239 protein-coding genes, 1 tRNA gene, 1 other RNA gene, 1 pseudogene, 4 riboswitches and 1 other annotated feature (1 of these 247 cut by a window edge) are annotated in these 230686 nt (G+C 46.5%); of the genes and pseudogenes, 99 read left to right on the forward strand and 143 right to left on the reverse strand.

Annotated elements, in window-relative coordinates:
• Both KNP04_RS00005 and KNP04_RS00010 read right to left on the reverse strand, forming a co-directional pair.
• The coding region (locus KNP04_RS00005) for a helix-turn-helix domain-containing protein (RefSeq protein WP_214874339.1) at nt 1-280 on the reverse strand (280 nt) is incomplete at its 3' end.
• 245 nt (nt 281-525) lie between these two features.
• On the reverse strand, nt 526-1371 hold the full coding sequence (locus tag KNP04_RS00010; protein WP_214874340.1) for an alpha/beta fold hydrolase: 846 nt from the start codon (nt 1369-1371) through the stop codon (nt 526-528).
• Between the two features lie 116 nt (nt 1372-1487).
• Here KNP04_RS00010 and KNP04_RS00015 point away from each other — a divergent pair, with 116 nt between their 5' ends.
• The 4 genes from KNP04_RS00015 to KNP04_RS00030 all read left to right on the forward strand — a co-directional run bounded on the left by KNP04_RS00015 (nt 1488) and on the right by KNP04_RS00030 (nt 4855).
• Nucleotides 1488-2495, forward strand: a complete 1008-nt coding sequence (locus KNP04_RS00015; RefSeq protein ID WP_214874341.1) for a helix-turn-helix transcriptional regulator — start codon at nt 1488-1490, stop codon at nt 2493-2495.
• A 200-nt stretch (nt 2496-2695) separates the two neighbouring features.
• Nucleotides 2696-3556: a metal-dependent hydrolase gene (locus tag KNP04_RS00020; RefSeq protein WP_214874342.1), complete on the forward strand. Its 861-nt coding sequence runs from the start codon at nt 2696-2698 to the stop codon at nt 3554-3556.
• 9 nt (nt 3557-3565) lie between these two features.
• The gene (locus KNP04_RS00025) at nt 3566-4330 is read left to right on the forward strand and encodes a DUF817 domain-containing protein (RefSeq protein WP_214874343.1); all 765 of its coding nucleotides are present in this window, start codon (nt 3566-3568) and stop codon (nt 4328-4330) included.
• Between the two features lie 84 nt (nt 4331-4414).
• The gene (locus KNP04_RS00030; protein WP_214874344.1) at nt 4415-4855 is read left to right on the forward strand and encodes a hypothetical protein; all 441 of its coding nucleotides are present in this window, start codon (nt 4415-4417) and stop codon (nt 4853-4855) included.
• A 19-nt stretch (nt 4856-4874) separates the two neighbouring features.
• Here KNP04_RS00030 and KNP04_RS00035 read toward each other — a convergent pair whose 3' ends face one another.
• Nucleotides 4875-5189, reverse strand: a complete 315-nt coding sequence (locus tag KNP04_RS00035) for a hypothetical protein (RefSeq protein ID WP_214874345.1) — start codon at nt 5187-5189, stop codon at nt 4875-4877.
• Nucleotides 5190-5396: 207 nt separating this feature from the next.
• On the opposite strand from KNP04_RS00035, the gene KNP04_RS00040 reads away from it, so the two are divergent.
• From KNP04_RS00040 to KNP04_RS00065, 6 genes are all read left to right on the forward strand, one after another.
• Complete coding sequence (locus KNP04_RS00040) at nt 5397-6257, forward strand: ABC transporter permease subunit (protein ID WP_214874346.1); 861 nt, start codon at nt 5397-5399, stop codon at nt 6255-6257.
• Nucleotides 6257-7300 (forward strand): ABC transporter permease, encoded by a 1044-nt coding sequence (locus KNP04_RS00045; protein ID WP_214874347.1) that lies wholly within the window; start codon nt 6257-6259, stop codon nt 7298-7300. The genes KNP04_RS00040 and KNP04_RS00045 overlap by 1 nt, the downstream gene beginning before the upstream one ends.
• 99 nt (nt 7301-7399) lie before the next feature.
• Nucleotides 7400-8311 carry an NAD(P)-dependent alcohol dehydrogenase gene (locus tag KNP04_RS00050; protein WP_214874348.1) on the forward strand — a complete coding sequence of 304 codons (912 nt, stop codon included), beginning with the start codon at nt 7400-7402 and terminating at the stop codon, nt 8309-8311.
• A gap of 127 nt (nt 8312-8438) precedes the next feature.
• Nucleotides 8439-9077, forward strand: coding sequence for a hypothetical protein (locus KNP04_RS00055; protein ID WP_214874349.1), 639 nt, complete (start codon nt 8439-8441; stop codon nt 9075-9077).
• A gap of 73 nt (nt 9078-9150) precedes the next feature.
• The gene (locus tag KNP04_RS00060) at nt 9151-9678 is read left to right on the forward strand and encodes a DUF2199 domain-containing protein (protein WP_214874350.1); all 528 of its coding nucleotides are present in this window, start codon (nt 9151-9153) and stop codon (nt 9676-9678) included.
• A 125-nt stretch (nt 9679-9803) separates the two neighbouring features.
• Nucleotides 9804-10493 carry a VOC family protein gene (locus KNP04_RS00065; RefSeq protein WP_214874351.1) on the forward strand — a complete coding sequence of 230 codons (690 nt, stop codon included), beginning with the start codon at nt 9804-9806 and terminating at the stop codon, nt 10491-10493.
• 14 nt (nt 10494-10507) lie between these two features.
• Here the strand turns inward: KNP04_RS00065 and KNP04_RS00070 are convergent, their stop codons facing one another.
• On the reverse strand, nt 10508-11323 hold the full coding sequence (locus KNP04_RS00070; protein ID WP_214745123.1) for a GGDEF domain-containing protein: 816 nt from the start codon (nt 11321-11323) through the stop codon (nt 10508-10510).
• A 218-nt stretch (nt 11324-11541) separates the two neighbouring features.
• Between KNP04_RS00070 and KNP04_RS00075 the strand changes: the two genes are divergently transcribed.
• From KNP04_RS00075 to KNP04_RS00085, 3 genes are read left to right on the forward strand one after another with little or no spacing between them, the layout of a single operon-like run.
• Nucleotides 11542-12078 carry a Rossmann-fold NAD(P)-binding domain-containing protein gene (locus KNP04_RS00075; RefSeq protein ID WP_214874352.1) on the forward strand — a complete coding sequence of 179 codons (537 nt, stop codon included), beginning with the start codon at nt 11542-11544 and terminating at the stop codon, nt 12076-12078.
• Complete coding sequence (locus KNP04_RS00080; RefSeq protein WP_214745119.1) at nt 12075-12461, forward strand: NUDIX hydrolase; 387 nt, start codon at nt 12075-12077, stop codon at nt 12459-12461. Before KNP04_RS00075 ends, KNP04_RS00080 begins: the two co-directional genes overlap by 4 nt.
• Nucleotides 12458-13375: an alpha/beta fold hydrolase gene (locus KNP04_RS00085; RefSeq protein WP_214874353.1), complete on the forward strand. Its 918-nt coding sequence runs from the start codon at nt 12458-12460 to the stop codon at nt 13373-13375. Before KNP04_RS00080 ends, KNP04_RS00085 begins: the two co-directional genes overlap by 4 nt.
• 1 nt (nt 13376) lies before the next feature.
• Here KNP04_RS00085 and KNP04_RS00090 read toward each other — a convergent pair whose 3' ends face one another.
• Nucleotides 13377-14600 carry an MFS transporter gene (locus KNP04_RS00090; protein ID WP_214874354.1) on the reverse strand — a complete coding sequence of 408 codons (1224 nt, stop codon included), beginning with the start codon at nt 14598-14600 and terminating at the stop codon, nt 13377-13379.
• Between the two features lie 67 nt (nt 14601-14667).
• Nucleotides 14668-14921: a binding site (T-box leader), on the reverse strand.
• A gap of 101 nt (nt 14922-15022) precedes the next feature.
• Between KNP04_RS00090 and KNP04_RS00095 the strand changes: the two genes are divergently transcribed.
• Nucleotides 15023-16675 carry a M3 family metallopeptidase gene (locus tag KNP04_RS00095; RefSeq protein ID WP_214874355.1) on the forward strand — a complete coding sequence of 551 codons (1653 nt, stop codon included), beginning with the start codon at nt 15023-15025 and terminating at the stop codon, nt 16673-16675.
• Between the two features lie 97 nt (nt 16676-16772).
• Here the strand turns inward: KNP04_RS00095 and KNP04_RS00100 are convergent, their stop codons facing one another.
• From KNP04_RS00100 to KNP04_RS00115, 4 genes are all read right to left on the reverse strand, one after another.
• A complete protein-coding gene (locus KNP04_RS00100) occupies nt 16773-17177 on the reverse strand; it encodes a nucleoside 2-deoxyribosyltransferase (protein ID WP_214874356.1) in 405 nt (134 codons plus the stop codon).
• Between the two features lie 286 nt (nt 17178-17463).
• Nucleotides 17464-17943, reverse strand: a complete 480-nt coding sequence (locus tag KNP04_RS00105; RefSeq protein ID WP_214874357.1) for a helix-turn-helix transcriptional regulator — start codon at nt 17941-17943, stop codon at nt 17464-17466.
• A 28-nt stretch (nt 17944-17971) separates the two neighbouring features.
• Nucleotides 17972-18268: a hypothetical protein gene (locus KNP04_RS00110; protein WP_214874358.1), complete on the reverse strand. Its 297-nt coding sequence runs from the start codon at nt 18266-18268 to the stop codon at nt 17972-17974.
• Nucleotides 18269-18367: 99 nt separating this feature from the next.
• The gene (locus tag KNP04_RS00115; protein ID WP_214874359.1) at nt 18368-19573 is read right to left on the reverse strand and encodes a cation:proton antiporter; all 1206 of its coding nucleotides are present in this window, start codon (nt 19571-19573) and stop codon (nt 18368-18370) included.
• Between the two features lie 119 nt (nt 19574-19692).
• Here KNP04_RS00115 and KNP04_RS00120 point away from each other — a divergent pair, with 119 nt between their 5' ends.
• The 3 genes from KNP04_RS00120 (at nt 19693) to KNP04_RS00130 (ending at nt 21511) form a co-directional block, all read left to right on the forward strand.
• Nucleotides 19693-20061: a PH domain-containing protein gene (locus KNP04_RS00120; RefSeq protein ID WP_214692319.1), complete on the forward strand. Its 369-nt coding sequence runs from the start codon at nt 19693-19695 to the stop codon at nt 20059-20061.
• 100 nt (nt 20062-20161) lie between these two features.
• Nucleotides 20162-20845, forward strand: a complete 684-nt coding sequence (locus tag KNP04_RS00125) for a hypothetical protein (RefSeq protein WP_214874360.1) — start codon at nt 20162-20164, stop codon at nt 20843-20845.
• Between the two features lie 6 nt (nt 20846-20851).
• On the forward strand, nt 20852-21511 hold the full coding sequence (locus tag KNP04_RS00130) for a hypothetical protein (RefSeq protein ID WP_214874361.1): 660 nt from the start codon (nt 20852-20854) through the stop codon (nt 21509-21511).
• Between the two features lie 121 nt (nt 21512-21632).
• Here the strand turns inward: KNP04_RS00130 and KNP04_RS00135 are convergent, their stop codons facing one another.
• The gene (locus tag KNP04_RS00135) at nt 21633-22352 is read right to left on the reverse strand and encodes a DUF5694 domain-containing protein (RefSeq protein WP_214874362.1); all 720 of its coding nucleotides are present in this window, start codon (nt 22350-22352) and stop codon (nt 21633-21635) included.
• A 172-nt stretch (nt 22353-22524) separates the two neighbouring features.
• Between KNP04_RS00135 and KNP04_RS00140 the strand changes: the two genes are divergently transcribed.
• Both KNP04_RS00140 and KNP04_RS00145 read left to right on the forward strand, forming a co-directional pair.
• A complete protein-coding gene (locus KNP04_RS00140) occupies nt 22525-23505 on the forward strand; it encodes a Gfo/Idh/MocA family protein (RefSeq protein WP_214874363.1) in 981 nt (326 codons plus the stop codon).
• Between the two features lie 267 nt (nt 23506-23772).
• A complete protein-coding gene (locus tag KNP04_RS00145) occupies nt 23773-24981 on the forward strand; it encodes a hypothetical protein (RefSeq protein ID WP_214874364.1) in 1209 nt (402 codons plus the stop codon).
• A 344-nt stretch (nt 24982-25325) separates the two neighbouring features.
• On the opposite strand, the gene KNP04_RS00150 is transcribed toward KNP04_RS00145, so the two are convergent.
• Entirely contained in the window at nt 25326-28712 is a 3387-nt protein-coding gene (locus tag KNP04_RS00150) for a dynamin family protein (protein WP_214874365.1), read from the reverse strand.
• Nucleotides 28713-28728: 16 nt separating this feature from the next.
• Complete coding sequence (locus KNP04_RS00155; RefSeq protein ID WP_214783050.1) at nt 28729-29349, reverse strand: NAD(P)-dependent oxidoreductase; 621 nt, start codon at nt 29347-29349, stop codon at nt 28729-28731.
• Nucleotides 29350-29524: 175 nt separating this feature from the next.
• Here KNP04_RS00155 and KNP04_RS00160 point away from each other — a divergent pair, with 175 nt between their 5' ends.
• Nucleotides 29525-30616: an FUSC family protein gene (locus tag KNP04_RS00160; RefSeq protein WP_214783047.1), complete on the forward strand. Its 1092-nt coding sequence runs from the start codon at nt 29525-29527 to the stop codon at nt 30614-30616.
• 746 nt (nt 30617-31362) lie between these two features.
• Here KNP04_RS00160 and KNP04_RS00165 read toward each other — a convergent pair.
• Nucleotides 31363-32217, reverse strand: a complete 855-nt coding sequence (locus KNP04_RS00165) for an ATP-binding cassette domain-containing protein (RefSeq protein ID WP_214874366.1) — start codon at nt 32215-32217, stop codon at nt 31363-31365.
• 18 nt (nt 32218-32235) lie between these two features.
• Entirely contained in the window at nt 32236-34182 is a 1947-nt protein-coding gene (locus KNP04_RS00170; RefSeq protein ID WP_214874367.1) for a hypothetical protein, read from the reverse strand.
• A gap of 264 nt (nt 34183-34446) precedes the next feature.
• On the opposite strand from KNP04_RS00170, the gene KNP04_RS00175 reads away from it, so the two are divergent.
• The 4 genes from KNP04_RS00175 to KNP04_RS00190 all read left to right on the forward strand — a co-directional run bounded on the left by KNP04_RS00175 (nt 34447) and on the right by KNP04_RS00190 (nt 37803).
• Nucleotides 34447-34914 (forward strand): hypothetical protein, encoded by a 468-nt coding sequence (locus KNP04_RS00175; RefSeq protein ID WP_214874368.1) that lies wholly within the window; start codon nt 34447-34449, stop codon nt 34912-34914.
• Nucleotides 34915-35135: 221 nt separating this feature from the next.
• Nucleotides 35136-35714, forward strand: a complete 579-nt coding sequence (locus KNP04_RS00180; protein WP_214874369.1) for a WGR domain-containing protein — start codon at nt 35136-35138, stop codon at nt 35712-35714.
• 65 nt (nt 35715-35779) lie between these two features.
• Nucleotides 35780-36307 carry a PH domain-containing protein gene (locus KNP04_RS00185; RefSeq protein WP_214874370.1) on the forward strand — a complete coding sequence of 176 codons (528 nt, stop codon included), beginning with the start codon at nt 35780-35782 and terminating at the stop codon, nt 36305-36307.
• Complete coding sequence (locus KNP04_RS00190) at nt 36304-37803, forward strand: PH domain-containing protein (protein WP_214874371.1); 1500 nt, start codon at nt 36304-36306, stop codon at nt 37801-37803. Before KNP04_RS00185 ends, KNP04_RS00190 begins: the two co-directional genes overlap by 4 nt.
• A 212-nt stretch (nt 37804-38015) precedes the next feature.
• Here the strand turns inward: KNP04_RS00190 and KNP04_RS15405 are convergent, their stop codons facing one another.
• A complete protein-coding gene (locus tag KNP04_RS15405) occupies nt 38016-38138 on the reverse strand; it encodes a hypothetical protein (protein ID WP_255349577.1) in 123 nt (40 codons plus the stop codon).
• 282 nt (nt 38139-38420) lie between these two features.
• On the opposite strand from KNP04_RS15405, the gene KNP04_RS00195 reads away from it, so the two are divergent.
• The 9 genes and pseudogenes from KNP04_RS00195 (at nt 38421) to KNP04_RS00240 (ending at nt 45765) form a co-directional block, all read left to right on the forward strand.
• Nucleotides 38421-39683 carry an NCS2 family permease gene (locus KNP04_RS00195; RefSeq protein WP_214874372.1) on the forward strand — a complete coding sequence of 421 codons (1263 nt, stop codon included), beginning with the start codon at nt 38421-38423 and terminating at the stop codon, nt 39681-39683.
• A gap of 105 nt (nt 39684-39788) precedes the next feature.
• Nucleotides 39789-40256, forward strand: coding sequence for a DinB family protein (locus KNP04_RS00200; RefSeq protein WP_214874373.1), 468 nt, complete (start codon nt 39789-39791; stop codon nt 40254-40256).
• A 53-nt stretch (nt 40257-40309) separates the two neighbouring features.
• Nucleotides 40310-40744 (forward strand): annotated as a pseudogene (locus KNP04_RS15315) (DUF3916 domain-containing protein).
• 158 nt (nt 40745-40902) lie between these two features.
• The gene (locus KNP04_RS00215; RefSeq protein WP_214874376.1) at nt 40903-41676 is read left to right on the forward strand and encodes a hypothetical protein; all 774 of its coding nucleotides are present in this window, start codon (nt 40903-40905) and stop codon (nt 41674-41676) included.
• Nucleotides 41673-42596 carry an AAA family ATPase gene (locus tag KNP04_RS00220; protein ID WP_214874377.1) on the forward strand — a complete coding sequence of 308 codons (924 nt, stop codon included), beginning with the start codon at nt 41673-41675 and terminating at the stop codon, nt 42594-42596. The genes KNP04_RS00215 and KNP04_RS00220 overlap by 4 nt, the downstream gene beginning before the upstream one ends.
• 2 nt (nt 42597-42598) lie before the next feature.
• Complete coding sequence (locus KNP04_RS00225) at nt 42599-43660, forward strand: DUF58 domain-containing protein (protein WP_214874378.1); 1062 nt, start codon at nt 42599-42601, stop codon at nt 43658-43660.
• 15 nt (nt 43661-43675) lie between these two features.
• On the forward strand, nt 43676-44398 hold the full coding sequence (locus tag KNP04_RS00230) for a hypothetical protein (RefSeq protein WP_214874379.1): 723 nt from the start codon (nt 43676-43678) through the stop codon (nt 44396-44398).
• On the forward strand, nt 44395-45108 hold the full coding sequence (locus tag KNP04_RS00235) for a hypothetical protein (protein WP_214874380.1): 714 nt from the start codon (nt 44395-44397) through the stop codon (nt 45106-45108). The genes KNP04_RS00230 and KNP04_RS00235 overlap by 4 nt, the downstream gene beginning before the upstream one ends.
• A 105-nt stretch (nt 45109-45213) precedes the next feature.
• Nucleotides 45214-45765, forward strand: coding sequence for a suppressor of fused domain protein (locus KNP04_RS00240; RefSeq protein WP_214874381.1), 552 nt, complete (start codon nt 45214-45216; stop codon nt 45763-45765).
• 34 nt (nt 45766-45799) lie between these two features.
• On the opposite strand, the gene KNP04_RS00245 is transcribed toward KNP04_RS00240, so the two are convergent.
• Nucleotides 45800-46510, reverse strand: coding sequence for a GntR family transcriptional regulator (locus tag KNP04_RS00245; protein WP_214874382.1), 711 nt, complete (start codon nt 46508-46510; stop codon nt 45800-45802).
• A gap of 137 nt (nt 46511-46647) precedes the next feature.
• Here KNP04_RS00245 and bglA point away from each other — a divergent pair, with 137 nt between their 5' ends.
• The 10 genes from bglA (at nt 46648) to KNP04_RS00295 (ending at nt 54001) form a co-directional block, all read left to right on the forward strand.
• Complete coding sequence (bglA, locus tag KNP04_RS00250; protein WP_214874383.1) at nt 46648-48096, forward strand: 6-phospho-beta-glucosidase BglA; 1449 nt, start codon at nt 46648-46650, stop codon at nt 48094-48096.
• Between the two features lie 31 nt (nt 48097-48127).
• Nucleotides 48128-48445: an ArsR/SmtB family transcription factor gene (locus tag KNP04_RS00255; RefSeq protein ID WP_214749121.1), complete on the forward strand. Its 318-nt coding sequence runs from the start codon at nt 48128-48130 to the stop codon at nt 48443-48445.
• 126 nt (nt 48446-48571) lie between these two features.
• A complete protein-coding gene (locus tag KNP04_RS00260; protein ID WP_214874384.1) occupies nt 48572-49141 on the forward strand; it encodes an NAD(P)H-dependent oxidoreductase in 570 nt (189 codons plus the stop codon).
• A gap of 15 nt (nt 49142-49156) precedes the next feature.
• Nucleotides 49157-49792 carry a peroxiredoxin-like family protein gene (locus KNP04_RS00265; RefSeq protein WP_214874385.1) on the forward strand — a complete coding sequence of 212 codons (636 nt, stop codon included), beginning with the start codon at nt 49157-49159 and terminating at the stop codon, nt 49790-49792.
• A gap of 89 nt (nt 49793-49881) precedes the next feature.
• Nucleotides 49882-50691, forward strand: coding sequence for an MBL fold metallo-hydrolase (locus KNP04_RS00270; RefSeq protein WP_251129792.1), 810 nt, complete (start codon nt 49882-49884; stop codon nt 50689-50691).
• A 69-nt stretch (nt 50692-50760) separates the two neighbouring features.
• Entirely contained in the window at nt 50761-51084 is a 324-nt protein-coding gene (locus tag KNP04_RS00275; RefSeq protein WP_214692369.1) for an ArsR/SmtB family transcription factor, read from the forward strand.
• A gap of 88 nt (nt 51085-51172) precedes the next feature.
• On the forward strand, nt 51173-51991 hold the full coding sequence (locus KNP04_RS00280; protein ID WP_251129793.1) for an SDR family oxidoreductase: 819 nt from the start codon (nt 51173-51175) through the stop codon (nt 51989-51991).
• Between the two features lie 154 nt (nt 51992-52145).
• Nucleotides 52146-52370 carry an excalibur calcium-binding domain-containing protein gene (locus tag KNP04_RS00285; protein ID WP_483297452.1) on the forward strand — a complete coding sequence of 75 codons (225 nt, stop codon included), beginning with the start codon at nt 52146-52148 and terminating at the stop codon, nt 52368-52370.
• 130 nt (nt 52371-52500) lie between these two features.
• Entirely contained in the window at nt 52501-53055 is a 555-nt protein-coding gene (locus tag KNP04_RS00290; protein ID WP_214874387.1) for a helix-turn-helix domain-containing protein, read from the forward strand.
• Entirely contained in the window at nt 53048-54001 is a 954-nt protein-coding gene (locus KNP04_RS00295; protein WP_214874388.1) for an alpha/beta hydrolase, read from the forward strand. Before KNP04_RS00290 ends, KNP04_RS00295 begins: the two co-directional genes overlap by 8 nt.
• 22 nt (nt 54002-54023) lie before the next feature.
• Here KNP04_RS00295 and KNP04_RS00300 read toward each other — a convergent pair whose 3' ends face one another.
• Complete coding sequence (locus KNP04_RS00300) at nt 54024-54875, reverse strand: alpha/beta fold hydrolase (protein ID WP_214874389.1); 852 nt, start codon at nt 54873-54875, stop codon at nt 54024-54026.
• 181 nt (nt 54876-55056) lie between these two features.
• On the opposite strand from KNP04_RS00300, the gene KNP04_RS00305 reads away from it, so the two are divergent.
• Nucleotides 55057-55815: a glucose 1-dehydrogenase gene (locus KNP04_RS00305; protein WP_214874390.1), complete on the forward strand. Its 759-nt coding sequence runs from the start codon at nt 55057-55059 to the stop codon at nt 55813-55815.
• Nucleotides 55816-55831: 16 nt separating this feature from the next.
• Here KNP04_RS00305 and KNP04_RS00310 read toward each other — a convergent pair whose 3' ends face one another.
• Entirely contained in the window at nt 55832-56626 is a 795-nt protein-coding gene (locus KNP04_RS00310; protein ID WP_214874391.1) for an AraC family transcriptional regulator, read from the reverse strand.
• 150 nt (nt 56627-56776) lie between these two features.
• Nucleotides 56777-57037, reverse strand: a complete 261-nt coding sequence (locus KNP04_RS00315; protein ID WP_214749089.1) for a DUF1294 domain-containing protein — start codon at nt 57035-57037, stop codon at nt 56777-56779.
• A 208-nt stretch (nt 57038-57245) separates the two neighbouring features.
• On the opposite strand from KNP04_RS00315, the gene KNP04_RS00320 reads away from it, so the two are divergent.
• Nucleotides 57246-58028, forward strand: coding sequence for a LysM peptidoglycan-binding and 3D domain-containing protein (locus KNP04_RS00320; RefSeq protein ID WP_214874392.1), 783 nt, complete (start codon nt 57246-57248; stop codon nt 58026-58028).
• 47 nt (nt 58029-58075) lie between these two features.
• Here KNP04_RS00320 and KNP04_RS00325 read toward each other — a convergent pair whose 3' ends face one another.
• Nucleotides 58076-59296 carry a cation:proton antiporter gene (locus KNP04_RS00325; protein WP_214874393.1) on the reverse strand — a complete coding sequence of 407 codons (1221 nt, stop codon included), beginning with the start codon at nt 59294-59296 and terminating at the stop codon, nt 58076-58078.
• 109 nt (nt 59297-59405) lie between these two features.
• On the opposite strand from KNP04_RS00325, the gene cls reads away from it, so the two are divergent.
• Nucleotides 59406-60872, forward strand: a complete 1467-nt coding sequence (gene cls, locus KNP04_RS00330) for a cardiolipin synthase (RefSeq protein ID WP_214874394.1) — start codon at nt 59406-59408, stop codon at nt 60870-60872.
• A gap of 41 nt (nt 60873-60913) precedes the next feature.
• On the opposite strand, the gene KNP04_RS00335 is transcribed toward cls, so the two are convergent.
• From KNP04_RS00335 to KNP04_RS00355, 5 genes are all read right to left on the reverse strand, one after another.
• Nucleotides 60914-61891 (reverse strand): hypothetical protein, encoded by a 978-nt coding sequence (locus KNP04_RS00335; protein ID WP_214874395.1) that lies wholly within the window; start codon nt 61889-61891, stop codon nt 60914-60916.
• Nucleotides 61888-62916 (reverse strand): DUF58 domain-containing protein, encoded by a 1029-nt coding sequence (locus tag KNP04_RS00340; RefSeq protein WP_214874396.1) that lies wholly within the window; start codon nt 62914-62916, stop codon nt 61888-61890. The genes KNP04_RS00335 and KNP04_RS00340 overlap by 4 nt, the downstream gene beginning before the upstream one ends.
• 1 nt (nt 62917) lies before the next feature.
• The gene (locus KNP04_RS00345; RefSeq protein ID WP_214874397.1) at nt 62918-63826 is read right to left on the reverse strand and encodes an AAA family ATPase; all 909 of its coding nucleotides are present in this window, start codon (nt 63824-63826) and stop codon (nt 62918-62920) included.
• Nucleotides 63827-63942: 116 nt separating this feature from the next.
• Nucleotides 63943-64641: an amino acid ABC transporter permease gene (locus KNP04_RS00350; RefSeq protein ID WP_214874398.1), complete on the reverse strand. Its 699-nt coding sequence runs from the start codon at nt 64639-64641 to the stop codon at nt 63943-63945.
• A 9-nt stretch (nt 64642-64650) separates the two neighbouring features.
• On the reverse strand, nt 64651-65499 hold the full coding sequence (locus KNP04_RS00355) for a transporter substrate-binding domain-containing protein (protein ID WP_214874399.1): 849 nt from the start codon (nt 65497-65499) through the stop codon (nt 64651-64653).
• A 260-nt stretch (nt 65500-65759) separates the two neighbouring features.
• Here KNP04_RS00355 and KNP04_RS00360 point away from each other — a divergent pair, with 260 nt between their 5' ends.
• Complete coding sequence (locus KNP04_RS00360; protein WP_214875146.1) at nt 65760-66314, forward strand: GNAT family N-acetyltransferase; 555 nt, start codon at nt 65760-65762, stop codon at nt 66312-66314.
• Nucleotides 66315-66424: 110 nt separating this feature from the next.
• On the opposite strand, the gene KNP04_RS00365 is transcribed toward KNP04_RS00360, so the two are convergent.
• From KNP04_RS00365 to KNP04_RS00375, 3 genes are read right to left on the reverse strand one after another with little or no spacing between them, the layout of a single operon-like run.
• The gene (locus KNP04_RS00365) at nt 66425-66877 is read right to left on the reverse strand and encodes a GNAT family N-acetyltransferase (RefSeq protein WP_214874400.1); all 453 of its coding nucleotides are present in this window, start codon (nt 66875-66877) and stop codon (nt 66425-66427) included.
• 15 nt (nt 66878-66892) lie between these two features.
• Nucleotides 66893-67606: an MBL fold metallo-hydrolase gene (locus tag KNP04_RS00370; RefSeq protein ID WP_214874401.1), complete on the reverse strand. Its 714-nt coding sequence runs from the start codon at nt 67604-67606 to the stop codon at nt 66893-66895.
• A 12-nt stretch (nt 67607-67618) separates the two neighbouring features.
• The gene (locus KNP04_RS00375; RefSeq protein WP_214874402.1) at nt 67619-68236 is read right to left on the reverse strand and encodes an NUDIX hydrolase; all 618 of its coding nucleotides are present in this window, start codon (nt 68234-68236) and stop codon (nt 67619-67621) included.
• Between the two features lie 129 nt (nt 68237-68365).
• Here KNP04_RS00375 and KNP04_RS00380 point away from each other — a divergent pair, with 129 nt between their 5' ends.
• Complete coding sequence (locus KNP04_RS00380) at nt 68366-68872, forward strand: DinB family protein (protein ID WP_214874403.1); 507 nt, start codon at nt 68366-68368, stop codon at nt 68870-68872.
• A gap of 32 nt (nt 68873-68904) precedes the next feature.
• Here the strand turns inward: KNP04_RS00380 and parC are convergent, their stop codons facing one another.
• From parC to KNP04_RS00395, 3 genes are all read right to left on the reverse strand, one after another.
• Nucleotides 68905-71310 carry a DNA topoisomerase IV subunit A gene (parC, locus tag KNP04_RS00385; RefSeq protein WP_214874404.1) on the reverse strand — a complete coding sequence of 802 codons (2406 nt, stop codon included), beginning with the start codon at nt 71308-71310 and terminating at the stop codon, nt 68905-68907.
• Nucleotides 71311-71312: 2 nt separating this feature from the next.
• Nucleotides 71313-73280 (reverse strand): DNA topoisomerase IV subunit B, encoded by a 1968-nt coding sequence (parE, locus tag KNP04_RS00390; protein ID WP_214874405.1) that lies wholly within the window; start codon nt 73278-73280, stop codon nt 71313-71315.
• Nucleotides 73281-73406: 126 nt separating this feature from the next.
• Nucleotides 73407-73811 (reverse strand): CoA-binding protein, encoded by a 405-nt coding sequence (locus tag KNP04_RS00395; RefSeq protein ID WP_074034448.1) that lies wholly within the window; start codon nt 73809-73811, stop codon nt 73407-73409.
• A 341-nt stretch (nt 73812-74152) separates the two neighbouring features.
• Between KNP04_RS00395 and KNP04_RS00400 the strand changes: the two genes are divergently transcribed.
• Nucleotides 74153-75214, forward strand: coding sequence for a GGDEF domain-containing protein (locus tag KNP04_RS00400; protein WP_214874406.1), 1062 nt, complete (start codon nt 74153-74155; stop codon nt 75212-75214).
• Nucleotides 75211-76224 (forward strand): tyrosine-type recombinase/integrase, encoded by a 1014-nt coding sequence (locus tag KNP04_RS00405; RefSeq protein WP_074034446.1) that lies wholly within the window; start codon nt 75211-75213, stop codon nt 76222-76224. The genes KNP04_RS00400 and KNP04_RS00405 overlap by 4 nt, the downstream gene beginning before the upstream one ends.
• 62 nt (nt 76225-76286) lie before the next feature.
• On the opposite strand, the gene KNP04_RS00410 is transcribed toward KNP04_RS00405, so the two are convergent.
• The 3 genes from KNP04_RS00410 to KNP04_RS00420 all read right to left on the reverse strand — a co-directional run bounded on the left by KNP04_RS00410 (nt 76287) and on the right by KNP04_RS00420 (nt 79862).
• Nucleotides 76287-77426 (reverse strand): hypothetical protein, encoded by a 1140-nt coding sequence (locus KNP04_RS00410; RefSeq protein ID WP_214874407.1) that lies wholly within the window; start codon nt 77424-77426, stop codon nt 76287-76289.
• Nucleotides 77423-78607 (reverse strand): hypothetical protein, encoded by a 1185-nt coding sequence (locus tag KNP04_RS00415; RefSeq protein WP_251129794.1) that lies wholly within the window; start codon nt 78605-78607, stop codon nt 77423-77425. The genes KNP04_RS00410 and KNP04_RS00415 overlap by 4 nt, the downstream gene beginning before the upstream one ends.
• Nucleotides 78608-78689: 82 nt before the next feature.
• Nucleotides 78690-79862 carry a MalY/PatB family protein gene (locus tag KNP04_RS00420; protein WP_214874409.1) on the reverse strand — a complete coding sequence of 391 codons (1173 nt, stop codon included), beginning with the start codon at nt 79860-79862 and terminating at the stop codon, nt 78690-78692.
• Between the two features lie 115 nt (nt 79863-79977).
• On the opposite strand from KNP04_RS00420, the gene KNP04_RS00425 reads away from it, so the two are divergent.
• Nucleotides 79978-80631 (forward strand): M48 family metallopeptidase, encoded by a 654-nt coding sequence (locus tag KNP04_RS00425; protein WP_214874410.1) that lies wholly within the window; start codon nt 79978-79980, stop codon nt 80629-80631.
• Between the two features lie 21 nt (nt 80632-80652).
• On the opposite strand, the gene KNP04_RS15410 is transcribed toward KNP04_RS00425, so the two are convergent.
• The 4 genes from KNP04_RS15410 to KNP04_RS00445 all read right to left on the reverse strand — a co-directional run bounded on the left by KNP04_RS15410 (nt 80653) and on the right by KNP04_RS00445 (nt 84768).
• The gene (locus KNP04_RS15410) at nt 80653-81558 is read right to left on the reverse strand and encodes a methyl-accepting chemotaxis protein (RefSeq protein WP_214874411.1); all 906 of its coding nucleotides are present in this window, start codon (nt 81556-81558) and stop codon (nt 80653-80655) included.
• A gap of 157 nt (nt 81559-81715) precedes the next feature.
• A complete protein-coding gene (locus KNP04_RS00435; RefSeq protein WP_214874412.1) occupies nt 81716-82996 on the reverse strand; it encodes a hypothetical protein in 1281 nt (426 codons plus the stop codon).
• Nucleotides 82993-84285, reverse strand: a complete 1293-nt coding sequence (locus KNP04_RS00440; RefSeq protein ID WP_214874413.1) for a hypothetical protein — start codon at nt 84283-84285, stop codon at nt 82993-82995. Before KNP04_RS00440 ends, KNP04_RS00435 begins: the two co-directional genes overlap by 4 nt.
• A gap of 99 nt (nt 84286-84384) precedes the next feature.
• Nucleotides 84385-84768: a DUF302 domain-containing protein gene (locus KNP04_RS00445; protein WP_214874414.1), complete on the reverse strand. Its 384-nt coding sequence runs from the start codon at nt 84766-84768 to the stop codon at nt 84385-84387.
• Between the two features lie 161 nt (nt 84769-84929).
• Here KNP04_RS00445 and KNP04_RS00450 point away from each other — a divergent pair, with 161 nt between their 5' ends.
• Nucleotides 84930-85325, forward strand: a complete 396-nt coding sequence (locus tag KNP04_RS00450; protein WP_012726343.1) for a Spx/MgsR family RNA polymerase-binding regulatory protein — start codon at nt 84930-84932, stop codon at nt 85323-85325.
• Between the two features lie 30 nt (nt 85326-85355).
• On the opposite strand, the gene KNP04_RS00455 is transcribed toward KNP04_RS00450, so the two are convergent.
• The 5 genes from KNP04_RS00455 to KNP04_RS00475 form a co-directional block, all read right to left on the reverse strand.
• Complete coding sequence (locus KNP04_RS00455) at nt 85356-86018, reverse strand: methionine ABC transporter permease (RefSeq protein ID WP_214794951.1); 663 nt, start codon at nt 86016-86018, stop codon at nt 85356-85358.
• Nucleotides 85990-87024 (reverse strand): methionine ABC transporter ATP-binding protein, encoded by a 1035-nt coding sequence (locus tag KNP04_RS00460; RefSeq protein WP_214874415.1) that lies wholly within the window; start codon nt 87022-87024, stop codon nt 85990-85992. The genes KNP04_RS00455 and KNP04_RS00460 overlap by 29 nt, the downstream gene beginning before the upstream one ends.
• Before the next feature lie 11 nt (nt 87025-87035).
• On the reverse strand, nt 87036-87857 hold the full coding sequence (locus KNP04_RS00465) for a MetQ/NlpA family ABC transporter substrate-binding protein (protein WP_214874416.1): 822 nt from the start codon (nt 87855-87857) through the stop codon (nt 87036-87038).
• 73 nt (nt 87858-87930) lie between these two features.
• Nucleotides 87931-88034: riboswitch (SAM riboswitch) on the reverse strand.
• A 41-nt stretch (nt 88035-88075) separates the two neighbouring features.
• Entirely contained in the window at nt 88076-89092 is a 1017-nt protein-coding gene (locus KNP04_RS00470; protein ID WP_214874417.1) for an iron-containing alcohol dehydrogenase, read from the reverse strand.
• Nucleotides 89089-90264: an aminotransferase class I/II-fold pyridoxal phosphate-dependent enzyme gene (locus KNP04_RS00475; protein ID WP_214874418.1), complete on the reverse strand. Its 1176-nt coding sequence runs from the start codon at nt 90262-90264 to the stop codon at nt 89089-89091. Before KNP04_RS00475 ends, KNP04_RS00470 begins: the two co-directional genes overlap by 4 nt.
• Before the next feature lie 78 nt (nt 90265-90342).
• Nucleotides 90343-90442: riboswitch (SAM riboswitch) on the reverse strand.
• Nucleotides 90443-90600: 158 nt separating this feature from the next.
• Between KNP04_RS00475 and KNP04_RS00480 the strand changes: the two genes are divergently transcribed.
• The 3 genes from KNP04_RS00480 (at nt 90601) to KNP04_RS00490 (ending at nt 94854) form a co-directional block, all read left to right on the forward strand.
• The gene (locus KNP04_RS00480; RefSeq protein WP_214874419.1) at nt 90601-91701 is read left to right on the forward strand and encodes an AI-2E family transporter; all 1101 of its coding nucleotides are present in this window, start codon (nt 90601-90603) and stop codon (nt 91699-91701) included.
• 269 nt (nt 91702-91970) lie between these two features.
• Nucleotides 91971-93215, forward strand: a complete 1245-nt coding sequence (locus KNP04_RS00485; RefSeq protein ID WP_214692478.1) for an MDR family MFS transporter — start codon at nt 91971-91973, stop codon at nt 93213-93215.
• Nucleotides 93216-93360: 145 nt separating this feature from the next.
• Nucleotides 93361-94854: a peptide MFS transporter gene (locus tag KNP04_RS00490; protein WP_214874420.1), complete on the forward strand. Its 1494-nt coding sequence runs from the start codon at nt 93361-93363 to the stop codon at nt 94852-94854.
• A gap of 42 nt (nt 94855-94896) precedes the next feature.
• Here the strand turns inward: KNP04_RS00490 and KNP04_RS00495 are convergent, their stop codons facing one another.
• The gene (locus tag KNP04_RS00495) at nt 94897-96192 is read right to left on the reverse strand and encodes a glutamine synthetase family protein (protein WP_214874421.1); all 1296 of its coding nucleotides are present in this window, start codon (nt 96190-96192) and stop codon (nt 94897-94899) included.
• A 201-nt stretch (nt 96193-96393) separates the two neighbouring features.
• Here KNP04_RS00495 and KNP04_RS00500 point away from each other — a divergent pair, with 201 nt between their 5' ends.
• Nucleotides 96394-97419: an SDR family oxidoreductase gene (locus KNP04_RS00500; RefSeq protein ID WP_251129795.1), complete on the forward strand. Its 1026-nt coding sequence runs from the start codon at nt 96394-96396 to the stop codon at nt 97417-97419.
• A gap of 30 nt (nt 97420-97449) precedes the next feature.
• Here the strand turns inward: KNP04_RS00500 and KNP04_RS00505 are convergent, their stop codons facing one another.
• Together KNP04_RS00505 and KNP04_RS00510 are read right to left on the reverse strand one after the other, a co-directional pair.
• Complete coding sequence (locus KNP04_RS00505) at nt 97450-97770, reverse strand: YflT domain-containing protein (RefSeq protein WP_214692491.1); 321 nt, start codon at nt 97768-97770, stop codon at nt 97450-97452.
• A gap of 88 nt (nt 97771-97858) precedes the next feature.
• Complete coding sequence (locus KNP04_RS00510) at nt 97859-98077, reverse strand: hypothetical protein (RefSeq protein ID WP_214874423.1); 219 nt, start codon at nt 98075-98077, stop codon at nt 97859-97861.
• A gap of 85 nt (nt 98078-98162) precedes the next feature.
• Here KNP04_RS00510 and KNP04_RS00515 point away from each other — a divergent pair, with 85 nt between their 5' ends.
• Both KNP04_RS00515 and KNP04_RS00520 read left to right on the forward strand, forming a co-directional pair.
• On the forward strand, nt 98163-99221 hold the full coding sequence (locus KNP04_RS00515) for a GTP pyrophosphokinase (RefSeq protein ID WP_224861169.1): 1059 nt from the start codon (nt 98163-98165) through the stop codon (nt 99219-99221).
• 88 nt (nt 99222-99309) lie between these two features.
• Nucleotides 99310-99747 carry a MarR family winged helix-turn-helix transcriptional regulator gene (locus KNP04_RS00520; RefSeq protein WP_074034413.1) on the forward strand — a complete coding sequence of 146 codons (438 nt, stop codon included), beginning with the start codon at nt 99310-99312 and terminating at the stop codon, nt 99745-99747.
• A 92-nt stretch (nt 99748-99839) separates the two neighbouring features.
• On the opposite strand, the gene KNP04_RS00525 is transcribed toward KNP04_RS00520, so the two are convergent.
• The 5 genes from KNP04_RS00525 to KNP04_RS00545 form a co-directional block, all read right to left on the reverse strand.
• Nucleotides 99840-100397, reverse strand: coding sequence for a class F sortase (locus KNP04_RS00525; protein ID WP_251129796.1), 558 nt, complete (start codon nt 100395-100397; stop codon nt 99840-99842).
• Between the two features lie 34 nt (nt 100398-100431).
• Nucleotides 100432-101229 (reverse strand): DUF4397 domain-containing protein, encoded by a 798-nt coding sequence (locus KNP04_RS00530; protein ID WP_214874424.1) that lies wholly within the window; start codon nt 101227-101229, stop codon nt 100432-100434.
• A gap of 248 nt (nt 101230-101477) precedes the next feature.
• Nucleotides 101478-102158, reverse strand: coding sequence for a glycerophosphodiester phosphodiesterase (locus KNP04_RS00535; RefSeq protein ID WP_251129797.1), 681 nt, complete (start codon nt 102156-102158; stop codon nt 101478-101480).
• A 23-nt stretch (nt 102159-102181) separates the two neighbouring features.
• Entirely contained in the window at nt 102182-103654 is a 1473-nt protein-coding gene (locus tag KNP04_RS00540; RefSeq protein WP_214874426.1) for a carboxypeptidase M32, read from the reverse strand.
• Nucleotides 103655-103728: 74 nt separating this feature from the next.
• The gene (locus tag KNP04_RS00545) at nt 103729-105261 is read right to left on the reverse strand and encodes an FAD-dependent oxidoreductase (RefSeq protein WP_214874427.1); all 1533 of its coding nucleotides are present in this window, start codon (nt 105259-105261) and stop codon (nt 103729-103731) included.
• A gap of 193 nt (nt 105262-105454) precedes the next feature.
• Here KNP04_RS00545 and KNP04_RS00550 point away from each other — a divergent pair, with 193 nt between their 5' ends.
• A complete protein-coding gene (locus KNP04_RS00550; protein WP_214874428.1) occupies nt 105455-106426 on the forward strand; it encodes a D-alanyl-D-alanine carboxypeptidase family protein in 972 nt (323 codons plus the stop codon).
• Between the two features lie 337 nt (nt 106427-106763).
• Nucleotides 106764-108245, forward strand: coding sequence for a sodium/proline symporter PutP (gene putP, locus KNP04_RS00555; protein WP_214874429.1), 1482 nt, complete (start codon nt 106764-106766; stop codon nt 108243-108245).
• Between the two features lie 51 nt (nt 108246-108296).
• Here the strand turns inward: putP (KNP04_RS00555) and KNP04_RS00560 are convergent, their stop codons facing one another.
• The 8 genes from KNP04_RS00560 to rnpB form a co-directional block, all read right to left on the reverse strand.
• Nucleotides 108297-108602 carry a hypothetical protein gene (locus KNP04_RS00560; protein WP_251129798.1) on the reverse strand — a complete coding sequence of 102 codons (306 nt, stop codon included), beginning with the start codon at nt 108600-108602 and terminating at the stop codon, nt 108297-108299.
• Between the two features lie 15 nt (nt 108603-108617).
• Nucleotides 108618-109172: a hypothetical protein gene (locus KNP04_RS00565; RefSeq protein WP_214874430.1), complete on the reverse strand. Its 555-nt coding sequence runs from the start codon at nt 109170-109172 to the stop codon at nt 108618-108620.
• Between the two features lie 79 nt (nt 109173-109251).
• Nucleotides 109252-110073 carry a YihY/virulence factor BrkB family protein gene (locus tag KNP04_RS00570; RefSeq protein WP_214874431.1) on the reverse strand — a complete coding sequence of 274 codons (822 nt, stop codon included), beginning with the start codon at nt 110071-110073 and terminating at the stop codon, nt 109252-109254.
• Between the two features lie 102 nt (nt 110074-110175).
• Nucleotides 110176-111573: an alanine/glycine:cation symporter family protein gene (locus KNP04_RS00575; RefSeq protein ID WP_251129799.1), complete on the reverse strand. Its 1398-nt coding sequence runs from the start codon at nt 111571-111573 to the stop codon at nt 110176-110178.
• A gap of 80 nt (nt 111574-111653) precedes the next feature.
• Nucleotides 111654-112556 (reverse strand): Gfo/Idh/MocA family protein, encoded by a 903-nt coding sequence (locus KNP04_RS00580; RefSeq protein WP_214874432.1) that lies wholly within the window; start codon nt 112554-112556, stop codon nt 111654-111656.
• A 51-nt stretch (nt 112557-112607) separates the two neighbouring features.
• Complete coding sequence (locus KNP04_RS00585; RefSeq protein ID WP_074034388.1) at nt 112608-112790, reverse strand: hypothetical protein; 183 nt, start codon at nt 112788-112790, stop codon at nt 112608-112610.
• Nucleotides 112791-112907: 117 nt separating this feature from the next.
• On the reverse strand, nt 112908-114074 hold the full coding sequence (locus KNP04_RS00590) for a THUMP domain-containing class I SAM-dependent RNA methyltransferase (RefSeq protein ID WP_214874433.1): 1167 nt from the start codon (nt 114072-114074) through the stop codon (nt 112908-112910).
• Nucleotides 114075-114199: 125 nt separating this feature from the next.
• Nucleotides 114200-114567, reverse strand: an RNA gene (rnpB, locus tag KNP04_RS00595) — RNase P RNA component class B.
• Between the two features lie 120 nt (nt 114568-114687).
• Between rnpB and KNP04_RS00600 the strand changes: the two genes are divergently transcribed.
• Nucleotides 114688-115092, forward strand: coding sequence for a hypothetical protein (locus KNP04_RS00600; protein WP_214874434.1), 405 nt, complete (start codon nt 114688-114690; stop codon nt 115090-115092).
• Nucleotides 115093-115136: 44 nt separating this feature from the next.
• On the opposite strand, the gene KNP04_RS00605 is transcribed toward KNP04_RS00600, so the two are convergent.
• Both KNP04_RS00605 and KNP04_RS00610 read right to left on the reverse strand, forming a co-directional pair.
• Nucleotides 115137-116585, reverse strand: a complete 1449-nt coding sequence (locus KNP04_RS00605; RefSeq protein ID WP_214874435.1) for a S8 family peptidase — start codon at nt 116583-116585, stop codon at nt 115137-115139.
• Nucleotides 116586-116679: 94 nt separating this feature from the next.
• Nucleotides 116680-117087 (reverse strand): type III PLP-dependent enzyme domain-containing protein, encoded by a 408-nt coding sequence (locus tag KNP04_RS00610; protein WP_214874436.1) that lies wholly within the window; start codon nt 117085-117087, stop codon nt 116680-116682.
• A 169-nt stretch (nt 117088-117256) separates the two neighbouring features.
• Between KNP04_RS00610 and KNP04_RS00615 the strand changes: the two genes are divergently transcribed.
• The 5 genes from KNP04_RS00615 to KNP04_RS00635 all read left to right on the forward strand — a co-directional run bounded on the left by KNP04_RS00615 (nt 117257) and on the right by KNP04_RS00635 (nt 121946).
• On the forward strand, nt 117257-118150 hold the full coding sequence (locus tag KNP04_RS00615) for a hypothetical protein (protein ID WP_214692535.1): 894 nt from the start codon (nt 117257-117259) through the stop codon (nt 118148-118150).
• A gap of 71 nt (nt 118151-118221) precedes the next feature.
• Nucleotides 118222-118887: a response regulator transcription factor gene (locus KNP04_RS00620; RefSeq protein ID WP_214874437.1), complete on the forward strand. Its 666-nt coding sequence runs from the start codon at nt 118222-118224 to the stop codon at nt 118885-118887.
• The gene (locus tag KNP04_RS00625) at nt 118884-120230 is read left to right on the forward strand and encodes a sensor histidine kinase (RefSeq protein ID WP_214874438.1); all 1347 of its coding nucleotides are present in this window, start codon (nt 118884-118886) and stop codon (nt 120228-120230) included. The genes KNP04_RS00620 and KNP04_RS00625 overlap by 4 nt, the downstream gene beginning before the upstream one ends.
• Nucleotides 120231-120297: 67 nt before the next feature.
• Complete coding sequence (locus tag KNP04_RS00630; RefSeq protein ID WP_214874439.1) at nt 120298-121311, forward strand: ABC transporter permease; 1014 nt, start codon at nt 120298-120300, stop codon at nt 121309-121311.
• Nucleotides 121308-121946, forward strand: coding sequence for an ABC transporter ATP-binding protein (locus tag KNP04_RS00635; protein WP_214874440.1), 639 nt, complete (start codon nt 121308-121310; stop codon nt 121944-121946). The genes KNP04_RS00630 and KNP04_RS00635 overlap by 4 nt, the downstream gene beginning before the upstream one ends.
• Here KNP04_RS00635 and KNP04_RS00640 read toward each other — a convergent pair.
• The gene (locus tag KNP04_RS00640; RefSeq protein WP_214874441.1) at nt 121936-122385 is read right to left on the reverse strand and encodes a hypothetical protein; all 450 of its coding nucleotides are present in this window, start codon (nt 122383-122385) and stop codon (nt 121936-121938) included. The genes KNP04_RS00635 and KNP04_RS00640 overlap by 11 nt on opposite strands.
• Before the next feature lie 140 nt (nt 122386-122525).
• Between KNP04_RS00640 and KNP04_RS00645 the strand changes: the two genes are divergently transcribed.
• Nucleotides 122526-123449 (forward strand): alpha/beta hydrolase, encoded by a 924-nt coding sequence (locus KNP04_RS00645; protein WP_214874442.1) that lies wholly within the window; start codon nt 122526-122528, stop codon nt 123447-123449.
• Here KNP04_RS00645 and KNP04_RS00650 read toward each other — a convergent pair.
• Nucleotides 123382-124077 carry a CPBP family intramembrane glutamic endopeptidase gene (locus KNP04_RS00650; protein WP_214874443.1) on the reverse strand — a complete coding sequence of 232 codons (696 nt, stop codon included), beginning with the start codon at nt 124075-124077 and terminating at the stop codon, nt 123382-123384. The genes KNP04_RS00645 and KNP04_RS00650 overlap by 68 nt on opposite strands.
• Nucleotides 124078-124163: 86 nt before the next feature.
• On the opposite strand from KNP04_RS00650, the gene KNP04_RS00655 reads away from it, so the two are divergent.
• A complete protein-coding gene (locus tag KNP04_RS00655) occupies nt 124164-124847 on the forward strand; it encodes a lytic transglycosylase domain-containing protein (RefSeq protein ID WP_251129845.1) in 684 nt (227 codons plus the stop codon).
• A gap of 28 nt (nt 124848-124875) precedes the next feature.
• The gene (locus tag KNP04_RS00660; RefSeq protein ID WP_214874444.1) at nt 124876-125466 is read left to right on the forward strand and encodes a DUF1643 domain-containing protein; all 591 of its coding nucleotides are present in this window, start codon (nt 124876-124878) and stop codon (nt 125464-125466) included.
• Between the two features lie 14 nt (nt 125467-125480).
• Here KNP04_RS00660 and KNP04_RS00665 read toward each other — a convergent pair whose 3' ends face one another.
• The 7 genes from KNP04_RS00665 to KNP04_RS00695 form a co-directional block, all read right to left on the reverse strand.
• Nucleotides 125481-126200: an energy-coupling factor transporter transmembrane component T family protein gene (locus tag KNP04_RS00665; protein ID WP_214874445.1), complete on the reverse strand. Its 720-nt coding sequence runs from the start codon at nt 126198-126200 to the stop codon at nt 125481-125483.
• On the reverse strand, nt 126197-127540 hold the full coding sequence (locus KNP04_RS00670; RefSeq protein WP_214874446.1) for an ABC transporter ATP-binding protein: 1344 nt from the start codon (nt 127538-127540) through the stop codon (nt 126197-126199). Before KNP04_RS00670 ends, KNP04_RS00665 begins: the two co-directional genes overlap by 4 nt.
• On the reverse strand, nt 127533-128108 hold the full coding sequence (locus KNP04_RS00675) for an ECF transporter S component (protein WP_214874447.1): 576 nt from the start codon (nt 128106-128108) through the stop codon (nt 127533-127535). Before KNP04_RS00675 ends, KNP04_RS00670 begins: the two co-directional genes overlap by 8 nt.
• Nucleotides 128101-128691, reverse strand: coding sequence for a Ykof family thiamine-binding protein (locus KNP04_RS00680; RefSeq protein ID WP_214874448.1), 591 nt, complete (start codon nt 128689-128691; stop codon nt 128101-128103). Before KNP04_RS00680 ends, KNP04_RS00675 begins: the two co-directional genes overlap by 8 nt.
• Nucleotides 128692-128773: 82 nt before the next feature.
• A riboswitch (TPP riboswitch) is annotated at nt 128774-128874 on the reverse strand.
• 59 nt (nt 128875-128933) lie between these two features.
• Nucleotides 128934-130133 carry a GTP-binding protein gene (locus KNP04_RS00685; protein WP_214874449.1) on the reverse strand — a complete coding sequence of 400 codons (1200 nt, stop codon included), beginning with the start codon at nt 130131-130133 and terminating at the stop codon, nt 128934-128936.
• Nucleotides 130134-130244: 111 nt separating this feature from the next.
• Nucleotides 130245-130511, reverse strand: a complete 267-nt coding sequence (locus KNP04_RS00690) for a hypothetical protein (protein WP_214874450.1) — start codon at nt 130509-130511, stop codon at nt 130245-130247.
• A gap of 12 nt (nt 130512-130523) precedes the next feature.
• Nucleotides 130524-131405 (reverse strand): SMP-30/gluconolactonase/LRE family protein, encoded by an 882-nt coding sequence (locus KNP04_RS00695; RefSeq protein ID WP_214874451.1) that lies wholly within the window; start codon nt 131403-131405, stop codon nt 130524-130526.
• A gap of 139 nt (nt 131406-131544) precedes the next feature.
• Here KNP04_RS00695 and KNP04_RS00700 point away from each other — a divergent pair, with 139 nt between their 5' ends.
• Nucleotides 131545-132153 (forward strand): class I SAM-dependent methyltransferase, encoded by a 609-nt coding sequence (locus tag KNP04_RS00700; protein WP_353047896.1) that lies wholly within the window; start codon nt 131545-131547, stop codon nt 132151-132153.
• A gap of 39 nt (nt 132154-132192) precedes the next feature.
• Here the strand turns inward: KNP04_RS00700 and rlmN are convergent, their stop codons facing one another.
• Both rlmN and KNP04_RS00710 read right to left on the reverse strand, forming a co-directional pair.
• A complete protein-coding gene (gene rlmN / locus KNP04_RS00705; RefSeq protein ID WP_214692573.1) occupies nt 132193-133254 on the reverse strand; it encodes a dual-specificity RNA methyltransferase RlmN in 1062 nt (353 codons plus the stop codon).
• A gap of 65 nt (nt 133255-133319) precedes the next feature.
• The gene (locus tag KNP04_RS00710; RefSeq protein ID WP_214874453.1) at nt 133320-134726 is read right to left on the reverse strand and encodes an amidase family protein; all 1407 of its coding nucleotides are present in this window, start codon (nt 134724-134726) and stop codon (nt 133320-133322) included.
• Nucleotides 134727-134839: 113 nt separating this feature from the next.
• Here KNP04_RS00710 and KNP04_RS00715 point away from each other — a divergent pair, with 113 nt between their 5' ends.
• The 3 genes from KNP04_RS00715 (at nt 134840) to KNP04_RS00725 (ending at nt 136359) form a co-directional block, all read left to right on the forward strand.
• Nucleotides 134840-135001, forward strand: a complete 162-nt coding sequence (locus KNP04_RS00715; protein ID WP_214874454.1) for a hypothetical protein — start codon at nt 134840-134842, stop codon at nt 134999-135001.
• A gap of 44 nt (nt 135002-135045) precedes the next feature.
• A riboswitch (SAM riboswitch) is annotated at nt 135046-135145 on the forward strand.
• Nucleotides 135146-135212: 67 nt separating this feature from the next.
• A complete protein-coding gene (gene msrA / locus KNP04_RS00720) occupies nt 135213-135737 on the forward strand; it encodes a peptide-methionine (S)-S-oxide reductase MsrA (RefSeq protein ID WP_214820006.1) in 525 nt (174 codons plus the stop codon).
• 100 nt (nt 135738-135837) lie between these two features.
• Nucleotides 135838-136359 (forward strand): DM13 domain-containing protein, encoded by a 522-nt coding sequence (locus tag KNP04_RS00725; protein ID WP_214820008.1) that lies wholly within the window; start codon nt 135838-135840, stop codon nt 136357-136359.
• A gap of 963 nt (nt 136360-137322) precedes the next feature.
• Here KNP04_RS00725 and KNP04_RS00730 read toward each other — a convergent pair.
• Nucleotides 137323-137745, reverse strand: a complete 423-nt coding sequence (locus KNP04_RS00730; RefSeq protein ID WP_214874455.1) for an SRPBCC family protein — start codon at nt 137743-137745, stop codon at nt 137323-137325.
• Between the two features lie 206 nt (nt 137746-137951).
• Nucleotides 137952-138815, reverse strand: coding sequence for a GRP family sugar transporter (locus KNP04_RS00735; protein ID WP_214782678.1), 864 nt, complete (start codon nt 138813-138815; stop codon nt 137952-137954).
• Nucleotides 138816-138938: 123 nt separating this feature from the next.
• Between KNP04_RS00735 and KNP04_RS00740 the strand changes: the two genes are divergently transcribed.
• The 3 genes from KNP04_RS00740 (at nt 138939) to KNP04_RS00750 (ending at nt 140083) form a co-directional block, all read left to right on the forward strand.
• Nucleotides 138939-139011 (forward strand) — tRNA-Ala (locus KNP04_RS00740).
• 112 nt (nt 139012-139123) lie between these two features.
• On the forward strand, nt 139124-139456 hold the full coding sequence (locus KNP04_RS00745) for a four-helix bundle copper-binding protein (RefSeq protein WP_214692613.1): 333 nt from the start codon (nt 139124-139126) through the stop codon (nt 139454-139456).
• A 60-nt stretch (nt 139457-139516) separates the two neighbouring features.
• On the forward strand, nt 139517-140083 hold the full coding sequence (locus KNP04_RS00750) for a 3'-5' exonuclease (RefSeq protein ID WP_214874456.1): 567 nt from the start codon (nt 139517-139519) through the stop codon (nt 140081-140083).
• A 23-nt stretch (nt 140084-140106) separates the two neighbouring features.
• Here the strand turns inward: KNP04_RS00750 and KNP04_RS00755 are convergent, their stop codons facing one another.
• From KNP04_RS00755 to KNP04_RS00775, 5 genes are all read right to left on the reverse strand, one after another.
• Nucleotides 140107-141168 carry a bifunctional glycosyltransferase family 2/GtrA family protein gene (locus tag KNP04_RS00755; protein ID WP_214874457.1) on the reverse strand — a complete coding sequence of 354 codons (1062 nt, stop codon included), beginning with the start codon at nt 141166-141168 and terminating at the stop codon, nt 140107-140109.
• 87 nt (nt 141169-141255) lie between these two features.
• The gene (locus KNP04_RS00760; RefSeq protein ID WP_214874458.1) at nt 141256-142245 is read right to left on the reverse strand and encodes a sodium:calcium antiporter; all 990 of its coding nucleotides are present in this window, start codon (nt 142243-142245) and stop codon (nt 141256-141258) included.
• A gap of 187 nt (nt 142246-142432) precedes the next feature.
• Nucleotides 142433-143281: an HD domain-containing protein gene (locus KNP04_RS00765; RefSeq protein ID WP_214874459.1), complete on the reverse strand. Its 849-nt coding sequence runs from the start codon at nt 143279-143281 to the stop codon at nt 142433-142435.
• 100 nt (nt 143282-143381) lie between these two features.
• Nucleotides 143382-144086: an SDR family NAD(P)-dependent oxidoreductase gene (locus KNP04_RS00770; protein WP_214874460.1), complete on the reverse strand. Its 705-nt coding sequence runs from the start codon at nt 144084-144086 to the stop codon at nt 143382-143384.
• A gap of 40 nt (nt 144087-144126) precedes the next feature.
• On the reverse strand, nt 144127-144672 hold the full coding sequence (locus tag KNP04_RS00775) for a glycerol-3-phosphate responsive antiterminator (protein ID WP_214749933.1): 546 nt from the start codon (nt 144670-144672) through the stop codon (nt 144127-144129).
• A 115-nt stretch (nt 144673-144787) separates the two neighbouring features.
• Here KNP04_RS00775 and KNP04_RS00780 point away from each other — a divergent pair, with 115 nt between their 5' ends.
• Together KNP04_RS00780 and KNP04_RS00785 are read left to right on the forward strand one after the other, a co-directional pair.
• Nucleotides 144788-145213, forward strand: coding sequence for a GNAT family N-acetyltransferase (locus KNP04_RS00780; RefSeq protein WP_214874461.1), 426 nt, complete (start codon nt 144788-144790; stop codon nt 145211-145213).
• 25 nt (nt 145214-145238) lie between these two features.
• The gene (locus KNP04_RS00785; RefSeq protein WP_214874462.1) at nt 145239-146408 is read left to right on the forward strand and encodes a cation:proton antiporter; all 1170 of its coding nucleotides are present in this window, start codon (nt 145239-145241) and stop codon (nt 146406-146408) included.
• Nucleotides 146409-146457: 49 nt separating this feature from the next.
• On the opposite strand, the gene KNP04_RS00790 is transcribed toward KNP04_RS00785, so the two are convergent.
• Nucleotides 146458-147078, reverse strand: coding sequence for a DedA family protein (locus KNP04_RS00790; RefSeq protein WP_214874463.1), 621 nt, complete (start codon nt 147076-147078; stop codon nt 146458-146460).
• A 93-nt stretch (nt 147079-147171) separates the two neighbouring features.
• On the opposite strand from KNP04_RS00790, the gene KNP04_RS00795 reads away from it, so the two are divergent.
• The 7 genes from KNP04_RS00795 (at nt 147172) to KNP04_RS00825 (ending at nt 154236) form a co-directional block, all read left to right on the forward strand.
• Nucleotides 147172-147729, forward strand: a complete 558-nt coding sequence (locus tag KNP04_RS00795; RefSeq protein WP_214874464.1) for a DNA-3-methyladenine glycosylase I — start codon at nt 147172-147174, stop codon at nt 147727-147729.
• Between the two features lie 120 nt (nt 147730-147849).
• A complete protein-coding gene (gene putP, locus KNP04_RS00800) occupies nt 147850-149337 on the forward strand; it encodes a sodium/proline symporter PutP (RefSeq protein WP_271304714.1) in 1488 nt (495 codons plus the stop codon).
• A gap of 112 nt (nt 149338-149449) precedes the next feature.
• Nucleotides 149450-150592: a CapA family protein gene (locus tag KNP04_RS00805; RefSeq protein ID WP_214874465.1), complete on the forward strand. Its 1143-nt coding sequence runs from the start codon at nt 149450-149452 to the stop codon at nt 150590-150592.
• A 126-nt stretch (nt 150593-150718) separates the two neighbouring features.
• On the forward strand, nt 150719-151933 hold the full coding sequence (locus KNP04_RS00810; protein WP_214875150.1) for an argininosuccinate synthase: 1215 nt from the start codon (nt 150719-150721) through the stop codon (nt 151931-151933).
• The gene (gene argH, locus KNP04_RS00815; protein ID WP_214874466.1) at nt 151926-153314 is read left to right on the forward strand and encodes an argininosuccinate lyase; all 1389 of its coding nucleotides are present in this window, start codon (nt 151926-151928) and stop codon (nt 153312-153314) included. The genes KNP04_RS00810 and argH overlap by 8 nt, the downstream gene beginning before the upstream one ends.
• 130 nt (nt 153315-153444) lie before the next feature.
• Entirely contained in the window at nt 153445-153975 is a 531-nt protein-coding gene (locus KNP04_RS00820; protein ID WP_214874467.1) for a biotin transporter BioY, read from the forward strand.
• A gap of 63 nt (nt 153976-154038) precedes the next feature.
• Nucleotides 154039-154236, forward strand: a complete 198-nt coding sequence (locus KNP04_RS00825) for a hypothetical protein (protein ID WP_214692645.1) — start codon at nt 154039-154041, stop codon at nt 154234-154236.
• Nucleotides 154237-154257: 21 nt separating this feature from the next.
• Here KNP04_RS00825 and KNP04_RS00830 read toward each other — a convergent pair whose 3' ends face one another.
• From KNP04_RS00830 to KNP04_RS00850, 5 genes are all read right to left on the reverse strand, one after another.
• Nucleotides 154258-155106, reverse strand: coding sequence for a sulfite exporter TauE/SafE family protein (locus KNP04_RS00830; protein ID WP_214782636.1), 849 nt, complete (start codon nt 155104-155106; stop codon nt 154258-154260).
• A gap of 69 nt (nt 155107-155175) precedes the next feature.
• Nucleotides 155176-156063 (reverse strand): alpha/beta hydrolase, encoded by an 888-nt coding sequence (locus KNP04_RS00835; protein WP_214782633.1) that lies wholly within the window; start codon nt 156061-156063, stop codon nt 155176-155178.
• Nucleotides 156064-156091: 28 nt separating this feature from the next.
• Nucleotides 156092-156874, reverse strand: a complete 783-nt coding sequence (locus KNP04_RS00840) for an AAC(3) family N-acetyltransferase (RefSeq protein WP_214874468.1) — start codon at nt 156872-156874, stop codon at nt 156092-156094.
• 5 nt (nt 156875-156879) lie between these two features.
• Nucleotides 156880-159888 (reverse strand): AAA family ATPase, encoded by a 3009-nt coding sequence (locus KNP04_RS00845; protein ID WP_214874469.1) that lies wholly within the window; start codon nt 159886-159888, stop codon nt 156880-156882.
• A complete protein-coding gene (locus tag KNP04_RS00850; RefSeq protein WP_214782625.1) occupies nt 159885-160991 on the reverse strand; it encodes an exonuclease SbcCD subunit D in 1107 nt (368 codons plus the stop codon). Before KNP04_RS00850 ends, KNP04_RS00845 begins: the two co-directional genes overlap by 4 nt.
• 108 nt (nt 160992-161099) lie before the next feature.
• Here KNP04_RS00850 and KNP04_RS00855 point away from each other — a divergent pair, with 108 nt between their 5' ends.
• From KNP04_RS00855 to KNP04_RS00865, 3 genes are read left to right on the forward strand one after another with little or no spacing between them, the layout of a single operon-like run.
• Nucleotides 161100-162830: an ABC transporter ATP-binding protein gene (locus KNP04_RS00855; protein WP_214874470.1), complete on the forward strand. Its 1731-nt coding sequence runs from the start codon at nt 161100-161102 to the stop codon at nt 162828-162830.
• On the forward strand, nt 162827-163699 hold the full coding sequence (locus KNP04_RS00860) for an NAD(P)-dependent oxidoreductase (protein WP_214874471.1): 873 nt from the start codon (nt 162827-162829) through the stop codon (nt 163697-163699). The genes KNP04_RS00855 and KNP04_RS00860 overlap by 4 nt, the downstream gene beginning before the upstream one ends.
• A gap of 57 nt (nt 163700-163756) precedes the next feature.
• Nucleotides 163757-163972: a DUF2188 domain-containing protein gene (locus tag KNP04_RS00865; protein ID WP_251126121.1), complete on the forward strand. Its 216-nt coding sequence runs from the start codon at nt 163757-163759 to the stop codon at nt 163970-163972.
• Between the two features lie 19 nt (nt 163973-163991).
• Here the strand turns inward: KNP04_RS00865 and KNP04_RS00870 are convergent, their stop codons facing one another.
• From KNP04_RS00870 to KNP04_RS00925, 12 genes are all read right to left on the reverse strand, one after another.
• Nucleotides 163992-164636 (reverse strand): DUF975 family protein, encoded by a 645-nt coding sequence (locus KNP04_RS00870; RefSeq protein WP_214874472.1) that lies wholly within the window; start codon nt 164634-164636, stop codon nt 163992-163994.
• A 72-nt stretch (nt 164637-164708) separates the two neighbouring features.
• The gene (locus KNP04_RS00875; protein ID WP_214874473.1) at nt 164709-165362 is read right to left on the reverse strand and encodes a copper homeostasis protein CutC; all 654 of its coding nucleotides are present in this window, start codon (nt 165360-165362) and stop codon (nt 164709-164711) included.
• Nucleotides 165363-165375: 13 nt separating this feature from the next.
• Entirely contained in the window at nt 165376-166146 is a 771-nt protein-coding gene (locus tag KNP04_RS00880) for a DeoR/GlpR family DNA-binding transcription regulator (RefSeq protein ID WP_214692672.1), read from the reverse strand.
• 174 nt (nt 166147-166320) lie between these two features.
• Nucleotides 166321-166941: a glycerol-3-phosphate 1-O-acyltransferase PlsY gene (plsY, locus tag KNP04_RS00885; protein WP_445236746.1), complete on the reverse strand. Its 621-nt coding sequence runs from the start codon at nt 166939-166941 to the stop codon at nt 166321-166323.
• Nucleotides 166942-166952: 11 nt separating this feature from the next.
• Nucleotides 166953-167828, reverse strand: a complete 876-nt coding sequence (locus tag KNP04_RS00890) for a M15 family metallopeptidase (protein WP_214874474.1) — start codon at nt 167826-167828, stop codon at nt 166953-166955.
• A 78-nt stretch (nt 167829-167906) separates the two neighbouring features.
• Complete coding sequence (locus KNP04_RS00895; RefSeq protein ID WP_214874475.1) at nt 167907-168323, reverse strand: acyl-CoA thioesterase; 417 nt, start codon at nt 168321-168323, stop codon at nt 167907-167909.
• Between the two features lie 31 nt (nt 168324-168354).
• The gene (locus KNP04_RS00900; RefSeq protein WP_214874476.1) at nt 168355-170613 is read right to left on the reverse strand and encodes an AAA family ATPase; all 2259 of its coding nucleotides are present in this window, start codon (nt 170611-170613) and stop codon (nt 168355-168357) included.
• A 56-nt stretch (nt 170614-170669) separates the two neighbouring features.
• Nucleotides 170670-171347 carry a hypothetical protein gene (locus KNP04_RS00905; RefSeq protein ID WP_214874477.1) on the reverse strand — a complete coding sequence of 226 codons (678 nt, stop codon included), beginning with the start codon at nt 171345-171347 and terminating at the stop codon, nt 170670-170672.
• A 102-nt stretch (nt 171348-171449) separates the two neighbouring features.
• A complete protein-coding gene (locus KNP04_RS00910; protein ID WP_214874478.1) occupies nt 171450-173015 on the reverse strand; it encodes a BCCT family transporter in 1566 nt (521 codons plus the stop codon).
• 124 nt (nt 173016-173139) lie between these two features.
• On the reverse strand, nt 173140-173631 hold the full coding sequence (locus KNP04_RS00915) for a DUF3939 domain-containing protein (protein ID WP_214820073.1): 492 nt from the start codon (nt 173629-173631) through the stop codon (nt 173140-173142).
• Between the two features lie 115 nt (nt 173632-173746).
• Nucleotides 173747-176461: an aconitate hydratase AcnA gene (gene acnA / locus KNP04_RS00920; RefSeq protein ID WP_214874479.1), complete on the reverse strand. Its 2715-nt coding sequence runs from the start codon at nt 176459-176461 to the stop codon at nt 173747-173749.
• A 195-nt stretch (nt 176462-176656) separates the two neighbouring features.
• Entirely contained in the window at nt 176657-178255 is a 1599-nt protein-coding gene (locus KNP04_RS00925; protein WP_074033192.1) for a peptide chain release factor 3, read from the reverse strand.
• 178 nt (nt 178256-178433) lie between these two features.
• Between KNP04_RS00925 and KNP04_RS00930 the strand changes: the two genes are divergently transcribed.
• The 3 genes from KNP04_RS00930 to KNP04_RS00940 all read left to right on the forward strand — a co-directional run bounded on the left by KNP04_RS00930 (nt 178434) and on the right by KNP04_RS00940 (nt 181007).
• Nucleotides 178434-178865 (forward strand): DUF2621 domain-containing protein, encoded by a 432-nt coding sequence (locus KNP04_RS00930; protein WP_074033193.1) that lies wholly within the window; start codon nt 178434-178436, stop codon nt 178863-178865.
• A 256-nt stretch (nt 178866-179121) separates the two neighbouring features.
• Nucleotides 179122-179451, forward strand: a complete 330-nt coding sequence (locus KNP04_RS00935; protein WP_214820076.1) for a DUF485 domain-containing protein — start codon at nt 179122-179124, stop codon at nt 179449-179451.
• The gene (locus tag KNP04_RS00940; RefSeq protein WP_214820078.1) at nt 179448-181007 is read left to right on the forward strand and encodes a solute symporter family protein; all 1560 of its coding nucleotides are present in this window, start codon (nt 179448-179450) and stop codon (nt 181005-181007) included. Before KNP04_RS00935 ends, KNP04_RS00940 begins: the two co-directional genes overlap by 4 nt.
• A 33-nt stretch (nt 181008-181040) precedes the next feature.
• Here the strand turns inward: KNP04_RS00940 and KNP04_RS00945 are convergent, their stop codons facing one another.
• Both KNP04_RS00945 and KNP04_RS00950 read right to left on the reverse strand, forming a co-directional pair.
• The gene (locus tag KNP04_RS00945) at nt 181041-181493 is read right to left on the reverse strand and encodes a CcdC family protein (RefSeq protein WP_074033875.1); all 453 of its coding nucleotides are present in this window, start codon (nt 181491-181493) and stop codon (nt 181041-181043) included.
• Nucleotides 181494-181512: 19 nt separating this feature from the next.
• Entirely contained in the window at nt 181513-182211 is a 699-nt protein-coding gene (locus KNP04_RS00950; RefSeq protein WP_214820081.1) for a cytochrome c biogenesis CcdA family protein, read from the reverse strand.
• Nucleotides 182212-182399: 188 nt separating this feature from the next.
• Between KNP04_RS00950 and KNP04_RS00955 the strand changes: the two genes are divergently transcribed.
• Complete coding sequence (locus tag KNP04_RS00955; protein WP_074033196.1) at nt 182400-182582, forward strand: aspartyl-phosphate phosphatase Spo0E family protein; 183 nt, start codon at nt 182400-182402, stop codon at nt 182580-182582.
• 76 nt (nt 182583-182658) lie between these two features.
• Here the strand turns inward: KNP04_RS00955 and KNP04_RS00960 are convergent, their stop codons facing one another.
• From KNP04_RS00960 to KNP04_RS00990, 7 genes are all read right to left on the reverse strand, one after another.
• A complete protein-coding gene (locus tag KNP04_RS00960; protein WP_214874480.1) occupies nt 182659-184422 on the reverse strand; it encodes an ABC transporter ATP-binding protein in 1764 nt (587 codons plus the stop codon).
• Nucleotides 184412-186166: an ABC transporter transmembrane domain-containing protein gene (locus KNP04_RS00965; RefSeq protein ID WP_214821671.1), complete on the reverse strand. Its 1755-nt coding sequence runs from the start codon at nt 186164-186166 to the stop codon at nt 184412-184414. Before KNP04_RS00965 ends, KNP04_RS00960 begins: the two co-directional genes overlap by 11 nt.
• Nucleotides 186167-186291: 125 nt before the next feature.
• The gene (locus KNP04_RS00970) at nt 186292-186525 is read right to left on the reverse strand and encodes a YneF family protein (RefSeq protein WP_214874481.1); all 234 of its coding nucleotides are present in this window, start codon (nt 186523-186525) and stop codon (nt 186292-186294) included.
• A 125-nt stretch (nt 186526-186650) separates the two neighbouring features.
• Entirely contained in the window at nt 186651-188642 is a 1992-nt protein-coding gene (gene tkt, locus KNP04_RS00975; RefSeq protein WP_214820085.1) for a transketolase, read from the reverse strand.
• Nucleotides 188643-188841: 199 nt separating this feature from the next.
• Nucleotides 188842-189075 (reverse strand): DUF896 domain-containing protein, encoded by a 234-nt coding sequence (locus KNP04_RS00980; RefSeq protein ID WP_074033199.1) that lies wholly within the window; start codon nt 189073-189075, stop codon nt 188842-188844.
• 60 nt (nt 189076-189135) lie between these two features.
• On the reverse strand, nt 189136-189780 hold the full coding sequence (locus KNP04_RS00985) for a YneB family resolvase-like protein (RefSeq protein WP_214821673.1): 645 nt from the start codon (nt 189778-189780) through the stop codon (nt 189136-189138).
• A gap of 71 nt (nt 189781-189851) precedes the next feature.
• A complete protein-coding gene (locus KNP04_RS00990) occupies nt 189852-190088 on the reverse strand; it encodes a hypothetical protein (protein WP_214761519.1) in 237 nt (78 codons plus the stop codon).
• Between the two features lie 203 nt (nt 190089-190291).
• Between KNP04_RS00990 and lexA the strand changes: the two genes are divergently transcribed.
• Both lexA and KNP04_RS01000 read left to right on the forward strand, forming a co-directional pair.
• Nucleotides 190292-190912: a transcriptional repressor LexA gene (gene lexA / locus KNP04_RS00995; protein WP_031423487.1), complete on the forward strand. Its 621-nt coding sequence runs from the start codon at nt 190292-190294 to the stop codon at nt 190910-190912.
• The gene (locus KNP04_RS01000) at nt 190912-191352 is read left to right on the forward strand and encodes a metal-binding protein (protein WP_214820090.1); all 441 of its coding nucleotides are present in this window, start codon (nt 190912-190914) and stop codon (nt 191350-191352) included. Before lexA ends, KNP04_RS01000 begins: the two co-directional genes overlap by 1 nt.
• Nucleotides 191353-191484: 132 nt before the next feature.
• Here KNP04_RS01000 and glnA read toward each other — a convergent pair whose 3' ends face one another.
• The 4 genes from glnA to hflX form a co-directional block, all read right to left on the reverse strand.
• Entirely contained in the window at nt 191485-192825 is a 1341-nt protein-coding gene (glnA, locus tag KNP04_RS01005; RefSeq protein ID WP_214692727.1) for a type I glutamate--ammonia ligase, read from the reverse strand.
• Nucleotides 192826-192872: 47 nt separating this feature from the next.
• Nucleotides 192873-193277, reverse strand: a complete 405-nt coding sequence (locus KNP04_RS01010) for a MerR family transcriptional regulator (protein ID WP_074033204.1) — start codon at nt 193275-193277, stop codon at nt 192873-192875.
• Nucleotides 193278-193369: 92 nt separating this feature from the next.
• Nucleotides 193370-194668 (reverse strand): methionine gamma-lyase family protein, encoded by a 1299-nt coding sequence (locus tag KNP04_RS01015; protein ID WP_214874482.1) that lies wholly within the window; start codon nt 194666-194668, stop codon nt 193370-193372.
• Nucleotides 194669-194670: 2 nt separating this feature from the next.
• Nucleotides 194671-195918, reverse strand: coding sequence for a GTPase HflX (gene hflX, locus KNP04_RS01020; protein WP_214874483.1), 1248 nt, complete (start codon nt 195916-195918; stop codon nt 194671-194673).
• 101 nt (nt 195919-196019) lie between these two features.
• On the opposite strand from hflX, the gene KNP04_RS01025 reads away from it, so the two are divergent.
• Nucleotides 196020-197024, forward strand: a complete 1005-nt coding sequence (locus KNP04_RS01025; protein ID WP_214874484.1) for a tyrosine-type recombinase/integrase — start codon at nt 196020-196022, stop codon at nt 197022-197024.
• Nucleotides 197025-197055: 31 nt separating this feature from the next.
• Here the strand turns inward: KNP04_RS01025 and KNP04_RS01030 are convergent, their stop codons facing one another.
• Nucleotides 197056-198111 (reverse strand): enoyl-CoA hydratase/isomerase family protein, encoded by a 1056-nt coding sequence (locus tag KNP04_RS01030; protein WP_214874485.1) that lies wholly within the window; start codon nt 198109-198111, stop codon nt 197056-197058.
• Between the two features lie 88 nt (nt 198112-198199).
• Entirely contained in the window at nt 198200-198997 is a 798-nt protein-coding gene (locus KNP04_RS01035) for an enoyl-CoA hydratase (RefSeq protein WP_214874486.1), read from the reverse strand.
• A gap of 158 nt (nt 198998-199155) precedes the next feature.
• Here KNP04_RS01035 and KNP04_RS01040 point away from each other — a divergent pair, with 158 nt between their 5' ends.
• Nucleotides 199156-199575, forward strand: a complete 420-nt coding sequence (locus tag KNP04_RS01040) for a MarR family winged helix-turn-helix transcriptional regulator (protein WP_214820097.1) — start codon at nt 199156-199158, stop codon at nt 199573-199575.
• 48 nt (nt 199576-199623) lie between these two features.
• On the opposite strand, the gene KNP04_RS01045 is transcribed toward KNP04_RS01040, so the two are convergent.
• Nucleotides 199624-200172: a GNAT family N-acetyltransferase gene (locus KNP04_RS01045; protein WP_214820099.1), complete on the reverse strand. Its 549-nt coding sequence runs from the start codon at nt 200170-200172 to the stop codon at nt 199624-199626.
• A gap of 15 nt (nt 200173-200187) precedes the next feature.
• Nucleotides 200188-200556, reverse strand: a complete 369-nt coding sequence (locus KNP04_RS01050) for a hypothetical protein (protein WP_214820100.1) — start codon at nt 200554-200556, stop codon at nt 200188-200190.
• A 158-nt stretch (nt 200557-200714) separates the two neighbouring features.
• On the opposite strand from KNP04_RS01050, the gene KNP04_RS01055 reads away from it, so the two are divergent.
• Nucleotides 200715-201869 (forward strand): MFS transporter, encoded by a 1155-nt coding sequence (locus tag KNP04_RS01055; RefSeq protein WP_214874487.1) that lies wholly within the window; start codon nt 200715-200717, stop codon nt 201867-201869.
• A gap of 104 nt (nt 201870-201973) precedes the next feature.
• Here KNP04_RS01055 and KNP04_RS01060 read toward each other — a convergent pair whose 3' ends face one another.
• On the reverse strand, nt 201974-202768 hold the full coding sequence (locus KNP04_RS01060; protein ID WP_214874488.1) for a hypothetical protein: 795 nt from the start codon (nt 202766-202768) through the stop codon (nt 201974-201976).
• Nucleotides 202769-202856: 88 nt separating this feature from the next.
• Here KNP04_RS01060 and KNP04_RS01065 point away from each other — a divergent pair, with 88 nt between their 5' ends.
• A complete protein-coding gene (locus tag KNP04_RS01065) occupies nt 202857-203405 on the forward strand; it encodes a DUF4256 domain-containing protein (RefSeq protein WP_214874489.1) in 549 nt (182 codons plus the stop codon).
• Between the two features lie 690 nt (nt 203406-204095).
• On the opposite strand, the gene KNP04_RS01070 is transcribed toward KNP04_RS01065, so the two are convergent.
• The 22 genes from KNP04_RS01070 to KNP04_RS01175 form a co-directional block, all read right to left on the reverse strand.
• On the reverse strand, nt 204096-205277 hold the full coding sequence (locus tag KNP04_RS01070; RefSeq protein WP_214820108.1) for a glycine C-acetyltransferase: 1182 nt from the start codon (nt 205275-205277) through the stop codon (nt 204096-204098).
• Between the two features lie 13 nt (nt 205278-205290).
• Nucleotides 205291-206367 carry an L-threonine 3-dehydrogenase gene (tdh, locus tag KNP04_RS01075; RefSeq protein WP_214874490.1) on the reverse strand — a complete coding sequence of 359 codons (1077 nt, stop codon included), beginning with the start codon at nt 206365-206367 and terminating at the stop codon, nt 205291-205293.
• Between the two features lie 166 nt (nt 206368-206533).
• Complete coding sequence (locus tag KNP04_RS01080) at nt 206534-206794, reverse strand: stage V sporulation protein S (RefSeq protein ID WP_012726477.1); 261 nt, start codon at nt 206792-206794, stop codon at nt 206534-206536.
• A gap of 26 nt (nt 206795-206820) precedes the next feature.
• Nucleotides 206821-207615 carry a TIGR00282 family metallophosphoesterase gene (locus tag KNP04_RS01085; protein ID WP_214692776.1) on the reverse strand — a complete coding sequence of 265 codons (795 nt, stop codon included), beginning with the start codon at nt 207613-207615 and terminating at the stop codon, nt 206821-206823.
• 48 nt (nt 207616-207663) lie between these two features.
• Nucleotides 207664-209226 carry a ribonuclease Y gene (gene rny / locus KNP04_RS01090; protein WP_214748227.1) on the reverse strand — a complete coding sequence of 521 codons (1563 nt, stop codon included), beginning with the start codon at nt 209224-209226 and terminating at the stop codon, nt 207664-207666.
• Between the two features lie 187 nt (nt 209227-209413).
• Nucleotides 209414-210463, reverse strand: a complete 1050-nt coding sequence (gene recA, locus KNP04_RS01095) for a recombinase RecA (protein ID WP_074033216.1) — start codon at nt 210461-210463, stop codon at nt 209414-209416.
• A 76-nt stretch (nt 210464-210539) separates the two neighbouring features.
• Entirely contained in the window at nt 210540-211766 is a 1227-nt protein-coding gene (locus KNP04_RS01100) for a competence/damage-inducible protein A (protein ID WP_214874491.1), read from the reverse strand.
• Nucleotides 211767-211828: 62 nt separating this feature from the next.
• Nucleotides 211829-212407 carry a CDP-diacylglycerol--glycerol-3-phosphate 3-phosphatidyltransferase gene (gene pgsA / locus KNP04_RS01105; RefSeq protein WP_214692781.1) on the reverse strand — a complete coding sequence of 193 codons (579 nt, stop codon included), beginning with the start codon at nt 212405-212407 and terminating at the stop codon, nt 211829-211831.
• Nucleotides 212408-212439: 32 nt separating this feature from the next.
• Nucleotides 212440-213291, reverse strand: coding sequence for a helix-turn-helix domain-containing protein (locus tag KNP04_RS01110; RefSeq protein ID WP_251126124.1), 852 nt, complete (start codon nt 213289-213291; stop codon nt 212440-212442).
• A gap of 48 nt (nt 213292-213339) precedes the next feature.
• Complete coding sequence (locus KNP04_RS01115; protein WP_214820118.1) at nt 213340-214116, reverse strand: YmfK family protein; 777 nt, start codon at nt 214114-214116, stop codon at nt 213340-213342.
• 93 nt (nt 214117-214209) lie between these two features.
• Nucleotides 214210-214905: an elongation factor P 5-aminopentanone reductase gene (gene ymfI / locus KNP04_RS01120; RefSeq protein WP_214820120.1), complete on the reverse strand. Its 696-nt coding sequence runs from the start codon at nt 214903-214905 to the stop codon at nt 214210-214212.
• The gene (yfmH, locus tag KNP04_RS01125) at nt 214902-216161 is read right to left on the reverse strand and encodes an EF-P 5-aminopentanol modification-associated protein YfmH (protein WP_214874492.1); all 1260 of its coding nucleotides are present in this window, start codon (nt 216159-216161) and stop codon (nt 214902-214904) included. The genes ymfI and yfmH overlap by 4 nt, the downstream gene beginning before the upstream one ends.
• Nucleotides 216158-217396, reverse strand: a complete 1239-nt coding sequence (gene yfmF / locus KNP04_RS01130) for an EF-P 5-aminopentanol modification-associated protein YfmF (RefSeq protein WP_214820124.1) — start codon at nt 217394-217396, stop codon at nt 216158-216160. Before yfmF ends, yfmH begins: the two co-directional genes overlap by 4 nt.
• 7 nt (nt 217397-217403) lie before the next feature.
• Complete coding sequence (locus tag KNP04_RS01135; protein WP_074033223.1) at nt 217404-217955, reverse strand: cob(I)yrinic acid a,c-diamide adenosyltransferase; 552 nt, start codon at nt 217953-217955, stop codon at nt 217404-217406.
• Nucleotides 217956-218005: 50 nt separating this feature from the next.
• The gene (locus tag KNP04_RS01140; RefSeq protein WP_251129803.1) at nt 218006-219712 is read right to left on the reverse strand and encodes an ATP-binding protein; all 1707 of its coding nucleotides are present in this window, start codon (nt 219710-219712) and stop codon (nt 218006-218008) included.
• A complete protein-coding gene (locus KNP04_RS01145; RefSeq protein ID WP_026825821.1) occupies nt 219712-220428 on the reverse strand; it encodes a response regulator transcription factor in 717 nt (238 codons plus the stop codon). The genes KNP04_RS01140 and KNP04_RS01145 overlap by 1 nt, the downstream gene beginning before the upstream one ends.
• Before the next feature lie 160 nt (nt 220429-220588).
• Nucleotides 220589-221773, reverse strand: a complete 1185-nt coding sequence (ccsB, locus tag KNP04_RS01150) for a c-type cytochrome biogenesis protein CcsB (RefSeq protein ID WP_214692798.1) — start codon at nt 221771-221773, stop codon at nt 220589-220591.
• On the reverse strand, nt 221773-223317 hold the full coding sequence (resB, locus tag KNP04_RS01155) for a cytochrome c biogenesis protein ResB (protein WP_214820127.1): 1545 nt from the start codon (nt 223315-223317) through the stop codon (nt 221773-221775). The genes ccsB and resB overlap by 1 nt, the downstream gene beginning before the upstream one ends.
• 19 nt (nt 223318-223336) lie before the next feature.
• Complete coding sequence (locus KNP04_RS01160; RefSeq protein ID WP_074033227.1) at nt 223337-223918, reverse strand: redoxin domain-containing protein; 582 nt, start codon at nt 223916-223918, stop codon at nt 223337-223339.
• A 136-nt stretch (nt 223919-224054) separates the two neighbouring features.
• Nucleotides 224055-224813, reverse strand: a complete 759-nt coding sequence (locus tag KNP04_RS01165; protein ID WP_074033228.1) for a pseudouridine synthase — start codon at nt 224811-224813, stop codon at nt 224055-224057.
• Nucleotides 224814-224817: 4 nt separating this feature from the next.
• On the reverse strand, nt 224818-225411 hold the full coding sequence (scpB, locus tag KNP04_RS01170; RefSeq protein WP_074033229.1) for an SMC-Scp complex subunit ScpB: 594 nt from the start codon (nt 225409-225411) through the stop codon (nt 224818-224820).
• Entirely contained in the window at nt 225389-226156 is a 768-nt protein-coding gene (locus tag KNP04_RS01175) for a segregation/condensation protein A (RefSeq protein ID WP_214692804.1), read from the reverse strand. The genes scpB and KNP04_RS01175 overlap by 23 nt, the downstream gene beginning before the upstream one ends.
• Nucleotides 226157-226239: 83 nt before the next feature.
• Here KNP04_RS01175 and KNP04_RS01180 point away from each other — a divergent pair, with 83 nt between their 5' ends.
• Nucleotides 226240-226707, forward strand: a complete 468-nt coding sequence (locus KNP04_RS01180) for a DUF309 domain-containing protein (RefSeq protein ID WP_214692805.1) — start codon at nt 226240-226242, stop codon at nt 226705-226707.
• A 9-nt stretch (nt 226708-226716) separates the two neighbouring features.
• Here the strand turns inward: KNP04_RS01180 and KNP04_RS01185 are convergent, their stop codons facing one another.
• The 6 genes from KNP04_RS01185 to deoB all read right to left on the reverse strand — a co-directional run.
• Nucleotides 226717-227019 carry a hypothetical protein gene (locus KNP04_RS01185; RefSeq protein ID WP_214820131.1) on the reverse strand — a complete coding sequence of 101 codons (303 nt, stop codon included), beginning with the start codon at nt 227017-227019 and terminating at the stop codon, nt 226717-226719.
• A gap of 91 nt (nt 227020-227110) precedes the next feature.
• Complete coding sequence (locus KNP04_RS01190) at nt 227111-227467, reverse strand: GCN5 family acetyltransferase (RefSeq protein WP_031423428.1); 357 nt, start codon at nt 227465-227467, stop codon at nt 227111-227113.
• 89 nt (nt 227468-227556) lie between these two features.
• On the reverse strand, nt 227557-227997 hold the full coding sequence (locus KNP04_RS01195; protein ID WP_074033238.1) for a peptidylprolyl isomerase: 441 nt from the start codon (nt 227995-227997) through the stop codon (nt 227557-227559).
• A gap of 115 nt (nt 227998-228112) precedes the next feature.
• Nucleotides 228113-229414 (reverse strand): pyrimidine-nucleoside phosphorylase, encoded by a 1302-nt coding sequence (locus tag KNP04_RS01200; protein ID WP_074033239.1) that lies wholly within the window; start codon nt 229412-229414, stop codon nt 228113-228115.
• A gap of 28 nt (nt 229415-229442) precedes the next feature.
• Entirely contained in the window at nt 229443-230252 is an 810-nt protein-coding gene (locus tag KNP04_RS01205; RefSeq protein ID WP_214874493.1) for a purine-nucleoside phosphorylase, read from the reverse strand.
• A gap of 13 nt (nt 230253-230265) precedes the next feature.
• Nucleotides 230266-230686, reverse strand: the 3' end of a protein-coding gene (gene deoB / locus KNP04_RS01210) for a phosphopentomutase (protein WP_214820133.1). 746 nt of this gene lie beyond the right edge of the window; only the last 421 of its 1167 coding nucleotides appear in the window; its start codon lies beyond the right edge, outside the window; its stop codon occupies nt 230266-230268.

Consider the following 230686-nt stretch of genomic DNA (forward strand, 5'->3'; position numbering starts at 1 on the left):
CCGTCCCGGCGAAGAACTTCGCGAACGCGTTGTCGAGGTTCAGCTTCGCGTTCGCGAGCGCGAGGCTGTCCGCCTCGGCGAGGAACGGGAACAGGGGCTTGTAGGAGGCGGGTGTCGCCGGTTTCCGCTTCGTGTCGCTCCCCGCCTTCGCCTCCTCGCGGATGGCGATCCGGTCCTCGAGCAGCTTGTTGTAGATGAACCGGGCGCAACCGATCGTCTTGATGAGGAACTCGGCCTGTGCCGGCGTCGGATGGAGCCTGTATTTGTAGCCTTTCAGCATGTCCGTCCCTCTTCCCTCCAGAAGATTGTGATGTGTCCTCCTCATCCGATACCCGCGGAGATGAAAGAAGAATCTGACGGAATCACGAACTTTTGTTCGCTACATCTGTCACAGAGAGAGAAGAGTTTTGGACCGGACGATTCATCTCCCGCCTACGCCGGGCTACGCCACGAGACGCTTAGAGGAGGGAGAATTCTCGCCTGATTCAGTTAAATACGTAAAAAAAGCACCTCTTTATGAGATGCTTACGAGTTGAATCGAATGAACCGTTCGATTTGTCGCTCTGATTTTCTCGCTTGCCGTCCGACCCAAATGAGGTGTCCCGGGCTGTTCAGGATCGTTAGCTGAGCATGGGGAATCAACCGCTTCGCATAATGAGCATGGCGTAAGGGGACGGCTTTGTCATTTTTCGAGTGAATGATATAGGTCGGACACGTCACACCGAGTAAGACTTCGCTCGATACACGCTGTTTCAAATCGAACTGGGCCCCAAGGCCAAACGCCATTTGATTGGCGACACGCTTGAGGAGGAAGATGTCATAAGGAGACACCTCTTCTCGAATCGTCTCAAGTGCCAACACACTCGTCGATTGAATCATGCGTGCCGTCGCTTCGAACGGATGTTTTTGAATGGCACGAGCAATGAATTGTTTCATGATGTATTGAAGTGCGATGAATGCGGGTTGGACAATATTTCTGCTGACTGTGTCCCGATACGGAAAATCGACGACACTCGTTACAGCCGCAGCTAGCGTCAAGCTTCGTACACGTTGGTTTTGAGAAGCGAGCTCAATTGCGGTCGGTCCTCCGGCAGAGATGCCATAAACATGATATTGATCAATTTCTAGCATTTGCATCAAGTGAGCGAGTCGGGATGCAAAGAGTTGAGGAGATGCTGAAAAAGAGTACGGTGTTTCTCCATATCCGGGTCTAGATGGGACTATGACCCGAAAACCGGACAAAACGAGCTGGTCCACATGGTATGGTTCTAAACTCGATGACTGGGTCCCATGAATCAGTACGATCACAGGACCGTGACCACGGTCTATATATTCAATTTTTGAGCCGTCGACGTGTGCGTAATATTTCACTTCAGATGGCGCCTCCTTAAACAGTTTGTAATGGAAAATACCTTTATTTCGTGGAAATAAAATGATAATGTCTGTTTATACATATTATAGATATAGAAATGAAAGGGGATAGAACCGTGAATAACCGAGAGCGGTTACTTGAAGTTCGGCGTTTCTTCGAACGTTACACGGACGAAGCAAATCCTAAAACACTAGAAGATTTGCTCGAATACTTGTCAACAATTGGAGATACTTCTAAGTTAGCAAAAAAATCGGTGAAAGACGATATCCAAGCACTGAATAATTCGGGGTTTGAAGTGCAGGATGAATTGGAGAAGAATGGTCTCGCCAAAAAATATTGGCACTCTGCTCGTTTGTTCGAGATTCACGAACTTCGAATGATGGTCGATGCCATCGTCGCAGCCAAATTCATCTCAGAAGACGTGACCGAAGAGATCGTTGAAAAGCTTCAAATGCTGACGAGCAATCCTGAGGCGCAGACGTTACAATCAATCATTAAGACACCGAAGAAAAAACACGGACAGATTCCATACCATATCGACCGCATTCAGCGAGCGATTCATGAACGGAAAGCCATCTCGTTCCAATATACGGATGTCATCGGATTCGACGTGACGAAGCGGACGTTCCCGCTCCGTCGTGAAGGAGAGCGGTACGTCATCAATCCAATCGACTTGCATTGGAATCACGAACAGTATTACTTGATTGGCATCGATGAATCGATCGGAGAGGTTCGGAACTATCGGGTCGACCGAATCGTCAACTCCGAGATTGTAGAGGACGGCACCATTCGTCCGAAACACCATCTTCCAGATGACTACTACCAAAAGTCCTTCAATATGTACAACGGCTTGGATGAGCAAATCGTCTTGTCGGTCGATGAGCGCGTTCTTCCGGTCATCTTCGATAAGTTAGGAGAAGACGTCTCTGTGTCTGAACATGAAGAACGCTTCCTCATCCGTTTCGATGCGGCCGTGTCTGACGGATTCATTTACTGGTTGCTCTCTTTAGGGGCACAAGTAGAAGTCGTTGAACCACTCACGCTTCGCGACCATATGAAGGCAACGATTGAAAAAATGGCAAATACTTATGAGAATACAAGCATTCATTCATCCATCGAGTAATCAGATGTGCTATACTGCTTGCGACACTTAATGAAGGGGGACAGGCGGATGTTGAATTGGATGCCATTGATCATTCCGATTGTCGCTGTCATTTTCGTAACGATCGTCGCAAGACGCGCCATGAAAATGGATAAAGAGAACTAACATGAAGAGACATCATCCTTGATTGGGAGATGTCTCTTTCGCTATGGAGGTAGAACGTGGATACGATTACACATACGTTATTCGGTCTAACGCTATATGGTGCAGCCGATAAACGTGATTTACAACAACATGAAAAACGAGCCTTATTCGTCACGACGCTCGTCGGGAGTCAAATCCCGGACAGTGATGTGATTTCAAGACTATGGGACACGGAAGGAATGTATCAGATGTGGCACCGCGGCATCACCCACTCCATCTTTCTCGTCCCGCTCTTCGCACTGCTCATCTACATACTCGTTCGTCTTCTCTTTCAAGTGACGGACATCCGTTATTTTTGGTGGGCTCTGTTGTCTGTATTCATACACAACACATCTGACTTGTTCAATGCGTGGGGGACTGGCTACTTCGAACCGATCTCGGACGTGAGGATCACATTCGGTGTGATCCCGATTGTCGACTTTGTCTATTGGGGCATCTTCTTGGTCGCCTGGCTCGTAGCCCGTAAACAAGAAGTGCGCTATAAGACGTATCGGTATGCATGGGCTTGCCTCGTCCTATATGTCGCGATTCAAAGTGCGCAAGGAGCTTACTTGTATCAGGCATATGCAGATGAATATGACGAAGTGGCGCTCTCGGCTTCTTTTATCCCGACGCAGTTCACCGTCATCACGAAGACTGACGAAACCGTATCGCTTTTTAAAGACTCCATTTATCAAGAAGCAACCTTGCAATACAACTTGACGTCTGACGAACAAGTGAGTCTTGAACCATTGTTTGAAGCGAATCAAGAGGCACTCACATTGACTAAATGGTCACCGTTCGTTGTCATCGTGGCAAATGAAGAACGGCTCGGCGTCTTTGACCCACGTTTTTATGACGGAGAGTCTTCTTTCTTATACGAATATATAGAAAGGTAGGATCAATCGATGGAACCCATCCGCTATCTCTTTATTTTCGCTTACGAACAGGCACTCAGTTGTATTTTTCCAGTCGCCATCTTCGGTGCACTCGCCGTCACGAAATTTGTAGAGTTGCCGTTTCCCCGTTACGATGTCTTATTTATCTGGTGTGTGCTCGTCCAAGTGTTCCTCGTAAAGACAGGACTTGAAACAATCGAAGAAGTGAAAGTCATCAGCTGGTTCCATGTCATCGGTCTTGGACTTGAGCTATTCAAAGTACAGATGGGGTCATGGAGCTATCCGGATGAGGCGTTCACAAAAGTATGGGGCGTCCCGCTCTATGCGGGCTTTATGTATGCGAGCGTCGGGAGTTATGTCGTTCAAGCGTGGCGTCGTCTCGATTTACAGTTTACGAAGATGCCTAACCCGATCATCGCCTTCGGACTAGGCATTGCGATTTATTTCAACTTCTTCTGGCACCATGTTTGGCTAGATTTGCGATGGCTATTGATCGCACTCATTTTCTTGGCGTTTGGCCGCTCGGTTGTCTCGTACAAACTCGATGATCGGCGATTCAAGATGCCGGTCGTGCTGTCGTTCTTCTTGATTGCCTGCTTCATCTGGCTCGCTGAAAATATTGTGACCTTTTACAACGGCTGGGCGTATCCGGACCAGTTGAACGGTTGGGCCATCGTTGATTTAGGAAAACTGTCTTCGTGGTTCCTACTCGTCATCATCAGCATCCTGCTCGTGGCTTGGCAAAAGCGAAAGCTGGAGTATGAAACGACTTAACTCGACGTGTGTCGAGTTTTTTTGTGAGAAGCTTCGAATCTTTTTTCGAGGAAATTCGTATTATAAATTGAGGTGATTGGGTTGTTGGAAATTGTATTCTATTGGTTCATTGGATTATTGTGTCTGGCTTCTCTTGTCATCTATTGGATAGATTGGCGGAAAACACGCAATCGTGTGAAATTAGGTCAAGCCGTTCTCGCATTTTTTTGTTCTTTTCTTGTACTTGGAATGGCAGGTATGGAGACGTACGACCGTATGACGACGAATTACATTGTCGAGACGGGAGAATGTTATGTCGTCGATGACCGATCATCGAAGGGTTCATCGAACGTGAAGCTATGGTTCGGCGAGCGGGCGTACGGCTTCAAGGAAATTCCGGATGTTGCATATGGTCCGGGGCATGTTTTTACATGTCGCGCGACGATGACGAAGCAGTTTCAAAACGGAATTGATTATGAGTTGAGGTCTGAGGACGGCGAGCTGTTGTTTTCGACTTACTCACAAAAAAGTAAAAAATCCGATTGAGATGGAAGTATTCCAATAATCAATCGGATTGTTTTTTATCGGAAGAGAATCTTTTTTGACGAATGTTCTCTAAAAATATCGGAAGGAGATTCAAGAAAATCGCCGCAATCGTCAAGAACCACAATGCGCGTGACATTCCGGGCACCACATCCTTTAAGGCAGCCCAGTCCTCTGCTTCGACCCACATATTGATTAAGCTATACTCGGCGCATAGCGTGAGAGCAGTCAAGGACAGCGCAATCGCCATTGGCAGTTTGTAATCTTTCTCCATCATAAAGACAGTCAAATTCAATAGCGTGGCCCCGATGGCAGCTAATCCAAAAATAATCCACATGCTTCAACCCCCTAAATATTTCTATAAATCCATCATAGCATACATCATTCTCCATCATGATTTCTGAAAATTGTTTCTATTCACATAATAGTTATGCTAGAATCAATGGAAAGTGTCTTTGGATATAATTCCCTTTACAAAATGAAGGAATAACGAGAATCTTTCCACACTTATGATTGAGATATCTCATCTAAAGGAGACAGAACTATGGCCTATTTTGCACGAAAATCTGCACATCTTGTCATCGCATTCTTTGTCTTGATTGCGATCAGTGCGCTACCGACGCTCGTCGTTCAAACAGATTTTAGTCTGACGAGTTACTGGAACGGCATCCAACAACAGCTGGACCAACTCCAAAAGCTTGATGAGATTACATACTACAATGTCACCGCTCAAACAGATTTACCTTTATTACCTGCACTTGGACCGCTCGTCAAAGAGTCGGTCATCATTTTTACGACGGCGCTCGCCGTGTCGACCATACTTGGTCTCCTGTATGCCTACTACTATTATCGGAGCGGCAGGCGGGTTCGCACCGTCCTGCACCAAACGAGTCAGACGCTCGAGATGGTGCCTGATTTATTTTGGTTAATCTTCTCACAGTTTCTTGCTATTTCTATACATAGAGCAACAGGGTTTGACCGAATCGAAGTAGCTGGTGGGTTCGCAGAATACATACGATTTCTACCGATTGTCACATTGACACTGACAACGTTATTCTTCTTTATCAAATGGCTGACCATCCATATCCATGAACAAGAGGCCATCCCTTACCTTGAGCTTGCCCAAGCGAAAGGGATTCAACCTAGAGGGCTGTTTTGGAAGCATTTGTTGCCGAACATCATCTATCGCTTCTACCTCTTTTTTCGTTCAAACATCATCACCATCTTATCGACACTTCTCATCGTTGAATATTTGTTCAACGTCCAGGGACTGTTTCGATTCGCCGTCTACAACCCACAGATGGAGATCTTGCTCGTCATTTTATTCGTCATCTATATCCCGATTTTTCTGTTGGATTTACTGATTGAATGGATTATTCCGAATGCATGGAAAGGAGGGATTTGATGCGACGCGTATTAATGCGTGACCCGATTTTTATCTTCTGCTTTGTCATTGTCACGGGTCTATTGCTGATGAGTGTTGGAAATACCGTGTTTCGTGATGGGAACGTAGATCAAACGCTTATGCTGTACTCGGATGAAGGGAGACTCATCGGAATACCACCACTAGAACCTTCGAAATATCAATGGCTCGGGACAGACAATGCTGGATATGATTTATTTCAGATGCTCGTGGAAGGATTTAAATGGACCGTTAGTATCTGTGCGATTGTCGCACTTGGACGAATGGTCATCGGCTTATTGATAGGGATACCGCTTGCTTTTAGAGGAGCGCGATTGAATCACTTTTTTAAAACGTTGCTCGATGGATTCTTGATTTTGCCGATATCTTTACTCGCATTGATGATGCTCGCCTCGACGATGATTTTTTGGGATTCGACACAAGTGCCTCCACTATGGGATCGGGTGAAGATTGAGCTAATCGTTTTAGTCGTTCTCGGATTACCTGCCGTCACGCTATATCTCATCACGGAGATTCGTCAATTGTTACAACAAGAGTTTATGATTGTTGCCCAGACACTTGGTGGCAGCGTCTGGCATCGCGTGAAACTTCATCTCTTGCCCCATCTGATTCCGACGCTTGTCATCGTATTTATGCAACAATTCGTACAGACGCTCATGTTGCTCATTCATCTTTCATTGTTTGGAATCTTCTTTGGAGGGACTGTTCTTTTGCATGAAGGAGTCATGCCGACGATTTATGAATGGTCTTCGATGTTTGGATACTATTTCGGACAATTCACAGCGATGACATGGATGACAAATCATCTATTCCTGATCCCTGCGATTGCGCTCGCGGCGTTGATCTTTATCTTTAATTTATTGACCAGTCGACTCGAACGGGCGTTCCGTCTACGTCGACAAGAACCGATGGTGACCGAAATAAACATCGCACAATCAGAAGCAGCAGCCGCGTCGCTCGACAATCCGTTTTCTCTCGTAGATGCGAGTGTATCATTAAAGAATGAACCGGATGATATCTTATGATGTCATCTGGTTTTTCTATGCCAAATCGACTGAACCCTCATGATTGCGGGAACGTATATAACAGAAAGAAGTGACAAATCAGAAAAGGAGTGAATCAACGTGAAAGCTGCGATTTGTACGGCGTATGGGGGACCAGAAGTGTTCGTCATTCAAGACGTAGACCGCCCGAAACCCAAAAGCAATGAGCTACTGATTCAAGTACATGCATCGGCCGTTCACTCAGGAGATCGAAGACTTCGCGCACTGGACGTTCCTGTACTCGGACAACTACCGATGCGGATAGTTATGGGGCTCAAGGCGCCAAGACAACCGATTCTTGGAGTCGTGTTGGCAGGTGTAGTGGTAGAGGTCGGTAGTGGTGTAAAGAGCTTTCAAGTAGGGGAGAACGTCTATGCGCTCACCGGGATGAGGTTTGGTGGATATGGGGAGTTTGCTTGTGTGAACGAATCGAAATGTGTGGTTCAGATGCCCGAGCATGCCAGCTTTATCGAGGCGGCGGCACTTCCGTTCGGAGGGACGACCTCATTACATTTTTTACGGAAAGCAAACATCGAACGGGCGACAAATGTTTTGATTTATGGTGGCTCAGGTGCAGTCGGCTCCACTGCCGTACAGATTGCAAAACATTTCGGCGTACATGTCACAGCAGTTTGCCATGAGCGGAATGTGGAGCTCGTAAAGCGACTCGGGGCAGATGTGGTCGTCTATTATTCGAAAGAAGGCTACGACCGCGAATTGGGTACGTATGATGTGGTGTTTGATGCGTCTGGAAAAATCGATAGGCGATTGGCTCGAAAACATGTTGCGGAGAACGGGTCATTCCGTTCTGTTGCGGGACAGGGGCCAGCGAGTGAACGAAAAGAGGATTTGAGGTTCTTGAACGAATTGTTTGAAGCAGGAGAGCTGAAACCCGTTATTGATTCAGTTTATCCACTGGATGAGATTGTCGAGGCACATCGATATGTCGATCAAGGGAAAAAAGTTGGGAATGTGATTGTGACAATTGAATAGGAATGAATCAGATGATTGATAGTATTATGAAAACAGGATATCAATGTTGAACTTCATAGTGAGGTACGTTCTACCATCTCACTTACATATAAATAGCAGACGTGGGCAATGAGACGGAGGAGTAATGATGAATATATTAATTGGACAACCTAAAATGGAGCAAGATCTTAAGCAATTAAAGCTAGAGGTTGAGGCGAACCCGACAGTAGACTTGATTCTCTATCCGGAGGGATATTGTACATATACAGAATTAGATATGATCCGTCAGTTAGCTAGTGCATTCAAGACGGCAATTGTTTTAGGTTATCGGGATGATACGAATAAAGATCGGGTCCTCATTGTAAATAAGAAAGGTGAAACGCTGTTAACGCGACGGAAAACACCTGAAAGTGTGCGCTTGTTCATGCCATCAAGTGTCAAGGACGGAGCGGAGGAATACGGATACTTACTTTGCAGGGAGATTTTTATGGGGGTAGAGGGATTAAAGAATCATGAGCATCTATCAATCATATTCAATCCAATCGGGGTCGGGATGTTTAGTGAAGAACAATTCATGGAGTGGTCCGAAGAAGCGAGAAAGATTGCGATGGAACGTAAAGCGATGATTATCGGAACGAGTCACGCGGATGGGTCGTATCGAAATTGTGGTGTATCGATACCAATCGCGTATTGTTATGATGAAAAGGGTGAAGAAGTGTTTCTATCGAAAAATGATACGAGGACGAGAGTGTTAGATACTGTTTCAAAAGGTACAATGATTGTCTGACCTATTATAATATTATTAGCATTTTGTTATTTCACATACCGTATTTTAACTTAATAATAGAAAGAGAGAATGTATGAGATACCCATTCAAACGAAAACACAACAAAAATTGTACTTGCTCAAAATGTGGCAGGAATACAGAAAGTGAAGTTGGTTTTGGATCAAGGATGCCAACAGTTCTAAATGGAATGACAACACGTGAGATGAAAAAACGTGTCGTATTGACAGATGATGTATGTGTCCTCGATGAAGCCCACTTCTTCATTTACGGATGCCTTGAGATTCCGGTCATTGGGGAAGAGAATCCATTCATCTGGACCGTCTGGGTATCACTCAGTCCGGATAACTTTTTCAAAGTCATCGATTCATGGGATGAACCCGCTCGTGTTGACCTCGACCCGATGTTCGGCTGGCTATCGACAGACCTTCCCATCTATCCGGACACCATCAATTTAAAAACGAATGTCCATATGCGTGAAGTCGGACTACGCCCGTTGATCGAACTCGAACCGACGAATCATTCTCTTGCCATCGAGCAGCGCAATGGCATCACGAGGTCGAGGGTCGATGATATTTTCCGACTCGTTGAAGGTGATGAATAAAGGAGTCAGGCCATTTGTAACGAGCTGTTAGGCATAGATATGAGTTCGGCAGCATATAAAAAATACAAATGAATGACCAAGTAAAGGGATGAAGAATAGTGATGAGGAATGTGAGGGAAGATTTCATGAGAATCACAGAAACGATGCTTTACACGAACCGGCTTGACGAAATGAAACGTTTTTATACGGAAAAACTTGGATTATCAGTCATTGAAGAAGACTCGACGAGTTTTCGAATCAATCTAGGTGAAGATACGCTGGTGTTTCAAGAGGCAGCGACCGTTCAAGAGCGACAGTATCATTTCGCCATTAATATCCCGTCCAATCGATTCAAAGAAGCGAAAGAATGGATCAAATCACGTGTCTCACTTTTACGTGAAGATGGGGAGGATGAGATTTATTTTGAAGGGATTGATGCCTCGTCACTTTATTTTTACGATGCGGACGAGAATGTCGTCGAATTGATTGCTCGACACTCGATTAACCGAGAAAGTGATGCAGAGGTATTTTCTACTGATGATTTTCTTGGAATCGGCGAGATGAGCTTGACTGCAGTAGACCCGCTACATGTCGCACAGGAACTTACGAATATCGAGATTCACCGCCGAGACGGCAAACCGATTGATGAGCATCACCTCAATTTTTTAGGCGCACCGAACAGCGATACATACATATTGTTGGTGCCTCCAGGTCATGTGTGGCTGTTTTCACCAAAGCTGTCGATCCCGAGTCCTATTCAATTGACCATCAATCGACAATATGTCATTGAAATCGATGAGAATCATGAACTGAGCATCCATATGAATAAAAAATGAGTTCATTCCTGAACTCATTTTTTTTCGTCTTCACTCAAGTACATCCGAATCTCATCCAAACTCATAAATGAATTCTCTAAGGTCACTTCAAATGATTTATCTAAACAATCAATAGTAAGTGGTTCGCCATCTAGACGAGAGTATCCTTGTAACAGTGGTTTGATGCGTTCATGAACGATTTGTGCCTTTACGAGTGTGGTTTGAGGAAAGAGGATGGCAAACGTATCTGAGGCGACCCGATATTTTTTATCGGTCCGTCGTGTCGCTTCATGTAATTCGTCGCTGAAATAATCTAAAAACCATTCATATTCGGATTGTCCATAACGTTTTTCGAAATCATTTAGGAGAGGTAATGTGACGAATGTGACGACGAACGTCCCACCGTTTCGGATCAATCGATCCCGCTCTGCTTCAAGGTCCATGAAGAATCGATTACGATTATCAAACCCTGTCTCAGGATCGACAGCAATTAATTGACTGACTCTCGCTTCTGCGACGCTCAACGCAAATTGAGAGCGAAAAAGACCGACTTGAAGCAAGTAAGCAAGACTCGTCAACATCGCTAACAACAAAAGAATAATGAATTGCTTAAGGACGGGATACGTATAGCCGGACATCATGATTAAAAAGTAAGCGCCGAACCCTAACGCGATCAGGACTCCAGAGGCTCGGTGTATGAGTAGCGTTGAAAGAAAGAGGACAGGGATACAAATCATCCACCAGACCGGTAGATTGTTCATCATCAGAACAGAAGACAATAGAGTACTGACGATCAATGAGCCAACGATGAGCGCAATCAGTTGAAGTGACGTGGCAGACCAATGTCGCATCTCATCTCCCCCTTCCCAAAAGAAATAAATTGTAATAGTAACACTATTATCCATTTTCCGAAATAGTGATGATTCAAACCGATTCGTACACTTGATTCATTATAAGTGATTCTTTAATTGAATAACGGGATATTTTTGAAAATACGCCAATGTTTCAAAACACTTCTTTACAGAAAGAGAGTTCATTGATTGGTGTATAATGGAAATGAGGTGATGATATGAACCAGAAACATGTTTTAATTGTCGGTGGTACCGGAATGTTAGCTGAAGTCACATCTTGTTTGGCAAGCGAACATCTTGTCACTGTCATCGGGCGAGACCCGGAAAGAATGGCAAAAGTCGTTCGACGAAACCCTGAAACGTGTCATTCACTACTACTTGATTATCGTAGCGAACAGGATTTATCAAAAGGGCTACAAGAATCGATCAAGCGGTACGGACCATTCAAACAAATCATCGCATGGGTACACCGGGACTCCGGGAAGGCGATGCAAATCATCTTGAATCATTCCTCACATGCAGATGTTCTACATATTTTAGGGAACCAGGCGAACTCCGAACAGGAGAAAAGGGCTTTATGTATAAACGAACAACAAACGTACCGACAAGTTCAATTAGGTGCGAAGCAGGATGGTGAGAACTTTCGCTGGTTGACGCATGAGGAAATTGTGCACGGTGTGATTGACGCGATTGAGCACTCATTCGATTATCAATTAATTGGTCAACTTGTTAAAAAGGGAGGTATGAATGGATGAAAAAATGGATTGGTTCGGCTGCCTTATGCATCAATGAAGAAAAGAAAATCCTTCTTGTGAAAAACCGCGACATACAACAATGGAGTTTGCCATCAGGTGGTTTAGAAGAAGGGGAAACTCCTGAACAGTGTTGCCTGCGTGAAGTGTTCGAAGAAACGGGATATCGCATTTCTGTGAATCGACTATTACATATCAAACGAGCCATCCTTTCAAATGATCAAGTCGAGACGCATTATTTCTTGGCAACGTGTGAGGAGCGAGTGTCGACCGCAATCATCGACTCGGACATCGATGAAGTCAAATGGTGTTCAATTCATGAATTAGAACGGTTGAACCATACATTTCCGGAGGATCTTGAGCTGATTAAACGGTGGAGTGTATGAATAGAGTGATTGAAGTCAATGGATATGACATGGAATATCGATTATTCGGTTCCGGGGAACGCCTCATCGTGGTGATGACAGGAATGGGAGGTTCATTCGAAGAGTGGGTTTCTCTTTCTGAACAATTAAGCGAGTCCTATCAAGTATTGCTTTATCATCGTTCAGGTTATGGTGAGAGTGAGATGAACAATCGTTCGAGTCGAACAGCATCACACATTTTGGAATGTGTTAAATTGTTGGATGCCCTTCAGCTACATCAACCAATCATATTAGTCGGTCATTCGTACGGAGGTTTGTGTGCACAACATATGGCCAAAGTTTTTCCGAATAAAGTAAGCGGGGTCGTACTAGTCGATTCCACTTCCCATGATCTTACTTTATTAGATAAGTTGGAGACGCCTGAAATGGATCGTCAATATTCAGATGGAGATTGGAGAACGATGTGTCACTCCTATGCAATCCTTTCAAAAGAAGAACTAAAGAAAATCCATCAGCCTGAGTGGTCAGACGAACAGAAAAACCTCTCATCAGATGCAATTGACCGTCTCAGAAACTTTTATCAATCACCTACGCTATACAAAACGATGTTGGAAGAAGAATCATTCTGGCGCGACGATGCCTCTATCATCAAAAAGATGGGCACATTTTCATCGATTCCGTTAATTGTCATCGGCCGAGACCATGAAGCGATGATTCAGGAAGGAATAAATGGAGGTTCTCCTGAGGCAGAAATTCGCTTGTTAGAAGAGACATGGCACGAACTCATCTATCAACAGTTAAGATTATCAAATCAATCCGAACTCATCATCGCAGAAAAAACTGGTCATCAAATTCACTTACAGCGACCAGACACAATCATCGAAGCCATACATCGAATCGAACAAGCCGGTCGCATAAAAACGACCGGCTCATGACTTAAGACGCTTCTTCAATTTGATTGTGTATGAAATACTCCCGTTTCGAGCGGTCGCGAATGACATATATGGTGTAACAACCAACGAGGAAGAAGACAATCGAGAATGCGAGATAGACTGGGCGAATCCCGACCATTTCGGCAAGGAGTCCAATCCCGAATGTGAGCAGGATGACGAATAGCGACTCTGCCACATTGATGACACCAGAGAACCGGCCCATGATTTCCACAGGAACATGGTATTGATAGAATGACAAAAATCCGGTATTGGCGAACGCAAGCGCGAACGTCAGAATAAAAAATCCGATGGAAGCCATCGTGAACGAAGAAGAGCCTGCGAACAGGAGATAGCCGACTGGTGTCATGATTGCCCCGAATCCAATACAAAACGATAAGGATAAACGGTGACTCCATCTTGAATTGATGAGTGACCCAACGATAATTCCAATCCCAGCGATACTGACGAGAAATCCATATCGGCTCTCAGACAAGTGAAGGACTTGGGTCGCGAATGACGCCTCCAAGGAATCGAGCCCAGACATGAAGATGGTCATGACACAGAACAATCCATAGATGAGCGTCACGTATTTAGCATTCGATGCAAATCGGATGACGACTTTCCAATCTTCGATAATTAATCGGACGGAGAAGGGTTCAATAGATACATTCGTTCGATGATGGGACGGAAGGCGCGACAACATTCCGACCGAGACAACGAGTGCGAACGCATTCACGAAAATTGCAGTTGTTGAACTCCCAACTAGGAAGAGTAGTCCGGCAATTGTTGGACCTAAAATAAATCCGGATGACTGCACAAAGTTCTTCATCGCATTGAACTTTTGTCGATTCGAGGCAGGTACGAGTTGCGTCATGTAGACCAGACTCGATGATTCGAATAGCGAGCTCATTACATTGAGGAGAAAGACAATTCCGTAGATGAGCCACAGTGAATCAATCCAGCCTAAGCTGAATACGAGGAACGCTCGTAAACCATCCAATAACATCATCAGTCGCCTCGTATCGACTCGGTCAATCAGGCTACCTGACCAAAGATTCGAGATGAGCGAGGCGAGCGGAACTAACACATAGAGAACTGAGACAGCAAATGGCGAACCAGTCATTTCTAGGACAATCAGGTTGAGTGCAATGAAGTATACCCAGGCACCGAGGTTTGAGATTCCGACACTGACGAGAAGCAGCGCAGAGGTTTTTCGAAACGAGTTCAAGTCAATCACTCCTTCAATTTTTGATCACTTTCGGAACGCAAAAAAATCCCACCCCCAAGAACGAATTCTTGGGGACGAGATTCTCATCGTGGTGCCACCCCTGTTCGTCCGCACGTCACCGCACGAACCTTATTCGGTACTGCCGAACGAGTCGGACTATACCTCAACTCTATAACGGGAGTGCCCGTCGCCATATCCCTCGGGGGGAGTTCCATGGCGCTGCTCAGAGGTTTGTTTCGACCAACGTTCTTTACTCCTTTTCACCAGACGGAGCTCTCTACGAAAGATTCATTGATGTACTGTTCTCTTCATCGCGTTTGTCAGATCATTTTCGTAAGGATAGCATATTGTGAAAATATAAGGAACAATAATTTTGGTTATAACCATAATATAGAAAATTAACTAGGAATCGAGGTGCAGTGTTGATCGACTATAAAGAAATAAAAGAGACGAACCAAGTACTTGCGACTATTCATAAAATTGATTCTGATCAGTTAGATGGATTCATATCGAAATATTCAGCATTGATTGGAAAATATGATGAATATGTCACAAAGAGCTATATTGACGTTCAGCGAGACATCAATAGCGATGAAGCAAATCAAAGACAACATCATGTTCTAACCATTATAAAACCTGAACTCAATGAGCTGAAAAGACATGTTTCACGAATTGCCTTACAGTATATTGAGGATGAACACCATGTCACTCGCCTAATGCGAAATCGGATGAGTCTTTATCATGAAGAGAATGTTGATTTATTGATTGAAGAGGATCAACTCATACAGAGGTATTTGCAAACAATTGGTCAATTGACTGATCCGATAGATGATTCTAGATCGATTGCGGAACTTCAAGGAGACCTATACGATGCTGATGAATCCATCCGTAAACAAGCTTTTACGCATATGTATAAAGCGTATGTCTCAAAAGAGGATGACATTACTGATTGCTTGAAAAGTCTTATTCAAAATCGGGAACAGCAGGCGCAACGCTTAAATGATAAGAGTTACCGTGACCTAGCCTTCATGAAGCTAGGTCGTCTAGATTATGATGCCGAGGATTGTATGCGATTTGCGAATCAAGTGAGTAAACATTTTGAGCCACTTCGCCGCTCGTTCCAGAAGCTACAGACAAAGGAATTGAAGAAATCGAAACTTTCGCCATGGGATTCATTCATTTCTCCATTTTCGGATCATCACGATCTATCCGTTTCGTCGAATGATTTAATCGGTGGAACGGAACGAATCTTGAATGAAGTCGATCCCTACTTTGAAAAACTGTTTAGAGACATGTGTGCGAAGGGCCATCTCGATTTATCACCTCGATCGAATAAAGCTGAAGGTGGATTTTGTGAATCTTTACCCGACTCAAAATCATCTTTCATTTTTATGAACCGTTTCGGCGGATTTGATGACTACGTTGTGTTATTGCATGAAATGGGTCACGCCATCCACCATGATCTCTCACAGCAACACCTATTTTTCGAAGCGCAAACCATTTCGTTTGAAGTCGGCGAATTCGCAGCCATGTCACTAGAGCTATTTTCGATGGACCATTGGACAACTATCTTTTCAGATGAACGAGCTTTCATTCAAGCTAAACTGGAACAGTTTCGATTGATTATCGAATTTTTGCCAAGTGTTTTCATCGTGGATCAGTTTCAACACAGCCTATATGGTCCAGAAAAGAATATAGATTCATTTGATGATATCTTCAAATGCTTGGTTGATCAATATGATACTGATTTGATTGATTGGAACGATGTGAGAGATGTAAAGGGTAAACAGTGGCTGCGTGTCATTCATCTTTTTGAAACACCATTCTATTACATAGAATATGCGCTCGCTCAGATTGCTGCACTTCGCATGTATATGCAGTATAAGCAACATCCAGTCAACACTCTGAAAAAGTATAAGAACGCACTAGCTTTAGGTGGTACTGCTTCTGTCCCTGAAACTTATCGAGTAGCAGGCGTATCCTTGTTTCCATCTGAGGAAGAATTGGTCGAGTTGACTGATTTTTTAAGTGCTGAGATTCAACATTTGGTGATGCAATTAGGTATGATTGATTAATTGAAGTACAAACTAAATAAACATTAATTGAACAAAGCTGAGTAAGTATTACATGGACTAGGTAGGCTGCACTCCGCCGAGAATAAAGGGCATCGGCTCAAGCGTGATTAGAGGACTTCAATTGATGTTGAATTTGTCGAGGAACGTCGTTGAACGGTCCCTCCAAGCGTTGTACCGCATCAACATGATAAAACGTGCTCGTCTCCTCCATATTCATCATTTGATCACCCAAATCGTAAAGGAAAACGTGTTTATTCATCCCGAGAGCAATCCCGAGTTCGACGTGTGCGCCTTTGCCTCCAGGCAACAGGATGACAACGAAGTCCGCTGATTGAATTCCAGAAACCTCTTCTTCGCCAATCGAGCGTAATGCATCAATCGATGTGGCGCGTTCGTTCTGAGTCCAGTCATACGTATGGGTGTGACCGAGGGCCTTCAGCTCATCACGGATGAACCGTACTTCTTCGATATTCGCAAAACTTGAACCGACATAAAATCTCATAGGAAACCCTCCAATTCGTTATAAGTGATTCATCTGGTAAAGCGCTACGACATAAAACATGGTGATCAACAGACAACAGAGTAAAAGGAAAAAAATCACGCTAATCAGGACGAATTTTATCAAAGAAAGTGGAACGTATGATTGAATCAAGCGCGTGATCGATATAGACGAGAGGACGAGTAAAATGATTGTGCCAACTAACCAAATGTAGTCATACGCGATGTTTGGCATCTGCCAAAAGTAGACGATTGTTATGACAATTAGACTGAAAGCCATCACCAAATCTTTATGCTTTCGTGTCATCTGAAACCTCACGCTGATGTTCCAACTTCGACCTTACCTGTTCGGCATCTTCCGCATCAAACGTACTGTACCACCTCACATGATCGAGGTCGATGATACGATAATGTCCGCTGATGATATTTTGCTGAAGAATGAAGTGGGGACCTGCCTCAATTGCGTGCCAAAAAACACGTCCTCCGAGCGTCTTTTCTTTCGGTTCATATGTGTTCGCGGTCGCAATCAGTTTGACAAACTCGACCGGGTCATCACCGATTAAATGGATGAGGATCTCACTCTCATTGAATAAGGCGCATAGCGTCACTACGGTCGACCAACTCGCTTCATTTCGCTCCTTCTCGATTTGAATGAGTGTTTTTTTGGATATACCAAGTAAATTCGCCATCTCATCCTGTGAATGCTGGGATTCAATACGAATCAATTTTATTTTTCGAGAGACCTGTCCAATAAATTCAGATTTTTGCATATGATTTTTTCCCTCCTATTCATAGAACTCAAAGTGACGCCGAGCTAATGAAGATCAGAATCCATGAGATACCGAGAAACACGGTGAATAAGAGCAGGCAGACGACGATATAGCAGGAAATGTATTGCCAATATGTGAATCGTTTCGATTGATAAAAGTGATATGTAAAACTGAACGTCGCGATGCCGATGACTAAGAATGCGACGATATCCCAGATGATGCCGACCTTCAAAAACGATGGAGTAAGATACGATGCAACAAGTGCAAGTACAACCGTCACCACTCCAGTAGAAATGGCAGCGGATGGCGTTGAAGTGTTTTCCAACATAATCACCTCCTAATATATTACAAGTGTAATTTTACACTAAAAGTAGACAATGTCAATTTAAGAATCTAAAAAACCCTTCTCTAAGGAAGGGTTCCGTCATTTGTCATGTTTATTCGTTAAGTATGTCGTCAGTGGGTAAACACCGATGCTTTGTAAGATCAGGGAGAGTAAAATGACTGCGAACGCGAGGGAGATCATTTCGCTCGACCCGTCGATATTCTCCGCTTCTAGCCAGAGGACGAGGGCAATCGACATCGTTCCTTTGATTCCAGACCACGTGAGTAAGGAAGTCGCCGTTAAATCGTCTTTAAATTCCTTACGCCAGACGGGGACCGAATAGACGAGGCCGCCGATGACAATGAACCGGGTCACGATTGAAAGCAGGAATAAAAGAACAGCGAACGTCCAGAGTGACACAGACAAATAGCTGGTCGCTTCGATTCCGATCAATAAGAACAAGAGAGCGAGCAACATCGGTATGACGATGTCCCAGAAACCATCCAAGTGACGCTGGACCGATTCGTAATCCTCTTTAGTTCCGAGTTCGTGAGACAACATCATACCCGCTGTCACCGTTGCGAGTACACCAGACACTTCTAGTGCATCGGCGAGGTAGAAGGCACCATATGCAGTCACAATCGTCAACATGACGAGCTCGTGCTTCTTATAACTAACAATCATCAATTTCTTAAGTAACAATCCAGAAATGAATCCAATGCCGATTCCTCCAGTAGACACAATCAAAAAATCGGTCAAAAAACTGAGCGTGGAGAAACGCTCTCCCGTTGCGAACATACTGAGAAAAATGGTGAAGATGACCACACTCGTTCCATCGTTCACCATCGATTCACCTTCGACAACATCCGCAATCCGCTTCTCACCTTTACTCCGCTTTAAAATCGCGGTCACGGAAACGGGGTCGGTCGGAATCAAGATGGACGCTAATAAGAAGGAAGCAGTCAGGCTGAGCGGGGTGAAGAACTCACTGATCCAAAATGTGCCATATCCCATCAAGATGGCGGTCAAGACAAGGCCCACCGTACTCAATATCGTGATGATCCCGATATTGTCCTTCAAATCTTTGTATTTGAACTGATAGGCAGATGTAAAGAGAAGTGCAGGCAGGAACACCTCGAAAATCATATCTTTTGAGATGAACACCGAATCAAAAAAGGCGATATACGAGAGACCAATCCCGATCAAGACCAAGATGACCGGAACAGGGAAGTAATTGCGTTTGGAATCAATCAAATAAATGAAATAGCCAATGAGTAGTAATGTGATCACCTGTTGCGCAATCATAACGACGTCCTCCTCTACATTCAACATGCTATACACTATCTTCCCATTCAAGGTCTAATCAAACTGGAAATGTGGAATATAGGGGATAGTACATTCATTTCATATAGGGAGGAATCGATATGGGAAACCCAATTGGCGATTTGTCGTGGACGTTTTATTCAGAGTGTGAGGTGCCGAGTGATATCACCGAGACATTCATCGATGGAGAGCGGGCCGTAGCTGCCTACAAGACGGTGCGTGACGTCGCCGTATTCACGAACAAACGCCTGATTGTCCGTGACGCACAAGGGCTCACGGGGAAGAAGATTGAAGTCTACTCACTTCCGTACGACTCGATCAATATGTACTCGACGGAGAACGCGGGACGCATGTTCGACTTGAACTCAGAAGTCCAACTGTTCACGCGCGCGGGAACGATCAAAATCAATCTGAATAAAAAAGTGGATGTGCGTAAGTTCGACCGTCTGCTCGCGGAAGCAATTTTGTAAAACAGTGGACCGAAAAATCTTCGGTCCTTTTATTTGGATTTTTCTGACAATCCATAATCTTGCATGATACGATAGGACATAATGTGTGACGGAGGTTACGATGCGATTTACAACCCGATTATTGATGATCATGCTCGGCAGTTTGGTGTTGGTGACTGGATTGATCCATCTGGCTCGTCTATTTTGGGAATGGTTTCACGACCCTACGGAGGGAGGGATTGTGCTCCTTTTTTCTGGAGAGGATGGTGAGAGCAGCGGTTTTTATGAAGGGAAGTCACGCCAGATGAGAGAGGACGATGAATTACAGTTCTTGAATATCGACTTTCTAGATTACACGTTCGGAGCAGATGGGACGGTGACGGAGTCAGGGAGTTCATACTGGTTATGGTTCCTTATTGGAGGATTGATTGTTTTAATGATTCTACTGATCATCGCGATGCGAAGAAGAAAGCGTGTCGTCTCGACCATTGATTTCTCGAGTGACGCCGTAAAACGAAGACGGAGAAAGACTAAAGCAAAAGAGTTTGTAGAATCCAAAGAGATTCAATGGACCGATAGCGAGATTCGGAATGCGCTCATCCAGTTCAACTTGGATTTACCGGTTTCATTAAAGCATCAATCGAATGAGACCGTTTTGGACTGGTTCAAACGAATCGGTGTTGAAGAGGTGGACCTCTCTCCTTATTGGAAATCGAGATATGTGGATGAAGGAGTGACTGATGTAGAATCTAGACAGTTTCGAGAGGCGTTACAGTTCATGCGATTGGAAGAGGATAAGGGGTGATTGTGTATGAACGATGAAATAGAGGTGGTTGATTTCGATCTGCAGAAGTCAATGGGCTCCGCTCGTTTGGTAAAGTCCAATCATCGATTCTACATTAATTGGGATGAGCTGGTCATAGACCTTAAACAGCATGAATATGTCTCGGGTATTCGAATCATCGACGAGAATTACTTGTTCATTTGGGCGTTTACGTTAGAAGGAGAACCAATCAATGCGTGGGTGCTGGATACGCATGGACAGATCAATCATTCCTTTCATGCAGGAAACGCAATTGCAGCAGTTGTAATGAACGATACGGGAATCTGGATTGGATATGGGGACGAGGGCATCTTTGGAGATGGGATCTCGAGCGAGGCACTCGTCTGTTTCTCAAAGGAGGGAAGCGTACATTTTCGGTACAATCAAGAAGTGAGAAAGGCCCCAGTTCTTCATGATTGTGACGTGATGTGTGCGTCAACGAATGGAGTTTGGGTCATCTCTTCAATCGATGCTCGTCTCGTCCATGTCCAAATGAACGGACGGATTGACTCCTATCCGATGCCCCGTCATCTCCTTGACTGTTCGTCATTGATGATTGAAGACGGTGTTGCCTATGTCATGAAAGACGAGCAGGTGTATCGCTGGCCATTCGAGGATAGAAAGCGTGCCGAACTAGTCGAAAGTTAACGAAGATATTAAGTAGATTAAATGGGCAATCAATTGAATTCTTTATCGCATTGAGAGTCAGTGGATTTAGTCACAAAATTAAAGGTAAAAAAAGCTAGGGGTATTATTTCACATACCGGAATCATACTAAATATGTGTTTAAATCATGAACAGAAAATAATCCGCTCTCACTCAAGAATTGCTTTAACAGATGGATATGTCCTAAACCATAAAGTACAAAGATGCGATCATTTGATTCCCTTAGTGACATCAATTCCTTAAAAATCATTAAGTTACGAAAATACCAGTAGTGTGATACCCACCTAGTACCAGACACTTCAAGAGATGCAATCTCTAAATAGGCGCGATGCATAGATAATGTAATTGTAGGGTGATTGATTTCTTTATAATAGTCAGAAATCGTACGACTCTTAAATATTTTTTCGATATGATTCATGACATCTTGTTGGGATGATAATATTTCCTCCATTTCTCGCTTCTCATCATGAATAATGGTTTCTAAACTGAATCCCTCATCCTCATTCCAATCGATTGGATATACGAAATCCAGATGAGATTGTTGTGCAAGTCGGAATGCAATTTGTTCACGTTCGTTAGCGGTTGCTAATTCCGGCTGCTGAATGATACGTTGTAATTGCTCATTTATGTATTCTTTCTTTGAAGTATTCATTTCTACACATACTTTAGTAGGTTCAAATTTTGCTAATTGATTCACGAATTGTTTAATTTCTAACTGACGTTTTTCGCTTAACACATCTGGCATGTCCGGCATAAATAAATCACCATTGTTTGGCATGTTTAGATGCGTTGTGCCAACGAGCAATATATCTGTTTTATTCATAGCAATTCTCCTAATCAATTTGATGTATAGTGTTAACTACGCTTATACTTCTTCTAGGTTTCATATCTTGTTACTTGATTTCAAAAGAACCAAGTCAATATTTCTCATGGACCTTCGAGTTCATCCTAGTTAACAAACTTGTTAAAAATCTACATAGAAATGAGGAATTCACATGATTCGTTTCGGCATCATTGGTACAAACTTCATCACAGACTGGTTTATCGAGACAATCCATCAGTTGGATGACGTAGAAGTGACGGCACTTTACTCGCGCACGGAATCACGTGTTAAAGAATACGCAGAAAATCACTCCATTGTACATACGTTCACGTCACTTGAAGAGATGGCTCAGAGTGATGTCATCGATGCCATCTATATTGCGAGCCCGAACTCACTTCACGCCGAACAGAGCATCTTGTTCATGCAGCATGGGAAACACGTCCTCTGTGAAAAACCGCTCGCCTCGAACGTCCAGGAAGTCACTCGTATGATTGAAGTCGCAAAGGAGAACCACGTCGTCTTACTTGAGGCATTACGTAATCTGTTCATGCCGAACTTTGAACGGGTTCAACAAGCGATGGAACAAATCGCTCCGGTTCGCCGAGCCGTCTTCAATAAATCGCAGTATTCTTCACGGTACGACCTGTACAAAAAAGGGGAGAACCCCAACACGTTCAATCCTGATTTTTCGAACGGCTCGTTGATGGACCTCGGTGTCTATCTCCTCGGACCTGCTTTGAAACTGTTTGGTCAGCCGAAAGATATCCAGGCGAACGGCGTTACGTTAGAATCTGGAGTGGACGGGAGTGGTACGGTCCTTCTCTCTTATGCCGACCTTGACGTAGTTATCATGCACTCAAAGATTCATGCGACATCGACGCCTTCTGAGATCATCGGTGAAAAAGGGCGTATCGTCATCGATGATATCGCGACGTGCGATGAAGTCCGTCTAGAGTTACGGGATGGCACTTCAGAAATCATATCAGAAACGCAAAACGCTCCGATGTCATATGAGATTGAAGCATTTGTGCGAGCAATTGAAGCTAGGAACTCAGAGACGGATGCGCATTCAGCAACTGATATGATTCGTCTTGCTGATGTGATGACAACGGTGCGAAAACAAGTTGGTGTGATTTATCCAGCAGATAAATAAGTACACGACGGTTGGTCATATTAAGAGCAATCTTTCCTCGTTTAAGATCTTGTGTGCGGTTTTCCGGTACAGGCATTTACTCGGCTGCCTGATGATTTTCTCGTTGCCACTGCTGAGCGTCGCCCACAATTTTTCGATGCTCGTCCGACACATTCTGTCGTCAAACTCCAGATAGGTCTCTATAGGATATCGCCATGGACTTTTTTACGTTCATGTTTAGGTATCGTATTTATTTTCTTATACATCAAAGAAAGAGGTTCAATTAGAATGAAGTTTAATAAAAAAATAGTAGTAAGCTCAATCGTAACGATTTTGAGTGTTATTACTATTTATACTGCGTATCGCTTTTTAGAAACGAAAGGAACGCAGGCACCAGTCATATCAGACGATATCACAAGCATTACATTCAAACCGTCAGACGGGCATATCTTTCTTTTGTACCCCTATCTGAACATATGGGAGAAAAAAGATGGAGCGGAAGACACTTATCTTGTTGAAATCGATCGAGAAGGAAAAGTCATTAAGGAAGAAGTCATTCAAGATCCGGACTTTGGCCCGATTAGTCTGGATCAGAAGACCACGCGGCCTGATACATTATTTGCGTCTTTGAATAGTGCGCAGTATGCTAATCATTTTTATACGTTTAACTTGAACACGAAACAGTTTCAAAAAGAGCGCATCACGTATTTTGAACATGATGTCATGCTTGATTCTGTAAGCCATCAAGGAGAGGATACATGGTTCAAATCAATTGTGTCCCATGAAACTGGGACGCAGACATATGTGGAAGGTTTGGGCATGTCGACAACGATTTCAAACGTCGAAGAGCAAAAGGTATACTTGACGCCGCCTGAATATCTGCCAACCCCTTCTCCGCTCTTAGAGACGCGCAATCAAATCGCTTATGTCAGCGCAGGAGATGAGTCAACTGATGGGGAAGAGGCTGCGATGGTGTTCCTTGATCGAGTCACTGGTGAAGCGAAGGTTTATCGTGGTGAAGAAGATCCGTATGAATATACGGCGCTTCATACAGATGGGGTGAACACGTATTTTGCTGACAGCCTCGGAAATATGCATCAAATTGATGCGACTGGAAAAAATACTGAAAAACATTACAAGGTTATTGAAAATGCATATTATAACGCTCATAACGCCATCCGTATGATCAATGAAAATGAAGGGTACCAAGTTGTAATGAAATATAATCCAGAAACGTCTACAGAAGAACGCATGATGGTGAAATGGACATTTGGTAAAGATTTCTCTGTCGAAAAGATGGATTTACCGTATTGGAACGATAACAATCTATACAGATATCTATACCATGACCCAATCCTGAAGCGTTCCTATCTGGTAGAATTGGATGCTGAAGAAGAAACTGAAACGGGACGACTCCTTATCGTTGATGAACAATTGAAACTAATAAATTCAATTCGTATCGAAGATCCGCTCGGACTGGATTTCGTAGCAGAATAAGATTAGCTCTAAAGATTGGCGAAATACATCGGCAAGCCGAGCTATATACAGGTCTTTATTCTCAAACGTTCCGTTGCCATAATATAGATGAAGCTTATAGCATTTCCGTCGTCTATATGATTGTATGGTGTCTTCTTTCAACACTAATGTCATAATGTTTTTGTTTAGGTTCAGTTGTTGTACATAGTTAAATAATTCATCACACAAATAAAACGGTCCTCGATGTCATGTGCGCATCAAGGACCGTTTTCATTATTCTTTGTTCAAATAGAGATATCTCAGAAACAGTCCCAAGACAATCGTCATGACGACAGCAGGGATGAGTCCGATGAGCAGTAATGTGTTCATACGGTTTCCTTTCTGAGCGATTCGAGTCGTTCACGCATCTCATCAAAAGAATGGCTATCCGTCAACATACTGAGCTCTGCAGCGGCGAGTTCTTTCACTTGAGTCGACCACTCTCGTTCAATCTCGATTTCAGAATTCCTGATCTCCTCGTTTGCCCGCTCGACCTGCTTCTTATGAATGCTCTCGAGACGAGTGCGAATCATGTCACGGAGGAGTGCCGTCAATTCATCCTTCAGTTGTGTCCGACCATCTCCTTCGAAAAATTGACCCGCGTTCTTATAGCGCTTCAACACCGACTGATAAGGTGGTGTTTCGAGATGAATCGGTTCGACAGCCTCTCGTAGCCATGCCACGTCGAGTTCACGGTCGAATTCAAGCGTCGGTAGGAGAGACGCTTGACGTTCGGTCAACCGTTCGACCAAGGCTACGAATTCGCGTTTAACGTATCGCTCCAACCGATACTGAAACACTTGGAGCTCTTGCTGGATATCATAGGCGTATTTATCGAGTGTACGTCCGAGTGCACGCTCCAGGCTCTTCCTCGACCCGTCGACCTCGACCGGGTGGAACGTCTCTTTGACGAAGTCTGAGAGACGGAGAAGCGAACGGGTCTCGAGGTGGGCGAGGAGTTCTTTCGCTTCCCGGTCAAACAGGTCGATGAGTGCTGATACATCGAGTGCCGGCGGGTTCTCGAGTAAAGCGATCAATTGCTTACGGCGTTGTTCTTTCAACGACTCGTCTTCTTCTGCTTCGTGTAAGACGCGATCGAAGGCGGCGAGCAATGCTGTCGTCTCTTCTTGTATACGCATCGCGTTCGCGAGACGAAGGTCTTTATCGACATAGCGTTCAAGTGTTGAGACGAATCGGTCGAATCCTACGTCATCCCCTTGCATGGCGTTTCGGCTTGAGATGGGGAGAACGGTCGGTCGTCGGACACCGAGCGCGGTCAACTGTTGCGAGACATAGCTTGTGACCGCATCCCGTTCTTCGTCATCTGTCGCAAGATCGGAGGCGTTCACGAGGAAGAACATCTCGTGGTCTCCGGTCCCTTGGACACGACCGAGCTGGATGACGAGCTCTCGGTCCGCTTCCGTGAACGCATGATTATAATACGTGACGAACAAGACAGCATCCGCGTCACGCATGTAACCGAATTGCACCTCGCTGTGTCGGTTGAACTGCGAATCGGCACCTGGTGTGTCGACGAAGACGATGCCGCGTCGCGCCCACGGTGAGTCGAGGTACAGTTCAATCTCTTTCACGATACAGCTTTTCTCTTCTTGTGCGACGAACGCGCAGAACGTGTCATAGTCGACGGTCTCCATTTGCCCGAGATAATCGAGCGGTGCTGATTTAACAGCATTGACGAATGGGTGATCGACATCTAGTGAGGCGAGGGAAGTCCCATAACCTTGTAACTCATCCTCAAGTTCATCTCGTGACTTAAAAGTGATTGTCGCTGTACGATTCGTCCGGCCGTTCGGCGGAACAATCTTCGTGATTGACGCCGTGAGCGGGTTCGGTGAGGTCGGTAACACCGTCTCTCCGAGAAGGGCATTGAGGGTCGAAGATTTTCCGGCTGAAAACGCACCGAAGATGGCAAACGTATATTGTTCATGCTTCGCACGCTCGATTTTCTTGCGAAGAGTCGTGACACGGGAGCGAAATAAAGGATGATTCTCTAATATTTCACATACCGCATTTTCATAAGAAAAATTAAAATCAAACAAATCGTGATCATCTTCCAAAATCGATGTCGACGCAACCTCTGATTGGACAACTCTCGCTTGTTTTTCCGGGAGATACGTTGCATCGACATAGTTTCGAACGGCCAACTGATCTAACTGACCTGAATCAAGTTGCAACGCTTCATATTGACCGATAGCATCTAGACGGTTCAAAAGGCGTAAGCGTAATGCTTCATTATCGAGCGCTTCATACAATTCGTCTTCTTCAGCAGAAAATTGTTCCAAGCGCATGTCGACTTCAGCCTTCATATACATATCCGTAGAATGGACCCAAGGTTCCGAGACTTTCATCACCCATGACGCAAGGGCCGTCTCGATGTCACGACTGAACTGTAACACCGTATCACCACTGAGTGATGCGCCGGATTTTACTTGTTCAGTGATGAGTGAGCTCGGAGCAATCGGGAGGACATCACCTTTCGGCAGGAGAGTCTCTGGAAGTTTCAAATCCCGAATGATGTCTTCTGCATATTTCACGAGGTGCGGTCGTAGATTCATATCAATCAAACGGTTGAACTCTTTGACGGCCACGTCTTCACGACGAGTGCGTTCTTGCTTCGTTTTCTCTTTCGAGAACAAAAGACCGACCTTGAAGGAAGGGGCACAACTCTCGAGATAGGAACGTAGCAATTCACGGAATTCATAGGTCATGATGGGTGCACTCTCGACGATTGGCGCTTGATGTTTGAAGAATTCACGACGGAACGATGTCCACCATGCCCGTTTCTTCTCAAGGCGGTGCAGGCGAGATTGCATTTCCTTCGGACTCTTCTCATAGGTCGGTAATTGATCCAACATCGATTGAATCGAAGTTTCGTTGCGTTGGACCAACGTATTGATCAATGCATCCGCATGCTCGACTTGTTGCTGTCTTGATTCTTTGATGACATGCCGCACATACGAGCGCAAACGCTCGACTTCGTTATGAGGATGTTGTAATTCCCGAAGTGAAATATAGAACGTGTCATTCGGGACGATGTCATGATGTCGGAACGCCTTCGTCAATGAGGCTTTGAAGTCCACAAAGGAAAGCTCATCCTCGTCATGCTTATCAATTTGGTTAATGATGATGGAGTAGGGACGTCCTTCTCGACTAAATTGTTTCATCAGCCCGATGTTTTGTTCCGACTGGACATGGTTGTAGTCCATCATGAAGAACAGGTGATCTGCCAAGAAGAGCGAGCGTTCTGTCGCTTGGCGATGACGTTCATCGGTCGAGTCAATTCCTGGTGTATCCATCAACACGACATGTTCATCAAACGGGAATCGTTCGATGGTGTACTCGACTTCCTTGATTTCCTCGACTTTACAATAGTCACTAATGTTTGATAGAGAAGAAGCGTCTAATGAAATCCAATCCGTATCATTGATTGCGACGGATGCCGCTGATTTTCCACCCCGCAACGTGACGATATTCGCACTCGTCGGAATCGGACTTGTCGGAAGAAATCCTTCTTCTAGCCAGTCGTTGAGCAATGTCGACTTCCCAGCTGAGAAGTGACCACAGACAGCAATCCAAACTTCTTCATTCGTTACTTTTTGTAGGGCGGTGCGGGCGAGTCGTGCTGCATCCGTCATCTCCTCTTGTTCAAACGTTAAAGCAAGCCGAGCTAATTGTTCTCGTTGTTCGTGCATGTTTCCCATCCCCTAATTATGATTCCGTCGTGATGCCGACACGATGTCCGACATATTCATCATTCGTTAAACAATCCAGCACCAACTCGGCGACATCGTCTCTCGAGATTGGACCTGATTGTTTCGTGCCTAACACTTCTTTTGAGACGATGATGTCTCCACTCGATGGTTCATTGATCAGTTGAGTCGGACAGATGACTGTGAACGCCAATCCGGAGTCTCGTAATAATTCATAAGCCCGCGCATGATCCTCCGCTGCGGTTGTCATCGAACGCTTCGATTCTTTCGTTTCAAAGCGATAGTTGTCGCTGTCATGTGCCTGTAAGATGCCGGCGGTCCCTACTGTGATGATGCGTGTTACATCAAATTGTTTCATCGCGTCAATCACGAGTGGTGTGAATGTAGACAATACGTTTTGTTTGTCCGTCCCTAACGCCGAGATGACGACGTCTGCAGATTGTACCGTTTCTAGGACTGCTTCTTTGTCCGTCGCGTCTCCGATGATTTCGTTGACACCTTCCTTTGAATCCAACGAATGTCTCGTTAAAAGTTTGACGTCATGTCCTTGATTTAATAAACGCTCAAGTATCCGTTCCCCTGTACGGCCACTTCCGCCGAATAAAGCAATTGTTGACAAGTAAACCCCTCCCCATCAATATGAAAGAAATATCCAACGCCATCATAACACGGAAGCGTTCACAAAACTGCCTGAAATGGTTCGATTCTGCTTGAAAAGAATGTGGTACGTTTTAGAATTGAGGAAGAAGGCAAAAAATACATATGACAAGCGTAAGAGAGGAAGGCACCATCACATGAAATTTGGGGCTCGAACTATTAAGACCGGACTATCGGTCGCAATCGTTTTACTGATTGCCGAGGCGTTTCAGTTCCAACAGATCGTCGTCCCGGCACTCGCTGCGTCACTCGCGCTTCTCCCGTCTGTTTATCAGACCGGACTTCGCTTAATCGAAGAGATGAAAGGGAACTTGATTGGGGCATTGCTTTCCGTCGGTTCCTTGTTGCTCACTCCGAATCCGACACCAATCGCCATCGGATTCGTCATCATCATCGCCATCTCCATCCTTTTGTTTTTAAATTTAGAATCGACGACACGGACCGTCATCTTGACGACGATTCTCATCATGGAAGGGGCAAGTCAGTCGGACATGCCGGTTTGGGTGTTTGCGGGTGAACGTTACTTACTCATCATGATGGGGATTACTGTTGCATTAATCGTAAACGCACTTTTGTTCCCACCTCGATATGAACGGAAACTAGAAGAGCAGGTGACGGAGGTATTTCAAATGGTCGTCCGGATCGCACGATTGTTTGCAGAAACGGAAGGCGGTCGCTCATCCTTCGAATCCTTGCCTGAGACGAAGAAGTTGCATAGTGATTCAAAGCAAACATATGCCTATTTTGAAGAAGAAATCAAAGCGAATCGTTGGCTCGAGAAGAAGACGCCGATCTTCCGTCGTGCCGTCCTGAAGTCCAAGATGATTGAGACGAACCGGGCCGCGCTCCATGTCATCGAGAAACTCGATCATGATTTCCATACGATTGAACAACTTCCTCCACAATTGAGCGATGAGTTGTATCGCCACATTCGGCATTTGTTGCGTCGACATGAGCGTCTGTTTTCGGCCTACGAGCTCGAGAACGAGCACCTCATCGATCGAGAAGAGGATCTCATCCATGAGAACTTTGACTTTGCGAAGTTAATGATTGAGAAGATGAGAGAGGAAGAGGAAGAACTCATTCTCATCGTCGTGCCGCTCGTGGCGACGATGACTGACTGGGTCAAGGCAATGAATGAACTCGAACGCTATCTTGTCACGGAAATGAAGAAACATGGGGACAACTTAAAAGTGGAACCACGTAAGAAATGGTTTTTTGAAGACTGAGAAGGAAAGATTGATAGAAAACCTAAAGGAGTACTCGAAACCGTGTGCACCTTTAGGTTTTTGTGTGTATAAAATATTTATAGAATGACCTATATAAAAGACGAATGAACCTCTTCAATCTCTTTTGTACAAACGTACAAGTGCCAGACAAACGAAAACTAACGAAATGAACACGATCAAACTGATTTTTTGCATATAAATTGTAAAATCATAATACTCATAGAAGTAAAAGATATGCGGCCAAGGCATAAACTCACCTCGAGTGATAACCTCTATGAGTGTATAGGTTAGTACGAGGGCAGTCGCATACTCGAAGCTCTTTAAAAGAAGTACCAGAGCTGCTCCAATCCACCAAAAGAGAGTTAGTAAAAGTAGATGATGAACTAGTATTAATGGAGTTGTTTGAATCAATCGGAACGCGCCATCGATATTAAATAGCAATAAAAGATACCCTATAACATATAATATGAACAGGAACACGAAATTGAACCCAATCCATTTTCGGTAGTGTGGGATTAATGTGTAATAAGCCCCTGTGTCATATAACGGCTGAAAATAAAGAATGACAGACCATGAAATCCAAGGCAGATAGAGGGAATGGACAATCTGTATACTGAGGTGCAGTTCGGAACTGTCCCTAACTAAAACAAGAAGAGAAACACAGAATACAAGTAGCGGAATAATCCCGAGTAACCGCTGATATCTCCATTCAAACAATTGAATTCTTAGTAAACGGTATATATCCATCATTGCGCCCTCATCACAGCTAAGTAACCATCCGAAAGCCGAGGAACGATTTTCGCATCGCCTTTCTCTTCATCAAAATATCGGATACAGGCTCCGTCTGATGTTTCTTCGATATGTACTACATCATGATCTTTCACCCATTTATTCAATTCCATAAGATTGATTTGCGCTTCCGCCAACGAACCTTCTGCTTTCTTCTTCAATTCCTCAGGTGTGCCTTCGAATAAGACGTGTCCGTCTGATAAGAGTCCAATCTTCGTACACAAGAACTCAATATCCTCCACGATATGTGAAGAAATAATGATTGTATGATCATGACTTAAGTCGCGAAGAAGGTTTCGGAAGCGGATTCGCTCTTCGATATCAAGGCCTGCAGTCGGTTCATCGAAGACGAGTATCTCCGGCTCACGCAGCAACAATTGAGCGATCCCAACGCGGCGTCGCATCCCACCTGATAGTTCTTCCATCTTCAGGTGGGATTTATCGGTCAAGTTGACTCTTTCTAACGCTTGTTGAATGGCACTCTCTTGTTTCTTGCGGTCGACGATACCTTGCAATAGGGCTAGATGAAAGAGAACTTCGTTTACAGACAGGGAAGGATAAACATTAAAGTCTTGGGCTAAGAAACCAATCATTCCAGCTGTATCCGCATATTTACGTTTCATCATTGATTGACCGTTCACCCGGATATCTCCACCGGACGCATTCGTTAGCCCGCAAATGATTTTCATTAATGTCGTCTTTCCCGCTCCGTTCGACCCAAGGAGACCATATATCCCTTCAATGTTTAGCGAGACATGATCGAGAGCCATATGTTTCTTGTACCTTTTCACGATGTGTTCCACTTGTATCATGGTGTACCTCCAAATCACTTATACTTTTGACGCACTGTTCAAATCCCGATACCATTTTTTCAAAAAGATGAGTTGCTGTTGATGAGTCAATTGCATGAATTCAGATATTTGCTCTTTAGATGCGACCAGTTCCTCCCCGTTAAGAATTGATTCTAAGAAGAAAGGGTCTGGTTCGAGCGGTGAGGGGAGATTCAATTCGACTGACAGCCAAAAAGCCATCGCATCATCGAATGCCGCTCGTGTCGGCTGGATTTGGCTGTCTGTGTTTGAATGTGACCAAAACAAGGCAGGCATGTATGCTCGAACGACTTCTGGTAGGTCATGATCTAATCGTAAATTGCTCCCCACATGAAGGAGTAAATGCTGATTATCTCGGTAACTGAATTTCTCAAGATTAGGCGATAGGAGGATGATCTTATCAGGCAAGGAGCTTGATATGCCAAACTCTCTTTCAGTGAGTGCATGAATTGATTGAAGCGTTTCTTTTAGAATCGGCCAATACGAGTATGGTGGTGTCCATGACTGATCGACGATTATTTCTTGATCTTCCGCTTGATACGCTTCAAATGATCCCTCAAACAACGTAACCCCTGCCTGTACACCTTCATAATGAGCAGGAGCTTGCTCGATAAGGTTTGTTAAAAACTTAGATTGTGGCGAATAATGCAACGTGACAGGTACGCTATTCGTTCGATTAATCACAGGTTTAAAGTTCTCAGACCCGATTCTGCTGTTCGGATAAGATTGTTTTGTTGGATACCAATTTAACCAAGCAGGCAGATAGGTTACTTCATTAGTGATTGGGAATTGACTTGTGTTTGGGATTGTATATCGGACAGACAATGCAGTTGGTACTCCGAGCGTTACAGCCTCAATCTCGATGAAATCTCCAACTTGATGGAACGAGACTTCTCGCTGGTTTACACTGATATGTTTTACCTGATAAGGATGATAGAGCGATAACACAATAGTTTCTGTACTCGACACTAAAGTATAGTCTGCTTCCACTTCGAACTGACCATGTGATTGCTTCGCTAATTTCAACTGAACATTGATTATTTCAAAGTTCAAAAATGAATCTATTTGTGAAAAATCATATGGATAAGGTAATTCATAATGTTCTGTCGTTTCCGTATCGAGAGAACGATCGAATACCAACTGGTCATGGCTTAATGCGAAAGAAGCACTAGATGCAATCACTAAGAACAGCATAATTGCCAAGACTGTCATCTGAATACGATGACTCCTTCTGATTGCCCAACACGATATGATCCATAGGGTGAGTCCAAAATGAAAACATAAAATCAACATGTTCTTAATAAATAGTGCGTTGCTACTCAAAAAACCTATCAGTTCGTAATAGATGACCTCAGGTTGTAGAGGTCCGAAAAAGAAGAAAGCATTCGGGCTATTAAATCCTTTTTCTAAGAAGAACTCAGAAAAAATCTCTGTATTCAGTGGTCCGAACAATATCCATAGGATAAAGAGGACGAGAATGCCGCTTCGCTTTTTTCCAAACAGGAGACCCACATTGATTCCCCATACCGATGCAATTAGTAGTGGAAGTAGATAGAAAGTAAGTGAATGGAATAACAGCTGCTGATAAAAGGACCATGTTTCGATTTGATTAAATGAGAAATAAGTGACGACAGGTAGAAGCCCGAGTAAGATGGCACAAAATGAAAAGAACGTATGTATGAAGAGTATGGCGACAATCTTTTGAAATTGAATCCACACAATGTTTGGAAGAGTCAATTGACTTCTGTATTGTGCCTCATCTGAAGTAAGACGATACATGACTACGCTGACAATCAACATAACACCTTGAATAGGAATCACTATGCCTTTTAAGACATTAGGAAACATCATGTACTCGAACGGCTCGTTCACGTTCGCAACGATTTTTAATATGAGGACAATCGGGATAAAGATAAGTGCAATCAAATAGAATACGTTTCGGCTCATCTGTTTAAAATAAAAAAGAATTAATTCCTTCAGTATGTTTTGTTTCATGGTTACCTCGATGAATGTGAAGTGGTTGAATTGATAGCGATATCCATTTAATAATCTCAGTTATATTCAAAAGTGTAAATAAAATGCTAGTTAAAATTATACAATCCACATTAAATGCATCATTTGGTAATGAAAGTGATTTGTGTTAGTTTAGAGAAATCATTGTTAATGTTAAGTCATCCGTTGTCTTTACCTAGACTTGAAAGGGGGAAGGATATGAAAAAGACCGTAATATCCATTCTATTGATGATTGTAAGCGTAGTATTTTTAATTGGTTGTAACGCTACATCCTCCACAGAAGAAGTTGATCCTCGACCGGTGATCTCTTTTGATGCCGGAACCATTCTCGGGGATGCTCAGAATCACCAAATAAAAATGCTAATGTTATCAAGTTTACCGATGGATAACGTTGACATAGCAGGGGCAGTCGAAGAGCTAGAGGGATTCAAAGCAGAAAATGATGTATATCTTGATAAACTGAATCGTTTAAAACATAAAGATGAGACTTCTGAAGACTATAAAATATTACTTATGGAATATCTTCAAGAAGAGAATGATTACATCGACAAAACGATTGAAGCCGTATACGCCAAAGAAATCTCTCGACCGAGTCGATTTTCACTAGAAACACTCTATGCGAGAGCGAACGAAAAAGTCGCAAGATTCCGCTACGAGCCGAAGTAAAGATCCTCTCCATAATTACACTCGAGAGAGATTACGAAATGACAAAGGAAACGAACCGATGAGAAGGTTCGTTTTTTCTGATTCATCCGAGGTACAATCATCTTACTCCACAAAAATTTGGAGCGGGGGGATCTAAATGAACAAATGGTCGTTTGAGCAGGTTACAAAGTATTGGAACATCATAATCCAGGGCGATGAATTTGCTGTAAACTACGGAAAAATTGGGACAACAAGTAAAATCTTTTGAATCCGATTCGGAATGTATGAAAGAAGCAGAAAAACTCATTCGTCAAAAATTGAGAAAAGGATATGTTGAATGCCCTTTTGATTGGGACAACCATATGTATGTGGATGACCCGGAAGTTGGACCGAGTTTTCTGACCTCTCATCCGAAATATCAGGAATGTTTCAACGATGAATTCTATGTGGATTGTACGCAAGAATATGCTCCGTTCGGGAATGATGCTGGAGCCGATGCATTGGTTATGTACGAAGAAGTGCTCCGAAAGGATAGAGACCTTTGTTATCTTTCATACGCTTACGCCTTAATTGAAAGTTGGATTGATCGAGATGTTTCCGGTCCAGAAGATTGGTCAACGTATGAATATGCCTATACATGTGATCAAGTCCTCGTCGCTGGTGCGTTTGCTTCCATAAAGATGACGGGAAAGCTGACAGGTAATTTGAAAATAACAGGATTAGCGGCCATCCATCGATTAAAACAAGCTTTCGAAATAGAGGATCAGTCTATGTTTGATAAGTTATATGAACGCTTAAGTACATTCCCGACCGAATCCTGAAACTTTTCGAGAAGAAACACGTATACAATAGAGACAGATACATATGAACGATAGGGGGATTTACCATGTCAGAAACAACACCGACACCAGAAGAAGGTGTCACACCACAACGAATCAGCGGAACACTTCCAATCGAGGCACGGGCGGTCTTTCGATTATCGAGTGCGATTTTTTATATCATCGGTCTCCTCATCACTGGAGCTCTCGTTGTCGCATCATACTGGTTTGACTGGCCGACTTGGCTACAGATTGGCTTTATCGTGCTGCTTGTCATCGATGTCGTCTATAGCTTGATTGATATCATCTGGTTCCAAAAGTGGAAACAGGAACGATTCACGTATGATGTCCAGCCGCTTGAGATCCGGATTCATCATGGAATCATCACGACACATGACGTACTCATCCCGATGACGAAGGTCCAATATGTTCATGCGGAACAAGGACCGATTCTACGTAAATACGGGTTACAGACCATCACCATCGGAACAGCGGCCGGTTCTCACGAAATCTATGCGATTGAAGAGTCATTCGCGAAAACACTCCGTGAGCAGATTGCCATCTATGCACGTATTGAAGAGGAGGATGTCGTATGACCGAGACCGCGTTAACATGGCATCGACTCCCGAGTCGCGTTTTGGTGCTGCGTATTCTCGAAGTCATCAAGTCGTTCGCCATTCCAATCGTCTTACTCTTTGTGCTTAACAACGACTGGGAATCGACTTTCGGCATCATCATCCGAGTCGGCATCCTACTCTTCCTATTACTCGACATTGTCCAGAAGCTCTTTGGGTGGTTAAACTTCCGATATGCACTGGATGAAAAGACTGTCTATGTGATCGAAGGGAACTGGTTGAAAAAAGAAAAATCGCTTCCACTCTATAAAATTCAAAGCGTTCATTCGAACAGTCCATTCCTCTATCGATTGCTTGGTGTCGTCGAATTGACGTTCGATACGAATGCCAATAGTGACGATGCATCATTCAAACTGGCTGGTGTCTTTCCGGCCGAAGCGAAACGACTGGAAGAGATTCTCGAGCAAGTCCGTCATCGGAAACAGAATGCACAAACCGAAGACAATCCAGAAATGACAGATGCGACAACAGAACAGGTAGAGCCGTTACCAAGCCGTCTTTTATATGCCTTGTCCACGCGCGAAATCGTGTTGGCCTCCATCACGTCGCTCTCTGTCTTCGCCATCTTCCCGGTCGCTTCAACGATCATCTCTTCGATTGATGACTTCATCAATTTGGATGGGGCGTTCAACCAGGTCGAAGATTATGTCGTCCATGCGTCCATCATCGTCATCGGTCTTCTCGTCATCGGGGTGCTGATGCTGTCAGTCGTGATCGGCATGGTTATCAACTTCTTAAAATATGGGAACTTCCGACTCGAGCGAAGAGGGGAGCGCATTCGTGTCGAAAAAGGATTATTGAACCGGAGTGCGAAAGAAATCCCGTATGAGAAGATTCAAGCGATTCGAATCAAAGAGACGTTCATTCGTCGCTGGTTCCACATCGTTGGAGTCGAACTTGTCGCAGCAGGGACGATGGATGAATTGAAAGATGAATCGTCGACGATTCTTCCGTTCGTTCGACGTGACCGTGCGATGCGAGTACTCCGTGAGCACTTCAAGCACTTCACATGGTCGGATGAATTACATCGACTTCCAAAAAAGGCGTTAGGAATCAAACTACTGCGAATCAGCTGGTTCGGCTTCATCTTATCAGGACTCGTGCTCTATTTCTTCCGAGATTATGCATGGTGGCTACTTCTTTTATGGGCCATTATCATCGGGGGACGTGTGCTCAGTTACGTCACGACAAAATATGTCCGTACCGATCAGTTCATTCAATTGCGGACGGGTGCATTCAACGTCCGGTCGTTCTTGACGGACAAACCACGGATCGAACAGATTCAAGTGAAGCAATCGCTCTTGCAACGTCGATTCGGACTTTGTACGGTTCAGTTCTCGACTCGAGGAGGATTCTTGTCCGTCGAGACAATTGACGACATTCCGAAAGAAGAAGCGGACGCGATGCTCGTCTGGTTCTCTCGTTATAACGAAATGAATGAAAAATGCTCAGGATAAAGTTTCCTGAGCGTTTGAATTATTTGTGATTTTCGTATCAAATGATGTTTCTCTTACTGAAAACGCGGATAAAGTATGGTATGATGCAAGTAGAAAGAGACCGGTGCTGGACACACCGACCTCTGGCTTACAGGCTCCCACTTTAAGAGTGGTCCCAGCCGCCACAATGGTTAGTGAATCAGAAAGTGACCCATCTCATTGCGCCGAGGGGGTCATTTTTTTGTGCGTTCAGACGTTGCACGATCGGATGTTCGGTGAATCACCAAGTGAACGATGATCGGAGCGAGGATTGGGATCATGACATAATCTCCAACCCAGGTCCAAAGTTGTTCCATCCGCACCACCGCCTTCCTCCATTGTGGACTTGGCGGCTGACCCCACTATTGCTGCGTTAACCTGCCCCTTCATTATAACAGATTCGTTCGTAAAATGGCGTTAAAAATAAGAACAAACGTTCTTGTTTTATAAAATGAATCTTTTGATGGAATCGGTCTCATATATGGGTCCAAAGAAGGAATTGAGTCGAATGGCTATTGCTTGTTAGATGTCTGACAGGATATAATCAGTCTCGTGTGTATACACGGGTGGGTGAGGGTGCCAATAAAGGATTGATTCCTATGGCAAAACAAACAGAATGGAAAACAGAAACATACGGGGGCGTGCTGAACTTTCTGGCGACAGCATACATCCCGGCCGTGCATGCGGCAATCTTGACACAAGCCGGACTCCCGTTCGAGGGGGCGCTCGTCGGAGCGATTTTGACAAGCATCATCGGGACGTTGATTGCGGGGTTCTTCAATCTTCCGCTACTCTTGTTACCAGGAATGGGGATTAACGCGCTCTTCACTTACACGCTCGTCTTACAGATGGGGTTGAGCTGGCAAAGCGCGCTCGCTGTCTCGTTCGTCTCAGGTGTACTCGTCGTATTGTTGACGGTCACCAAGGTGGCGAGGAAATTGGCGAACGCGTTCCCGCCGATCATCCATGACGGATTGACGGTCGGTCTCGGCCTCTTCCTCATTTTGATCGGCCTCGAGGCGGCTGGAATTGTCTCAGGTGGAGGCGGGGCATTGCTCCACATCGGTGACCTCGGAGAGCGTAACGTCCAGGTGGCCTTTTTATCACTCTTCGTCGCCATCTTGTTGTTCTTGAAGATGGGACCGAGCAGCTTCCTATGGACAATCGGTTTCGGTGTCGGTCTCAGCGCCGTGATGGGAACGCTAGAGTGGACGGGAAACTTCTCATTGTCACCGTTCTTCGAGTCGTTCGGCACGGTATTTGGGAACATCTCGTTCGCGGAATCTGCTTCTCCGCTCTTCTTAGTCGCGGTGGGTGTACTGACGCTCGTCTTGTTGATTGAAAATATCAGCTTGATTCAGAATCAGACACGTGCAATCGACAAAGAAAAGGATGCGCCGAAAGGTCTCATTGCACAAGGTCTGTCGACGATGGCCGGGGCCATGTTCGGGTCAAGCCCGACCGTCTCGACGGTCGAAGTGGCTGCCGGCATATCGGTCGGTGCACGAGGTGGGATTGCTTCATTCGTCACATCTGGATTGTACGTGGTATCGCTCTTATTGCTACCGCTCTTTGCCATCATTCCTGTGACGGCGATCGCACCGGTGTTGATTATCATCGGCATGATGATGTTCCAGAACGTGAAGCATTTGCCGCTCGATAACTGGGAGCATGCCTTCCCGGCGATTCTCGTCATCATCATGATTCCGTTCACGTATTCCATCGTCGATGGAATCGGTCTCGGGTTCATCGCATACACGATGATTGTTTTGTTCAAGAAGGGCTACCGGTCACTCAGTCCGGTCGTCGGTGTCTTGACCGTATTGTTCTTAGTTTTCTTCTCATTACCAGTCTGGTTATAGAGACACGCACGGCATCGTTCATCTCGAACGATGCCGTTTTTTGATTTGAAAAGACTCGTTCGTGCTATAATCGCAGTAATTTAAATGGAACGGGGAGGGGATTGGATGCAAGTCATTCAAGAATTCGCATCGTACACAGAATGGCTCGAGTCGTTAGAAAAGCTGAGTGACTCTGATTGGAACAAACAGATCGACTCGGAGAAGTGGTCCATAAAGCAAATCGTCTTACATATCGCCCATTGGGACAATCATCTGTTGAATGTCATCATCCCATCGGTGAAGAACGGCGAAGGGATGATATTCCCTGACTTTGACTCGTTCAACGCACGGGCGACGAAAAGGGCGGAGAAGTTGACAGGTGAGACCGTACTAAAGGAATCCATCAATAGTCGGCGAACACTCGTCACGATGCTTGACTCCTTAAGCGAAGAAGCGCTGACTTATAAAACGACAGCGAATGGCGTCTCACATGATCCGCATCAAGGTGTCCCATATTCACTATATGTGATTGTCAGAGAATTCATCGAGCATGACCGGCACCATATGAAGCAAGTCGAGTCCATCCTGAAATGAGACATCGGAAAGTGCGTGGTCTGAAACGAAAGTTAAGTCGTCTTCAGCATAGTATGCAAGAAAATCATCGTGATTTTCCAACTGAGTTTCATAATGGTTATTGGAATACCAAGATTCCGGTCGGACAAACCTTTTTATTAGCTAGTCAACACAATGACCAAATCAAACAGGCAATCATCCATATTCTGCTCGATGAAGCGAAACGACTAGCATAGTTGCGTGTGGATGAGCGAATGCGAGTCGTTGTGCTGCTAGATTTTCCTACACTCTGGAACTCTGAGCTTCTCGTATTTGAAGATGAAGAGGGGTTACAAACGTTTATGCGGCGTGATTCATCCTATCAAAAATGGATCCCGATTCCACATGAAAAAACGTTTATCAACCAATGGGACATTCGTGGTAATCAGGAGATTCGCGTGTATGGATTTGAAGAATGGGTGTTCGACGAAGAGGATGAAGATAGAGAATGGTGGATGCTCGTTCAATGAACGGGCTTTTTCTTTTGTCTAAAAATAACTGAATATTCCGTAAAAGTTCATGGTATAATCCATTTAATCCTATTTCCAAATAAAGGATTATACTTATAGGAGGAGCCGTCACATCAAATGAAAACGTTCAAACTGAATATACATAAGCGGAAACACCGATGAAACAAGCCAAAACGATCTTTGTGTCAGGAATTCTTTTCTCCTTGTTACTGGTTGCGCTCATCTCCTATTCCGGTCAACTGGGATACCGTTACTACCAATCATTAGATATCTCAGGGAGCGAGATTACAAGTTGGATCACCGACTGTCATGACAAACGAAAGTTTTTAGGGATTTTCGAAGTGACGGATGTTGATTTTTGGTGTGGGGAAGACAAAATTATTGAAGAAGACTGGCGAGGGGTTGAGCTCGGTTCTTCTAGTGAAGCTCCAGATGATAAAGGTGGAACTCCAAGAGAGAAAATTAATGATGAGTCACCTTCTTACGGAAACCCGTCAGGAGAAGAGACGAGCAGCGTCTCCTACCTCCCATACATGATTACCGGAATGATTATCTTGCTTGGATGGTGGCTCTGGAAGAGACGACGCCCATCGAAGAAACAAATCGAGGAGGGAGAGTTAGATATCGAGGATCACTCGCTAGTGACTTATGATAACTCGTCGGAGCAGATAAAGCGAGCACTCCATCCATTACCAGCCTCGGCTATCCGAAAGCAGTTGATTCAATTCGAGGCAGCGTTACCTCCACATAAACGTCGTCGCCCAACTGAGAAGTTGTCGACCTGGGCGAAACGAATCGAGCTCGATGCATCCCTACTCACCTATTTAGAGACGCGCTATGACGAAGGGGACATCTCACCACAGCGTGAGCGAGCGTTCACCCAACAACTTGATGAATACCTACTACGCACACAAAAGGAGTCGAATTCATGACCATCCGACACGTATTGGATCAATTAGACCGCATTTACCTCGGGAAACCGGAAATCACAAAATTATGTTGCACAGCCCTATTGGCGAACGGACATATTTTGCTAGAGGATGTGCCCGGGACGGGGAAGACGTTACTCGCAAAAAGCATCGCCAAAAGCTTTGAGGCAGACTTCGCCCGAATCCAGTTCACAGCTGATTTGTTACCATCTGACATCATCGGTTCAGACTTCTTCAATATGCAGACCCAAACGTTCGAGAACCGTACCGGTCCCATCTTCACAAACATCTTGTTAATTGATGAAGTGAACCGTGCCGTCCCGAGAACACAATCCGCCTTACTTGAAGCGATGGAAGAACGCCAAGTTTCAATCGGTGGCGTCACGTATCAACTACCGAAACCGTTTTTCGTCATCGCAACACAAAACCCGATTGAGTCGGCGGGAACGTTCGCCCTACCAGACGCCCAACTCGACCGCTTCCTCATGTCTCTTCAAGTCGGATATCCAGGGGCAGATGAAGAGCGGAACTTGATTCTGCAGACGATTTCAAAGACGAGACATGTGGTACACGCCTTGATGACGAATGCCGCTTTCTTAGAAGCACAAGAAAATGTCGAGAGCGTGCGGATTCATGAAGATGTCGTCACTTATTTGCTCGCACTCATCCAAGAGACGAGGCAACATCCGTTAGTCGAAGTCGGGGCGAGCCCACGGGCGACGCTTGCGCTCGTCAAAGCCTCACAAGCTTATGCGTACTTGAACGACCGTCAGTTTGTCACGCCTGAAGACGTCCAAGGCGTTGCGCCACACGTTCTCTCGCATCGATTGACCCTCACTCTTGAAGGGGACATCAAATCGACGAAGCGACAAGTGCTAGCGGACGTACTCGAGTCCGTAACTGTCCCCGTCGAAAAGGTGTAACGATGCGACAGGTCGAAATCAGTACACCGTCCATCCTTCAGGACCAACTTTGGCCGGCTTATGTCAGTCTCGGTCTCCTCACCATGTGGATGCCTTATGTATGGCCCATCGCTTATGTATGCGGAGCATTATTAATCGTCATGTTCATCCGGAAACGAATCATTCGAACACTTTCAAACGAAGTCTCATTTTCCATCCGGCAGAAAGAAGATCTCTTATTCATCGATGATGAGACATCATGTATCGTCCGTATCGATGGGTATGAGCGAATCATTGCCCTTGGTGTTCCGCTATTGATTCGACTAGAGGGTAATGAACGGATGGTATTCGAGGACGGAGCACAGGCATACGACACAAGGATCGAACAGGACATACATCATGTGAGCGTCTCGGCTGTGAAGCGTGGACCTGCTTCGATTCATACGTGTGTGATGCGTGTCACGTTACCGTTTTATTTAGGTACTCTTTTTTTCACGGATGAGGAGATGGATATGCCCTCATGGATTGTGTTACCTACCATCACGAAGTCATCAATCACCGAATCTCGCATGATTCGGATGGGTGACCGTATCGTCAAGCACTCCCCGTTGAACGATCCGGTGATGATTCAAAGTGCAAAACGATATGAGAAGGAACCGGCTAAACAGATTGACTGGGTCGCCACTTCAAAGGTCGGTCATGTACAGGCAAAAGTGTTCGAACGACAAAATCTCGACACGTTCACGATTTCCCTTGATTTGAGCGGTCCGCTCGGGAACGGGCTACATGCGCAATATGAAGACTTGATTCAACAGACGGCCTATTTGGTTTCTTACTTGATCAAAGAAGACTGTAAAGTGGAGCTGTTAATCAACCGACTCGACAAAAACAACCAAGTCGACCGTGTTACACTGGGAGAAGGAAGAAAACAATTACGGCTCATTCTCGTCCGACTGGCGATGATTCATGAATCGAACGCATTTGTTGCATCATCACGTTTCACTTCATATGTCAGTCGTCATAAACAGCCGCACGCCGAAATGATTCACATCAGTCACGCGATGCTGCTGAAATCTTCAGGGTGATGAAAGGAGAAACACATGCAACGAATGACGAGCTTACTCATAGGTTGTGTCGGACTGCTTGCAAGCACGACGACCGTATCAGCCGAGATGACTGAATCCTCGGCGGAACGTTTTGCAGATGCATATTTCTATGACATTGTGATGGATCATATTCAGGGGGACGATCCGACTAATTATCATATGACGGACAGTGAGAACATCACTTTCGGTCCGTTGCTGGAGACGTATATCCCGTCATCCTCTTGCTACAAAACGGGGGAAACATGTACGTTCGTCCCAACAAAAGAATTTGTGGCGACCGTTTTTCAAGATGATGAACCGGTCAACGTGATCGGAACGTATGAACAATCAGCGGGTACATATGCGTTTTCAACGTTCGGTTCAGACAAAGAAACTCCGAAAGCGTTGATGGACGTACAAGGACATCTCGTGAAATACACAGAAAGGTCGGCATTGTTTGATTATAATGGGGACATGTTGGTGGCATTGACATCCTACTCAAAACAGATGATTAGTGGAGATGAAATGTCAACGAAGGACTTCCAAGATTTATTGATCGAAGAGCATGAAAGTATTGAAGGGAATGTCGAAGAAGGGATGATGGATGGAGCGGGGGACTATTCGGATGAAGCAAAATCAAATAATCCAACATCGAATACCAACCGATTGATTGGTTTTGCAGTGTTAGCGATGTTGCCATTCGGATATTGGTTCCTTAAAAGACGAAAAACAGCATGATGTCAAAAGATTTATACAATCAACATGAACCACTAGAATTAGTGATCATTCCGAGTCATGCACTGAGAGAAGGAGAAGCAAAGCGATTGATTTTTCGACATCTGAAAGATGAGGACTTTCCATTGCGCCTTGTACGTAAACGAACTGCGAAGGGTACGAGAAAACATCGCTTCTCTTTTGAACGTCAAGAAGAGCATGTGACGACCAAAACCATCAAGAATCGTGAGTCATTAGAATCGGAATTGACACTCTCTTCGAATGAAATCATTGTCTTACAAGGAGAGAAAGATTGGATTCTGAGTTATTATGAGGACGGTTTGACGCTTCAAGGAAAGCAAGTGAGTCGTGTCGGAACAAAGGGAATAGCCCATATCGAGGATTTTTTTGAATATGTGACGACCGGTGCGTTTCCGATTGAGGTGTCATTTGGTTTAGATGGAACGCTCGGTCCTCGTGAGAACGTGTATCGCTTCACGTTGCCTGACGCAGATTGGAAGACATTGATTGAAGACGAACTGTTGCCCAAGCTTCAAATTCCGAAAGCGAAGAATGTATGGCAGTCCCTTTTCTTTCCGACAAACAATCAGACAATCGAATGGTTCACTGGTGAATTTCATCCAAACATCTTAGGAAACTTCGTTTTCGCCCACGATGCCCATGATACGTATTATTTCTTGGATCACTTGAACGGAGACATCAAAGTGTTTTGAATGACCCAACTAAAGAAGAAGTGAGTTTGCGTCAATCGATTGAGTCCATCAAACTCAAAACCCGAGTCAAAAAGTACGCCAGTTATGAGAAAATAGGGATGGAACATGAACTATTTAGAACATCTAGAAAAACATTGTGGCACATTCGTCAGCGGGTATGATATCCCTTACTTGCTAGAAGATGATGTCCAAATCATCGAACTTGAAGAAGAGTCCTCTAAAATCACGAGTATTTCGACATTAGGACTGCATTGGCATGCACTTCAATTCGAAAATGGTTCGACAGCTCACCAGGAGTTGCTGTTCCGCTTCAATCAACAGCATGCTAAAGAGGAGTTTGTTGAATTGATGTGGCAGCTGACCGATTATGCGCTGGGAACGCACCAGGCGTTCGAGTTGGGCGAACTCTACGAACTGCCAGAGGAAGTGCTTGAACAATATTCATTTTCATCGGTCTATGTGACCGCTCCTTTTTACTCAGATGAGTCGTTCATCACATATGAGAACGAGGAGCAGAGCGTCCTAGTCGTCTGGTTTGTACCGATTTACCCTTCAGAAGAGCTGTTCATCGAAGAACACGGAACCGAACGGTTTGACGAACTCCTATATGAGACTGATCGCGAGTTATTCGATTTGAACCGAAAAGAACTTGTCTAACGAACAACCCCTCATACGCGCATGAGGGGTTTCTTTACATATAGGGGCCGTTCGCCTGAATGACGAACTGCGAATGTGCATAGTGGTAGGTGATCCGTGAATAGTCAAAAGGTTTTCCGTTCGTCAGATGAAAGATCGTTTCGATGCGAAGTGTCGGGTCATTCTCTTGCAATCCGAGGTGGCCTGCTTCCACATCCGTCAATCGACCTACCTGTAAGTACATGTCAGAAAAACCAATCGTGACGCCTAGCGCACTTTGGACGTAATCGAAAATGGAGTCGGCCACAATCTCTCGATTCAAGTAAGGGACGATGGCTTTTACGTAATACGATTCTTCATGACAAAGCACTTCCCCGTCCACATACCTTACCCGTACGACACGGTATACATCGTCTGTTACGTCAATCCCGAGATTTTCGGCCACCAACGCATCTGGTTTCATAACAGACACGTCGAGTACATCAGAGGTCAAGATATGATCTCCAAGGTTACTCTTGAATCCTTGAGTGGAAAAGAGACTCATATAACCGGGACGATTATGGCGTCTGACGAAAATGCCGCTACCACGGAGTTGAAAGATGATGCCTTTTCGTTCGAGCAGTTCCAACGCTTTCGTGATCGTACTCTTACTCACGGCATATTGACTCATCATCTGCTCAAGGACAGGTAGCTTATCACCTTGTTTTAAATTCTGTTTATGAATGTATTGTTCTATTTCATTTGCGATTTGTTGGTATTTTAACATGGTCATTCCTCACTTTTTCGTCACTTCTTGTATTATATCATGAAAAAAACAAGATTGTTTCATTGTATCAACCTTGTTAAATTGTACCGGTACAATTATACTTGACGTGTATGATTCATCAGAAGGAGGAATAGAGGATGAAGACGTTACCGAAAGATTTTCTATGGGGAGGCGCACTCGCCGCCCATCAATTCGAGGGTGGTTGGGACGCTGACGGAAAAGGACCGAGCGTCGTCGACGTCTTGACAGCAGGCGCACACGGTGTCGCGCGTCGGATCACGGACAAGGTTGAGCCGAACGAATTCTACCCAAACCATGAGGCAATTGATTTCTATCATCGTTATAAAGAAGACGTGACCCTTTTTGCCGAGATGGGCTTGAAATGCTTGCGTACCTCGATTGGATGGAGTCGCATCTTCCCAAATGGTGATGATGCAGAGCCGAACGAGGCGGGTCTTCAATTTTATGATGATTTGTTCGATGAGTTACTTAAACATGATATCGAACCGATCATCACACTCTCGCATTTCGAGATGCCGCTCCATCTTGCCCGGGAATATGGTGGCTTCCGAAATCGTGAAGTCGTCGAGCATTTCGTCCGTTTTGCAGAGGTCTGCTTCAACCGCTACAAAGACAAGGTCAAGTATTGGATGACGTTTAACGAAATCAACAACAAGATGGACGTCAACAACCCACTCTTCTTATGGACGAATTCAGGTGTCCTTCTAGAAGAAGGGGAGAACGCGCGTGAAGTCATGTATCAGACGGGACACCATGAACTAATTGCGAGTGCCCTCGTCGTCGCCAAAGGGAAAGAAATCAATCCGGATTTTGAAATTGGGGCCATGGTCTCTCACGTTCCGATCTATCCGTATTCATCGAACCCGGACGACGTTATGTTGGCCGAAGAGATGATGCGCCAACGCTATTTCTTCTCGGACGTACAAGTACGTGGGTTCTATCCGAATTACGCGTTGAACGAGTTCGAGCGCGAAGGGTACAACATCCCGATCCTTGAAGGAGACGAAGAGATTTTACAGAACGGAAAGGTCGATTATCTCGGTTTCAGCTACTATATGTCGACAACCGTGAAGAGTGATGTCGTCGCGGACAATCGTGGGGATATCGTGAACGGTGGTCTGCCGAACGGCGTTGAGAACCCGTACATCCAGTCGAGTGACTGGGGCTGGGCCATCGATCCGGTCGGTCTCCGTTATGTGCTCAATCGTCTGTATGACCGCTATCAGATTCCGCTCTTCATCGTGGAAAACGGATTCGGTGCTGTCGATGAGATTGTCGACGGGAAGATTCATGACGCGGCCCGAATCGATTATTTGAAGGCACATATCGAACAATTGAAGCACGCCGTCCTCTATGACGGAGTCGACTTGATCGGCTACACGCCTTGGGGCATCATCGACATCGTCTCGTTCACGACGGGAGAGATGAAGAAACGGTACGGGATGATTTACGTCGACCGCGACAATGAAGGGAACGGCTCGATGGAGCGGATGAAGAAAGACTCGTTCGACTGGTATAAGCGGGTCATCGCGACGAACGGGGAAAAATTGAACAGCGAAATTTGAGAATTTCAGCATACATTTGTATAATGGCGTTATGAAACCATTACACCATCCGTCTATCGACACCATACCGTATACGAAAGTCCTTCACGCACTCAGTGAACCGAACCGATTGCGCATCATCCGATGCCTCAGAGAATCCGGTGAAAATAATTGTTCCACTTATTCACTTGAATTGATGCTAAATAAATCAACGGTGTCCCATCATATCAAAATCTTAAGGGAAGCCGGACTGATCAAAGGACGCATCGAAGGAAAAGAGCATTACTACTCGCTCCGAAAAGATGAGATTGAACAGAAGTTTCCTGGATTATTGAGTTCTGTGTTCGCCGTGAAAGATGAAGACTTATAAGCATGCGCTCGAGGCGCATGCTTTTTTGTTGATCAAAATGCTTGCGAAGTATAACTCACGGTGATACGATACTTTTAGTTTGATGGTTATCGAACTATAAAACAATTTCCGAAGGAGTTTTGAAAGATGAAAAACGTATTAGTAATCAACGGACACGAGTATTATGACTTTGCAAAGGGTGAATTGAACAAAACGATGTTCGACGAGATCGTTCAAACACTCGACGGAGCTTATGAAGTGAAAACGACGGTCATCGATACCGGTTATGATATCAAAGAAGAGCAAGAAAAATATAAATGGGCGGACATCGTCATCTACCAAACACCAATCTACTGGTTCTCACTCCCAGCGAAGTTCAAAAAATACATGGATGAAGTGTACGAATATGGTGTCTTCTTCGCCGGTTCTGCTGAAGGGTACGGAAAAGGTGGATTGATGAAAGGGAAGAAATACATGTTCTCGACAACGTGGAATGCCCCTGTCACAGAATATAACAATGCTGAAGGTTTCTTCGCTGGTAAAGACTTTGAAGATTCAATCGCCCACCTGCACTATGCACAGCAGTTCATTGGAATGGAACCATTGAAGAGTTTTGGGGCGCATGACGTGATCGCGAACCCGGACATCAACCTTTATAAGCGTGAACTCCAAGCTCATTTGGAAGACGTGTTCGAAATCACAGTAAATCAGTCGTAAAAGGAGAGAGGTCACATGCTTCGGGAAGAATTAGCAGCGGTACGGGACCGATTCTTAGATCGTGCGCCCACCCACGTCAAACAAAGTGTTGCGGAAGCGACAGCATCATTGATTGAATCAGGAGTTGGTCAAGGGTTACAAGTAGGAGAAAAAGCCCCTGACTTTACGCTCGTCAACGCTACGGGTGAAAAAGTCACCTTGTCCGAATTATTACAAGATGGAAAAGTGATCTTGAACTTTTATCGAGGGGGATGGTGCCCCTACTGTAATCTCGAATTGAAGGCGTATGAACGCATCCTACCGAAAATCAAAGAGAAAGGGGCACAACTCGTTGCCATCAGCCCTCAAATGCCAGATGAGTCCTTATCGACGTCCGAAAAGAACAATCTGACATTTGAAGTGCTCAGTGATCCCGATCAACATGTAGCAGAATCATATCGTCTACTCTTCGAGTTTCCAGCTCACTTGATTCAAACATATGAAACGGACTTTGGACTTCAACTCGCCGATTATAATGGAGATTCGAATCCGTGGCGCCTTCCTGTACCTGCGACTTATGTCATCGACCAGGATGGTGTAATTCAATTTGCCGAGGCGGACCCTGACTATATGGTTCGACCGGATCCGGAGCGCGTGCTCGCCTCTTTATAAGAAGAAAAGCCAAGGAATTCTCAGAAATAAGGGATTGCTTGGCTTTTTTCGATATAATGAAGAAAAATACAATATTGGAGGGGAAAATGATGCAAGTGAAGCAACATGGGCCAGTGACCTCAGTTTGCGCCAAAGTGAAGAACGGTCCATTCGAGATGTCGATGTATGTGTATTATCTCGATGGGATGATCATCGATACCGGGACACGTACGATGCTCCCCGCTCTCCAACCCTTTTATGAATCGGTCCCAATCGACCTCGTCAGCATTACGCATCCACATGAAGACCACATCGGGACGGCCGCATGGCTCGAACAAACGTATCGCGTGCCAATCTACATACATGAGTCTGCCAGAGATATGTGCCGGACGGGGCTAGATATCCCCGATTATCGGGCACGCTTCTCCGGTGACCCGGAACCGTTCCAGCCGGTCGCCTATCACGACAATCAGATCACGTCAGAGCATCATACCTATCAGGTGATCCATACACCCGGTCATGAACCGAATCATATCGTCTTATATGATGAGGAGAACGGTCGACTGTTTTCAGGTGATTTGTTCGTTCATCCGTATCCAAAGGTCATGATTCCAGAGGAGTCGGTCCCTGAACAGATCCGTTCGCTCAAGCGTGTCCTGTCCCTCGATTTTGAGGAAGTGTACTGCCAGCATGCCGGACGTCTCGAACAGGGAAGGGAGCAGTTAAGCAAAAAGCTCGATTATCTAGAACGTTTGACCGATGACGTGTTAACGAAAACCGCTGCGGGCTATACGATTGACGATATCAACGCTCACCTTTTCCCTGATCCGTCGCCGCTCGTCCAAATCTCCAAGCGGGATTATGACTCCAGACATATGATTTCAAGTATTCTTCGAGAAGTCTACGAACAACTTCGTTGACAGAAGGCGAATCACCTAGTATTCTGAATACATGATTAAACGTTTAAACTTTTAAACGGAGTGATGAATATGAAACAACCAGATACAACACCCGAGGCGTCGCTATCTTTATTTGAAGATGCAATCCCATTGTTCCAAGTATTAGCCGACGTCAATCGTCAACGCATCATTGTCGAGATCGCCAGACATGAGCGATTGAACGTCAATCAGATTGATGAAAAGATTGAGTTGTCTAGACCGGCCATCTCGCATCACCTCAAACTGTTGCGACAAGCAGGAATCGTCTCATCCGAGAAAATCGGGACAGAGAACTTTTACTTCTTGACCCTCGAGGACGCGGTCGGACTGCTCAAAGCACTGACACGTGCGATCGAAGATGAATGTATCTTATGACCTTTCTTTTTGGAAACAAAGAGAAAGGCTTCTTTTCCACTAATCAGTTTAAAAGTTTAAACATATAAACATTAAGAGGAGAATGAAAATGAATCAAACCATTGTTATCACGGGAGCATCAAGTGGGATTGGTCGAGCGACCGTCGAACTGTTCAGCAAACGAGGCTGGCATGTCGCCGCGACGATGCGAAGTCATGAAGGACATCAAGAACTGTCCAACCTAAAAGGAGTCTCGCTCTATCAGCTAGATGTGACGAACGAATCGAGCATTCTTGACGCCTTCGAGCAAATCGTCTCGGATCACGGCACAATCGATGTGTTATTGAATAATGCCGGGTACGGAGCAGTCGGGATTTTTGAAGAAGCCTCTTCTGAACAGATTCAGCGTCAGTTTGATACGAACGTCTTCGGGGTCATGAACGTGGTCCGAGCATCTCTTCCGTATTTCCGCAAACAGCGGAGCGGACGTATTGTGACCGTGTCTTCGGTCGGTGGTCAAATCACATTCCCAATCTATAGTCTGTATCATAGTTCAAAATGGGCAATCGAAGGGTTCATTGAATCGCTTCAGTTTGAACTGGCACCGTTTAATATCGACATGAAATTGATTGAACCAGGACCAATCAAGACAGACTTTTATGGTCGTTCCCAGGAACTCGTCCGTGACCAACCGCTCGACGTATATGATAACTATACGGAAGTCGCGCTCCATAACACGAATGCCGCTGGTGCGAACGCTGAAGGCCCGGAGGTCGTCGCCGAGACGATTTGGCGTGCAGCGATCGACCGGAAGAAGCGTCTCCGCTATCCATCGGGTAAACAGGCAGGACTGTTGATCGCGCTGAAGCGTTATCTGCCGAACCAAGTGTTCTTCTCTATCGTGCGACGTGTAGTAGAGAAAAACTAACAACAAGTATCTGTTTCGAACTTCATCAGTGTTAAAAAAGAATTTTTTCATCCACTCATTCAATGATAAATATCACACAAATTCACCCGATATAACTTGTAAGAGGAGGGGTTTGATGAAAAAAGTCTCACTGGCACTATCGACGTTCATTCTTATGATTGGATTAACGGTAACACCGACAGAGTCGGTCGATGCTGCGGCGAAACGCTTCAAAAACTGCACGGAGATGAACAAAGTGTATAAAGGGGGCGTGGCCAAATCGAAGACGACCAAAAACAAAGGTGGAAAGACGCGTTATAAACCTTATGTCAATAAAGCCTTATATGACGCGAATCAATCAAAAGACCGCGACAAAGACGGAATCGCCTGTGAACGGTGATCATAAATCATGCATCGAATCAGCCGCCATACGAGGGCGGCTTTTTGTATGGACATAGACAACGATTCGACCACATGATATTATCATAAATAATAACATTATCAAATATGATAACATTGAGGTGGAATCGATGAATCAAGACGTTTTAAAAAGTTTATTGAACCCGATTCGCATGAAAATCTTTCAACACGTTCTGATGAATGAAGGAGTCACGACCGGAGACTTAGCAAAAGCACTTCCCGATGTTCCTCAAGCGAGCCTCTATCGCCATATCAACAAAATGGTACAAGACGAGATTTTATCTGTCATGAGCGAAAATAAAGTTCGCGGGGTGTATGAGAAAGTGTATGCGATTCAAAACAATCCGTTGACCAGTATCAACAAAATTGTCGAGGAGGAAGACCGAGAACAACTGTATATGGTCTGTTACACGTTTGCGATGTCACTGCTCATGGATTTCGGCAACTATCTAAAGCGCGACTCAATCGACCTCCCAGAAGACAAAGTCGGATTCCGGAGCATCCCGCTCTACCTGTCTGATACCGAAAGTGACCGATTCTTAAAAGGTCTTTATGACTTATTAGAAGATGTGTTGGACCATGAGCCATCCGAAGAACGCACGTTACGAAAGTTCTCGTATGCGTTCATGCCGGTCGAAGAAAAGGAGGAGATGAATGATGTATAAGCAAGAACAGGTATTCATTCAAGGAGAATCAACCATCGCGGCTACAATGACGACTCCACATGGTGGCCAGTCGCCATTTCCAGCCATCATCCTTATCGGGGGGACCGGTGGATTGGACCGCGACGGGAATGGGACAGGCTTCAAGTCGAATCTGTATAAAGATCTGGCAGAATGGCTGACGACACAAGGTTTCGTCACGTTACGTTTTGACAAACGTGGCATCGGCAAGAGTGGGGGAGATCGGAATACCGTCGGTCTGTCTGGGCTCGTTGATGACGTGGCAACGATGATCCGTTATCTGAAATCGCTTGACCATGTCTTACAAGACATCTTGTTGCTCGGTCATAGTGAAGGATGTATTGTCGCGACGCTTGCGGCTGAACGCGAGTCGGTTTCCGGCCTGATTCTATTGTCTGGTGCCGGTGTGGCCTTGAAGACGAGCATGCAGGAACAGGCGCACTTCTTACTCGATGAAGTAAAGCGTACGAAAGGAATCAAAGGAAAACTACTTCGACTTAGCTTGAACGAGAAGTCGATCATCGGAAAGCAACAAAAACTGTTCGAACGTGTCACCGCGACGGACCAGGATACGATGCGGATTCAACTAATGAAATTCCCTGCCAAATGGTTACGGGAGCACCTTACGTATACGGATGAGTCGCTCCGGGATCGCTTGGTTCAGTTGAATGTACCGACACTTGCACTGACCGGAGATCGAGATGTTCAAACGGAAGTCCATCATCTTGACGAGCTCGATGCTCTTTACGCGGAACATATCGAGGTACAAAAGATTAGAAACATGGACCATATGTTGAAACATTTCGACGGGGAGATGAGCATTCTGGACGTGAAAAAACAATATCGTGCACAACTTAAGGAGCCGCTTCATCCCGAGCTACAACACCAGCTCCACGAATGGCTCATACGCCACAACTGGATATCATGATGAAGAAGAAGGCAGCGGAGAATTATCCGTTGCCTTTTTCTGTACGTAAGAACCGCTCGACGTGTTCCATCGAGAAATGACGACTCCACTGGACGAAGTGCCCGCCTGGGACGGCAATCAATTGCACAGAGGGATGAATCTCTCGTTCCGCTCGTTTGACATGCCGGAGCGTCCGTTTCGCCTCATTCAAATCAATACCTGTGAAGTCCGCATAATAGAGTTGCGTCGGTACTTTGATTCGTCGTAACAACTTCTTAAAGTCCAGTCCGTCGTATCCGAACAATAAATGTAGGCCACCGGTCGACAGACGAGCGGGCTGCTCGAAAGCTGTTCGAATCATCGATGTTGATTCTACCCCAATCCGTCGACAGAACAATTGGAACCGTTCCTCGGAAAATACGGAATCACTCTTGTTCATGCGAGCTTCAATCGAGTTCAAGAGGCGCTTCGGGGAACTGTGATAGAGCAGTCGCAACAAGGGGAAAGCGAATCCGAATATGCCATATTCACGAAAAGGAATCATGGCATTCGGTTTATGACCTTGATCGAGGAGAATCAACCGTCTGACCTGGTCTGGGTAATGGACCGCGTAAGCAAGCGCGATAGCACCCCCCATCGAATGTCCGATCAACCGAATGGACTCCAATTGTCGTGAAGTTCGGTATGCTTCGACCCAATCTGCGAGTACTTTGGAGGTCGCATATGTATGTAGTCCTTCACTCTCACCAAAACCAGGTAAGTCTAACAGATGGATTTCAAATTGATTTTGTAAGGCTTCGGCAAACTGTTGTCCTTGAGACCCGGTGAATCCGCCACCGGGAAGGAATAGAACAGGGTCACCTTGACCGTGGATGGTTGCCTTGAATTGTCTCACGTCATCTCTCCTCTATATAGAATGCGTTCCATTCAAGTATAAAGATAATTGGAAATCAATTGAAGAAATTTCGCCATCTTTCTCACAGTGTTCGTGAACAAATGAGGGTATAACTTAGTGATAGGTAGCTTTCTATCATTACGCATCATATGTGCTCTTATGTTTAAAGGAGGAATGATGGATGAAACTTTCGGGGAAAACAGCAATCGTCACCGGGGCCGGATCTGGTATGGGGCGGGCCATCGCGAAACTCTTCGCGATGGAAGGCGCGCGGGTCGTCGCATTCGATATGAATGAAGATTCTGTGCAGGCAGTGGTCGAAGAGATGAAGACGGGAGGTGGGGATGTCGTCGGCATCGCTGGTAACGTAACGAATCAAACGGATATCGACCGTCTCATCGATACAGCGAAAGAAACGTTCGGGTCGGTCGACATTCTCGTCAATAATGCGGGCATCATGGACAACTTTATGACGGTGGGGGAAGTGACGGATGAACTGTGGGATCGGGTCCTTGCTGTCAATTTGACCGGACCGATGAAATTAGCCCGCGCCGCCATTCAAGTGATGGAGAAACAAGATAGTGGTGGGGTCATCATCAACAACGCATCTGTCGGAGGATTGTTCGGCACTCGCGGAGGCGCAGCATATGTGGCATCGAAACATGCCTTGATCGGGTTGACGAAAAATATTGCAGCGACCCATGGGACACTCGGTAAGATTCGCGCTAATGCCATCGCGCCGGGTGGTGTCAACACGAATATCGGTTCGACCATCACCGCTCCGAGCGAACTCGGGATGCGTGCCATCCAAGGTGCGGGGGAAGCACCAATGGGTGAGCCCGAACAAATCGCGAACGTCGCGCTATTTTTAGCATCGGACGATTCAAGTTTTGTAAATGGCGATGTACTGAAAGCGGATGGTGGTTGGACGGCAAGATAAACGAAAAGAGCCGGAATCATTCGGCTCTTTTCGTTTGGTATTTTTTTCGATAGGCGAGCGGGGTGATCGAATGACGTGCTTTAAATGTCTGGACGAAGTGACTGACACTGGAGTAACTCAGGCGATTGGCGATATCAGCAACCGATTCAGTCGAATCCTTTAATAGGATTGCGGCCCGGTCCATTCGTTTAACTTGGACATACGCAAGCGGGGAGGTGTTCCCGAACGTTGTAAACAGCCGACAACATTCACTGCGACTTACATCACCCGCAGTTGCGATTTGAGCTAACGATAGTTTATCTTCAAACTGCAAATGAATATATGCCAGCATGTTTCGAAGACTCTCCAGTTTTTTCTCGTTATTCATTCCTTGGTTATCTTGCTGAATCCAATAACGCCAGATCACCGCACATTGCAGAGTCGCATCCATCCGTTTAAGCGGTCCGTCTACCTGCAAATGGTTATCGACTTGTTCAATCGTTTGAACGATGGAGCGGTGTGTTCGTTCTCGCTTTAAGATATGTATGGCTTTATCGCCTGCAAGGTATGGCGTTACATATTCTTCGGACAATTTAGGGTGGAATAACTCATATGGATCAAATTCAAGTTTGATGATTTGCGAAGTCTCTTCCATCTGTTGCACGACATAGCTTTGTCCAGACGCCAACAGGATACTTTCTTTTGAAACAAGTTTTATATCTTCTCCGTTCACCCGAATATTGACAATCCCTGATTCGATCAATAGTACCGTGAACTGATTCGTGATGGTAAATGTGGAAACCCCTTGATTCGACAGTATCGTTCTATTCAAAGTGACAATCTCCTCGATTCGGTAATTTTCCGATATTTCGTTTCTTTTTTAGCGGGTGAAATACTTTGATTTATTCAAAAACAGGGACGATTTCAACATTTTCCTCATCCCTGTAATCTTAATCATGGTTGTGTTTCTTCTATATAATGCTTAAAAGATGAGCCACCCTGTAAAAGCCGCATGGACGAGAATCGCAACAGGTACCCCGATCCGGAATTTCGGCTTCAACGTTTTATGTCGGAAGATGCGCATCGCCAAATAAGCACCGAATGCCCCACCAATCCATGCCATCGTCAATAACGTGCGCTCCGAAATGCGCCAAGCCCCGACGCGAGACCGTCGTTTGTCGACAAAAAATGACACAAACGCTAGTAAATTAGTCACAATGTAATATAGCAGTAATAGTTCCAAAGACCAAAACCTCCTTATTTCTCTCTTGATTATATCTTAAAATGGCTCTACGAAGCCGTTTTTATGGATTAAAACAATTTTCTGAATCCTCTCATCCCCATGAATTGTTCTGTAAATGAACTGATATGACTCTCATATCGTCCTGTAATCGCTATGAAATATAGAGGTGTTACAGTAAGGGGGCGTTAGAAAAGGGAGGAATATTCTTATGAAAAAACCACTATTGACACTAACGGCACTCGCTGGCCTTAGTTTAGGAGTCGCTGCTCCAGCTTCGGCAGCATCAACACACACAGTTCAGTCTGGAGATACACTCTACCGTATCGCCGTGAACAACAACGTCTCTGTAAACGACATTAAACAAGCGAACGGCTTAAACTCAAATATGATTTACCCGAACCAAGTCTTGAAACTTGGAAAGGCAGAAGCGAAAGCTTCTACTGCATCTAAAACGTATACAGTTAAATCAGGTGATACACTTTATCGTATCGCATTGAACCACGGGATCTCTGTTAATCAATTGATGACTTGGAACGGTCTTAATTCAGATCTTATTTTCCCAGGACAAGAGTTCGCTGTGAAAGGTGCAGCAGCTGCATCGGTAGCGAATGATGCGAAAACATCAGCACCTAAGACTTCAACATCAGCACCAGTAACAAAAACAGCATCGTCTACAACGCAAACCCAAGCTCCGGCTTCAGGTAAGACAATGACTGTTGAAGCAACAGCTTATACACCATATTGCGCTGGATGTTCTGGTATCACAGCGACAGGTATCGACGTTCGTTCGAACCCTAACCAAAAAGTCATCGCGGTCGACCCTTCTGTCATTCCGCTCGGCTCTAAAGTATGGGTTGAAGGATACGGAGAAGCAATCGCAGGAGACACTGGTGGTGCCATCAAAGGTAACAAAATTGATATCTTGATGCCGACACAAGAGCAAGCGCTCAACTTCGGTCGCAAGTCAATCACAATCAAAGTCTTGAACTAATTCAAGCTCATCAAAGACACTGCCATCGGGCGGTGTCTTTTTTGTGCTTAACCCTTTTCCCAAGGATTCTTCACTTTCGTCAAACCTAATCGTTTGGCGAGCGGCTTAATCGTCAATCCATGCAAGGTGACAGACGTGACGACGAGACCGAGCGTAATCGGTAGCATCCGTTCTGCGTCTTCAATCCCCAGTTCCGCAATCTCTTGTGCAAAAAATGCTGTCACCGTCATGGCGACGATCCCACGTGGGGCAATCCAACTGATGAGTGCCCGCTCCTTCGTCGTCAAAGGGGAGCCAAGTAAGGAGGTTTGCACCGAGACGGGGCGGACGATGAATAATATTGCGAGAATCGACAAGAGGAGCGGCCAATCGAAGATGGCAAGTAAACTATCGCGGGTCAAACTCGCGGTCAAAATGATAAACACAGTCGAAACGAGCAAGATAGAGATGTTTTCTTTAAATTCACGAAGTTGCTTCAAAATGTGGAGATGCCCATGTTTGGAGTTCGCCATCGTTAACCCCATCGCCGTCACGGCCAATAGTCCGACCTCTTGCATGACCCATTCACTGATGGAGTAAACGAGAAGGACTCCGGAGAACGTCAAAGTCGTCCGTAAATATTCTGGGACTTTCTCATTTCCGAACAAGCGGATAAGTAGATGCCCGACGGCAATCCCGAAAGCGACAGCGACGATACAGGACCAAAAGAACGGCAAGTGACTTGCAAGCCCCTCGTTTTGGTACAGGATAAACCCGATTCGAACAACGAAGAGACCCATCAACGCACCGAGTGGATCGACGATAATCCCTTCCCACTTCAACACTTTCGAAGGTCGAACGGATAAGTTTGCTTGACGTAATAACGGGATGATCACAGTCGGTCCCGTCACGACGAAGATGGCGCCCAGTGTGAAAGCCGGTAACCAATGAAAATCTCCAATCCAAATCAATAAGATAGATGTCAGGATAAAAGAAATGAAGACACCGACGGTAACGAGACGAAAAATTGGCTTTCTTAAATCATCAATCTCTTTAAACTCAAGACTGAGACTGCCTTCAAATAAGATGAGCGCCACGGCAATCGAGATAAGTGGGCTATATAAATCACCCAAAATCAAATCCGGCTCTAACCATCCGAAAATCGGACCGACCAAAATACCCGCAACCGTCATGATCAAGATGGCTGGGAAGTCAAAACGCCATGCAATCAACTGCGAAAGTGCGCCGATGAGGACAAGTAAGCTGAATCCGATCATCATGTCTTCCATAAACACCCTCCATTTCATTACTTCTTCATATATGTATACCCACATCATGAAAAACATCTGCTAAGATTGCCCGATTTCGGGTAAGAATTGAAAGAAAGGGAGGGATACGATGGAAGTAACAATCGGACTCATCATCGTCATACTGACATGGCTCATCTTATTGCTTAACCTCACGTTCGCCGTCACTATCATCTTTTTTGAGAGGCGGGACATCGGTACGACGTGGGCATGGCTGCTCGTTCTCTTCTTCTTACCACTCATTGGCTTTTTCGTGTACATCTTCTTCGGCCGACTGATCAAGTCTCAAAACTTTTATGAAGTGGAAGAAGAGAAACGCGAAGCGTATCACCATCATGTCGAAGAACAACTCGAGCAACTCGACCGTTCGCTCGCCCCGTTCAATCATCCGATTCTTTTAAAATATCGGAGGCTGGCTCGCCTGAACCTCGTGTCGACGAATGCACTGATGTCATTCCATAACGATATCACTGTCCTGCACGACGGAACGGAAAAATTTGAGCAGATGTTTCAGGATATCGAGCGCGCGACGAAAGAAGTCAATATTCAATATTACATCATCCAAAACGACCCGCTCGGTCAGTCGCTCATTCGTCTGTTAACGGAGAAGGCGAAACAAGGGGTACGCATTCGTCTCCTTTACGATGCCGTCGGATCGAGAGGATTAAGGCACAAACATTTTAAGGATCTACTCACTCACGGTGGAGAAGTCAAATCGTTCTTCCCGTCCAAACTCGGCATTAATTTCCGCGTCAACAATCGAAACCACCGAAAGCTCTGTATCATCGATGGTGAACTTGGCTATATTGGTGGCTTCAATGTCGGGGATGAATATCTCGGAAAAGATGATCACTTCGGCTATTGGCGTGACGTTCACTTAAGAATCTCCGGCGACGCCGTCAAAGAACTGTTAGAACGGTTCATTTTAGATTGGAATCGCTCGGTCCCGACAAAAACGAAGGCTCAGAAAGACGACTTTGTCTGGCCGACGGAGGGAATCTCACATCACGCTTCACCGGTTCAAATCGTGACCTCAGGACCGAACTCCTCGACGGAGCACCTGAAGAACATGCTCGTCAAAATGATCACGCAGTCAAAAGATTGTATCTACATTCAGACACCGTACTTCATTCCGGATGCGAGCTTCCTTGATGCCTGTCGGATTGCTCTCATGGCAGGCACCAAAATCAAACTGATGATTCCAAATAAGCCGGACCATATGTTTGTCTACTGGGCAACTTATGCGAATGCGGCGGAGCTCGTACGCTACGGGGCCGAGGTCTTCACATACGAAGAAGGATTCCTCCATGCGAAGACGCTCGTTATTGACGGAGAGGTCGCTTCCATCGGGACGACGAATATCGATGCGCGAAGCTTCCGTCTCAACTTTGAAATCTCAGCGCTCGTCTTCGACCGAGATGTCGCCCAGTCGGTCATCGATGCGTTCGAACGGGATGAATCCCGTGCCGAACGATTGACACTCGAGCGATACGAGTCGAGGACCCGTTGGATTCGATTTAAAGAGAGCGTGTCACGCCTGCTCAGTCCGATCCTATAACGCGAAACATCCGGTAGAGGAAATTCCTCACCGGATGCTTTTTAACGTTTCTTCAATTGTGCGACAAGACGCTCGAATGACTCATTGACGTCTTTTGGAGCTTCCTTGTCTCCATATTCCGCCGCCTCTAACCATTCAGCATATAAGGTATGGTTCGTAAACCCAATTCGTTGTAGCCAGTCAGATACCGTCTCTTCACGGAGACGCGGTTGCACTTGTTCGAGCTTCCTCCCCGTTTCAAGGAGCTGAATCTGTCTTGGGGAACGAACAATTCGTTTATCTGAAAGAGTCGGGTGATGAATACTTTTTGGAATCATCCCGTCTTCCTGAATGTCTTTTCGCTTCTGTAAATAGAAGAACAAACCGACACCAATCAACAAGGTGACAAAAAAGATACCGATGAAAAACAGTGACTCATTCGAAGCGGACTGGAGTAATGTCTCCTGTGACACCGTTTCTGCATCGATGTTTGGGTTGTCTGGCACGAGGAAGCGGTTCACACGGTCATTCGGATCGAGTGTGATGCCGTCGAACCAGCTGCCGATCCATAAGAAGAAAGGACTGATCCAGGCGATGACATTTCCAAACAACAGCTCTTTGATCGTCCGAATGACAATGGAGACGGCTAAACCGATTCCTAACCCGAGAGCAAGCATCGTCACCATCCGCTTATAGTCACGGCGGTAGTAAAGGTTCCGCTGCCAGATCAAAAAGATGAACGGAAAGAGCACCATCGCGAGCGGCTGGGTCGCCGGTGGGAATAACCAGTCGGCCACTAAGAACAGGACACTCGCCATCGCGTAACGGTCCGTCCAATCCAACGTTCGGATAAACGCATGCACGTACGTGAAGATCAAAAGCAAGATGCTCATCTCATAAGAGAAGTATAGGGCACCGATTGAAAGGACCGTCTGCACGATAAGCTGTGTGTTCCGAGGGAGACGTAGCGTCAATAAAAAGAGGAGCGGAAACACGTGACCGATATAAAATGCCGCGAAGACCCACCATAACCATCTCATTGACCGTCACCCCCTAACCGTAAGATCGATTGATTCCCGCTATACTTGGCAACTTTTCGTTCGAACAAGGAGCGTGCCAATGGAAAATCGCTCTCCGACAGACAGGCGAACGTCGTCATGATCTTACGGAAATGTACCTCGCCGCTTCCAGGAGGTAGGTCGTATGTGATTCCGTCTTTTGTAAGCGTCGGGACGATGAGACCGTAACTCGCATTCTCTTTCTCAAAATCGCGGCATAGGGCTGCCGCTTGAGAGATGAGTCGCTCCATCTGATAGGTGAGGGCTCGTCCGTCTTTCGTCAACAAATCGAGGACGATCACATACTCATTCGCTTGGACCGGTTGCTCCGTACGGGCAAGCAGTTCCCCTGTCTTTGCATAGGCGGACCAATACAACTGTCGCATCGGTTGCCCGTGATATGGAGTGACCGACTGGAACGTCTCCGGGTCACGATAGGCGCTATGTCGGACCATCTCCTCACCGGGGAGGGTAGGTGGCCGTTTCGGGATCGGATACGGTGAAAACTCAGGGAACACATAACCGATTCGGGGAAGGGTGTCTTCCTTGTATAGAGAGAACATGCGCAACGGGTCACGAATTTCTATCCCGATTGCCTCAAGACGGATGGGTCCACGCTTCTTTGCATGGAGCGGGATGGTAAAATCGACGGTTGCATTCGTCTCGACAAAGTTCTCCTGGCGCCAAAACGCGTGACCTTCCGACTCGACGGTTGGATGTAAATACCCGGATAGCCGTACGACTCCGAGTGGTACTTTTGCAGTGGATACGAGTTTTAACACGTAGACGGCGTCGTCATTCGGGAAAAGTTTTAACTCCTCGGTGAGGTCGACATGCACTTGTTCTGCCAATCGAAACATGAAAGCAGGCATGACCAAGGCATAGAGACTGAAACCGATCAATAGGCTCGCAATCAAGACATTCCCGTATAGCGCTGTGAAGACCCCGACGACAAACAAGAGCCACATGTATCCGGACTCGAGATAGCGTGGGCTGACTAACTGCATCTTACACCTCTGATGGGACCGGGATGGTCTCGAGTACAGATTTGATGAGCTTCGTCGGCTTCGTCTTCAAGGAAGCTTCGACCGTCAAGACGATTCGGTGTCCTAGAATCGGAAGAGCGAGCGCTCGGATGTCTTCTGGTGAAACGAAGTCTCGTCCTTCCATATAGGCATGTGCCCGAGCCGCCATCGTATAGGCAAGGGTCGCCCGCGGACTCGGACCCACCTCGATATCCCGGTGATGACGGAGTGACTCCATCAAATCGAGGAGATAGTCCTCCATCGCCTCATGGAACTTCACATCGCGAACCTCTTGTTGCATCTTCAACAGCTCGTCACGTTGAAGCGAGAATGGCTCCGTCGACAAATGCTCGTTCCGAATCAAACGACGCTCTGAATCCCGTGACAGGGGAGCGAGTGTCAATTTAAACAGAAAACGATCCAATTGTGCTTGTGGAAGCGGAAATGTCCCTTGCCCGTCGAACGGGTTTTGTGTAGCAATCATAAAGAACGGTTCCGGTAACTGAAGTGACACTTCCCCGAGGGTCACTTGACGTTCTTGCATCGCCTCAAGTAAGGCCGATTGCGTACGCGGTGTCGTCCGGTTGATCTCATCGACGAGAAGAATTGATGTAAAAATAGGTCCCGTCCGACGTTCAAACGCTCCCGTCGTCGGATTGAACAATTCCATTCCTAAAATGTCACTTGGTAATGTATCCGGCGTACATTGGACACGCTGAAACGTCGCCGATACAGAACTCGCGAGACTTCGGGCGAGAGTCGTTTTCCCTGTTCCTGGACGGTCTTCCAGTAACACGTGTCCTCCTGATAATAATGCAATCGAGGCAAGCTTGATTGCTTTTGCTTGCCCGATGACTTGATCATTTAAATGTGAAACCCATGGATGCACCATTCAAAATCCCCCTATATTTTTCTGATAATTAAGAAAATCATAGCATAATCGACGATTGAGGTGTGCGGAAAATCCAACGATAACCTAAAAAAGACCGACCGGCATCAGCCAGTCAGTCAACGTTTTGGAGAATCTAAATATCGTTCAAAATGACGTTCGAGCCACTCTTGGAAAAACGACATGAACGTACAAATCGCCCAGTAAATCAATGCCACGACGATATAGACCGTCATATAATCAAACTCACGACCCCCGACGATTTTTGCTTTATTGAAGATCTCCGGAACAGTGATCATCGCCGCGAGAGAACTCGCTTTGATCAAATCGAGAAAGACGTTCGAGAGCGGGGGAAGGGCAATCCGTGTCGCCTGAGGTAGGATGACACCTTTGAGCGTCAACCATTTCCCCATCCCGAGCGAACGGGCCGCTTCCACCTGTCCGTCATCAACCGCACGAATCGACGAGCGGATAATCTCGGCGATATAGGCGGCAGAGTTCAAACTAAACCCGAGAATGGCTGCCGTCAATGCGGCAAACTCAATGCCGATGAACGGGAATCCGGAATAGAGGATGAACAAGATGATCAGAATGGGCACACCACGCATGAACGAGATATAAAATGTCGATGGATAGCGAAGGAGTCGCGTCGGAGACAACTTCCCAAGCGCCAATATCAGACCAAGCACAAGACCGAAAAACATGCTCGTAAAGGAAATCCAAAGCGTGTTCGGTAATCCGCCTAACAGATAAGGGAACGACTCGATGGCTAGGTCTACGTCAAAGATGGCGTCCCATTTGATGTCTGAGAACGTCATATCATTTCCTTATTTCGTCTCGACGATTGTCGCGTCCACATCAGGTTCAACCGAGACATCGGCCCCGTTGTAGAATTGCTCTGACAACTCTTTGACTGTACCGTCCTCGAGCATCTCTTCTAATACACGGTCGATATTTTCTTGAAGCTCGTCGTTTTCGTTATCCATCAAGAATGCGACTTCTTGCGGGTTATAAGCGATATCAGGGTGAATCGTGATATCAAACTCTGGGAAGAAGGCGAGAGCAAGCGTTTGAAGATAGTAATCGTTCAAGATGACATCGGTACGTCCCGTCGAGACATCACGCAAGTACTGGTCGTTCGTCGCGTTGTCATAGATGATTTCTTCAGCTCCGTATTGACGTGCCACATCCATGAAGACGGTCGTCGCTTCACCAGCGGCTTTTTTGCCTTTCAAATCTTCAAGCGATTCAATGCCTGAAAGGTCGCTCTTCCGAACGATTGCTGTTCCGTATGTGTACTTATACGGTTTCGAGAAAGCAAACTTTTCCTTACGGTCTTCGGTGACCGAGATATCGTTTGCCGCGACGTCGATTTGACCGTTTTGAACGCTTGTCAACATGTTGTCAAACGCCATTTCTTTGAACTCGACTTCAAGCTCGAGGCGCTTCGCGATCTCTTTCATGAGTTCCACGTCAAAACCTGTCAACGTATCACTCTCTTCTTCACGGAAAGAAGCGGGGTAGAGCGTACCAGCCGTACCGACTGTCAACGTTCCTTCTTCTTGAATTTCTTCCCAACGTGTCGTATCTGCTTGATTCGTGCTATCATCACCACAAGCGGCAAGTGGGATTGCTAAAAACAATGTTGCTGCCAAACCTTTTGTTGTTCGTTTCACAAGAATTCCTCCTTAGATGCTTCATCTGTCTAAAAATAGCATGACTTCAGCGGTCTAGCAACTGTGAGTTACAGATTGAACAGCTTTAAGACATAATTGAAACGTTTATTCATAAAGCGCTATCATTCCGTTGAATGCGAAATTCATTTCTATAATACAGATATCACTGATTAATGAAACAGGTTTTCAACTGACATAACAACTAGGTTAATCGAAATGAACAAATGGAGGTAATCTTATTATGAAAAGAGGTGGAACGGATGAGTCGTATTCAACTAAATGTACTAAATGAGTCACTTATCAATCAAGTGAATGACGCGAATGACCCATTTCCAATCATCGGTCGAATCATCCCAAGTTATAAGAACGGAGAATGGACATATGTAGAAGAACTTTATGATAACAGAAACGAAATATCATTCCCAGACGATCAGATTGATTGGCGACATTACATGGAACGAGACAATCGCGTCGTATATTTAGCGATGGACAATGATGAATGTGTCGGGCAAATCCGGCTCGTGAAGGATTGGAATCGGTTTGCATACATAGAAAACATTGCGGTCAGAAAGACACACCGTAAACTAGGAATTGGACGAATGCTCCTTGTGACGGCAGAAAGATGGGCTAAAGAGAGAGACTTGACTGGATTATCTCTTGAGGCACAGAACGATAACTTGATTGCATGTCGCTTTTATAGAAAAGAGGGATTCCAACTCGGAGGAGTCGATACAATGAAACAACACGCGAATCCACAGATTGATTTGACCTTGTATTGGTACAAGATTTTCGAAGAAGGGGGCAATCATAAATAGAGTATTTTCATACTCTTTTTTTATTAGTTTACATAACATATATTATCAGTAAAAATAAAGTCTCATCTCATTATCTTAGTATACTTATGATAGTGAGATGAGATTGAAATTTAAGATGAGTGTGTATATCGAATTAATGTGACACCGGGTTCTGGTTCAAATTCAGTACTTCGCTCAAATCCGAGTTTCGTATATAGACGCTTGGCGGGCCCGTTATGTTTGCCCGTATGCACGTATACGAGCTGTCCTTTATGAATACTCAACACGTGCTCAAGTAGCGTCGTCGCCAGTCTCGCCCGAAAATATGTCGGATCAATACAAAGTTTTGTGATCTCCACCGTGTTTTCGGATGCTTCAATGGTGACAAATCCAATCAACCGCTCCTCGACATACAATCCATAGCTCGTACCTGGCAAGTTTTGAATGACATCAATCGTCTCATATCGTGCCGGAATCTCGTCAAATCCGAGCAATTCCGCTTCAACAGCATATGCATTCCGCTGAATCTCGAGCATCTGCTGGGCCTGTTCGAATTGATGGATCGGGATTTCTTTTAATTGCATCGTCTCACCCCTCCATTATCGAGTAAACTTCCTTGCCTGTTTGCGTTTCGCCCGCTTCAGTGCCAAATAGAGACGATGTGTCCCTTTAAGTGGCGGACCATGCCCGACAAAGGTCAAGAGTGGTGACAAATCAATCAATCGCTCCGCACTCCCTACAGCAACGGATCGGTTCCATGTCGCAAGACCAGGCAGCGGGAACAACGGACGGACGTCCCCCGCCACTGCGGCCCCTCCTTGCGACTGAAAAGCGTCGCCGGCGAATAACACCCGATTCGTTTCATCGTAAAATGCAATTGATCCTGGTGTATGACCACTTGCTGCAAGAACACGTAGACCGAATAGCCGCTCCCCGGGATCTAACAACGTATCTGGTGTAGAACGAATCGTCGGCAAGGAACCCCGTATCTTGTGCTCTTCTTCCTCATCTAGTGAACGGTCTCCAGATAGTAAGCGGGCATCACGCCGGGAGATGAACAGTTCTGCGAGTGGATGCTCCGCTTTGATGGCATCTACCCCGCCGACATGGTCTCCGTGGGCATGCGTCAATAAAATGGCAAGGAGCGGTTTGTCGAGTTCTTCAATATACGCCAGGATGTCTGACGCATTCCGTTTTAGCGCAGTGTCGATCAAGACGAGCCCGAGTTCATGTTCGATCAGCTGGACGTTGATCGGAAGAACGGGAGCGTAAAAGGTTAGTTGGTGGATATGTCCGTATCGTCTCACTTTCATCAAAAAATCCTCCTAATCGAATAAGGTGGTCCAGTCATCTTCTTGCCAGTGCGCGTCGAAGCACATATGAATCTGTTCGAGCGTGTTTCGGGCAAGGGAGAGCTCTGGTAAATGGTCGCGTTCAAAGAATCCGACATCCGTCGTCTCTATGCCGGCAGCACCTTCCCCGTCACCAATCAATGCACACTCGATGAAGAGTTTGTAATAGTGCTCAGAAAGTGGCGGGTGTGGATGTTCGTGCATATCAAATAAGGCGAGTAACCGCATCGGAATGACATCCAAGCCAGCCTCTTCTTCGACTTCTTTGATGATATTCGCAGCAGGAGAACGGTTCACCTCACAGAAACCACCTGGTAGTGTCCATAACCCGTCCGACCGCTCCTTGACGAGTAACAATCGGTCTCCCTTGAAGACGACGCCTCGCACATCGAGCTTCGGTGTCGGATACCCTTGCACATGGGTCAATTGTGAGATGACCTCGTTCGATAAGTCTGAATGTCGTTCATACATCTCTTTTGCGATTTCTTGGAGTTCTTCATATCGTTCTCGGTCATATTGATCACGTGTGAACGTCAGACCGGCCTGAGACAGCGCCTGAATCCGTTTCGCCCACGTCAGCCATTGAGACATATAGATCCCCCTATCATTTGTCCTACATGTTTCTTTCGGCAAATCGTCGCGTTCTCCTTTTTAGATTTATATTCCCCGAAGACTCGGACAAGTCACGTATACTAAAAGTAAACAGAGGAGAGGTGCAGCATGAATCGTTATGAACTGACTCATTTCAAAGAAACTTTGTTACATTATTCAGAACCCGACTTACGTTATAAATGCTCCCCTACGATTTGGTCAATTGGTCAGATGTACGATCATATCATGTCGGTCGCGAATGAGTATTTAGATGAAGTCGACCGTTGTCTTCAAGAAGACGGCCAACTCGGTGGAGAGAAGACATCATTTGGGAAAAAGTTGTTTCGAGAAGGTGGATTTCCTCCAATTAAAATCGAACTCCCTCCCGAGATGAACCAACCTCCGAACAATACCGATACGAATGAGCAGTTACTGGAGCGAATGACCACCTTGATTTCAAGGATGGATGCGTTATTAACCCGTCTAGGCGACGCCACAGACGATTGGAAGACCTTTCACGGTGGATTCGGCTGGTTGAACGCGAGAGAGTGGTTCGAGCTTGTCGAGATGCATACACGGCATCACCGTCGACAGCAACAAGAACTAGAAGGATGGCTAACACAAAAAGACCTGTGAGCGGCGATTATGCCGATCGACAGGTCTTTTCTTTAATCGAGATATACGTCCTCGATCTCACCGAATGAATCTTCGTCGAAGACGAACGATCCGTTGGCATAGCGATCAAGTAGCGTGAGTGTTTTTGTCTTCACTTGTTTTGCTTTCTCTTTTCCAACGATATGCAATGTCTCATCCCCATGTACGGGGAGCACACGACGGATTTGGTGCGGTTTTGATTTGACCTCACGAATGAGCATCGTTCCGCGAAGGTTTCGGTTCGTGCAATCGAACTGGTCTTCAAGTTTCATCTTCTTGACCGCTCCTCGTTGCGTCACGAGGACGAATAACGGTGGCGTGAAGAACGAGAAGGCATCGGCGACGACGTCACCATCTTTCAAGTTCATCGCTTTCACACCGGCTGCCCGCTGTCCGACGACCGGGACGTCATCTTCTTTGAACCAGAGGCCGTATCCACGCTCGGAGACGAGGAACAACTGCCCAGGACCGTCACTGATCCCTGCGAAGACGACCTCATCGTCATCTTTTAGCTTCAAGGCCATGAGCGGCTTCGACTTCCGTTGCGCGTCATAGTCGCGTAACGGCGTACGCTTGACCATGCCGTCTTTCGTCACGAAGAGGCAATGGGCGTCCGTCTCGAACGTCGAGACGACGTCTGCCGAGATGACCTGTTCTCCTTCGATCGGGACGAGGTTGGCGACGTGCTGACCGGCATCCTTCCACTTCGATTCAGGGATCTGATGGATTGGGATGAGGAGGTAGCTCCCTTTGTTCGTCCAGACGAGCAAGTGGTCTGTCGTCATCGCTTGTGTCATGAGGAGAGGACGGTCTTTATCCTTCATCTCCGGTAAGACGTCACTTGAGGCGCCGTATGAGCGCATCGAGGCACGTTTAACATATCCGTCACGGCTGACGAAGACCATCGTCTCCTCAACGGCGATCATGACTTCCGTCTTCAGCTTCAATTCTTCGACTTCCGACTCGATGACCGAACGACGGTCATCCCCGAACTCATCACGCAGCGCCGTGAGTTCTTTCACGATCAACTTCCGTTTCGTCGCATCCACGTCAAGGATGTTCGAGAGGCGAGCGATCTCTTTTTGGAGCGCCTTTGCTTCTTTTTGCAATTCGACGATGTCCGTGTTCGTGAGTCGATACAATTGGAGCATGACGACCGCTTCGGCCTGGCGTTCTGTGAACGAGAACCGCTCCATCAGTTTCTTCTTCGCGTCCGCTTTATCTTTCGCGGAACGGATCAATTCGAGCGTCTCATCGAGGACCGAGATGGCTTGTTCTAAGGCATCGACGATTTCAGCTCGTTTTTTCGCCTGTTCGAGTTCAAACGTCGTGCGACGTGTCACCACTTCTTCGACGTGCTTCAAATAGGCGTCGATGATCGGGATGATGCCCATCTGTTTTGGTGTCCGGTTCACGATGGAGACCATATTGTAGTTATAGGCGAGCTGCAGGTCCGTATGCTTCAAGAAGAAGTGAAGGACACCTTCCGCGTCTGCCTCTTTCTTCAATTCGATGACGACACGAAGGCCGGTCCGGTCCGTCTCATCACGGACTTCCGCGACACCTTCGACCTTTTTGTCGAGACGGAGCTCTTCCATTTTTTTGACGAGGTTCGCCTTGTTCACTTCATAAGGGAGTTCGGTGATCGTGATCTGTTCACGGCCACCTTTTAGCTGCTCAATCTCTGATTTCGCGCGGATGATGACCTTACCCTTGCCGGTTTCAAACGCCTTTAGGATGCCTTCTTTCCCCATGACCGTCCCTCCGGTAGGAAAGTCAGGTCCTGTGACATACTCGATGGCGTCTTTCGCCGTATCGACCTGACCTTTCAGGCGTGCGATGGCGAGGTTGAGCACTTCCGTCAAGTTATGCGGCGGGATTTCTGTCGCATAACCCGCTGAGATCCCTGTCGTCCCGTTCATGAGCAAGTTCGGGAGGAGTGACGGCAAGACGAGCGGCTCCTCCGTCGAATCATCAAAGTTCGGCGTATAGTCGACCGTATTCTTCGCGATCGACGTCAGCATGACCCCAGCAATCTTCGAGAGACGCGCTTCCGTATAACGCATGGCCGCTGCAGGGTCACCGTCCATCGACCCGTTGTTCCCATGCATGTCGATGAGCGGATAGCGTAGCTTCCAGTCCTGAGAGAGACGTACCATCGCCTCATAGACAGACGAGTCACCGTGCGGGTGATAGTTCCCGATGACGTTCCCGACCGTCTTCGCAGACTTCCGGTACGGCTTGTCGTTCGTATTCCCCTCATGGTGCATCGCATAAAGGATACGACGTTGTACGGGCTTGAGCCCGTCGCGTGCGTCCGGCAAGGCACGGTCTTGAATGATATATTTTGAATATCGCCCGAACCGGTCACCGACGACCTGTTCGAGAGATAAGTTTAAAATGTGTTGAATCGTCGACATCGTTACATCACTTCCTCAATCGCTTTAGTCACATGTTCATTGGCGATGATTGAATCATCTTCCTGGAGTCCGAAGGCAACGTTCTCCTCGATCCACTCACGGCGATGCGTGACGTTATCGCCCATCAAGACCGAGACACGCTTGTCCGCGACGGCCGCGTCGTCCACCGTGACACGGATGAGCGTACGGGTATCCGGATTCATCGTCGTCTCCCATAACTGGTCCGCGTTCATCTCACCGAGACCTTTGTAGCGCTGGAGGATATAGCCTTTCTTATACACCTTGACCAACTTCTCGAGTGCTTCTTCGTCCCAGGCGTAGTCGAATTGCTCGGACTTGCCTTTCCCTTTTGAGATGCGATAGAGCGGTGGCAAGGCGACGAACACACGGCCTGCCTCAACGAGCGGTCGCATATAACGGAAGAAGAACGTGAGAAGGAGCACTTGGATATGCGCACCATCTGTATCAGCATCCGTCATGATGATGATCTTGTCAAAGTTGCAGTCATCCAAATCGAAATCATGACCGACTCCGGCACCGATCGCATGGATGATCGTATTGATTTCTTCATTCTTCATGATGTCCTGGAGTTTTGACTTCTCGGAGTTGATGACTTTCCCGCGTAACGGAAGGATGGCTTGGAACGTCCGGTCACGCCCTTGTTTGGCGGAACCGCCGGCCGAGTCACCCTCGACGAGGAACAGTTCGTTCTTCGCGGCATTCTTCGATGTCGCCGGCGTCAATTTCCCGTTCAAGATGCTCGAACGTTTCTTCTTCTTACCATTCCGTGCCTCTTCACGTGCTTTTCGTGCCGCCTCACGCGCCTGAGCCGCGCGAATCGCCTTTTTGATGAGCATCGTGGCCATCTGTGGGTTCTCTTCTAGGAAGATCGTCAGTTGCTTCGCCATGACGCTATCCGCACTCGCGCGCGCCTCTGGAGAGCCGAGTTTCGACTTCGTTTGGCCCTCGAACTGGAGGAATTCTTCAGGGATTCGGACCGAGACGATGAGCGTGAGTCCCTCACGGACGTCGCCGCCGTCTAGGTTCTTGTCCTTCTCTTTGAGCAATCCGTTCTTACGCGCATATTCATTCATGATCCGGGTCATCGCTGTCTTGGCGCCGACCTCATGCGTCCCGCCATCACGCGTTCGGACGTTGTTGACGAAAGAGAGGACGTTCTCGGAATAGGCGTCCGTGAACTGGAATGCGAGCTCGATCTCAATTTCGTTCTCTGTCCCTTCGAAGTAGACGATCGGGTGAAGCGTCGCCTTATCGTCATTTAAATATTGAACGAATTCAGCGATCCCATCCTCGTAATGGAACGTCTCTTGTTTATCGGTACGCTCGTCCGTCAGCGTAATCGTCAATCCTTTTAAAAGGAAAGCCGATTCACGAAGGCGTTCGGCGAGCGTGTCATAGTTATACGTTGTCGTCGAGAAGATCGATGCATCCGGTTTAAAATAGACGCTCGTCCCGGTTTGGCGCGTCTTACCCGTCTCAAGGAGTGTCGTCTGCGGCACGCCACCGTCCGCAAATGTTTGCTCGAACACTTTCCCGTCGCGATGGATGGTCACGACGACCTTGTTCGAGAGTGCGTTGACGACCGAGGCACCTACCCCGTGGAGACCGCCCGACGTCTTGTAACCGCCTTGCCCGAACTTCCCACCGGCATGGAGAACCGTGAAGATGACTTCAGGTGTCGGTTTTCCAGAGGCATGCATCCCTGTCGGCATCCCACGTCCGTGGTCACGGACCGTGATCGCATCGTCTTTATGAATCGTTACATCGATTTGACCACCGAACCCGGCGAGCGCCTCATCGATCGCATTGTCGACGATCTCATAGACGAGATGGTGAAGCCCGCGATGGTCGGTTGACCCGATGTACATCCCCGGTCGTTTTCGTACGGCCGTGAGTCCTTCGAGCACCTGGATGGCGTCTTCGTTGTAATTAAATAGATCTGTTGACATAGCAGTCACCTCAATTTCGAACACACGTTCGTTTTTCTTTCCTATTGTATAGCTGTTCATCGATTCTGGCAAGCCTCCCTTGTCAGCCGTTGCTGAAAAAAAGGAGACCTACCAAGGAGGTAGGTCTTATCCGAGTAGACGAGCATGCTCCACGTACAGGCAGCGGTTCTCGATGTAATCGAGCCCGGCATCGCGTGCGATTTGCTCCGCCTCTGGACTTGAGAGACCGAGCTGGTTGAAGACGAGCCCGACATCCCCATGTCGTACCGCATCTTCCGCGACACCTGCTAAAAACTCACTGCGACGGAACACGTCGACGATATCGATTCTACCCGGGATGCTCTCGACGGACGGATATGCCTTGCGGCCGTTCCACTCCTCGAGCATCGGGTTGACAGGGATGACGGTATACCCGACACGTAGTAAGTACTCCGCAATCTGGTTGGCCGTCTTGTTCGGGTTGTCGGACACGCCGACGACCGCGATGGTCTTCGCTTCAGACAAAAGTTGCTTCAAACGCTGATCATCCATCCAAAATCCCCCTTTGGTTTACGTTTACAGTGTAACGTTACCTGACTTGCCGTTTCAAGTCCAATTTTCATCATAAGGTATAATGGTTCAACATTACAATTTCAAGACAAATCAATATGGTTTACATAACAAATTATTGTCTACCATTTATTTCGCGTTAAAAATTATTGGTCGATTAACTACTCGATTCAGAAACAATCATGTAACTCATAAACATTGCGTGAAATATCTATTTCACGCAACAATAAGGACGTGTTATAAGGTCTTTTCATGGATGATTTTGATGACTTTTATATAAATACTAGCGTTCTTTCGCTATACTGAATGAGAGGAGGTGTGAGATGGGAACAATATATGATGTCCGTCGCGGAACGCTATATAATGAACGCATCATGTTTTATGGCAACCTCATCGCCTGGTTCGTTCATCTCTTGTTCTGTCTGTTATTCTGGCGATTTGATATTACCTCTTTGTTCATCTCTAATGGAGTGAGCGTCCTATATTACACGATTTCATTTTATTTTGTACATAAGCGATGGTACGGCATTTTCTTTACCGGGCTGTTCATCGAAGTCGTGTATAACGCAATCATCTCGACCATCATTCTCGGTTGGGATGTCAACATGCATTATTTCATCCTCATGATGGCCTATGGCGTCTTTTTCATGCCGAGCGTGACAAAAGGACAACGAATCTTGACGACCGCCCTCGCAATGGTGATTTATAGTATCCTCTTCGTCAATGTGTCAGACGGAATGGTGACTTTGCCGCAACCTATTGAACAGGCGCTTGGGCTCTTTTGTATCCTTTCGACGGTCATGATGATCGCCGGTCTCTCTTTAATCTTTGAATCAGCCGTCGTCGAGGTGACGGATGAACTCGAGCAATCGAACGAACAATTGCAGGTTCTCGCTTCGACAGATGGATTGACCGGGCTGCTGAATCGGAAAATCGGGCACGAACGCGTCTCGGAATCCATCGAGCAGGCTAGTCGTGACGGCATCTCTTATGCCATTGCGCTATGTGACATCGACGGATTCAAGTCGTTCAATGAGACGTATGGCCACGATTGTGGAGACCGTGTCATCCAACAAGTCGCATCCATCCTGTCCTCGGTTGACGGACTTGCCGTACGCTGGGGTGGTGAAGAGTTTTTGCTCTTCTATACGAACTCGTCTGGAGACGTTTACGCCATAACGGAACAGTTGCGACATCAAATCGAATCCACACGTTTGGAATACGAAGGTGAACAACTCCATATCACGATGACGTTCGGACTTGCCGTGCGTACACAGTTCGATACGTTAGAGGAGATCGTGAAAGAGGCAGATGATTATTTGCGTAAAGGAAAACAAAATGGAAAGAATCAAGTTAGATTCGTAAGAAAAGGAGAGGTTCAATGAGTATCTTCCGTCAACTCGGACAACGGCCGACGACAACGAACTTGAAACGGTTTGAGCTGAACGGATTGCACCGATTACCTGTGTTCATCCAACAGTTCTTCCACCACTTAGCGGCTAAGCACTACTCCAAACAGACCGCTCAACGCTATGTCTATGATGTATTGGATTTCTTCCGTTGGGTCGAACACGTGAGCGGGACTGAGTTAGAACCCGAGACAATTGATTTGGCGGCATTTACGGAAATCGATCACGCGGGTGCAGAAGCATATGCGACTTATCTCGCCCTTGAGCTCGAGAACGCCCCGAGTGTCATCAATCGAAAACTCTCCACGTTACAATCACTCTTTAATTATTTGATTGAGACAAATCAGGCCACGATCAATCCATTCCAGGCCGTGGAGCGCCCGAAGCGAGGCAAACGGAACCCGATCTATTTGACAGAGTCAGAGTGGCTCGACTTCTCGACGCTCGTCCGCAGCAATGTCGGGATGACGAACCGTGAGGCGAGCTGGTATGAGGCAAATCGTGAACGTGACTTTTTGATCATCCAACTTCTCGGACTGACGGGTATGCGCGTGTCGGAACTCGTCGGACTCAATTGGACCGATATTAACTTCGAGACCGAGACCATCCGTGTCATCGGTAAAGGGAACAAGGAACGCCTCATCCCGATAGCAGGTCCTCTTCAGCCCCTGCTCATCGAATACCGTCAATTGTCACGTGAAGGTGCGTTATTTCAGAATGAAAAAGGGAAACGAATTGCCGTTCGTACGGTTCAACACGTGTTAAAAGGCCATATCGATCGATTGAAACCATATCTCCCTTTCTTGTCATATAAACAAGTGACACCCCATAAGCTCCGCCACACGTTTGCTACACGACTGGCGATGAGCGGAATCGATGTATTGACGATTCAACAGCTACTCGGTCATGAATCGGTGGCCACGACACAAGTGTATGCCCATATCGGTGACGAGCGGAAAAAACACGCGATATCAGGTTTGCAATAATATGTTATGTAAACTATATATCCAAATATAAACACCACCTAATAAATGGGTGGTGTTTATATTTATGTGCTCGACATGGATAGGATTAATACGGCATCATCGATGACCATATAATAGGCATTTTCATATGCAAAGCGTTCCTCTGTCTCTAAATCGAAAATGACGACACCGCTCGTAAGACCCTCTGTAAACTCATGCACGAGATAACGACGACCAATCACGCGCTCGAACGGTTCCACGTCGATATAACGTGCCCCAGTCGCAATATCAATGACTTCCGTATGCATGTCGCTCTCATCTACCTTGATAAAGATTGTCGAACTGACATCGTCATATGTGAAGTCGAGTGGTTCGTAGGCGCCCCAGTCGACAACCGATACTTCATGTAACACATCAGGTGCCGTCAAGTCATAGATGACTTCTTCGTTCAAAGAGTCGACGAACGCTGAAAATCGAAGGATGTCCTCGTTTTCGCCAAGGTATTGTACCGTGTCGCCTTCTCCTTGCAATCGGAGAACATCATCGAATGGCAATTCATCCCGCTGATCCCAGATTGCCTCAATCGCTTCCTCGAGCGGACAGATGAGTAGTGCCTCAGAATGGTCAATCGGGTCGTCCGGAGAGACTCGTCCATTATCGAGTGCATCATAGTAGTCAAATTCATCGAGTCTGGCGTTACAGACGATATACGCGATACCCGCGAATGTCGTCGTGAACAAATACAGTTCACGGAATCGTTCCGTTTTCCCGACTAGACGCTCGTCCCGAATGCGCTCCCGCTGACCGGTCACCCGATCATACAACCATGCCTCATCAGACGATTCAAATGCCGTCAAAAAAAGGAAGTAACGATGATCGAGTACCCAGAATAGCGTACTATTCCCTCTCTTCTCAAATGTCGTTACAATTTCTTCTTTCCCTGCTTTATAAGAGAACGCAATCAACTCTGTCTTGATGATTCCTTCACCGTCTGGTATCTCGTTTAAGAAGTACACGAGATCCCCATCCACGAAGAGTTTCGAATAGCCGTAGTCTTCATAGGGACGACGGTTCAACTGTGTAATCATCCCGTCCTCTTCATCGAAACGATAGAGGGAGAAAGTCGTCTCGTCTTTCTTTTCACGATAGTAAACCGATGATGATGTGACGGCAATCAAATCCTCATGGTCGATCGGCATGGCACGTGCGTCCACAATTCTCATAAAGCACCTCTTTCATGTCCAGATTCAGCAGGTTCGACAGTGACAAGGCCCGGTGGTCGTTTCGGGAACGTGATACGGAGATGGGCATATTCAATCACATTCTGGTGTGGATGATTCTTATCGATCCAACGAACACGCTGTTGATTCGCCAGAGCATGACCGATTTTCTCTTCCATCTGAAATTTTGAGATGTCCCGATATGCGACTTCTTGGATATACGTCTCTTCATCGGTCTCAAACTGTTGCCAAATCCCCATGATTAGTTGGCCAAGTGCTGAAACTCGTCGTTCCGGTAACGTGATGGTCCCTAACGTCTGACTCACTTCCCTCAGACATTCGTTAGGGTCATCCGATACCGCAAACAATCGCTTCGCCGTATTGTTCATAACGCGATAGCGACGCTTCCCGCTCTCGAGTCTGAATACTTGCGCATATGGCTCGACCGGCACGCCGTGAAAGAACGTCTCTGTACCACCCCATGCGAATCCGAAGGAAGGATCGAACTTTCGGATCGTCTGCATGAACGACATCATAAAGTCCTCAACTTCTCTCCGCTCAAGTCGGAGCCATTCGGCAAGAGCGAGTGTGCCTTTGTGTTTTGAGATACGGTCGACCGGGAAGAAGAGTTCGCCGTCTGCCAGACGATGAGGCTTTAACTCGACCCCATCCGCCCGATAATCGGTCGATGGTCTACCGCCCCTACCTGCGTAAATGACCCATTCCTCATCCGTACTCTCGATAGCATACGCCTGGTGGGCCCACGGTGGGGTCACATATAAGGCCGGATATTCCTCGAATGTGTCGAGATGGATATAGGAACGGTCATTCCATAGGTGAGCGACGAGACGGACGACCTCGCCTGTCTCAGAATCTTTAGGCGCGATATAGTTTCCGGTATCACCGATGAACGTCAGCACATGGAATCCATATCCGTTGTATAAATGACGTACGATTCGTTCGAATACGGCTGTCACCATCCGCTCGAATAAGGGATGGTCCTCGTTTCGGTCAAGAGTCGGCGAATCGACCGTACACATGAGCCAGCCCATCCGCTCATACAATCGGACACGGAGCGGATAAGAGATCAACGGAGAAGAACTCGCATGAATCTCAGTCAAGCGAATATTGGACATGTTTTCGACTTGCAAGGTGAATCCACTGCGCCTTAGCTGTTCCTCCATTTTTTTCTTCCAGTTGATCGTCTCCATCCCATCCACTCACTTTCTCTCATCATCTCATTGTGAATTTTTCCCGATTCTCGTTTTACACAAACGCTTTTCGCTTCATTTGCGTGCTGAGACGTTGGATTGCCTCGTCTAGCAATTCGCGACGCGTCCCGATATTCATCCGTTCAAACGCTTCACCTTGAGGACCGAACGGAGTACCCGGTGACAAGAAGATTCGTACGTCTTGATGTAGCCAAGACTTTCTCTCCTCGGCAGACATCGGGAGCTCCGAAAAGTCGATCCACAATAAATAGCTCGCCTCAGGACGCGCCGTACGGAGCATCGGTAGATTGGTTTCAATCGAGTCGATGACCTCGCTCATTTGTTGCTCGAGTTCTTCACGCAATTGATCGAGCCATTGCTCCGCACGTTTGTCTGTATAGGCGGCGATGATAGCCGTATTGGCAAACGGCGTCGGGAGGACGTGATGTTTGTTCTGTACTTTCGTGATTTGCTTCCGCCACTCATCAACCGGACAGATGATGTAGGACGCAAATAATCCTGCGATGTTAAACGCTTTTGAGGGGGCGCTTACCGTGATGACGCGGGGATCGAGTGAGCCGATTGCGGTATGTTTATGAGAAGGGAACGTCAAATCCGCATGAATCTCATCTGCGACAACGATGACATCATATTGATTTGCAAGCTCGACGACCTTTTCCAGTTCTGCTCTCGTCCAGACACGTCCGACCGGATTATGCGGAGAACAGAGCAAGAAGAGTTTCGCTTGTTTCATCGCTTCCTCCAAGGCGACAAAGTCCATCTCATAGCGTCCATCGTTCTCATTCAATGGCGCATCGAACACCTGTCGCTTCGAACCGACGACGAGTTCATGGAACGGTGGGTAGACGGGTGACTGAATGACAACACCATCCCCGACTTCCGTCAATGCCTCGACGATATGTGTCAATGCGGGGACGACCCCACTTGAGAATAAGACATGCTTCGGATCAAGCTCCATATCGTGACGTCGCCCGTACCAAGACCGAACCGCTTCCTGCGCTTCAGGCGCGAACAAGGTATAGCCGAATTCTCCTTGTGCGGCTTTGTTGGCGAGTGCCTCCGAAATAGACGGTGCCGTACGGATATCGATGTCGGCCACCCAGAGTGGCAACACCTCTTCTGACAGATGGAACCAACGCTCCAACCCATCCCACTTCACTGAATTCGTACCTGTACGTTCAAGTTGTTGTTGTAAAATTGATTTCATGTTCATCCCTCCTCCTCTTACTGTATCAAAGTTGATTCGACTGCGTGCCAAAAAAGCATGGCAGTTTCTTGCCGACTTCGTTATACTCAATCGAGATATAGAGAGGAGGTAATGTATGAACGTCAACATCGTCAAACATAAGCGAAGAAAAAAAGCCGCATTTTATGTCACACCAAATGGCATCGAGCTACGTATCCCAGCACGTTTGTCAAAACGAGTCGTCGATCGCATTTTAGAAGAGCACGACACATGGATTCGTCATACATGGCACAACCTTCCGAAACAGACGTCTGTTCTTGATGAGGGGCTCGTCTTTCATGGAAAAAGCTATCCGACCAAAAAAGATGATGGCACGACACTTAGACATGACGGTTCCTCATTTTTCGTCCCGAGGACATGGGACGAAAACACCCTGTCTAAACATTATGAGGCATGGCTACGCGAACGTGCGCTTGAATATGTGATTGAGCGGGCACCGACTTACGAAAGAATCTTAGGCGTGAAAGCGGAAAAGATTCGAATCGGTCACCAAAAGACACGTTGGGGGTCATGTAGTTCAAATGGGACCATCTCCATCAACGTCCGCCTTATGCTCGCACCAAAAGAAATGATGGATTACGTCATCGCTCACGAATGGGTGCATCTCGTCCACTTCGACCACTCTGCCTCATTTTGGAACACGTTACGTACCGTATATCCAGAAACAGATCAAGCGAAAGCTTGGTTGAAGGAGAACGGCCATACATTACAATTCAAAAAAAACGACTGACCCATCAAAGGGTCAATCGGTTCATAAGTTAGAAGTGAACGTGTCAGCCGTATCATGTAATTCGGCTGCGGCCTGCTCGAACGCATGGAATCGATCCATCGTTTGTTCCATCGTCTTTGCACTCAACTGAATTTCTTGATTGGATGCGGTGACACCTTCTACAATTTTTCGTAGTTCAAAGTTCATCCCTTCCGTATTTGAATTGACGTCGACGACCGCACGTTCAACCATACGGGAGAGATTCCGCACTTCCGTCGCCACGACATTAAATCCAAGTCCATGTTCACCGGCGCGAGCGGCTTCGATGGCGGCATTCAGGGACAATAGATTTGTTTGTGCGGCAATCTCTTTGATGGACAGTGCGATTTTCGCGATATCATCGGCTTGACGACGCAAGTTCTGAAGGGCATGGAGGTTGTCCGCCGCATCTTTAGCAAGCCGTTCAATCGTCTCATTCAATACTTTCGTATCTTGCATACCTGTCTTCGCCCGTTCATCGAGCACATCGGTCATCGATTTGAAGCGATACGCATAATCCTCAATCACCTGTTGCCGCTCCGTGATATCCGATGCGATTTTGACGACACCTACGACATCATCCCCTTCGAAAATCGGCATATACGTCGCCTCGAGCCAAATGGTTTCCCCTTTTGCATTCTCTCGCTCCACTTTATCCGAGAAACTGAATCCGCTCCAAAGTTTCTCCCAAAATGCCGAATAATCCGAACTATTGACAAAGGAAGAAGGGCAGAACAAATGGTGTTGCATGCCAACCATCTCTTCGCGTCTATATTTCATCGCTTTTGCGAACGTATCGTTCACATAGACGACCCGGCGTTGACGATCAAATCGAATCATCGCCATGTTCGTCTCGATGGACCGAAAAACGTCTTCTGATTGAATTCCTTTTTGGTTCAATGTACTCATTAAAGATAGCAACCTTTCTTCTTCGTAGGATTTTCGTACTAAATCGTGAATCTCAGTTTATCGTATTGAGAAGCAATCCATTGCATCCTTTTTGTATAGAAGGTCAATATCTTGAGTTTGAAGTATTTGCCAAATGAAAAGACGCCGAGTGGCGCCTTTACTCTTTCAAATCGGGAAAATAGCTGAAGAATGTCTCTGCACCCATACTCGACAATTTGAACGTCTGCTTTCGCTTTGGATCGGTTAAGTACACATCCACCTTTTTCGAACGTCTCTGAAAGCTTAATTGAAACTCCTGACCGACCCATCCGTCGATGAACGTAAGCATCGTGTACTCTTCTATCTCCCCTTTTCGCTTGACCGGCTCTGCCTCATCGATTGCGTCCATCAAATCAGACATGTCGATTCCTGCAGCCCGCAGCACGTTCGGGTAACCAATCGTTGCTTTTTCGTCTAAAGGAGTTTTATGGACGAACACGAACGGACCACTTGGTACGGCGGGATTCGATTCTATGTCTGCTTCGATCGATTCATCCGTCGCAAATTCGCGACCGGTGTACGTGAGACGGACATCTTCCGTCACACGTTTCCCGTTCTCCATGTAAGAGAATGTGTAAACCGGTGTCTCGACTCCGGGTTCAAGCGAGTCTGCTTGCAGTACCCGCTCGACTTTGAGCCCTTCAAATTGCTTTGGTTGCCAATAATCATTTTCGGAAATCATGACGACCGGGTCATAGGAAAGTAAGCCCCCTTCAGACTTAGCGAAAATGTAAGCCTCTTTGGATTGTTCGTCGTAGCCGAGTGCGATTGTCATGCTTCCCATTTGCGCGTGATAAGGTTCAATGATTGAGAGCGGAAAGATCCCTTCGTCCTCTCCGATGTTTAAATGGATACTTCCATTCAAGGAAGGGGTCACTTGAATCATCGTTTCGTCAATGAGATTGACGGGATCCTCGAAAACATCGGAATAATCGCTTTCCTTCAGACTCTCTTCTTGTTCCGGAGTTCCATTTGCAATTGTCGGGTTACTTGGGATGGTGACACCTTCAGAAGCCTGTACAAACGAAGGGAACTTCTCAACAAGTCCGACTCTCATCTTTGGAGAAAGGCCGTCCTGACAAATGACATAGTTCTGTTCGCCTTTTACATACGTCACTAGCTTATAGGCATGTGCATCGTAGTCCGAAATCATGGCTTTTCGGTTCAAAACATACGAATGATAGACCGTGACGTCTTCATTAATTTGGGGAACCGGGTCATCGGTGCATGCAAGGAGTAAATCGCTCGCCCACGTCTCCGGCCCGGTAGTAAAGCTGTTCATGTCTCGTACATCCCATTGTGATGGCATATGGTCCAGTTTGACGACATTTACCTCTTCACCACCACAACCCGATAATATTCCAACTGTACATAACGTGAATAATAGTCGTTTCATCATGATTTTTCGTACTCCGGGAAAATATCCAAGAACACTTCCGCCCCTTTACTAGATAATTTAAATGTCTGCTCGCGAAGCGGGTCTGTCAGATAGATGTCGATTTTTTTTGAACGCTGTTTATAGCTGATTTCAAATTCTTGCCCTTTCCATCCTTCCATCAACGTCAAGTATCGATAGTCTGCAGGTTCACCCTTACGGCCGACCGGTTCTGCCTCCTTCAATACTTCCATGACTTGTTCAGATTCTTCCGTCGAGATTTCGATGAAATCAGGATAAGTGAGTGAATTCCCGTCAAACGGTTTACGGTGCGCAATGACTCTTGAACCGTCTTCTTGGTCCAGCATCCACTCTTCAAGCATCGAATCGGGTTCTTCGCCTTCTTTCAGTAACGTACCTTCAATAAAGCGAACCGTCATCGTTTCAGTCACTGGTTCACCATCCCGCATGTAATGGAACGTATATATGGGAACCGCTTCTCCTTTTTTTATCTCTCCAGGTTCGATGATGGTGTCGACGCTTAACTCTTCAAAGGACTGTTGTTCTATTGACGCAGGATCCTCTAGTTCTTCAAACTGTAATTGCTGATAAACAAAGCGTTCATTGAATGAAAAAAGAATATACGGTTGAGATGTTTTTCGATCGAGTCCGATGGCAATCTGTCGATGCGGCATATCGATTCCGGTCGGTTGAAAACTAGTGAGCGAATGTCTCGTCGCTTTACCATCGAGTTCTAGTTCAAGCTCTCCAAATAGAGCCGGTTCAATTTCAAGTAATGTATCTCGGAACGGGATGATGTCGATTTCATCGATGTTCAGTTCGTCTGTTTTCATTAGCTTATCTTTTGAGGATAAAGATGTTTGATGAAGGCTAGGTAATCGGGGGACGCTGATTCCTTCAGATGTATTTACAAAGTCCGGGAACTTATCGATCGTCTCCGCCATCCATTGATTCGTATAATCTTCGCGACAGACAACATATCGTTCGTCACCTTCTAAATAGGTAACTACTTTCATCGAGTACGGATCCATGGATGACACGACCCCGTTTCGTCCTGCGAACACTGTCTGATATACAGTGACATCTCCATTTAGCTCCGCCGTTCGTTCACCCTCACATGCCTCAAGCACTTCTCTCGTTTCGTGTACTTGAACAAATTCTCCTTCTTTCGTGTAACTCTCGAGATTCCATTGATTTTCTATGTGATCTAATTGAATGACTTCTATGTCAGATGCTCCACATGCGCTTAACAACGAAGCGCCAAGTATTATTGTAATCCCTCTTTTAAACAAAATATCTCCTCCAGTCAACGTTCTATCCAATTTTACCATTATCTAACTGTCCTATACGAAAAAAATCCGCCCATGTTTCATGGGCGGATGGTACATCGATTATTTACTTTGGTCGATCGCACGTTGGAGTCTAGCTTCGACGTCCGCTGCGACGGCTTGTAACGATTCGTCATCTATGAGGCGAATCAACGTTGTCGGTTTCGGCATGCCGATCTGTGTGTGATTGTCCTTTTCGAACACGGCGATTTTACAAGGGAGGAAGTAGCCTCCCTCTAAATGGTGTGACAGCACTTCTTTTGCTGCCTTCGGGTTGCACACTTCTAAGATGCGATACTTCCCTTCAATGGCCTGCCCTTTTTTCTCTAACGTGTCGCTCAAATCAAAGTCCCATAATACACCGAATGACTCATCTTTCAGCGCTTCTCCAAGACGGGCGATGACGTCCTCAACAGTACGGTCAGACTGTACAGTATAATCAAACATCTTCATTCCTCCTTATGTGATTCCTCTTGAAATCTGTACCCGAACGAAGTCGCTTTCAATCAAAAAGAAACTGTATGTGATTTGAAACATAATCACGAAACGTAACGTATAAAAAGAGATAATAGTTAGAACCAAACTGATGTAAAGGAGAAGTGGTTGTCGTGACGGTCACGGTATTCACGCATACGAGCTGCAGTTCTTCCAGAAAAACGATTGATTGGTTGCGGGAACAAAAGATTCCCTTCATCGAAAAGAAATTGACAGACCAAGGCTTATCCTTTGGTGAATTTAAAGAAATGCTAAGTCTGACTGAGAATGGGACGACCGACTTGCTGTCGGTACAGAAGAGCGTCTATAAACAAGCGGCTGAGAAACTCGACGAGATGTCGATCCGCGAACTGTACAGTTTTGTCGCATCAAACCCACAAATCCTGAAGAGTCCGATTGTCTTCGACCATCATCGCATCCAGGTCGGTTTCAGTGAGAAAGAGATTCGGACGTTCATTCCTCGGCATGACCGCATCGCTGAACTAAAACGGTTGCTCCACAACGCATAAATCGTGTCGCCAAGGCGACACGATTCTTTTTTAGGCTCGTTTTAATTTGGCTGCCAATCGGTTTCCGAATGACTGAATCGATTGAACAAGTAGGATAAGGACGAAAATCGTCACATACATCACTTCCGGTTCGAAACGAAGGTGTCCGTATTGATACGCGATATCTCCAAGCCCACCGGCTCCAACGAGACCTGCCATGGCTGTCGCACCAATCAACCCGATCGTTGCAATCGTCAATCCGAGAACGATGGAAGAACGTGCCTCACGGATGAGGACGTACCAGATGATCTTTCTCGTCGAGATGCCCATCGCCTCATACGCCTCGATGACCCCGCGGTCGACTTCAAGTAGAGCAGACTCCATGAGTCGTGCGATGTATGGTGCGGTGAAGACAATGAGTGGTAGAAGTACACCTTGGACCCCGATTGTCGTACCCATGATGAACCGTGTGAACGGCAAGATGAAAAACAAGAGAATGATGAACGGAATCGAACGGATGACGTTGATGACGCTCGACAATCCGCCGTACACGAATCGGTTTGCGAGACGCCCGTTCGGTCTAGTCAGTACGAGTAACGTCCCGAGCGGTAGTCCGATCAGTGTCGAGATGAGGAGCGCGATGCTCGTCATCGTCAACGTTTGAATGGTTCCCGTCCAAATGAGGTCACCCCAGTCTGTCCAGAACTGTTGCATGATTCGATACCTCCCTTACGTGTACACCGCTCGTCTTCAAATAACGAACAGCGAGTTCTGTTTGATCATGGTCTCCGTCAAGGTGAACGAGCAGGTTCCCGACGAGACCGGCTTTCAATTTCTTGATGCCGCCTCCGATGATGTTCGGTAAGATCCCGAAACGTTTCGTCAACTGCGCGAGCACCGCTTGTTCCGTTTGACTACCGATGAATGATAAATGAACGAGCGTGCCTCTCGTCTGTAATTCCGACACCACTTCTTCCGGAACATCGAGATTCGTCTTCAAGAACCGCTGCGTCGTTTCGTGTCTCGGGTTTGAGAAGACATCCAATACATTCCCTTGTTCGATGATGTTGCCGTGATCGATGACGGCGACCCGGTCACAGATCCGTTCAATTACTTCCATCTCATGCGTGATCAAGAAGATGGTCAATCCGAGTTCTCGGTTAATCTCGAGCAACAATTCTAAGATCGACTCGGTCGTTTCAGGGTCGAGGGCACTCGTCGACTCGTCGCTGAGCAGGATGTCCGGTTCATGTGCGAGCGCTCGTGCAATGGCGACGCGCTGTTTTTGTCCGCCTGACAATTGTTCAGGATAGTGGTTCCGATGTTCAGATAAACCGACGATGTCGAGATAGCGGTCGACCCGTTCACGGATGACTTGCTTTCCGAGCCCTTCGAGGCGGAGCGGGATGGCGACATTCTCTTCGACGGTCGCCGTCTTTAATAAGTTGTAATGTTGAAAGATCATACCGATTCGCTGACGTAGCGAAGAGAGTTCTTTTTTCTTTAATTGTGTGATATCTTGTCCCTCAATCTCAACGACACCTGCTGTCGGACGTTCCAATAGATTGATCATCCGGATGAGAGTACTCTTCCCAGCACCGCTTCGGCCGATGATGCCGAAGATCTCCCCTTTCTTGATTGTGAGGGAGACGTCGTCGAGCGCGGTGATCGTATCTCCATTGACGTGAAATTGCTTGGTGATTTGTTTCAGTTCAATCATCAAATCCCTCCTCAGAACGCTGGTACGACAGATCCATTGAATTCTTCTTCGATGAAGGCACGTACTTCATCCGAATGGTAGTAAGACTTCAATGTCTCAACGACCTCATCTTCTTTGTTGACCGAGCGGACGACCACATAGTTCGGATATGGGTTGTCGACCGTGTCCTCATGGAACAGGGCATCCTCGTTGATGGAGAGACCTGCTCCCATCGCAAAGTTTGTATTGATGGCTGCAAGGGCTACTTCCGGTAGCTGTGTGGGAAGCTGCGACGCTTCAAGCTCGATAAATTCTAAATTGAGCGGGTTTTCTGCGATATCTCGTTTTGTTGCTTTATCCGTCAGACCTTCTTTTAATGTGATCAGACCTGCTGTTTCATATAGTCGCAAGGCACGAAGTTCGTTTGCCGGATCGTTCGGGACGGCAACTTTATCCCCTTCTTTTAAATCTTTGATATCTGTCAACTTCTCAGAATAAAGACCCATCGGGAAAGCGACGGTCTTGAACACATCGTCAATTTTATAACCTTTGTCTGACTTTTGTAGTTCGAGGAACGATAACGTCTGGTAACTGTTCACATCAAGGCTTCCCTCGTCAAGGGCCGTGTTCGGTGTATTGTAATCGTTGAATACTTTGATATCGATCTCAAGACCGTCCTCTTTCGCGAGTTCTTGTACTTTCTCTGCAATCTGCTCGTGTGGGCCACCGGTCACGCCGATCGTCAGCTCTTCCGTGCTGAGCGTCTCGCTCGCCTCGGATTGTCCACACGCGGAAAGTGCGATTGCTGCAAGGAATGACGTACCTGCCAAAAGTGTTTTTTGTTTGATGTTCATGAATAGTTCCTCCTCCAAATGAAAAGCCCGCTACTCACGAAGAGCGGCGGGCACGACAAGTGAAAGTCGGACACGCTCATCTCCCAGACGTCTCGTCTGTTGGAATTAGCACCATGATCATACTGATCTGGTTGCCGGGTTTCATCGGGCCAGTCCCTCCACCACTCTTGATAAGCAATCGGTTCTATTATTTTGTTATTATATTACTGATAAAAGCATTATTTGTAAACCACTTCTTGTAGATTGATGAGAATTTCTTTTAACTGCTCTGAATCTTCGAGATTCCGAATCCCTTGAATCGTGATTTCTTCGACGATCGAAGTGACCAACTCTTCGACTTGATCAGGACGAATCCCAAGTTGGGTAAGTGAAGTCGGCGCATCGATGGATGCAAGCCAGCTCTCTAAAAGGATGGCTTCATCGGACCTAATCAATCGTTCTTGAACAATCAATCCGAACCCGACCTTGTCCCCATGTAACCAATGATGAGTCGAATCAAAGCGACTGAGCGCATTATGAACGGCGTGCGCGACAGCAACACGTGTGCCGGCATCCCCGAACCCACCAACCGCACCACCGATTGCGAGGACATGGTCGACGATATATCGGACGTCCGTTCCATAACGACGAAAGTCCTGTTCATGAATCGACAAGTCCATCAATTTCCCGCACTGCGCAGCAAGTGATAACCCTGACTGAATCCCTGCATCCTTTGATGTCGTCCCACTAATATATCGGGCCTCGAACCACTTTGCGACCGTATCGATCACGCCGGCTTTGAAATAGTCGTAAGGTGAATCACGTAACAGTCGTTCATCTGCGATGACGCGCTCGATGACGACCGAAAACGTATCATAACGGATATAGGATCCTTCCTCAGTATAGATGACGCTAAGAGGTGTGAAGGCGGCACAGTTTGACACGAGTGTCGGGACGACAATGAGCGGCACCGACTGAATGGCCGCAATCCGCTTCGCCGTATCGATCAATTTACCTCCGCCGACGGCAATCCATACGTCGGGTCGATAGGCATTCAAACGATTTATTTCTTCGTCTGAACATTCACCGTAAAATCGTACACTCGGAATTTCTGCTAGACGAGGGGATACGCGTACCGCTTCACCGTATCCGTTCAATCCTCTCAAAATGAGTGCCTCCCGATTCCCGATCACCGTATGAAGGTCCTCGAGCGCATCATTCGAATGGTCATATTCGAGCACGGCTTGACGTATCACAAATGTACCTCCTCATAAGCTGCAAACAGTCTCTCAATCCGTTCTACCGCTTCATCAATCTTCTGTTCAGACGATACGAGACCGAAACGGATGTGGTGCTCTCCCTCTGTTCCAAAGAAGTAGCCTGGTGTGACGGCAACACCCGCCTCGTGGAGTAATTTTGTCGAGAACGATTTTGCATCCCCCTCAGGTACTTTCGCCCATACAAAGAACGAACCCTTCGGTGCCTCAATCTCCCATCCTGCCCGGCGCAACCCGTCAATCAATCGGTTTCGTCTTGTTTCGTAAAGTGAGGCTAGGTCGTCACGTAAGTCACGTGGGGATTCTAACGCCACGATGGCTGCCTCTTGAATGGCCGAGAAGACAGACACGTGGACGTGATCTTGATACGTGTTGATGGCTTCGATAATATCCGCATTCCCAACAGCAAAGGCGACCCGCCATCCCGACATATTGAACGCTTTCGACATTGTGTATACTTCAATTCCAATTTCCTTCGCACCATCTGCCTGAAGGAAGCTCGGTGGAACATAACCGTCGAACCCGATACTTCCATAAGCGAAATCGTGGACGACCATCACATCATGCTTCTTCGCAAACGCGACGGTCTCTTCAAAGAAAGCCGGAGTCGCGACAGCCCCTGTTGGATTGCTCGGGTAGTTCAAATACATGAGTTTCGCGTTGGACGGGTCGAGTGTTGAATAGTCCGGAAGGAAGCCGTGTTCCTCTTTTAACGTCAAATCAATGATTTCTGCACCTGCGAGCCGCGCTCCAGAGATGTAGTCTGGGTAACCCGGATTCGGGAGTAAAATCCCGTCACCCGGTTCGAGAAGGCATTGTGGGAGTGTGATCAAGCCTGATTTGCTACCGATCAAAATCGCGACTTCTCGTTCTGGGTCGAGTTCGACACCATATTCACGAGAATAAAATGATGCGACTGCTTCTTTCAAGCGGGTCTGTCCTCGAAAAGGACCGTATTGGTGTGTGGCTGGGTCCGTGATGGCACGTTCGAGCGCCTCACAGATTGGAGCGGGCGTCGGTAGATCGGGTGTTCCTTGCCCGAGTCGGATGACGCTCTTCCCGCTCGCCTCTACCGCTGCGACCTCTTCTGCTAATCCGACGAAGTGTTGCGTCGGTAAAGATTTTAATAATTGTGAACGTCTGTCTGCCATGATTGTTCCTCCTGATACGAAAAAACACCCCTTTCTGAGGAAAGGGGTGCTCAATACAGACGTATGTAGTCAACCACCTTCCCATCTCTCAAGGTCACCTTGCTGGAATTAGCACAGTATTTTGCAATCTGTTGCTGAAGCTTCATCGGGCCAGTCCCTCCGCTTCTCTTGATAGAAAGTGTTATTCGCTATGTAATTTTTGTATGTCCCTAACTTAACCAGACATTTCCAACGGTGTCAAACATTTTTTTCAAGATGAACATCTATTGAATCCTTCTCAAAAAACATTCATAGTAAAAGGGTAGCAAAATTATATTTGTATGAGGGGATAGAGCATTGGAGCTTAATCGTCAACTTATTTGGAAACTCAGTGTGATTGGTCTGATTTTACTCGTATTATGGCGGGTCATCAGTGAACCAGATACCATCTCACGTGTTTTGCAGTACACGTTTCAGTTACTGACCCCAATCATCATGGGGATTGCCATCGCTTTATTACTTAACACCGTACTCTCTTATATTGAAGAACGGTTCCATTTGAAGCGATATCAAGGTCTGCTCATCGTCTATATCACGTTTATCGGGATTTTAGCGATCTCGGTCGTCACGTTGTTCCCGCGGATTTACTCGAGTCTCTCATCACTCATCGAGGAGTTACCCGTCTACATCCGTCAAATCGATGCGTTCTTAGGAGACGTAAACAATTACTTGAAAGACTATAACGCGACGATTGCCCAGGCCATTGATTTTGCACGCTTCGAGGATCGTTATTCCGGATGGGTCGAGACGGCCGTCCTCTCTTCTGTCGGTTATGTCTCTAGTTTCACGATGACATTGATCAACTTCTTGATTGGGATTGTCATCTCCATCTATCTGTTAAAGGACAAAGAAGTTTTCGCTCGCATGTTCAAGCGCCTTCTCTACGCGCTTTTACCCGTGGGTACTGCGAAGACGACAATCGATATCTTTCAGGAGATGGACTACATTTTTAAACGATACATCATCGGTAAATCACTCGATTGTCTGATCATCGGTGTTCTCGCTGTCATCGGACTCTTAATCATCGGGGCTCCATACGCGTTACTTCTTGGTGTCATCGTCGGGGTGCTCAATTTTATCCCTTATGTCGGTCCACTGCTCGGGATGATCCCAGCGTTTATCATCACTTACTTCTATGATCCGTTCACCGCCGTATTGGTGCTCTTGTTCATTTTCTTGTTGCAACAATTTGACGGGTTGTGGCTCGGGCCGAAGATTTTGGGTGACAGCGTCGGAATCACTCCGTTTTGGGTCATCACATCGATTATTCTCGGAGGAAGTCTATTCGGTCTCGTCGGCATGTTTGTGAGTGTTCCGATCACGGCGATGATTCAAGTGGTCTTGTCTAGACTGATTGATTATCGTTTGAATCGAAAAAATTTAAATGAATTACTCTAAATCCTTCCAATAATTTGTTGACACATTGATGAAATGTGTCATACAGTTGAAGGGAAGAACAACAATTAACAGAAAGGAGAGGTTCCCATGTCAGTAGTATCTTCGAAACCATTCATTCAAGTTCATACTGATTGGCAGGCACCTCTTCGATTGATTCATATCTAAGACGCCTGCCTAACTAGGCATGCATAAACAACGTGGGACGTCGTATGCCTTCATGCATATGACGTCCCTTTTGTGTCTAAAATTAAATAAAGCAGGTGACCTGTATGTTTCAATCACTCAAGCAACTCGACCGCAACATTTGGATACGTTTCTTAGGAGAAACGATCACGGGAATCATGATGTTCATGATTGCCCCATTCTTAGTCCTTTATTATAGTGACCAGTTAGACAGTTATCTTCAAGTCGGAATCATCATGGCGACGGGACCAATCATGGCGCTCCTCGGCTCGATGATTGGGGGACGGCTTGCTGATCTATACGGACGAAAACCAATCATGATGATCGCCATCGTTGGTGACGCGCTCGCCCTCATCGGTTTTGCGTTCGCCGATTCGTTTTGGCCGTTGCTCTTACTCAATGCCATGCTCGGCTTGACCAATTCATTGTTCCACCCCGCTGCTAGTGCAATGGTCGCTGACGTGACGGAACCCGAGCATATGAACGAGGCGTTCGGTCTCTTACGAATGGGGCATAACATCGGAGCCGCATTCGGACCGCTTCTCGGGAGTGCGGTACTGTTCATCGACAGGGAGCTCATTTTCTTTGCGGCTGCTTTCATCTTTGGCTTGTATGCCCTCGTACTTGGGGCATTCATTCACGAGTCATTGCCGGAGTTCACGGAAGATGAGACCCCGAGCAACCGGGAAGTGTTGCGCGTATTTTATAACGACCGCGTGTTTCTCATCTTTATCTTTGCGGGTATATTCATATCAATGGGGTTCTCGGTCGTCGAAAGTATGTTGCCGCTCTTTTTGAAAGAGTCGCTCCCGACGTATACGGATCAACAAAACCCATTCCCTTACTTGTTAGCACTTAACGGGATCCTCGTCGTTCTTTTCCAGTTCCCGATTGCATCGAAGCTTGGAAATAAACCTTTTGGGAAAGTCATGTTTGCTGGAGCTACCGTATTCGGGATTGGGATGATCTTAATTGCAATCGTTCCGAGAGCATTGTACGCTCTCGACGTTCCTTATCTCCCACTCGTGGGAATTTTACTCGCTGTCTACGCGTTTTACACGTTTGGTGAGATGATCATGTCCCCTGTCCAACAGACATTCATCGCCTTGATTGCGCCAGAGAACATGCGCGGTGCTTACAATGGGGCTGCGAGTGTTCAATGGCTGATCGGCGGTGTCACAGCGCCGATTATCGCAAGTGTCTTCTTCGATCATCGCGCCGGGCATATCGCACTGATTTTGATTGGTGGCGCGAGTTGTCTGTCAGGCATTATTTATTGGCAACTCGGACGTCACGTCCAAGCGACAGAAGCAAAACAAAAGACGGCGTAATCACTCATTGACCACACTCTCTGTTTCCTAGAAAGTGTGGTCTTTTCATTCTTTTCATTCTTATTAAAATTTGAAATTATCATTCAATTCACTTTACAATCATAATAATCCTTTTTATGATAAAACGGTTAAGGAGGGATCTTTCATGGAAAGGATCGATAAACAGACAATCGTGGACAGTGTTCCACAAAAAGGCTTCTTCGGACAACCGAAAGGGTTGTTCACCCTATTCTTCACGGAGTTTTGGGAACGTTTCTCGTACTACGGCATGCGGGCCATCCTCGTATTCTATATGTACTATGAGGTTTCTGAAGGTGGACTTGGGCTCGACCGTAATGTCGCGCTGTCCATCATGTCCGTCTATGGTGCGCTCGTTTATATGTCAGGGGTCATTGGGGGATGGCTTGCAGACAGAGTATTCGGGACGTCACGCGCGGTCTTCTACGGTGGTGTGTTCATCATGCTCGGACACATCGTCCTCTCGATTCCAGGTAGCGTCGTCTTCTTATTCATCTCAATGGCGTTGATTGTTATTGGTACAGGTTTATTGAAACCGAACGTATCAAGCATCGTAGGAGATATGTATAGCGAAACGGATCGCCGTCGCGACGCTGGATTCAGTATCTTTTACATGGGTATCAACTTAGGCGCGTTCATTTCGCCTCTTATCGTTGGACAAGTTCAAAAAGACTACGGTTTCCATTGGGGCTTCGCCCTTGCAGCAATCGGGATGTTCGTTGGACTTGTTGTCTTCGTGTTGACACGTAAGACGAACCTCGGGCTTGCTGGTTCGTATGTACCGAACCCGTTGTCTCCAGACGAGAAAAAGAAAACGATTCGAATCGTCAGTCTCGTCACAATCGGGATTGCCATTTTGCTCGCGATCTTGATTCCGCTCGGTTGGTTCACAATCAACACGTTCATCTCACTCGTCGGAGTGTTCGGGATTGCTATTCCAACGATTTACTTCATCATCATGTATCGTAGTCCGAAAACGACAGAGGTTGAGCGTTCGCGCATCATCGCCTACATCCCGCTCTTCATCGCATCAGTCATGTTCTGGGCGATTCAAGAACAAGGGGCAACAATCCTTGCGAGTTATGCCGATACGCGGACTGACCTTGAATTCTTCGGATTCACATTGTCACCGGCATGGTTCCAGTCGTTGAACCCGCTCTTCATCATACTGCTCGCACCGGTCTTTGCTTGGCTATGGGTTCGCCTTGGGGATCGTGAGCCGAGTATCCCGACGAAATTCGCTTTCGGGATCTTGTTTGCAGGGATCAGTTTCTTGGTCATCCTACTCCCTGCTTACTTCAGCGGTCCGGATGCCCTCGTCAACCCGCTCTGGCTCGTCTTGAGTTACTTTATCGTCGTGTTGGGCGAGTTGAGCTTGTCGCCGGTCGGTTTGTCGGCTACGACTAAACTTGCACCCGCTGCGTTCTCTGCTCAAACGATGTCACTTTGGTTCTTATCGAACGCTGCCGCGCAAGGGATCAATGCCCAGCTCGTCAAGTTCTACTCACCAGAGAATGAGATGCTCTATTTCGGAGTCATCGGCGGTGTCGCCATTATCTTAAGTTTGATTCTGTTCGCACTCGCACCAAAAATTAAAGTATATATGCGCGGAATCCACTAATCATCAAAAACGCCAGCCGATCGAATCGGCTGGCGTCATTTTTTATTTGCGTACTTGAATGAGTGACAAGTAGCGGTCAATCATATTGTGGTTAAAGTAATCATGGAAGTTGTCTTGTTTCAGGGATTGAATCGATTCATGGAATGTCGCAGGAAGTGATGCGATTCCCTGGCTTTCGATTTGTTTCGCTGAATACTCGAACAAGTCGTCTTCATTCGGATTAGACGGTTCAAGCTTCTGCTCGATTCCTTCTAAACCAGCGTAGATGAGGGCAGCAAGTGCCAAGTATGGGTTTGCACTCGGGTCAGGATTTCGGACCTCTACTCGAGTCGCGCTTCCACGAGAAGCCGGGATTCGAATCATCGAACTACGGTTCGACGGACTCCAGCAAATGTTGACCGGTGCCTCGAATCCAGGAACGAGACGCTCATATGACTCAGGAAGCGGATTTGTAAAGATGGCCGTCGCACGGGCATGCTTTAAGATCCCTTCGATGAAATGACGAGCTGTTTGAGAGAGGCCATAATCGGCGTCAGCCTCGTCAAACGCGTTGCTTGTCGCTTTGCCTGCTTCGTCGTTCTTCCATACCGAGATGTTCAAATGCATCCCAGAACCGTTCACGTCACGCAACGGCTTCGGTAAGAACGAGACAGATGCCCCTTTTTCTTTCGCCGCGATCTTGACGATTTCTTTGAAGAACTGAATGTTATCTGCCGTATGGAGCGCATCGTCATATTTGATTCCGATTTCATGTTGTGCCGGAGCGACCTCATGGTGGACCGCTTCGATGTTGAATCCGACATTGCTCAAGCGGTTTGCAATATGCTGACGTACTTCGTAACCTTTATCTTCTGAACGAGTCGAGAAGTAACCGGCCTCATCATAAAACTCTCCATTTTCATCAAAGATGAAGAATTCAGGCTCTGCGCCGACGAAAACCGAGTAGCCATCGCGTGCAGCTCGCTCGAGTGCATCCTTCAACACATTACGTGGGTCGTATTCATATCGCTCACCCTCAGGTGTACAAACATCACAGAAGAACGCCAAAATACTCTCATCACCATCTTGCTCATAACGTGGACGATCTAAATCCGGTCTCAAGAATAAGTCGGAGTTTTTGATGGAAGAGAATCCGTTGATCGAAGAGCCATCAAACATTGTTTTTCCTTCAAAAACCTCTGGCAACAATTTTGCCGAAAGCGTCAAGAGTTTCAAATCACCGAGGACATCTGAAAAGTAAAGATGGATTTGGGTAATATTTTTCTCTTGTACCGTTTTCTCAATTTCTTGTTGCTTCTTTGCTACGTCATCCTTGTCTGTTCCGAATAGATTTGCCATGATTCTTAAAAACCTCACTTCAATGGATTTGACAGGCAAGCTGTCGTTACGCACCTTTCGTACGCTTCTCTATAGTTCATAACCGACTTCGTTTTTTTCTAAACATGAAATTTTGAAAGACGTAAAGTGGCTACATGACGGAAGACTTGATATGATGGATGCAGAATGTCACAGAGAGGGAGAACGCGATTGTATATTTTTATGACTGGTGGAACTGGATTTTTAGGAGGTCGACTCGCCAAAGAGTTGATTGAACGGGGGCATCGGCTTTGCATGCTCGCCCGAACACCGGAAAAAGTAAATGCTCAGTTCACGGTGGAAGAAAGAAAATCAATCGATGTGTTGCCTGGCGATTTGACGGCACACGCACTCGGTGCTAATGAACAATTTATCGATTCACATAACGGGAAAATCGATTTATTCCTACACATGGCAGCACTCGTCAAATTTGATGAAGAGTTACGCGATGAATTGTTTGAAACAAATTTAACGGGGACGAAAGAAGCTCTTCGATTAGCGAAGTTGATTGACGTTCCTCGGTTTTTCCATGTAAGTACCGCCTATACACTCGGGGCAAAAGAAGTCGGTGGCGAGACATTATATGATGTATCCCAATCCTTTTTAAATCCATATGAAGAGAGTAAGGCACATGCCGAACAGGCTGTCTGGCAATCGCGGGATGAACTCGACGTATCCATCTTCCGTCCAGCCATCATCGTTGGTGACTCGAAGACCGGAGAAGCGGATTCAAAGTTCACGATGTATGGCTATATGCGTGCACTCGAGCTGTTCAAACGGAAATTGGAGCGCCGCGGTCATGATTTTGAATCCATCCGTTTAATCGGATCGGCGACGGGCACTTCGAATCTTGTTCCGGTCGATTATGTCGCGGATGTACTCTTGGCCGCCATCGAGCATGCGAAAGCGGGCACGATTTACAATGTTACGAATGATACGCCACCACGCAATGAGATGATGCTCGATTATATGAAAGAGTCGCTCTCTTTCCCGCATTTGACGATTACGGAGACGCCGTCGTCCACACTCAGTGCTGTCGAACAGTCATTCAACGAGATGGTGAAAGTATTCAATCCGTATTTGAATCGTAACATCACGTTCCATGACGAAAACACAAAACAATTGTTGAAAGATGCGGGATTCTCTCCACTTCGCCTCGACCACAAGTCGTTGCGACGAATCGTGAATGCCTATTATCAAACAAAATAATAAAAAATGGACCGGGCTTCCGGTCCATTGTCATTTATCACAGACTAATACGATTTTTCCATCTTTGATTTCGCGCTCGAGTGAGTCGACCATCTCTTTCGTAAGACCGAGGCTTTCCATCTGTTCCATGCGATCTTCCGAGTTGCTTGTAAATTTCGAGAGCAACGACTCGAACATTCCCTTTTCTGGGATGCGGTACGGTTGGACACCGGCTTCTGCCGCCAGTCGAATCGTCAATTCTTCGTCTTTGGCGAATAAGTAGATGTGTTCGTTCACACACCCTCCTGAGACCATCTCGTTCACTTCATGGTCTACCGTTGTCATATCATTTACTACTCTTGTCTCTAACATGCCCCATCCTCCTAAACGTTCACAGTCATAGATTTCACTGTTTTTGTTATTCCCGAAAAATGAGGTGGTAAACATAAATCGTCATCGTTTAATCATGAAAAGTCCATTCTTCCACTTCAAAATGCTGTACGATTCCTCCGATGCGCTCACGTTCCCCTTTTATGTTAGCCCGACCCAATAGGCGCGCGGTCACAACGAATTGATTCCCATCTTCTCGGATACGGGATATCCGATAATCCGCCTGTTGCAATAGACCAGCGATGATCTCTAGTTTTTCTCTCTCGGATGACCGAAATGTATGGTTCATGTTCATTCCCCCCTCTGTATATATGCTACCATATCGTTTTGTAATCGAGATGATATACTAAAGACAGTGAAAAGGAGTGAGTGACGTGCCTAAACAAGACTTGAATACAATCATGCTTGAATATTTAAACGAAAAAGAAGATTATGAAGCGTTTGCCACAAAACTAAAAGCGCTCCTCAGTGAATTGTTAACGGAAGCCGGAATTCAGTTTCATTCGATTGTCGCACGTGCGAAAGAAGCGGACAGTTTATATGCCAAACTGTCCCGTAAACCATACCAATACCGTTCGTTACGTGACGTCCAGGACCTTGCTGGGATTCGGATTGTTACTTACTTCCATGATGATGTACGGACAGTCGCCCAAATATTGGAGGACGAATTCACCATCGATCGAGAACAGTCAATCGATAAATCAACTTTGCTTGACTCCAATGAGTTTGGCTATTTATCTGTCCATTATGTTGTGGAGCTGAGTGAAAAACGACTTGCTCTCGGGGAATATCGTCGCTTTGCCGAAAAAGAAGCAGAAATTCAAGTCCGCTCGATTCTACAACATGCTTGGGCTGAAATTGAGCATGACCTCGGTTATAAAAACCCGAATGCTGTTCCGCCTGAAATCAAACGTAGTTTCAGTCGTGTTGCCGGGCTTCTCGAGATTGCTGATTCTGAGTTTGTGAACATCCGTAAACAACTCCGGACATTCGAACAAGAAACAGTTGAACAAATCCTTGATTCTCCTGAAAAAGTGGCGATCACTCGAGACAATTTAAACTATTACATTGCCAACGACCAGACCGTTGAAAAATTGGATAATGCCATCTTCCAAAGCGAATGGTTGCTCGAGACCGATCTCTCAGCAATCGTCGAATTGACTCGAATGTTTCATTATGCAGACATCCGAACGTTCAAAGACTTGAACGACACGCTTTCAACTTATTATACGCAAGCCGTCCAATGTGCGACGCTACTCCCTTCATCTCTACTGCCGAGACAAGGGATGGGTGTCGTCTATGCCGTCCTGGCCAAACTATTGGCAGAAGGCGATGACCCGCAAATCGAATTCTTCTTTAGACGATTCTATCCAGACTTGAAACATTACGAGGATATCATTCAACAAATCCGTGCAAAAGACGAGCCTTTATAACTTTACAGACAACATGTTTTTAATGTAGAATGTTTCTATGTCCTGAAGTATATATGAATAATATTATCACTAGGAGGTAGTTTCGAGGATGACAACACCTGTACCAACTGCTTCACGTCGTCAGCTCGTCGCTGATGCTGAACGTGGAATCCGGATGAACTATCGCGGAGTGAAAAAAAATCTCCGTTCGATGTTCTCACAATATTTGACTCGTAATGAATTCTTCATTCTACGTTCTCTTTGTCAACAGAGTCCTCAAATCGCCTCTGCTTTGTCGAATGAGTTTCAATTTTCTGCTTCGATGATCACAGCACTCGCTGATGAATTAACGAAAAAAGGGTTAATCTCTCGCGAACGCAGCGAACGGGACCGCCGTGTCGTCGAACTTCAAGCGACAGACGAAGGTCGCGAGTTGTTCGAGACGTTAGAAAGCATGAAAATCGAATACTTGATGGATGTATTTACTGATTTCTCTGATGAAGAACTCATTTTACTCTCAAAATTATTAGACCGCATGGATGCTTAATCCATGAACAGACCTCAGCCGTACTGGTTGGGGTCTATTTTTATGAGACATGAAAAAGGAGATGCAAACACTTGTTTTGCATCTCCTTGCTGTTAGTTTGTTTCAATCAAGTGTGCCGTGACGACGATACGATCACGATACCCTAGATTTTCATCGTATGGCCCTGCACATGTAATCAGTTGAATCCGTTTCGCCTGAGTCGCCGCAAAGATTGATGCAAGCGGGACTTGATCAAGGCGATATTGCTTCACACTGACCACTTCATACGTTGCGACTTGACCTTCCCTTTGGAGCGTCACCATCTCTCCTAGCGGAAGTTGACCAAGATTCGCAAAAATAGCGGGACCGTTCAAGTCATCGAGATGACCCGACAAGACGACGTTTCCAGTCGCCCCTGCTTTCGCACCATACTGATACCAACCGACTTGATCCACTTCAGACGGTGTATCCATTCGACCAGCCTCATCTTTCCCGACTGCTTCAATCGATGCATCGACATCAATTGATGGAATGACGAGTCGTTCCGGGGTGAAACTTTTCGAATGAAACGATTGCCTGTCGACCTGTTTAGAGGTCAAGACGAGTGGTTCGGCGAATTCAGCCGTCGGCATGACGAATGGTTTGTCTGGTGCTTCAGCTTGAGCACCCATCACTAGAAAAATGATGGTACCTAGAAAGAACAGCTTAAGCGTCTTGCTTCTGACGACGAAAGACGTAGAATCCAGCTGCTGCTGCTCCAACTACTGCTGCTGCGAGCAACCAGTTCATTGACGCTGTTTGAGCGAGACCACCTTGTCCTGTTTCAGGGGCCATAGCCATCTCTCCACCATCAGCGGCAAGGAGTACTTCAAACGCTGGTTCTCCTTCAAGGAGTCCGATTGCGAATGCTGTATAGTTCTTACCACCTTCGAGTGCGACACCGTCAAGTGCTTTCACGACATCAGTCGCTCCTGCTGGACGAACTTCAAGGTCATACGTGCCAGCATCGAGTGTGCCATAGTCACTTACTGCTTTGAACTCGAGGTTCGAGAAGAGTGGGTCTCCGCCTTTAGGTGCGACATCTACTGCAGGTGCATCCGGTGCAAAGTGTGCGACACGGACTTTAGATTTACCGTCTTCAAAGTTCGCATCATCTTCCATTGCAGCGATTTCGATGTTTTCAAGTTGACCGATTGCAGCCGCTGTGTAGAATTTGCCTGCTTCGATTGAGAGGTCTGCTGAAACGACGACTGTTTCTGCGTCACCTGCTGGCTTGATCTCAACGTTGTAATCCCCTGCAGGAAGTGTCAAGTAGTCAGTGAGGTCCTTGAACTCTGCTCCCTCGACCGCGACTTCCCCATCCACATACACGTCAACTGCCGGTGCATCAGGTGAAGCATGTAGCACACGGACCATCGCATTTTCGTGACCATCGGCGCTAACCGGTAGAATGAAAGCAAAGGCCAGTGCTAGTGTACCCAGTAAAGACATCAACTTCTTCATGTGAAATTTCCTCCTTTTGTCTACGGTAACCTACGACTTGCATACAACAAGTGTGATGCAGTGCTACATGGTGTGCTACATCTGATTGCTATGTAGCTCGGTGACATCTTAAACTTAAGACAATCCGACAGTGACGTAAAGGGGACACTATGTCCTGAATGTGCTCCAATATGCTAGTGCATGAAAGCGCAACCTTTACATTATTGTTGATTCCCAATCTCGACAAAGTAAAACCCTTTAGTCGGCGACTAAAGGGTTTTACTTGCCCATTCGATATCATTGACGAAAATGGCGTCGACTTGTAACGCGCGGCAACGCTCGAGTTGTGCATCTGTCTTGATTGTATAGGGTCTGACGGGTACTTCATGTCGTTGCAACCACCGAATCTCTTCATCCGTGATGCGATCGATGTGCGGATGAACTGAATCGGCGCCAACCGATTCGAGATATCCAACGGTGTCGTATAGCGGCTGGGCAAGCAAGATGGCCGCCTCGATGTCTGGTCGCATCTTTTTCAATCGGTGAATCGTCTCATGATTGAACGATGAGAAAAGGACACGAGACGGGTCTATACCCGACGACTCGATTGTGTCGAGCAGCCGGGATTCGATTCCAACGTATCGAAGCACATCGGTCTTCACCTCAAGATTTAATCGGATCGATTCACCTCTCACAAGTTCGAGAAGTTCTTGTAATGTCGGGATGACCTCTTGTTGAGAATATCGAACTCCGGCGTTAAATCTTCTCAGTTCGTCGAGTGGGTATGAAGACACCAACCCGTTTCCGTCCGTCGTTCGCTCCAGTGTTTCATCATGAATGAGAACGAGCTCACCATCTTTGGTCAAATGAACATCTGTTTCAATCCCATCTGCCCCCGTATCCAGCGCGAGTCTGAACGCCGACATCGTATTCTCCGGTTGTAGTGCCATCACACCACGATGCGCGAATCGCTTCATTTGCCTACGGTCTGATACTTCTCTGTCAAATAGCGAACAAGTGGTTGAACCGAAATTTCTTGACCTGTCACTTGTTCGATGAGTTCATTCGGCGTCAGACGTTTTCCATATTGATGGACGTTTTCTTGGAGCCATGTTTTGATCGGCTCAATCTCACCATTTTGAATCAGTGTCTCAAATTGAGGAAGGTCCACTTTCAATGCCTCCGTCAACTGAGCCGCATAAATGAGTCCAAGTGCATAACTTGGGAAGTAGCCAAACGACCCACCCGCCCAATGTACATCTTGAAGAACACCATCTGCATTCGATGGAACATCGAGACCAAGATACTCTTTATACTTCTCATTCCACGCGGCCGGAAGCTCGTCTACGGATAACGTTCCTTGGATGAGTGCTTTCTCAAGTTCATATCGGATGATGATGTGAAGGCTATACGTCAGTTCATCCGCTTCGATTCGGATAAGTGAAGGTTTTGCCTCATTCACCCCACGATAGAACGTATCAAAATCGATGTCACCGTATGCCGGATAGAGTTCTTGGAGTTTCGGATAGACGCGGCGCAAGAAAGCTTCACTCCGACCGATAAAGTTTTCAAAGAAGAGCGACTGTGATTCATGGATTCCCATCGATGCGCCACCGCCTAGCCCGAGCTCGTCAAGCATTGGGGCGATTTGTTGTTCATACGTCGCGTGCCCCGCCTCATGCATCGTTCCGAACAAGGCATTTCGGAAATCAGCTTCATCGTATTTCGTCGTAATCCGTACATCGCGACGGTTGATCGTGATCTCAAACGGGTGCACCGTTGCATCAAGACGTCCACGGGACAAATCGTATGCAACGACGTTCATCCAGTCATGGCAAATCTTTTCTTGGATGTCTGCAGGCATCGACCAGTCCAAAGAGAACGACTCTTTTGGAAGCTGTTGAATGAGCGGAACCAGCTCGTCTCGGAGAGAAGCGAACAGCTGATCTAACAAATTGACTGTCATTCCCGGCTCATAATCATAAAGTAAGGCATCGTATGGATGATTCTCATAGCCGAAATATTCCGCAAATTTTTGTTGGAATCCGATAATCTTTTTCAAATATGGAGCAAACATGTCCCAATCATTTTGATTCTTCGCTTTCTCCCAAGCCGTTTCTGCTTCAGATACGAGCGTCACGTATGCTTGATACTCGTCATGAGGAATCTTTGCGTTTCGTTCATATTGCGTTTTTGCAACTTCAAGTGAACGTGATTCGACATCAGACAGTCCACCTTCTTCAGTCATGCGTACTAGTAAAGAAGCGAACGACTCACTCGTTTGTCGTTTGAACGCCTCGGTCGACAAATATCCGATTGTTTCCGCACGGAGCGGTGCCGACTGTTCCGGCATCTGAGTACGCATATCCCAATATAAGAGAGAGATTGCTTCATCGAACGCACGCAATTGCTTAAAATGTTCACGCCATTCTTTTGTTAGTTCCATCTGTCCTTCACCCCTATGTGTTGTTCTGTTCTCTTTCTACTTTATTATAGCTGTCAACCTTTGCCTATACTAGTTTACAAATCTTCTCGCTTCTTGTAGGGAAGTGGTTTTGTCGCAGGACCTTCTAGGACGGATCCTTTTGCATCAAAACGAGACCCATGACAGGGACAGTCCCAAGTCCGTTCCGCATTGTTCCATTTCACCGTACAACCGAGATGGGTGCATGTCAGATTGACTACGTGACAATGGTTGTCTAAATCTCGATACACCCCTTTTGTCTGATGGTCCACTTGCACGATTCCTCCTTCATCTAGTTGAAGGTCCTCCACGTCCCTGCGTTCGAGTACGCGTTCCACGGTCCCTTTTGCGAATTGTGTCGCCGTATCGAGATTGGTTTTAACAAATGAGCCGACATCAGTTGGTTTGACGATTTTCCGAAGTGGAGACACCAACTCTGAAAATCGATTCGGTTGACCGGTAAGTTGATCCGCGAGTAAATTCCCCGCTGCAATCCCGTTTGTCATCCCCCACTTCAAAAATCCCGTAGCAAGAAAAAGATCCGGTTCTCGTTTGAACATTTGCCCGATATAAGGAAGCGAGTCCAAGGTGATGAGGTCTTGAGAGGACCAACGATATGTCGCCCGATTCGTTCCAAAGTGATCTTGAGCATCGCGCTCAAGATGATCATAACGATTTCGTGTGTCCGTCACCTGTCCCGCTGTATGTCCTTCTCCGCCAATTAATAAATACGTTTTTCCATCATCTACATATGACCGATACGATCGACTGTTTTGGTCAACACTTAAATACATCCCTTTCAGCGGAGCTGTATCCGTTTCACAAGCGACGATATAGGAGCGCTCTACTGAAAATTTTGACACGTATAAACCACGTAGGTCATTGAACGGATAATGGGTCGCAATCACGACCTGATTTGCCTGAACCCGTCTCCCTGCAGCAGTGGTTACAATTGGACGTGGACCTTGACTCACATCTAACGCCCTCGTCTGTTCATAAATCTTCCCACCCATTCGGACGAATCGATCTGCCAATTCACGTAAGTACTTGACTGGGTGAAACTGTGCTTGCTTTCGAATCACGAGGGCTTGTTCAATCGGAAAAGGAAATACGTTTCGGACTTCCTCCGTCGCCTCTCCCCCGTCAAGTTTCAACCGTCGATAAGCATCAAGTTCTCTAGACAGTTCTTCACTCGGTCCCGTTGAATATAAAAATGAGTCTTCTATCGAATAGTCACATTCAAATCCTTCATCGATTTGTTTTTGGAGATAGACGAGTGCCTCCGCATTAAATTCGTAGTAAAGTCGGGCAGTCGTTTCATCGAAATGTCGAATCAACTTTTGATAAATCGTTCCGTGTTGGACAGAACACTTTGCCGTCGTGTGTCCCGTCGTTCCGTGACCAATTTCTAACGCTTCTAAGAGCGTTACTTGTTTTCCACGCTTTTGGAGTTCATAGGCACAGACTAGCCCGGCGATACCGGCTCCGATGACGACGACTTCAGATGATTCCGAAGCGGTTAACGGTGGATACAGCGTTCCGGTGTCATGTTGTCGCCAGATGGAGTTCGTGAACGGATAACGTTGCATGGCGTATTCCCCTCTCATTAATGGCATTCCTACCTCTATACCCGATACGCCATCGTTTCATCATCAATCATTGACCTAGTTCTTTATTTTATCGGCGCAATAAATATACGTTTTCTATTATCTTTATAGAGTAACGTTAAAGGAGGGACTTGTTTTGAACCGTAGAAGGAGACACCGAAGAAGAACGTACATCATGCGACGAATGGTTGCAGCGGTAGTATTGCTCGGAATCGTCGCACTGATCCCGACATTGGTCGGATTTAAGCAGGATAAAGAATCACCGACACCCGCTGAAACAGCGGCTCCCAAAGTTGAACCGATGAAACAAGGCCCGGTGTTCCCTGACATCGAGATGGGAACTTGGCATCCAAGTGAAACGATGTTACTCAATAACGAGGACATTCCAGTCGGCGCGATGACTTTCGTAAATGCAGATAAACAGGAAATATTGATTGATAAAAATGCTGACGACCGTGTCTTCCCAGCCAGCACGACAAAACTGATGACGGCTTTACTCGCTTACGAGAAAGCATCGGCGGCAAACGAACTCGACCAGCCGCTCATTTCAATCCAGACTTCAACACTCGACATCCCTTGGGATAGCCACATCGCGCATCTTGCGATTGGTGACACATTAACGGTTCGTCAAGCGCTATACGCCACGCTTCTTGAATCGGGGAATGATGCCGCAAACAGTCTGGCAGAGTATACGAGCGGTTCGACCGAAGCATTCGTTCAATTGATGAATGAACGGGCAAAAGTTCTTGGATTGACAGGTACCCACTTTGTGAATGCTCACGGTTATTCTGATCCAAATCACTACACGACGGCGAACGATATGGCAAAAATCGCATACGCATTTAGTACATATTCTGAACTCGTTGAGATTGCTGGTACATATGAATTTAAAGCTGAATTCAATGACAAAGACGGACATGGCAAACGACGCTGGTGGTATCACCTCGGCTCCTCCGTCAATGAGAGAAGTATACATTACTCAAAATATGTGACCGCTACGAAAACGGGTTATACCGATGAGTCGGGCTATACGATGGTGTTTATCATGCAACATCAAAATGAGACGTATATTTTGGTCACAATGCAGGCAAAATCCGGGCAAACTTTCCCGACAATGCGTTTGGTCGAAGAGAAGGCTTTTCAATAATGTAAGAAAAGGGCATGTAAATCCATGCTCTTTTTTCGTTTTTTCTGAAAAAAAGACACATAATGTTACAGCAATGTTACAACAGGAAGTCCTCAACATTTCAAATATTCAGAATATTTAAACTTTTTAACGTCTATTTTTCACTCTCATCCGTTGATATGATGGGCTTTAGAGCCATTTTTCTGAAAAGGTGACAGTTTGCAATCATTTAAATCGTTCGGTAAGGTAAGACACAAGTTCGCCTTTTCAACTTTTGTTATTGACTGTGTGATGTGTTCACACAATCGCGAACGAGTTTGATAAAATAGATTTTCTTAACTTAATAGGAGGTAATTCAATGCTATGGCAAGAATGGGTATCAATCGCGCTTTATCTCGTGATGATGCTTCTTATCGGATACGTTGCGTATAAACGAACGACCGATTCATCAGATTATATGTTAGGTGGCCGTAAAATGGGGCCAGGAGTTACAGCCATGTCAGCCGGAGCTTCGGATATGAGTGGTTGGATGTTAATGGGACTACCGGGTGCAATGTATGCAACTGGACTATCAGCAATTTGGTTAGCCGTTGGATTGGTCATCGGAGCTTACTTGAACTACTTGTTAGTTGCTCCACGACTTCGCGTCTTCACAGAGATGGCGAACGATTCGATTACGATTCCAGACTTTTTAGAGAATCGGTTCCGAGATCACTCGAACTGGCTACGGATCCTATCTGCATCCGTCATCATCATCTTCTTCACGTTCTATACGTCAGCTGGACTCGTTTCTGGCGGGAAGTTGTTTGAAAGCTCATTCGGATTAAACTATCAGACAGGTGTCATCGTTACAATTAGTGTCGTGATACTGTATACCCTCTTCGGTGGGTTCACGGCAGTTAGTTGGACAGACTTCGCACAAGGTGTCATCATGTTCTTGGCACTCGTGCTCGTTCCATTTGTTGCTTTAACGGATCTCGGTGGAGTAGACACTGCTGTCAACTCTGCAACGACAATTAACGCCGACTTGTTTGATCTCTTCAAAGGGACAACGACACTCGGGATTATCGGTCTCCTCGCTTGGGGACTCGGCTACTTTGGTCAGCCACACATCATTGTTCGCTTTATGGCCATCCGTGATGTGAAATCATTGAAAACAGCACGTCGTATCGGAATGAGCTGGATGACCGTATCAATCATTGGTGCAGTCATGACAGGTTTCGTCGGAATCGCTTATTTCCGTGGACAAGGAAATCCACTCGGTGACCCGGAAACAGTCTTCATTCAATTCTCAGAAGTCTTGTTCCACCCGTTCATCACTGGATTCTTGTTAGCCGCAATTCTTGCTGCAGTCATGTCGACTGTATCATCACAATTGCTCGTTACGTCATCTGCTTTGACAGAAGACTTCTATCGTAAGTTCTTTAATAAAGAAGCAAGTGAAAAAACAATGGTACTTGCTGGACGTATCGGTGTCTTGCTCGTCGGATTTGTGGCGACTCTTATGTCACTTAACCCGTCTAGTACAATCTTGACACTCGTTGGTTATGCTTGGGCCGGTTTCGGTTCTGCATTCGGACCAGCAATCCTGTTGTCACTCTACTGGAGCAAGATGACACGTCAAGGTGCCCTCGCCGGTATTCTTGTAGGTGCCATCACCGTTATTCTTTGGATCGTGACTGGACTCTCAACTGTCCTTTACGAAATGGTCCCTGGCTTCTTCTTAAGTATGTTGGCAATCGTACTTGTCAGTAACTTTACAAGCCAGAAAGAACAGAAACGTATCAACCGTGAATTCGGTGAAATGGAAGCTGAATTGGCAGCTGCGAAAAAAGAATAATCCAGGTCAATTTAAAAACTCGGTTCCCTTCAGAGGGACCGAGTTTTTTTATTACATCGATGCTGCGATTAACCAGACACGAATCACAAACGGCACGAGCACCAACACGAACATCGCATTACGCATCCATTTGCTTCGATTCCAATAGTACGCCATCAAAACGAACGGATGAAGTGCGACTAGTTCATATGGGTTGAACCAGAACCATGTAATAATCAAGACGATTAAATAATACAGCACTGATTTTTCTTTCGTCGACCGATATTCACGCCACATGTCATATGCACCTTTGAAGAACGCAATGAATGTCGCAATCCAGAACACAATGACAATGATATTGTCGAATCCACTAAACAACTGAGTAACCACCTTTTAGGAAGCATTTTCTACATAAAAACCGCCCCAATAAATATGACGGTACGTAAACTCTTTTCCACTCTCTACAGTAATCACAATTTCATCTTCCGTCAATACGAGGACGTGAACAGGTACTTCTCCTTGGCGTAACATCGGGCTAAACAATTGAAATTGTTTATTGAGCCATTTACGTTCAGAAAAATTTTGATAATGATGTAGTGCGAGCATCGGATGACTCAAGTACGCGGCACCAACAATCGCGACTGCGACAGGTGGTGCACCCACTTCCATCATAAATGAAAATACGAGAACGAGTGACAACACTGAGTAGCCGAACTCGACCAATTCCATGAAGGAAGCACGACTGGCGATGACATATTGTATCACTCGAAACATGAGATACAATATGACACTGACGACCAGAAACTCAGAGAATGGCGAATGGCGAAACGATACATCCAAATAGAACAAGACAGGTAACAAGAGAATCCATTTCCACAGATGTAAGGCGAGGTAAAACAATGATTGATCGATGAAACGACGATTGTGAACGAGCCGTTGCATATCCATGTTTCCCACCTCCGCTTAGATGATGTGACCTTACGTTACCATTCCCTATTCTTTTAAATGATAACTAGCATTTGCACGTCTAACGAAGTTTTTCTTTCCTCTCGATTAATGTTGCGTTTAAGAGTCCTCCTAGCAAAATCACAGAAGCAGCGAGGTAAAACCAAATCAACAAGACGATGAATGCTCCGAGTTGACCGTAAAACTGTTCGTAGTTCGCGAACTGGGAATAGTAGCTGAACACATTTGAGACGATGAGGATTCCTATAGTCGCAAATGCCGCCCCGGCCCAACTATTCTTGAATGTACCTGACACACTCGGTAACCACTTATAAACGAAGATAAATACGGTAAAGAGTAAACCAGTCCCTACAATCCATCTAAAGTAAAACCAGATCTGGGCATAGGTCGTGACGATCTCATCGATGAACAAAATATATGAAGACACTTCACGTAATGCGGTTTCGATTACCGGTACGAGTAATGAGAACGGGAGTACAAACATGAGTGCCAATGTGATTGCGATATCTTGCAAGACACCTCTCCAAAACGCCTTATTTCGGACTGCCCGATAAGCATCGTTTAATGCCCGGACCAACGACTGCACAGCAATCGATGAAATCCAAAGTGCGGGTAAGATACTGAATGATGCCAATTTCAATTTAGAGTTATCGAAAATCGCTTCGATATTTCCTTCTAACAGCCGATAACTGGCTTCAGGCATAATGAGCGATAACGCTTGAATCACATCCCCGCTCGTAAATGGTAAAAACCCAACAATCCCTAATACGAATAATAAGAACGGGAACGTGGATAAAATGAAGTAATAGGCCAACATGGCAGCTTGATCAAAGAAGCGTTCTGTAAAAAAACGCTTGACGACTGTCGATAAAACTTGTTTCATCTTTACTCTCTACTTTCTTTAATATAATATAAATGCGGTATTTGAAATATTATTGTTAAAATGAAGGAGAGGCTTCCGGTAACGGAAGCACTCTCATATGGGTTAACTGATTTCTTCTTTTTTCGCTTCCCACGCCTCGATGTGTTCTTTTCCGGGAAGATCGACGCCTTCTTTAAAGAATTCTGGGTCTCGCCCTTCTTTCTTCTGGGCCATGTAATCATCGAGTAACGTCTTCGCGACTTTACTCAAGCGGAAGATCGCATACATGTTGACGAGCGCCATGAGTCCCATGAAAATGTCAGCGATGGACCAGACAAGCCCTGCCGACCGTACTGAACCAAACATGACCATACCGACGACTGCAATCCGATAAATGATCAGATAGCGTTTCTTTTCCGAGATGAACTCAATATTCGTTTCACCATAATAGTAGTTCGCCAGAATAGAACTGAAGGCGAAAAGTAAGATGGCGATGGTCATGAGCGTCGTCGCAATCGGTCCAATCTCGACGAGAAGTGCCTCTTGCGCCAGTTCAATCCCTTGGAACGACTCGGACCCTTCAACACCCGAAATCAAGACGATCATCGCCGTCGCTGTACAAATGAACAACGTGTCCACAAAGACGCTGAGCGATTGGATCAATCCTTGTTTCACGGGGTGACTGACTTCTGCCGTAGCTGCCGCATTCGGTGCAGACCCCATCCCCGCTTCGTTCGAGAACAACCCACGGCGAATTCCTTGCAGGACAGCCGCACCGACCGCACCACCGAACAACTGTTGGAAACCGAGTACTCCTTCAGAGAAGATAGCCGAGAAGACTTGCGGAACGACATCAAGATTCGTCAAGACGACCCAAATGGCCAGCAAGATGTAGCCTCCTGCCATGACCGGTACGATGATTCCGGATAGTGTTGAAATAGAACGAATTCCACCGAAAATGACGATGGCGGTGACGACTGACAGAATCAAGCCGACCCATACCGTGTCGACCTCAAACACATTGTTCACGGAGAGTGCAATGGTGTTGGCTTGTACCGAATTGAAGGCAAAACCGAACGCAAACGTAATTAAGATCGCAAACACGATGCCGAGCCACCGTTCTCCGAGCGCCCGTTCGATGTAGTAGGCCGGTCCCCCACGCCAAGCCTTGCCATCATGCACTTTATACACTTGAGCAAGCGTGCTCTCAACAAATGCCGAGGCCGCTCCAATCAAGGCGATGAGCCACATCCAGAACACGGCCCCAGGACCACCTAATGCAATCGCCGTCGATACACCGGCGATATTCCCTGTACCGACACGTGCTGCGGTACCGATTGCGAACGCTTGGAATGAAGAAACTTGACCTTTCTCGTGTTTGAGTCCTTTGACAAATAGTAGTTTGAACATCTCAGGTAGCATTCGGAACTGGACGAACCCCATCCGAATCGTAAAATAAAGACCTCCTGCAATCAACACGAAGATGAGAAGGTACGACCATAAATAGTCATTGATTTGCATAATAAGTTCACGGATATCCAACGAAATCGCCTCCTTTTATCGGGTTTTTACCCGCTATGAATCTGACAGAAACAGCGGGTTCACTGCACGTTTTTAAGAACCTCTTCACATAAACGATGTGTCTCTAAACTATCCTCAGCTAGGACTGACTTGTTCGCTTCCCCATTTAACAGTTTGATAAAGTCATCAATCAAGTCGATAAAACCCCGACGCTTTAAATTCGACTCCCACGAATCAAGCGGCCACTCTTTTACTCCGTCGACGCCATAGTCTATGACTCGTTCGACGTCCCGCGTGACACGCTTCACAGATGGAGACATGACTTCCATCACTTCTTCCGTACAACCATTATCCCGGTTCATCCAGCCGATTGCTTCAATTCCACCCGCCTGAAAATGAATCATCACCTGTTTCAACACATCTCCTTCATATCGCGGCGTGACAGACAAGCGTTCGACAGGATGAAGGTCCGTCAAATAACGAAGCGTATCGACGACGTGCACAAAGTCCTCGATGATAAATTCTCGAAGTGTCGCCGGTTTATACGTTCTGTTCTTTTGAATAAGTATCATGTTCTTTTGTTCGACTTGTTTAAGCGCCTCTGTCGCCGTAGCAAATCGGCGATTGAAGCCCGTGACGAGATGAACACCCTTCTCTTTCGCAAGTGCAACAAGACGTTCCGTCTCTTCAAGTGAGAACGTGATCGGCTTGTCGATGAAGACATGCTTCCCTTGTCGTAAACAATATTCCGCTTGCTCGTAATGGGCAGCTGTCGTCGAATGAATCATGACCGCATCGATTTTTGTCATCGGTACGTCTTGAAGGTCCGTATATCCTTTTTCAAAACGATAGGTCGATATGATGTCCTGTAACTTCTGTTCATCTCTTGAGACAAGATACACGTTCACGTTTTTTAATCCGGCGTATACAGGCAGATACGCTTTTTTTGCCACGTCACCTATGCCTACTACTAACATCTTCATCTACTCACTCCTCCAATAATATGTAGAAAGCCCGAAGCGACTGCCTCGGGCTCATGTAATAGATACAATCTCAAAACTGGTGATCGGTTCACGAATCGCGTCGGATACAATCTGGTAAGCCGCATTTAGTTCTTCTTGATTATTCAAATCTGGCACCCGGTCCATTTCCACCTCGACCGTCCGAGTGTTCTGTTCTTTCGCGTGTAATTGATATTCAACGGTATACTTTTGCATCACATGTCCCCCTCTAATTATACATATGTTATGTATAACCTGTTATTTGAATGATGAAACAAGTGAGTTTGTTCATCGGAAGCAAAAAAATGACCGCTCGCTAGAACGGTCATTCGTTTATGACTCCGATTTTGGTGACGCGTCACGGTTTGGGCGTGGACGACGTTTTCCAAAGTACTGATAATATTGAGTTTCGATGTTACCGTTGTACAACTTCCGACGCTTCGTCGCCGGGCGACCGTATGCTTTTTCGAAGTCCTCATAACTCGTCAACATGTAGACGCTGTATCCAGGGTACTTCGCATATTGTGCGCCGATCCGCTCGTACAAGTCGATGATTTCTTCTTCTGACTGAAGTCGTTCCCCGTAAGGCGGGTTACCAATGATGACGCCGTACTCCTCTTTCGGTTTCAATGCGGCCGCATCACTATGGACGAACGTGATCGCATCACGGACATCGGCGAGTTCCGCGTTGTCTTTCGCAAGTTTTACCATACGCGGGTCAAGGTCGATTCCATAGATTTTGAGCGGTTTATCCCACTCCGCTTTTTCGTTCGCTTCGTTCATGGCTGCATACCACGCTTTTTTCGGGATACATGTCCAGTCCTGAGCGAAGTATTCGCGATTGATACCCGGCGCGATGTTTCGTCCGATCATCGCCGCCTCGATTGCGAGTGTCCCTGAACCTGTAAAGACATCATAAAACGGCATATCTGGACGCCAGTTCGTCAATTGAATCATTGCCGCCGCCATCGTTTCTTTAAGTGGTGCCTGTGAATGCAACTCACGGTAGCCTCGACGGTGAAGCGGTCCTGACGTATCGATTGTGATCGTCGCTACATCTTTTAACAAAGCGACTTCAATCGGGAATTTCGCACCTGACTTCGGTAACCATTCCCCTCCCTTATGATAGCCACGTTGCATCGCTTCGACGATTGCCTTCTCCGTGATTTTTTGACAGTCCCGGATTGAGAACAGTTTCGATTTGACCGAGCGACCGTCAACCGTGAACGCAGCGTCCCACGGCATGAAATCTGTCCACGGCAATGTCACAACCCCGTCGAATAGTTCTGTGAACGTTGTCGCCTTGAACTCTGCTACGACGAGTTTGACACGGTCTGCCGTGCGCAACCACATATTTAATCGTGGGATGTCTTCCATTTCCGCATCGATGTATACTCGACCATTCTCGACTTCACATGTGTATCCTAAGTCTCTTACTTCTTTTGCAACGAGTGCCTCAATCCCCATCGCTGCTGTCGCAATCAGTTTACGTTTTGCCATCTGCAATCGCCTTCTTTCTACATTAAAATCTTTCATTCATGTTGTAAATTGTAAAAAAATCATGAAAAAAGGAGCTCAAGTATATGTGCTTGAACTCCTTGTCGTTGTTAGTTGAGACTATGTTGTCCTGTAAGCCATGTTCTGTACTCCGGTGCTCATAGCGGTCTCCCTGGCACGATGGAGTGACAATCATCTATCTGCGCATATCGGCGCCCTCCGTCCCGTTCGGTTCCGGTTCGGAAGTTCCCCTACCATAGTTTGGGTTTCTCGCTCGTGGGGTTTACCTCGTTCCACTCTGAACGTTTCCGATCAGACTTCGTCACTGTGGCACTTTCAAGAAGCGTACACCATATCCGAGGACTTAGGTGTTTCTTCTGCCGTCAACTTGCGTTGCCTACACTTATCTTTTCGTGTAGCACGATCACTACAGCCATCACAGGCTGTGCGAGCATGGACTTTCCTCAAAACTTGCGTCCCGCGATTGTCCAGACCTCATAGTCACTTCAACCATTGTAGCGGAAATTTCGACGATTGACAACTGAAATTCGAAACTTGATTTTACATTCAGTCAGCGCTAAAATAAGGCGTGTTCATTGAATAAGGAGGGATTTTGATGCATCAAGATGCAAAAAACGGTTGGATTCAACGTCTGACTTATGTAATAGAAATCGATGACATTAAAGTGCTCCACCCGAACAACGGCGTGTTCGCCTTCTACCGAAATAATCGTCTCGTCCGAGGGTTTGAACCGTTCGATATTAAAGCACCGAACGAACTCTCAAAGCGATCTTATCATTTTGACCATCATAACTTAGCACACTTAGAAGAGCGTTTCCCTGACGCGATTCCGGTGTTCGACGAAACGCATGAAACGCGTCGTGCTTGGAGTGATCGGATTCGTGTCGGATTATGCGAAATCATCCGCGATGGTAAACTTAGTTTTGAGCATATTGACGACCAAGGAAATGTATTAGAAGCGAGTATCCGTTGGTGTGGAGAGGCCATCACCATCGATTGAATTAGTTTAGCCGTCTCTCCTTTCGGAGTAGACGGCTTTTTTCTTTATAATGATTCGGCAACCGGCGGTTCTTCCTCGACCACAGGCGGTGTATAACTCGTCGATACGACTTTTTCACGCACATCTGTCGGCTTTAGAATCACCGTCAACGGTTTTGTCGTATCTCCTCTCACCGGGAATGTTCCGGCGATATGGAGAGCTTCATACATTTTGTTGCCATCCGCATCGAGAACGGTGACGACCCCTTTACGAGTGGTCTGTAAAGAGAACGTCTGAGCATCTGCCGCATCAACGGAGATGGACGTTTTGACCGTATTGATATAATCAATCGTCTTACTCGTAGACCGTTTGTATTTTCCATCGGTCATTTGGGCGACAAGTCGATACTGCCCACTCGGTAGCCAATCACCATATGCAAACATCGTAAAGTTTGTATTCGGACTTAACGTTTTAATTTTCTTACTACCCATATACAGTCCATACGTCGTTTTGATTGTCGGACGCTGCATGACATTCAGTTTCACATCGGTGATATAGCGTTGCTTCCAAGTAGAATCAGTACTCAGTGTCAATGGTCGAGGGGTCGCATCGAGTAGTTTTAATGTATTCAACTCCGTATACGTTTTCCCTTGAGAACGTGGCATTTTCGCGATCAGGGCATCCACCTCGTCAGGTGTTAAAAATGGATTGATTGATTTGACGAGCGCGAGACTCGCTGTGACCATCGGTGCGGCCATAGAGGTACCGTCCATATAAATAAAACGATTATTGACCCCGAGTGAGAGAATATTCACACCAGGAGCAACGATTTTTACACTCGCATCCATGTTGCTGAAATCAGCAACTTGATGACGAGAGTCAATCGCACCGACAGCAATCACTTCTTTCATGTTTGCCGGGAATGACGTTTTAGTCATCCCATCATTACCTGAAGATGCGACCACGATCACACCTTTGGCTCTCGCCTGTTTAATGGACTCAGCTAAGCGACGATCATAGTCATCTCCACCAAGTGATAGATTGATGATCGTTGCACCTTTTGCCACGGCTGTATCTACAGCTTTTGCAACCGTCCATGAATCTGTATATTCAGAGTTTCTTCCATAGAAAACATTATAAAAATGGTATCGCACGTTCGGGGCAAGTCCGGCAATTCCAAAACGATTATGCTTTCCTGCCATGATGCCGGCTGTATGCGTCCCATGAGTATCTGCGCTATAGGGACCTTTCATCGAATTCACGACGCGTGGAACATTTTTTAAATCAGTATGATTACGGTCGGCAGATGAGTCGATTAGTGCCACGACGATGTCTGAGGCACCTCTCGTTTTACTCCACGCCAGGTCTGTTCCGATTTGTCGTACATAATATTGATTCGTAATACGTGGCTCTGAGACAACGTAGCCATGTTTCTCGAGCACGACGGGTTTCGCTGCATCCACACCTACAGGCAATAACAGCGCAATCGCTGTCAAAAGGGCAATCTTTTTCATTCCTTCCGCTCCATTCCAAACTGATAAAGTGATTTCATTATCTCAAACTTTGGATTAGATTTCCCTTTTTTTGAATAAAAAGTTGTCGACAAGTTTACCAATAGCTCGGTTCATCAGGATGCAACATATCATATTCAACAATTCGTCCGATGGTCAAATACGTATAGTACCGCGCCAGTTCAACTCGACTTGGGTCAGGACGAAATCCTTCTAAATCTTCCCCGAGCGGAGAGCCGTCGATTGTCTCGAACTGTTGACAAAAAAAAGACTCTGTTTCCGCATCCCAGACGATACGATCACCGATATATCCACTTCCAAAGCGAATGTAGTCGATGATGGACGGGACGATGACTTCAGCTGGTAACCGCTCACTCATTCGTCCGACTAGTTCGTATCTGATCCGGTCTGCCTGATCCGCTTCTTCGAGGGAGACACATTTTAATACTTCTTTATTGATTTCAATCAAGACAACATAATCACCAGGTTCGATGGAGAGCTTCATCGTCTCACCTCACTTTTCATTCCTTCATCCGATTCTCTACACGATACTATTCGTGATGAGCTGTGGAAATCCTGTCCATTCCACATGATTTTCCAAATCTCAGTTGAATTCGCAACGATTGCATGGTTTTTGATATACTATTCGTATGAATCTAGAGAGGAAGTGCACCATGGCCAAACGACCGTTGACCCCTCGCGAAAGTGAATTGATTGCGACCGCTTTATATGTCGTCGAGACGATTCCATACGCAGGATATATCGACCGTCTCGAATCACTCACGTTACGAGACATCGCTGATGACTATTTGAATGGTACACTACCTGCCGCAGACGCGATTGACGCGCTTGACCAATATATTTATGTTCGACGCCATCGTTTCAAAAATGTGACGCCCCACAACCTTTGGACGTTGGATGACCGCACCGAACAAGAAGCGCTGCGTCACATCTCGAAACGACCTGAGTTGAAAAAAGGACAGACGCTGAATAAACGGAACCAGCCGTTTCAAGTCGGACAAGACATTGAGTTCAAAGTGGACAAACATGTCGACCGGGGGCAGTTCCGTATTTATATCGGAAAACAACAAGGGTATACATGTAAGGCACAGTCTAAAGAACGGGACAAAATGAAATCGATCACGGGATGGGTCACTCATATCGATCCTAAAGACCGCTTAGTGTTTGTCAACGTCACGGATTTCGGACGTTTGCCGATGGAACAGTCGATGAAGCAAGAACTCGAATCGATGAGTGCCTCATTACTCGGATGGTTCGCGACTGCGACCCTTCCTTCCGAAGAAGAGGCTCTACTTGCAAAACAAATGATTGCCACCCTTCAACGTCGCGATCAACCGTATTGGTTCACGTTGACAACCGCCCTTAATCATCCAAGACCAGAACACGTCAAACGTTGGGGAACAGTTGTGAATCTGCTCTTAAAAGCATCAACGGGCGATCAAAAAGCGATTCAGACATTAGAGACACAAGAAGATAAGTATTTCAAAGATGCATTTATCCGTGCGCTTCGCGCCTTGCACGAGGAAATGACGAAACAATTGAACTGATTCGACTCGAGGTGACTTCGTATGGGTCACCTCGTTTCGCGTGTATAGTTTTAAGGAAAGGAACGATTGACATGCGTTTACTCATCGTGGAAGATGATCCTTCTATTTTACGTCTTGTGAAAGAGACGTTCGAAGATGCAGGTCACGATGTTTTCATTGCAACAGACGGAAACTCAGGCGAGCAGCTATATATGACTCAGTCGATTGATGCAGCAATTATCGACATAATGCTACCAGGTATAGATGGTCGGGAATTGTGTCGCCGCCTGAAAACGGAACTTGATATTCCTGTCATTTTATTGACGGCACTCGGCGAATGGGAAGATAAACGTCAAGGGTTTGAGCACGGGGCAGATGACTATATGACAAAGCCGTTCATCCCGGAGGAACTACTATTCCGATTACAAGCCGTTTCAAGGCGTTATAACCGCTCTTCTGCTTCGCGTATTCAAGCAGGACCGCTACAGTTGGATTTAACCGAATATGAAGTGAAGCTCGACGACCAATTGTTCTATCTTCCCAAAAAAGAGTTTGAGTTATTGTTTCAGCTCGCTTCATTCCCAGGCAGGGTATATCGTCGCGAAGAGTTGATTGAGCTCGTATGGGGATTTGATTTCGAAGGAGATGAACGAACCGTCGATGTGCACATCAAACGACTTCGTCACAGGTTCGACCACCCTGCACTCTCGATTCGGACAGTGCGCGGTGTCGGATATTCACTCGAGGTATTGAAATGAAGACATTATATACTCGAATCATTCTCACCATGTTTTTTATTCTGCTCATTTCTGGAGCCATTTCGTTATTGATCAGTAATGTCGCTTACTATACGTGGTGGCAACCTTCCTATAGTGAGAAGACTGAGACGATCGCAAAACAGGCGTCGACCTATTTCTCGGAACATACCGATGCAGACGAAGACGCATTTTATTCGTTTTTGGCTGCGACAGGCTACCAATTGGTTGTGATTAATTCGACAAATACACGATCGCGTTATGGTGGTTCGTTTAGAGATGAATCGATTCCTGTCGATGTGATCTCATCTGTCCGTGAAGGCACACCTTATCAAGGAATGCGTGATTTCCCATTTCACCTGTTCCTTTTAGGGTTGTTTGATAATGAATTGACGAATACGTACGGATGGACACTCGACAACGGGGATGTCGTATTCATTCGACCTGACCTGAGTGCCCAAATCCGAGAGCTTCACCTTTTCGTCGGTATGTTCTTCGCACTCGTAACCATTCTCGCGTTCAGCTTGATTGCGATGTCGACTCGTTCACTCGTTCGACCGTTAAAAACGCTCACAGCCGCGACGACGGACGTGGCCATGAGACTAGAGCCGAAACATCTCCCTATTGAACGAAAAGATGAAATCGGAACGTTAGCGAGACAGTTTCAAGAGATGACGAATGTGATCAAGCAGACCGAAGCACGGCAACGTCGATTCGTCTCAAACGTCTCTCATGAGTTTCAGTCACCTTTGACGTCACTCGTCGGCTATGCGGAAAAGTTGGCTGATGATACCGATGGTGTATCAAAAGAATACGCACGCGTCATCGAACAAGAAACGAGACGTTTATCTCAATTGACCAAACAACTCTTACTGTTATCTCGTCTAGATGAGCATCCACCGACCCTTGCGTCGGATGTGAACGTGTTACAGTCTATCTCAGAGGTCATACAGATGAACGCATTTTTGCTCGACCAAAAAGGGATTGCCGTCATGACCGACATCCCTTCTAATGTCGAATTGAAGAGTGACCCCGTCCTCCTCGCACAAGTGTGGAACAATGTATTAGTCAATGCCATTCATGCCTCAAACGATGGTGGAACAATCCGAATCACATGCACCGTCAATCCTCGGATATGTGTCTCCTTTATCGATGAAGGAATCGGAATGGATGAGGAGACGAAACGTCATGTATTTGACCGATTTTTCAGAGGCGATGCCGCACGAACGACTCAGGGAACCGGGTTAGGCCTCGCCATCACATCAGACATCATCGCCTTGCACGGTGGACAGATCACCCTCGAATCGACTAAAGGAATCGGGACGACGTTCCACCTTCATTTTTGACGCTGTTCATATTCCGTTCACATTGAACGATTACACTTCCTTCATAGAACTTGAAGGAGGTTTTTTTATGCAATTAGGATGGAAAGAGATGTGGCGACAAAAACGAAAGTTTTCGATGCTGTTCGTGATCACGCTCATGATCGTCATGTTAACGACCTTGATCACGGGGCTTGCAGACGGACTAGCATATGACAACGGTTCTGCCCTACACGAATTGAACGTTTCAACGTATAGACTGGACAAAGATTCAGATGGTCAGTTAACGCGCTCCTTTTTGGACGTCCCAACTGATGCTTCAACTGAAACGATGAGTGTCCGCCCGCTCACGGTCACAATTGATGGAAAGAAAGAGGAGGTGACCCTCTTCGCCCTTCCTAGCGGGAGCAAGATTGGGCCAGTCGAAAGTCTACAAAAAGGTGAAGTGGTCTTCGATTCTAGCCTTTCAGAGAACGTGAAGATTGGTGATACCTTGACCGACTTCGTGTCAGCGTATGACTTTACAATCGCTGGTGAGGCCCTCGGAAGATACAGCCATGGCCCCGTCCTCTATACGACAAATGAAACGTGGTTCGACTATTTACGATATTCCGAACAACGTCCATATGTATCTGCCGTGATTGGAGCACATGCTTCGGCATCCGATACACTCACGATGAGTCAACAGGAAATCATTAAATCTGTTCCCGGTTATAGCGCCGAGCAGAGCACATTTACGATGATGCGGGCATTCTTACTGGTCATCGGAACCTTTATTTTGACCGCATTCTTTTATCTGTTCACCTTACAAAAGCTACCGGAACTCGGTATTTTGAAAGCAATCGGTCTTTCCCCACGAATCATCGGACAGGCATTGTTCTTCCAAGTCATCGTCATCGTATCATCCGCTGTCGCGGCGTCCATCGCGATTATGTATATCGCTGATGCCGTGATTCCATCGTCGATGCCATTTATCGTCGATATCGGTCACGTTTCTCTATTTGGTTCCATGTTCATCATCTTATCGATTCTTGGTGCATTCCTTCCGCTCTGGAAGCTTCGCCAAATCGACGCGATTGAAATTATAGGAGGGAAAGCATCATGAGACTAGAGCATGTATCCCATCAATTCGATGGTCAGCTCGTTCTGAACGATATCAATTTACACGTATCACCCGGAGAATGTATCGCTATCGTCGGTCCAAGTGGGAGCGGGAAGAGTACGTTGTTATATATTCTAGGTCTACTCCGAAAACCAGATCAAGGAACATTCTCCATGAATGAACAAGATGTGTTTGATTTGGATGAAGAACAACGACGGCTTCTCCGACTACATGAAGTCGGTTTCGTATTTCAGCAAGCACATCTGATCCCTTATCTGACAGTGCTCGAACAGCTCGAGCTCATTCAAGAAAATAAGGATGCCGACGCAAAACAACTGCTAGTGAAGCTTGGATTAGAACATCGATTACATCATCTCCCGACGACACTCTCTGGAGGAGAAAAACAACGCGTCGCCGTCGCTAGAGCCTTGATTAACTCGCCACAACTCATTTTGGCGGATGAACCGACGGCAAGTCTAGATTACGAGAACGGACGGCGTGTGATGGAGTTGCTGTCACAACAAGCACATCGTGAAGGACGAAGCGTCGTCGTCATCACGCACGATGAACGTATGCTCGATGTATGTGATCGTGTACTGCGTGTCATCGATGGAACATTGACTGAGGTCAATAGCTAAGCATCGGTTCACGTTGACAGATTTGTTGAAGCTGATACGTGAGCCAGCCACCGAAACGTACGGTGACCCCGATTCCCCCCTGCCGAGAGATTTTGGCACCTTCAATGGTCATGAACCGCTCTGCAATATGATTTGATTCGAGTCGTATACCCGAGAGACAGGCAAACGCACGGACGACCTCTTCTGGTCGACATCCCGTCGACCTTGCGATTTCCTGAACCTCGGTGTGTATGCTCGTTTTGTTGTGTAGAAAATAACGATCGAGCAACAAATCAAACACGAGACCGACGATTCGTTCGTCGCCGTCATATGTCCATCTAAAGGTCACACCGCTTTCGAGTGTTCCATTCGGATTACTCAACACACATTGAATCATTCGATAGCTATCCGCTCGTTCCATCACTGTTCCGATCCCCTTTATAGATTGTTTAACGATCATAGCGTGTATCCTTATGTGATGCGAGAAGAGTATCGTTATATAGACGTTAAGGTTATGGCACGTAAGAGCCAAACTTACGTCATAAAACAGCACGATTTCTCTTCATTTCGGGTACAATTACGTTGAAAGGAGTCGATCATATGCAACGAAAATGGCAAATCGGATTAGCTTCACTTTTCACTGGTTATTACGCAATCAGCTACTATGCTTTCAAACGGATGACTCGAGGGAAACGGAAAACACCGGAGATGTTACTTGCTCCATACACGGAAGAGGACCGTGCTTTCTATCATGATGTCCCATTTGAACACGTCTCCATACAGTCGAGGGACGATTATCGACTCTATGGTCGAATTTATCGGAATGACGCCTCGACGAAATGGATTGTGTTTGTACATGGTTATACCGCTTCACATAGCTTCATGGCGCCTCATCTCGCCATGTTCCATCGTCTCGGATATAACTTGCTCGCTGTCGACTTAAGGTCACATGGGGAATCCGAAGGCGTTTATGCTTCTTACGGATATCATGAAAAAATCGATATGATCGATTGGGTCGAATGGTTGAAAACGAATGAAACAGTCGAACAAATCGGTCTTCACGGAGTCTCGATGGGTGCAGCGACGGTCCTTCAAACGACTCCGCTCACAGACGTCGATTTTGTCATCGCAGAATGTCCGTTTGACGATATGGGACAATTGATGCGATACCAATTGAAAGAATTGCATCGGATACCGGCAGAGCTCTTCCTTCCCGGAATCAATTATTTCTTATGGTCTCGTGCCGGGTTCACCATGAAGCAAGTACAACCGAAAAAGGCCGTCACTGAAACGACGACCCCAATCTTATTCGTACACGGCTCAAAAGATGATTTCGTCCCGACGTGGATGTCAGTCGAGATGAACGCGTTGAACCGCCAAAACGATTTGCTCTTGATTGACGGAGCAGAACATACAGATTGTATGATCAAGGACGCCCCTGCATATGAAGGCGCGGTCAATCGCTTTTTGCATCGACATGGATTGGTCCAGCAATCAAGTCAAGCAATACATGCAAGACCATGACCGGCCATAAGACACCCATACCTAGATATAGGAGACCAAGACCGAATCCGACAATGCCCGTCGTCATGATTCCTTTGACGCCTTGATAGGCATGCGCGATGCCAAAGAGTGCTCCACCCATCAGTGCAAGAGTGACGTTCGACCCATCGATATATAGTGTGATCGTATAAAGTAGAACACCTCTAAAGATGAACTCTTCGGTCACACCTGCTGTGACCGAGACGGCACTCCATTCCTGTTCCTCTTTCTTCGTTCTAGGCAGGAGGAGCTTTTCTAAATCAAGCTCATAGTACGGGCGTAGGACACGTCGTAGTCGGGATGAGGTCTTGACTAACAAATAAAAAACGAGTGTCACTGTGACGAGAATACATGATAGGAAAAAGACTTGCCATGCTTGTTCGTTGCCTGGTTCTGGCGAAAATGTCAAACCTACTTCAGATGGCGGTACTTGAAATAAAAAAATGAGAGCTACAATCAACAAGGTCAGTCCCCATGCTGATTTAACGGTTTGGTCGTATACCCACGTCCGTCCTTTCGTCTCAATCAATGGACGAATCAGTTTTGCGTTAAAGATTTGGACGATCAACATGTATCCAATAATTGCCGTGAAAATCAATCGTTCGAGCATCCATATCCACTCCTGTCCTTCCTCTTAGCTATATGCTACACTATTCGGGTATTGTCTAAAAGCTAGGAGGCGGTATCTTGAAACGTATGATGCTGCGACTGACCGGTTTCATCATTGTACTCGTGCTTTTGCTCGGTGCAATTGGCTGGCTCGGTCAACATGATAAAGTAAACAATGGATTGTATCGAACCTATTATGGCGAGCACGGTGTACCGAACGCTAATCTCGCTGTGTATCAGGACGCCGCGGAGGCATACGACGTGGATTGGCGTCTGCTTGCTGCTGTACATCGCGTCGAGACGATCTTCTCGCACAGTTCTTCGATGCGCTCCTCTGTTGGCGCAATCGGACCATTTCAATTTATGCCTCGCACTTGGCTAGGTTGGGAATATGATACGGATGATCAAAAAGGCGATGTTCCAGAAGACGAAGTCGATCTGACAGATCTGGCTTTAATCGATCAATACGGAGGTCTCGGGCGTGACGGAAATGGCGATGGCAAGGCAGACCCGCATAGTCTTGTTGATTCTGCCCACACGGCGGCGTATTATTTAAGTGAACACGGCGGGAAAAAGACAGATTCAGTCACATCGATACGGAACGCCATCTTCGAGTACAATCGAAGTGAGCAGTATGTCACTGATGTCATGACATACTATGAGAATTATGAATCAAGTGTGACGGTCATCCCGGATGAGCGGGACACCTTCAGCCAACATGTCGCCTATTATACGATTCGATACGTCGAGTGGTTTAAGACACTCGGCTGATGCTTACATGAAAAAGTGAGGAATGGAAATGAATACGCATATAGAAGAAGTAACCATCCGCGTAAAATCGATTTTCAACGAAGACAAAACGAAACGTTATTTGCGAACGTATGAGTTCACGGATGTCGAGGATGGAGTGATTTGTGCCGTCATCATCTATTCACCGCGCATGAGCGATGCCTTTTTATCAGGTACGACAACGCAACGTGCTTATATGTTGATGCAAAATCATTTGTCGCAACCCGTTCGGGAGATGCGTGTCATCAGTCTCGTGCCAACACTTGCCATCAATGATAATCTTCCATATGTGGAATCGCAGCTCGACGAGACGAATTATCACTATGTCGAAGAGACGTTACAAGAGGTGGAGGCGAGCGGCGGGATGATCATCGTCGGTTGGGGTTCGCCTGGTCGATTGATGCACCATGCGACATCCTATAAATCGCTCTTTGCCGATTACGAGTCGAATATGTACTGTATCGGTACGACTGCTAAAGGCGAACCGCAACAGATTCGTATGGCCAACGAGAACACGGTACTCGAGGCGTTCAACAATGAATCGGTAAAACCAAAGTTTCGGATTGTGAAGGAAACGAAAAAGGAAGATGACTCCATGTGAGTCACCTTCCTTTTTTATATGCCCGCCCAGATGGCGATTCCAAATAACGTGAGTAACACACCTGACCAAACAAAATCACTTGATTTGATCTCGATCTTGTCAAAAATCGTTCGTTTCCCACTCGTGAACCCTCTCGCTTCCATCGAAAAGGCGATGCGTTCGGCCCGTCGGATCGAACCTGCAAGGAGTGGCAACAGTAATTTCGGAACGTGCCGAAGGCGTTCCCATTTCGTATCGAGAGATACACCACGTAGCCGATGCGCATATTGGAGTTGCTGTAGCTCACGCTGCAACAAAGGAATGAAACGGAACCCGACAAGGGCACTATAGGCGATTGTCGGCGATAACTTCGCCTGTTGCATCAAACTCATAACGAATCGCTTTGAATCCGTTGTCATCATGAAAAGAAGAGAGAGGACCGTGAACGCCAGGACACGAAGACTAAGGGCAACGGCAACGCGTCTCTCTTCAACTGTGATGTCCTGACCGAGTATGGTCATCCACGTCTCCCCCCCTAGGTCTTTCCCGAACACGAGCGTCGTCCAAAACGTACCGACCGCTGTGATTAGAAATGGAATCAAGAACATTCCCCATCTCTTCCACGATACGTCCGTTGCCACCAGCTGAATCAGTAGCGTACCGACAATGATGACGAGCGGGGTCCAAGGGTTGTAAAACAGCGCCAGACCGAACATGATGAGCGTCAATGTCACAAATTTCACCGTCGGATTCATGTCATGGAGTGACATCGTTCTCCCCTCCCCTTCAATCGATAATCAAGGAGCATCTCTGTGTTCTGCCATAGTTCATCCCCGAACGGTCCTGAAAGTTCCCCGTCCTTCATCAGATAGAATGTATTGGCGATATTGGCGAACGATAGGTCATGGGTTACGAACAGGATGGTCTGCCCTTGTTCCGCATGCCGCTTCATCAGCGCCTCGAGTGCATGGAGTGACGCTTCGTCCTGACCTGCAGTCGGTTCATCGAATGCAAGCAACTGTTTACTCGATAGCGACTGGATTCCAACTGCGAGCCTCCGTTTTTGGCCATGGCTTAGGGATAACGGATGGAGGGATCTCTGATTATGAAGCTCCATGTCAGATAACACGGTCTCAATTGATGTTTCGTGACCAAACTGCAACTCTCGCTCAACGGAGTTCATAAAAAATAAATGTTCTGGTGATTGTGGCACGAGTCCGACCCGATGATCGTGTTCTGTTAAGCTTCTTAAAAATGTCGACTTCCCGCTCCCATTCGGTCCAAGAATGGCAATCACTTCTCCAGCCCGGACGTGGAGCATCGTCTCGTTGAGCTGAAACGAATCACGTCTGACCTCTTTAACCTTGTAGCGTTGAATAGCTGAGAGTGACGCGTTCGACTTCACGAATGCAAAATCCTCGACCGGACGGAATGATTCATTCCTAACGACACACCCTCGCTCTAACTTAATATGCCAGTCAAAGTAATCTCCCCATAGATGGGGACGATGCTCGACGACAATGACATTCAGGTCTTTCATCTTGTCGAGCCATTTTACAAATTCTTCCGCGGTCACTGGGTCTAGATGCGTCAACGGTTCATCGAGCAGAAGCCATTCCGGTCTTCCGACTAGAGCGCACGCAACAGCAATCCGCTGTTTCTGCCCGCCTGACAACGAATCGATTTTGCGGTTTCGATAGTCACTCAACTGTAACGATTCGAGGATTTCCGTCACGCGTTGTTCGATGTCTGAGACAGGTGTCGACAAGTTCTCAAGTGTGAAGATCAGTTCTTCTTCCACCCGCTCCATGACAAATTGCGTATCCGGGTCTTGAAACACCGTTCCGACCCGCTGATTAATCTCGCCAGGTGCATAGTCGTCGTATGTTCGTCCAAGTAGTTCGAGCCTGCCATCAAGGATTCCGTCACAATTCTCCGGATAGAGACGGTTGAATAGCGCGAGAAGTGTCGACTTCCCGCTCCCACTCGCACCAGATAACATCGTACGACCTTGCCGAACCGATACCGTGACATCCTTAAGAATCGCATCTAAACTTTCTGGGAATCGAAAATGAAGTGACTCTGTCTCAACCATGGACGTTTCCACTTCGTGAAATCGCATAACCGCGAAGTGATCCTGTCTTCAACAATAGGTCACTGAGCAACTTCCCACCGATTCCAGCGATGACCATCCCACTGACGGCTCTCAGCCCGAACATCGTCGCCACATAACCTGGCTCTAACATCGTGAACCCACTCATGAAATATGTATAGACGAAACTCGTGACAGCCGACCCAAATCCGGCCAGCATAAGAACCCATAGCTCATAACGTCTATAGCCCGTCATCGCAAAGACGGCTTCTGCCCCTAAACCTTGTACGATGCCGACCAAGATGATGCGTGGCCCAATGGCATTCCCAATCAACATCTCAATCGTTGCGGCCATCACTTCTGAGATGAATGCCGCCCCCGGTTTACGAATGATGTATGCCGAGATAATCGATACGATAAACCAGATGCCAAAGATCCACTCGTAGGCAATGGGTCCGATCAACCCTGCCCACAAGTTACCGATATGAACGAACAATAAATAGACGACCGCGAAGACAACAGATAATACGGAAACAAGGACGACTTCTTTCAATTTCCACGATTTAAGCATGTCGCCCTCCATGTGACGGACTATTTACGCTGAACGTCACCGTCATGACAACATGTCGGTTCTTTTCACGCGTCCGCTTAAAGGCCGCCTCGTAGTATGAGAACACTGCATCTAAATTCCCGTGGATACCTGATGCATAATGCATCGACTCGTTATAGACACCAGCTTGTTTTGCTTGCTCGATTTCCTCATAGATAAGCTCCATGTAATTGTCAGCACCCATCGGATAGAGTGCGAACTGCGAAGACACATACTGGTCTCTTGATGCACCGTTTGATGGTTCGCTAGGAGTCTCGAGTGCCTCATCTCCCGTCGAATCTCCTGGACAACCGACAGAGAACGTTCCGCTCATCGAGACGTGCTTCCCTTCCTCCGAAGCAAGACTCAACACCGTTCGAGCGACGTCAAACACATGCTCGACTCGTCCACGGATGACCGTCGACACGTCATCCGTATGTCTCCACACACCTGACAGATCCGTTCGTTTTAGTGCACCTTTGATTGTCCCTACAAAATCGTCTGTCATCGGGCTCAGTGTGAATCGAAACCCGACAATCGGACTCGTACCACATGATTCATTCATTCTATTTCCCCCTCTAAATGTGTTTGCATAAAAAAAGCCGCATTCATGAGAATGCAGCAGCAAAATCTATACAAACTTGCATAGAGAAAGTGCCGCACTTCCTCACGCCAGTATTATCTGGATCGAGTTATAAGGGATCGGAGCCATGCTCTCATCTCAGCCGAAGCACCCCTAGTGCAGTCATTGATATGCGGTTACTTATGCAGTCACAGTATAGCGATGTTTCGAAGCTTTGTAAACGGTCAATCTGAATATGTGACGAATTGACCTGTACCCGGGAGCGGGTCATGGAACGTATCCCACGATGTTTCCATCTCCTCATCCGTCAATAAGCAAGCATCAAGTGACCGCTCGACCGTCTCCCGGTCCATTCGTTGACCGATGAGGACCAATTCGTTCTGTCGGTCTCCGTACGGCTCGATGTAGTCTTCGCGCAGTTCCGGTTCGGTTGCAAACATAGCCTCTCGTTCACTCTTCGGAAGTGTCGCTAACCAACGCCCCGCATGTTCGAGCGTTGATGCATACCCAGCCTGTGAAAACAGACAAGCGAGGTCGTTTCGTGTCGCAATCCATAAGAAACCTTTGGCACGAACGATTTCTTTAGGGTAATGTTCCATCCAATTCATCAAACGCTCAGGATGGAATGGTCGACGCCGGCGGTAAACGAACGAACTGATGCCATACTCTTCCGTTTCCGGCGTATGTTCTTCCGACTCGAGCTCTTGAATCCAACCTGCGGCGCGCATCGCTTGGTCAAAATCGAACAACTGGACGTCTAGCAGGTCGTCTAACGCCACATTCGAGTAGGTCGACGTCAACAACCTTGCGCTCGGATTGAGCGTTTTCAGTAAGCCCTTCATCTCCTGCAGTTCTTCTTCAGATACCCTGTCCGCCTTGTTCAATACGATGATGTCCGCAAACTCGACTTGGTCGACGAGAAGGTCGACGACTTCACGTACGTCACCTGTATCGACGGCTTGTTGGCGTTCCATAAGCGATTCACCGGAATTGAAATCTTTGAAGAAGCGGTACGCATCGACGACGGTGACCATCGCATCGATATAGACACGACTCGTCAAATCGATTCCGAGCGCATCGTCGGCATACGAAAACGTCTGCGCAACGGGAATCGGCTCTGAAATCCCAGAAGACTCGATGATGATGCCATCGAGCTCGCGATCTTTCGTTAATTCATAGACAGACGTCAGCAAATCTTCTCGGAGCGTGCAACAGATGCATCCATTCGAGAGCTCGACTAGTTTTTCATTGGTCCGAGAGAATCCTCCTTGCTCAATCAACTTTTCATCGATATTCAGTTCACTCATATCATTCACGATGACCGCATATTTCTTGTGATCTCGGTTATGTAAGATGTGATTAAGCAGCGTCGTCTTGCCGCTACCAAGATACCCCGATAGTACCGTAATTGGAATTCGTTTCATGATATATCCTCCATTTAAATCGTAATTATTACTTTTTATATAATGGAATGGTAACATCTTTTTGTCAACAAAAAAACACGTCCAACGACGTGTTTTTGAACATGTGGGTATTTATTCTTCAAGTGCCCTTCTTTCGGCTTCCGAGCGCGGATAAGCGTTCGCCTGCCATTCAGCCCGATAAATCGAGTCGAGTTGAGTCAATCCGACCTCGTCCTCATCTTTGTCTGAATCGACGCTCGGCACCTCATCCCACTTCGGGTCGAGGTAAGAATGATCTTCTTCACTTGCTCGATTTTCTTGGATCTTTTGAATCCCCATCTTAACTGCTGCAGCAACTGCCAACCCAATACCAGCTCGAACTAACAGTCGTTTCACCATCGTATTTCCTCCTCAGCGACCGAAACGATACAATGGCATCCCTTTCACTTCCGTGTCGACGATAAATACTGATCCCGCATCCGGATATTCGGAAAGCGCCTCCTCATCCATTCCTTCACGCGCCGTCGTGATGGCTAATCGATTCAGCCCATCTCCGATAAAGGCACAGGAGGTGACGTTTGGTGCCGGAACATGCACTTCCAATAATTTTTCACCTGTTGACGGGTCCCAACGTGAAACTCGTCCACCAGCGTAATGTGCAATCCATAGACAACCTTCAGAATCGGACGTCATCCCGTCAGGAAAACCTTCTTCCTCTGAAAAATCAATTACGACCTCTCCGTTCGAGAGCGTTCCTGACTTCAAATCAAAATCATATTTCCGAATTTTCTCAGTCGGTGTATCGATATGGTAAAAAACGGAATGGTCAGGCGACCATGTCAACCCGTTCGAAAGTGTCAATTCATCCATGAGTGATGTCGTCGTTCCATCTCGATCGACTCGATACAGTTTTGCTTGGTTTTCTTCATCCTCAAGATGGAGCGTACCTGCGAAAATACGACCATATGGATCAGCTTTCCCGTCGTTGAAACGTAATCGACCATCAGGGTCATCCAGCTCAACAATTTTATTTAACTCTCGATTAATTTCATCCCATTCATAGATTCCGTCTTTCAACCCGAGGACGACACCATCCGTCACTTTTGGTATGACAAAACCGACCTGTTTTCCGACCTCGAAAGAAGAAATCTCGTCTTCTCGCTCGTCATACCACCATAATGTATGACCTTCGATATCTACCCAATAAAAACGCTTCAACTCAGCATCCCAACACGGACCTTCACCAAGCGTATTTCGTACCCGAATCCATAACGACGCATCTACTCTCTCCATTACTTAGCCTCCACTCTATCCATTAGTTCAGAAATCTATTCCCTTCTCCCATCTGGACTATGCATGAATTCGGAAAATCGTGATGGATTTTCACCGTCACTGTTTCGATTTGCTATAGTGAAAGAAAAGTAGAGAGGAAGTGAATGTCTTGTCTAAATGGGATGAACGATTTAGCTCGGAGGATTATGTGTATGGGACAGAGCCGAACGAATTTTTACGCGAATGGATCACCTCTCATCAGATCGAAGGAAAACGTGTATTGGCCATCGCAGAGGGGGAAGGTCGAAATGCAGTCTGGCTAGCCACGCTCGACTTCGACGTCGAGATGTGGGACGCTTCGAAAGTAGGACTCGAAAAAGCGAAGCGCTTGGCAACTTCACGAAACGTCTCTCTTCAAACGAAGCAGATTGACTTGAATGAAGCGGACTGGTCGCAAGATACGTATGACCTAGTCATCTGCATCTTTGGCCACTTTCCACCACATGTCAGAGAAAAGGTGCTCGCCGGTATTCTGAAAACACTACGACCTGGTGGCGTATTCCTGACTGAAGTGTACTCTACACATCAACTCGCCTACGGGACAGGCGGACCAAAAGACGTCTCACTTCTGTACACCGAAGAGATGTTCCACCAACTCGAAGACAATTTCATTTCTCTGGTCTTAAACGAGAATGTCGTATGGCGAGAAGAAGGGACACTCCATCACGGCGAATCAGCTGTGATTCAATATGTCGGACAAAAACGATAAGCGAATGGCCTCCCCGAAAAATTCGGAGAGGCCATTTGATTACTTCGCGCCTTCGACGTTCATATGCTTACTGCGGAGCTGACCGCAAGCTGCATCGATATCTGTCCCATGTTCGAGACGGACACCTGTGTTGACACCACGCTTTTTCAAGATATCATAAAACGCCATGATATCTTCCGGTGTGCTTCGCTCATATTGGATATGCTCGTTGACAGGATTATACGGAATCAAGTTGATGTAAGACTTGTCCTTGATGTCTTCAATCAAGTCCGCGAGTTCTTCCGCATGTTCCGGTAAATCGTTCACTTTCGAGAGCAAGATATACTCGAATGTGATCCGCTTATTCGTCTTCTCGACGTAATAGCGAATCGACGGCATGAGTTTATCAAGCGGGAACGCCCGGTTGATTTTCATGATACGTGTGCGTAATTCATCGTTTGGCGCATGCAGAGAGAGCGCCAAGTTGATGCGTAAGTCGAGGTCCGCAAACTTATAAATCTTGTCCGCAAGACCACTCGTCGACACGTTGATTTTACGTGGAGCGATTGCAAGACCACGCTCATCTTTGACGACGCGCAAGAAGTCGACCAAGTTATCGAAGTTATCGAACGGTTCACCGATTCCCATAACGACGATATGACTGACGCGGTCCCCTTCTCCTTCCCCATCGAGGAAATGTTGGACAGTCATGATTTGCTCGACGACCTCACCAGCCGTCAAATCACGTGTCTTTTTCAACAAGCCGCTCGCACAGAAGCTGCAGCCGATGTTACAACCGACCTGTGTTGTCACACAGACTGAGCGACCATATTTATGACGCATGAGCACCGTCTCGATATAGTGACCATCATGCAATTTAAGTAAGAATTTGACCGTCCCATCGCCCGCTTCTTGTTTGACGAACAGTTCTTGTGTCGAGATGACATATTTCTCAGTTAAGTAATCGCGTACTTCGTCACGGACGTTCAGCGCGTCCATCGATTTGACTCGATCGATGTAGAGCGAGTCCCAGACTTGACGTGCGTGGAAGGCACCATATCCTGCTTCCGTGCACTCGTTTGTGAGCTGATCGAACGTCAACCCGTATATAGATGATTTCATTCTAACCTGTCCTTTCTCTAATCCGCATACGTACCATTGTAGCGGACGTCAGAGACGGGTGCAACTTACGAATAATCTGGAGGCGTCGGTCGTGTGATGAACTGTTCGAACGCATAAGCGACACGAATCAAATCTCGTTCCGCAAAGCTCGTTCCCGTGAACGATAGACCGAACGGGGCCCCGCTCTGTTTTCGTTTATAAGGGACCGTGATTGTCGGGTGTCCTGCTTTCGCAGCCATGTCATAGTTCATGTCATGTGGCAAGACGATCGCGTCCAGTTTTTGCGCTTTTAATAGCTCATCCATTCCGTCCATTTTTGCGAAATGAACATCATCAATCCGACGGTCGAGATAACTAGCTTCGACGAGACGCCCTGAACGTGCATCTGACTGTTCAAAGATGGTCTGCCCGTGCGGAATAGATTCGGGGTGGTCCGCGTTCCATTCGATCAAGTCTGAAAGCGTCTTAAATGGAACAGTTGTGTTCGCAAGATACGCCTCAATCCCAAGCTTGAATTCATCAAACAAAATATCTGCCTGTTCTAATGCTGAATGCTTTGGTAACGTGATTTCGACGAGTTCAACCTCGGCTTGACGCAGCAATCGAAGTGCCTGTTCATACAATCCGACTTCTTCGTCTGAAATAGTTGGCTTGATAAATCCGACACGCATCCCGACGGCTTGACGGACATCGAGACATGTCACATAAGGCGGTCCGACTGGAGTTTCCCACGTCGCAGGATCAGTCGAATCTTCACCACACATTGTCTGTAACGCAACGACCGCATCACGAAGGGTACGCGCCATCGGTCCAGCCGTATCCTGAGAACGTGAGATCGGAATGATTCCTGAACGACTGATCAAGCCGACGGTCGGCTTGATTCCGACGATACTATTATGCACACTCGGGTGTACAATCGAGCCGCTCGTCTCAGATCCGACGGCAAGGAGTGTCAAGTTCGCCGCAACCGCCGAAGCCGATCCAGAACTCGATCCCCCGACATCTAATTGGTCGCCATAAGGGTTCTTCGTTTGTCCGCCAACAGCACTCCAACCATTCGGCATATCTTCTGTTAAAAAGTTCGCCCACTCGGACAGGTTCGCTTTTCCGAGAATGATGGCCCCGTCAGCCCGCAATCGTTTCACGAGCTCGGCATCTCGACCTGCAAAATGATGTCGCATGGCGGCGGCACCTGCTGTCGTACGCATCAGACCGGCTGTCTCGATATTGTCCTTAATTAAGACCGGGATGCCGAGGAGCGGTTTGCGTACTCCTTTTTTATAGGCCCGGTCTGCCGCCTCTGCCTCGAACAGGGCGTCCGGATTCACCTGAATGACGGCATGAAGTCGCTCATTATATGCAGCAATCCTTCTAAGATAATACGCTGTTATATCTCGTGCCGTGAATTGTCCTTCTTTATATCCACGATGTGCACGTTCAATCGTCAGTTCATGTAATTGGATTTGTTCCATCCTACATTCCTCCTTTATCTCTCCCACTTTATTCGTGCTCTATGCCTGATTTCCTTTTCTTATCGCCAAGTCGATGTGTTCTTGTTACACTTAAGAAAAAACAGGAGGTTCCTATGACACGCTCCTATATATTCGTGCTTCTCGCTGTGTTCGGTCTATTTTTCTTGCAGTTATACGGCGAGAATGTGCCGTATGCTCCGTTCATTTCAATCGGGTTGATCGGATTCATCATCGTCTTGACGATTTTTCAGTTGAAGCGAAAACCGAATCATTGACGAAAGTATTTTGAGGGTGGTATGATGCTCTCACCAACTACATATCGATATCAAGAGTGAACGAGAGATCTGGCTCCATGACTTCACAGCAACCTGCCACAGGCAAGGTGCTACGACCAGCAAGGGAAACCTTGGACGATATGACGAAAGCGCTCATGTCTTCCGACGTGAGCGCTTTTTTGTTGAATGACGATTTGGAGGGAACTACAGTATGGAAAAAGCAACATTCGCAGGCGGCTGTTTTTGGTGCATGGTGACACCATTTGAAGAATTACCAGGGATTGAAGGAATCGTATCTGGCTATATGGGCGGACATATCGACAATCCTACGTATGAGCAAGTCAAAACGGGAACGACTGGTCATTTAGAAGTCGTTCAGATCACATATGATCCATCTTTGTTCTCATATGAGCGTCTCCTCGAACTATATTGGATTCAGACCGACCCGACCGACGACGGTGGTCAATTCCAAGACCGCGGGCCTCAGTATGCCCCAGCCATCTTTTATCACACGGAGGAACAACGAATCGCGGCTGAAGCGAGTCGAGACGTATTGGCGGCAAGTGGTCGCTTCACGGCACCGATTGTCACAAAAATCACTCCGGCGACGACATTCTTCGAAGCGGAAGAGTATCACCAGGATTACCATAAAAAGAACCCAAAACACTATAAAGAAGACCGGGCCATCTCAGGACGGGACACGTTCATCGAAGAGAACTGGACCGAAACCGTATAACGGTCATCAGACGCGAATTTTAACATTCGCGTCTTTTATAAGCCCAATAATCGGGAAAAGGCTATTAATGGTTCATACATCCGAAAAGGAGGACTCATACATGAAAACAAGTACGAAACTCATCATCGGTGTAATCGGCGTAGCCGTGATCGCCGTCGCCTGGTGGCTCATCTCACCGCTTTTCTTGACAGAGACCGTCGATGAAGGACTACCACCGACAGCTGTTGAGACGCCTGTTCCAGAAGAAGAGACAGAGGAAGAGACAACCGAGACACCGGAAGCACAACCGAGTCAAACCGAAGTAGCAGGTGTGTTTATGGACGGGGAGAAAAATTATGAGACGACCGGCACGATTCGCTCCGTCGAGGCAGAAGACGGGACGTATCTACGATTTGAAGAGTTTGAAACGACGAACGGACCTGACTTATTTGTCTATTTGACAAAACCCGGGCAAGAGACGTCCGAAGGGATTCGACTTGGCGCACTTAAAGGGAATACAGGAAACCAAAACTATTTAGTTCCGGCAGATGTCGATCTGTCAGAATATAGCACCGTAGTGATCTGGTGCCGTGCTTTTAGTGCGACGTTCGGGACGGGTGAATTGAGCGCGTCGAATGAATAACTGATATCAAACAGCCTGGACGTTTGACGTCCTCGCTGTTTTTTTGTATGAGAAAAATTATTTCACTCAGTTCTATCTATTTATTCATACAATTCACGTGTTACAATATGGTAAAGTATGGAACTTTTTATAAGGAGGTTTTTTATTTGACTTCACATCAATCGACATCATACAGCTCATATTTTTGGAAACGGTTTTGGATTCTTTTTCTGCCGATCGTGACGATTGGGATTTTATCTGAACCAATGATTGTAGAGAACACGTTTAAGAGTCTTGAAGATATCGGCGAGTTTGTTTTCTACTCGCTATTCTATATTGTTGTAATCGGAGGCTTTATTGCGTTTGTCATTTCTTTCGTATGGAGAAGCAAATGATTGTTCAAAAATTGATGGTAGCCTGTTTATCTTCAATTATTCTGAGTTTTTCTCTGCCAGTCTTCATACCTGTGTTTGAAGATTTTACTTATTTTCAGATTGTTTTTATGTATGTGTTTTATGCCTCACCTATTATTTTCACTTATGGAATAATGACCTCTATTTTTTAGGAGTTTCTAAGTCAACGTATGACATTCAAAATCAAAAAAATAACTTCATTTTTGATGCACTTGATGTTTGGTGCCTTTTTCGTTTTCCCTTACGGCCTTATATTAGATTTGTCAGTATTTACAGAAGGAGTCATTAATTTTGCAACTGTAACGGGAGTGTTTAGTGCTTTTATCTTTTTTGTGATAAATGTATTCATCCTTTTATATGTAAAAATGAAGAACCGATTTTAAACTATCTATTAAAATTTTCTCTAATAATTGATATCCTACAGAAACTTCAAACTGTCATACACCCTCATTAAACTTAGAGTTTTCACCCTCTATGTAATGAGTAATTTTGGATGTTTATAATGACAATCGGTAGAATCCATATCAACTTCAACATGGACCCTGCCGATATTTAGTTTAAATTATTCGACCTACTTATTAAATTCATTCGCATACCGAGTGAAATTGTCGAGAATTGCCTGCCAGCCTTGTCGTTGCAATTCAATCGGATTCATCGACTCTGTATCAAATACCTCGATCACTTTCGTCTGATTCTCTTCTGAAGCAAATGAAATTCTAACTCTCCGTTCATCGTCAAGACGATAATGAATGAGCTCATTTACTTTAACTTCTTCATATACTCCTTCAAAATCAAAGCCCATGCTTTGATCTTTTGCTTCCATCCGACTTCGAAATTTCCCGCCAATCCGTAAGTCGTTTTCCGCTTCGGTCGTATGCCAATCGTCAGACGCATGATTCCATTGTTTAATATGATCTGGGTCTGTCCACAGTTTCCAGACTGTGTCGATTGGTGCATCGACGAGCGCTGATATCGTCACTACATTTGATTCCATGATTCGTTTCCCCTTTACTCTGCAATTTTCCGAGCAATCATGAATGTGTTACGTACCCTGTACCATGTAGATTACATGAGTAAGCATTACTTCCCTATCGGTCACATCATCTCCTGCTCTCCCTTAATATCGCTAATCAAAAAAAACCTGAATGGCACGCTAGTACGAGTGCTCATTCAAGGCTCTTATCATTTCATCATCGAAATTTAACTCTTGGCAATCCCAAGCATAAACCCGGCAACGACAATCAAGCCAATTCCCATAAAGACATAGACACGCTCTTTTGTCGTCTTCTCTTCTTTCAAGAGATAGATCCCACCGAGTGTCGCCACGACGACGTTCAATTGAGATAAAGCGAATGAAGTCGCAATTCCTACTTCTCCGCTCGAGACGAAGAGACCGAAGTTCCCGATCCCCCAGGCAATCCCGGCTAAAATATTCTTGAACGTACGTGGATCGATTTTCTTCACGTCCTTCTCACGGATACTGAAAAGAAGAGCAGCGATGAACATTCCGACAGATTGTGGAAGAATCGCGGTGATGCCTTCTACTTCAAAGTAGTTCGTCAAAACCGCATACGTGACGTAACCGATACTCGAGACGAATAGGACGAGTAATCCCTTCTTCAACGCACCGGCGCTATCTTTGTCTTTTTTCTGTTGATACGAAGTCATGGTCGCCCCGATGATAATCAAGACGAGCGCTGAAAACCCTAACCATAACTCCGTCGTCGTCTGCCAGTCACCGAGTACGATGACCCCAAAGAGAGACGTCCCGACGAGCTGCATCCCCGTACTGATCGGCATCGCTTTGGAGACGCTTAGGATTTGGAACGATTGGAACTGCAAATATTGACCGAGCGCCCAGAACGCCCCTGAGATAAATCCGGTCACGATGGCGAGTGTCGTGAACTCCGGTCGGAATACGAGGGCAATCACGGCCGCCATGATCATCGCTCCAATGGTCGTTCCGATTAACTGCTGAATCGGTTTTCCTCCCACTTTCGACACGATGAGTGGAATACTTCCCCACATGAGTGCCGGTAAGAGTGCCAAAAGAATCATTTCCATGAAGCACACCTGCTTTCTTAATATAACGTCTAACATGAAATTCCCACGTCTTCAATTTTATAAACCTAAATTGCAAAAGGGAATTGCCATGTCGAATACTACGATGATATAATGATTTTGAACGGGGCATTAGCTCAGCTGGGAGAGCGCTACGCTGGCAGCGTAGAGGTCAGGGGTTCGAGCCCCCTATGCTCCATTAATCTGTCACATCTCTTAAGAGATGTGACTTTTTTATTGGTATGGTGCGATTCAACCTTTATATGAACGGGTAATGAAAGATAGACTTTTTCATACAAGGGGGAATATTGATGGAACGCACATCTGTAGAAGAAACATTGGCGAGCGTGATTGAATGTATGCGCACATGCAACCATTGCTTCTCAAAAAGTTTACAAGAAGAGGATTTACACATGTTTACCGAATGCATTCGACTGACACGAGAATGCTCAGACATTTGTACGTTGGCTTTAAATGCCTTAGAAACAGATTCGGCCTTCTCTAAACCAATTGTCGCCTTGTGTGCTCAAGTATGTGATACATGTGCCGTCGAATGTGGCCGTCACTTGCATGACCACTGTCAGGCTTGTGCAAAAGCGTGCGAGCGCTGTGCCGAAGCTTGCCGTACCCTCGTCGCCGCTTAAGCACGACATTCGTCTAACTTTCTGTTAGACTTTTTTTATTGTGAAGAAAGAAGGTGAACCATGCAACATACCATCCTCGCTCTCGATGTGGAGACCGCTAATCGAGATAGCCGTAGCATCTGCTCAGTCGGGTGGAGCATCCTGCAAAATGGAGAAGTGATCGAAACTGATCAACGACTCGTCAATCCAGAGGAAGATTTTGATATGGGGAACATACGGGTTCATGGCATTCGTCCGAGTGACGTGTGGGATGCCCCCGCGTTACCGGAAGTACTTGCCTCTCTTTACCCGATTTTACGAAAAGTCGACCTCGTCATCGCACATAACGCCTCATTTGATATGGGCGCCTTAAGAAAGGCGATTTTGAAATATGATTTATTCGATTTCCCTACAATTGAGTACGGATGTACCGTCAAATTATCACGTAAACTGTATCCAGGACTCCCGAACCACAAGTTGAACACGATGGCAGAATACTTGAACGTGCCGTTTATTCATCATGATGCCGCGGAAGACGCTCGCGTATGCGCTCTACTCATGCGTGATATGATGCAGAAAACCGGCATTACAAGCCCGAGAGAGCTACATCGCTATACGTCCGTTAAAACAGGAACGCTCGCATATTAAACCGGTCATGAGCCCATGACCGGTTATTTTTTGAAAATCCATCGCTTTTGGACATAGTAACTGACAAAAAAGAGAAAGCTATCGACGATAATTTTTAGGATAACTTCTCCTTGTCTAAATACAAGAAAAAGAAAATAGACCAATAATGCCGAGGTTGCCATCTGGAGAACGACGAGCGAAAAGTATTTGGAAAGTGAACGTCTTGCTTTCGAATGAAAGACAACTTTCCGATTAATGAGATAATTGAATAAAGATGAAATGACTCGTGCGAGTACCGTTGCAGCGATGACATGGACTGTATCGAAGTAAGGTGATAATAAAAAGATGAACACTGCATACATTCCTACGTCGACAAGGAACGATGCGACGGACGATAACGAATACATCAAAAACATACGATAGATTAAAATCGAATCTAGAATCGGTCTAAAATGCGATGAATCGTTTTCGTTTTCATATACCGTCTGGATGGTCGTCTGTTGAATCGGAACCTGTAATCGTTTTGTTAACGTCAGCATATTCATCTCGAACTCATATCGATTCCCCGGAATGTCAATCAGTTGTCGCGCGTATCGCATCGGGATAGCACGAAGTCCTGTCTGAGTATCTCTTAACTTTAATCCACTCCCAATCAACATGACGAATCGTGTTGCCTGATTCCCAAACCGACTTCGGAGTGGAATCGCATCTCCACTGAAGTCACGGCTTCCCATGATCAGATGATGCGGCTTACTCACTCCCTCCTCATACACATTGACGACATCCTCAGGTAAATGTTGTCCATCGGCGTCAACCGTGATGACACCTAACTTTTCGGGATAGTTCTCTGCAATATACTGCAGTCCAGTTTTCAGAGCTGCACCTTTTCCTTGATTCTGCTCGTGTGTTAGCACTTGGTCAACAAATGAAATCACCTTTTTAAATATGCTCACCGTCGACTCGTCACTACCGTCATTGACTACAATAATGTTCGAAAACCCGCTCGCCCTCAACTTCTCCACGAGTGTGACGAGTGCTTCATCAGGATTGTAGGCCGGAATTAATATCGTATAAGCTTGACGTGTTCCCACTTCATGCATTTGCATCGCCACCCCTCCTCCCCTTCCTCTATACCCGAAGCAACGACCTCACATTCCCATAAAAAAAGCATCAGCACGAAGCTGATGCATAAATCACCCGACGAAAATCAAATAAGACGAAACAAAGTATACGACGACGACTAGCAATGACGGAATCACATAACGCACTTTCGACGTCACATTTTGTCGGAGTACGCTATACATCACGAGAATCGATAGAATCGTAATTCCGACCGCCGATACAAGGTGTGATGTCGATACGTCCGCCAAAATCGAACCGTTGCGATAGAAGACGTCCGACATGGCGATAATGAGCATATTGAAGATGTTACTTCCGAGAATCGAACCGAATGCCAAGTTGACGTTTCGGAGCTTGAGCGCCATAAACACGGCTACCGCCTCAGGTAATGATGTCGATGCGGCAATCAAGAAGCTCCCGACGAAACTAGAACCGAGTCCCGTGACGACAGCAATCTGGTCTCCGGTGATGGAGAGAGCTGTCCCGGCTGCCATTATTAAAACAGCAGCGATTAGAAAACCAAAGACAGCACGCTTCAATGTGATATCGTCATACTTACTGACAACAACTTCTTCTTCTACTTCATGCTCAGCGACAGGCTCTTTCGGTTGCTTCCCGATATAGTAAATTCCAATCCCGTATAGAAGGGCAATTAAAAGTGCGTCAACACCGATTCCGATAAACGTCATATCGACTCGGACAATCAAGGCGATCAATGTCGTCACGGTCAAGAGTAAACCAAGTCCTGCCGTGTATAGATGATCACGGCTCGCATAGTTAAAGAGTTGCTTTTGACGGAAATACAAATCGAACATCGCTAAAATAAAAATATTGAACAAGTTAGACCCGAGCATGTTTCCGATAGCGATGTCCGGGTTGTCAATCATGACCGCTGATATACTCGTCGTCACTTCAGGTAGTGACGTCGCTCCTGCCAACAAAACGGTACCGACGAGCATCCCGCCCATTTTTGACTTTTCCGTCATGACATCGGCGTATGTGGACAACTTGATTGCGGCATAGACCGTGATGGCCGCAGCTAATAAGAAATAAACAAATACCATTTTTTCTCCTCCTTGGGTAAACAAAAAAGACCTTTTTATGGACGACAAAAACGCCCATAAAAAGGTCTTGCGGACTTGTAAAAGCTCGATGGACCGAGTGCATGCACACTGTAATGACGACCCACCGACCACGTGCGTGGTCGCTACTCCCCTTTTTATCTTCCTCTTGACTATAGCATGAACCTATCTAGTTGACAATCGAGCGACGCATGAGCGCAACAAAATCCGATGCGTCCATAGCAGTCCGATAACCAAGTTCTTGCAACGCTGCTAACTGCGGAGCTAGCATCGGATAAGTCCAACCCGCTCGCTCTAGTTGCTGTCGAAACGCCTCATTCTCCTCGTCCTCTACAGCATTACGAGCAACAATTTCCTTTAATTCATACGCGGTTTGACAGAGTGGTGCTGCCTCTTGGACCCATTCATCTTCGATAAAATGAGTGAGAATCGATTCAAAGAGTCGTGTCACTTTTTGATCTTTTGTATTTTTATGACCATAAAATAAAGAATAAAGCTCCTGTTCATACAAGCCGATGAGATCTGTTGAACTTCGAAACGGTTCGAATGCATGTAACAACTGATGATAGTACCACGATTGGTCTCGCATCGGGCGTTTGAAACGTTGCCACACCGTCATCCCTTCCATCTCTAAATCATAACGGATGGAACGAAGATTATGTAGCTTATCTGCCACGAGGAGTGCGACCTCATCGAATTGAAGTGATGAGATGTGCTCGAGAGTCATCTGCTTTCGTTGTTCCCACGTCTGTTCACGGTTCTTCTCAGAAACGGCAAGTACAAGACGTAATACGTCCGGACCAAATTTAGTCAAGATTTCTTGAGAATCCGTTTTCGTATCCTCAATTAAATCGTGTAAAAGTCCCGCTGCAACGACCGTTGGTGGTTGGTGATCCGTTTCGAGCAATAATGCCACTGAAAACGGATGTGACAAATATGGAATCGATGAACCTTTCCGGTGTTGCCCTCCATGGCGAATCGATGAAAAGCGTAGCGCTTCTTCTACAAGCGGGTTCATGTCACTTACCCCCTTCTTCCGGATGAAAACTCTTCTAATACTTACCCGGAATTAGGCATAAATAACCTAATATTTTTCTTAATATAGGTATATAGTCGTATTACTCTTCGTAAATCATTTTCTTCGTCATCCCACCGTCGACGACGAGATTGTGACCATTGACAAAGTCGTTGTTCCGATCAATCAGATACCGTACCGCTCGGACGATGTCATCCGCTTCGCCGACACGGCCAGACGGATGCTGACGATGGTCGACTTCTCGTAACGCTTCGTCTGATGTATGAATCCAGCCCGGGCTAATCGCATTCACAGTTACCGGTCGATCACTCAATGAAATGGCAAGCGAATGGGTCAAACCGACAATCCCGCCTTTAGAAGCCCCATACGCATCCCAGTGCGGTTCGTTTTGCATAGCACGTGTCGAAGCCATATTGACGATGCGACCATATGACTTGTCTTTGTTTAATTCCAAAAAGTATTTCGCACAAGTAAACGTTCCTACTAAATTGACGTCGATGACTCGTTTGAACGTATCGATTTCAAGTTCGTCGATCGGTTTGACGAGAGAGGCGATCCCCCCGTTGTTAATCAATACATGGGTATGTCCAAAACGTGACTTTATGTCTTCGAATACCCGCTGTATCGATTCGGTATCCCCAAGGTCAACTTGATAAAAGGACACCCCTTTTATATTCGGATTTTCACCAATGTCCAAGCCGACAACTTCATATTGATTTGCGAACGCATTAGCGAGCGCATAGCCAATCCCTTGCGTGACACCTGTAATAATCATAATATCTTTCATCTGTTCATCCCTCCTAGAAGAGTGTATACCCGAATGTGGCTTACTCAGTCCACAGTTTACGATTTGAGGTCGTGATGACACTTGCCCCAGCGGCAAGGGCTGCTTCCACTTCTTCCGTCGTCTCAATCAACCCTCCTGCAAAAACAGGTATACCGGTTCTCTCCTGTATTCGGCGGATATACTTCGGAACGATTCCTGGAAGGACCTCGATGTAGTCTGGTTTTGACCGTTCAATATGTCGGATGCTCTTCTCCAACGATGTCGAGTCAATTAAAAACAACCGTTGCACCGTCAACACATGATTTTGTTTCGCCCGTACGATCACGTTCCCTTTCGTCGAGATGATTCCAAACGGTCGATACGTTTGACAGACATACTCAGTTGCAAATTCATCCGCTTTCATTCCTTGGATTAAGTCCATATGAATAAAGACTTTTTTCTGATGCTTTTCTAATAATTTGAAGATAGGTTCTAATCGACTCATATGAATTTCAAGTAAGACTCCTACTTCAAGTTCACTCGATAAAAATCGTTCTAAATCGCGCATATCTCGAATCGCCGGCAAGATTGATTGACCCTGTATCATCCGATATTCCCCCTGTCTACTTTTCATTATGCCGACAGCTATTTTCATAAATCAAGGTTTACTCATTCAATATAGCGGGAAAGTAATATTAACTTGTGTAGAGGGGGATTTTAGCATGGTCAATGAAGTCACTGTAAAAGTTGAGACACCGACACCGGAGCAACATCAGTCGTTGCGGGTGAAGGCGGGGATGCCTCGACGCTCAGATGAAAGTACGGTCAAAGGGCTTAAGAACACGCTATTTGGCGTCTGTTTATATTTAGGTGATGAGATTGTCGGGATGGGGCGTGTCGTTGGGGACGGCGGAATGGTCTTTCATCTAGTCGACATCGTCGTCGATCCAGAATGCCAAGGACTAGGTCTTGGTAAATTAATCATGGAAAATTTAATGGAGTGGATTCTAAAAGAGGCAGATGAGACGGCCATTATCAGTCTGATTGCCGATATTCCTGCTGATGGCTTGTATCGTCAATTCGGCTTTGATTATTCACGGCCAGAATCAGTCGGTATGGAGTATCAATGGAATCAACTAGAAAGTTAACACACTTCTACAAAGGAGATGACTTATGGATGGATTGAACATCATCGTGTTGCTTGGACTGGCGCTCACGCTTATCTCCGTCTTCAGTCTCCTGATTGAACGCCTATACTTTCCAAGTATTTTAGCGTTTATCGCCATCGGAGTTGGGGTCGGTTTTTTCTGGGATGGAAACGAAGTATTTAAAATTGCTGGTGAAATCGGAATCATCCTTTTATTTTTCCTTCTCGGGTTAAAGTTTCCGTTACGCGAATTATGGAAGCGCATGCGAAAAGTATGGAAAGCAGGCGTATTAGACATCGTCCTATCGTTCGGCGTCTCATTCGGAATCGCCTTACTGTTTGGATTGGACTTTCCGCGTGCTTTCTTAATTGGTGCCGTTCTATACGCAACGAGCTCTTCGATTTCAGCGAAACTACTTGAGCGCCACTCCGAAAAACATGAAGATATTAAAGAATTCGTCCTTGCTCTACTTATTTTTGAAGATATATTCGCACCACTGTTATTGACGATTGCGCCATTCATCATTCAAGAGGAACCGGTCGCCATGACAGATATCGGGAAAGTATTCGCCGGATTTCTGATTTTCGGGGTATTATTGTTTATCGGATCGAGCTTTGTGTCGAAACAACAGAAGTTCTCGAAACACCTTTTACGTCAGGATGATGCGAGTATCGGGCTCATCGGACTCATTCTCTTCTTCGCCGGAATCGGTATGGTATTTGGTCTATCTGAGATTTTAGGAGCCTTTATTGCCGGAATCATGCTTGCGGATATCCATGACGTTCGTCCGCTCAAACGTTTGACGGTACCCGTTCGTGACTTATTTCTCCCGATCTTCTTCATTTCATTTGGGATTTCAATCAACTTGGAGAAGGGTGTCATCGTTAACACCTTATTCTTTGTATTGATTGTTTGGGGGGTCTTGTCGAAGTGGATTGTTGGTCGAGTCGGAGGAAGAATTTACGGGTTATCTCGTGTCCAGGCGAACGAGGCTGGGTTTTCTCTCGCTCCACGTGGCGAGTTCTCCATCTTGTTTACCGCCCTTTCAAACGGGGCCATCAACTTGTTTGTCGGTCTTTATATTTTCGTGTCAGCCATTGTGGGAATCATTTTATTCCGGTTCTCAGAATACTTGGCCGAAAAGACGGAAAAGACGCTCACAAAAGTATTACCAGAAAAGAAAAACGAAGAGTGAACAGGAACAGGCGAACCGATTTTTCGGTCCGCCTGTTTTATCCTCTCCTTCATTCTTTCACTGTCTTTTTAGCATGTCGTTTTTTTCGCCAGATGAGGTATCCGATCACACTAACGAGCAACAGAGCGTAAATCGTATAAGAATAGGCATCTAGATAGGCAAGTATATCTTGCCAGTTCTCACCGACTTTCATTCCGATCAAGACCAAGATTGTGTTCCAAATCGCTGTTCCGGCAGTACTGAGAAGCAAAAACTTTAAGAATGGCATATTCGACATACCTGCCGGGATTGAGATGAGACTTCGAACGACCGGCATCAATCGCCCAAAGAAGACCATCCACCCTCCGTATCGATCGAACCAGGCATCTGCTTTTTTGACATCGTTAATATCAAGCCGAATCCACTTCCCATATTTCTTCGTCCACTTTTCAATTTGCTCAACATCAAATAACAGACCTAGTCCGTATAATAAGACTGCTCCTAATAAGGCTCCAACTGTCGATGCCACGATGACGAGCATGATGGACAAGTTCGTCTTTACAGCAAAAAAACCACCAAAGAGTAATACGACTTCAGAAGGGATTGGCGGAAAAACGTTCTCAATGAAGATCATGAACGCAATTCCTATGTATCCGTACTGTTCTATAATCGAAATCATCCAATCACTCATTATTGATGCCTCCATTCCCACACATTATACCCATACTTTCTAATCGATAACCGTTGAGACATGCTACACTTATGAAAAAAGGAGTTGATTGTGGTGGAAGAAACAATTCGCTGTCCGTGGTGCGGGTCTGACCCGCTATATGTCCGCTATCATGACGAGGAATGGGGTAAACCTGTCCATGATGACCAAAAACATTTTGAGTGCCTGACGCTTGAGAGTGCACAGGCTGGACTCAGCTGGATTACAATTTTAAGAAAACGTGAAAACTATCGCTCCGTATATGCGAATTTTGAGGTAAACGAAGTGGCTCATTTTTCAGAAGCAGACATTGAGAGACTGATGGCAAACAGTGGCATCGTCCGGAACCGCCGAAAAATCGAAGCCTCCATCAATAATGCGAAACAGTTCATGAAGATACAAGAAGAGTTCGGTTCATTCGATTCATATATTTGGTCGTTCGTTGATCATGAACCAATCATCAATGCATGGGAACGGCTTGAAGAAGTCCCCGCAACGACAGAATTGTCTGAGCGATTGAGTAAAGACTTAAAACGACGTGGATTCAAATTTTTAGGTCCGACCACGGTGTATGCCCACTTACAAGCAACCGGTCTCGTCAATGACCATCTTGCCTCTTGTGCATTTCGATAAGTTAAGACCAGCTATCAAAAATATCTTTACATCTCCCCTATTGTTGTGACAATATTTTGACAAAGTGATACTCTATCACTGAAAGCGTTTTCATATTTTTTATCTTTCGGGGGGATGTTGATGAACGGAATTTTAGTGTCCATTGTCGTATACATGGCACTGATGGTCTTACTTGGGATCATCGCGTATCGAAGAACAAGTAGTATTGGCGATTATATGTTAGGTGGACGGGCTTTAGGTCCCGGCGTCGCAGCCTTATCGGCCGGCGCGTCTGACATGAGTGGATGGCTCTTGATGGGCTTACCTGGTGCGATGTATGCAACGGGAATCTCAAGTGGTTGGATTGTCATCGGGTTGACAATTGGCGCCTATTTGAACTGGTTGTTGGTCGCTCCAAGATTACGCATTTATTCATACATATCGGATGATGCGATCACGATTCCAGACTTTTTTGAGAAGCGGTTTAAAGACTCAAAAGGGTTATTACGTTCTTTTTCTGCTGCCGTCACCCTCATCTTTTTCACGTTGTATGCGACGAGCGGGTTCGTTGCAGGTGGTCGACTATTCAATGCCGTCTTCGACATTGAATTCGTAACAGGTGTCATTATTCTCGCCTCAATCATCATTTTGTATACGTTCATCGGTGGTTTTTTAGCCGTTAGCTGGACAGACTTTGTTCAAGGACTCATCATGCTTTTCGCACTCATTTTTGTACCGGCAATCGCCATCATGGCGACAGATGGTGTGTCAAATGCATTAGATACGGTCCGAGATATCGATGAAGCGTTACTCGACCCATGGACAGGTCAATCGCTCATTGGAATCATTTCTTTATTTGCGTGGGGACTCGGTTATTTTGGCCAACCACATATCATCGTTCGTTTTATGGCAATCGGGAAATTAGAAGACATAAAAACGGCACGTCGTATTGGAATCTCATGGATGGTCTTCACCGTCGTCGGGGCGATGGCGACCGGATTGTTTGGTCTTGCCTACTACACGCAACAAGGACTGACAATCGATAATCCTGAAAACATTTTTATCAACCTATCGGATCTATTGTTCCCTGACCTAGTGACCGGTGTATTATTAGCGGCTTTACTCGCTGCCATCATGTCGACAATTTCATCACAATTGCTCGTCTCATCGAGTGCCGCGACGACAGACTTCTATCAAAAATTCTTCCGTAAGGACGCAGGAGACCGCGAACTCGTCATGGTCGGGCGAATCACAGTTGTTCTCGTATCGGTCGTATCAATTGTCCTTGCGCTCGATGCAGATGACACAATCTTGAACCTTGTCGGCTATGCTTGGGCAGGATTCGGTTCATCGTTTGGACCGCTCATTCTATTTAGTCTTTTCTGGAAACGGACGACTCGTCAAGGCGCTCTTGCCGGGATGTTGACTGGTGCATTTGTCGTTATCCTTTGGAAGAACTATGCTGCTTCACTATTTGGAACCTTCGGAACGCTCTATGAGATGATTCCAGCATTCTTCCTGTCTGCACTCGCCATTTATGTCGTTAGTTTGCTGACGCCTCCACCGAGTGAGGTCATTCAACGTGAATTCGACCAAATGCGTGACATGGTGAAAGAACATATCAAATAATCTTCTTGGCAGGTCATCTTGACCTGCCATTTTTATATACAAGGATTTTTCTAAATTTTTGACGAATAATATATAAATTGAGATTAATTCCATTTTGAAAAGGAGATTTTTGATGAAACCCTTTAAAACCATCTCTCATCTCACATTCGCTTCAAGCTTGATTCTGTTATTCGGCTGTGGTCAATCTTCTTCAACAAATCAAGAAACCTCAGTTGAAACCGAAAAGCCAATCGTTGAGACACCTGTAGAAGAGACCCCTTCCGAACCTGAGTCAACCGTCACGACGGCATCCATCTATGCCATTGGTGATATATTGCTGCACGATTCGGTATACAATGCAGCCCGTGTCAATGACGGATATGATTTTGATCCTTCTTTCGAACAAGTCGCGCCGATTTTAGAACGAGCGGATCTCGCAATCGCTAACCAAGAGAGTATGATTGGCGGGAGCGAAATCGGGTTATCGAGCTATCCGGCTTTTAACAGCCCATTCGAGATTGGCGATGCTTTGCAACGTGCCGGAATTGATTTAGTCACGACGGCGAACAATCATACGCTAGATCGCGGAGTTCGTGCGATTGAGAATTCGATTGGTCACTGGAATGAAATCGGAATGCCTTACACCGGTTCCTTCTTATCTGCTGAAGATAAGGCAAACATCCGTACATTGACCGCGAACGAGATTTCCTTTTCCTTTTTAGCCTATACGTACGGAACGAACGGCGTGATTCCAAAACAGCCATACCACGTCAACTATATCGACCTCGAGCAAATGCGCCCTGAAATCGAGAAAGCAGAACAAACTACCGATTTGACCGTCGTATCCTTACATTTTGGAACAGAATACGAGACATTACCGAACGAAAGTCAGACTGAGCTTGCTCAAACTCTTTCAGACCTCGGTGTCGATATCATCATCGGTCACCACCCACACGTCCTACAACCACCGAAGATGCTTGAGGGAGCTGATGGCAATCAAACATTCGTCGTGTATTCACTCGGTAACTTCTTATCTGGACAACAAGGCGATGATCGAAATACGGGTGGGATCATCGGAATTGACGTTGTCAAAACGACAGAAGACGATGTTTCAACGTTCGAATTGAAAAATCCTATGTTTTATCCAACATTTACACAGAAATCATCAGAAGGACATTATGAAGTCGTCCCGTTACAATCAGCAAAACCCGAGCTCTTCTCTCCTGTCAGCGAACATATGTCGCAATGGTTACCAGAGCTAACAATCGAACAATGATGACCACGAATATCTTTCGTGGTCATTTTTATTTTCAAAAAAAGGTTGCCACATCGGATATTATCCCTTACACTAATTCGTATATTTATAAATAAAAATTAATATTTATTCACAAGGGGTGCTTACATTTTGAAACAGAAACTCGTATTGGCTTACTCAGGTGGACTTGATACATCGGTTGCAATCAAATGGTTGGATGAACAAGGATATGATGTCATCGCGGTATGTTTAAACGTTGGGGAAGGAAAAGATTTAGAGAAGATTCAACAAAAAGCGATGAAAGTCGGGGCAAAAAAATCAATCGTCATCGACGCTGTCGATGAATTCGTGAGCGACTTCGCACGCTACTCGATGCAGGCGCATACGCTGTATGAAGGTGTATATCCACTCGTATCTGCTCTATCACGCCCACTCATCTCAAAAAAGTTGGTCGAAGTGGCACAAGCAGAAGGTGCAGTCGCTGTGGCCCATGGATGTACAGGAAAAGGAAACGACCAAGTCCGTTTCGAAGTGTCCATCCATGCACTCGATCCATCACTTGAAATCGTTGCACCTGTACGGGAATGGAAATGGTCACGTGAAGAAGAGATTGCATACGCGGCAAAACACAATATCCCTATTCCAATCGTTCAAGAAGAACCTTTCTCTATTGATCAAAATATTTGGGGACGGGCGATTGAATGTGGCATTTTAGAAGACCCTTGGGCGGCACCGCCGGAAAGTGCTTATGAGTTAACAGCAGCACTTGAAGATACACCTCATGAACCGACATATCTTGAAATCGAATTTAAGAATGGGGTACCGGTAGCCATCAATGGGAAGAACCAATCGTTCACAGATCTTTTAAAAGAGTTGAATATCGTCGCCGGGGCGCATGGAGTCGGGAAAATCGACCACATTGAGAACCGTGTCGTCGGCATCAAATCACGTGAAGTATATGAGGCTCCTGGCGCGATGACGTTGATCACGGCCCATAAGGCCCTTGAGGCATTGACACTCGTACGTGAAGTGGCTCATTTCAAACCAATCGTCGAACAAAAATTGACTGAGACGATTTATAACGGACTGTGGTATTCACCGCTCACAAAAGCACTACTCGCATTCATCGATGAGACACAACAGACTGTCACAGGTACCGTTCGGATGAAACTCTTCAAAGGCCAAGCAATCGTAGACGGTCGTAAGTCACCGATTTCACTATATGATGAGGAGCTTGCGACATATACTTCGGCGGACACGTTTGATCAACAAGCCGCTGTCGGATTTATCAAGCTTTGGGGCTTGCCGACAAAAGTTCAGTCAGAGGTATTGATGGAAAAAGGAGCGTTCATTCATGAGTAAATTATGGGGAGGACGTTTTGAAAAGACGGCCAGTGATTGGGTCGATGCGTTCGGCGCCTCGATTGAATTCGACGCTCAACTCGTCCTTGAAGATTTAGAAGGTAGCATGGCACATGTGATGATGCTCGGAGACCAAAACATCCTTTCAAAAGAAGAAGTCACTCAAATCCTTGAAGGATTACAACAACTCAAGCAGAAGGCCATCGCTGGCGAGTTGGCGTTCGAAGTATATCATGAAGACATCCATATGAATTTAGAGGCTTTGCTTCATGAAGAAATTGGCCCGGTTGCCGGAAAAATGCATACGGCACGTAGTCGTAACGATCAAGTTGCGACAGACATGCATCTTTACTTGAAAGCACGTGTGAAAGAAGTGATTCAATTGATTGAATCACTTCAACGTGAGTTGCATGCACACGCTTCAATAAACGTAGAGACGATTATGCCTGGCTATACGCATCTCCAACGTGCACAGCCAATCTCTTTGGCTCATCATTTGCTCGCCTATTTTTGGATGCTCGAACGCGACAAAGAACGCTTCACAGACAGTTTGAAGCGAATTGACTGGTCTCCTCTTGGAGCCGGTGCGCTCGCAGGGACGACGTTCCCGATTGACCGAGCCCGTTCAGCTGAACTTCTCGGCTTTGACCGAGTCTATCCGAACAGCTTAGACGCAGTGAGCGATCGTGATTTCATTCTCGAATTCTTATCGAACGCGTCGATCCTCATGATGCACCTCTCGCGCTTTTGTGAGGAGTTGATTCTTTGGGCTAGTGAAGAATACCGCTTCATTACTGTGTCCGATACATTCTCTACCGGATCGAGTATGATGCCACAGAAGAAAAATCCAGACATGGCTGAACTCGTACGTGGAAAATCGGGACGCGTCATCGGAAACTTGATGGGATTGTTGACGCTTATGAAAGGACTTCCGCTCGCTTATAATAAAGATTTGCAAGAGGATAAAGAAGGCATGTTTGACACGGTTAAGACTGTTCAAGGCTCACTCAGCATTATGGCCGGGATGATGAACGAATTGACGTTCCATCCAGACACGATGAAGCAAGCAACAGAGCGCGATTTTTCAAATGCCACTGAACTTGCTGATTATTTGACGGCTAAAGGTATGCCGTTCCGTGAAGCGCATGAAGTAACTGGGAAACTCGTCAAATACTGCGTCGATGAACGCTTATATTTACGTGAACTCCCAATGTCTGTGTTCCAAACACATTCTGACTTGATTGAAGAGGATGTGTATCACGCTTTGACCCCTGAACAAGCGGTCGCGCGTCGTAATAGTTATGGCGGTACAGGCTTTGATGCCGTTCGCGAACAGTTGAAAGAAGCTTCGGCATGTATGAATGTCATACCTTCTTCTTAATGACCCTTGTCTCAGTATGATTGCTGAGACGAGGTTTTTTTGTTGACCTAGACTCAAGAAATGACTTGCCAACTCTATAAACTCATGTTAACTTTTATATTGTTAACGTTAACTGAAAAGGGGTTTACATATGAAGATTCAAGACATGACTCAAATTGCCTTCGGGGCAGCACTCATCGCAAGTATCGGTTTCATCGAAATACCGATCGGACCCGTTCCGATTACCCTTCAAACACTGGCCATTATGACAATCGCCGGCGTATTCGGTGCACGAAAAGGATTTTTGGCAGTCATCGTCTACCTCCTACTCGGCTTGATCGGACTTCCCGTACTGAGTGGTCAAGGAGGTCTTGCTCCCTTCGTTGGACCAACCGTCGGATATTTAATTGGATTTCCAATCGCCGCTTTCTTCATTGGCTGGTTCAGCGAGCGCCATCGCTCCTTCCCAGCATTGATTGGCTACAACTTGTTATTCGGTTTGGGGCTTGTATACCTACTTGGAAGCATCGGACTCGAGATCGTTCTCGGTATGTCGTTCATTGATGCGCTCAAGGTGAATATCCCGTTTATTCTTGGAGATTCACTCAAAGCCGTACTTGCTGCAATCTTAGCAGTGAAAATTTCTCAGAACGTTCAAATTCGTCGTTCCCTCGCTTCTTAAACGTTCGAACGTTTCGACCGTTTCCATATGTGGAATAAATGAAGTATGGAAGGGGGTGTCCCTATGAGCGACTCGACGTTTAAAAAACGCTTACAAAAAGCGACCCACTTTTATCAACGCTCTGACAAAGGGCAACGTCAAGGAGTTGACAAGTCGTCTCATGAGAAACGTGACACAGAAGCATTTGAGCGCAGACTCCGCGAAGCAAAAGCGAAAGTTGGAGAGATTCAAGAAAACATTGACCATATCGCTAGACGTTAAAACCCCGTCCAAAGACGGGGTTTATTTTTTGCGTGGTCGAATGATGAGCGTGATGATAAAGAGAAGCGCTAGTGTGACAAGTAATATAAGTGAGGCTGTATTCCATCCGACTAAATTGAGCGCCACACTAAATGCGACCGTGACATAAAATCCACCTAATGCTTTTTTGACATGTTGCGAACTGAAACGTTGCAACTGTTTGGCTCCAAACGGAGATCCAATCATCGCACCTGCGATTAATGCGAGTCCATGCCAGTAATTCGTTTCAGCACCTGCCACGGCATAACTGATCACGCCTGATATTACAATGAGGAGAGCTGCTGAAATACTCGTTCCGACCGCTCGTTTCATTTCAGTGTTCAGTAGCTTGACTTGGAGCGGCGTCAATACAAAGCCCCCACTTACCCCCATCAAAGAAGAGATAAATCCTGCAAAGACACCGATGATCCCAAGTCGTGGTACAGAAGCTGTCCCGACACTCCCTTCGACATGCTGTTTCGACCGGAAGAATGAAATCGCAAAGTACGTAAGTAACGCAATGTAGACGAGTGAGATGATCAGTGTCGCGCCGTCCACCCCTTCTAAGTAAAAGACGAGCGGAGTGGCAATCCAAGTTCCGACAATCCCGAACACACCAATCCATAACGCGTGTGACACGTTCACGTTTCGTAAACGAATGTGCGAGATTGTCCCTGCCGTCGTCGAACCGAGCGTCAACATGAGACTAAGTGCAATCGCCGCACTTGCTTCATAACCGAAAACAAGGAGGAGTGGCGTGAGCAAGATGCCACCACCGATTCCGAAGAAGCCGCTCAATATCCCGATCAATGTACCGAGCAAGAGAAACTGTAATAGTTGTAATAAGTCCATTTTGCACCCTTCTTTCATTGTTCTCGTTTGCAATCATATCAAAAAGGGGCGCAATTGGCGCCCCTTTGCTCACAATGATCGTTCTAGAAAATCGAAAATCTTTTGACGATATTCAGTCTGGAATGATTGATACGATCCGACATGACCATCGTTTTCCGTCACCCATAGTTCGACACCATCCTGCGCGCTCGCAAGCTTTTCACTTTCTGAGACAGGAATCGCATCGTCTCCTTTACTATGAATCAATAAAATCGGTGCTTCGATTGATTTGATATCTTGAATCGGTGAAACAACATCCGCATCCAGTCCAGTGAACCATGGGGTCACTGTCATGATGACGGGTGTGAATGGAACGTTCGGGAGATCACTCCATACGGGGAGATTTGTCTCAAGGTAGTTCCGTAAATCACTGAACGGACTGTCTGCGATGACTGCGGCTACCTCGACATCATCTGCCGTAGAGAGGGCCGTCGCCGCTCCCATGGAAATTCCGTAAAGTACGATCGGACCCTCTGATCGACCTTTTGCGTATTGGATGGCAGCTTGTAAGTCTGATTGTTCTTTCGCACCGACCGTTACCCGATCTCCTTCTGAAATCCCAGAACCACGAAAATCGAACGTTAAAAATTGATATCCTTGCTCATGAAACTCGGGAATCAACTCTTTTAACGGGAGATCCTCCTGTTCTCGGTTCTTTCCATACCCATGAGCAAATACGATTGTCGCACGTGGCGTAGGATGGGGAATCCACCACCCATACAAGTCATGCCCTTCTTCTGATTGAATGGTCACGTTCTCATACTTCAATCCAAGTGACTTCGGTGTGTACGTCAACGTCTCTCGCTCAGGTGATGTTAATTGGTCACCGATATGTGCCGAGATCCCACCGATTGCCAATCCGGCCACCAGTAAGATGACTAGAGTCGCAATACTCAATAGTTTCATCCAACGATTCATCTATTTCTTCCCCTCGATTCTACATTCATTATCTTAACCAGCTTCGAAGTGCGATGAGCGCATGTTGCACTGGCTCCCATGTATTAGCTGGAATCAAATAGCACGTCGCCTCATTGATGGTAAACGTATGGACATCTTTCTGTTTGACGATATTTTCGCCGATTGCACCAAATGGATCACTATTTACATCTGTATGTTCGAACGTTCGCCACACGCGTTCGCCTTGTTCGATTACAGCACAACCGAACATTTTTGTAGGACCATCAATCCCATACTCCGCATAGTGCCAGAGTGTCGTTGCATCAAGTGGCGACCCGAGATGTAGAACACGTGCATTTCGTTCAATCATTCGCTCGATTGGTGAACCTGGACCGAAGCCGACGTCTATCGAGTGACCAGACACAATTGTTTTTGCCTCTTCACCCCATGCCGCGACTGACCACATCGGATGTGCACTTCGATAAACGTTCGGATAGTTCCGAAACAGTTCGGGGACACGCCCCATTCCACGGGTTGATGTCTTTTCTTTTTCATAAGGCGGCATTTCGGCACGAATAGTCTGCCACCACTCAACCGGAACAGGCGGTGCCTCCCATTCAGCCGGATCTGAATTGTCTCCGGTTTGGGTCGCCATCATGAGAAGTCCTGATGGCCCCACCACTTCTTGTAGTGCCTCGATTACAGTCTGCGCACCACCACATACCCATCCGAGTTTTGAAAGCGAGGTATGAACAAATAAAGACTCTCCTCGTTGAATTCCTGCTTCTTTTAAATGATTGATGAGACTTGACTTCGTCATCATCTGTTTCATTTCGATCACTCCACAATCAGCTGGATCGTTGATCCGCTTCTAGATTTTTTCACTTCGATTCGGGCATCGACGCGATCTTTCAATTCTTGGACATGACTGATGACCCCTACAAGTCGACCTGTCGCCTGTAGCGACATTAATAATTCGATTGCCTGGTCTAAAGATTCGGCATCAAGCGTCCCGAATCCTTCATCGATGAGCATCGTTTCAAGACTCACACCCCCGCTCAACTGTTGCACCACTTCTGCTAGACCAAGCGCGAGTGAAAGAGACGCTTTAAAACCTTCCCCTCCGGAAAGGTTTTGCACACGGCGTGATTGACCGGTGTACGCATCGAATACGAGGAGTTCAAGTCCGGACTTAGCATTTCCTTTTGCCGTCTCTACTTTTCGTTCTAGTCGGAACTGACCGCTCGTCATCTGGTCCAAATGAATGTTCGCCGCATGTAAAATCTGGTCAAAGAACGCCGTTTGTACATATGTTTCAAACGTCATCTTTTGCGGATTGATGCCTTTTCCGGTTTCTGCAATCAATTTGATTGTTTCTAACTTTTGTTCTTCTCGAGCTGTCTCCTTACGAAGCGTATTCCACTCGGAAACGATTTGCCGATGTCTAGACAAGGCTTCTTGTGAGGTGATGAGGTGTTCTGATGCTCGCTCGTATAGTTCCTTGGCTTCGTTCACCTTCGTTTCAATTAACTGAAGGTCAGGTTGTGCTACATTTCCTAATTTCCCCTCAATCATCTGGATGCGGTGTCTTAACCGGACACCTTCCTCTTCTTCACGTTGTAAGTTCTCGCGGATATTCGCACGCTGATCGATTCGATCAGCTAGTTGTTCGTACCGCTCTTTGTTCAACTGTGCGACTTCTAATTGCTTATTCCAGGTCGTCTTTTGTGAATCATATTGCTCCATCGCATCAGAAAGCTGTTGCCGCAATAGAGTAAGTCGCTCTTCTTCTTTCCACGTTTCCTTTTTGACGATTTCAAAGTCATGGTCGAACGCTTCAATTTTTTTCGTAAGTATGGCGAGACGATGTTGTCGATTTGTCCGTTCGGTCTGTAACTCTTCTAACGTTGTTTCCTCTGTTTGACCGAGCGCGTTCAGTTTTTGCTGTATCGCTTCGAGTTCTGTGAGGACACGTTGACGTTCTTCAAATTGGTTACGTCGCTCTTCTTCAAGTTGTCTCATTTCACTGGTTAATTGACGAAGCGTTCGTTCATTCTCGAGGCGCGTTCGCTCTTCACGTTGTAGACGATCCACATGCGCTTGCCATTTCTTGACTTCTTCTGATAATAATCCATCCACCTGAATATCTTTCGAAACCTCATCAAATTCTCGTCGTGCCTCTTCAAGCTGAGAATGGAGCGAACGATAATCGGATCTTGCTTCAATCAATTGAGTCGTCAATTCCTCAAGACGTGCCTTCGCCTCCACTTCTTTTTCCATAGATTCAAGCAAGTCTTCGAACTGTGGGACATCATGGTGACGTGAACCACATACTGGGCAAGGCTCACCTTCTTGAAGGGTTTCACTCAGTTGTCTTGCCGCATTCATTTGTTCTTGTTGTTTGTATTTCGTCATCATTTCTTGTTGGATGGCATGCAGTCGCTGCACTTCTTTTCCGGACCGCTCACAAGTGACGAGCTGATTTGATAACTCATTCACTTTTGTCTCAAGCTTGACCAAATACATTAATCGGTCGACATATCGCTCCGCATCAACTGCACGTTCTTCAGGTTCAATCGACAACGTTTTCACTAATTGTTGTTCGTGGACTTGAAGTTCTTGGAGTCGAGCCTCTTTGGAAAAGGCATTTAATTCCTTCGCACGTTTCGTCAGTTGCTCACGTAATGTCACGTATTCCGCGCGCTCTTTCATTCGCGGTAACATCTCATCAATTAACCGAAGTCGCTCTTGAAGGGATAAGATTTCTTGTTTATTCTCTTCAATTGCAGATTGCTGCTCCGATAGTGAAGATTGCTTTTGTTGTAATTGTTCGAGTTTTTTAGAAGATGCTTGTTCCTCCACCGTCAGTCGTTGCACATGTTTCTTCATTTCTAATAATCGGTCATAGACTGGACGAATGTTCGCTGCTGCCTCTAAACGTTGCAACAACTCGTGACGTTCGTTTCGTTCTGTCTCGCCTTTTAAAAATAAATCAAGAGCTTGCAAGGTTTCTTGCTGTTCTTGAAATAAACTGACAAGCGCTTTCGCTTGTTCTAATTCGGTACGCGCCTGTTCGAGCTTCTTCGAATGATCCTGTTTCTGTTCTGTTGCGGACTCAACAGTTGTAATCAAACGTTGTTCGCGCTCGTCTAGCCACTGATGGATCACATCAATCGATTTCGTCGAAATCTCTTCGATTGCTTCATCTTCGAGCTCTAGTAACTTGAGACGGGTTCGCTCGACCGCCCATTCGACTTGTTTCCGGTATGTGCTGAGACGTTCTGCCCACTTCTCCTGGAAAACACGATACGCCTCCGTCTTGAAAATAGATTGCAAGATTTGTTGTTTCTCATTTGAGTTCGAATCGAGCAATTGTCTAAATTGGTTTTGAGGGAGTAACAAGATTTGACTGAATTGTTCATATGAAAGTTGTAAAATCGACTCGACTTCCTCTTGAACCTCGTTCACTTTTGTCGCGATCGGCTTCCAACCATCCTCCCATTCATAAAGAACGGCCTCATGTGGGATCGGTGTCTTGTTTTTCGGGTGAGGTTGTTGAGGTTGTCTCACGATTCGATAGTGGTCACCGCGAATCGTAAACGAAAAGTCGACCTCCGTCTTCAACTCAGGTTGTGCGAATTGACTTCTGAAATCACTCGCATTGCGCAGCGTCCCGCTGGCCCGTCCATATAATGCGAACGTCATCGCATCAAAGATGGTCGTCTTCCCTGCACCCGTCCGACCACTCACGACAAACATCGAGCGACCAACTAATTGTGTGAAGTCAATCGTTTCTCGTTCCGCATACGGTCCGAATGCTTGAATCTTCAATTCGACCGGTCTCATCTGACATCACCTTCTTCAATCATTTGTTTGACGGCATCCGAGGCCGTTCGGTCGTGTACAGCTTCAAAGAACTGTAGATACACCTCTTCGACGGATTGTCGTTCTAGCGTTTCCCGTTCAAATGTGGACGTCTGTTCTTGGCGTCGTAACAGCTCCAGTTCAAGATGAAGAATATTCGGATAAACGGTCCGAAGCTTTGCCATCGGATCAAAAAGTGCTTTGTCATCGGTCAACACGATTTTCAAATAATCATCGGTTTGTTGTTGTTGATAAAACGAAGGTGCGAGTAACTCATCCAACGTTCCTGCGAGCTGTCTCATGTCCCGTTCTGGCGTCAACGTTCGACGTCTACGCTTCCAGTGTCCGTCCCATTCCAAAATATCTACCGATTTCTCATGATTGACCTCAGAGAAAGAATATTTCATGAGAGAACCACTGTATGCAATCCGTTCTGAATGGATTGCATCACGATTATGTAGATGTCCAAGAGCCGTGTATGAGAACGGGTCATAGAGCCCTTTCGCGACCTGTCCGGCGGTACCGACCGATAACTGGCGCTCCGAGTCGGTCTCAAGTCCTCCTGCGACAAAACTATGGCCCACTGAGACCGCATTCTTCTCAATCGGTCCATATGCTTCAATGACAGCCTCTAATGCGTCATGGTGCGTGCGAATCGTTTCGTTTCCTAGTATGTGCCGAACACGTGCCGGCTCAAGAAACGGGATTGGGTAAAACGGAATTCCGGCCACTTCAAGTGGACCAGCATCTGGGTTTAATTTACCGATGATATGTAATCCTACTTGTCTCAACAATTTTGAACTATATTCGAGACGCTCCGCTGAGTCATGATTTCCAGCGATAGCGACGACCGGGATTTCTCGCTTCAACACCAACTCTCGCCACATCTCATCGAGCAAATCGACAGCCTCGACGGGTGGGACGGCCCGGTCATACAAATCACCTGCAATGATGACTGCATCTGGCTTCTCCTCATCGACGATTTGTAAAAACGAATGGAATAAAATATTTCGCTGATCTTCTGTCATATGACGACCATGAACAATCTTACCTAGATGCCAATCGGCCGTGTGAATCCATTTCATCACGTATCACCTCTCTTTCTTATTCTAGCATGACTCAATCGTTCGATTCGACGTCTTGACACCCGATTTTGAAACAGCGAAAGTAAAGAGAGAGGAGGTTTGTTCAAAATGAATTCATCGACGTGGAAAACGTTTTTCCAACTTTTTAAAATCGCGAACCCTCCTAAAGGATTGTTTGTGGGAGCTATTCTGATTTCGCTCCTTCAAGCCGTCGCATCGCTAGCGATTCCACTCATCCTGCAACGTGTCGTTGACCGTTGGAGTAGTGACCTGTTGACGCCTGTATGGATTGCATATTTTCTCTTTGCCTTTCTCGTCCAGGTCATCACGAGCGCGTTATCGATTTACTGGCTACATATTGTTGGTCAACGTGTTGTCGCCAATCTTAGGACGACATTGTGGGACCACCTCATCAAACTGCCCATCCCTTTTTATGATGGGATCAAATCGGGAGAACTCGTCTCCCGCTTGAACAATGACACAACGACGCTGCAACAGCTGTTGTCCGAGCAAAGTGTCCGCTTGTTGACCTCTTTCGTCTCGGTCATCGGTGCCGTCGCCATCTTGTTCACGCTCGATTGGCAAATGACACTCGTCATCTTGTTTTCAGTGCCGACGACGCTTGTCATCGTCATCCCACTCGGCCGAAAGCTTCGAGTGATTGCAAAAGAAACGCAACAGGAGCTCGGTAACCTGTCCGGATTCTTTGCGGAACTGCTCGGTGAAATCCGTCTCGTCAAATCGCAGGCGACAGAACAAATGGAAGTGCGGACCGGGAAAGTGAAAATCGAAACGTTGTTCGATTATGGAGTGAAAGAAGGACGAATTCAAGCCATTCTCATCCCTCTCCTCAACGTGACGTTGACGGGGATGTTGATTGCCATACTCGGATTTGGAGCGTATCGTGTCTCGACAGGGGCCTTATCGACGGGTGAACTACTCGCATTCATGCTCTATGTATTCCAAATCATCACTCCTCTGATCACCATGAGTGAATTTTTGACGAGACTACAAAAAGCTCGTGGCGCAACTGAACGAATCGCTGAATTATTAGATGTTCGTCCTGAACCGTACAGCACATATCAAGAATCCATCGAGCAGGCTGACCTCTCTTTCGAGAATGTGACCTTTCATTATGGGACGGAACCCGTTCTTCAAGGACTCTCTCTTCACGTTTCACCTGGCGCAACGACCGCCATCGTCGGTCGAAGCGGCGCCGGCAAAACAACACTTTTTTCGCTCGTCGAACAATTTTACACACCAACGGAAGGATTAATCCGGTACGGTAATCGCGATATTCAAACATATGCCCGGGATACATGGCGTCAAATCGTCGGTTATGTCGCTCAAGACTCTCCCGTCTTGTCGGGTTCTGTTCGGACAAACATCATCTATGGTCTTCAACGAGAAGTAAGTGATGAGGAAATCAAAGAGGCGTGTGAAATGGCAAACGCATGGTCATTTATTGAAGTGATGCCTAATCAGCTCGAGACGGAAATTGGAGAACGTGGTATTCGCTTGTCAGGCGGACAACGACAGCGTCTTGCGATTGCACGAGCGTTGTTACGTAATCCGCAAATTTTACTGCTCGATGAAGCGACGTCGAGTCTGGATTCAGAATCAGAACGCGTCGTCCAAGAAGCGCTCGATCGCCTGATGGTCGGGAGAACCACACTCGTGATCGCCCATCGCTTATCGACTGTCAGACATGCCGACCAAATCGTTGTGTTAGAAAATGGACGCATCAGCGGGATTGGGAAACATGAGCAACTATTAAACGAGAACGCACTTTATCAGCGTCTCGTCTCACAACAATTACTAGGGGGACAATCAGAATGAAAACAATCGGATTTATCGGTCTCGGCGTCATGGGCCAATCCATGGTACGGAATTTGATGAAGCATGGTTTTGACGTAAAAGCTTATACGAGAACGAAAGAGAAGGCTACCTCGCTATTAGAGGAAGGTGTAGTATGGTGCGAAACGATTCGAGATGTGTGTCAAGATGCTGATGCTGTCATCACCATCGTCGGTTATCCGTCAGATGTTGAATCGGTTTATTTCGGGGACGGAAATATCCTCGATTCAGCAGAACCAGGTACGCTCTTGATTGATATGACAACCTCTTCTCCGAAACTTGCTGAACGAATCGCCGAAACTGCCATTGAACGGAGTCTTCTCCCGCTCGATGCACCTGTCACCGGTGGAGATATTGGTGCAAAAAATGGGACACTTTCCATTTTGGTCGGAGGAGGAGACTTTGCCTTCAATAAGGCAAAACCTTTATTTGAAGCAATGGGACAGTCCATTGAACGCATGGGATATGCTGGGAGCGGACAATATGCGAAACTCGCCAACCAAATTGCCATTGCCGGAACGATGATGGGGAATGCGGAGATGTTAGCGTTCAGTAAACGAGCAGGACTTGACCCCGAAGCGCTCATCCGCACGATTCGTGGAGGTGCAGCCGGTAGCTGGACGCTTGAAAACTTGGTTCCACGGATGATTGTTGAAGATTATGCTCCAGGTTTCTTCATCAAACATTTTATTAAGGATATGACGCTCGCCATTGAGAGTGCAAACGAACTTCAAGTGAAGTTACCTGGACTCGAACTCGCTCATCGACTCTATTCGATTCTCGAAGAAAATGGATATGGGGAGAACGGGACACAAGCGCTCATCGAGTATTACCTTCATCAAGACGTTTGAATCATGCCTTTTGTGGAATTAGTAGGAGTGAAGGAGGCGATTTTCGTGCCATGGAATATGAAAGATTATCCAGAATCACTGAAAAACTTCGATCCACTTGTAAAAAAGAAAGCCATTGATATTGCGAACGCATTGCTCGCACAAGGTTATTCTGAGACGAAAGCGATACCGATTGCCACTGAACAAGCGAAAAAGTGGCATGCGGATGCGTCGGAACAAGAAAAACAAGATTTTGAAGACGCCCCTAACCCGAAAAAGACAGATCAGCATTGAACGTAAACAACCGGTCGAATTATCCGACCGGTTGTTTTGCGAGATACGACGCCTTCATTTCTAGATAGAGACCTGAAATGGCCGTCTGTAAGTAGGGCGTGACAAAGATGTAAGCGAGTCCCCCAGTAAGAAGGACGAGCGCGTACCATCCGATAAAACTTGCGAATAGCTTTAACATCGTTTGTTTATGCCCTTTCATCATCAAACGACTTTTGCGCATAGCTTGAAACGCTGAGAGATCTGGTTCGTCTCGCATAATGAACGGTGCGATACGATACGTCAAATAAAACCAGACGCCAGGCACAATTAGGAATAACATTAACACGTTCAGTCCTAAATAAAACACCGCGTAATAAATTACCGCTCGTGAATACTCTTTCAGCGAGCCGAACGCTTCAATCAATAAGCCAAACTTAGGCTTCTCATCTTTGGCGACCTGAAGAAACACCCAATTCTTCCCGAGCTCGATTGGAGCGAGAAGGACTGTCGCCCCATACAATAGTGCTACAGAAGTCATGAGAACTTCAGGGTCATTCGTTGATAGGTCAAGACGTGTTGTAATCATCGCCTGAATGACCATGACAGTCAAAACGACGAGTAATGATATACCCCATTTTCCTGAGAGCATTCGAAGCGCATATTGTTTGTAAACGGAAGATTGCATAAGTTCACCTACACTTTGTATTTTCTTTCATTATAGCAAAAAAACAGTCTTTCGACTGTTTTCCGCTTTGAATCATCCTCGAAGTTGCTTGAATTTAGCTCCATCTAACTGTCCGTTTGTTCGTACGCCATTCCCGATGTGTACCATATCGACGTTGAGTCGTTCCTGTAAGGATGGCAAAGTTTCTGTCGTAATGCCGGCTCCAGGCAAAATAGTCATCTCTGCTTGCTCGCTCAGACGGATCAATGTTTCGATACCTTCTAATGCAGTGTTCGCACCGCCTGATGTCAATAAGATATCGATTTCTGGGAAATCATTTAAGACATCCAGCGATTCAAATACATCACGCGACGCGTCGAAGGCACGATGGAACGTTAGTGCCATCTCACCTTTATGTTTGATGACTTCTCCTAAAATCCGCTCATCGATTGCCCCGTCTTTTGTCAATGCACCAAAGACGATTCCATTCGCCCCGAGTTCACGGCACAGACCAATATCTGCAAGCATTGTTTCCACATCATCTTCGTTGAAATGGAATGAACGTGTATGAGGTCGAATCATGACATGTACCGGGATGGATACGTGCTCGATTACATTCCGAATCGTCCCGAAACTTGGCGTGATCCCGCCATTCTCCATATCTGCAATCAGCTCGAGTCGATCTGCCCCGAGTTGCTCCGCCTCGATTGCTTCAGATAACGTTGTGACAATCACTTCTACTTTCATACAATCGCTCCTTTTATGGCGCGAACTTCCAGTCCACGCCATGTTCGGCTAAGACGCCTTTAAATTCTTGTGGTTCCGGAAAATCTGAGATAATTGCCGTCACCTTTGAAAAGTCGCACACCCGATATCTTTTTTGTTGGTTCAACTGGGTATGGTCGGTTAATAAGAATGTCTCGCGACTTTGCGACATCACCGATTGTGTGATACTAGCGAGTCCGAAAGCATCGCACGTCAAACCAAGGGTTGAATCGACCCCCTCAACAGATAAGATGGCAAGATCAAACATATAGGTTTGGAGTTGTGCGAGAACTTGTTCGCCCGTCGTCACGAGATGTTTCGGATCGATTGTACCACCTAACAACTGGATCTCGCCACCGAGCACACCTTTCGCCCGTTGTTCAAACAACGCTTTGGCGACCGTTAGAGATGGTGTGACCACCGTCACATTTCGTCCTCGTAAACGAGACGCCACTTGTTCGGCTGCAACCCCATGACCGATATAGAGTAACGTATCGTCCGGAATCAATTGAAATGCCGTATACGCGATACGGCGGATACCATCCATGTTGGCGATGACAATCGGCTGAAAAGACATGCTCTGATGAAGAACCGCACCCCCGTAAACACGCTTGATACGATGCTCTTTCTCTAGTTCTTCTAAATAACGTCGAATCGATTCCCCTGATACATTCAATCGCTCAATCAATTCGCTCGTCTTCACTTTTCCTTCTCGTTCGATCCACTCGACAATTTTCTGTTTACGTTCTTCACCGATTAAAGACACGTCCCTGCCTCCTCCACTAAAATCTTTCCTTTTCTAGTGTAACGAACGCATGTAAATTTAACGTAAATTGAAAGTAAAGAACGAGCAAATCCAACATGATTTTGCTTCTTTTTTATGTAAATCAACAACAATGCACAAAAAAGGTACGTCTTGATCGGACGCACCTGAAAGAAATTAAGATTTATGCTTGCTTTGAAAAAGTGGGACTTTCGGTTCTTTCCCGGCTCGTATTCGTTGCCAGTTGGTACGATGTTTAATGATGATAAACAGGGCCAATGGAACGATGACAATCAGAGGTAACCAGTCCTTCGTCAATATACTGTAAGTCGTTGCCGTCACGAGACCTACTACAGCGGCAGCCATAGAAGAGAGGGATACCATACGTGAAATGAGGAGAGTCACAATAAACGTGCCGACGACGACAAAGAAGAACCAAGGAAACGCCGCTAAAAGTACGCCGCCGCTCGTCGCGACTGATTTTCCACCTTTAAATTTCGCAAAGATCGGATAAGAATGTCCAATGACTGCCGGAATCCCGGCAAGAAGCAGACTCATCTCACTTCCGAATAAGAGTGGTAACAAAGCTGCGACTAGTCCTTTCCCCATGTCACCGAGTAAAACAAGGATCCCCGCTTTTTTGCCGAGAACACGAAACGTGTTCGTTGTACCTAAGTTGCCGCTCCCATGTTCGCGAACATCTACTCGATAACCGAGCTTGCCGATGATGAGCGCAAACGGAATCGCACCAAGTAAATAGCTTAAAATGATAATGATGATTTCTGTCATAAATGGCATCGCAATTCCCCTTACTTCATATATTCCGCAATATATCGATCATATGGCTGATTCAATGCGTGCACTGCTTTCGCATGTTCAGTACCGATATAACGTAAGTGCCACGGTTCATACATATAGCCGGTCTCTTTCTCAAACGCTTTTTGATAGCGAATGATAAAGCCATACTCGTGAGCATGTTCTGCTAGCCACTTTCCTTCAACCGTTTCACCAAGGCTTTGTGTGAGTTGATAATTGACAGAAGCACTCGAGACGTCGATTGCAAGACCTGTTTGATGTTCAGAATGTCCAGGTGGAGCGGAGTATTTCATCGCTTGCTCTTTGCCATCCCGTTCAACGTAAGCATTGAATAGCGTCACTTGATAACCGTATGAACGAAACGCACTCGTCCCTTTTAAATCAATGCCAGACGCTTTTGCGTCACTCATCAATTCTTCGATTGCACGTGCCGCCTCTTTTCGCATCATCCGACGCTCACCGACCGCTGAATCGACAAAATCGATGTTGGCCTCAACTAAGTCGCTCGGCTGATAATTAGCCGACAATGCAATTTGCTTATTTACGAGAATCAACTCTTCTAATTCTAAGTTTGCAACACCATCGACTTCAATCGGTTGGACAGGTGTAGTCGGTTCTTCTGCTGCTGGCGGTGTCGGCTCAGCTGGTTGTTCTTCGACTTCCGGTTCAGACTCAGTTGTTTCTTCGTCTGTCGGTGACTCGGTTTCCACTTCCTGATTCGAGGTCGGTTCGTTTGGTTCTGTTTGTGGTTCATCTATTGTTGATGACTGTGTTGTTGGTTCTTTCGGTTCAACTTGCTCGTTTGTCGTACAACCGGCTAACATGAACGTCAAGGCGCCGCAAACCATCAAGACTGATGGATAACGCATGCGATTTTCCCCTTTCTAGATAACAAAAAGTACCGTCAAGATATGATACCATACTGACGGTACGAAGACAGAAGATTCTTAGACAGGATTCATGACGTTCATGTACATTTCATGCCATTTCGGGAACTCTCGATCAAGACGAATCGGTTTGAAATCTCCTCTTTTGACCACAACATGAGTCGTCTTGGCTGTTCCTACGAGCTCACCATCTTGGTTCGTCAACTCATACCCATAAATCGTTCTGATCTTTGAGTATTGGTCGACCCATACGCGCACATGAACCGTATCGCCAAACGTTACGCTTCGCTTGTAATCCATCGATACGTTCGTCACCGGCGAAACGAATCCTGCTTCTTCCATGTCTTTGTATTCGACGCCGAGCTGACGTAACAGTTCGGTGCGAGCAATCTCTAGATAAACTAAATAGTTGGCATGATAGACGATTCCCATCATGTCCGTTTCTTGATATCTAACTGGGATTTGAATCGTATGCATTGAATCATCCTTCTTTCCTACTACTAGTGTATTATAGTTTACTCTTAATATCTACTACTAATAATTGTTGGAGAGATGTCTCGTTTTCTTCCTCCGACATGAGTCGATACGATTGACGAGCGATTGACTCATCGATGACAGACAAGGCAGTCCGTGCATTCGCGTTATTGATTTCACTTAATCGAATCGATAACGCTTCGATTGCTTGTTCGTCCAGCTCGTATCCAAATTGGTTCGCATAGTTCACAGCAATCTCGACTAGCTGTTCTTGCGAATAATCTTCAAAATGAATCGTACGTTTCATGCGACTGCTTAGTCCAGGATTCGATTCAATCAACCGTCTCATCGGACCTTCATACCCCGCAAGGACGACAACAAGGTTTTCGCCATGTTTCGGCATTTCATCGACAAGTGTATCGATTGCCTCTCGACCGTAATCATTCGCTCCTCCATTCAGGCTGTATGCCTCGTCAATGAGTAATACGCCACCGAGTGCATCACGAATCGCCGCCTTCGTTTTTTGTGCGGTCTGTCCCACATAGCCACTGACCAAATCCGCTCGACTGACAACGTTGACATGTCCACGCTTCAAATAGCCTGTACGCTTCAACATTTGAGCATACAGATATGCAAAAGTGGTCTTACCCGTTCCACTATTCCCCGTGAGTGTCATATGAAGTTGGACGGGTGCCGTCTTCAGACCTAGCGCTTTTCGTCTCTTTTGGATGTTCACGAGTGCTTCAATCTCTGCCAATTGTACTTTGGCATCTTCCATACCGACAAGGTCGTCCAGCGATGTTGGACTCGCATCTCCTTCGGGTTGATCAAAGTCTTCTTCGGTCAAAAGTGCCATCTCGTCTAAAGGGGCATCTGCACCGAAACGAGATCCTTTTTTAAACATCGCATCGAGTAAGATGTTATGAACCGTTCGGGCGTTCCCGAACGTCGAATCAACTCGTTCACGGTCAATCCGTGTTAGAAGTGACCGCTTTGCTTCCTCCGTCAATACGTAATTGTTCTCCTGTGCCACTTTTTCACCAATTGCGACTAATTCCTCATCCCGATAGTTTGGTAACTCGTAGTGATTCGATTCTGGGAATCGTGAGCGTAAACCAGGGTTTGCAAGTAGGAAATGACGCATCTCTTCTGGATATCCGGCAAGGATAACAACAAACTTTCCGGCATATTCGCCGCTCGTCATCGCTGCGACGAGCGTGTCAATTGCAGCTTGCCCATAGTCACTGCCACTCGCATCTTGACGTTTTAGTGCATATGCCTCGTCAATGAACAAGACGCCACCTTCTGCTTCTTTCACTTTGTTCATCACTTGTTCTTCCGTCTGTCCAACGTACGCCCCGACTAGGCTTGAGCGATCTGCCTCAACGAGATCTGGACGACTGAGCAGGCCGAGTTCAAAATAAATCTCTGCCATGAGTCGAGCCAGCGTCGTTTTCCCGGTACCTGGATTACCCGTAAATACGAGATGAAGAGAGGGTTGGTGCTTCGATGAAAACCCTGCTTTTTCTCGTTCTTTCTGGAAGAGCAGGAAGCGATACCATGCTTTCACACGGTCTTTGATGTCATCTAGACCAATCATTTCCTCAAGTGATTCGATGGCGCTTGAGCGTGTCTCCGTTTTACGTTCCGGCAGCAACTGACAGATTGCATCGAGTCGCTCTTTGACGAGCACAACGCGTTCACCGAAGCGACGAAACGCTTCTCGACTGAAGTAGTTCCCTTGCATCGATGCGAGTAAAGATGCCGTATCATCCTCTAACGATGCTACTTCCTGCATCGCCTCGATGATTGCCTCGAATATCTTCTCGAGTTGCCCCCGCCATTCTGAGTCCCGCAAATCAGACTTGGCCGCCTCCACTTCATCGTGAAGTCGGTCGAGTTGGTCAAGTAGTGCAGATGTTTTTGACTCATATTCCGTCAAAATTTGTACCTTCATTGAGGCGTAATCTGCTTCGCGAAGTGTCGGCCAATCGATTTGAAGCGCTTGTTTTGAACGACGCAACTGCTCGTTCAATTGAAACAGACGTAATTCCGGAGGTAACGCATTCATCGACTCTAATTCTTTCACCCAGCGGTTCAATAACGGGTCCATCGACTCCTTCTGCTCGAGTCGATGTGTAGCAAGCAATGTCAATGAACGAATCAATTCTTCTTCATGCCCAGTCGCACGTGACCAGTGCGCATAAGATAAAAGCGCCGCCTCATTAATCTTTTCTCCAGCTTCCCAGTTCGTCAAATCCGTTTGAACTTGTTCAACTTGAATTTGTTTCATTCTGTTCTCCCTTTCAGACGACAAGGGAGCCGACATGTTGTCTGCTCCCCATCGGATTATCTTGATTCAAAAGACGTCATCCGAATCGAATGGAACAACTTTCCGTTATTCCGCGATTCTGCCGCAAGCAAAATCCGTTCATTCGCATCGACATAATATGTGACTGTCTCTTTATTTTCTTCTTCACTAAAAATAGATGGATAATTTTGAACCCATTCTTCAGGAACCGTTTCAGCCGCTTCAGACTTCACATAAGCTTGCGCTGTTCGACCGACTAAATCTGTCTCGCCCTCACTTGACCCGAGTGTGCCATCGTCTAGCCATTTACGAATCTGTTCATTCGTGGCGCGGGATAGGAATGGATGCGGTGCGACCGCTCCGGAATTGGTCTCTTGCCGAAGAACCTCTTCTCCGTCCGGATTAAACTCCAAATACGTTTCTCCGTCCCACTCTGCTTTTGCACCCACGTTTGGTCCCATGACGACTTCTGAGACAAAATGTCCGTCTTCATCATACGTGACAAGGTACTCTCGTTCTTCGAGTGTTTCCCCTTCTTTCGGAAGTTTACGCTCTTGATACCCAATCACGACATTTGAGTAGAACGGTTCAACCTGTTCTCCCTCTTCACCATTCAGATTCATGAGTACGTAAAAATTATAAGCGAGTAATGCCCCGACAATGAGGATGCCGGCCAAAATGACCCAGCTCAACCGTTTTTTTATCTGTTGTTTCATAGCCTATCCTCCTCGTTTCTTCACTTACTATCCTACACTAGCTAAGAGGACAAGCAAAATATTTTTAACCGAAAAAAGGGTCTCATACGAGACCCCTCTAAATTATCCTAATTTGTCTTCATCTTTCTTCTGTGCTTCGAGCCACTTATCTCGCTCGTCAGGTTCATCGGCCAAGTCTTTGAACAAGGCGACAATCATAAAGACGAGAACGAAGATGAATGGGAAGGCTGCGAGAATCGCAACAGCTTGCAGGGCATCCAATCCACCAGCGTAAAGAAGCACGGCAGCGATAGATGACTGGATCACACCCCATGTCATTTTAATCCCCATCGGCGGGACAAGCTTCCCGTTCGAAGTGAGCATACCGAGTACATATGTCGCTGAGTCAGCAGACGTGATAAAGAATGTCGAGATTAGGAAGATCGCGACAATACTGAGTACTGTCCCAAAACCACCAAACGTCTCGAATAATGCGAACAGCCCGACTTCTGTACCGATTTCGTTCACTTGTCCAATCAAGTCGTATCCACCGAACAAGTCAGCCCAGATAGCTGAGCCACCGAAGACGGAGAACCATAAGAGTCCGAACGATGTTGGGACGAGTAAAATCCCGATAATAAATTCACGAATCGTGCGGCCTTTAGATACGCGTGCGATGAACGTTCCGACGAATGGTGACCACGAGATCCACCATGCCCAATAGAAGATTGTCCAGCCATTGATCCACTCACGTTCAACCGGCTCGAATGCGGCCGTACGGAAACTCATACCAGGAAGTTGCTGCAAGTACGTCCCTACCGTTTGTGTGAACAAGTCGAAGATGAACGCAGTCGGTCCAGCGAACATGGTCGCGACAAGCAAGACGATTGCCAAGAAAATGTTCGTGTTACTTAAAATTCGAATCCCTTTATCAAGACCCGTTGAAGCACTGATCATGTAAAGTACCGTTACGACGGCGATGATGATCAACTGTGTCACGAAGGCGTTCGGTACCCCAGGGATGAGATAATGAAGGCCACCGGCAATCTGTTGAGCACCAAAACCGAGTGAAGTCGCTACCCCGAACGCCGTCGCAATGACCGCAAGAATATCGACCGTTTGTTTCACAGGTTGTTCGTAGCGGTTATGGACAAGCGAACCGATTGTCTCCCCAATCGTAGCAGGGCGCCCTTTTCTAAACGTTGAGTATGCGATTGCGAGTGCGATCATGGCATAAATAGCCCAAGGGTGGAAGCCCCAGTGGAAGAAGGCATAACGCATCGCAGTACGCGCGTCTCCTTCAGGTGTCAAAGCAGAGAACGGTGGTGAATGGAAATGAAGCAGCGGTTCTGCCGCTCCCCAGAAGATGAGTCCAATCCCCATTCCGGCACTGAATAACATCGCGAACCATGACAGGTAACTGAATTCAGGTCGGTCCGTATCTTTCCCAAGACGAATCGATCCATAGCGAGAAAAGATTAAAAAGATGGCGACAAGTAAGAAGCCGGTCGCACTTAACAGGTAGAACCAACCCATCCCGTTTGAGAGCCAGCCTTGTAACGTGCTGGTTACATTTAATAGACTAGCATTTCCTAAAATGCTTTCGGGAAATAATCCCCAGATTGTGAATAAGCCAGTTATGATTGCAGAAATGACGAACACAGGCGTCACACGGCTTTTCCGTTCCATAAAATCACTCCTATTTAATTTTCTATTTTCATATACGTTTTCCACCCTAACATACTTTTTAAACAAGTCTCAACCCCAACTGTCCATAAATGTGTCATTTACTGAAAAATAGATAGGTGTCTTGTCAAGAAGTTGTTTCCTTCGGTTCAAGCGAGACAATCAACGTCTCATCCACCACGTAGTAAGGTCTTTTGGGCAGTGTCTTTAAGTAACCTCCCTCTCGAAGACGTGTCAAATCTAGTTGTAGTGCATTCTCAAATTTTCGCAGTGGCAATTTTTTCTCTTGGTCCATATACAAGTCTAGGGCACGCTGTACTTGGTCCATCTCATAGATGACATCACGCTCTTCTTCCGGAACGATATGAAACGTCTCTTTCGACATATAGAAACGCTGTTTGGGGATCCCAGATAAATGATGCTTCAATCGTTTTGTGTCAATCTCTTGTGTGTCATCTAGTAGGACGGTACGATTTACGCCTTTTGGCAACGTCTGTTCATACTCGTGAATCGCATGGCGCAATTCAGGTAACGTGATATCGATTTCTCGATCAGGCTCCACCTCTTTTTGCTGTGTCAAACGCTTCCACCAACTCTTACTCTTTTCTTCCCGCTCCATAAGCACACCCCTCCCTGTCTTCCTGTTCCCGATTCTTTTAAAACTTTCACCATAAATTCGCATATTCATGAAAAAAACCTTCCTTTTTTCAAAGGAAGGTTTAATAAGCAGTGGCTTACTTAAGTTTGTTACGGAGAACCATTTGCAAGATTCCACCGTGACGGTAGTAATCAATTTCAACTTCAGAGTCGAAACGTGCGATGACTTTGAATTCTGTCACCGTTCCGTTTTCATGTGTCGCTTTCGCGTTCAAGATATCGCGTGGACGTACAGACTCATCGACTTGGATATCGATTGTTTCCTCACCAGTCAATCCGAGTGATTCTGCTGATTCACCATCTAAGAATTGAAGTGGTAGTACACCCATCATAACAAGGTTTGAACGGTGAATCCGCTCGAAACTTTGTGCGATGACTGCACGGATGCCAAGAAGGTTTGTCCCTTTCGCAGCCCAGTCACGAGACGACCCCATTCCGTAGTCGTTTCCAGCAAGGACGACAAGTCCAGTACCTTGTTCTTTATACTTCATCGCAGCATCGTACATCGGCATGATCTCACCTGTTGGCCAGTAAGTCGTGAATCCACCTTCTGTACCTGGTGCGACTTGGTTACGGATGCGAATGTTTGCGAACGTACCACGCATCATGACTTCATGGTTACCACGGCGTGAACCGTAAGAGTTGAAGTCAATCGGCTCTACCCCTTTAGAAAGGAGGTATTGACCAGCTGGTGTCGTCTTCGAGAATGATCCCGCTGGCGAGATGTGGTCAGTCGTGACCGAATCCGCGAACTTCCCGATGACGCGTAAGCCATTCAATGCATGAACTTCGCCCGCTTCTGGTTCGAGTTGTTCGAAGAACGGTGGGTTTTGGATGTATGTCGACTCATCTGAGAAGTCATACAAGTTACCTTCTGGAACGTCTAGCGCGTTCCAACGCTCGTTACCAGTGAAGACCGTTTCGTATTCTTTACGGAACGCTTCTGGTGACACGACGTCTTGAACGACCATCTTGATTTCATCGTTTGATGGCCAGATGTCTTTGAAGTACACTTCATTTCCATCTTTGTCCGTACCGAACGAATCGTTCATGATGTCGAAGTTGACTGATCCTGCGAGTGCGTAAGCGACGACAAGTGGTGGTGACGCCAAGAAGTTCGCTTTCACAAGTGGGTGAACGCGTCCTTCAAAGTTACGGTTCCCAGAAAGGACAGAAGATACGAGCAAGTCGTTCTCCGTGATTGTTTCTTCGACTTCACGGTCAAGTGGACCCGAGTTTCCGATACATGTCGTACAGCCGTAACCGACTGTGTTGAAGCCGAGTTCATCCAAGTAAGAAGTCAAGCCAGCTTTGTCAAGATAGTCAGTTACGACTTTCGAACCTGGTGCGAGTGATGTCTTCACGTATTTCGGAACAGTCAAGCCGCGTTCTACCGCTTTCTTCGCAACGAGTCCGGCACCGACCATAACGTAAGGGTTTGATGTGTTCGTACAGCTTGTGATGGCAGCAATCGCGACATCTCCTGTGCTCATGTCGACGGCGCCATCTTCATAGTTGACCTTCGCCTTCTTCTCGAGTTCAGAACGGTCAAGTCCAAAGCCACTGTTCCCTGCAGGAGCGCTCAAGCTATCGATGAACGATGTTTGAACGTCTGAGAGGTTGATTCGGTCTTGTGGACGTTTTGGACCTGCTAGTGAAGGTTCAACTTTTGACAAGTCGAGCGTCAACACTTTCGTGAATGTTGGATCAGCTTGGTCTGGCGTGTAGAAGAGATCGTTCGCTTTTGAGTATTCTTCAACGAGTGAGATCAGCTCTTCAGAGCGGCCAGTTGTACGCATGTAGTTCAATGTTTCCGTATCGACTGGGAAGAATCCACATGTCGCGCCATATTCTGGCGCCATGTTTGCGATTGTTGCACGGTCAGAAAGCGGCATCGTGTGAAGCGACGGTCCGAAGAATTCAACGAATTTCCCGACTACTTTTTCATGACGGAGCATCTCTGTTACGACGAGTGCCACGTCTGTCGCTGTCACACCAGGGTTAACTTCACCGATGATTTTGACACCGACGACTTCTGGCACTGGGAAGTACGATGGTTGACCGAGCATACTTGCTTCTGCCTCGATTCCTCCAACGCCCCAACCAAGAACACCGAGTCCGTTGATCATCGTTGTGTGCGAATCCGTTCCGACGAGTGAATCTGGATAAGCCACAGTACCTGATGCATCGTTTTTCTCGAGGACGACAGATGCCAAGTACTCTAAGTTTACTTGGTGAACAATCCCCGTTGCAGGTGGTACGGCACGATAGTTGTCAAACGCCGTCTGAGCCCAACGTAAGAACTTATAACGCTCTTCGTTACGTTCGAATTCAATGTCCATGTTTTTCATCAATGCGCCAGCGAAACCGTACGCATCTACTTGAACAGAGTGGTCAACGACGAGGTCGACAGGGATTTCCGGATTGATTTTGTTAGGATCTCCACCAAGGTCCGCCATTGCTTTACGAAGTGAAGCAAGGTCTACGACCGTCGGTACACCCGTGAAGTCTTGAAGTACAACGCGTGCCGGCTTGAACGGTACGTCAATGTCTTTCGAGACGTCGGCAGTACCCCATTTTGCCAAGTTCTCGACATGTTCTTTTGTAATCGCGCGACCGTCTTGTTGACGGAGTACCGATTCGAGAAGTACGCGAATCGAATAAGGTAAACGGCTGATGTTCGTTAACCCTTCTTCTTCTAATTTTTTCAATCGATAAAAATCATACGATTGCCCATTCGCCTCGAACGATGTCCGAGATGCGAACGCGTCTAAAACATTCGTCTGTTCCATTGCAATTTCCCCCTTTTTGAAAGCGCCGACCACACGACAATGCGTAATCGCTTACTTTTCACATATTTATCATAATACAAGTATAGCGTGACGTAAAATACATTCCGTCACAAATTAGTCATAAGCAAAACTTATCAATTAGTTTAAAAAGGGATAAACGATAAAAAAACACCTCAAACCTGAGGTGTTTACAAATTATTCTTCTGTTCCAATCTCTTCGTTGACATCTAAAGCCTCAACGAGAGTTAAATCGTCAGCATGACGTTCAGCGAACCGCTCATACGTGAACTCGTTCGCGAATAGGAAGACCGGACGTTCCCAGCGGTCAGTGACGAGCATGTTCCGTGAGTCTTGGAAAGGTTTCAACGCTTTCAATTCTTTATCTTTTACCCATCGTGCAACGCTGTATGATACAGGTTCCATCCGGATGTCTACGCCATACTCATTGTTTAAACGATATTCAAACACTTCGAACTGGAGTTGGCCGACCGCACCGAGATAAATCTCATTGTATTCGTTGCGATAGACTTGAATCGCCCCTTCTTGCGCGAGTTGCTCAACGCCTTTGTGGAAGTGCTTCGACTTGAGCGAGTTGACTGGCGATACACGCATAAACAACTCAGGTGGGAAAGTCGGTAATGCTTCAAAGGCGATTTTTTGTTTGGATGTCGTGATTGTATCCCCGATTTGATACGTACCTGAATCATAAATCCCGATGACATCTCCTGCGAACGCTTGGTCAACCGTCTCACGATCATTGGCCATGAGCTGTGTAGACTGGCTCAATTTGATTTTCTTACCGGTCCGTGTGAGTGTGACGTCCATTCCACGCTCGAACACACCTGAACAGATCCGGACGAATGCGATTCGGTCACGGTGCGCCGGGTTCATGTTCGCTTGAATCTTAAAGACGAACCCACTGAAATCTTCTGATGTCGGATTGATTGGACCGACGTTCGATTTACGCGCCTCTGGAGCTGGAGACATCTCCAAATAATGATTCAAGAACGCAGTCACACCAAAGTCAACGAGCGCCGTTCCAAAGAATACGGGCGTCAATTTACCGCTTTGGATCGCTTCCACATCAATCTCATTCCCCGCTCCGTCGAGAAGATCGATTTCATCGCGAAGATTCGTCAAGTTCTCTTCAGAAAGATGGTCAGCGAGCACCGGGTCGTTTACCCCGTCCTCACTTAATTGAAGGGTCGACTTGTCTCCGCGGAACAAATGAACTTCATTTTTCATTCGATCATAAACGCCTTCGAACTGCATCCCACTGCCAATCGGCCATGTGATAGCAACTGAAGGCATGCCGAGTACTTCCTCAAGTTCTTCCATCAATTCAAGCGGATCTTTTGCCTGACGGTCCAATTTGTTCATGAACGTAAAGATCGGAATACCACGCATACGACAAACTTGGAATAGTTTCTTCGTCTGCGTCTCGATCCCTTTCGCGGCATCGATGACCATGACCGCGCTGTCGACAGATGTCAATACGCGATACGTGTCCTCACCGAAATCGTTGTGACCAGGTGTATCCATGATCGACACGACTTTGTCTTGATAGATGAATTGCATGACAGACGAGGTAACCGAGATTCCACGTTGCTTCTCAATTTCCATCCAGTCTGATTTGGCATGCTTTGAATTTTTGCGCGCTTTGACGGTACCCGCTTCACGAATCGCACCACCGTGCAAAAGTAATTTCTCTGTTAATGTCGTTTTACCCGCATCCGGGTGAGAGATGATTCCGAATATTCGACGTCTCTCGACTTCTTGTTTCAATTGGCTCATATACGATAGACCTTTCCTTTCTCGACTCACTTCATGCTTATTCTCGTAGCAACGCTATCTATTCTAACGAAATCGATTGAGTTCGTCTATCCTAACGAGACGTACGCCTTTTGCAAATGGATTCTTTTTTGTATACTAACGATGACAGTAAGTGAATGTATAGAACGGGGGAAAGACGATGCCAGAAAACTTGATGATGTATTTCATTGTATTCTGGGGATTCGTCATGATCGGACTCATGACGATTGGCGGGTACTTCATGTTTCGTAAGTTTTTAAAACGAATGCCGAAAGAAGACGGGCGTTCCCTTTTAGACATTGAGGATGATTATATAGAGAGAACGCGTCACTTATGGACGCCGGAAACGCGGACCCTGTTAGATCGACTCGTTTCACCGGTTCCTGAACTATTTCGAGACGTCGCCATCCGAAAAATCGCAGGTAAAATCGGTCAGTTTGCCCTCGAATCTCGTGCAAAGAAGATGACGACCGAACTCGTTGTAAAAGGATATATTGCCGCAACGCCGAAGCGAGACCACAAATTCCTTAAAAAAGCGCTAGCCGAAGAACAAATCGACTGGACACCTTACGAACACTATTTTCAGCAGTAAACTCTTTCCATTCAGGTTAGAGTTTTTTTATTTTGTCGAATTGTGCATTTTGCCTATTGGGTCGAAAGTACCTTTTCTTCCATTTTTCATTATGTAGACATAACGTTCAATATTTAGACAATGTTGAAAACGCTTACAACAAATTGGTATGACCAATATTGCAATAGTATTAGTGAATTCGACATGAAAAAAAGGCATGACTCCTCTCATTTTCACACCGCATAATGGATTTATCTTACAGCTTAGGAGGGATTTTATGCATGACGTGACGCAAGTTACCCAAACGACCAGTAGTCATTCCGCTCAGTCAATCACAGAACACGAGACGTTCCATCAACTGATGCGTGAAAAAAATCGTTTTATCGTTCCCGCTATCATCTTCTCACTTATTTTCTATTTCACGCTCCCTGTTTTGACAAGTTACACAACAATCTTGAATACAAAAATTGTTGGTGACATCACTTGGGCTTGGGCGTTCGCCTTCTCCCAGTTTATTATGACGTGGACACTGTGCGTGCTCTATAGTCGTCGTGCCCAGCGCTTTGATGCACTCGTGAGACAACTGAAGGAAGAGGTGAAATCATGAACTGGACAGCAATTGCCCTCTTTACCGCCATTGTCGGTCTCACCCTTGTCATTACATATTTCGCCGCTAGAAAAACGAAAACCGCTAGTGATTTCTACACGGCGGATGGTGGATTGACTGGTTTCCAAAACGGTCTCGCAATTGCAGGGGACTATATGTCCGCGGCTTCTTTCTTAGGGATTGCAGGCATGATCGCACTCGCTGGATTTGATGGCTTTTTCTATTCCATCGGCTTCCTCGTTGCCTATCTCGTTGTCCTCTATCTCGTCGCGGAGCCACTCCGCAATCTTGGGAAGTATACGATGGCCGACATGATTGCCGCTCGCTTCAATAAGCCACGCGTGCGTGGTGTCGCGGCGATGAATGCCATCGTCATCTCTATTTTTTATATGATTGCCCAGCTCGTCGGTGCCGGCGCATTAATTGAACTATTGCTCGGCATCCCGTATACGACAAGTGTCGTTGTCGTCGGGATATTGATGACAGTCTATGTCGTATTCGGTGGCATGACGGCGACTTCATGGGTACAGATCACAAAAGCCGTCTTATTGATGATTGGAACAGCCATCATCTCATTTCTCGTCTTTGCACGATTCGACTTCTCGATCATGACGATGTTCAATGAAGTGAGCAAAGCGACACCGCTCGGTAGTGATTTCTTGAATCCAGGCAACAAGTTCAAGCTCCCGCTCGATACAATTTCATTAAATATGGCACTCGTACTCGGTACGGCTGGTCTTCCACACATCTTGATTCGCTTCTTTACCGTCAAAGATGCACCGACGGCAAGACAATCGGTCGTATATGCGACGTGGATCATTGGGGCGTTCTACATTTTGACAATCTTCTTAGGTTTCGGGGCAGCAGCTTTTGTCGGACGAGACGCCATTCTCGCCGCGAACCCTGCAGGTAACATGGCGGCTCCTCTCCTTGCGCAAGTACTCGGTGGCGACCTCTTATTCGCATTTGTGGCAGCCATCGCATTTGCGACTATTCTAGCAGTCGTCGCCGGGCTCGTCTTGTCAGCCGCTTCTGCTTTCGCGCACGACTTCTATGGTCACATTATCCGGAAAGGGGAAGCGACAGAGAAAGAACAAGTAAAAGCCGCTCGGATTGCTTCTGTGGCCGTCGCCCTCGTCTCGATGGGGCTTGCGTTCTTCGCTCAATCGATGAACGTGGCGTTTCTCGTGTCTCTCGCCTTTGCTGTTGCGGCAAGTGCGAACTTACCAGTCATTCTCTTCACGATTTTCTGGAGACGCTTTAACACAGGTGGTGCAATCTGGGGAATGGTCGTCGGTTTGTTCTCTTCTTTAATCTTGGTCGTACTCAGTCCGAACCTTTGGGCACCGGACGGGTCAGCCATTTTCATTGGAGAAGCACTTTTCCCACTCTCAAACCCAGGAATCGTCTCAATCCCGCTCGGCTTCCTTGCAGCCATCATCGGTACACTCGTCACGAAATCCGACGAAGCCGCCGGAAACTACGAACGGATTCTCGTCAAAGCAAACACGGGAATCGATTCGGAGACGGAAGTGGCTGTCACAAAAGAATCGTAATCAAAAATGGAGCGGCCATGAGCCACTCCATTTTTACGTGATCGCAATTCGTTTATACTTTTGATACATCGCGATTCGCCATGGGACGATCATTCCCCAAGCAATCAAGTAGAACAATCCACCTGTCGAGAAGATATCGACTTCATGCCCAACCCAAACTTTCATTGCCGTACGAATCGCAAGTAGCGCGAACACGACGATGAAAAATGCTTTTGAGCGTGACAAGTACACTTCTCCATCCCGCTTTTCAAAATTCGATGTTTTGATGAGGAACAAACTAAAGATTAGCCCGACCGCTAACGCCTCAAGTACTTCGACCCACGATAAACGAAATGCAGGAATCAAGAACTGAATCATCCCAGTCGTCATCGCAAGTGGTGGAATTAAGATTTTTTTTGCATTCGTCGGTTTCGCTGATGCTTTCACACGAACGAAACTCGCCACGATACCCATCAATAACGCAACGAGAGTCGACCCCCATAACATTGACATCTCGGTCAACCCCTTAAAATCCGGTGAATCCGACAAGCTCGCTCATCCAAGCAGCGAACCGGTTCATCCCGTCAAAATATAATAATACGCCGAAAGCCATCATCAAATAGCCCCCGACTTTTGCAACTTTTGCACTGTTACGTGCTAAGTACTTGATCTTGCCTACAAACGCGACCATCACTAAGAATGGAATCGCGAAACCGATGACATACGCCAACATGTAACCGAGACCTTGGCTCGGGTTGGTTGCCGCAAGTGCAATCACACCTGCTAAAATCGGACCCGTACACGGCGTCCATCCCGCAGCAAAACCAATTCCGATTAATACGGTTCCGAAATAACCGCTTTTTCGTTCGCCAATGTTCATTTTCTTTTCGCGCATCATAAATTGCGGTTGCCATAGCCCGGCCAAAAAGACGCCGAACACGAAAATTAAAATGGCGCCGAACATCCGCAAACTATCTTTATACTGGATGAAGACGTCTGCAATTAACGAAGTCGATAATCCAAGCACAAGAAAGACAATCGAAAAGCCGAACAAGAACGAAAACGTGTGGAACCAAGCTGTACGCTGTTTCAATCCTTCATTTTTTAATTCAGATACGGAAACCCCGGTAATATACGAGAGAAACACCGGATATAACGGGAGCGTACATGGTGACAAAAACGATAAGACGCCCGCCCCAAACGCGAGCCATAATGTGACTTCCATGACGATTTCCACCTTTCACGACCATTATAGCGAAAACCTATTTAAATTGCTCGAATCTTTTCTTTCAAGGCGAAACATCATTTTGTAATTTTTGAAATGGAAATGAAACTTGTCATCTGTAAACGTAGGTGCTAAGATTTGGATATTCTAGTTCGCAAAATTCTAATTTAAATGATGGGGGAACGAACGTGGCAGTCACCGCAGCAGATACACTACACCAGGCCATTGAACAGAAACGTGATGAACTGTATAAAATCGCGTCAAAGCACACTTGGACCTCACCAGAAGTCATTCTGGTCAGTCAAGAACTTGACTCTCTCATTACTCGTCATGTCCTATCAAAGCATAAAAAAGATCAGCATTCAAATTGACCTTGATGGCTCGTCACTTTCCGTGGCGAGCTTTTTTCCATGGAAAAAAGACACCCTAGTAGGTATCCCTTCCAATTCAAGACATCAGACGTTGTCCAGACTGTAATTCATACATTTTTTTGTACAGACCGTTTTGCTTCAATAACTGTTGATGATTCCCTCGCTCCACGATTTCTCCTCGATGCAGTACTAAAATCAAGTCAGCATCTTGAATCGTTGAAAGCCGGTGAGCGATGGCAATCGTTGTACGACCACGGCGCATACGGTCGAGCGCCGTCTGTACGCGTTCTTCTGTCTCGGTATCGATCGAACTCGTCGCCTCGTCGAGAATAAGTACTTTCGGATTACGGGTGACCGTTCGCGCAAATGCGAGCAATTGTCGCTCACCGCTTGAAAATGTCGCGCCACGCTCTCCGACAATATGTCCGTACCCGGCATCTAACTTCTCGATGAACGTGTGCGCCTGAACAAACTCAGCGGCTTCACGGACACGTTCTGAATCGATACTTGGATTGAATAGCTTTAAATTATCTTCAATCGTCCCAGTGAATAGAAACGGATCTTGTAGCACCAGTCCGACTTGTTGACGAAGCTCTTGCTCTTCAAATTGTTCGAGAGGCTGCCCGTCAATGGTGATACGACCCGAACCATATGGATAGAAGCGGGTCAATAAGTTGATAATCGAACTCTTCCCGCTACCTGTATGACCCACGAGCGCGACCGTCTCACCAGGTTTTGCAACGAATGAGATTTGCTTCAACACATCGACTTCCCCATCGTAGCTGAACGTCACATCCTCGAACCGCACTTCACCTTCTGTAATCCGAGCCTCGCCCGGCATTTGTTTTCCTGGTGCCGGCTCATCTGTATCCAAAATCTTAAAGACACGGTCTGCCGATACGACAGCTTGTTGGAACTCACTCAATCGCTGCATGATATCGAGAACCGGTCGGAAGATTCGTTCGATATAGCTGATGAATGCGTAGACGACCCCGACCTGTACTTGCTCACTCATCGAGAGCACCCCGTAATATCCGAGGAGACCAATGATTGAGAAAGCAAGAAGGAGCTCGATGATTGGACGTAGCAACATACTGTCGAGCTTTAAGTTTCGATATCGTGCCTCTTGGTGCGCCTCATTCGTCTCTTCGAACTGACGGATGAGCCGCTCCTCTTGACGAAACTGTTGAATAATCCCCATGCCGTTGATCGACTCGTTCAATTGAGCGTTGAGCTGTGACAACAGGTCCCTCACTTGCGCAAAATATTTTGTCGAGAAACGACGATATGCCCAAATGATGAGCCAGAAGAGTGGCAATAAGACGAGTCCCATCGTCGCAAGCGGAGGTTCTAATATGTATAGGAAAATATACGTCCCAATCAATTGAACAGCCGACTGGACGAACGTACTCATCACACCGACATACAGTTCTTTGACCGCCTCGGTATCATTCGTAATCCGTGACACAAGGACGCCCGCTGGTGTTCGGTCGAAATAGGCGAGCCGCATCCCCATGACGTGACGGAAAATATCCATACGTATGTTTTGAACAATCTTCAACGCAATCTTTTGAAACGAAATCGACTGCAGATAATCAAACACGATTGCGGATACATGAAGAACCATATAGACCGCGAAGAGTGAGATGACCCAGTTCGTCGGGTAGACACCTGGCGTGACGAACTCATCGATGAACACTTTGATTAAAAACGGACCGGCCAATTTGGCACCTGTCGCAATCAACAGGAAGACGAAAGCGATACTGAGCGACTTCCCGTATCTTGTTGCATAACTGAGTAGCCGTTTAATGACCTGCCATTCTTGAACATCATGCTTCATCGTGTCCACCCCCTTCTACTATCGCCTCAAGTTGTTGACGATCATACGTCTCTCGGTACCAACCGGCTTCTTGCAGCAATTCATCATGGCGACCTCGTTGGACGATTTTGCCGTCTTCAATCACGAGAATCTCGTCTGCATGTTCGACAGCAGAGAGGCGATGCGCCACAATCACACGTGCCTGTTCAGGGTTTCCGACACGGAAGTGTTCGATGATCGACTCTTCCGTCTTCGCATCGACGGCAGATAGCGCGTCATCCAAAATCAAGACGTCCGCTTCAGTCATGAGCGCACGCGCGATGGAGATCCGTTGTTTCTGTCCTCCTGACAACGTCACACCGCGTTCCCCGACAAGCGTCGCGTATCCTTCCGGTAGCCGGATGATATCCTCATGCACTTCCGCGACTTTAGCCGCCTCGATGATTTCTTCCATGCTCGCATCGGGTCTTCCGAAAGCGATATTGTTCGCAATCGAATCGGAGAACAAAAAATGATCTTGTGGCACGACGGCAATTTTGTCCATCAATAATGATTTTTTCACTTGGCGAATATTGATGCCTCCGATTTTAATCTTTCCGTCTTTCACATCATATTCACGGGTCAACAGACGGACAATCGTCGTCTTACCCGCACCTGTCCTGCCGACAATGCCAATCGTCTTTCCGCGCTCAATCCGAAAATGGACATCACGGAGTACAACGGTTTCGTCATAGGCGAAGTGTCGCACATCGACTTCCACTTCTGAATGTGCAAGTGTCGTCGCGGCCATCCGGTCATCTTGAATCTCCGGTTTGACGGCGAGCATTCGCTCGATTCGGTCATACGATGCTCGTCCACGTTCGACAATGTTGAATAACCATCCGAACGCCAGCATCGGCCACGTCAACAACGCTAAATAGGCTGTGAAGCTGACAATTTGTCCGATCGTCAATTCACCTTGTTCAATCAAGACGGCGCCATACCCGACCGAGAGGATGTAGGACAAGCCAACAATCCCGAAGATGGTCGGATCATATAGAGCATCAATTTTGGCGACTCGTACGTTTTTTGCCATGACCTCACTCGATAAGTTCTCAAACGAATCCACGTCTCGGTCGACTTCCCCGGTCGATTTCAAGACACGAACCCCACTGACACTCTCTTGCACTTTGTCATTCAATTCTGAAAATGCTGCTTGGGCGACGCCAAAGCGGCTATGTAACATCTTCCCATACCGCGTCGTCAGAGCGACCATGATTGGCAGAGGGAGTAAAGCAACAAGTGTGAGCTTCCAACTGATCGTCGTGATCATCGTAATGATGACGAACGTTCCCAACGTCACGCTATCGACGAGTGTCAATATTCCCGCACCTGCCGTCATCGATACGGCCTGCACATCATTCGTCGCGTGGGCCATCAGGTCGCCAACACGTGACTTTTTGTAAAATCGTTGATCGAGATCGGTAAAGTGCCGATACAGTTGGCTACGTAACATTCTCCCTAGTCGAATCGAAGCGCCGAAGATGAAATAGCGCCAAAAGAAGCGGGCAACATAATTCCCGATCCCGACTGCTGCGAGACCCCCGAGTAACATCCAGAGCGTATTTGACGAGAGTGAACCACGGTTGATTTCGTCGACGATTCGACCAATGATACGCGGTGGAATCAATTCTAGCCCTGCCACGAATATGAGTAAGACGATGCCGAGTGCATACGTCTTCCATTCGAGACGCAAAAACCAGGACAATTGTTTAAATACACGAATATGAAACGCCCCCTTTGTCTTTATATGAAGATTATTCATTAATCGTAGCGAAAGTTTGTTCGATTGTCTAACAAAAAGAGGAAACAAAAAAAGCACTTCGGATACCGAAGTGCTCTCGTGATTGATTATGATTTCTTTTCGTTTTTCATCTGCACGCTCATGGCGCGCATCACTTGGTTAACTTTCTTCTGTGATGGCTTTTGACCCATTTGCATCATCAACGTACGAATCATATCTTCATTGATTGGCGGGTTCTGTTCAAGGTAGTTCATCATGTATTTACGCGCGATAAAGAATCCGATCGCGATACCCCCGATGAGTGCTGCCACGACAAGAAGAATCCAGAATAATGTACTCAAGGCTTTACCTCCTCTACCATATGAAACATCGTTTTTTACTATACACTAAATTGACCAACTTCGCTAGTCGTCCAGAAAAAAAGTGACGACCAAACAAATGGTCGTCACGAGATTTTCGAATTCGATTAAAGTGATTTTACTGCATTGACGACGTTGTCGACTGACATGCCGTATTCTTTCATGAGGAGGTCCCCAGGTGCAGATGCTCCGAACTTGTCGATTCCGAGTACTTTTCCACCGAATCCTACATATTTATACCAACCAAGTGTCGCACCTGCTTCAAGTGATACACGCTTCGTGATTGAAGATGGAAGGACAGACTCTTTATACTCAGCAGATTGCGCTTCAAAGAGTTCCCATGATGGCATCGATACGACTGCCGCATTCACGCCTTCAGCCGCAAGTTGCTCACGCGCTTCAACGAGAACGTGTACTTCAGAACCCGTACCGAGCAAGAGGACATCTGCATCTTTCGATTCACCTGCAACGACGTATGCTCCTTTTGCTGCCGTTTCAACCGATGTGCCTTCAAGCTCTGGTAACGCTTGACGTGTCAAGACGAGAAGTGAAGGTGTCGTTTTCGATGTTACCGCCTGTTTCCAAGCAGCGATTGTTTCTTTCCCGTCTGCCGGACGAAGAACAGAGAGGTTCGGCATCGCGCGGAAACTCATCAAATGTTCAACTGGCTCGTGTGTTGGGCCATCTTCACCAACTGCAATTGAGTCGTGCGTCAAGATGAACGTTGACGGAAGTCCCATGAGTGCAGCAAGACGAACTGCCGGGCGAAGGTAATCCGAGAAGACGAAGAATGTCGCACCGTAAGGAAGGACGCCGCCGTGAAGTGCCATTCCGTTTACAGCTGCCGCCATTGCGAACTCACGAACACCAAACCAGATGTTACGTCCAGCTGGATCTTCATCGAAGTCCACTGCACCTTTAATCATCGAGTTGTTTGACCCGGCAAGGTCAGCAGATCCACCGAAGAGTGTCGGTACTGCTTTCGCGATTGCGTTTAAGACTTCGCCGCTCGTTTGACGTGTTGCTTTTTTCGAACCGATTTCGAATGTTGGCAACTCGCTGTCCCAACCTTCAGGTAGTTCGTTATTCATTGCACGCTCGAACTGTGCACCGAGTTCTGGATGTGCCGCTTTATATGCTTCTACGAGTTCGTTCCAGTCTGACTCATATTTCGCGCCAGGCTCGACAACTTTCTCGTTGAATAGGTCATATACTTCGTTTGGTACGTAGAATGGCTCGCCTTCCCATTTATAGAACTGTTTCGTCAATTCGATTTCCGCATCTCCAAGTGGAGCACCGTGTGATGCCGATTTACCTGATTTGTTCGGTGAACCGAATCCGATGACCGTTTTAACTTCGATCAATGTAGGTTTTGACGTTTCAGCTTTCGCTGCATCGATTGCTTTTGCGATCGAATCGATATCTGTTCCGTCTTCGACACGAATGACTTGCCATCCGTACGCGTTGAAACGGTCTTCTACGCTTTCAGAGAACGATTTGTGAAGATCGCCATCGAGTGAGATATCGTTTGAATCGTAAAGAACGACGAGTTTACCGAGCTTCAAGTGACCAGCGAGTGATGCCGCTTCTGCCGATACACCTTCCATCAAGTCTCCGTCTCCGCAAATCCCGAACGTGTAGTGGTCAACGACGTTGAACTCGTCGCGGTTGTAAGTCGCTTCTAAGTGCTTCTCGGCCATGGCCATCCCGACAGCCATTGCAATCCCTTGTCCAAGTGGGCCCGTCGTCGCATCTACACCAGCCGTATGACGGTATTCTGGGTGACCAGGAGTCTTCGAGTCCATTTGACGGAATGATTTAAGGTCGTCCATCGACAAATCATATCCAGACAAGTGAAGGAGCGAATACAAGAGCATCGATCCATGACCTGCCGAAAGAACGAAACGGTCACGGTTGAACCAGTTCGGGTTTTTCGGGTTGTGACGCATTTTGTCTGTCCAAAGTGTAAACGCCATAGGTGCAGCACCCATCGGCATCCCTGGGTGACCAGAGTTCGCTTTTTGGACCGCATCAATTGAGAGCGTCCGGATCGAGTTAATCGCTAATAATTCTTTAGTAGTTGTTTCCACTAATTTCATCCTCTCTGTGTTAAGAAGGTTTTCTACCCGTCATATTTTATCACACTCATTCGTGTGTCACAACTAATTAATTAGTATAACACATTTGGTGAAATCGTTTCCTTCAATTGCCTTGAAAAAACAGCAATCCGTTCGTCTGATGACAGTTCGTGTATAACAAAAATGCACATCCTATACGAAATAGGATGTGCATTCAGCATCACTCGCCACGATAGCGTTTTTGATCTTCTTTCAATTTCTCTGGTGTGACGTCGTTTCCTTCTGGATCGACGACCTTCATACCCATCATTTGCGATTTGAACGATTGACGGAACGCCTTCAAATATTCTTGGCGTAAATCTTGTTGTTCGTTCATCTCATCTTGAGACAGTCCTTCTGTCTTCGCTTTGTTGGCGAGGAAATTGATTCGCTCCAATTGTCCTGGTGCTAACATCTGACTCGCCCCCTCTCTAGTGAATTTGTTCTTATACTTTACAAAATCAGAGAGGAAGAATCAAGTTTCAGCTACTGACTGGTGCTCGAGATACCGTCGATTGACGGTCGCTTTCGACACTTCATAACCGAATCCACGGAGTGTTGCCGCAATCTCAGCAAATGTCAACCCACGCTCGCGCAGTTGGATAATCTCCTCAATCGGCACTTCGATTCGATGTCGTCCACCTTGATCATTGTTTTGAATATTACGCTGTGGATTGAATCCGTTAGCGACAGCACGGCGCATCCCGCGAGAAATTTTAGCGTTGTGAATTTTACGTTGATACTCTTCCACAACACTGACAATCTCTAATACCATTTTTTCGGCATCAGAAACGACATATTCCGACGTCGATTGCATCGTCAGCAACCGAACGTCATGCTTCATCAATGTATGCAAGATGGCAATCTTGGCATTCCCTCGTCCCAGGCGACTGTCGTCCGTGACAAGCACGGCATCCAAATCAGACATCGACACATGGTCAAGCAAATCAAGGAGCCCCTGTCGATTCACATCATATCCACTCTCTTGCTCCGTGATGATCTCTATGACTTCTGCCCCTAGTTGCGAAGCTAGATGCTGTAATTCATCGACTTGCCGACTGAGTGATGTCTCTTGGGTGGACTTGTTCGTCGATACCCGACAATAGATGACGACTCGCATCGCATCACTCCCTTTCATCGCATTCATTCCTTACGATACACAGTTCCAGAACGGTTCGCAACGATCAACAATCACTCAGCGGCATACCATTTTGTTTTTCGTTCATTATGCTCTTCTCGCTCTGCCATAATTTGCGCTTCGAGTGATTCCGCTTGGGCATAAGCGACTTCTTCTTCAATCGTACGTTCCGTAGTGACGACCGGTTCGACTACCGCCGGTTCCCCCCGCATCTCCCCTGCCAAATAAAAAGCGAACATCCCGACCAAGAGCATCCCGACTAAAATGATTCCGTTAAGTGTATCTTTCATGATTGCATTGCCTCCTGTATAAGAATATATGTTCGTTAGAACGTTTGTTCGTTTATCTGTTCTCATCATAAAACAAGAACCCGTGTTCGGTCAACACAAAAAAACGAACGAATGTTTGTACGCTCATGTGTTCTTGTGTTACACTAGACACATAAAGAATAGGATGCGTTTGCAGGTTATTCGATTACATCGAGGTGAACATAATGAAAAAAATGTCAGCGCGACAACAACAGATTCTTGATTTCATCAAAGACGAAGTTCGGGCAAAGGGATATCCGCCTTCTGTTCGTGAAATTGGAGAAGCCGTCGGCCTTGCTTCTAGTTCGACCGTACATGGTCACTTAGATCGTTTGGAAAAACGCGGGTTGATCCGTCGAGACAAGACGAAACCTCGCGCGATTGAAATTTTGACTGAAGATATGCCGACAATGGAAGAACAAGAGTCCGTCATGTACGTACCGGTCATCGGGAAAGTCACTGCCGGGACACCGATCACCGCCATCGAGAACGTAGAAGAGCACTTCCCGCTCCCAGCACATATCGTCGGTTCAGATAATGTATACATGTTGTCTGTCTCTGGGGATTCGATGATCAACGCAGGCATCTTAGACGGAGACCGTGTGCTCGTCCGCCAGCAGAGCACGGCCGACAATGGAGAGATTGTCGTTGCTATGACGGAAGAAGGCGAAGCGACTGTGAAGCGGATTTATAAGGAAGCTTCAAAGGTCCGCCTTCAACCGGAGAACGACGAGTTAGAAGCGATGTATTTTGACAACGTCTCGATTTTAGGGAAGGTCATCGGTGTATACCGGACGATTCATTAATGGCTAGTGGCAAGACCCATACCCGAACGAATCTCGTGGCAACCGGCGCACTTGCGGTTGCCACGCCTTTTATTGAAATCGATATTCCGTTCGCATTGATCATCGGTGCGATTATCGGTACACTCTGGCTCTCCCCAGATCTTGACTTAAAATCAGATGCCTATTACCGATGGGGTCCACTTAAATTCATATGGCTCCCATACGTAAAGCTCATGCCGCACCGTTCGCTCTTTTCGCATTTACCTGTTTTGAGTGACCTAATTCGGATTGCGTACATCGGCTTTCCACTCATTCTACTTTTGCCTTTCACGGCATATGAAACAGAAATTCGGTCGTGGGTGGACGTTCACGGCATGTCGTTCTTTTTAGGTCTCGTATTTGCAACGACGCTACACACGATGCTCGACTATACATCAACATTTTTTAAGAAAGCATTCTGAACAATTAAAAGGACCACCTGCCGATTTTTTCACGGAGGTGGTCTTTTTTACTTAAATGGCATAGTAAATGAAAGAGCACGGAACAATCTTCAGATGAAGGTCATTCCGTGCTCTTTTTGCATATTTCTTCTATTAGTAGAGCGTCATGTACTGATCGCGTTCCCACTCCGTGACTTGCATACGGAACATATCCCACTCGATTTCTTTCAATTCGAGGAAGTGTTCGCCGATGTGCTCACCGAGTGATTCCATCACGACTTTGTCCGCACGAAGGACTTCGAGTGCGTCGAAGAGCGTTGCTGGGAGATCGTCGATTCCGTTCGCAACACGCTCTGGCTTGTCCATCACGTAGATGTTGCTGTCGATTGGTTTTGGAGCATTCAAATCTTTTTCGATTCCGTCAAGACCTGAAGCCAAGAGAGCTGCAAGTGCAAGGTACGGGTTCGCTGCCGGGTCAACCGAACGTACTTCGATACGAGTCGAGAGACCACGCGCCGCTGGTACACGTACGAGTGGTGAACGGTTGCGTGCGCTCCATGCAACGTAGCAAGGTGCTTCGTAACCAGGTACAAGACGCTTGTAAGAGTTCACAGTCGGGTTACATACTGCTGTGAACGCACGAGCGTGCTCCAAGATACCAGCTGTGAACGCGCGAGCTGTGTCTGAAAGTTCCATGTCGCCATTCGGATCGTAGAAGACGTTTGTGTCACCTTTGAAGAGTGACATGTTCGCGTGCATTCCTGAACCGTTCACTCCAAAGAGTGGTTTTGGCATGAATGTCGCGTGAAGACCATACTTCGCAGCGATCGTCTTAACAACGAGCTTGAACGTTTGGATGTTATCTGCCGTTGTGACAGCATCTGCGTATTTGAAGTCGATTTCGTGTTGTCCTGGTGCAACTTCGTGGTGTGATGCTTCGATTTCAAAGCCCATGTTTTCAAGTTCGATGACGATTTCTTTACGGCAGTTTTCACCGAGGTCAACTGGCGCCAAGTCGAAGTATCCACCTTGGTCGTTGAGTTCAAGTGTCGGACGACCTGATGCGTCTTTCTTGAACAAGAAGAACTCTGGCTCTGGTCCAACGTTGAACGCTGAGAAGCCAAGTTTTTGCATTTTCTCAAGGTTACGCTTGAGTGTACCGCGCGGGTCACCACTGAATGGTGTACCGTCTGGGTTATAAATATCACAAATTAAGCGAGCGACTTTTCCGCTGCCATCTGTCCACGGGAAGACAACCCATGTGTTGAGGTCTGGATATAAGTACATGTCTGATTCCTCGATGCGGACGAATCCTTCGATTGACGATCCGTCAAACATCATCTTGTTATCAAGTGCTTTGTCCAATTGGCTGATCGGCACCTCGACGTTTTTGATTGTTCCGAGGATATCCGTGAATTGAAGACGAATAAAGCGTACGTCTTCCTCTTGTGCGATGCGTTTAATGTCTTCTTTTGTGAACGTTTTTCTGGCCATGGTAAAATGTCCCCTCTCACATTGTGTAATGGTTGATGTGCGCGGCGTTATCGATAAAAACGTGAAAGCTCGCCTTGAATGAGCGACGTCTTATTAAAACGACCGGCTTCTTGAAGCTGTGTTTTCAACAAATGATGTAACTCTTTTTCCGAAACCTTTGGTGCTTCATTGACCGGTGCGGCCGGAGCAGACGTTTCCGCTTCTTTTTCACCTTCTTGCTCTAACATGTGGCGAATCGCCGCCAAATTAAAGCCTTGGTCAATGTAATCCTTGATTGCGAGTAGACGTTCGACATCATTAAAGGAATAAAGCCGTCGTTTCGATTCCGTCCGACTAGGCGAAATCAGACCCTGTTCTTCATAATACCGAATCTGTCTACCAGTCAGTTGCGTCAGATCTTGGACGATTCCAATCGGAAACAATGGGTTGGAGCGACGAAATTGATCAGCCATCCTTACCCCTCCTTTTCTGTCTCACAATGTGAGAATAATACATGACAACAATTCTGTCAATAGATGTTAAGAAAGTTAACATGACAGAACGGTTACAAATGTGCTTGCTGATTTTGGTCGTTAAATTCGACCAGTCCTTTATCGTGTAATTGGCTCAACGCCAACATAAGAGCGACCTTCACATGGGCATACGTCAGACCACCTTGAACATACGCTGTGTATGGTGCACGAAGCGGTCCATCCGCTGACAACTCGATCGATGATCCTTGAATGAACGTCCCTGCTGCCATGATGACGTCATCCTCATATCCAGGCATATAGGCCGGAACGGGTAACGCATGAGCGTTTACCGGCGATGCCATTTGAATGCTTTGACAAAACGCAATCATCTTCTCACGGTCGCGGAACGTCACCGATTGAATCAAGTCCGTTCTCGGAGTCGAATAGTGTGGGTCAGTCTCAAACCCAATCAACGATAAAAGGCTTGCCGTCAAGTGTGCCCCTTTCAATGCCTGTGCGACAGTATGAGGAGCCATATAAAAGCCTTGATACATTTCTTGAAGCGAATAGAGTGATGGTCCGGCTTCACTTCCGATACCTGGAGTCGTCATCCGGAACGAACAACGTTCAATCAGTTCTTTCGTCCCTGCGATATACCCTCCCGTCTTCGCCAATCCGCCTCCTGGGTTTTTGATCAAGGAACCCGCCATCAAGTCGGCTCCGACGTGCGTCGGTTCAATTGTCTCGACAAATTCACCGTAGCAATTGTCCACGAACACATACACATGCGGATGCGCCGCTTTGATGCGTTCGATGGCGATCTTGATTTCTTCGACTGGAATACTGCGACGATTCGCATATCCTTTCGAGCGCTGAATCCCGACGAGTTTCGTTTCTGGACGAATTCGTTCGATGACGCGGTCGATGTCGATTTCACGTTCTTCTTTTAATTCAACAGTGTCGTAATGGACACCGAGTTCTCTTAGTGAGCCGCGACCGTCTCCACGGATGCCGACGATTTCCTCGAGCGTGTCATATGGCTTCCCTGTGATATACAGCAATTCGTCACCTGGTAGGAGGACACCGAACAAGGCAATCCCGATCGCATGCGTACCCGAGATAATTTGCGGACGGCATAATGCGAGCTCTGCTCCGAACACGTCTGCATAAATCGATTCGAGCGTGTCACGACCGAGATCATCATATCCATACCCCGTCGTCGGATTAAAATGGAAATCCGATACTTTGTGCTTTTTAAACGATTCGAGAACACGATACTGGTTGAACTCAGCCGTCTCTTCAATCTTCTCAAAAAATGGTTTCACTCGTGCCTCGGCCTTTTTCACATACGGCGCGAGTGCATCATAATGTTCAATCTTTTCTTGCCACATACTTACACCTCAAATTGTTTTAGCGTCGCATATAGACGCGTGTCTTCTCTCATATAACCTACCAACTCGACAGAACCATCATCCAAGAAGTTTTCTTCAAGACGGTACATCGCCTCCTTGGCTGGGTGGTAATGTTCAAAAGCCGTCACCGGTAAGACGACGTGGACTTTTGTTAAAATGTCCGAGATTTTATCTTCGAGTGCACCAGTCAACTGTTCGATATCTTCTGATGCGATCGCAGAGATCAACAGCGGTCCACCGACGAAGTCTTCCGTGAGCCGGTCTTTCTTATTATATACCTCGAGTTGTGGGACCTCACTCGCACCGAGTTCTTCCAATACCGCATTCGTCGTATCAATTTGGTTCAAATAATGTGGGTTCGATGCATCGATGACGTGGAGGATCAAATCAGCACCGACCACTTCTTCCAAAGTTGAACGGAAAGCGGCAACGAGTTTCGTCGGTAAATCACGAATAAATCCGACCGTATCGGTAATCAACACTTTTCCGCCGCGTGGAAGTTCGAGTTCACGTGTCAACGGATCAAGTGTTGCGAACAACTCATCCTGTTCATACGTATCTGCATCCGTCAATCGGTTAAAGATTGTCGACTTCCCAGCATTCGTATACCCGACGAGCGCGACCTGGAAGACGCGATTTTCTTTCCGACGTTCCCGGTAGCGATCCCGGTGTGCGACCGTTCCTTCGAGTTGTTTGGTAATCTCATCGATGCGACGCTTGATGTGGCGACGGTCCGACTCAAGTTTTGTCTCACCCGGTCCACGAGTCCCGATTCCACCACCGAGTCGCGAGAGCTGTGTCCCTTGCCCGATGAGACGTGGTAGTAAATAGTTCATCTGCGCGAGTTCGACCTGCAATTTCCCTTCGCGCGATTGCGCACGGCTCGCAAAGATGTCTAAGATGAGCTGCGTACGGTCAATCAGCTTCATCTCATCCGGGTCGTTCAAGGCGATGCGAATGTTCTTCGACTGCGCCGGTGTCAACTCGGCGTTAAAGATTAACAAATCCGGCTCGAACTGTTCGACGAGCATCGCGAGCTCTTCAATTTTCCCTTTCCCGATAAAGGTACGACGGTCGACTTGCTGACGTTTTTGGTCGAGTCGGGCGACGACTTCACCTTGCGCCGTATCCACGAGTTCGACGAGCTCGCCCATCGACTGTTCATATGTCCAATCATCGACATTCGGTAACTGACAGCCGACGATGACAACTTTTTCACGTTCTATCATGTAATCCCTCATTCCATAAAGTCTCACCTTTCATCTTACCACGAATCAACGTATAGAGAACGTCCGTTTGTGGTAGGATAAAAGAAGAAGGAGGCTCGACCATGACGAAACGTAGAAAAGACTATCCGCTCCCGGAATTTATCGAAACGTACTTGTATCATCTCGGAGCAAGCGGCCGTCAACCCTCGACGCTAAAACGATATCGCTACGACTTGATTGACGTGCATAAATACTTTCACGACCACAATGTCGAACTGAACGAACCGACGGACTGGTTAGACGTCCCCATCGAATCGTGGAAGACGTTTGTGAATGACTTTTTAATCGAAGAGAAGCACTATCAACAGGCGACCGTCGCTCGAATCGTCACGGTCATCAATAGCCTGACCCACTTTTTAAATCCGCTTCGGAAGAAGATGCTTGCCTACTCGCAGCCGGCGCATACGTTGTCCATCGACCAGATCGCACTCGAGTCTGAATTCGACCGACTCGTCCATACGATTCGTTCAACGAGAGGATTGAGCGAAAATCAGTTGCAAGCCCACCCATATCTCGTCAATCGGAACGAATTGATTGTGACACTCTTCTATAAATACGGTTTGCGCGTCCATCACATCATTCGTTTGCGTATGAGCGACTTGCATCTTGCCGATCATACTTTTGACGTGTATGACCGCCTCGGAAACCAGTTCACATTAAAGCTGTCACAGCAAGACCAATCGTTACTCATGAACTACCTAGCTGACATTCCGACACCGGTACGACCACGCTGGTATTCCGAAGATCCGGTTTTCGTTTCATTCGATTTCGCACGGATGACGTTCCGCTGGGTATATGCGAAAAATCAGCCGAAACAACTAACGATCGTCATGATCACGAAGATGATGCGACAACTAAACGAACGGAGCGGGCTCGCGCGTTCTGTCACCCCGTCAATGCTTCGAAACGCCCATGTGTTAAAAACATATGCGAGCGATATGACGCCATCCGAGCGGATGAACCTTACCTGTATGCATAAAGAATCTTCCTTACGTCGATATGAACAGGCGTATGAAGAATTTGGAACTAAGTTGTTCGAGTCAGACGAAAGACCCGCCCTCTCGTGAAGGGCGGGTTTTGTTCTGTTATTTAGCGGAACTATACCGTTTTGAAAAAAAGAGCAACTTGCCGTTCTGTCACTTCGTCAAGTTTGGAAGGACTCCATTTCGGATTACGATCTTTATCAACAAGTACCGAACGGACCCCTTCATAAAAATCATGACATTTCATAAAATTCAATGCGAGGTTTCGTTCCATATCAAAACACGATCGGAGAGATTGTCCTTTCCCTTTTTGTATTTGACGAAGGGTCACCTTTAGTGACGTCGGCGATTTAGATAGAAGTGTCCTCATTGTGCTTCCTGCCCATTCATCCCCTTGATTTGCAGATTCCTGAAGTGAAGAAATGATTTCTTCAACCGTTTCAAACCGAAAGTGATGATCAATTTTGTCTTGTACCGATGACATTGAAGAAGAAAGAGTGACAGGTCTTTGGAATGATTCCAATAGCTGTTCAAGTTCCATTTCAACTGAATCCGTCATCCATCGTTTTCCCATCATCTCTTCTTTTAACTTTGGCCAATCTTTGCTCTCAATAAAATAGTCAGCCGCTCCAATATAGAGTACATCGGATGCCTGAAAAACATTAGCGGTTAGAGCGAGGTATTTACCAACAAAACCAGGCATTTGATTTAAAAAATAACTTGCCCCGACATCAGGAAAAAAACCGATGTTCATTTCAGGCATTGCCCACTTTGATGATTCTGTGACAATCCGGTGCGAGGCACCAATGGATAGTCCAACACCACCTCCCATGACTATACCATCCATAAATACGACGACTGGTTTTGGATAATGATGAATCTCATAGTCTAACTCGTACTCAATCGAAAAGAACTGATTGGCGTAAGCTTCAATACCTTTTTCTTTTAGATCGTATAAGGTTCGCATATCTCCACCTGCACACAAACCTTTTTCGCCTTCTCCATAAATACATACTAATGAAACTGTGTCATCTAGCTTCCATTTTTTTAGCTGTTCATTCATCGTATCTACCATGTCAACGTTTAAAGAGTTTAACGCACGGGGGCGATTCAGCTTGATCCACCCAATTCCATTTTGAAGTTCTGCGACGACACTTTCTCGATCATCCACTATCAATCACCGCCTTGAAGATTATATTGGTTAATATAAATTAAACACGACATATACATACTGAAAACAAATTGAAATGTTCAGATCATTATTTATCTTGGAATTCTGCTTCACGTTTTTCGATAAAAGCATTGACCCCTTCTTTCATATCTTCCGTTGTAAACAACCCTGCCCAAAGGTTTGCTTCAATCGCCAGACCTTCTTCTAATGTTGTTTCCAAACCTTTATTTACCGCCTCCATCGTTGCCGCAATCGATGATCGACTCTTTTTAAGAGCAATGGTTTCGGCAAGTCGTTTCGCTTCATCCATTAATTCGACAAGGGGCACTGATTTGTTCACTAAGCCAATTGATTCCGCTTCTTTCCCACCAATGATTTTACTAGTCAAAATCATTTCAAGAGCCTTCGACTTATTCGTAAGCCGTGCCAAACGTTGCGTACCTCCAAAGCCCGGTATTAATCCTAAGTTCAGTTCAGGTTGCCCAAGCTTGGCTTCATCTGCAGCGATCCGCATATGACAACTCATTGCAAGCTCCAAACCCCCACCTAAGCAAGCTCCATTAATCGCAGCAATGACAGGTTTGTTTAATTGTTCGATTTTATTTAAGACAGATTGTGCTTCTACAGATAGAGATTTTCCTTTTTCTTCACTATCGAACGCAGATACAAATTCTTTGATATCAGCACCTGCAATGAAAAATTTCCCTTCCCCTGTAATCACGACTGCCTTTATCTCTGAATCATTCGCGACATAATCAACACAGGCTGACAATCCGCGAACCGTCTCTGAACTGATTACATTTGCTGATGGATTATTGATGAAGAGATAGGCTACGTGATTTTCGACTTTTACATAGCAATTTGAAAATTGAATTTCATTACTCATTTTTTGTTTTCCTCCTCATTTTGCCTTACTTTTAATCATGAAGTTGATTTCTAGCTGGTAAATCTTGATTCGTATATAAAATTGTTCGGTACCAAAACTGTTTCACCACAGAATTTAACATGATATGATGAATAGTGTCAAGATAAGGGGAGAACGATATGGAATTGAAAGATTGTATTAACTTTTTACTAAGCGCTAGCCAGAATAAGGTTTTTAAAATTTTCAGCAAACTACTAGAAGAATATGAAGTGACTCCAGCTCAATATGGGGTATTGAATTGTTTGTGGAGGGAAGGACAGCTTTCACCGAAACAGATTGGGGAAAAGTTGTATCTAGAAGCTCCGACAATTTCAGGAATACTCGATAAAATGCAAAAATCAGGACTCATCGAGCGTTCGATTGATCCTGATAATCGTAGAAACGTATTGGTTGTACCTACTCAAAAAGCTGAAGAATTGAGAAGTGGAATCGAAGCTGCGACAGTAGAACTGAATGAAAAAGTTTTCGAAAATTTATCGCATCGAGATGTGGAAATTCTAAAAAATTCACTAGAAATAATCATCCAAACCGATTATTGACCTGCACAAAGGACATTCTCCCATCATGAGAGAATGTCCTTTCTATTTTTATCTTACCCACTCACTCCGTAGCAATCCGTAAACGACATGGTCGACATAATGATCATATAACCATTCCGCATCACGAATGGTCCCTTCATCTTTGAAGCCGAAACGTTCCGGAAGTGCCCGACTCTTCAAATTCTTTGTCGCGACTCGAATCTCAATTTTATTTAGTTTAAGGTCTCGGAATCCATACTCGATGATGGTCCCGAGTGATTGACTCATGATGCCCTTCCCTTGAAAATTTTGTCCGAGCCAATACCCAATCGTGCCACATTGGATTCCACGATCGATTTCATTAAATCCGATTGTCCCGGCAAGCACGCCTTTATAAATCACAGCGAATGATTTTGGGAATCCACCCGTCTCAATCAGTCCTTTGATTCGTCCTTCTATGTTCTGCTTTGAGTCTTCTACTGTTTCAATGTAGTCAAGCCAACCGAGCCACTCTCGCAGATAAGGTTTCGATACCATCGTTAGTTTGAATAGTGCTTCTGCATCGTCTGTATTGAACATTCTCAATGCGATCTCGTCATTTATTTTATAATCAAGCATATGGATTCATCCTTATCATTCGTTATTTATCAATTCGCCTTTATACGTCACTGCAACCTCAATTGGATTGATGACATGTGCACTTAGTCTTTCAAACGTAGCAATTAAGCTATATTGATCAATGTTCAACTCAAAAATCTCTTGTATGTATGAGGTTTGCCAACTCGCTTCAAAAAACCACTTGAAATGTTCTCTATAGTCCCAACCGTCATTTGATCCGACGATATGTAACTCTTTTTCATAGAATTGCGGAAGCTCTGCCCCAACACTAATGGCTGTAGCGATGGTTTCAATCAAAGCTTGATCTGCTTCAAGAGCTGGTACTCGTGTTGTAACCCACTCCAACTTCTTTTTACCGACTAGTTTCAAAGCTTGTTGATTCATTCCCCCCTCCTAATATTTACAATTGCGATCATATGACAAGTTTACAGAATTAATCAAATTTTGTATAATTATTTTCATATTATTTTATGAAGAGGTGTAAATGTGTAAAAACGATTCGTCCAACCCACCCAATTGAATAGATTCGGAGGAGATTTGTGATGAAATCGTTTTACACATTGCTCGTTAGCCAATGGCTCGCAAACATTGGCGATGTCCTATACATCGTCGCGCTCATTGCCTCGTTGTATCAACAAACCGGGTCCGCTTTCATGGCGGCCAGCTTCCCGATTGCCGTGACTGCCGGTATGACACTCAGCGGACTCTTTTTCGCCCGTATCCTCAGCCGCTACTCGCTAGGGAAAACGCTCGTCCTGTCACAACTGATGAAGACGGTCACCCTTGTTCTCGTCCTCTTAACGGATTCGATTCTAGTTCTCGGACTTGTCGTGTTGATCGCTTTCCTCGATGGGTTCGCGCGTCCGATCCAAGCGTCATTCATCCCAAGATTGACGAAGAATCGTCAACAAGCAAACAGCCTGGTTCAAGGGTCCAACCAGTTCATCCAGCTCGCCATGTGGCCACTCGGGACGATGCTCGTCTCTTTCACGTCGAGCGCTTTCGCATTAATCGTTTCACTCGTTCTTTTCAGCCTCTCTACGATCGTGACGATATACTTCTATCAATCGCTTGCGGAAGTCGTCGATGATGGAACGGATGAATCGATTACCTTACGCGCTAGTCTTACTTATGTAAGAACGTCACCATTCGCCCGTCGTGTGACATGGTTTGTGACGTATGAATCATTTGTCAGCACGCTCTGGATTTCGGCATTACTTCTCGTCTATCTCGAGCGACATCTACAAGTCGATACGGGCTGGTGGGGGACGCTCAACGCAGCATTTTTGATCAGTATGATTGCGGCGAGTGCCCATCTTTATCGGTCTCGACGAGCGCCATCGTTACCGTCGACCGCTATCATATCCATTGTTGCCGCCCTCTTGTTCGGCATGACTGCACATCTCGCGTTTGCGATTTTGGCGTTAGTCATTCAAGGCGCAGCTACACAAATCCGCATCATCCAGACGAACACCGTCATTCAAGAACAGATTCCGGCTACACAGCTTCCTTATGTATATAGTGTGCAACAGACAGGATACGCCCTTGCATTCAGTGTGGGGAGTTTGCTGTTCGGTCTTCTCGCGGACGGACTACCGATTGATTCGGTTTACCTTCTCGGAGCACTTTTGACCCTTCCGTTGATTTGGATCGGACGATTAACTGAACAGTCCATGTTAACCGTATCATCTGTATAAGCAACAGGCGCCTTCTCTAAAAGAGGGCGCCTGTTGTATAGAATTTTCCACCGAAATAAATAGTTGGACGTTCTATTCAATTACAATCCAGTGTTTAATTTTCCCTATTCGTCACTCCCGTATTGAAATACTCCTACGCCATAGCCTTGCTTCATATCTCCTAAAATAAAAAGTGACAGAATACACGCTTCGGTCTTAATCAAAAAACGAATTCCTTCTAATTCTCCACTTGCCTCAATCATCGTAACCAATTGAAGAAGTTCAACTTCAGATACATTTGAAAAATTACAGGTCATCATATAGTCATTCGACCACATCCATTTTTCATTATGTTCAATACTGTACTCACACTTTGTCTGATCTGCCCATTTTTTGAGATCAGATAGAAATCGATTATTCTTCGACAGCACCTGAAAAGAAGATACGTCTAGGAATGTAAATAGTCGGGAGATGAACGATGGGGCCGATGTCACTTTTGGTAACCCAAATTCCCTCCAGTTGCTGTCCGACGGTAAGTTAAACACTCTTTCACTCTTCAGTGAATACGAATCAGGATCATGAAAGTCGTGACTATGAGCACATAAGAAATCAACAGTCGAGATACTTTGTTCATTTGGATAATCGACTCGTGCATGTGTTGAATAAATCTCACGACGATACGGATCATACAAAAAGAGAAGTCGACCCTCTATATACACGCCCAACGGTAAGCTTAAATCAACGTACCGAAGTCGTCCTAATTGTGACTTTGTGACAATCACATCAAGTTCACAGTAGTCTGTGACTCGATATGAACCGACAGGCAATCGACTCAAATAGTCTGTTTTCAATGTGAACAGATCAATTGTCTGAAATGAGTTTACCTTTAGATGCTCAACGTTTATTTCATCAAAATTCAATTTGGATTCCCCTTTCTCACAATAGAATAGACAAACAGTATCGACTAATATCGTATACTAGAAGAAACAAATGATCGGAGTGATTCCCATGTCGAAGCTTTCACACGAAGAAACACTCGAGTTATTAAATACGTTAGAGTCTCGCTTTACCGAAAACGTTGAACGTCATCCTGACCTCATCTGGTCAGACGTATTGGAACGAATTCAAGTTAATCAGGACAAGTTGGCTACACTCTCCTTAATGGAACAGACCGGCGGAGAACCAGACGTGATTCGTCTCCCAAACGGAGATCTCGCTTTTTGCGACTGTTCAGTCGAGAGTCCGAGCGGTCGACGAAGTCTCTGTTATGACGAACCAGCTCTTGAGGCACGTAAAAAGAATAAGCCCGTCGGAAGCGCGGTCGCCCTATCTGAACAGATGGGCATAACCCTTCTCGACGAAAAAACATACCGACATTTACAAACGCTCGGTCAATTCGATTTGAAGACCTCGAGTTGGATTCTGACACCGAATGAGATTCGTCAAAATGGCGGCGCCCTGTTCTGCGACCGCCGTTATGATCACACTTTTGTCTATCACAATGGTGCAGATTCTTATTATGCGTCTCGAGGATTTAGAGGGATACTCATGATTTAAGCAAGGCAATGCGCCTTGCTTCTTTTTTATCGGATTAACCAACTAAGGAATTGCGGAATATACATGATGAAAAACAAACTGACAGGAATCATTGCAATTAATCTTAACACCCACATAATTCTACTTTTCAACTTCCGAGAGTAGAACAACAATGCACCAAACGTAATCGCATTCGCTGTCAAATTCGGTTCTTCTATCCCGTTCTCAATCCATTGCTTGAAAAAAACCTTCCATCCAGGAAAGGATTCGAGGGCGAACGACTCACTGAAACTCGGTGTAAGGTTGTATTTCAGCCTCACAAACCAGGCTCCTATATAGACAGAGATGAATAAGAGCGCGTAGCACATTAGTACAACGTTCCACAATTTCTCTTTCCAACCCTCACTCCGAAAGTACAAGACATATACCACAATCAAGACACTAAAAATCACATTTATGATGAATGGTGGTGAAATCGTTAGAATGGAAAACGTCTCTCGATCTAACACCATTCCCACTTGAAATATTCCTTGCTGAAACATAGCTTTTCCTCGCTCTTTTTGATTTATAAAAATCTAATAATACGGTAATTGAAATATCAAAGAAAATGCTACATTTCTCGTTTACCCTATCTATGCTCTATCTGAATATAATCGATTTCGTGTACAGATCTCATCAAAAAACTGCAGACAGATTGTCTGCAGTCCTCGTTTATGCGTGTAGTGTCACATTCAATTCTTCTGCGACTGTTTTGAACGCCTCAAGTGCACGTTCGAGGTCATCTCTTGTGTGCTCCGCTGTGACGATGGTCCGGATGCGTGCTTTTCCACGCTCAACCGTCGGGAAAGCGATACTCTGAGCGAATACGCCATGCTCTTTCAATTTGTCTGAGAACGTATGCGCAAGCGTCTCTTCGCCAAGCATGACCGGGGTGATTGGTGTCGTCGCATGTCCGATATCGAAACCGAGGTCACGTAGGCCGTTCTTGAAGAATTCCGTGTTCGCCCACAACTTGTCGAACAACTCTTCTTCCTCTTTCATGACACGGATCGCTTCACGGTTCGCCGCTACGACTGCCGGTGGATGTGATGTCGAGAAGAGGAACGGACGACCTTTGTGGATCAAGTAATCGCGTACGTCTTGTGAACAGGCAACATAGCCGCCTAAGACACCGATTGCCTTCGAGAGCGTCCCGACCTGTAACGCGACACGTCCGTCTAAACCGAAGTGGTTGACCGTTCCGCGACCGTTCTTCCCGAGAACGCCAGATGCGTGCGCATCATCGACCATGACAGCAGCGTCATATTTCTCTGCAAGTTCGACGATTGCCGGAAGTGGTGCGATGTTCCCGTCCATCGAGAACACTCCGTCCGTCACGACGAGACGCGTTCGATAATCCTGTGTCTCTTTTAACGCCTTCTCCAAGTCTTCGAGGTCGACGTGCTTATAAATGCGTCGCGCCGCTTTCGTGAGACGAATTCCGTCGATGATTGACGCATGGTTGAGTGCGTCACTGATGACGACATCTTCCGGTCCGAGAAGTGCAGACAAGACCCCGAGGTTCGTCGCGAATCCTGATTGGAAGACGAGTGAGGCTTCCGTATGTTTGAACTCGGCGAGTTCGCGCTCGAACGCTTCGTGCATCTCGAACGTACCAGCAATCGTACGCACTGATCCTGTTCCTGCGCCGTACTCTTCGACCGCTTCAATCGCTGCCTGCTTCAAACGTGGATGATTCGCAAGTCCGAGGTAGTTGTTTGATGACAGCTGGACGAGTGACTTCCCGTCGATTGTCACTTCGTTCCCTTGTGCCGATTCGAGTGGGACAAGCTTACGGAACGTCCCCTGTTCTTTCATCTCATTGATTGCTTCTGTAATATGTTCAAATGCCATGTTGTTTCCCCCTTTAAGGTATTAAGACGACCTTCCCACATTTCCCTGCCCGCATGAGTTCGAACCCTTTTTCGAACTCTTCGAGCTTGAAGACGTGCGTGATGATCGGTTCGACATTCAACTGACCTGTCGCGAGCATCGTCGAGACTTGGCCCCACGTCTCATACATCTTCCGTCCCGTAATTCCTTGGACACGAACACCTTTAAAGACCACATCACGCGTAAGGTCGATGGCGACCGGACGAGCCGGGAGCGACAAGACGTTGACATCCCCGCCTGCCGTGACCATTTTGAACGCCTGGTCGATGGCAATCGGATGACCGCTCATCTCACAGACGACATCGATTCCGTCTCCTTCCGTCTCCCGTTCAATCAATTCGAGCGGATTCTCTTCTAAACTGTTGATGACGACATCTGCCCCCATCTCTTCTGCGAGCTTTAAGCGATACGGATTGACATCAATCGCATAGACGCGACTCGCACCAGCTGCTTTGGCAACGCCTACCGCCATGAGTCCGATTGGTCCGCATCCGACGATGGCGACCGATTTGGCAGACACGTCACTCGCTAGCACCGTGTGTACCGCGTTTCCGAGCGGTTCTTGAATGGATGCAAGTTTGGCCGGCATCGTTTCCGGGTTTACCCATAGGTTCTCTTCAGGCATAACGACGTATTCTGCAAAACAACCTTGCGTGTCCACACCGATGATTTTTGTATTTTTACAGATGTGATACTGTCCACGCAAACATTGTTTACACTGATGGCAGACGATATGAGTCTCAGCGGATACGGTCTGTCCGATTTTGATGCGTTTCGTCCCTTCCCCGAGTGCCACGACTTCTCCCGAAAACTCATGACCGAATACATACGGTGGTTTGACGCGGCTCTGTGACCATTCATCCCACTCATAGATATGAACATCGGTCCCGCAAATCGATGTCGCTTTGACTTGAATGAGTACTTCTCCAGGCCCTGGCGTCGGAACTGGTACCTCGACCAGTTTTGCCCCAAAACCGGCCGTGTGCTTTTGAATCGCTTTCATTACTGGTGTCGTTGTTTCCTTCTCTGTGGTTGACACGAGTTGTTCCATTGAAAACGTCCCCCTCTTGTCTCTTATGATCGAACGATACGTTCTTTATCATCTTGTCATAAAATGACGAAACTGAGAAGACGGAACGTCCATTTTCCACAAAAAAAGAGGAGCCATCCGCGCCGATGGCTCCTCTTCACAAGAATAGGACCTATGTCCCGACCGCTCATCGTGGCTCAATGATGAGCTTGATGGCAGTACGTTCCTCTCCGTCAATCATAATATCGGTAAAGGCTGGAATGCAAATCAAATCGAGACCGCTTGGCGCGACGAAGCCTCTGGCGATCGCGACGGCTTTGATGGACTGATTCAGCGCACCTGCCCCAATCGCCTGTATCTCACACGTTCCTTTTTCACGTAGCACACCCGCTAAAGCACCCGCAACGGAGTTAGGGTTCGATTTTGCCGAAACTTTGAGTACGTCCATTCTTGTTTCCCCCTCGGGTAGGTTGTTCAATCAAACCAGACGGTCTGATCATCTAGGTGTATTCGTTCGATTTTTGTCGCTCGTTTCGTCTGATCATCGATTGTAATGAAAACTCCATTAAGTTGTTCCCGTCCCTCGGCAACTTCAAACCGAACTGGGAGTTGTGTCATAAATTTTTTTAAAACAACGGATGCATCCATCCCGAGTACCCCGTCAAGTGGACCCGTCATCCCGACGTCGGTAATATACGCTGTCCCGTTCGGCAAGACACGTTCATCTGCCGTCTGTACGTGCGTATGCGTCCCGACTACGGCTTGGGCACGCCCGTCAAGGTGATACCCCATCGCAATCTTCTCACTTGTCGCCTCGGCATGGACATCGACGAAGATGGCGTCTACCTCGTCACGCACTTCTTCAACGAGACGATCGACGGTACGGAACGGACAGTCAAGGGATGGCAAGAAGACATTGCCCATGACGTTAATGACTGCCAATTTCTTTCCATTTTGTTTTAACTTCATCATCCCGACCCCAGGTGTCCCGTCCGGATAGTTTGCTGGACGGACGATCCGGTCGGCATCGTCGATCCAATCAAAGATGTCACGGTTATCCCATGTATGGTTCCCCATCGTCACCCCATGGAAGCCGAGTTCTAAAAACTGTTGATAAATCTTTTTCGTGAGACCACGACCGTTTGCCGCATTCTCACCGTTGACGAGCATGAACGTCGGGTTGTATTTGTCTTTCAACCGACCAATCTGATTGCTCAAAATATCTCGACCGGGTTTCCCGACGACATCACCGATAAATAAAATTTTCATATAAAATCCTCCCTCAAACAGAAAAAGCGGAGAAATTCTCCGCTTCGTTTACTTCGCATAATCGACGGAACGTGTTTCACGAATAACCGTCACTTTAATTTGTCCAGGATAATCGAGTTCATCCTCGATTCGTTTACAAATATCGCGTGCCATCTTACCGGCGACGACATCGTCGACGACGTCAGGGCGAACGATAATCCGAACTTCACGTCCCGCTTGAATCGCATACGATTTCTCGACACCTTCAAACGACTCACAGATTGACTCGAGTCGTTCGAGACGGCGAATGTAGCTTTCTAGCGTCTCTTGACGAGCTCCAGGGCGAGCTGCCGACAAGGCGTCAGCTGCTGCGACTAGTACTGCAATCGTCGATGTCGCCTCAACGTCCCCGTGGTGGGAAGCAATCGAGTTGATGACGACCGGATGTTCCTTGTACTTCGTTGCAAGCTCTACTCCGATTTCGACGTGACTGCCCTCGACTTCGTGGTCGATCGCTTTTCCGATATCGTGCAAGAGTCCAGCTCGCTTCGCGAGTGTGACGTCTTCCCCGAGTTCGGCTGCCATCATCCCGGCAAGATGTGCCACCTCGACCGAGTGAGACAAGACGTTCTGTCCATAACTCGTACGATAGCGCATGCGACCGAGTGTCTTGACGAGGTCTGGATGGAGTCCGTGAATACCGGCTTCGAAAGTAGCTTCTTCTCCGTACTCACGAATGCGCTCATCGACTTCACGACGAGACTTCTCTACCATCTCTTCAATGCGAGCCGGGTGGATGCGCCCGTCTTGAACGAGTTTTTCGAGCGTCATTTTGGCGATTTCACGGCGAACCGGATCGAAACCTGACAAAATGACCGCTTCTGGCGTGTCATCGATGATGAGATCAATTCCAGTCAACGTCTCGAGCGTACGGATGTTACGTCCTTCACGCCCGATGATGCGACCTTTCATCTCATCACTCGGTAAGTTGACGACAGATACCGTCGTCTCCGCGACATGTTCAGCAGCGTATCGTTGCATCGTGAGAGATAAGAGGTGTTTCGCTTTTTTATCCGCTTCTTGTTTTGCTTTTTGCTCGATTTCTTTTTGAAGGAGAGCAGCATCGTGAAGCGCTTCCTGCTTCGCTTCGTCCATGATGATGGTACGTGCTTCATCTTTCGAGAGGGCTGCCACGCGTACAAGTTCTTGGCGTGCCTCTTCGTATAAGTCCTCCACTTTGCTTTCGAGCATTTCTGCTTCACGTTTGCGTTTTTCGAGCCCGCGCTCCTGTTCATCTAGCGAATCTTCTTTCCGCTCGAGCATATCTGCTTTGCGGTCGAGAAGCTCTTCTTTTTGAACGAGGCGATTCTCTTTCACTTTCTGGTCTTCGCGACGTTCACGCAATTCTTGTTCCGTCTCATTACGAAGTTGAATCATCTCTTCTTTTACTTCAAGCCGTGCTTCTTTTTGCATCGCTTCCGATTGTTGTTTTGCTTGTTCTACAATCTTAGTCGCTTCCGTCTCGGCACCTTGAATCTTCGCTTCGGCGATCGATTTACGCACAAAAAAACCTGCAACAAAAGCTATCGGCAAAAGGAGGATCAGAATAAGCCAGTATAGCCATTCCATCATGTTCACCTCCCTTTCGCAAGGTTATTTTATTTTTTTAATAAGTGAGTAACGCAGGCAAGCCCGCGCATAACTTTATTGTACTTATTTAAGAGAGAGAATGCAATGCACGGACAGGATAGAACTACCAATTGCCTAAAAATTATACTAAAAAAATCTCACTCGGATGATTCCGAGTGAGACCATGTGCTTATTCGTCATCAAGAAGTGAGAGAACTTCGTCGTCTTCACCTTCAACTGTGACTGTTTTTTCTCCGTTCAAGCCGTAGTGATCACGAATTTGACGTTCCACTTCGGCCGCGATGGCTGGATTTTCTTTCATGTATTGTTTCGCATTTTCACGACCTTGACCGAGACGCTCCTCGTTGAACGAGTACCATGCACCGCTCTTTTGAACGATATCGAGGTCTGCACCGATGTCGATGAGTTCCCCTTCACGTGAAATCCCTTCACCGTACATGATGTCGACTTCCGCCGTCTTGAATGGTGGTGCAATCTTATTTTTTACAATCTTGATCTTCGTACGGTTCCCGACCATATCTTGACCTTGTTTGAGCGTTTCTGCACGACGTACTTCGAGGCGTACTGAAGAGTAGAACTTCAAGGCACGACCACCAGGTGTCGTTTCCGGGTTACCAAACATGATTCCAATTTTCTCACGAATTTGGTTGATGAAGATGACGATTGTTTTCGATTTGTTCGTTGCACCAGACAATTTACGAAGTGCCTGAGACATCAAACGAGCTTGAAGACCGACGTGCGAGTCTCCCATCTCCCCTTCGATTTCGGCTTTCGGTACGAGTGCCGCAACCGAGTCGACGACGAGGATATCAACTGCTCCCGAGCGAACGAGCGCTTCAGCGATCTCGAGCGCCTGTTCTCCTGTATCTGGCTGAGAGAGCAACAACTCATCGATGTTGACGCCAAGATTTTTAGCATACTTTGGATCGAGCGCATGCTCGGCATCGACGAACGCAGCTTGACCGCCACGTTTTTGAACTTCTGCAATCGCATGAAGAGCAACAGTCGTCTTACCTGAAGATTCTGGTCCGTACACTTCAATGACACGACCGCGTGGATATCCACCCGCTCCAAGTGCGACGTCGAGGGCAATCGACCCAGAAGGGATGACCGATACTTGTTGGTCTGTATTTTCACCAAGGCGCATAATCGAGCCTTTACCGAATTGTTTCTCAATTTGGCGCAATGCCATTTCTAACGCTTGTTTACGATCACTCATAGATAAATGAGCCTCCTTTAATTGATACTTTCATTATACGTGAACATATAGCGATACACAAGTTTTTTACGAACATTTATTCGCCTTTTTTAATTCGTTGAATGAGGGCCCATAGTCCATCTTTTGCAGCCCGCATCCGAATGACGTTACGTTCTTGATGCGGATAAACACGCTCGATGACCTCGATTCCATCCGGTGTTTTCATCCCGATGTAGACCGTACCGACGGGACGCCCTGAATTTGAGGTTGGTCCAGCTTCACCGGTGAACGAGAGCGCGTAGTCCGCATTCGTTTGTTTAACTAATCCATCTACCATCTCATAAGCAACTTCTTTTGAGACGACTGAGTGCTGTTCAATTGTATCAAGAGCGACCCCTAAATACCTATTTTTTAGCTCATCTGAATAGGTAACGACTCCCCCTAAAAAGACAGCCGATGCTCCTGGAGTCGATGTGATCATCGATTGGACTTCTCCTCCGGTCAATGACTCAGCAATTGCCAGTGTTTGGTGATGACGTGTCAATGATTGCACGAGGTATGAGGCAATCGTTTCATCATCTGACCCGAAATAAAACGAACCGACACGTCGTAAGATTTCATCTTTCATTTCTTCAATCATCAGTCGTGCAGCCGTATCATCTACCGCCCGAGCACTGATTCGAAGTCTCGCTTCTCCTGTCTCAGCATAAGGTGCGACAGTCGGGTTAGACCCATTCAACAAGTCTTTGACGGCATCATCGAGGGCAGACTCTCCAATTTCATAAAATCGTAACGATTCCGAGACGAGCGTCGCGCCTGAAAACTTTTGCGGAAACGTCGCATCGATGAGCGCCCGCATCTCGCGTGGCACACCAGGAAGTAGCATCCACGTCGTCTCCCCTTCAATCCACATACCTGGAGCCAGACCGACCGGATTTTGTAAAACGTTCGCACCTGACAAGACGTCCGCCTGACGAGCGTCCCCTTCATTCATCTCACGGTTACGTGACTGAAGAAATTGTTGAATCGTGTGAAACGCCTCTTCGTCTCGAACAATCGGGCGTTCGAGCAGATCAGACAAGACTGTCTTTGTGACATCATCTGCCGTCGGTCCAAGTCCACCCGTAACGATGACAAGGTCTGAACGACGACGCGCAATCTCGAACGTCTCCCGCATTCGTTCCACGTTATCCCCGACAACTTGATGATACAAGACCGAGACACCGTATTTCGACAGTTGTTCCGATATGTAACTCGCATTCGTATTGACGATTTCTCCTAAGAGCAACTCGCTTCCTACCGCAATGATTTCGGCTCGTTTCATCTTATTTCCTCCTCGACTTCAAAAAAAAGACGAGCTAGATCAACCAACTCGTCTTTGTCGACTTACATCGACTTCACAATAATCTTGTAGTTTTGTGCGAAATACTCGGCACCTGAGTAAATCGTGAGTGCGAGTGCCAACCACATCGCCCATTCTCCAAACGGGATACCGACATAACTGAAGATCGGGTTACCGAATAGGAGGAAAATGATGGCGAACAGTTGCACCCATGTTTTGGCTTTTCCTGACTTACCTGCCGCGACGACAATCCCCTCATCAGCAGCGACAAGTCGTAGACCTGTAACTGCAAACTCACGAGAAAGAATCACGACAACGACCCATGCAGCCACGAGGTCCATCTCGACGAGCAACACGAGCGCCGCTGTCACGAGTAGTTTGTCTGCGAGCGGGTCCATGAATTTACCGAAGTTTGTGACCAAGTTGTGTTTTCGCGCCAAATGACCGTCCAACCAGTCTGTAATGGCCGCAATGGTAAAGATGACACCAGCGATAAATTGGTGTAGCGGGATTTCAGCACCTAAAAAGGCAATGTTTCCCCAATCAAAATCAACAGCGAGTAAGACGACGAATACGGGAATCAACACCACGCGTAACATCGTCAATCGGTTAGGTAGGTTCATGTAGAACGCCTCCTCTTAGAAGGAGAGTCGACTTATTCTGCGTCGACTCTCTTTACAAATATATTTTGTGTGACCGGAGACTCTTGAAGCTCGAGCTCGCGACCGTTGACGACGATTTTCTCAACACCTGCGATAAGTCCAATCCGGATTCGTAACGTGTCCGTTTCAGCATCTTCAATGACAATCGGATTCTGTTTCGATTGGTTCGGATATTCCGGCGCAAGGAATGGACCTTCAAGTGACGTATCACGAACACCGACATATGAGGCTGGCGATTCTTTCACATAAATCTCGGTCGATAGTTTATCGCTCGTCGCGAGCTCATATGTGATGTCCGCTCCGTTCGATTCCGTTACCGCAATCGGACCAGATTCTGCTGATGGTTCTTCCTCAGCAGGCTCCTCTGATGCAGGTTCTTCCTCGGCTGGTTCATCCGCTGGAACATCCTCGTTCTGGTCGAGTGTGACATTTGAACTCGGTGGTTCAGCCGGACTTGCGTCTTGTCCACCGAAATCGATGCTTCTCACGGCAAAATAGATTGCTGTAATAAGCAAGAAGACGGTGAGAGCGAGAAGTACTTTCGGAACCCATCTCGACACTCGACTCGTCGACTCGGACGCTTTTGAATACGTCTTTTTACGAGAAAGTTGAACGGATGGCTGTGCTTCGATTTTTGGTAAATCTTTTGCGTAAGTCTCATACAATTCATCCACATCGAGACCGAGTGACTCCGCATACGTTTTAATGAACGCCCGTGCATAGAAAGAGCCAGGGAGATTTTTGTAATCACCTTCCTCGATCGCGATGATATAGCGTTTTTGAATCTTCGTCGTCTGCTGGATTTGGTCGAGCGTTAATCCGCTCTCCTCACGCTTTTGTTTCAAAAAAGTCCCTAGTTCTGTCACAGGGGTCCACACCTTCCATTCACATAATTATTCAAACCATTCTGACTCACGATGCGTTTCTTGTGGGATGACAATCGTCTCATCCGGATTGTTTCTCAATTCAATAATATAATCAAAGTCTTCATACACGCAATCGGTGTTTCGGACATAAAGATCAGGGTGTTCAATGACTTTCACGGCAGGCAACCGCATGACCTCACGGATCAGTTGGCGGTGTCGCTCGTCCATCGTACGCGTAGAGACGGCTCCATCGATTATGTATACATGATCGCCTTCCCGCTCTTCTTCAAACAAAGAGGTTCGGACAGTCTGTTTCATGAGTGTCGATGACAAGAACAGCCACCGTTTGTTCGCGCACACACTGGCGGCGACGATGGATTCTGTTTTGCCAACGCGCGGATTCCCCCGAACGCCAATCAATAGATGACGTTCTTCTTTCATCAGTTCTGCTACGAAATCAACGAGAATCCCTAAGTCTTCTCGGACGAAACGGAACGTTTTCTTATCATCACTGTCGTGGTCGATGTATCGACCATGTCGGATTGCAATCCGGTCTCTTAATTTCGGACGGCGCAATTTGATGACTGCGATTGCTTCCATTCGTTTTAAAATATGCTCGAGTCGATGGACATGATCAGCGGCTGGAGCTTTGAGCAACATGCCACGGCGCTGCAGGTCGACCCCATTAATGGTGACGATGGAAATCTGAAGCATTCCCATGAGAGACGCGATGTCCCCAAGGATACCTGGTCGATTTTGACACAATTCATATTCGAGATACCACTCTTCGAATTTATGTTCCATCCCCATCCATCCTTTCGAGCGAGTTCGCTACCTTGCCTATTTTAAATTATTTTAGAAGAATTGAAAAGAACTGGTTTATGCATCATGATGAGATCATTGCCAACCGCCATCAACACGTAATACTGTGCCGGTCATATATGAAGCATCCGATGAGCATAAAAAGCGAATCGTCTTCGCCACGTCCTCAGTGGTACCAAGACGCCCAAGTGGAATATCATCCATCACGGTTTGTTTCGACTCTTCTACCGTATCATTCATTGGCGTATCAATCCACCCTGGTGTGACTGCATTGATTCGAACTTGGAACGGTCCTGCTTCACGTGCAAACGCTTTGACAAACCCTAGTTGTGCCGCTTTGACGGTAGAATAGAACACTTCGGCTGCTGCCCCGACTTCACCCCAAACGCTTGAAACGACGACAATATCTAGTCGATGGTCATACGGTTTACGCGCAACAACTGACTGAATCAACCGAACCATGGCACGTACATGCACCTCGTAAAGTCGATCCAGCTCATCTATCGATTGGTCGACGACAAGCCCATGTAGCGCGTGACCGGCGACGTATACGATGCGATCAACGGTATCGATTGACGACACCCACTTCTCTACTTCTGCTCGGTCCGATAAGTCACAGATAATCAGTTCAGCCTGCAACTTTTCCGCCTCAATCATTCGAGAAAGCGTCTCACGCCCCTGATTCGCATGTAGCAAAAGCTCATCCTCACGAAAAGCGAGCGAGACGGCACGTCCAATCGCGCCGCTCGCTCCAACAATTAACGTCTTCATGGTTTTTTGACAACGCACACTGTTCGTTGCTCACTTCGGAACAATCGCACGTATGCTTCTTGAAGTTCATCTAATGTGATGGCATCGATTAAATTCGGAATCTCGAACAAGTTTCCATCATTGAGTGCATAGCGTGAGAACTGGTTCGCGATAAACTCTGGCGAATTCAGTGCTTTTAAAAATTGTCCCTGCATCATCCGCTTCTTACGATCGAGCGTCTCTTGATCAAGATGAAGCGGACGCTCCAACGCACCCGTGACACGTTCGACAAAAGCATCGACATGGGACGTTTCCATCGACAGGGCGGCGAAGGCGAACGCCTCTTCTGACGTATAATCAAATGAGAACGCATCATCAATTAACCCTTCTGCGTACAACTCCGTGTAAAGCGGTGCTGTCGTATCGAAGAGCGCGTGCATGAGGAGTTCCACCGTCAATTCTTGTTTGAGACCAGCTTCTCCAGCTTGTGGGAGATCTTTATAGCCAATCATCACTTTCGGAACCGAGACATCCATCTCAATGACCCGTTCTGACAGACGAACCGTGGTCGGCTCTTCCACCGTCTCACGTGCGCTCAAAAGTGGCGCGTCAAAAGATTTAGTTGCCTGATTGTCACGAATCAATTCAAGCATCTCATCCGGCTCGATGTTCCCGACAACGAACAACGCCATGTTGCTCGGATGGTAGAACGCCTGATGACACGTATACAAATCTTCTGCCGTGATTTTTGAGATTGATTCGATTGTTCCGGCGATATCGATTTTGACGGGATGCGTCTCATACATCGCTTCAATCAATCCGAAATAAAGACGCCATCCCGGATTGTCTTGATACATTTGGATTTCCTGACCGATGATGCCCTTCTCTTTCTCGACTGACTCTTTTGTGAAATATGGTTCTTGAACGAAATCGAGTAGGGTTTGCACGTTTTCCGGCACATTCGATGTCGCCCCGAACAAGTATGCTGTCCGCGTGAATGAGGTGAAGGCATTCGCTGACGCCCCTTGACGACCGAACTGTTGGAAGACATCGCCATCCTCTTTTTCGAACATCTTATGCTCTAAGAAATGTGCGATTCCGTCTGGCACCTCTACCCAATCCTCTAATTTGAAGCAACGGTCAATTGAACCATATTTCGTCGTGAACGTCGCGAACGTTTTCTCATACCCAGTCTTCTTCAGCAAATACACGGAGAGGCCATTATCGAGAACGTGGTGATGTAATGTCTCTCCGACGTTTGGAAAATCTAGTTTCATGCTTCTCCTCCTTTCAAGCAATAGACAGCTTCGAGCGTGATTTCATTTGCGAGAGCGATAACATGGTCGCGTGTCGTATTTTCAATGACGGCCATCTCTTCGTCTAATGAGAATGGGCGAACGTCCGCGCCACTCATCCAAGCAATCAACTGACGAGGGCTATCTCCGAGTTGACGACGTTGGTGGAACAACATTTCTTTCGTCTGTTGTAACGTCTCGTCTTCGAATTCACCCGCCTGAAGCGCTTTTAATTGCTCTTCAATAATGTGCTCGGTCTTATGCTGATTTGATGCGTCAATCCCCGCATACACGAACAGTTTTCGACTGAGTGAACTGTATTGTGAAGCGGCGTAGTAGGCCAAACTTTCCTTTTCACGGACGTTCATGAACAGCTTCGAGTGCGGGAAACCACCAAATAATCCGTTCACGACTTGCATACGGATGGCATCTTCTGTCCGCGGGTCGACGTCAATCGCGTAGGCGAGATGAAGTTTACTTTGCTTGATGTCTTGATGCTCTTCTAAGCGTTTGAACTCACCACGGCTCGGTTCGGGCAGACGTCTCGGCTGACGCGTCCCGAGCGATTCGAGCGGGTTAAATGCCTGTTCGACTTGTTGACGGTCGACATCGCCGACGACATAAATGTCGACACGATCGTTCTGAATCATCGATTGATAAGCATCGTAAAGCGATTTGGGTGTAACGTGGTCGAGTTGTTCGAGCGTACCGAGAGACGGGATGGCGAGCTCGCCTCCGAGCATCTCTTGCAGACGCTGTTGAGCGAAACGCATCTTGTCATCATAGACTGACTCGATTCGCTGACGCTGCAATCGGCGTTCTTGCTCCACGATGAGCGGTTGAAAGGCGCCATCATAAACATTCGGACGAAGTAACACTTCCTCCAGTAATTGAATGGCCTGACTCAAGACGTCTTCACCAACAAGATTGTCATTAACGACTTCGAGTTGAAATTGAATGACATGCTCTTTCCCAATTTTTGATGCGCCTGCATACAAGTTTGTATCATATAAATCTTCTAGCGGTGTGTGAAATAACTCAATTGATGGATAAGCTTCTGTCGATTTTTCCATAATGAATGGAAGCAGTGCCCGGTCTGCCACCGTGTCCTGAGACAGCGGGGCCGCAAACGAGACGAGGCAAGTCGTCGTTTTAAATTTTTTGGTCGGATAGACCGAATAGTGCAATTGATGTTGGAACTGTTCGATTCCTTTCATCAGCCGATCACTCCTTTTTTCGTTTTGGTTGAAACACGGCAGCGCCGCGTGCATATTCTTGGTCCGGTACGCCTGCGACAACATTCGCATACCGTGCGACCGTGAAAAGATAGTCACTCAATCGGTTAAAATATGGAAGTTGTCGGTCGGCGACACCGAGTGCGGTCAAATCTCGTTCGACACGACGGCAAACGGATCGCGCCACATGCAGGCTCGCCGCTGCGACACTTCCTCCCGGTAAGATGAAACGCACAAGTTCTGGACATGATTTTTCCCATTCGTCCATCCATTGTTCAAGTTCCGTCACAATCGACAAATCGACCGTTTTCGGGGGCGCGTCCGTATACATCAGCTCCGAACCGAGGTCAAACAAGTCGTGCTGAATCTTCGTCAGCTGTTCCCGGAGCGACTCGTCGGTCTGTTGCGCAATCGCTAATCCGATGTGACTGTTCAATTCATCAAGATGCCCCATCGCTTCGATTTGAGGATGGTGTTTGTCGACACGGCTACCGATTAGAGACGTTTCACCCGTGTCACCCGTGCGTGTATATCGCTTCATTACGGCTCCCCCTTTAAAATGCCACAAATGGTGACTCAGACGAGTCACCATTATGAGATGTGTGGTTGTTCAAATGGTAAGTAAATATCAAACGTCGTCCCGACACCGAGTGTGCTCGATACGCTGACTGTACCATGGTGGGCATCGATCACATTTTTCACGATGGCTAAACCAATCCCGGTACCGGTCTTCGACCCGCTCGTCCGTGCTTTGTCGGCTTTATAGAATCGCTCAAACACGAACGGCAAGTCCTCTTTCGGGATCCCGTGTCCTGTGTCGGACAGTCGAATCTGCAACCCATCAGGCATCTCGGTCGCCTCAATTCGAATCTCTCCTGAATCGGTATGGGCAATCGCGTTGCCGATCAAGTTCGTGAATACTTGCTCGAGTCGGTCACCGTCTGCTTCAATCTGTCGATGCGGTATGTCCGTTTGTAATCGAATCTCTTTTTCAGATGCCATTTGATTGAACTTTCTCATGACACGTGGCAAGAAATCACCGATATCGAACGAACTGAATTGCATCGTTTCTTTACCCGATTCGATGCGGGCCAAATCAAGTAAGTCGTTGACGAGTCGCGCAAGTCGAAGAGATTCGTCATAAATGATTGACGCAAACTCTTTCGTCGCCTCGTCACTTTCTGTCATCCCGTCGATGATTGCCTCTGAATAACCTTGTAGCGTCACGAGCGGTGTCCGAAGTTCATGACTAATGTTCGCCACGAAATCGGTCCGCATCTTATCGAGACGGTGGCTTTCAGATGTGTCGCGAAGGACGACGACAGCTCCTTCAAAATCATCTTCTCCGATGAGCGGCGTGACCGTTAACGTATAGTAACGGTCATCTTGTTTCACTTCAATCGTCTTCTCAGCCGTCCCTTCCATCACTTCTTCATACAGTGACAGTACGACTTCATGCGGCTGACCGTCTTGAAGCAATGGACTAGCCTGTGGATTCGTGACAATTACGTTTGCGTGACGGTCAAGCGTGATGACACCGTCCGCCATCGAACGAAGAATGGAGGCAAGTTGCAGACGTTCTCGGTCTAAAGCGTCGACATATTTCGCCAACTGGCTACTCATCGCGTTGAACGAGGCGGCAAGTTCGCCGATCTCGTCTCGAGTCTTCGTCTCAAGACGCAAGTCAAATTGACCTTTCCCCGTCTTATTAACCGCATCCCGCATCGCTCGGAGCGGCGCCGTGATCCGTGTCGATAAGAAGAAAGCGAAGACGGTCGTCACGATGATGGCCGAAGCGACGGTCCAAAGAATGATTGTTCGAGCACCGGCATTCGCACTCGAAATCGCATCGAGTGGTTCAAGTAAGTAGAGTGTATATTGACCGGTCGATAACGAAAACGTCGTCCGGTAGGCAAGAGCAGCTTGGTCGTCAAAAGAAGAGAAATTACCGATGGCCGTCTCCCCGACTGCCTGATAGGTTTCCCAATCCTGACGCTCAAGTTCAACCATCAGCCCATCCACTTGATTCCCGAAATTTGAGCGCGTGGTCCCGTTTTCTAAAATATAGTTCGCGCCATATACTTCGATGATTTGATCGATTGTCTGGGACGTGTCACCTTCATTCAACAACACCGACTGAACTTGTCCGCCAAGTTTGGCGAGATGACCACGTTCTTGGTCGATGTGAAAAGAATTGAAAAATTCAAGCATCAATACCGAGACGATGAATAAGATGACGCTGACCAAAACGAGAATCGTCAGCCACAGTTTCGTGACGATGCTGTTTCGACGAATCATCATTCACTGGCAGCTTCGAACTTGTACCCGACACCCCATACAGTCGTGATCATATGAGCCGCATCAGGCGAGACACGATTCAATTTCTCACGAAGACGTTTCACATGCGTATCGACGGTCCGAAGGTCTCCGAAAAATTCATAGTTCCATACTTCTTTCAATAACTGCTCACGAGAAAAGACTTTATCAACCTGCTTCGCAAGGAAGAACAGCAATTCATATTCTTTCGGTGTGAGGGCAATCTCTTCTCCGTCGACCGTGACGCGGTGCGCATCATTGTCAATCGTCAAGTGCGGGAACACAATCAAATCTTTTGATTTCTCACTCGTTTGCATGAATTTAGTCGAGCCAGAACGACGAAGGAGTGCCTTCACGCGAAGGACAACCTCACGAGGACTGAACGGTTTCACGATGTAATCGTCTGCTCCGACTTCAAATCCTTGGACACGATCAATCTCTTCACCTTTCGCCGTAAGCATGATGACCGGTGTCGCTTTCGTTTTCCGGAGTTCTGTACATACTTCGACTCCGTCCATTTTCGGCATCATCAGATCAAGTAAGATGACGTCGTATTCGTTTTCAAGAGCGAGTGCGAGTGCTTCTTCTCCATTGACCGCTTCTTCAATCACATACTGTTCACGTTCTAAGTACATTTTCAAAAGTCGGCGAATTCTCTCTTCGTCGTCGACTACTAAAATCTTCGTTTTCTCAGCCATACTTGAAACCCTCCTAAGACCCATTACGAGTTGTAGCGAATGTTGCACAATTGTGAACATTCCACTCTCTGCCATAACTATACCACTCTATTATTTCGCTTCACAACGATGATTTGATGGACCAAATGAAAAAGAAGTCACAATTGTGACTTCTTTCGCGTCATGCATATGAATGAAGACCGGCGATGACCAAGTTGACGAAGACGAGGTTAAACATGATGATGGCAAAACCACCGACACATAACCATGCCGCTTTCGTTCCGGTCCAGCCGCGCTGGATGCGCATATGCAAGTAATAAATATAAATAAGCATCGTAATGAGAGCCCATACTTCCTTTGGATCCCAGCCCCAGAAACGGTTCCATGCAATCTGCGCCCAAATCATCGCAAAGATGAGTCCGCCGAGGATAAAGACAGGCAATCCGATTGCGACCGAGCGATAGCTGATCTCATCAGCAAGGTCGAGGTCGACCTTTTTCGCAAGCGGTTGAAGCGCTTCAGCAATGCGTTTTCGCAAAATCACGAAACGGAGCAACGCGTAAATCACGACACCACCGATGACCGACCAGATGAGCGTGTTCAACTTGAGGGTATTGATCCAATTCGGCAACTCAAGTGACAAACCGCTCGCTCCTGACAAGAGCTGTGCCCCTTCTGGTACGAATAGGATTGGCATGAAGTATTCATACGTCTCGACTTGACCGCGGTCATTCGTAAATTCGACGACTCCACCGGCACCGATTCCTTTGAAGAGCATCGACACGATGATGAACCCGAGTGTACACATGAGAACGAACATCGTCACTTCAAGCCACGTCCTTGACTTAGACTGTTCTTTCATCGATGTCTCATTCAATAAGAAAATGAGACCTGACGCAAAACTGATGGCCAAAATCCCTTGTCCGAGCGCTGCCGTCGTGACGTGGATTTTTAACCAGACACTGTTAAGTGCCGGAATGAGCGGTGCGACCTCACTTGAAAACATCGAGGCGAAAGCGATGACGAGTAACGCCACTGGCATCGCGAACAAGCCGAGTACATCATTTTTATAAATCCCGTATACGACGAGGAACCCGAGCACCATCATCATGCCGAAGAACGTCGTATATTCATATAAGTTTGATACCGGCGCATAGCCGACACCTGCCCAACGCATAAAGAAATATGTCATTTGGGCGATAAATCCGATAATTGCCAAGATGAAGGCATACTTCCCATAGGCGACACGGTTGACGTTCCGATCCTTACGCATACCACTAACGGCAATCGTAAAGAGAACCGTCGAGATCGCGTATAGGAAGAATGCGATAAACAGCATACGGCTGCTCCATTCAATCCATTCCATCAAGATTCCCCTCTTTCATCTGTTGACTCGTTCTCCGGCTTCGAAGTAAATCTCGCCTGGTCTTCCCACATCGGTAAACCGGCCTGTTCTAATAACGGCGAAACCTCTCGACGGAGCGAGGACGGGTTTTTGTTCGTAAAGCCTGCAACGAGTACCTCATCTTCATGACGACGAATCCAGACACGGCGGTGAGGCCAATACATGCCCATCACAATCCCAATCATGAAGATGGTCGCACCGACGATCAGAATCGGGTACGTCGAGTCACTCTTCACTCGAAGACCGCTCGTGCTCGCCATCTCTGTGCCCGCAAACTTTACCTCGTACCGGTTTTCTTCATCAGCGACGTTAAGTCGAATACCGATCAAGTTTGATTCCGTCTCGCCTTCAGGTGATTCGACATCGAAGAAGAAGGCAGGATTCAGTGCACGTGGTGATTTCGTGTTCGGTTGTCCATCCTTCACCTCAAAATCAGGATACAAGTCTTTCAATGTGACCGTGACACCATCTAAGTCATACGACTTTTCTGGATTTTCGAGGTCGACTTTGAACGGTCCATACTCGTCACCTGTCTGTTTATCGGCGAGCATGAACGACATTGACAAGAATTCCGGACGACTTGAATATTGCTCTTGATACACTTCATATTTTTCGAACTTAAACGGGTGGTTGACTTTCGTCGAACCGACATCGACTTGTTCGAGTTGCGGCGATCCGTCCTCGTTCGTTCCCGTCTTCTTAAATAATGTCAGTTCCGTCTCATAGTTTTTTGGAACGGCTCCGGCTTTTTCAATGGCAGCTGCGAACTTCGCATCTTCCTCATTGTTCTCCGGGTCATACATTTCAAGAATGAACTGGTCGTTCCGTAAATAGTATTCCCCATCTGTCGCCTCTAGTGAGACCGTATCTCCTTCACGAACCCACTCGAGTGTATCCGTGTGGAATGCCGGGAAGACGCGGAGCATCGCCCCGAGGAAGAAGATGACGAGGCCGACGTGGTTCACATATGGACCCCAACGACCGAAACGGTGTTTTTCAGCCAATAAGGCATCTCCGTCCCGTTTGATTTGATACCGTTTTTTCTTGAGCGACACTTCCATCTCGTCAATCTGAGCGTCTGTTCCTTCGCCTTGTCCGAAGAGGCGTTGTCCTTTCATAAAGCGCTCTGTCCGTCTAACCGGCTGATTCTTTAGCGCTTTATAGAGCGGGACACCACGGTCAATCGATACGACGATGAGCGAGAGCGTCAACATGACGATGAGACCGATATACCACCATGACGTATATAGGTTGTGGAATCCAAGTGCATAATAAATCGAACCTGGCGTCCCATATTCCTCCAAGTAATATTGCTCTGGAGGTAACTGTTGTGGGATGTACATTTCTTGAGGGAAAATCGTCCCGATTGCCGAGCCGACAATAATCAGCGCAATCAACCACAATCCCACTTTGACCGATGCGAAGAAGTTCCACACCCGGTCAATGACCGATTTAGGACGACGCTTCGACCGTAAATCAGCGCCTTCGTATTTCATATCTAGCATCTGTGCGTCCCCCGTTCGCTTACAATGACTTCTCGGCTAGCTCCATCAATTTCTCTTTCGTGAGTTCACCTTCATATTTTTCGATTACGTTTCCTTCACCATCGATGACGAATGTGACAGGTAAGTTATAAATGCCATAGGCTTTCTCGACTTCACTCTTCGTGTCCATCAAGATCGGATAATCGAGACCGACACCGAGGTCGTTCACAAAGTTATCGACGCGAAGCGGCGTCTCACCGACGTTCACCGCCCAAAAATCGACACCCATGTCTTGGAGTGTTGCGTAATTTTCTTGTACGACTGGCATTTCTTTCTTACAAGGTTCACAGAAAGTACCCCAGAAGTTGAGAAGCATTCCTTTTCCTTCGTATGTGTCACGTTCATAAAGGGTCGAACCGTCGAGTGTAACGAGTTTGAAGTTCGGTGCCTCGTCACCTGCCTCGATGCGTCCGTCATTACCAGCTTGGTCGAACAATTGCATGACGGTGATGGCTCCCGCAAAGAGAACGACCGTCATAATCATCAAGCGCCAAAATGACCTCTTTTTCTTTTTCGCGACCGCTTGTTCCATGCGGTCGTCTTTGTTTTGATCTTTTGTCATCGTTTTCACACCATCCTTCAGTTGCTATTGTACTGAAAAAACATTAAAAACGCACATTAACAGACTTTTTTCATTTTTTTGTCACACAATTTACACAATCAAAAAAATCATCCTATTTCAGGACGATTTTTTGTTGTTATTTTTTCTTCTTTTTGCCTCGTGGTTTAGGTGGGACCGTCGGATTCGCGAGTTCACGAAGCTTGCTGATTTCTTTGTGTGAAAGTTCACGCCAGTCGCCAGTGTTGAGACCGTCGAGCGTCAAGAAACCGAACTGTTCACGCTTTAGTTTGATGACCTCAGAACCGATTGCTTCGACCATGCGACGGATTTGACGATTGTGTCCTTCCGAGATGACAATCTCAAGGATGGCCGTGTTCTTTTTCTGGTCGACAGACTTCATCTTCACTTTCGCACTACCCGTTTTGAATCCGTCATCGAGCTGAACACCTGACTCTAGTTGCTTGATTGCCAAGTAAGAAGGGATGTTCTTCACTTTTGCCACATAACGCTTTTGAATCTTATATTTCGGATGCGTCATCATGTTCGAGAACTCTCCATCATTCGTCAAGATGATGAGTCCTGTCGTGTTATAGTCAAGACGTCCGACCGGGAAAACACGTGCCCCTGGTGGCACGAGGTCCGTGATCACTTTACGTCCTTTATCGTCTTCTACCGTCGACACATAGCCGCTCGGTTTATAGAGCACGTAGTAGACATGCTCTTCTTGCTCGATTTTGACGCCATCGACCTCAATCTCTGACTTCGGTCCGACTTTCGTCCCGAGTTCACGTACCACTTTTCCGTTGACGCGGACGCGACCATCCAAAATCATTTCTTCCGCTTTACGACGCGAGGCGACCCCCGCTTGTGCGATTACTTTTTGCAAACGTTCCATATGATTAATCCTTCTCCAATCTCTCTTCTTGCTTCGGTGATTCCTGACCGAAGAACAAATCGCCTTCGTCTGTCAGTTCATCCTCAAATGTTAATGGTGGTAATTCCTCGAGTGAGTTAAATCCAAAATGGTCGAGGAAGTGCTCTGTCGTTCGATACAACTTGGCACGACCAATTGTTTTTGCACGGCCAGCTGATTCGATTAACCCTTTTGATAATAGTGTATGAATAACTCGCTCCACTTTGACACCGCGAACCTCTTCGATGTCCGCCCGCGTGACCGGCTGCTTATAGGCGATAATGACGAGCGTCTCCATCGCCGCTCGTGAAAGTGCCTGTTCAGCCATCGTCCCGACATACTTTTGAATGTAGGGAGACACATCTGGAACGGTCACAAGTTTGTACACACCTGCCGATTCCATCAGTTGGAACGGTCGGTTCGACGTTTTGAACGAGGCTTCTAACTTACTGAGCTGTTCTCGCGCAGCAGCCTCTGAGATGTCGAGCGTCTCTGCGAGCGCCCGGACTTCCATCCCTTCGTCCCCAACGACGAATAGCAATCCTTCGATAATCGTTTCATAGGACAGCAACCGCTTCATCCCCTTTCTTTGATGATTCGATGAACGAGATTTGAATGTCTTGGTCAAGTTGTTTCGTTTCGACGACCCGTAGCTTGATCAGCTCAAGAAGCGCCATAAACGTCACGACGAGATCTGAGACGTTCGGTCGTTCTACAAAGAAGGCGAAAAACGATGTCTGTCGCGTAGAAGAAACGTGTTCATGAAGTCTCGTCATCTGTTCCTCGAGCGTTCGCTCTTCGCGTTTAATCGTCTTTTTGCGTCGTTCTTTCCAACGTTTCCGTTCAATCATTTTAGAATAGGCATGAAGAAGGTCTGAGAAGTTCAGCGGTCCGTCGTACTTCGACACTTCCTCTGACATGTAGTTCGTCAAATCTTCTCCCGGTCGTGTATACAATTCAAGACGATGTTCTTCCTGTTCACGCATAAAAACGACTGCTTCTTTATATGCTTTGTATTCGATCAATTGACGAATGAGCCCCTCACGTGTTGGTTCTTCGCTAAAGTCTGGAACATCCTCATCCTCGACCTGAACAGGCGGTAACAACTGCTTGCTCTTTAACTGGAGCAACGTCGCCGCCATGACCAAGTATTCACTGGCCACGTCGAGTTCAAATTTTTGCATCGTGCGAATATAGCCGACATACTGGTCAGTGACTTCTGCCACGGAAATGTCGACGATATCAATCTCCATTTTTCCGATCAAATGGAGCAACAGGTCGAGTGGACCTTCGAACGTATCGATTTTAACGTTATAGGCTTCCATAGAGACACCTGCCATTTTACATTTTTGCGCTTTAGTATAACATGTTTTATAACACCGTGGACACGAAAGGAGAAAAATGATTCATGACCCCTTTTATTCATTATACGTTGCTTTTTGAATGTCATGCCGATTATTTCGAATGTCATGAGGTATTAGAAGAAGCGTGGCAGGCAGACGGACGTCGTCATCACGGCTATGCGGCACTCATCCAATACGCCGTCATTCACTATCATCTACGACGAGACAATCTCATCGGCGCGAAAAAGAGCTTGCGACTCTTACGTCGAAAGATGGACATCGCTTCCCCCTATTTACATGAGCTCGGTCTGGATGTCGACTCCTTCATCGCACAGCTTGATGAATGGCCGTTACACACGAAGCTCCCATTACAACAGGATGTTCGTGACACGGTCGAATCACTAAAACCGACGTTCCCATCGACAGACCTGTCGTTCGAGGAATTGGTCCACAAGCATCTTCACCGTGACCGGAGTGAGGTCATCACGGAACGGGAGTTGGCACTTTTAAAAAGGCAACGTGCAAGAAGTTGACGTCAAGATTCAAGACGTCTCCTTTTCATAATCAATGATGATCTTTTTTAACTTCTTAAACGCCGTCACCCAACTTTCGAGATCGCTCCGATTATGTAAATATTGGGAAGGTGTTTCAAGTAAATCCATGCCATAGATTGTTTGTAAGCAGGACCAAATCACCTCGTCGGAAGCTGTCCAATCAAAACTATCTATATTTTCATATTGTTTCATCCACTGATATGCCCAGTCAGAGAATTCTTCTCTCGTCCGTTCATGCCTGAGCACTTGCTCCAATCGATTGATCAGTTCATCAATCGTTACTCGATTCATGAATCCACCTCATTTAACGGGTTTTGTGATTTAGTCCCTGCAATATGTAAAACCCCCGTAATCACAATCGTGATTACGGGGGTTTTTGTCATCAGACGACTAGTTGATTCCATTTATCCAATAAATCGCCCGTCTTGCCTGTACCGGTTAACGTCAAATCAAGTGGAAGTACGTTTCTCACCTCGTCTAGAAGCTCGTAAGAACGTTTCTCGCCACGGAATGATGGCGACAAGGCGATATGGTCGATGACCATCGTCGTTCCTTGCTGCTCCATTCCAATGATGCCGACGAAGTCTTCACCGACTTTCCACAAATAGAGGAACTTCGACTCTTCCTCGTCATACGATCGGACGAGTTCAAGCAAGCTAAGCGGAGATTTGTCACTGCATGAGAATGCGAGTAGACCCATCGCCGTCTTTTCATAAGAACGTTTATATTTGACCAGCATCGCTGGGTTCACCACCTTTAGTCATTCAAGTTTCACGATGTGAAGACGTGAGAGACATGGTTCATTGTGCCATAACCTTCAGGCAAAAATCAATTCTCGTCCCAAACCTTCACTTCTGCCATCTTCGTTCCTTGACGAAGTTTGACGGCATGTTCAAGACCAGATGTCACTTTACCGAAAACTGTATGGACGCCATCCAAGTGTGGTTGTGGCTCATGGACGATGAAGAACTGTGAAGACCCTGTGTTACGTCCTGCGTGTGCCATCGAGAGTGATCCCGCTTCGTGTTTGTGTGGGAAAGATGTCGATGTCTCACATGGAATCGTATAACCAGCGCCACCCATTCCAGTACCATCCGGGCAACCGCCTTGGCTGACGAATCCAGGAATGACACGGTGGAATGTTAATCCGTTATAGAACCCGCTGTTCGCAAGTTTTTCAAAGTTTTCAACCGTGATTGGTGCCTCGTTGTGGAATAAATCAAATTCAATCATTTCGCCATTTTCAAGTTTCATAGAACCTTTTTTCATGTTTCAAGCAACCCCTTTATTTGAATATGTATCCTGCTGTTTTTCACTCACATTACCCATCTTATCAAAAAAACACGTCTGTCTCCACTTTTTTTGTGGAAACAGACGTTCTGCCTTATTGGATGACAGCGTGAACGAGTGGGCGAGCTTCTGGTTTCGTCGCACCGATTGTATACGCGTGATCTAAACGTTCGACAGCCGAAGACATGTCTTCCATGTTCGAGCGGAGCACGGCAATCACATCGCCCGCCTCGACACGGTCGCCAACTTTCTTCTCGAGCGTGATGCCTGCCGCGAAGTCGATCTTGTCTTCTTTCGTCGCACGACCCGCTCCGAGAAGCATCGCTGCGACACCGACTTCGTCAGCAATGATTGACTCGACATAACCTGCTTCTTTTGCGACGAATGTCGTCTCGTAGGAAGCTTGAGGTAATTTTGTCACGTCATCGACGAGCGACGCGTCTCCACCTTGTGCTTCGACGAACTTACGGAACACCTCGAGGGCATGACCGTCAGCAATTCGTTTTTCAAGGTCTGCATATGCTTCGTCAAACGTTGGATAGAAATCACCGAGTACAGCCATATGACCTGCAATCGTGAGCGCGATTGTTTTCAAGTCTTCTACTTCCTTACCTGAAAGGACTTCAATCGCTTCTTTCACTTCGTTCGCGTTCCCGATTTCAAAGCCGAGCGGTTGGTCCATGTCGGTGATGACAGCGACCGTCTTACGACCGACGTTCTTCCCGATTGCGACCATCTCTTCTGCGAGTGCTTTCGCATCATCGAACGACTTCATGAACGCACCAGAACCCGTCTTGACGTCGAGGACGATACTGTCAGCTCCTGCTGCGATCTTTTTCGACATGATTGAACTCGCGATGAGTGGAATCGACTCAACGGTAGCCGTCACATCACGTAGCGCATAAAGACGTTTGTCAGCTGGCGTCAAGTTCCCCGTCTGACCGATAATCGACATCTTAATGTCGTTTACTTGTTTCGTGAATTGTTCTTCCGTCAATTCGACGTTAAAACCTGGGAACGATTCGAGTTTATCGATCGTACCACCCGTATGTCCAAGTCCACGACCACTCATTTTCGCGACCGGGATCCCGATTGACGCGACGAGTGGTGCGACGATCAAGCTGATCTTGTCACCGACTCCGCCCGTTGAGTGCTTATCGACTTTCTTCCCTTCGATGTTCGAAAGATCGATCGTATCGCCCGACTTCACCATTTCCATCGTCAAGGCTGCCGTCTCGTTTTCAGTCATCCCGTTAAAATAGATGGCCATCGACAATGCCGACATCTGATAGTCAGGAATTGTTTCGTTCGTGAATCCTTCGACGACGAAGCGAATCTCCTCTTCGTTCAATTCTCCACCGTTACGTTTTTTCAAAATCAAATCGACCATACGCATAACTGTCGTCCTCCTAGAAATAAGTTACTTACATGCTTTTAATCGTGCCGCGCACGAGTGAAAGGAAGTCTTGACGGACACGTTCCGTCGTCTCAATGACTTCTTCATGGTTAAGTGGTTGATCTAAAATCCCTGCCGCCATGTTCGATACACACGAAATCCCGAGGACGCGCATATCCGAGTGACGCGCAACGATGACTTCTGGTACCGTCGACATCCCGACGACGTCACCACCGAGAAGACGTGCCATTTTCACTTCTGCTGGTGTCTCGTAAGTTGGACCTGTGTTCCCGAAGTAAACCCCTTTTTGGACAGTGAGTCCGAGGTCAGAAGCAACGCGTTCTGTCAATTTCACGAGCTCTTTATCGTACGCTTCTGACATATCTGGGAAGCGAGTCCCGAATTCACTCGCATTCTTCCCGATAAGTGGGCTCGTCCCGAAGAAGTTGATGTGATCCGTGATGATCATCAAATCACCAGGGTTGAACGACTCGTTACACGCGCCCGCTGCATTCGTGACGATGAGTGTTTCGACACCAATCAATTTAAGTACACGAACAGGGAACGTCACCTGTTCCATCGAGTATCCTTCATAGAAGTGGAACCGTCCTTGCATTGCGACGACGCGTTTTCCTTCAAGTTCTCCGAACACGAGTTGTCCCGCATGCCCTTCGACAGTTGATACTGGGAAGTGTGGAATCTCTTCATAAGGGATTGCAACCGGATTCTCAATTTCGTCCGCGAGGACTCCAAGGCCTGACCCGAGAATAAGTCCGATTTCTGGTGTAGCGCCCATACGCTCCTGCAAAAACGCTTTTGTTTCGTTCCAATTTACCATGAATATTGCCTCCTCAAATTTCGTTTAAGAAACTCTTTCCGTTTGATGGTGCCACAACGTCAAAGTTGTCAGCTACTGTCGCTCCGATATCTGCGAACGTACCTCGAATACCTAGATCAACTGCTTTCGCTCCAGTGTGATGCACGATGAGCGGTACATATTCACGCGTGTGGTCTGTACCAGCATGTACTGGGTCATTCCCGTGGTCTGCCGTGATGATGAGTAAGTCGTCTTCACGGAGACGCTCCATCACTTCAGGTAGACGGGCATCATATTCTTCAAGCGCGACGGCGTAGCCTTCCGGATCACGACGATGACCGAACAATGCGTCAAAGTCGACCAAGTTTAAGAAGCAAAGCCCTTCGAAATCTTCTTCGAGTGATTCGACCAACTTGTCCATCCCGTCCATATTCGATTTCGTACGGACCGCTTTC

The sequence above is a fragment of the Exiguobacterium sp. CH10 genome, assembly GCF_018617635.1.
Classification (GTDB): domain Bacteria; phylum Bacillota; class Bacilli; order Exiguobacteriales; family Exiguobacteriaceae; genus Exiguobacterium; species Exiguobacterium aestuarii_A.

Bases quoted from the DNA above. Each gene is read 5' to 3' on its own strand.
- KNP04_RS00025 (WP_214874343.1), top strand. From the start codon at position 3,566: ATGGAACCCATCCGCTATCTCTTTATTTTCGCTTACGAACAGGCACTC.
- KNP04_RS00035 (WP_214874345.1), bottom strand. From the start codon at position 5,189: ATGTGGATTATTTTTGGATTAGCTGCCATCGGGGCCACGCTATTGAAT.
- KNP04_RS00040 (WP_214874346.1), top strand. From the start codon at position 5,397: ATGGCCTATTTTGCACGAAAATCTGCACATCTTGTCATCGCATTCTTT.
- KNP04_RS00045 (WP_214874347.1), top strand. From the start codon at position 6,257: ATGCGACGCGTATTAATGCGTGACCCGATTTTTATCTTCTGCTTTGTC.
- KNP04_RS00055 (WP_214874349.1), top strand. From the start codon at position 8,439: ATGAATATATTAATTGGACAACCTAAAATGGAGCAAGATCTTAAGCAA.
- KNP04_RS00060 (WP_214874350.1), top strand. From the start codon at position 9,151: ATGAGATACCCATTCAAACGAAAACACAACAAAAATTGTACTTGCTCA.
- KNP04_RS00065 (WP_214874351.1), top strand. From the start codon at position 9,804: ATGAGAATCACAGAAACGATGCTTTACACGAACCGGCTTGACGAAATG.
- KNP04_RS00070 (WP_214745123.1), bottom strand. From the start codon at position 11,323: ATGCGACATTGGTCTGCCACGTCACTTCAACTGATTGCGCTCATCGTT.
- KNP04_RS00075 (WP_214874352.1), top strand. From the start codon at position 11,542: ATGAACCAGAAACATGTTTTAATTGTCGGTGGTACCGGAATGTTAGCT.
- KNP04_RS00080 (WP_214745119.1), top strand. From the start codon at position 12,075: ATGAAAAAATGGATTGGTTCGGCTGCCTTATGCATCAATGAAGAAAAG.
- KNP04_RS00085 (WP_214874353.1), top strand. From the start codon at position 12,458: ATGAATAGAGTGATTGAAGTCAATGGATATGACATGGAATATCGATTA.
- KNP04_RS00100 (WP_214874356.1), bottom strand. From the start codon at position 17,177: ATGAGATTTTATGTCGGTTCAAGTTTTGCGAATATCGAAGAAGTACGG.
- KNP04_RS00105 (WP_214874357.1), bottom strand. From the start codon at position 17,943: ATGCAAAAATCTGAATTTATTGGACAGGTCTCTCGAAAAATAAAATTG.
- KNP04_RS00115 (WP_214874359.1), bottom strand. From the start codon at position 19,573: ATGATTGCGCAACAGGTGATCACATTACTACTCATTGGCTATTTCATT.
- KNP04_RS00120 (WP_214692319.1), top strand. From the start codon at position 19,693: ATGGGAAACCCAATTGGCGATTTGTCGTGGACGTTTTATTCAGAGTGT.
- KNP04_RS00125 (WP_214874360.1), top strand. From the start codon at position 20,162: ATGCGATTTACAACCCGATTATTGATGATCATGCTCGGCAGTTTGGTG.
- KNP04_RS00130 (WP_214874361.1), top strand. From the start codon at position 20,852: ATGAACGATGAAATAGAGGTGGTTGATTTCGATCTGCAGAAGTCAATG.
- KNP04_RS00135 (WP_214874362.1), bottom strand. From the start codon at position 22,352: ATGAATAAAACAGATATATTGCTCGTTGGCACAACGCATCTAAACATG.
- KNP04_RS00140 (WP_214874363.1), top strand. From the start codon at position 22,525: ATGATTCGTTTCGGCATCATTGGTACAAACTTCATCACAGACTGGTTT.
- KNP04_RS00145 (WP_214874364.1), top strand. From the start codon at position 23,773: ATGAAGTTTAATAAAAAAATAGTAGTAAGCTCAATCGTAACGATTTTG.
- KNP04_RS00150 (WP_214874365.1), bottom strand. From the start codon at position 28,712: ATGCACGAACAACGAGAACAATTAGCTCGGCTTGCTTTAACGTTTGAA.
- KNP04_RS00160 (WP_214783047.1), top strand. From the start codon at position 29,525: ATGAAATTTGGGGCTCGAACTATTAAGACCGGACTATCGGTCGCAATC.
- KNP04_RS00165 (WP_214874366.1), bottom strand. From the start codon at position 32,217: ATGATACAAGTGGAACACATCGTGAAAAGGTACAAGAAACATATGGCT.
- KNP04_RS00170 (WP_214874367.1), bottom strand. From the start codon at position 34,182: ATGAGCCGAAACGTATTCTATTTGATTGCACTTATCTTTATCCCGATT.
- KNP04_RS00175 (WP_214874368.1), top strand. From the start codon at position 34,447: ATGAAAAAGACCGTAATATCCATTCTATTGATGATTGTAAGCGTAGTA.
- KNP04_RS00185 (WP_214874370.1), top strand. From the start codon at position 35,780: ATGTCAGAAACAACACCGACACCAGAAGAAGGTGTCACACCACAACGA.
- KNP04_RS00190 (WP_214874371.1), top strand. From the start codon at position 36,304: ATGACCGAGACCGCGTTAACATGGCATCGACTCCCGAGTCGCGTTTTG.
- KNP04_RS15405 (WP_255349577.1), bottom strand. From the start codon at position 38,138: ATGGAACAACTTTGGACCTGGGTTGGAGATTATGTCATGATCCCAATC.
- KNP04_RS00195 (WP_214874372.1), top strand. From the start codon at position 38,421: ATGGCAAAACAAACAGAATGGAAAACAGAAACATACGGGGGCGTGCTG.
- KNP04_RS00200 (WP_214874373.1), top strand. From the start codon at position 39,789: ATGCAAGTCATTCAAGAATTCGCATCGTACACAGAATGGCTCGAGTCG.
- KNP04_RS00215 (WP_214874376.1), top strand. From the start codon at position 40,903: ATGAAACAAGCCAAAACGATCTTTGTGTCAGGAATTCTTTTCTCCTTG.
- KNP04_RS00220 (WP_214874377.1), top strand. From the start codon at position 41,673: ATGACCATCCGACACGTATTGGATCAATTAGACCGCATTTACCTCGGG.
- KNP04_RS00225 (WP_214874378.1), top strand. From the start codon at position 42,599: ATGCGACAGGTCGAAATCAGTACACCGTCCATCCTTCAGGACCAACTT.
- KNP04_RS00230 (WP_214874379.1), top strand. From the start codon at position 43,676: ATGCAACGAATGACGAGCTTACTCATAGGTTGTGTCGGACTGCTTGCA.
- KNP04_RS00235 (WP_214874380.1), top strand. From the start codon at position 44,395: ATGATGTCAAAAGATTTATACAATCAACATGAACCACTAGAATTAGTG.
- KNP04_RS00240 (WP_214874381.1), top strand. From the start codon at position 45,214: ATGAACTATTTAGAACATCTAGAAAAACATTGTGGCACATTCGTCAGC.
- KNP04_RS00245 (WP_214874382.1), bottom strand. From the start codon at position 46,510: ATGTTAAAATACCAACAAATCGCAAATGAAATAGAACAATACATTCAT.
- bglA (WP_214874383.1), top strand. From the start codon at position 46,648: ATGAAGACGTTACCGAAAGATTTTCTATGGGGAGGCGCACTCGCCGCC.
- KNP04_RS00255 (WP_214749121.1), top strand. From the start codon at position 48,128: ATGAAACCATTACACCATCCGTCTATCGACACCATACCGTATACGAAA.
- KNP04_RS00260 (WP_214874384.1), top strand. From the start codon at position 48,572: ATGAAAAACGTATTAGTAATCAACGGACACGAGTATTATGACTTTGCA.
- KNP04_RS00265 (WP_214874385.1), top strand. From the start codon at position 49,157: ATGCTTCGGGAAGAATTAGCAGCGGTACGGGACCGATTCTTAGATCGT.
- KNP04_RS00270 (WP_251129792.1), top strand. From the start codon at position 49,882: ATGCAAGTGAAGCAACATGGGCCAGTGACCTCAGTTTGCGCCAAAGTG.
- KNP04_RS00275 (WP_214692369.1), top strand. From the start codon at position 50,761: ATGAAACAACCAGATACAACACCCGAGGCGTCGCTATCTTTATTTGAA.
- KNP04_RS00280 (WP_251129793.1), top strand. From the start codon at position 51,173: ATGAATCAAACCATTGTTATCACGGGAGCATCAAGTGGGATTGGTCGA.
- KNP04_RS00285 (WP_483297452.1), top strand. From the start codon at position 52,146: ATGATTGGATTAACGGTAACACCGACAGAGTCGGTCGATGCTGCGGCG.
- KNP04_RS00290 (WP_214874387.1), top strand. From the start codon at position 52,501: ATGAATCAAGACGTTTTAAAAAGTTTATTGAACCCGATTCGCATGAAA.
- KNP04_RS00295 (WP_214874388.1), top strand. From the start codon at position 53,048: ATGTATAAGCAAGAACAGGTATTCATTCAAGGAGAATCAACCATCGCG.
- KNP04_RS00305 (WP_214874390.1), top strand. From the start codon at position 55,057: ATGAAACTTTCGGGGAAAACAGCAATCGTCACCGGGGCCGGATCTGGT.
- KNP04_RS00320 (WP_214874392.1), top strand. From the start codon at position 57,246: ATGAAAAAACCACTATTGACACTAACGGCACTCGCTGGCCTTAGTTTA.
- KNP04_RS00325 (WP_214874393.1), bottom strand. From the start codon at position 59,296: ATGGAAGACATGATGATCGGATTCAGCTTACTTGTCCTCATCGGCGCA.
- cls (WP_214874394.1), top strand. From the start codon at position 59,406: ATGGAAGTAACAATCGGACTCATCATCGTCATACTGACATGGCTCATC.
- KNP04_RS00335 (WP_214874395.1), bottom strand. From the start codon at position 61,891: ATGAGATGGTTATGGTGGGTCTTCGCGGCATTTTATATCGGTCACGTG.
- KNP04_RS00340 (WP_214874396.1), bottom strand. From the start codon at position 62,916: ATGCAGTTAGTCAGCCCACGCTATCTCGAGTCCGGATACATGTGGCTC.
- KNP04_RS00345 (WP_214874397.1), bottom strand. From the start codon at position 63,826: ATGGTGCATCCATGGGTTTCACATTTAAATGATCAAGTCATCGGGCAA.
- KNP04_RS00350 (WP_214874398.1), bottom strand. From the start codon at position 64,641: ATGACGTTCTCAGACATCAAATGGGACGCCATCTTTGACGTAGACCTA.
- KNP04_RS00360 (WP_214875146.1), top strand. From the start codon at position 65,760: ATGAGTCGTATTCAACTAAATGTACTAAATGAGTCACTTATCAATCAA.
- KNP04_RS00365 (WP_214874400.1), bottom strand. From the start codon at position 66,877: ATGCAATTAAAAGAAATCCCGATCCATCAATTCGAACAGGCCCAGCAG.
- KNP04_RS00370 (WP_214874401.1), bottom strand. From the start codon at position 67,606: ATGAAAGTGAGACGATACGGACATATCCACCAACTAACCTTTTACGCT.
- KNP04_RS00375 (WP_214874402.1), bottom strand. From the start codon at position 68,236: ATGTCTCAATGGCTGACGTGGGCGAAACGGATTCAGGCGCTGTCTCAG.
- KNP04_RS00380 (WP_214874403.1), top strand. From the start codon at position 68,366: ATGAATCGTTATGAACTGACTCATTTCAAAGAAACTTTGTTACATTAT.
- parC (WP_214874404.1), bottom strand. From the start codon at position 71,310: ATGTCGACGATTCAACACATTTTAAACTTATCTCTCGAACAGGTCGTC.
- parE (WP_214874405.1), bottom strand. From the start codon at position 73,280: ATGTCAACAGATCTATTTAATTACAACGAAGACGCCATCCAGGTGCTC.
- KNP04_RS00395 (WP_074034448.1), bottom strand. From the start codon at position 73,811: ATGGATGATCAGCGTTTGAAGCAACTTTTGTCTGAAGCGAAGACCATC.
- KNP04_RS00400 (WP_214874406.1), top strand. From the start codon at position 74,153: ATGGGAACAATATATGATGTCCGTCGCGGAACGCTATATAATGAACGC.
- KNP04_RS00405 (WP_074034446.1), top strand. From the start codon at position 75,211: ATGAGTATCTTCCGTCAACTCGGACAACGGCCGACGACAACGAACTTG.
- KNP04_RS00410 (WP_214874407.1), bottom strand. From the start codon at position 77,426: ATGAGAATTGTGGACGCACGTGCCATGCCGATCGACCATGAGGATTTG.
- KNP04_RS00415 (WP_251129794.1), bottom strand. From the start codon at position 78,607: ATGGAGGAACAGCTAAGGCGCAGTGGATTCACCTTGCAAGTCGAAAAC.
- KNP04_RS00420 (WP_214874409.1), bottom strand. From the start codon at position 79,862: ATGAAATCAATTTTACAACAACAACTTGAACGTACAGGTACGAATTCA.
- KNP04_RS00425 (WP_214874410.1), top strand. From the start codon at position 79,978: ATGAACGTCAACATCGTCAAACATAAGCGAAGAAAAAAAGCCGCATTT.
- KNP04_RS15410 (WP_214874411.1), bottom strand. From the start codon at position 81,558: ATGAGTACATTGAACCAAAAAGGAATTCAATCAGAAGACGTTTTTCGG.
- KNP04_RS00435 (WP_214874412.1), bottom strand. From the start codon at position 82,996: ATGATGAAACGACTATTATTCACGTTATGTACAGTTGGAATATTATCG.
- KNP04_RS00445 (WP_214874414.1), bottom strand. From the start codon at position 84,768: ATGTTTGATTATACTGTACAGTCTGACCGTACTGTTGAGGACGTCATC.
- KNP04_RS00455 (WP_214794951.1), bottom strand. From the start codon at position 86,018: ATGCAACAGTTCTGGACAGACTGGGGTGACCTCATTTGGACGGGAACC.
- KNP04_RS00460 (WP_214874415.1), bottom strand. From the start codon at position 87,024: ATGATTGAACTGAAACAAATCACCAAGCAATTTCACGTCAATGGAGAT.
- KNP04_RS00465 (WP_214874416.1), bottom strand. From the start codon at position 87,857: ATGAACATCAAACAAAAAACACTTTTGGCAGGTACGTCATTCCTTGCA.
- KNP04_RS00475 (WP_214874418.1), bottom strand. From the start codon at position 90,264: ATGGCAGACAGACGTTCACAATTATTAAAATCTTTACCGACGCAACAC.
- KNP04_RS00485 (WP_214692478.1), top strand. From the start codon at position 91,971: ATGTTTCAATCACTCAAGCAACTCGACCGCAACATTTGGATACGTTTC.
- KNP04_RS00490 (WP_214874420.1), top strand. From the start codon at position 93,361: ATGGAAAGGATCGATAAACAGACAATCGTGGACAGTGTTCCACAAAAA.
- KNP04_RS00495 (WP_214874421.1), bottom strand. From the start codon at position 96,192: ATGGCAAATCTATTCGGAACAGACAAGGATGACGTAGCAAAGAAGCAA.
- KNP04_RS00500 (WP_251129795.1), top strand. From the start codon at position 96,394: ATGACTGGTGGAACTGGATTTTTAGGAGGTCGACTCGCCAAAGAGTTG.
- KNP04_RS00505 (WP_214692491.1), bottom strand. From the start codon at position 97,770: ATGTTAGAGACAAGAGTAGTAAATGATATGACAACGGTAGACCATGAA.
- KNP04_RS00510 (WP_214874423.1), bottom strand. From the start codon at position 98,077: ATGAACCATACATTTCGGTCATCCGAGAGAGAAAAACTAGAGATCATC.
- KNP04_RS00520 (WP_074034413.1), top strand. From the start codon at position 99,310: ATGACAACACCTGTACCAACTGCTTCACGTCGTCAGCTCGTCGCTGAT.
- KNP04_RS00525 (WP_251129796.1), bottom strand. From the start codon at position 100,397: ATGGGTGCTCAAGCTGAAGCACCAGACAAACCATTCGTCATGCCGACG.
- KNP04_RS00530 (WP_214874424.1), bottom strand. From the start codon at position 101,229: ATGAAGAAGTTGATGTCTTTACTGGGTACACTAGCACTGGCCTTTGCT.
- KNP04_RS00535 (WP_251129797.1), bottom strand. From the start codon at position 102,158: ATGGCACTACAACCGGAGAATACGATGTCGGCGTTCAGACTCGCGCTG.
- KNP04_RS00540 (WP_214874426.1), bottom strand. From the start codon at position 103,654: ATGGAACTAACAAAAGAATGGCGTGAACATTTTAAGCAATTGCGTGCG.
- KNP04_RS00545 (WP_214874427.1), bottom strand. From the start codon at position 105,261: ATGCAACGTTATCCGTTCACGAACTCCATCTGGCGACAACATGACACC.
- KNP04_RS00550 (WP_214874428.1), top strand. From the start codon at position 105,455: ATGCGACGAATGGTTGCAGCGGTAGTATTGCTCGGAATCGTCGCACTG.
- putP (WP_214874429.1), top strand. From the start codon at position 106,764: ATGCTATGGCAAGAATGGGTATCAATCGCGCTTTATCTCGTGATGATG.
- KNP04_RS00565 (WP_214874430.1), bottom strand. From the start codon at position 109,172: ATGGATATGCAACGGCTCGTTCACAATCGTCGTTTCATCGATCAATCA.
- KNP04_RS00570 (WP_214874431.1), bottom strand. From the start codon at position 110,073: ATGAAACAAGTTTTATCGACAGTCGTCAAGCGTTTTTTTACAGAACGC.
- KNP04_RS00575 (WP_251129799.1), bottom strand. From the start codon at position 111,573: ATGCAAATCAATGACTATTTATGGTCGTACCTTCTCATCTTCGTGTTG.
- KNP04_RS00580 (WP_214874432.1), bottom strand. From the start codon at position 112,556: ATGAAGATGTTAGTAGTAGGCATAGGTGACGTGGCAAAAAAAGCGTAT.
- KNP04_RS00585 (WP_074034388.1), bottom strand. From the start codon at position 112,790: ATGCAAAAGTATACCGTTGAATATCAATTACACGCGAAAGAACAGAAC.
- KNP04_RS00590 (WP_214874433.1), bottom strand. From the start codon at position 114,074: ATGGCAAAACGTAAACTGATTGCGACAGCAGCGATGGGGATTGAGGCA.
- KNP04_RS00600 (WP_214874434.1), top strand. From the start codon at position 114,688: ATGCATCAAGATGCAAAAAACGGTTGGATTCAACGTCTGACTTATGTA.
- KNP04_RS00605 (WP_214874435.1), bottom strand. From the start codon at position 116,585: ATGAAAAAGATTGCCCTTTTGACAGCGATTGCGCTGTTATTGCCTGTA.
- KNP04_RS00610 (WP_214874436.1), bottom strand. From the start codon at position 117,087: ATGAAGCTCTCCATCGAACCTGGTGATTATGTTGTCTTGATTGAAATC.
- KNP04_RS00615 (WP_214692535.1), top strand. From the start codon at position 117,257: ATGGCCAAACGACCGTTGACCCCTCGCGAAAGTGAATTGATTGCGACC.
- KNP04_RS00620 (WP_214874437.1), top strand. From the start codon at position 118,222: ATGCGTTTACTCATCGTGGAAGATGATCCTTCTATTTTACGTCTTGTG.
- KNP04_RS00625 (WP_214874438.1), top strand. From the start codon at position 118,884: ATGAAGACATTATATACTCGAATCATTCTCACCATGTTTTTTATTCTG.
- KNP04_RS00630 (WP_214874439.1), top strand. From the start codon at position 120,298: ATGCAATTAGGATGGAAAGAGATGTGGCGACAAAAACGAAAGTTTTCG.
- KNP04_RS00635 (WP_214874440.1), top strand. From the start codon at position 121,308: ATGAGACTAGAGCATGTATCCCATCAATTCGATGGTCAGCTCGTTCTG.
- KNP04_RS00640 (WP_214874441.1), bottom strand. From the start codon at position 122,385: ATGATCGTTAAACAATCTATAAAGGGGATCGGAACAGTGATGGAACGA.
- KNP04_RS00645 (WP_214874442.1), top strand. From the start codon at position 122,526: ATGCAACGAAAATGGCAAATCGGATTAGCTTCACTTTTCACTGGTTAT.
- KNP04_RS00650 (WP_214874443.1), bottom strand. From the start codon at position 124,077: ATGCTCGAACGATTGATTTTCACGGCAATTATTGGATACATGTTGATC.
- KNP04_RS00655 (WP_251129845.1), top strand. From the start codon at position 124,164: ATGATGCTGCGACTGACCGGTTTCATCATTGTACTCGTGCTTTTGCTC.
- KNP04_RS00660 (WP_214874444.1), top strand. From the start codon at position 124,876: ATGAATACGCATATAGAAGAAGTAACCATCCGCGTAAAATCGATTTTC.
- KNP04_RS00665 (WP_214874445.1), bottom strand. From the start codon at position 126,200: ATGAATCCGACGGTGAAATTTGTGACATTGACGCTCATCATGTTCGGT.
- KNP04_RS00670 (WP_214874446.1), bottom strand. From the start codon at position 127,540: ATGGTTGAGACAGAGTCACTTCATTTTCGATTCCCAGAAAGTTTAGAT.
- KNP04_RS00675 (WP_214874447.1), bottom strand. From the start codon at position 128,108: ATGCTTAAATCGTGGAAATTGAAAGAAGTCGTCCTTGTTTCCGTATTA.
- KNP04_RS00680 (WP_214874448.1), bottom strand. From the start codon at position 128,691: ATGAATGAATCATGTGGTACGAGTCCGATTGTCGGGTTTCGATTCACA.
- KNP04_RS00685 (WP_214874449.1), bottom strand. From the start codon at position 130,133: ATGAAACGAATTCCAATTACGGTACTATCGGGGTATCTTGGTAGCGGC.
- KNP04_RS00690 (WP_214874450.1), bottom strand. From the start codon at position 130,511: ATGGTGAAACGACTGTTAGTTCGAGCTGGTATTGGGTTGGCAGTTGCT.
- KNP04_RS00695 (WP_214874451.1), bottom strand. From the start codon at position 131,405: ATGGAGAGAGTAGATGCGTCGTTATGGATTCGGGTACGAAATACGCTT.
- rlmN (WP_214692573.1), bottom strand. From the start codon at position 133,254: ATGAAATCATCTATATACGGGTTGACGTTCGATCAGCTCACAAACGAG.
- KNP04_RS00710 (WP_214874453.1), bottom strand. From the start codon at position 134,726: ATGGAACAAATCCAATTACATGAACTGACGATTGAACGTGCACATCGT.
- KNP04_RS00715 (WP_214874454.1), top strand. From the start codon at position 134,840: ATGACACGCTCCTATATATTCGTGCTTCTCGCTGTGTTCGGTCTATTT.
- msrA (WP_214820006.1), top strand. From the start codon at position 135,213: ATGGAAAAAGCAACATTCGCAGGCGGCTGTTTTTGGTGCATGGTGACA.
- KNP04_RS00725 (WP_214820008.1), top strand. From the start codon at position 135,838: ATGAAAACAAGTACGAAACTCATCATCGGTGTAATCGGCGTAGCCGTG.
- KNP04_RS00730 (WP_214874455.1), bottom strand. From the start codon at position 137,745: ATGGAATCAAATGTAGTGACGATATCAGCGCTCGTCGATGCACCAATC.
- KNP04_RS00735 (WP_214782678.1), bottom strand. From the start codon at position 138,815: ATGGAAATGATTCTTTTGGCACTCTTACCGGCACTCATGTGGGGAAGT.
- KNP04_RS00745 (WP_214692613.1), top strand. From the start codon at position 139,124: ATGGAACGCACATCTGTAGAAGAAACATTGGCGAGCGTGATTGAATGT.
- KNP04_RS00750 (WP_214874456.1), top strand. From the start codon at position 139,517: ATGCAACATACCATCCTCGCTCTCGATGTGGAGACCGCTAATCGAGAT.
- KNP04_RS00755 (WP_214874457.1), bottom strand. From the start codon at position 141,168: ATGCAAATGCATGAAGTGGGAACACGTCAAGCTTATACGATATTAATT.
- KNP04_RS00760 (WP_214874458.1), bottom strand. From the start codon at position 142,245: ATGGTATTTGTTTATTTCTTATTAGCTGCGGCCATCACGGTCTATGCC.
- KNP04_RS00765 (WP_214874459.1), bottom strand. From the start codon at position 143,281: ATGAACCCGCTTGTAGAAGAAGCGCTACGCTTTTCATCGATTCGCCAT.
- KNP04_RS00770 (WP_214874460.1), bottom strand. From the start codon at position 144,086: ATGAAAGATATTATGATTATTACAGGTGTCACGCAAGGGATTGGCTAT.
- KNP04_RS00775 (WP_214749933.1), bottom strand. From the start codon at position 144,672: ATGATACAGGGTCAATCAATCTTGCCGGCGATTCGAGATATGCGCGAT.
- KNP04_RS00780 (WP_214874461.1), top strand. From the start codon at position 144,788: ATGGTCAATGAAGTCACTGTAAAAGTTGAGACACCGACACCGGAGCAA.
- KNP04_RS00785 (WP_214874462.1), top strand. From the start codon at position 145,239: ATGGATGGATTGAACATCATCGTGTTGCTTGGACTGGCGCTCACGCTT.
- KNP04_RS00790 (WP_214874463.1), bottom strand. From the start codon at position 147,078: ATGAGTGATTGGATGATTTCGATTATAGAACAGTACGGATACATAGGA.
- putP (WP_271304714.1), top strand. From the start codon at position 147,850: ATGAACGGAATTTTAGTGTCCATTGTCGTATACATGGCACTGATGGTC.
- KNP04_RS00805 (WP_214874465.1), top strand. From the start codon at position 149,450: ATGAAACCCTTTAAAACCATCTCTCATCTCACATTCGCTTCAAGCTTG.
- argH (WP_214874466.1), top strand. From the start codon at position 151,926: ATGAGTAAATTATGGGGAGGACGTTTTGAAAAGACGGCCAGTGATTGG.
- KNP04_RS00820 (WP_214874467.1), top strand. From the start codon at position 153,445: ATGAAGATTCAAGACATGACTCAAATTGCCTTCGGGGCAGCACTCATC.
- KNP04_RS00825 (WP_214692645.1), top strand. From the start codon at position 154,039: ATGAGCGACTCGACGTTTAAAAAACGCTTACAAAAAGCGACCCACTTT.
- KNP04_RS00830 (WP_214782636.1), bottom strand. From the start codon at position 155,106: ATGGACTTATTACAACTATTACAGTTTCTCTTGCTCGGTACATTGATC.
- KNP04_RS00835 (WP_214782633.1), bottom strand. From the start codon at position 156,063: ATGAATCGTTGGATGAAACTATTGAGTATTGCGACTCTAGTCATCTTA.
- KNP04_RS00840 (WP_214874468.1), bottom strand. From the start codon at position 156,874: ATGAAACAGATGATGACGAAGTCAAGTCTCATCAATCATTTAAAAGAA.
- KNP04_RS00845 (WP_214874469.1), bottom strand. From the start codon at position 159,888: ATGAGACCGGTCGAATTGAAGATTCAAGCATTCGGACCGTATGCGGAA.
- KNP04_RS00850 (WP_214782625.1), bottom strand. From the start codon at position 160,991: ATGAAATGGATTCACACGGCCGATTGGCATCTAGGTAAGATTGTTCAT.
- KNP04_RS00855 (WP_214874470.1), top strand. From the start codon at position 161,100: ATGAATTCATCGACGTGGAAAACGTTTTTCCAACTTTTTAAAATCGCG.
- KNP04_RS00860 (WP_214874471.1), top strand. From the start codon at position 162,827: ATGAAAACAATCGGATTTATCGGTCTCGGCGTCATGGGCCAATCCATG.
- KNP04_RS00865 (WP_251126121.1), top strand. From the start codon at position 163,757: ATGAAAGATTATCCAGAATCACTGAAAAACTTCGATCCACTTGTAAAA.
- KNP04_RS00870 (WP_214874472.1), bottom strand. From the start codon at position 164,636: ATGCAATCTTCCGTTTACAAACAATATGCGCTTCGAATGCTCTCAGGA.
- KNP04_RS00875 (WP_214874473.1), bottom strand. From the start codon at position 165,362: ATGAAAGTAGAAGTGATTGTCACAACGTTATCTGAAGCAATCGAGGCG.
- plsY (WP_445236746.1), bottom strand. From the start codon at position 166,941: ATGCCATTTATGACAGAAATCATCATTATCATTTTAAGCTATTTACTT.
- KNP04_RS00890 (WP_214874474.1), bottom strand. From the start codon at position 167,828: ATGCGTTATCCATCAGTCTTGATGGTTTGCGGCGCCTTGACGTTCATG.
- KNP04_RS00895 (WP_214874475.1), bottom strand. From the start codon at position 168,323: ATGCATACGATTCAAATCCCAGTTAGATATCAAGAAACGGACATGATG.
- KNP04_RS00900 (WP_214874476.1), bottom strand. From the start codon at position 170,613: ATGAAACAAATTCAAGTTGAACAAGTTCAAACGGATTTGACGAACTGG.
- KNP04_RS00905 (WP_214874477.1), bottom strand. From the start codon at position 171,347: ATGAAACAACAGATAAAAAAACGGTTGAGCTGGGTCATTTTGGCCGGC.
- KNP04_RS00910 (WP_214874478.1), bottom strand. From the start codon at position 173,015: ATGGAACGGAAAAGCCGTGTGACGCCTGTGTTCGTCATTTCTGCAATC.
- KNP04_RS00915 (WP_214820073.1), bottom strand. From the start codon at position 173,631: ATGGAGCGGGAAGAAAAGAGTAAGAGTTGGTGGAAGCGTTTGACACAG.
- acnA (WP_214874479.1), bottom strand. From the start codon at position 176,461: ATGGAACAGACGAATGTTTTAGACGCGTTCGCATCTCGGACATCGTTC.
- KNP04_RS00925 (WP_074033192.1), bottom strand. From the start codon at position 178,255: ATGAGCCAATTGAAACAAGAAGTCGAGAGACGTCGAATATTCGGAATC.
- KNP04_RS00930 (WP_074033193.1), top strand. From the start codon at position 178,434: ATGCCAGAAAACTTGATGATGTATTTCATTGTATTCTGGGGATTCGTC.
- KNP04_RS00935 (WP_214820076.1), top strand. From the start codon at position 179,122: ATGCATGACGTGACGCAAGTTACCCAAACGACCAGTAGTCATTCCGCT.
- KNP04_RS00940 (WP_214820078.1), top strand. From the start codon at position 179,448: ATGAACTGGACAGCAATTGCCCTCTTTACCGCCATTGTCGGTCTCACC.
- KNP04_RS00945 (WP_074033875.1), bottom strand. From the start codon at position 181,493: ATGTTATGGGGGTCGACTCTCGTTGCGTTATTGATGGGTATCGTGGCG.
- KNP04_RS00950 (WP_214820081.1), bottom strand. From the start codon at position 182,211: ATGGAAGTCACATTATGGCTCGCGTTTGGGGCGGGCGTCTTATCGTTT.
- KNP04_RS00960 (WP_214874480.1), bottom strand. From the start codon at position 184,422: ATGAAGCATGATGTTCAAGAATGGCAGGTCATTAAACGGCTACTCAGT.
- tkt (WP_214820085.1), bottom strand. From the start codon at position 188,642: ATGAAATTAGTGGAAACAACTACTAAAGAATTATTAGCGATTAACTCG.
- KNP04_RS00980 (WP_074033199.1), bottom strand. From the start codon at position 189,075: ATGTTAGCACCAGGACAATTGGAGCGAATCAATTTCCTCGCCAACAAA.
- KNP04_RS00985 (WP_214821673.1), bottom strand. From the start codon at position 189,780: ATGCGAGTCGTCATCTATTGTCGGGTATCGACGAACAAGTCCACCCAA.
- KNP04_RS00990 (WP_214761519.1), bottom strand. From the start codon at position 190,088: ATGAAAGATACACTTAACGGAATCATTTTAGTCGGGATGCTCTTGGTC.
- lexA (WP_031423487.1), top strand. From the start codon at position 190,292: ATGAAAAAAATGTCAGCGCGACAACAACAGATTCTTGATTTCATCAAA.
- KNP04_RS01000 (WP_214820090.1), top strand. From the start codon at position 190,912: ATGGCTAGTGGCAAGACCCATACCCGAACGAATCTCGTGGCAACCGGC.
- glnA (WP_214692727.1), bottom strand. From the start codon at position 192,825: ATGGCCAGAAAAACGTTCACAAAAGAAGACATTAAACGCATCGCACAA.
- KNP04_RS01010 (WP_074033204.1), bottom strand. From the start codon at position 193,277: ATGGCTGATCAATTTCGTCGCTCCAACCCATTGTTTCCGATTGGAATC.
- KNP04_RS01015 (WP_214874482.1), bottom strand. From the start codon at position 194,668: ATGTGGCAAGAAAAGATTGAACATTATGATGCACTCGCGCCGTATGTG.
- hflX (WP_214874483.1), bottom strand. From the start codon at position 195,918: ATGATAGAACGTGAAAAAGTTGTCATCGTCGGCTGTCAGTTACCGAAT.
- KNP04_RS01025 (WP_214874484.1), top strand. From the start codon at position 196,020: ATGACGAAACGTAGAAAAGACTATCCGCTCCCGGAATTTATCGAAACG.
- KNP04_RS01035 (WP_214874486.1), bottom strand. From the start codon at position 198,997: ATGAGTAATGAAATTCAATTTTCAAATTGCTATGTAAAAGTCGAAAAT.
- KNP04_RS01040 (WP_214820097.1), top strand. From the start codon at position 199,156: ATGGAATTGAAAGATTGTATTAACTTTTTACTAAGCGCTAGCCAGAAT.
- KNP04_RS01045 (WP_214820099.1), bottom strand. From the start codon at position 200,172: ATGCTTGATTATAAAATAAATGACGAGATCGCATTGAGAATGTTCAAT.
- KNP04_RS01050 (WP_214820100.1), bottom strand. From the start codon at position 200,556: ATGAATCAACAAGCTTTGAAACTAGTCGGTAAAAAGAAGTTGGAGTGG.
- KNP04_RS01055 (WP_214874487.1), top strand. From the start codon at position 200,715: ATGAAATCGTTTTACACATTGCTCGTTAGCCAATGGCTCGCAAACATT.
- KNP04_RS01065 (WP_214874489.1), top strand. From the start codon at position 202,857: ATGTCGAAGCTTTCACACGAAGAAACACTCGAGTTATTAAATACGTTA.
- KNP04_RS01070 (WP_214820108.1), bottom strand. From the start codon at position 205,277: ATGGCATTTGAACATATTACAGAAGCAATCAATGAGATGAAAGAACAG.
- tdh (WP_214874490.1), bottom strand. From the start codon at position 206,367: ATGGAACAACTCGTGTCAACCACAGAGAAGGAAACAACGACACCAGTA.
- KNP04_RS01080 (WP_012726477.1), bottom strand. From the start codon at position 206,794: ATGGACGTACTCAAAGTTTCGGCAAAATCGAACCCTAACTCCGTTGCG.
- KNP04_RS01085 (WP_214692776.1), bottom strand. From the start codon at position 207,615: ATGAAAATTTTATTTATCGGTGATGTCGTCGGGAAACCCGGTCGAGAT.
- rny (WP_214748227.1), bottom strand. From the start codon at position 209,226: ATGATGGAATGGCTATACTGGCTTATTCTGATCCTCCTTTTGCCGATA.
- recA (WP_074033216.1), bottom strand. From the start codon at position 210,463: ATGAGTGATCGTAAACAAGCGTTAGAAATGGCATTGCGCCAAATTGAG.
- KNP04_RS01100 (WP_214874491.1), bottom strand. From the start codon at position 211,766: ATGAAACGAGCCGAAATCATTGCGGTAGGAAGCGAGTTGCTCTTAGGA.
- pgsA (WP_214692781.1), bottom strand. From the start codon at position 212,407: ATGAACCTACCTAACCGATTGACGATGTTACGCGTGGTGTTGATTCCC.
- KNP04_RS01115 (WP_214820118.1), bottom strand. From the start codon at position 214,116: ATGGAACATAAATTCGAAGAGTGGTATCTCGAATATGAATTGTGTCAA.
- ymfI (WP_214820120.1), bottom strand. From the start codon at position 214,905: ATGAAGACGTTAATTGTTGGAGCGAGCGGCGCGATTGGACGTGCCGTC.
- yfmH (WP_214874492.1), bottom strand. From the start codon at position 216,161: ATGAAACTAGATTTTCCAAACGTCGGAGAGACATTACATCACCACGTT.
- yfmF (WP_214820124.1), bottom strand. From the start codon at position 217,396: ATGAAAGGAATCGAACAGTTCCAACATCAATTGCACTATTCGGTCTAT.
- KNP04_RS01135 (WP_074033223.1), bottom strand. From the start codon at position 217,955: ATGAAGCGATATACACGCACGGGTGACACGGGTGAAACGTCTCTAATC.
- KNP04_RS01140 (WP_251129803.1), bottom strand. From the start codon at position 219,712: ATGATTCGTCGAAACAGCATCGTCACGAAACTGTGGCTGACGATTCTC.
- KNP04_RS01145 (WP_026825821.1), bottom strand. From the start codon at position 220,428: ATGGCTGAGAAAACGAAGATTTTAGTAGTCGACGACGAAGAGAGAATT.
- ccsB (WP_214692798.1), bottom strand. From the start codon at position 221,773: ATGGAATGGATTGAATGGAGCAGCCGTATGCTGTTTATCGCATTCTTC.
- resB (WP_214820127.1), bottom strand. From the start codon at position 223,317: ATGCTAGATATGAAATACGAAGGCGCTGATTTACGGTCGAAGCGTCGT.
- KNP04_RS01160 (WP_074033227.1), bottom strand. From the start codon at position 223,918: ATGACAAAAGATCAAAACAAAGACGACCGCATGGAACAAGCGGTCGCG.
- KNP04_RS01165 (WP_074033228.1), bottom strand. From the start codon at position 224,813: ATGGAACGTTTGCAAAAAGTAATCGCACAAGCGGGGGTCGCCTCGCGT.
- scpB (WP_074033229.1), bottom strand. From the start codon at position 225,411: ATGAAGCGGTTGCTGTCCTATGAAACGATTATCGAAGGATTGCTATTC.
- KNP04_RS01175 (WP_214692804.1), bottom strand. From the start codon at position 226,156: ATGGAAGCCTATAACGTTAAAATCGATACGTTCGAAGGTCCACTCGAC.
- KNP04_RS01180 (WP_214692805.1), top strand. From the start codon at position 226,240: ATGACCCCTTTTATTCATTATACGTTGCTTTTTGAATGTCATGCCGAT.
- KNP04_RS01185 (WP_214820131.1), bottom strand. From the start codon at position 227,019: ATGAATCGAGTAACGATTGATGAACTGATCAATCGATTGGAGCAAGTG.
- KNP04_RS01190 (WP_031423428.1), bottom strand. From the start codon at position 227,467: ATGCTGGTCAAATATAAACGTTCTTATGAAAAGACGGCGATGGGTCTA.
- KNP04_RS01195 (WP_074033238.1), bottom strand. From the start codon at position 227,997: ATGAAAAAAGGTTCTATGAAACTTGAAAATGGCGAAATGATTGAATTT.
- KNP04_RS01200 (WP_074033239.1), bottom strand. From the start codon at position 229,414: ATGCGTATGGTCGATTTGATTTTGAAAAAACGTAACGGTGGAGAATTG.
- KNP04_RS01205 (WP_214874493.1), bottom strand. From the start codon at position 230,252: ATGGTAAATTGGAACGAAACAAAAGCGTTTTTGCAGGAGCGTATGGGC.